132 protein-coding genes, 5 tRNA genes and 3 pseudogenes are annotated in these 173,507 nt (G+C 72.7%); 68 read left to right on the top strand and 72 right to left on the bottom strand.

Features of this window, described 5'->3' with window-relative positions; translation table 11 throughout:
- Positions 1–480: 480 nt before the first annotated feature.
- Entirely contained in the window at positions 481–1,170 is a 690-nt protein-coding gene (locus P3T41_RS25590; protein ID WP_280692702.1) for a nucleoside/nucleotide kinase family protein, read from the bottom strand.
- A 63-nt stretch (positions 1,171–1,233) separates the two neighbouring features.
- The gene (locus P3T41_RS25585) at positions 1,234–2,220 is read right to left on the bottom strand and encodes an LD-carboxypeptidase (RefSeq protein ID WP_280692701.1); all 987 of its coding nucleotides are present in this window, start codon (positions 2,218–2,220) and stop codon (positions 1,234–1,236) included.
- Between the two features lie 319 nt (positions 2,221–2,539).
- On the opposite strand from P3T41_RS25585, the gene P3T41_RS25580 reads away from it, so the two are divergent.
- The gene (locus P3T41_RS25580; protein ID WP_280692698.1) at positions 2,540–3,553 is read left to right on the top strand and encodes a hypothetical protein; all 1,014 of its coding nucleotides are present in this window, start codon (positions 2,540–2,542) and stop codon (positions 3,551–3,553) included.
- 198 nt (positions 3,554–3,751) lie between these two features.
- Positions 3,752–4,732, top strand: coding sequence for an ATP-grasp domain-containing protein (locus P3T41_RS25575; RefSeq protein WP_280692697.1), 981 nt, complete (start codon positions 3,752–3,754; stop codon positions 4,730–4,732).
- A 51-nt stretch (positions 4,733–4,783) separates the two neighbouring features.
- Here the strand turns inward: P3T41_RS25575 and P3T41_RS25570 are convergent, their stop codons facing one another.
- The 3 genes from P3T41_RS25570 to P3T41_RS25560 form a co-directional block, all read right to left on the bottom strand.
- Positions 4,784–6,289: an MFS transporter gene (locus P3T41_RS25570; RefSeq protein WP_280692695.1), complete on the bottom strand. Its 1,506-nt coding sequence runs from the start codon at positions 6,287–6,289 to the stop codon at positions 4,784–4,786.
- 221 nt (positions 6,290–6,510) lie between these two features.
- Positions 6,511–10,479 carry an ABC transporter ATP-binding protein gene (locus P3T41_RS25565; protein ID WP_280692693.1) on the bottom strand — a complete coding sequence of 1,323 codons (3,969 nt, stop codon included), beginning with the start codon at positions 10,477–10,479 and terminating at the stop codon, positions 6,511–6,513.
- Positions 10,480–10,809: 330 nt separating this feature from the next.
- On the bottom strand, positions 10,810–11,472 hold the full coding sequence (locus P3T41_RS25560; RefSeq protein WP_280692691.1) for a TetR/AcrR family transcriptional regulator: 663 nt from the start codon (positions 11,470–11,472) through the stop codon (positions 10,810–10,812).
- Between the two features lie 128 nt (positions 11,473–11,600).
- Between P3T41_RS25560 and P3T41_RS25555 the strand changes: the two genes are divergently transcribed.
- From P3T41_RS25555 to P3T41_RS25540, 4 genes are all read left to right on the top strand, one after another.
- Positions 11,601–13,400 carry a carboxyl transferase domain-containing protein gene (locus P3T41_RS25555; protein ID WP_280692689.1) on the top strand — a complete coding sequence of 600 codons (1,800 nt, stop codon included), beginning with the start codon at positions 11,601–11,603 and terminating at the stop codon, positions 13,398–13,400.
- Between the two features lie 201 nt (positions 13,401–13,601).
- The gene (locus tag P3T41_RS25550) at positions 13,602–15,998 is read left to right on the top strand and encodes a biotin carboxylase N-terminal domain-containing protein (protein ID WP_280692687.1); all 2,397 of its coding nucleotides are present in this window, start codon (positions 13,602–13,604) and stop codon (positions 15,996–15,998) included.
- A 158-nt stretch (positions 15,999–16,156) separates the two neighbouring features.
- Positions 16,157–17,128: a hydroxymethylglutaryl-CoA lyase gene (locus tag P3T41_RS25545; RefSeq protein WP_280692708.1), complete on the top strand. Its 972-nt coding sequence runs from the start codon at positions 16,157–16,159 to the stop codon at positions 17,126–17,128.
- 204 nt (positions 17,129–17,332) lie between these two features.
- Entirely contained in the window at positions 17,333–18,523 is a 1,191-nt protein-coding gene (locus P3T41_RS25540) for an acyl-CoA dehydrogenase family protein (RefSeq protein ID WP_280692686.1), read from the top strand.
- 1,596 nt (positions 18,524–20,119) lie between these two features.
- Here the strand turns inward: P3T41_RS25540 and P3T41_RS25535 are convergent.
- A pseudogene (locus tag P3T41_RS25535) lies at positions 20,120–20,551 on the bottom strand (universal stress protein); the annotation flags it as partial.
- 861 nt (positions 20,552–21,412) lie between these two features.
- Between P3T41_RS25535 and P3T41_RS25530 the strand changes: the two are divergent.
- The 6 genes and pseudogenes from P3T41_RS25530 to P3T41_RS25505 all read left to right on the top strand — a co-directional run bounded on the left by P3T41_RS25530 (position 21,413) and on the right by P3T41_RS25505 (position 28,106).
- Positions 21,413–22,213, top strand: a complete 801-nt coding sequence (locus tag P3T41_RS25530; protein ID WP_280692684.1) for an HAD family hydrolase — start codon at positions 21,413–21,415, stop codon at positions 22,211–22,213.
- A gap of 1,149 nt (positions 22,214–23,362) precedes the next feature.
- Positions 23,363–24,382 (top strand): annotated as a pseudogene (locus tag P3T41_RS25525) (helix-turn-helix domain-containing protein); the annotation flags it as partial.
- A 1,035-nt stretch (positions 24,383–25,417) separates the two neighbouring features.
- On the top strand, positions 25,418–26,020 hold the full coding sequence (orn, locus tag P3T41_RS25520; RefSeq protein ID WP_280692682.1) for an oligoribonuclease: 603 nt from the start codon (positions 25,418–25,420) through the stop codon (positions 26,018–26,020).
- Positions 26,021–26,161: 141 nt separating this feature from the next.
- Positions 26,162–26,237 (top strand) — tRNA-His (locus tag P3T41_RS25515).
- Positions 26,238–26,383: 146 nt separating this feature from the next.
- Complete coding sequence (locus tag P3T41_RS25510) at positions 26,384–26,839, top strand: DUF4442 domain-containing protein (protein ID WP_280692680.1); 456 nt, start codon at positions 26,384–26,386, stop codon at positions 26,837–26,839.
- Positions 26,840–27,407: 568 nt separating this feature from the next.
- Positions 27,408–28,106, top strand: coding sequence for a hypothetical protein (locus P3T41_RS25505; RefSeq protein WP_280692678.1), 699 nt, complete (start codon positions 27,408–27,410; stop codon positions 28,104–28,106).
- A gap of 89 nt (positions 28,107–28,195) precedes the next feature.
- On the opposite strand, the gene P3T41_RS25500 is transcribed toward P3T41_RS25505, so the two are convergent.
- A complete protein-coding gene (locus P3T41_RS25500; protein WP_280692677.1) occupies positions 28,196–29,098 on the bottom strand; it encodes a fused MFS/spermidine synthase in 903 nt (300 codons plus the stop codon).
- A 70-nt stretch (positions 29,099–29,168) separates the two neighbouring features.
- Entirely contained in the window at positions 29,169–29,630 is a 462-nt protein-coding gene (locus tag P3T41_RS25495; protein WP_280692675.1) for a hypothetical protein, read from the bottom strand.
- A 478-nt stretch (positions 29,631–30,108) separates the two neighbouring features.
- Between P3T41_RS25495 and P3T41_RS25490 the strand changes: the two genes are divergently transcribed.
- A complete protein-coding gene (locus tag P3T41_RS25490) occupies positions 30,109–31,458 on the top strand; it encodes a tetratricopeptide repeat protein (protein ID WP_280692673.1) in 1,350 nt (449 codons plus the stop codon).
- 36 nt (positions 31,459–31,494) lie between these two features.
- Here the strand turns inward: P3T41_RS25490 and P3T41_RS25485 are convergent, their stop codons facing one another.
- Positions 31,495–32,148, bottom strand: a complete 654-nt coding sequence (locus P3T41_RS25485; protein ID WP_280692671.1) for a histidine phosphatase family protein — start codon at positions 32,146–32,148, stop codon at positions 31,495–31,497.
- A 200-nt stretch (positions 32,149–32,348) separates the two neighbouring features.
- Positions 32,349–33,014 (bottom strand): maleylpyruvate isomerase family mycothiol-dependent enzyme, encoded by a 666-nt coding sequence (locus tag P3T41_RS25480; protein ID WP_280692669.1) that lies wholly within the window; start codon positions 33,012–33,014, stop codon positions 32,349–32,351.
- Between the two features lie 142 nt (positions 33,015–33,156).
- Here P3T41_RS25480 and P3T41_RS25475 point away from each other — a divergent pair, with 142 nt between their 5' ends.
- From P3T41_RS25475 to P3T41_RS25445, 7 genes are all read left to right on the top strand, one after another.
- Positions 33,157–34,398, top strand: a complete 1,242-nt coding sequence (locus P3T41_RS25475) for a hypothetical protein (protein ID WP_280692667.1) — start codon at positions 33,157–33,159, stop codon at positions 34,396–34,398.
- Entirely contained in the window at positions 34,395–35,966 is a 1,572-nt protein-coding gene (locus P3T41_RS25470) for a hypothetical protein (RefSeq protein WP_280692665.1), read from the top strand. Before P3T41_RS25475 ends, P3T41_RS25470 begins: the two co-directional genes overlap by 4 nt.
- Before the next feature lie 16 nt (positions 35,967–35,982).
- Positions 35,983–37,410, top strand: a complete 1,428-nt coding sequence (locus P3T41_RS25465) for an AAA family ATPase (protein ID WP_280692706.1) — start codon at positions 35,983–35,985, stop codon at positions 37,408–37,410.
- Positions 37,411–37,585: 175 nt separating this feature from the next.
- On the top strand, positions 37,586–37,933 hold the full coding sequence (locus tag P3T41_RS25460) for a hypothetical protein (RefSeq protein ID WP_280692664.1): 348 nt from the start codon (positions 37,586–37,588) through the stop codon (positions 37,931–37,933).
- Positions 37,934–38,074: 141 nt separating this feature from the next.
- Positions 38,075–38,644 carry a bifunctional DNA primase/polymerase gene (locus tag P3T41_RS25455; protein WP_280692662.1) on the top strand — a complete coding sequence of 190 codons (570 nt, stop codon included), beginning with the start codon at positions 38,075–38,077 and terminating at the stop codon, positions 38,642–38,644.
- 30 nt (positions 38,645–38,674) lie between these two features.
- Positions 38,675–38,748: transfer RNA gene (locus tag P3T41_RS25450), tRNA-Lys, on the top strand.
- Positions 38,749–38,947: 199 nt separating this feature from the next.
- On the top strand, positions 38,948–42,628 hold the full coding sequence (locus P3T41_RS25445) for a sugar-binding domain-containing protein (protein WP_280692661.1): 3,681 nt from the start codon (positions 38,948–38,950) through the stop codon (positions 42,626–42,628).
- Between the two features lie 71 nt (positions 42,629–42,699).
- On the opposite strand, the gene pgi is transcribed toward P3T41_RS25445, so the two are convergent.
- Both pgi and P3T41_RS25435 read right to left on the bottom strand, forming a co-directional pair.
- Positions 42,700–44,355 (bottom strand): glucose-6-phosphate isomerase, encoded by a 1,656-nt coding sequence (gene pgi, locus P3T41_RS25440; protein ID WP_280692660.1) that lies wholly within the window; start codon positions 44,353–44,355, stop codon positions 42,700–42,702.
- Positions 44,356–44,494: 139 nt separating this feature from the next.
- A complete protein-coding gene (locus P3T41_RS25435; protein ID WP_280692658.1) occupies positions 44,495–46,075 on the bottom strand; it encodes a Na+/H+ antiporter in 1,581 nt (526 codons plus the stop codon).
- Between the two features lie 128 nt (positions 46,076–46,203).
- Here P3T41_RS25435 and P3T41_RS25430 point away from each other — a divergent pair.
- The 6 genes from P3T41_RS25430 (at position 46,204) to P3T41_RS25405 (ending at position 52,735) form a co-directional block, all read left to right on the top strand.
- Positions 46,204–46,277 (top strand) — tRNA-Lys (locus P3T41_RS25430).
- Between the two features lie 226 nt (positions 46,278–46,503).
- Complete coding sequence (locus tag P3T41_RS25425) at positions 46,504–48,000, top strand: DHA2 family efflux MFS transporter permease subunit (RefSeq protein WP_280692657.1); 1,497 nt, start codon at positions 46,504–46,506, stop codon at positions 47,998–48,000.
- A gap of 123 nt (positions 48,001–48,123) precedes the next feature.
- The gene (locus tag P3T41_RS25420) at positions 48,124–48,486 is read left to right on the top strand and encodes a DoxX family protein (RefSeq protein ID WP_280692654.1); all 363 of its coding nucleotides are present in this window, start codon (positions 48,124–48,126) and stop codon (positions 48,484–48,486) included.
- A 193-nt stretch (positions 48,487–48,679) separates the two neighbouring features.
- Positions 48,680–49,225, top strand: a complete 546-nt coding sequence (locus P3T41_RS25415) for a hypothetical protein (RefSeq protein WP_280692653.1) — start codon at positions 48,680–48,682, stop codon at positions 49,223–49,225.
- A gap of 101 nt (positions 49,226–49,326) precedes the next feature.
- Positions 49,327–50,163 (top strand): DUF4097 family beta strand repeat-containing protein, encoded by an 837-nt coding sequence (locus P3T41_RS25410; protein WP_280692651.1) that lies wholly within the window; start codon positions 49,327–49,329, stop codon positions 50,161–50,163.
- Positions 50,164–50,407: 244 nt separating this feature from the next.
- Positions 50,408–52,735, top strand: coding sequence for an MMPL family transporter (locus tag P3T41_RS25405; RefSeq protein WP_280692649.1), 2,328 nt, complete (start codon positions 50,408–50,410; stop codon positions 52,733–52,735).
- Positions 52,736–52,876: 141 nt separating this feature from the next.
- Here the strand turns inward: P3T41_RS25405 and P3T41_RS25400 are convergent, their stop codons facing one another.
- The gene (locus P3T41_RS25400; RefSeq protein ID WP_280692647.1) at positions 52,877–53,740 is read right to left on the bottom strand and encodes a MerR family transcriptional regulator; all 864 of its coding nucleotides are present in this window, start codon (positions 53,738–53,740) and stop codon (positions 52,877–52,879) included.
- 174 nt (positions 53,741–53,914) lie between these two features.
- Here P3T41_RS25400 and P3T41_RS25395 point away from each other — a divergent pair, with 174 nt between their 5' ends.
- Positions 53,915–54,319, top strand: coding sequence for a nuclear transport factor 2 family protein (locus P3T41_RS25395; RefSeq protein WP_280692645.1), 405 nt, complete (start codon positions 53,915–53,917; stop codon positions 54,317–54,319).
- A gap of 63 nt (positions 54,320–54,382) precedes the next feature.
- On the opposite strand, the gene P3T41_RS25390 is transcribed toward P3T41_RS25395, so the two are convergent.
- The 3 genes from P3T41_RS25390 to P3T41_RS25380 are packed head-to-tail and all read right to left on the bottom strand — an operon-like array spanning position 54,383 to position 56,627.
- Entirely contained in the window at positions 54,383–54,592 is a 210-nt protein-coding gene (locus P3T41_RS25390; RefSeq protein WP_280692643.1) for an acyl-CoA carboxylase epsilon subunit, read from the bottom strand.
- Positions 54,593–54,600: 8 nt separating this feature from the next.
- Positions 54,601–56,178 carry an acyl-CoA carboxylase subunit beta gene (locus P3T41_RS25385; RefSeq protein ID WP_280692641.1) on the bottom strand — a complete coding sequence of 526 codons (1,578 nt, stop codon included), beginning with the start codon at positions 56,176–56,178 and terminating at the stop codon, positions 54,601–54,603.
- Positions 56,175–56,627, bottom strand: a complete 453-nt coding sequence (locus P3T41_RS25380; protein ID WP_280692639.1) for a nuclear transport factor 2 family protein — start codon at positions 56,625–56,627, stop codon at positions 56,175–56,177. The genes P3T41_RS25385 and P3T41_RS25380 overlap by 4 nt, the downstream gene beginning before the upstream one ends.
- A 146-nt stretch (positions 56,628–56,773) precedes the next feature.
- Between P3T41_RS25380 and P3T41_RS25375 the strand changes: the two genes are divergently transcribed.
- On the top strand, positions 56,774–57,562 hold the full coding sequence (locus P3T41_RS25375; RefSeq protein ID WP_280692637.1) for a cyclase family protein: 789 nt from the start codon (positions 56,774–56,776) through the stop codon (positions 57,560–57,562).
- Between the two features lie 73 nt (positions 57,563–57,635).
- On the opposite strand, the gene P3T41_RS25370 is transcribed toward P3T41_RS25375, so the two are convergent.
- From P3T41_RS25370 to P3T41_RS25320, 11 genes are all read right to left on the bottom strand, one after another.
- On the bottom strand, positions 57,636–59,648 hold the full coding sequence (locus P3T41_RS25370) for an AMP-binding protein (RefSeq protein ID WP_280692636.1): 2,013 nt from the start codon (positions 59,646–59,648) through the stop codon (positions 57,636–57,638).
- Positions 59,649–59,693: 45 nt separating this feature from the next.
- A complete protein-coding gene (locus P3T41_RS25365) occupies positions 59,694–60,671 on the bottom strand; it encodes an aromatase/cyclase (RefSeq protein ID WP_280692634.1) in 978 nt (325 codons plus the stop codon).
- Between the two features lie 30 nt (positions 60,672–60,701).
- The gene (locus P3T41_RS25360; RefSeq protein WP_280692632.1) at positions 60,702–61,526 is read right to left on the bottom strand and encodes an SDR family NAD(P)-dependent oxidoreductase; all 825 of its coding nucleotides are present in this window, start codon (positions 61,524–61,526) and stop codon (positions 60,702–60,704) included.
- Positions 61,527–61,596: 70 nt separating this feature from the next.
- Positions 61,597–62,895, bottom strand: coding sequence for an MFS transporter (locus P3T41_RS25355; RefSeq protein ID WP_280692631.1), 1,299 nt, complete (start codon positions 62,893–62,895; stop codon positions 61,597–61,599).
- A gap of 207 nt (positions 62,896–63,102) precedes the next feature.
- Positions 63,103–64,320 carry a hypothetical protein gene (locus P3T41_RS25350; RefSeq protein ID WP_280692629.1) on the bottom strand — a complete coding sequence of 406 codons (1,218 nt, stop codon included), beginning with the start codon at positions 64,318–64,320 and terminating at the stop codon, positions 63,103–63,105.
- 74 nt (positions 64,321–64,394) lie between these two features.
- A complete protein-coding gene (locus P3T41_RS25345) occupies positions 64,395–64,922 on the bottom strand; it encodes a SigE family RNA polymerase sigma factor (protein WP_280692627.1) in 528 nt (175 codons plus the stop codon).
- Positions 64,923–65,058: 136 nt separating this feature from the next.
- Positions 65,059–65,343: an acyl carrier protein gene (locus tag P3T41_RS25340; RefSeq protein ID WP_280692625.1), complete on the bottom strand. Its 285-nt coding sequence runs from the start codon at positions 65,341–65,343 to the stop codon at positions 65,059–65,061.
- A gap of 65 nt (positions 65,344–65,408) precedes the next feature.
- Positions 65,409–66,608 carry a ketosynthase chain-length factor gene (locus P3T41_RS25335; protein WP_280692624.1) on the bottom strand — a complete coding sequence of 400 codons (1,200 nt, stop codon included), beginning with the start codon at positions 66,606–66,608 and terminating at the stop codon, positions 65,409–65,411.
- Entirely contained in the window at positions 66,605–67,885 is a 1,281-nt protein-coding gene (locus tag P3T41_RS25330; RefSeq protein ID WP_280692623.1) for a beta-ketoacyl-[acyl-carrier-protein] synthase family protein, read from the bottom strand. Before P3T41_RS25330 ends, P3T41_RS25335 begins: the two co-directional genes overlap by 4 nt.
- A gap of 114 nt (positions 67,886–67,999) precedes the next feature.
- On the bottom strand, positions 68,000–69,007 hold the full coding sequence (locus tag P3T41_RS25325; RefSeq protein WP_280692622.1) for a ketoacyl-ACP synthase III family protein: 1,008 nt from the start codon (positions 69,005–69,007) through the stop codon (positions 68,000–68,002).
- Between the two features lie 57 nt (positions 69,008–69,064).
- A complete protein-coding gene (locus tag P3T41_RS25320; RefSeq protein WP_280692620.1) occupies positions 69,065–69,946 on the bottom strand; it encodes a 4'-phosphopantetheinyl transferase superfamily protein in 882 nt (293 codons plus the stop codon).
- A 156-nt stretch (positions 69,947–70,102) separates the two neighbouring features.
- Here P3T41_RS25320 and P3T41_RS25315 point away from each other — a divergent pair, with 156 nt between their 5' ends.
- The gene (locus tag P3T41_RS25315; protein WP_280692618.1) at positions 70,103–70,573 is read left to right on the top strand and encodes a hypothetical protein; all 471 of its coding nucleotides are present in this window, start codon (positions 70,103–70,105) and stop codon (positions 70,571–70,573) included.
- Positions 70,574–70,682: 109 nt separating this feature from the next.
- Here the strand turns inward: P3T41_RS25315 and P3T41_RS25310 are convergent, their stop codons facing one another.
- Positions 70,683–71,063 carry a nuclear transport factor 2 family protein gene (locus tag P3T41_RS25310; RefSeq protein ID WP_280692616.1) on the bottom strand — a complete coding sequence of 127 codons (381 nt, stop codon included), beginning with the start codon at positions 71,061–71,063 and terminating at the stop codon, positions 70,683–70,685.
- Between the two features lie 60 nt (positions 71,064–71,123).
- The gene (locus P3T41_RS25305) at positions 71,124–71,975 is read right to left on the bottom strand and encodes an NAD(P)H-binding protein (RefSeq protein WP_280692614.1); all 852 of its coding nucleotides are present in this window, start codon (positions 71,973–71,975) and stop codon (positions 71,124–71,126) included.
- Positions 71,976–72,155: 180 nt separating this feature from the next.
- Here P3T41_RS25305 and P3T41_RS25300 point away from each other — a divergent pair, with 180 nt between their 5' ends.
- The gene (locus P3T41_RS25300; protein WP_280692612.1) at positions 72,156–72,473 is read left to right on the top strand and encodes a helix-turn-helix domain-containing protein; all 318 of its coding nucleotides are present in this window, start codon (positions 72,156–72,158) and stop codon (positions 72,471–72,473) included.
- Positions 72,474–72,563: 90 nt separating this feature from the next.
- Here P3T41_RS25300 and P3T41_RS25295 read toward each other — a convergent pair whose 3' ends face one another.
- The 6 genes from P3T41_RS25295 to P3T41_RS25270 form a co-directional block, all read right to left on the bottom strand.
- Positions 72,564–73,379, bottom strand: a complete 816-nt coding sequence (locus tag P3T41_RS25295; protein ID WP_280692611.1) for an AfsR/SARP family transcriptional regulator — start codon at positions 73,377–73,379, stop codon at positions 72,564–72,566.
- Between the two features lie 33 nt (positions 73,380–73,412).
- A complete protein-coding gene (locus P3T41_RS25290) occupies positions 73,413–74,249 on the bottom strand; it encodes a 4'-phosphopantetheinyl transferase superfamily protein (RefSeq protein WP_280692609.1) in 837 nt (278 codons plus the stop codon).
- Entirely contained in the window at positions 74,246–76,054 is a 1,809-nt protein-coding gene (locus tag P3T41_RS25285) for an acyl-CoA dehydrogenase (protein ID WP_280692607.1), read from the bottom strand. Before P3T41_RS25285 ends, P3T41_RS25290 begins: the two co-directional genes overlap by 4 nt.
- Positions 76,055–76,252: 198 nt before the next feature.
- Positions 76,253–76,525 carry an acyl carrier protein gene (locus P3T41_RS25280; protein WP_280692606.1) on the bottom strand — a complete coding sequence of 91 codons (273 nt, stop codon included), beginning with the start codon at positions 76,523–76,525 and terminating at the stop codon, positions 76,253–76,255.
- 37 nt (positions 76,526–76,562) lie between these two features.
- Complete coding sequence (locus P3T41_RS25275; protein WP_280692604.1) at positions 76,563–77,840, bottom strand: acyltransferase domain-containing protein; 1,278 nt, start codon at positions 77,838–77,840, stop codon at positions 76,563–76,565.
- A gap of 219 nt (positions 77,841–78,059) precedes the next feature.
- Positions 78,060–78,878: an AfsR/SARP family transcriptional regulator gene (locus tag P3T41_RS25270; protein WP_280692603.1), complete on the bottom strand. Its 819-nt coding sequence runs from the start codon at positions 78,876–78,878 to the stop codon at positions 78,060–78,062.
- 314 nt (positions 78,879–79,192) lie between these two features.
- On the opposite strand from P3T41_RS25270, the gene P3T41_RS25265 reads away from it, so the two are divergent.
- The 4 genes from P3T41_RS25265 (at position 79,193) to P3T41_RS25250 (ending at position 84,626) form a co-directional block, all read left to right on the top strand.
- Complete coding sequence (locus P3T41_RS25265) at positions 79,193–79,432, top strand: hypothetical protein (RefSeq protein ID WP_280692601.1); 240 nt, start codon at positions 79,193–79,195, stop codon at positions 79,430–79,432.
- On the top strand, positions 79,429–81,726 hold the full coding sequence (locus P3T41_RS25260) for a TOMM precursor leader peptide-binding protein (RefSeq protein WP_280692600.1): 2,298 nt from the start codon (positions 79,429–79,431) through the stop codon (positions 81,724–81,726). The genes P3T41_RS25265 and P3T41_RS25260 overlap by 4 nt, the downstream gene beginning before the upstream one ends.
- Before the next feature lie 46 nt (positions 81,727–81,772).
- Entirely contained in the window at positions 81,773–83,248 is a 1,476-nt protein-coding gene (locus P3T41_RS25255) for a SagB family peptide dehydrogenase (RefSeq protein WP_280692598.1), read from the top strand.
- A 238-nt stretch (positions 83,249–83,486) separates the two neighbouring features.
- The gene (locus P3T41_RS25250) at positions 83,487–84,626 is read left to right on the top strand and encodes a histidine kinase (RefSeq protein ID WP_280692596.1); all 1,140 of its coding nucleotides are present in this window, start codon (positions 83,487–83,489) and stop codon (positions 84,624–84,626) included.
- On the opposite strand, the gene P3T41_RS25245 is transcribed toward P3T41_RS25250, so the two are convergent.
- The 12 genes from P3T41_RS25245 to P3T41_RS25190 all read right to left on the bottom strand — a co-directional run bounded on the left by P3T41_RS25245 (position 84,568) and on the right by P3T41_RS25190 (position 110,381).
- Positions 84,568–85,161, bottom strand: a complete 594-nt coding sequence (locus P3T41_RS25245) for a response regulator transcription factor (protein ID WP_280692594.1) — start codon at positions 85,159–85,161, stop codon at positions 84,568–84,570. The genes P3T41_RS25250 and P3T41_RS25245 overlap by 59 nt on opposite strands.
- 139 nt (positions 85,162–85,300) lie before the next feature.
- Positions 85,301–85,528, bottom strand: coding sequence for a hypothetical protein (locus tag P3T41_RS25240; protein WP_280692593.1), 228 nt, complete (start codon positions 85,526–85,528; stop codon positions 85,301–85,303).
- A 16-nt stretch (positions 85,529–85,544) separates the two neighbouring features.
- A complete protein-coding gene (locus tag P3T41_RS25235) occupies positions 85,545–86,522 on the bottom strand; it encodes an acyltransferase domain-containing protein (protein ID WP_280692591.1) in 978 nt (325 codons plus the stop codon).
- A 99-nt stretch (positions 86,523–86,621) separates the two neighbouring features.
- Positions 86,622–87,386 (bottom strand): alpha/beta fold hydrolase, encoded by a 765-nt coding sequence (locus P3T41_RS25230; protein WP_280692589.1) that lies wholly within the window; start codon positions 87,384–87,386, stop codon positions 86,622–86,624.
- Complete coding sequence (locus P3T41_RS25225) at positions 87,383–89,788, bottom strand: type I polyketide synthase (protein ID WP_280692588.1); 2,406 nt, start codon at positions 89,786–89,788, stop codon at positions 87,383–87,385. Before P3T41_RS25225 ends, P3T41_RS25230 begins: the two co-directional genes overlap by 4 nt.
- Positions 89,789–89,799: 11 nt before the next feature.
- The gene (locus tag P3T41_RS25220; protein WP_280692586.1) at positions 89,800–98,751 is read right to left on the bottom strand and encodes a type I polyketide synthase; all 8,952 of its coding nucleotides are present in this window, start codon (positions 98,749–98,751) and stop codon (positions 89,800–89,802) included.
- 92 nt (positions 98,752–98,843) lie between these two features.
- Complete coding sequence (locus P3T41_RS25215) at positions 98,844–105,104, bottom strand: type I polyketide synthase (RefSeq protein ID WP_280692584.1); 6,261 nt, start codon at positions 105,102–105,104, stop codon at positions 98,844–98,846.
- 78 nt (positions 105,105–105,182) lie between these two features.
- On the bottom strand, positions 105,183–106,436 hold the full coding sequence (locus tag P3T41_RS25210) for an FAD-dependent monooxygenase (protein WP_280692582.1): 1,254 nt from the start codon (positions 106,434–106,436) through the stop codon (positions 105,183–105,185).
- Positions 106,433–107,194 (bottom strand): 2-oxo acid dehydrogenase subunit E2, encoded by a 762-nt coding sequence (locus P3T41_RS25205; RefSeq protein WP_280692581.1) that lies wholly within the window; start codon positions 107,192–107,194, stop codon positions 106,433–106,435. Before P3T41_RS25205 ends, P3T41_RS25210 begins: the two co-directional genes overlap by 4 nt.
- Complete coding sequence (locus P3T41_RS25200) at positions 107,191–107,445, bottom strand: acyl carrier protein (RefSeq protein WP_280692580.1); 255 nt, start codon at positions 107,443–107,445, stop codon at positions 107,191–107,193. The genes P3T41_RS25205 and P3T41_RS25200 overlap by 4 nt, the downstream gene beginning before the upstream one ends.
- Entirely contained in the window at positions 107,435–109,324 is a 1,890-nt protein-coding gene (locus tag P3T41_RS25195) for an HAD-IIIC family phosphatase (protein WP_280692578.1), read from the bottom strand. Before P3T41_RS25195 ends, P3T41_RS25200 begins: the two co-directional genes overlap by 11 nt.
- Positions 109,314–110,381 carry a 3-oxoacyl-ACP synthase III family protein gene (locus tag P3T41_RS25190; RefSeq protein ID WP_280692576.1) on the bottom strand — a complete coding sequence of 356 codons (1,068 nt, stop codon included), beginning with the start codon at positions 110,379–110,381 and terminating at the stop codon, positions 109,314–109,316. Before P3T41_RS25190 ends, P3T41_RS25195 begins: the two co-directional genes overlap by 11 nt.
- A 214-nt stretch (positions 110,382–110,595) precedes the next feature.
- Here P3T41_RS25190 and P3T41_RS25185 point away from each other — a divergent pair, with 214 nt between their 5' ends.
- Together P3T41_RS25185 and P3T41_RS25180 are read left to right on the top strand one after the other, a co-directional pair.
- Positions 110,596–111,066: a hypothetical protein gene (locus P3T41_RS25185; protein ID WP_280692574.1), complete on the top strand. Its 471-nt coding sequence runs from the start codon at positions 110,596–110,598 to the stop codon at positions 111,064–111,066.
- A 48-nt stretch (positions 111,067–111,114) separates the two neighbouring features.
- Complete coding sequence (locus tag P3T41_RS25180) at positions 111,115–114,363, top strand: S41 family peptidase (RefSeq protein ID WP_280692572.1); 3,249 nt, start codon at positions 111,115–111,117, stop codon at positions 114,361–114,363.
- A 78-nt stretch (positions 114,364–114,441) separates the two neighbouring features.
- On the opposite strand, the gene P3T41_RS25175 is transcribed toward P3T41_RS25180, so the two are convergent.
- Together P3T41_RS25175 and P3T41_RS25170 are read right to left on the bottom strand one after the other, a co-directional pair.
- On the bottom strand, positions 114,442–114,693 hold the full coding sequence (locus tag P3T41_RS25175; protein ID WP_280692570.1) for a hypothetical protein: 252 nt from the start codon (positions 114,691–114,693) through the stop codon (positions 114,442–114,444).
- A gap of 205 nt (positions 114,694–114,898) precedes the next feature.
- A complete protein-coding gene (locus P3T41_RS25170) occupies positions 114,899–115,732 on the bottom strand; it encodes an SDR family NAD(P)-dependent oxidoreductase (RefSeq protein WP_280692568.1) in 834 nt (277 codons plus the stop codon).
- A gap of 103 nt (positions 115,733–115,835) precedes the next feature.
- Here P3T41_RS25170 and P3T41_RS25165 point away from each other — a divergent pair, with 103 nt between their 5' ends.
- A complete protein-coding gene (locus P3T41_RS25165; protein ID WP_280692566.1) occupies positions 115,836–116,249 on the top strand; it encodes a MarR family transcriptional regulator in 414 nt (137 codons plus the stop codon).
- Between the two features lie 191 nt (positions 116,250–116,440).
- On the opposite strand, the gene P3T41_RS25160 is transcribed toward P3T41_RS25165, so the two are convergent.
- Both P3T41_RS25160 and P3T41_RS25155 read right to left on the bottom strand, forming a co-directional pair.
- Complete coding sequence (locus tag P3T41_RS25160) at positions 116,441–116,905, bottom strand: hypothetical protein (protein ID WP_280692564.1); 465 nt, start codon at positions 116,903–116,905, stop codon at positions 116,441–116,443.
- A 47-nt stretch (positions 116,906–116,952) separates the two neighbouring features.
- A complete protein-coding gene (locus P3T41_RS25155) occupies positions 116,953–117,375 on the bottom strand; it encodes an organic hydroperoxide resistance protein (protein ID WP_280692562.1) in 423 nt (140 codons plus the stop codon).
- A gap of 189 nt (positions 117,376–117,564) precedes the next feature.
- Between P3T41_RS25155 and P3T41_RS25150 the strand changes: the two genes are divergently transcribed.
- Together P3T41_RS25150 and P3T41_RS25145 are read left to right on the top strand one after the other, a co-directional pair.
- Positions 117,565–118,113 carry a VOC family protein gene (locus P3T41_RS25150; RefSeq protein ID WP_280692560.1) on the top strand — a complete coding sequence of 183 codons (549 nt, stop codon included), beginning with the start codon at positions 117,565–117,567 and terminating at the stop codon, positions 118,111–118,113.
- A complete protein-coding gene (locus P3T41_RS25145) occupies positions 118,106–118,909 on the top strand; it encodes a MerR family transcriptional regulator (RefSeq protein WP_280692558.1) in 804 nt (267 codons plus the stop codon). The genes P3T41_RS25150 and P3T41_RS25145 overlap by 8 nt, the downstream gene beginning before the upstream one ends.
- Positions 118,910–119,162: 253 nt before the next feature.
- On the opposite strand, the gene P3T41_RS25140 is transcribed toward P3T41_RS25145, so the two are convergent.
- The gene (locus P3T41_RS25140) at positions 119,163–119,522 is read right to left on the bottom strand and encodes a hypothetical protein (RefSeq protein WP_280692556.1); all 360 of its coding nucleotides are present in this window, start codon (positions 119,520–119,522) and stop codon (positions 119,163–119,165) included.
- Positions 119,523–119,916: 394 nt separating this feature from the next.
- Between P3T41_RS25140 and P3T41_RS25135 the strand changes: the two genes are divergently transcribed.
- The gene (locus P3T41_RS25135; protein ID WP_280692554.1) at positions 119,917–121,113 is read left to right on the top strand and encodes a helix-turn-helix transcriptional regulator; all 1,197 of its coding nucleotides are present in this window, start codon (positions 119,917–119,919) and stop codon (positions 121,111–121,113) included.
- A 232-nt stretch (positions 121,114–121,345) separates the two neighbouring features.
- On the opposite strand, the gene P3T41_RS25130 is transcribed toward P3T41_RS25135, so the two are convergent.
- Positions 121,346–121,621, bottom strand: a complete 276-nt coding sequence (locus P3T41_RS25130) for a hypothetical protein (RefSeq protein WP_280692552.1) — start codon at positions 121,619–121,621, stop codon at positions 121,346–121,348.
- A gap of 214 nt (positions 121,622–121,835) precedes the next feature.
- Positions 121,836–122,087, bottom strand: a complete 252-nt coding sequence (locus P3T41_RS25125) for a hypothetical protein (RefSeq protein ID WP_280692550.1) — start codon at positions 122,085–122,087, stop codon at positions 121,836–121,838.
- 64 nt (positions 122,088–122,151) lie between these two features.
- Here P3T41_RS25125 and P3T41_RS25120 point away from each other — a divergent pair, with 64 nt between their 5' ends.
- From P3T41_RS25120 to P3T41_RS25110, 3 genes are all read left to right on the top strand, one after another.
- Positions 122,152–123,024 carry a helix-turn-helix transcriptional regulator gene (locus P3T41_RS25120; protein ID WP_280692548.1) on the top strand — a complete coding sequence of 291 codons (873 nt, stop codon included), beginning with the start codon at positions 122,152–122,154 and terminating at the stop codon, positions 123,022–123,024.
- Positions 123,021–123,227, top strand: a complete 207-nt coding sequence (locus P3T41_RS25115; RefSeq protein WP_280692547.1) for a DUF397 domain-containing protein — start codon at positions 123,021–123,023, stop codon at positions 123,225–123,227. Before P3T41_RS25120 ends, P3T41_RS25115 begins: the two co-directional genes overlap by 4 nt.
- Before the next feature lie 150 nt (positions 123,228–123,377).
- Positions 123,378–123,584 (top strand): DUF397 domain-containing protein, encoded by a 207-nt coding sequence (locus P3T41_RS25110; protein ID WP_280692545.1) that lies wholly within the window; start codon positions 123,378–123,380, stop codon positions 123,582–123,584.
- A gap of 13 nt (positions 123,585–123,597) precedes the next feature.
- Here P3T41_RS25110 and P3T41_RS25105 read toward each other — a convergent pair whose 3' ends face one another.
- From P3T41_RS25105 to P3T41_RS25085, 5 genes are all read right to left on the bottom strand, one after another.
- Complete coding sequence (locus P3T41_RS25105) at positions 123,598–124,131, bottom strand: hypothetical protein (RefSeq protein ID WP_280692543.1); 534 nt, start codon at positions 124,129–124,131, stop codon at positions 123,598–123,600.
- A gap of 58 nt (positions 124,132–124,189) precedes the next feature.
- The gene (locus P3T41_RS25100) at positions 124,190–126,187 is read right to left on the bottom strand and encodes a BTAD domain-containing putative transcriptional regulator (protein WP_280692541.1); all 1,998 of its coding nucleotides are present in this window, start codon (positions 126,185–126,187) and stop codon (positions 124,190–124,192) included.
- 339 nt (positions 126,188–126,526) lie between these two features.
- Positions 126,527–127,513 carry a CHAP domain-containing protein gene (locus P3T41_RS25095; RefSeq protein ID WP_280692539.1) on the bottom strand — a complete coding sequence of 329 codons (987 nt, stop codon included), beginning with the start codon at positions 127,511–127,513 and terminating at the stop codon, positions 126,527–126,529.
- Positions 127,514–127,738: 225 nt separating this feature from the next.
- Positions 127,739–129,292: a DUF2142 domain-containing protein gene (locus P3T41_RS25090; protein WP_280692537.1), complete on the bottom strand. Its 1,554-nt coding sequence runs from the start codon at positions 129,290–129,292 to the stop codon at positions 127,739–127,741.
- Between the two features lie 373 nt (positions 129,293–129,665).
- Positions 129,666–131,747: a phospholipase C, phosphocholine-specific gene (locus P3T41_RS25085; RefSeq protein ID WP_280692536.1), complete on the bottom strand. Its 2,082-nt coding sequence runs from the start codon at positions 131,745–131,747 to the stop codon at positions 129,666–129,668.
- A 386-nt stretch (positions 131,748–132,133) separates the two neighbouring features.
- Here P3T41_RS25085 and P3T41_RS25080 point away from each other — a divergent pair, with 386 nt between their 5' ends.
- Together P3T41_RS25080 and P3T41_RS25075 are read left to right on the top strand one after the other, a co-directional pair.
- Complete coding sequence (locus P3T41_RS25080) at positions 132,134–132,562, top strand: hypothetical protein (protein ID WP_280692534.1); 429 nt, start codon at positions 132,134–132,136, stop codon at positions 132,560–132,562.
- 115 nt (positions 132,563–132,677) lie between these two features.
- The gene (locus P3T41_RS25075) at positions 132,678–133,655 is read left to right on the top strand and encodes a hypothetical protein (protein WP_280692533.1); all 978 of its coding nucleotides are present in this window, start codon (positions 132,678–132,680) and stop codon (positions 133,653–133,655) included.
- A gap of 40 nt (positions 133,656–133,695) precedes the next feature.
- Here P3T41_RS25075 and P3T41_RS25070 read toward each other — a convergent pair whose 3' ends face one another.
- The 3 genes from P3T41_RS25070 to P3T41_RS25060 form a co-directional block, all read right to left on the bottom strand.
- Positions 133,696–134,343: a pentapeptide repeat-containing protein gene (locus tag P3T41_RS25070; RefSeq protein WP_280692531.1), complete on the bottom strand. Its 648-nt coding sequence runs from the start codon at positions 134,341–134,343 to the stop codon at positions 133,696–133,698.
- 117 nt (positions 134,344–134,460) lie between these two features.
- Positions 134,461–135,657 (bottom strand): low temperature requirement protein A, encoded by a 1,197-nt coding sequence (locus tag P3T41_RS25065; RefSeq protein ID WP_280692529.1) that lies wholly within the window; start codon positions 135,655–135,657, stop codon positions 134,461–134,463.
- A gap of 501 nt (positions 135,658–136,158) precedes the next feature.
- Entirely contained in the window at positions 136,159–137,892 is a 1,734-nt protein-coding gene (locus tag P3T41_RS25060; RefSeq protein ID WP_280692527.1) for an ABC transporter family substrate-binding protein, read from the bottom strand.
- 373 nt (positions 137,893–138,265) lie between these two features.
- Here P3T41_RS25060 and P3T41_RS25055 point away from each other — a divergent pair, with 373 nt between their 5' ends.
- The 11 genes from P3T41_RS25055 to P3T41_RS25005 all read left to right on the top strand — a co-directional run bounded on the left by P3T41_RS25055 (position 138,266) and on the right by P3T41_RS25005 (position 148,762).
- A complete protein-coding gene (locus P3T41_RS25055) occupies positions 138,266–139,246 on the top strand; it encodes an ABC transporter permease (RefSeq protein WP_280692525.1) in 981 nt (326 codons plus the stop codon).
- A 14-nt stretch (positions 139,247–139,260) separates the two neighbouring features.
- Positions 139,261–140,205, top strand: a complete 945-nt coding sequence (locus P3T41_RS25050; protein WP_280692523.1) for an ABC transporter permease — start codon at positions 139,261–139,263, stop codon at positions 140,203–140,205.
- Positions 140,205–142,274 carry an ABC transporter ATP-binding protein gene (locus tag P3T41_RS25045; RefSeq protein ID WP_280692521.1) on the top strand — a complete coding sequence of 690 codons (2,070 nt, stop codon included), beginning with the start codon at positions 140,205–140,207 and terminating at the stop codon, positions 142,272–142,274. Before P3T41_RS25050 ends, P3T41_RS25045 begins: the two co-directional genes overlap by 1 nt.
- 157 nt (positions 142,275–142,431) lie before the next feature.
- Entirely contained in the window at positions 142,432–143,328 is an 897-nt protein-coding gene (locus P3T41_RS25040; protein ID WP_280692519.1) for an MFS transporter, read from the top strand.
- The gene (locus tag P3T41_RS25035) at positions 143,315–143,932 is read left to right on the top strand and encodes a Rieske (2Fe-2S) protein (RefSeq protein ID WP_280692517.1); all 618 of its coding nucleotides are present in this window, start codon (positions 143,315–143,317) and stop codon (positions 143,930–143,932) included. Before P3T41_RS25040 ends, P3T41_RS25035 begins: the two co-directional genes overlap by 14 nt.
- The gene (locus P3T41_RS25030) at positions 143,929–144,255 is read left to right on the top strand and encodes a DUF6755 family protein (RefSeq protein ID WP_280692515.1); all 327 of its coding nucleotides are present in this window, start codon (positions 143,929–143,931) and stop codon (positions 144,253–144,255) included. Before P3T41_RS25035 ends, P3T41_RS25030 begins: the two co-directional genes overlap by 4 nt.
- 52 nt (positions 144,256–144,307) lie before the next feature.
- On the top strand, positions 144,308–145,624 hold the full coding sequence (locus P3T41_RS25025) for a nitrate/nitrite transporter (RefSeq protein WP_280692513.1): 1,317 nt from the start codon (positions 144,308–144,310) through the stop codon (positions 145,622–145,624).
- Between the two features lie 79 nt (positions 145,625–145,703).
- Positions 145,704–145,777: transfer RNA gene (locus P3T41_RS25020), tRNA-Lys, on the top strand.
- A 165-nt stretch (positions 145,778–145,942) separates the two neighbouring features.
- On the top strand, positions 145,943–146,509 hold the full coding sequence (locus tag P3T41_RS25015) for a DJ-1/PfpI family protein (protein WP_280692511.1): 567 nt from the start codon (positions 145,943–145,945) through the stop codon (positions 146,507–146,509).
- A 191-nt stretch (positions 146,510–146,700) separates the two neighbouring features.
- A tRNA-Lys gene (locus P3T41_RS25010) sits at positions 146,701–146,774 on the top strand.
- 323 nt (positions 146,775–147,097) lie between these two features.
- Positions 147,098–148,762, top strand: coding sequence for an MFS transporter (locus P3T41_RS25005; protein WP_280692509.1), 1,665 nt, complete (start codon positions 147,098–147,100; stop codon positions 148,760–148,762).
- Positions 148,763–148,795: 33 nt separating this feature from the next.
- Here the strand turns inward: P3T41_RS25005 and P3T41_RS25000 are convergent, their stop codons facing one another.
- A complete protein-coding gene (locus P3T41_RS25000; protein WP_280692508.1) occupies positions 148,796–149,200 on the bottom strand; it encodes a VOC family protein in 405 nt (134 codons plus the stop codon).
- Positions 149,201–149,619: 419 nt separating this feature from the next.
- Here P3T41_RS25000 and P3T41_RS24995 point away from each other — a divergent pair, with 419 nt between their 5' ends.
- Positions 149,620–150,954: a histidine kinase gene (locus tag P3T41_RS24995; protein ID WP_280692506.1), complete on the top strand. Its 1,335-nt coding sequence runs from the start codon at positions 149,620–149,622 to the stop codon at positions 150,952–150,954.
- Here P3T41_RS24995 and P3T41_RS24990 read toward each other — a convergent pair.
- A complete protein-coding gene (locus tag P3T41_RS24990) occupies positions 150,915–151,799 on the bottom strand; it encodes an alpha/beta hydrolase (RefSeq protein ID WP_280692504.1) in 885 nt (294 codons plus the stop codon). The genes P3T41_RS24995 and P3T41_RS24990 overlap by 40 nt on opposite strands.
- Before the next feature lie 254 nt (positions 151,800–152,053).
- Here P3T41_RS24990 and P3T41_RS24985 point away from each other — a divergent pair, with 254 nt between their 5' ends.
- Both P3T41_RS24985 and P3T41_RS24980 read left to right on the top strand, forming a co-directional pair.
- Entirely contained in the window at positions 152,054–154,399 is a 2,346-nt protein-coding gene (locus tag P3T41_RS24985) for a transglycosylase domain-containing protein (RefSeq protein ID WP_280692502.1), read from the top strand.
- A 44-nt stretch (positions 154,400–154,443) separates the two neighbouring features.
- Positions 154,444–155,481: an EamA family transporter gene (locus P3T41_RS24980; protein WP_280692500.1), complete on the top strand. Its 1,038-nt coding sequence runs from the start codon at positions 154,444–154,446 to the stop codon at positions 155,479–155,481.
- A 51-nt stretch (positions 155,482–155,532) separates the two neighbouring features.
- Here the strand turns inward: P3T41_RS24980 and P3T41_RS24975 are convergent, their stop codons facing one another.
- Entirely contained in the window at positions 155,533–155,895 is a 363-nt protein-coding gene (locus tag P3T41_RS24975) for a chorismate mutase (RefSeq protein ID WP_280692498.1), read from the bottom strand.
- A 265-nt stretch (positions 155,896–156,160) separates the two neighbouring features.
- On the opposite strand from P3T41_RS24975, the gene P3T41_RS24970 reads away from it, so the two are divergent.
- The 3 genes from P3T41_RS24970 (at position 156,161) to P3T41_RS24960 (ending at position 159,844) form a co-directional block, all read left to right on the top strand.
- The gene (locus P3T41_RS24970) at positions 156,161–156,928 is read left to right on the top strand and encodes a VOC family protein (protein ID WP_280692497.1); all 768 of its coding nucleotides are present in this window, start codon (positions 156,161–156,163) and stop codon (positions 156,926–156,928) included.
- 88 nt (positions 156,929–157,016) lie between these two features.
- A complete protein-coding gene (locus P3T41_RS24965) occupies positions 157,017–157,442 on the top strand; it encodes an OsmC family protein (RefSeq protein WP_280692495.1) in 426 nt (141 codons plus the stop codon).
- 545 nt (positions 157,443–157,987) lie between these two features.
- Positions 157,988–159,844 (top strand): EAL domain-containing protein, encoded by a 1,857-nt coding sequence (locus tag P3T41_RS24960; protein ID WP_280692704.1) that lies wholly within the window; start codon positions 157,988–157,990, stop codon positions 159,842–159,844.
- 29 nt (positions 159,845–159,873) lie between these two features.
- On the opposite strand, the gene P3T41_RS24955 is transcribed toward P3T41_RS24960, so the two are convergent.
- Positions 159,874–160,989 (bottom strand): LLM class flavin-dependent oxidoreductase, encoded by a 1,116-nt coding sequence (locus P3T41_RS24955; protein ID WP_280692493.1) that lies wholly within the window; start codon positions 160,987–160,989, stop codon positions 159,874–159,876.
- Positions 160,990–161,099: 110 nt separating this feature from the next.
- On the opposite strand from P3T41_RS24955, the gene P3T41_RS24950 reads away from it, so the two are divergent.
- From P3T41_RS24950 to P3T41_RS24940, 3 genes are all read left to right on the top strand, one after another.
- Positions 161,100–162,374 carry a multidrug effflux MFS transporter gene (locus P3T41_RS24950; protein WP_280692491.1) on the top strand — a complete coding sequence of 425 codons (1,275 nt, stop codon included), beginning with the start codon at positions 161,100–161,102 and terminating at the stop codon, positions 162,372–162,374.
- Positions 162,375–162,822: 448 nt separating this feature from the next.
- Positions 162,823–163,434, top strand: a complete 612-nt coding sequence (locus P3T41_RS24945; RefSeq protein ID WP_280692490.1) for a hypothetical protein — start codon at positions 162,823–162,825, stop codon at positions 163,432–163,434.
- Positions 163,435–163,679: 245 nt separating this feature from the next.
- On the top strand, positions 163,680–164,951 hold the full coding sequence (locus P3T41_RS24940; protein WP_280692488.1) for a hypothetical protein: 1,272 nt from the start codon (positions 163,680–163,682) through the stop codon (positions 164,949–164,951).
- Positions 164,952–165,030: 79 nt separating this feature from the next.
- On the opposite strand, the gene P3T41_RS24935 is transcribed toward P3T41_RS24940, so the two are convergent.
- The 6 genes from P3T41_RS24935 to P3T41_RS24910 form a co-directional block, all read right to left on the bottom strand.
- Positions 165,031–165,759: a uracil-DNA glycosylase gene (locus tag P3T41_RS24935; protein ID WP_280692485.1), complete on the bottom strand. Its 729-nt coding sequence runs from the start codon at positions 165,757–165,759 to the stop codon at positions 165,031–165,033.
- Between the two features lie 135 nt (positions 165,760–165,894).
- Positions 165,895–166,674, bottom strand: coding sequence for an HAD-IIA family hydrolase (locus P3T41_RS24930; RefSeq protein ID WP_280692483.1), 780 nt, complete (start codon positions 166,672–166,674; stop codon positions 165,895–165,897).
- Between the two features lie 152 nt (positions 166,675–166,826).
- The gene (locus P3T41_RS24925; RefSeq protein WP_280692481.1) at positions 166,827–168,281 is read right to left on the bottom strand and encodes a carboxylesterase family protein; all 1,455 of its coding nucleotides are present in this window, start codon (positions 168,279–168,281) and stop codon (positions 166,827–166,829) included.
- Positions 168,278–168,451: a hypothetical protein gene (locus tag P3T41_RS24920; protein WP_280692479.1), complete on the bottom strand. Its 174-nt coding sequence runs from the start codon at positions 168,449–168,451 to the stop codon at positions 168,278–168,280. Before P3T41_RS24920 ends, P3T41_RS24925 begins: the two co-directional genes overlap by 4 nt.
- 8 nt (positions 168,452–168,459) lie before the next feature.
- The gene (locus P3T41_RS24915; RefSeq protein ID WP_280692477.1) at positions 168,460–169,428 is read right to left on the bottom strand and encodes a hypothetical protein; all 969 of its coding nucleotides are present in this window, start codon (positions 169,426–169,428) and stop codon (positions 168,460–168,462) included.
- A 101-nt stretch (positions 169,429–169,529) separates the two neighbouring features.
- Positions 169,530–170,468, bottom strand: coding sequence for a helix-turn-helix transcriptional regulator (locus P3T41_RS24910; RefSeq protein WP_280692475.1), 939 nt, complete (start codon positions 170,466–170,468; stop codon positions 169,530–169,532).
- A gap of 189 nt (positions 170,469–170,657) precedes the next feature.
- On the opposite strand from P3T41_RS24910, the gene P3T41_RS24905 reads away from it, so the two are divergent.
- The 3 genes and pseudogenes from P3T41_RS24905 to P3T41_RS24895 form a co-directional block, all read left to right on the top strand.
- Positions 170,658–171,704, top strand: coding sequence for a hypothetical protein (locus P3T41_RS24905; protein WP_280692474.1), 1,047 nt, complete (start codon positions 170,658–170,660; stop codon positions 171,702–171,704).
- A gap of 26 nt (positions 171,705–171,730) precedes the next feature.
- Positions 171,731–172,930, top strand: a complete 1,200-nt coding sequence (locus P3T41_RS24900; RefSeq protein WP_280692473.1) for a DMT family transporter — start codon at positions 171,731–171,733, stop codon at positions 172,928–172,930.
- A 92-nt stretch (positions 172,931–173,022) separates the two neighbouring features.
- Positions 173,023–173,507: pseudogene (locus P3T41_RS24895) on the top strand (hypothetical protein); the annotation flags it as partial.

Below are 173,507 nucleotides of genomic sequence, written 5' to 3'. Positions count from 1 at the left end.
GACCGAGGCCGGGGATGTCAACATATCTGGCGTTGACTTTTGGCACGCTGTTGAGTTCTCAAGGAACGGACACTTCCTTCGCAGCCACTTCCGTGGCCCCTCCGGGCGCTTCGTTCTTTCTTCTCTTCGAGCTTATCAGACCCGCCTTCCGGCGTTTCCCGACTCGCTCTCGGTGTTTCCAACCTTACCAGGTCTTCCGCACCGCTTCGGCCTCAGGAGGCCTTCGCCGTACCGGACCTGACGGCCCGTCCGACGTGTTGAACTTTAGCCCAGCCCCGCTCCGAAAAGCGAATCCGGCCGCACTCACCGAATTACCGGCACGGCAAAACAAGCCCATCGCTGTAAGGCGCAAAAAGCGACACGTCAGCGATCGACGATCTTGCCGAGGGTGGTGTTTCAAGGAGTGGCCGCTCCGGGACCGTCCGCGCAGACGCGTGTCCGGTGCTCCCAGCCGAGCGACTAGAAAACCTTACTCCCGGCTCAGAGCTGCGGCAAATCGGCGAGCCGGACGGTCCGAGTGCAGCGAGCGCGGCTCAGCTTCACGTACTCACCATTGGGCTGGTCGTTGGCGGCGACCCGCGCCTCGGCAGCGCGGCGGTCCTGGCCGCCGTCCTCGTGCCGGCTGATCAGCCGGTCGGCGCGGACCTCGTCCTCGGCGTCCAGGAACCAGAGCTCGCCGAGCAGCGAGCGGGCCTGGGACCAGTCGGGTGCGTCGGCGGCGAGGTAGTTGCCCTCGGTGACGACAAGGCGGGTGCCGGGAGTGACCAGGTGGCGAGCGGCGACGGGCTCGTCAAGGGTGCGGTCGAAGTCGGGCACATAGATGTCGTGGAAGCGATCGGTGGCGAGCCGCTCCAGCAGGGCCAGGTAGCCGCGCACGTCGAAGGTCGGCGGCGCTCCCTTGCGGTGGCGCAGGCCGAGGCGGTCGAGCTGGGCATTGGAGAGGTGGAAGCCGTCCATCGGCACGTAGGCGGCGGTACCCGGGCCCTGGGCGCGGTTCACCTCGGTGACCAGGTGGCGCGCCAAGGTCGACTTACCGGCGGCGGGGGCACCGGTGACGCCGAGGAGCATCCGCCCGCCGAAGCGGGCGGTGCGCAGGGTGGCGAGCAGGTGGGCGACCAGGTCGGCGGGCTGGTCGATCGGGCTGAGGCCGGGCTGGTGCACGTTCGTCATTCGTTGCTCGACTTCTTGCTTCATCTGTCTGTTCTTCGTTGCTTCGATGTCCTGCGTCGCTCGTCATTCGGTTCGGTCGGCCAGCGCCGGAACTTCCAGGGTGAGCGTGCCGGCATCGGCGTCCAGGACGGCGGGCACGCCGAGCGGGACGGTCAGGGTGGACGGGCTGTGGCCGAAACCCAGCTCCCAGAGGATCGGAACGCCGAGCGGGCCCAGGCGCTCCAGGATGACATCGCGGATCCGGTCCGCGGGACCGCACGCCTCCCAGGAGCCGAGCGCCACCCCGCTCACGCCGTCCAGAGCACCGGAGCGCAACAGCTGGCTCAGGATGCGGTCGATCCGGTAGGGCTGCTCGCTGACGTCCTCCAGCAGCAGGATCGTGCCGGCGAAGGAGGGGCGGGCAGCCGGAGTGCCGCATTCGGTGGCCAGAACGGAGGCACAGCCGCCGGCCGTGATCCCGTGCGCGCGGCCGGGAACCAGCGGACCCGCCTGCGGGCCGGTCAGCGTGGTGACGCCGGCCGGGTCGAAGAGGGTGCGGCGCAGGTGCTCGCTGGTGGCGGGGTCACCCACGAAGGAACTGCCCGCACCCATCGGTCCGTAGAGCGAGGCCAGGCCGAGGCGGATGGCCAGCTGTTCGTGCAGCGCCGTCACATCGCTGAATCCGATCAGCAGCTTGGGCGGGGCGGCGCGCAGCTCATCCCAGTCGAGCAGGTCACAGAGGAGTTGGGCGCCGTAGCCGCCGCGGGCGCAGATGACGGCCGCGATCGTCGGGTCGAGCCAGGCCTGCCGGAAGTCGCCGGCGCGGTCCTCGTCGGAACCCGCGAGGTAGCCCAGGCGGGGGTGGACGTCCAGCACGTGCGGCGCGACCACCGGTTCCAGGCCCCAGGAGCGCAGGATGGCACAGCCTGCCTCGAGTCGGGTCGCGTCGATCGGGCCGCTGGGGGCGATCACGGCCACCCGATCGCCGGGGGCGAGCCTTCGGGGGCGGGTCAGGGTGTGCGGGGCGGGTGGCACGGTCGCGGCGGGCGCCGGCGGGGTGGGCGTGGTCATCTGTCCGTCCTCCAGGTGAGCAGCGGCCGGCCACGTGGGCCCGGCGCCGGGCGGTCGCGCCTTCTGATCACATTGTCGTCCTAGCGACACTCTTCACTGGTCAAAGAGTCACGCACAGATGAGAGTTCTATGAGCCATATCATCAACTGATTGTCAGTTTGCGTCATTGGAAAGGGACTTGGCGAACATCTGCCTGTCTGAAGCGGGTTCCACCCGCTGGAGGTCCGCAGGACACCTGTGGTTCGTTGTGCGATCCCATGGACGTTCCCCCTCCGGTACGGCAGGATTCGGGCGGACTGTACACCGGAGGACCTCACCGATGAGCTCGTCGTTCATACCGATGGACACACCGAACCAACGCCCGGCCGGTGAGACGACGGCCGAGTTGCCGCAGGTCTGCCCGCCGAGGGCCGGCGAGCCGGCGAACGCGGCGGATCCGGTGCCCCGTGACCCTGGCGCCGCGACGACCGCCAACCTCCGCGCAGGGTTGGCCTCGCGGCTGCGGACCGCCTACGAGCAGGGCGCCGAGCTCCTGGACTTGGCGACGGCCAGCCACCAGTCGGTGGCCGAGGTCGAGCAACTGCTGGCGCTGGCCGGGGCCGACCCGACGGCCGAGCGGCCGGCTCGGTCGACCACCATCGGACCCGCGGGGGACGTCCCGGCGCCGCGGGACGGCCTGGTGGAGGCACTGACTGACGGTGAGCCGGCAGCGGAGTTCGGCGACCGGACAAGTCCGGACTCGGGCGAGGGCGCGACCGGGATCGATGACACCTGGCGGCCGTCGCCGGCCCGCCCACGCCCGAGGATCCGCCGGCCGGCACCGGCACGGCGGACAGTGCTCCGGCCCGGGGCACCGGACACCGTCGAGTCCCGTGCGGCGAGCCCGGAGGCCGTCGCGGCGGCAGGCCCCGCCGCAGCGGTCGGCAGTGCGGCGGTCGACAGTGGAACGGTCGGCAACGAGACAGCCGGCAGCGAGGCGGTCGGGGTGTCCACGGCACCCGAGCCACCGCTGGGCATCCTGATCGGCGGTCGCCGGGCGGTGCCGGGATCGGTCGGGCGGGCGGCGGAGCAGCGCTTTCGCCGGGTCACCGCGCAGCTGATCCGGGTCGGCCGGGGCACCACGCTGGCCGTGCTGCCATCCTGGCGTCCGTCGATCGCGATCTCGGTGCCGACCGAGTTACTTCTCGCCGCCACCGGGTTGAGCTATGAGGAGCTCGGCCGAGCCGAGTTGACCGTGCTGATCAACTTCGATGCGCTGCACGACCGCGAACTGCGCCCCCGGGAGTGGCAGGTGACCCCTGATCACGGGGGCGGTCGGCGCCGGCGCGGCTGAGCCGTCGGCGGGCCCGGGCACTGCGAGGGCGCGGGGCGCGGAACGGCGCGAGCGGCGCAGTCACCGCCGCTCGCTCGCGCTGCCGCGCCCTTCCGTGCTCCCGACGCACTCCTCAGCGCGCCGGTGACCGCGCGCGCCCGACGCGCGGAGCGGTCAAAGCCACGGACCGGAGCGTGGTCCGCCGCTACCCTGTGGCCCATGCCAGCCCCGACCATCCTGTTGCCGCAGGATCCGCTGAATCCCCGGCGCGTCGACCCGCACTACTCCTACGAGGCCCAGCTGGTCCGCGGGCTGGGCGGCGAGACCGCGTTGGTCGACCACGACGCGCTGCTCGCCGGGGACCCCGCCGAGGCCGTTCGCCGGGTTCCCGCCAGGATCGGTCCGGCCTGGTATCGCGGCTGGATGCTGCCGGTCGCGGCGTACGCGGCCTTCGTGGACGCCCTCGCGGATCGCGGCTGCAACCTGCTGACCAGCGCGGCTGCCTACGCCGTCGCCCATGAACTGCCCGGCTGGTACAGCACCTTCGAGGGCGCCACGCCGGACAGCGTCTGGCTGGCCGCCGAACACGGCCCGGCCGAACTGGCCGAGGCGGTGGCCCGGTTGGGCGGGCACGGACCTGCCATCGTCAAGGACTATGTGAAGTCCCGCAAGGACGAGTGGCACGAGGCCTGCTTCGTCCCCGACCTCGCCGACCTGCCGGCGGTGGCCCGGGTGGTGGACCGCTTCGTCGAGTTGCAGGGCGAGTTCCTGGCCGGCGGTGTGGTGCTGCGGCGGTTCCACGCCTTCGCCGCGCCGGCGGCGACCGGTGGAGGGCGGGTCCGGGACGCGGTCGGCAGCAGAACCGGCGTCGGCGCCCGCGCCAGAGGCGGGGCCGGGGCCAAGATGACGACGGCCGCCGCCATCCCCGGGCGGGCGGCCGAGGCGCGGGTCTGGTGGGTGGACGGCGAGCCCGTGCTGACCGGGCCGCACCCCGACACCCCCGAGGTGTTCCCGGCCCCCGACCTGACCCAGGTGCGTTCGCTGGTCCGCGCTCTGGGCTGCCGGTTCGTCACCACCGACCTCGCGCTGCTCGCCGATGGCAGCGGGTGGATGGTGGTCGAGGTCGGGGACGGGCAGGTGAGCGACCTGCCGCGCGGCACGGAGGTGTCCGGGCTGCTCTCCTCGTTGATCTCCACCTGAGCCGCCCGCCGGCGGACCGGCGACGCTCGCGCCACCTTGGCCGACCGTCCGTCACGCGGCACTGGCCGCCACCGGATCGGGCGGGCGCGGCTCGGGAGTGCTCGGATCCGCCGTGCACGGGTCCGGCGTGCACGGATCGGGGCTGCGCGGGGTGGGAAGCGGGACCGCCGCGGCCGGTGGGCCCGGCGGCGTCCCGAAGGCGCGGGCCAGCAGCACCAGCGGCCCGGCGGTGAGCAGCAGCGTGCCACCGAGCACCGCCGCCAGCCGTGGGCAGCCGAGGTCGACGAGCAGCGTCGCGCCGGTCAGCGGCCCGCACGCGACGCCGAAGGCGGAGGCCGAGCCGACCAGGACGGTCCACCGCCCGGCCGGGTCCAGCTCGGCCGCCAGCCCGATCAGGTACGTCAACACGAGCGGGTACAGCGCGTTCCAGAGCACCTCGCCGCCGGCGAATCCGGTCGCCGAGCGGGCGGCGGCGCTCACCGCGACGCAGCCCGCGATCGCCGCGGTGCCGAGGCCGAGCGGCAGCGCCCGGCCGATCCGGTTGCCGAGCGCCGCAGAGGCCAGGACACCGAACAACCCACCGGCCAGGGCCACCGCGAAGACCAGACCGAGCTCGCGCTCCGAGAAACCGACCTGGTGCAACCCGATCTGCCCGCTGACGCCCCAGAGCGCGTTCTGCGCGACCGCCCAGAACACCGTGGTCGCGGCCAGCAGCAGACCGGCGGCGCGGTGCGGCAGCCCGCAGGCGGCAGTGGGTGGGGGTGCGGGTACCGATGCGGGTGCGGAGGTCGGTCCGGGTTGGAGCGCGGGGCCGGTCGTCGTGCTGCCGGGCAGCGAGGCCAGCAGTGGTCGGGCCAACGGCCCGAGCGCCGCGAGCGCCAGGAACGGCATGGCGTGCGAATCGCCCAGCCGGGGCAGCAGCAGGTAGAGGCCGGCCGCGACGGCCGAGGTGACCAGCAGGGCGAGCACCGGGGCGCGGTGCGGATCGGCTGCGGCCGCGACGCCCGTTCCCGCCACGGCGGAAGCCGTTCCGGCGCCGAGGCCGCCGAGCAGGCAGCCGGCCACCAGCAGCGGCACCGCCCCGTCGGGCGCGACGGCGGCGAGGGTGAAACCGCAGGTGAGCAAGGTCAGTCCGGCGCGGGCCAGGCGGGCCGGGCCGATCGCGGCGACGCGGCCGGCCAGGGCGATACCGGCGGCGGCCGAGGCGAGCAGCAACGCGCTGCCGACCGAGCCGGCCTGAGTGGCCGTCAGGCCGAAGTCGCCGATGAGGCGGGTGGCGATGGTGGGGACCAGGCAGGCCGGCAGGTAGCCGACCGTGAACAGGGCGGCCAGCGGCACCAGTGGCACGTGCGGCGTCATGGCGAGGGTGCGGCCGGCACCGATGGCGGCAGCGGCGGTGACCGTGGCGACGGTGCTGACCGTGGCGGTGGCGACTTGCTCGGCAGGACCGGGGGCATCGGGGGTGCCGGCGGGGCCAGGAGTGCCGGCGGGGCCGGTGAAGGAGGGTGGAGTGTGGTGCGCAGTGCTGCGCCCCGCCTCGCGGGCGCGCGAAGACATGGGCAGGGCCTCTCGACCTGAGGGTGGTACGGGGGAGGTCGCGTTACCGCGGTCCGCGCGGTCGCCCCGCTTGTCTACCAGCTCGGGGCGCCACCCCTGTACCAGGTGGCGCCCCGATGGCCCTGAGTCAACCTAGTTGGCTCACGCTCGAAATCGGTCCGTCCTCGAACGACCCTTTGCGCGAGAGCTGCACAGGAAGTCGATTAGGCCGATCGGTCGATTCAGCCCGTCACTTCCGCCGGGACCGGCTCGCGACGGTGGCCCTCGGCGACAAACGCGCGCCAGAGCCGGGCGTACGCCCCGTCAGCCTTGAGCAGCTCGGCGTGGGTACCGTCCTCCACCACCTTGCCGTGGTCCAGCACGACCACCCGGTCCGCGCGCTCCGCGGTGGTCAGCCGGTGCGCGATGACCAGGGTGGTGCGGCCACCCGGGCGGTCGGGGCGGCCGTCGCGCAGCCGGTCGGAGGCGTGGTTGACGGCCAGCTCGGTGGCCAGGTCGAGGGCCGCGGTGGCTTCGTCGAGCAGCAGGATGTCCGGGTCCACCAGTTCGGCCCGGGCGAGCGCGATCAGCTGCCGCTGACCCGCCGACAGATTGCGGCCGCGGCCGGCCACCTCGTGCTGGTAGCCACCGGACAGCGTGGTGATCATCTGGTGTGCGCCGACCGCCCGGGCGGCTGCCTCGACCTGCTCGTCACTCGCCTCGGGCCGGCCGTAGGCGATCGCGTCCCGGACCGTGCCGGCGAACAGGTATGCCTCCTGCGGCACGACACCGAGCCGGTGACGGTAGTCCGCCAGGCGGTAGCGGGTCACGTCGGTGCCGTCGATACGCACCGTGCCGGCGGTCGCGTCGTAGAACCGGGCGACCAGCTTGACCAGGGTGGACTTGCCGGCGCCGGTCTCACCCACCAGCGCGACCGTCTGGCCGGCCGGGATCCGCAGGTCGATGCCGCTGAGCACCTCGGGGCTGTCCTCGCCGCCGCCGTTGTAGGCGAAGCCGACGCCGTCGAAGTGGATCTCGCCGCGCAGCCGCTCGGCCGGCACCGGGTCGGCGGCCTCGGGAGTGCTGGTCGGGGTCCGCAGCAGCTGACGGATCCGGCCCAGGCCCACGGCCGCCTGCTGGTAACCGTCGAAGATCTGTGACAGCTGGTTCACCGGAGCGAAGAACAGGTCGATGTACAGCAGGTAGGCGACCAGCGCACCGACCGTGAGCGTGCCGGCGTTCACCCGGGAGGCGCCGGAGATCAGCACCAGGGCAGCGGCGACGCTGGAGAGGAACTGGACGAACGGGAAGTAGAGCGATATGTACAGCTGCGCCCGGGCGCGAGCGTCGCGGTAGGCACGGCCCCGCTGGACGAAGCGCGCCCTGGTGTCGTCCTCGCGACGGAACGCCTGGACGATCCGCATCCCCGCGACGTTCTCCTGCAGGTCCGCGTTGACCGTGCTGATCAGCTCGCGCGAGGCCTCGTACTGCCGTACCGACTTTCGGCGGAACACCACGGTGGCCACGGCCAGCAGCGGGAGCACGGTGAAGACCGTCAGCCCCAGGCCGACATCGATGATCAGCAGTGCCGCGAAGATGCCGAAGAAGGTCAGCAGGCTGACCACCGAAGTGACCACGCCGGTCTGCAGGAAGCTGGACAGCGCGTCGACGTCGGTGGTCATCCGGGTCATGATCCGGCCGGACAGCTCGCGCTCGTAGTAGTCCAGGCCGAGCCGGTTGAGGTGGGCGAAGATCTTCAGCCGCAGCGTGTAGAGCACCCGCTCGCCGGTGCGGCCGCTGACCTTGGTCTCGGCACTCTGCACCAGCCAGTCGAGCAGGACCACCAGCAGCGCGAGCAGCGAGGCCACGGTGATGCCGGCCATCACGCCCTTGGAGACACCGTCGTCGATGCCGTGCCGGATCAGGATCGGGACCACCAGGCCGGCCGCCGCGTCCAGTGCGAGCAGCAGGAAGGCCAGCGCCAGGAAGCCGCGGAAGGGCTTGAGCAGGCGCCCGAGCGAGAAGTCCGGGTCGCCGGCCGCCGCTGCGGCGAGCGGGACGTCCGGAATGTCAGTGGCCGGGCCGAGCGCCGCGACCTGGGCGAGCAGCGCGGGGTCCGCGGCGCGGCCGGTGGCGGGGCGGGCGGCGGTTCGGCGGGTGGGCGCGGGGGAGGCGGCCGGGGTCGGGCTCTGCTGGGTGGTGGGGATGGCTGAGGTGGTTGGGATGGTCGGACCGCCCGGCTCGGCGGCCGCTGTGTGGCCGGCCAGCGCCTCCGGGTCGGTGATCAGCGCGCGGTACTGGCGACAACGGGCCACCAACTCGTCGTGGGTACCGAGGTCGAGCAGCCGGCCGTGATCGAGCACGGCGATCCGGTCCGCGAGTTGCAGGGTGGAGCGGCGGTGGGCGATCAGCACGGTGGTCCGGCCGACCATCACGGTGCGCAGCGCCTCGTGGATCTCGGCCTCGATCTGCGGGTCGACCGCCGAGGTCGCGTCGTCGAGCAGCAGCACCTGCGGGTCGGCGAGGATGGCGCGGGCCAGCGCGATCCGCTGGCGCTGGCCGCCCGAGAGGGTCAGGCCCTGCTCCCCCACCTTGGTCTCGTAGCCGTGCGGCAGGTCGCGGATGAACCCGTCGGCCTGGGCCGCGCGGGCGGCCGCCTCGACCTCCTGCTCGCTGGCGGCCGGGCGCCCGTAGGCGATGTTGGAGCGCACCGTGTCGGAGAAGAGGAAGCTGTCCTCGGGCACGATGCCGACCAGGGCGCGGATCGAGTCGACGGTGACCTCGCGCAGGTCCTGGCCGTAGAGCCGGATGGTGCCGGCGGTCGGGTCGTAGAACCTGGGGATCAGCTGCGCGAGCGTGGACTTGCCCGAGCCGGACGTACCGACCAGCGCCAACGTCTCGCCCGGGGCGACCTGGAGGTCGAGGCCGTGCAGCACGGGGGCGGGGGCTTGAGCGGGATGGGCGCTGGTCCCGGCGGTGGGGGCCTCGGCGTTCGTCGAGGTCTGGGCCCGGTCCCGGTCCTGATCCGGATAGTGGAACTCGACCTGCTCGAACTCCAGGGCCGGGGCGCCCGCGACCGGCCGCAGCGGGCCGGCGCCGGGCACCTCGGTCACCTCCGGTCGCTCGTCGATCAGCTCGAAGACCCGCTCGACACCGGCGCGGGCCTGCTGGCCGACCGTCAGCACCATGGTCAGCATGCGGACCGGGCCGGTCATCTGGGCCACGTAGGTGGAGAAGGCGACGAAGGTGCCGAGGGTGACCTGGCCGTCCACGGCCAGCCAGCCGCCGAGCGCCAGCACCGCGACCTGCCCGAGCGCGGGGATCGCCTGCAGGGCCGGGGTGAAGCGGCTGTTGAGCCGGATCGCGCGCAGCCGCGCCCCGTACAGGGTCCGCGAGGCCTCCGACAGCTTGTCGAGCTCCTGGGCCTCCTGGCCGAAGCCCTTGACCACCCGCACGCCGCCGATCGCCGCGTCGACCACGCCGGCCACCGCCGCGGCCTCCTGCTGGGCGACCCAGGTCGCGGGGAAGAGCCGCTTGCGGCTCAGCGTCGCGATCCACCACAGCACCGGGCCCATCACCAGTGCGATCACGGTCAGCGGCAGCGAGAGCCAGAGCATCACGGCGATCGACATCGCGAAGAGCAGCAGGTTGCCGGTCATCATCGGCAGCATCGAGAGCAGGCCGTGCACCAGCTGGAGGTCGGAGGTGGCGCGGCTGACCACCTGGCCGGTGTCGAGGCGGTCCAGCTTCGCCCCGTCGAGGCGGGTGAGCGAATGGAACAGGTCGGCGCGCAGATCCTGCTGGACGTCGAGGGCGAGCTGGCCGGCGGTGTAACGGCGGATCTGGGTGAAGCCGAAGACCAGGACGGCGCCGAGGATGAGCGTGAGCGCCCACGGCATGAGGGCGCGGGTGTGGGTGGTGATCACGTCGTCGATGATCAGCTTGGTGACCAGCGGAACGAGCGCGGTGACCGCCATGCCACCGAGTGAGGCGCCGAAGGAGAGCAGGAAGTTGCGCCGGTAGCGCCAGCAGTAACCGGACAGCCGGCGCAGCCAGCCGGTCTCGGCCGCGGTGGCGGCAGCGTCGGCGCTGTCCGAGGTGCCCGACGCGGGGGGATTGGGTGCGGTGAGGGTCGCGGTGGACCCGGGCCTCGCGGGGGTGGCGACGTTCGCCGCGGGTATCTCCCTGGTGGAGCCGTGAGTCTCAGGCATATTTAGGGATACTAACCATTTCGTGAGGCGGTCGTCCACGACGTACCGGCACTGCCAACTGACTGACCTGGCACGAATCAACAGCCTGCGGTCGTTTTTCCTTCCCCTTCAGGCTGCAACATCGGAGGCCGGGGGCGCACCGGTCGTACGGCGGATGAGACGGGGGCGCTCGTCCTACGTCTCATCGGGTAGGCCGCGCTCGCGCACGCGCCGGCACCGGGCGAGGGGCGCGGGCGATGGCGGGGGGAGGCGTAGGACCGGCGGCTGGGCGCGGGCCGGGCCGCCGCTTCCGCCAGGGCTGTCCGGCGGATCTTGCCGGGCTCGCGAACCCTAGGCCTGCGCCGGCGCCCAGCCGTCCGCGGCCGCCGTGAAGGCGCCGTGGGCCAGCCGGTGCAGCAGGGCCGCCATCTCGGGGCGCGGCAGCAGGACCGCCCGGTCGCCGGTCGACTTCCCCGGGCCGGTCGAGCGCAGGCCGATGCTGTGCGGAGTGGAGTTGAGCAGCCCGAACACCGCGTGCACGGCCGCCCGCGCAGCCGACTCGGCCTCGGTCTCGGCCAGCTCGGGAAACGCGGCCCGGACGACTTCCACCCAGAGCTCGACGTAACCGCGCTGCAGCCGGCGGACCCGGCGGCGGTCCTCCTCCTTGAGGTGGAGCAGCTCGCGATCGTGCAGCGTGATCAGGTCGGGGTCGTCCAGCGCGAAGTCGACATGCCCGCTGATCAACGCGTCGAGCGCGGCCTGCGGTCCGCCCGCCGTCCCGGCCCGGCGGCGACCCTCGTCCAGCAGCCGCTCGCTGATCCCGACCAGCAGGTCGGCGAGCATGGCGTCCTTGCCGGAGAAGTGCCGGTAGAGCCCGGGGCCGCTGATGCCCACCGCCTTGCCGATCTCGTCCACTCCGACGCCCAGGAATCCGCGCGCGGCGAAGAGCCGAGCCGCTTCCCGGCGGATCTGGTCGCGGCGGGGGGTCGCGGGGGCGGCAGGAACGTTCGACATGAATCCCATCGTAGACAGGGCGGTTATCGGTGGTTAACCTGACCGCAGGAGTTAACCACCATTAACCTGCGGGCGTCGGGCCTACCGGCCGCCGCGACCGCTGGTTCCTGGAGCAAGGAGCTCTTGGAATGGCCCTGTCGACCCCCGGCTTCACCCCCCAGCACCCATGGGAGGCCGCCGGCACCACGGGAGCAGCCGCGACCGGCACAGGTGCGGCCGGTTCCGCACCGTTCGGTCCGCCGGCCGGCTCGTGGCCCGGCCCGCTGTCGGGCGCCGCTGGCGGTCGACCCGTGTCGGCCGCCGCCACGGCGGCCCCGGCGCCCCGGCTGCGCTCTGCGGTCGACTCCGGTTCCGCCGTCTTCCGGTCGAACACCGAGGCGCACCAGGCCCTGGTCGCGGAGCTGCGCGCCAAGCTGAACACCGCCGCGCTCGGCGGTGGCGCCAAGGCCCGCGAGCGGCACACCGCGCGCGGCAAGCTGCTCCCCCGCGATCGGGTGGACACCCTGCTCGACCCGGGCTCGCCGTTCCTGGAGCTCTGCCCGCTGGCCGCCGACGGTCTCTACGACGGCGCGGCCCCGGCGGCCGGAGTGATCGCCGGGATCGGCCGGGTGGCCGGCCGCGAGGTCGTGGTGGTCGCCAACGACGCCACCGTCAAGGGCGGCACCTACTACCCGATGACGGTGAAGAAGCACCTGCGGGCGCAGGAGGTGGCTCTGGAGAACCGGCTGCCCTGCGTGTACCTGGTGGACTCGGGCGGTGCGTTCCTGCCGATGCAGGACGAGGTGTTCCCCGACCGCGACCACTTCGGCCGGATCTTCTACAACCAGGCCCGGCTCTCCGGCGCCGGGATCCCGCAGATCGCCGCCGTGCTCGGCTCGTGCACGGCGGGCGGCGCCTACGTCCCGGCGATGAGCGACCAGGCGGTGATCGTCCGCAACCAGGGCACCATCTTCCTGGGCGGTCCGCCGCTGGTGAAGGCGGCGACCGGTGAGGTGGTCACCGCCGAGGAGCTCGGTGGCGGCGAACTGCACTCCCGCACCTCCGGGGTGACGGACCATCTGGCCGAGGACGATGCGCACGCCCTCGACATCGTGCGCACCATCGTGGCCGGCCTCGGCCCGCGCTCGGCCCAGCCGTGGCCGCTCGCCCCCGTCGAGCCGCCCGCGGTCGACCCGGCCGAGCTGTACGGGGCGGTCCCGGTGGACCCGCGCACCCCGTACGACGTCCGCGAGGTGATCGCCCGGCTGGTCGACGGCAGCCGCTTCGCCGAGTTCAAGGCCGAGTACGGCGCCACGCTGGTCACCGGGTTCGCCCGGATCCACGGGCACCCGGTCGGCATCGTCGCCAACAACGGCGTGCTCTTCGCCGAGTCCGCGCTCAAGGGCGCGCACTTCATCGAGCTGTGCGACCAGCGCGGTATCCCGTTGCTCTTCCTGCAGAACATCACCGGCTTCATGGTCGGCCGGCAGTACGAGGCGGGCGGCATCGCCAAGCACGGCGCGAAGATGGTGACGGCGGTCGCCTGCACCCGGGTGCCGAAGCTGACCGTGGTGATCGGCGGCTCGTACGGAGCCGGCAACTACTCGATGTGCGGCCGGGCCTACTCACCTCGCTTCCTGTGGATGTGGCCGGGCGCCAAGATCTCGGTGATGGGCGGCGAGCAGGCCGCCTCCGTCCTCGCCACCGTCCGCCGCGACCAGTTCGAGGCGCGCGGCGAGGAGTGGGCCACCGCGGCGGAGGAGGAGTTCAAGCGCCCCGTCCGCGAGCAGTACGAGCGTCAGGGCAACGCGTACTACGCCACCGCTCGGCTCTGGGACGACGGCGTGATCGACCCCATGGACACCCGGACAGTGGTCGGCCTCGCGCTGACCGCGTGTGCCAACGCCCCGCTCGCGCCGCCGGCACCGTACGGCGTGTTCCGGATGTAGGCCGGAGGTGAGCCCGTTGTCCGCCGGTTGTGGGCCTGCGTTGTAAGCCCCCGTTGTGGGCCCGGCCGTGAGCCGGTTCGCGCGTGACACGGTCGAGGGCCGCCGGCCCTCGACCGACACCGCCTCCTGATCCTCTTGATCCTCTTGATCCTCCAGATCGTCTCTGTCGCACCACTCCCTCGTCACGGAGGAACGCCTCCCATGTTCGACACCGTCCTGGTCGCCAACCGCGGCGAGATCGCCGTGCGGGTGATCCGCACACTGCGGCGGCTCAGCATCCGGTCGGTCGCCGTCTACAGTGACGCCGACGCCGATGCCAGGCACGTCCGCGAGGCCGACACCGCCGTACGGCTCGGACCGGCCGACCGCAGCGACAGCAGCGCCACCGAGACCTACCTCAGAGGCGATCAGATCATCGCCGCGGCGCTGCGCACCGGCGCCCAGGCCATCCACCCCGGCTACGGCTTCCTCGCCGAGAACCCCGGCTTCGCGCGTGCCTGCGCCGAAGCCGGCCTGGTCTTCATCGGCCCGCCCGCCGAGGCGGTCGAGCTGATGGGCGACAAGATCAACGCCAAGGAAGCCGTCCGCGTGGTCGGCGTCCCCGTGGTGCCCGGCAGCCGTGCCGGGGCGACGAGCGACGAGGATCTGATCCACGCGGCCGAGGAGATCGGCTACCCAGTGCTGATCAAGCCGTCGGCCGGTGGTGGCGGCAAGGGGATGCGGCTGGTCCGCGACCCCGCCGAGCTGCCCACCGAGCTGGCCGCGGCCCGCCGGGTGGCCCGCACCGCCTTCGGTGACGACACCCTGTTGCTGGAGCGCTGGGTGGACCGCCCCCGGCACATCGAGGTGCAGGTGCTCGCGGACGCCCACGGGACCACGGTGCACCTCGGCGAGCGGGAGTGCAGTCTGCAACGCCGTCATCAGAAGCTGATCGAAGAGGCTCCCTCCGTTCTGTTGGACGAGCGGACCAGGGCGGCGATGGGGGCCGCCGCCGTCCGGGCCGCCGAGGCCTGCGGCTACACCGGCGCCGGCACGGTGGAGTTCATCGTGCCCGGCGACGACCCGGACCAGGTGTCTGCAGGCACCGGCCAGGCTGCGGGCACCGGCCAGGCCGCAGGGTCCGGCGAACCTGCTGGGTCCGGTCAGGGCGCGGCCGGCGTACGCGAGTTCTTCTTCATGGAGATGAACACCCGTCTCCAGGTGGAGCACCCGGTAACCGAGTTGGCGGTCGCGGTCACCCGCTCGACCGCGGACGGGCCGTCCGCCGGCTGGGCACCGGCCGCCGAGCGGCTCGACCTGGTCGAGTGGCAACTGCGGGTCGCCGCAGGTGAGTCGTTGTCGTTCGCCCAGACGGACATCTCCTTTCTCGGTCACGCCATCGAGGCCCGGATCTGCGCGGAAGACCCCGCACGGGACTTCCTGCCGACCGGCGGTCGGATCCTGGTACTGAACGAGCCGTACGGCGAGGGCATCCGGGTGGACTCCGGCCTCACTGCGGGCACCGAGGTCACCAGCGCCTACGACCCGATGCTCGGCAAGGTCATCGCCTATGGCCCGGACCGCGAGACGGCGCTGCTGCGACTGCGCAACGCGCTCGCGGACACCAAGCTGCTGGGTGTGACCACCAACGCCGGCTTCCTGCGCCGGCTGCTCGCTCACCCTGATGTGGTGGCCGGTCGACTCGACACCGGTCTGGTCGAGCGGGCCGTCCAGCAGCACCCCGAACTGCTGGCCGACCAGGGCCGCCACAACTCCGTGCAGGACTCTGGACCCGGGAGCCCGAAGCAGTCGGTGGACTCAGCGGACTCGGTGGCTTCCGCCTCTGATGCCGCCGCCTCCGGCCACGGGCTCACGCCCGCGCCTGCGGCACCGGATGCGGTGCTGATCGCCGCGGCACTCGTGCGGCACCACTGGCTCGTTCCCGCCGCCTCCGACGGCTGGACCGATCCCTTCGCGCTCCCTTCTGGTTGGCGGCTGGCCGGCGAACCGGCTTGGACGACTCACCGGCTCCGGGTCGCCGGGCAAGACCCGGTGTCGGTTCTGGTACGACCGGTCAGTGCTGACACCGTAATTGAGGCGACTGACAATCCGTCAACGGTCTCCTCTGATCTGCTGGTCCGTCTGGGTGAAGGTCCGATCCGTCGGGCCCGCGCCGCGGTCGGCGCCACCGATCTCGCCCTCACACTCGACGGCCTGCGCATCACGTTCGCACACGCCACTGACAACTCACCGGCGGCTCCCGGCGGCGGACCGGTGCTCTGGCTCGGGATCGACGGTGACAGCTGGGCGGTGCACCCCTACGACCCGGTGACCGACCGCAGTTCGGTCGGCGGTGCCCACCACGGCGCGCTCACCGCGCCGATGCCGGGCACGGTCACCGTGGTCAAGGCCGCAGTCGGCGACCTGGTCCGGCGCGGCCAGCCGCTCCTGGTGCTGGAGGCCATGAAGATGGAACACGTGATCTCCGCGCCGCATGACGGCGTGGTCAGCGAGCTGCATGCCAGCGCGGGCAGCACCGTCGCGATGGAGCAGCTCCTCGCGGTCGTCCTTCCGGAGGAAGCGGCCGCTGCCGACGACACTGCGGAGGTGTCTTCATGACGACCGATCAGAGCTCGAGCAAGGTCCACGACGTGCGCGACGCGAGCGGCAGCGACCGTGCGAACGGTGCGACTACCGCGAGCGGTGCGAGCGGTGCGAGCGCTGCGGCCGCACCGCTGACGGACAGCGGCCGGGCCCCGGCCCACGAGCCGGGGGCCCTGGAGCTGGGTCTGCCCGATGTGGTCAGGGATCCGACGTTGCCGGCGCGGGTGCGGATCCACGAGGTAGGTGCCCGCGACGGGCTGCAGAACGAGAGCGCGCTGGTCCCGGTCGAGGTGAAGGCCGAGTTCATCGCCCGGCTCGCCGCCGCCGGGTTGCGGACCGTCGAGGCGACCAGCTTCGTGCACCCCAAGTGGGTCCCCCAGTTGGCCGACGCCGAGCAGTTGATGCCCCAACTGGCCGAGCTTCGCGGGCAGTACCCCGGGCTCCGGCTCCCGGTGCTGGTCCCCAACGAGCGCGGCCTGGACCGCGCGCTCGCGCACGGCGCCGACGAGTTCGCCGTCTTCGCCAGCGCCACCGAGACGTTCGCCCAGCGCAACCTCAACCGCTCGGTGGCCGAGGTGCTGGAGATGTTCCGTCCGGTGGTCGGGCGGGCGACCGAGCAGGGCCTGACCGTGCGCGGCTACCTCTCGATGTGCTTCGGCGACCCGTGGGAGGGCCCGGTCGCGCCCGAGCAGGTCGTCGAGGCCGGACTGCGGCTGATCGAGTTGGGCTGCGCGGAGTTGAGCCTCGGGGACACCATCGGCGTCGCGACGCCGGGCCAGGTGGCCGGACTGCTCGCCGCGTTCGAGCGGGCCGGGGTGCCAGTGGGACAGCTCGCCGTCCACTTCCACGACACCTACGGACAGGCACTGTCCAACACGCTCACCGCGCTGCGCCACGGGGTGACCGTCGTCGACTCCTCCGCTGGCGGACTCGGCGGCTGCCCCTACGCGAAGAGCGCCACCGGCAACCTCGCCACCGAGGACCTGGTCTGGATGCTGCACGGCCTGGGCATCGAGACCGGCGTGGATCTCGCCGCGCTGGCGGCGACCAGCGCCTGGCTGGCCGGGAAGCTCGGCCGTCCCAGCCCGTCCCGCGCGGTGCAGGCGCTGGTCGGCCCGACCGGGAGTACCGCCGCTACCCGGTGACCGGACCGATTGGCATCACTGGAATGACGATGCCACGTCGAACTGATCGATCGTCATCACAGGAGAGCGCTGACAGCACACGGTCGGCGCGCCCTGCAACCGCGAACCGGTGCGCGCCACCCGCATGCGCCGGTCGCCTCCCTACTGCCATCCGCACCACTCTGCGCCCGGATCACTCGCCCGGGCGAACCACTGGAGGATCAGATGCTCGACCACCGCCTGGATTCCGAGTACGAGGAACTGCGCCGCACGGTCGCCGAGTTCGCCAACGACGTGGTCGCCCCGACGATCGGCGAGTTCTACGAGCGGGAGGAGTTCCCGTACGAGATCGTCAAGGAGATGGGACGGATGGGCCTGTTCGGCCTGCCGTTCCCGGAGGAGTACGGCGGCATGGGCGGCGACTACTTCGCGCTCTGCCTCGCGCTGGAGGAACTCGCCCGGGTGGACTCCTCGGTGGCCATCACCCTGGAGGCCGGCGTGTCGCTCGGCGCGATGCCGATCTTCCGCTTCGGCACCGAGGAGCAGAAGCGGGAGTGGCTGCCCCGGCTCGCCTCCGGTGAGATGCTCGGGGCTTTCGGCCTGACCGAGCCCGAGGGCGGCTCGGACGCCGGTGCCACCCGGACCACCGCCCGGTTCGACGAGACCACCCGGGAGTGGGTGATCAACGGCACGAAGTGCTTCATCACCAACTCCGGCACCGACATCACCGGTCTGGTCACCGTCACCGCACTGACCGAACCGATCGCTCGTTCGAGTGAAGGCGGGGGAGAAGGCTCGTCGAAGCGGGAGATCTCGTCCATCATCGTGCCTGTCGGCACCCCCGGGTTCCAGGTGTCGAAGAAGTACTCCAAGGTCGGGTGGAACGCCTCCGACACCCGCGAACTGTCCTTCACCGACTGCCGAGTTCCCGAAGCCAACCTGCTCGGCCAGCGCGGCCGCGGCTTCGCCCAGTTCCTGCGGATCCTCGACGAGGGCCGCATCGCCATCGCGGCCCTGTCCACCGGTCTGGCCCAGGGCTGCGTCGACCAGTCACTCCAGTACGCAGCCACCCGGCGCGCCTTCGGGCGCCCGATCGGGGCCAACCAGGCCATCCAGTTCAAGATCTCCGACATGGAGATGCGCGCGCACCTCTCACGCCTCGCCTGGCGGGACGCGGCCTCCCGGCTGCTGCTCGCCGAACCCTTCAAGAAGGAGGCCGCCATCGCGAAGCTCTACTCCTCCGAAGCCGCGGTCGACAACGCCCGCGAGGCCACCCAGATCCACGGCGGCTACGGCTTCATGAACGAGTACCCCGTCGCCCGTTTCTGGCGCGACAGCAAGATCCTGGAGATCGGGGAGGGCACCTCCGAGGTCCAGCGGATGCTGATCGCGCGGGAGTTGGGCATGACTTCCTGACTGTCGTCACTCAACTGCTGGCGAAGACACGAGAGATGGTGGATGGTCGCCGCCCCGAGCTGTTCTCTGCCAGAGCGCCCTGGCAGAGGACAATTTGGGCGAGGCCTCTGCACCAGCTGCACGCTCCCCATCCGGTCAAGGCCGATCAAGGTCGGTCAAGGCCAGGGCGGACGCCGCTGGGCGGGAGCTGAGGCCGGCCAGCGCGGGTATTGATGTCACCAACGTGTGGAAGCCCCGGGCGTGAGCCACCATGCCCCGGGAGTGAGCCCAACGTGCCACGGGAGTCGGTGCGTTGCTCCTGGCGACCAGAGCCACGGATAGCGCTTCGGGTAGGGCGACTGAGCAGCGTGCGGCGCAATGCCCCGGGTGTACAGCTGGGCGGTGCGATGTGTGAAGAGAGACCGAGGATCGCTGCAGGGGCGAGCACTTGCGCCGGTGGATTGGGCGTCCCCTCGTATGAGTGGGTGTATGCGAGGAGCGTGCCAGACTCCAGGGGCGTGCTGGCATCGATCGCCGGCGCATGATGCCTCCGTGCCCGTGTCCACGCTGGTGAGGCGTGACAGGGAGCCGCGTGGGCCCGCCGCAGCGGCTGCCGGGTCACCGCTGACACGGCGCCGGGACCAGCGGCCGGCTTGGCGCCGGTAGTGGGTCTGCGTCTCCAGTGGCCGAGCTGCCGCTGTCCTCCGCCCGCGCTGGTCGGCGGCTGGGGCATGGGCTGGCGCGGCGTTGTCCTGACGGTCTGCTGGCGAGGTGCCGTTGATTGTGGGCTCGACTGGGCGCCAGGGGTGCAGTGACTGACTGTCCGTCAGCGTCGGGCAGTGCGGCCGAGGCCCGGTGGAGTCCTCAGGCAGGCGACTCGGAACCGGCGACTACACCCGGGAACTGACCAGGGCGAGCACCGACTCTGGCGCCTCGCGTCGTGGAGCGAGGCCGCGCGCAAGCGCGAGGACCGCGAGCGGGCGGAGAAGGCGATGAAGTAGGTGGCGGAAATGGGAAAGATAGAAGACGGATGCAGATTGGCTGAATATCGGCTGGTCTTTTGAGAAGTTGACTCAATGTCAGAGTCGACTTGGAGACATCGGCCCGCCGGAGAACCGAGGGCCCCGGATGTCCCGTTGCTGGCGGGGCCCCTGAGGCTGACAGGACGGCGGGGCCGGCGGGGGCTTGGCTTGGGCTTGGGCCGGAGCCGTCGTGGTCTGCTCGCCTGCGATGGCGTACTGCGCTGGCGAGTGGGTGGAGGAACCATTGGCATCGGTCCGCCGTAGTCCGGTGCAGCACCCAGGAGTTAAGGGGTCGGTCACAGTGACCGTCGTCAGCGGATCGAGGATGCCGAGGGCGCCAGGGTGACGGCAGCGCCCAGAGCGAGCGGCGTAGCCGGAACGGCCAGGCTCGAGGACCAACGGCGCCTGGCGGCACACCCGGTGTAACGGCGGCGCCGAGGCCGCCGCATCCCATGTGCTTCGAATGACCGCCGTTCGAATGTTCTGCCCGCCGCATTCGCCCACGGCCGCGCCTACCTCGAACCTGGTCTCCACCCCAGTCGACCGTGCTCCAGTCGACCGTGCTCCAGTTGACCCTGCTTCAGTTGACCCTGCTTCAGGGGATCACGATCACCGGGCGGTTGGCCCGGCGGGCGAGCCGGCCGGCCACCGAGCCGAAGAGGCGCCCGAGCAGGCCGCGTGTGGTGCCGACCACGATCGCGTCGGCGGCGTACTCCTTGCCGACCTCCTCGATCTCGTGGCAGATGTCGCCCCCGCGCTCGATCAGGATCCACGGGACCCCGGCGAGGAAGTCCGCGCAGGCCAGTTCCAGGCCCATGATCTCGCTGCGGTGGTCGGGCATGTCGACGAAGACGGGGGGTTCACAGCCCGCCCAGACCGTCGCGGGCAGACGGTTGGCCACGTGCACGATGACCAGGCCGCACCGGGAGCGGCGGGCCATGCCCACCGCGTAGGCGAGCGCCCGTTCACTGGACAGCGAACCGTCGAAGCCGACCACCACGCCGTGCTGGAACGCCGGGTCACACGACCGGACCGCATCGGGCTGGACGCCGGGAGCCTGCTCGCCGAGCGAGGCAGGCTGCTTGGAGTGCCGGGACTTCACGTCGCCTCCACCATCCTTGCCGGCACCTGCTGCGGTGCCGGCACCATCCGAATCGCCCGCCGCAGCGGCTGCCGACTCCTCGCGACGCTGCCGTGGCTTGGGCCAACCCCGGCGCACCTTTGCGCCGCCGGTAACTGACTGCGGTGATCGCGGCGACCGCGATTCATGTCCTGCTTGCTGGGACCGCTCGGAATCGGGCTGCGAATCCGTGGCGGAGAAATCCGCGGCGCCGGGAATGCGGAACGGGTCCGTGGATCGGGGAGACTCAAAACCGGCCATGAATCGCGACTCTTCGAGTGAGATGGGCCGACAGGAAGGACAGCGCTGCCCAGGCGGCAGGCCATTCATTGGCACGTAGTCGGTTGAGGCCGAGCAGCACCGTAAGTGACCTGTTCCTTTCAGAGTACGACGGGCGGACGCAGCCGCCCAGCCTTTGCGGCTAAGTACGACAACGATCCCGCTAATGGCGGCGGCGCGAGGTTATCGGTGCGCGCCCCGTAACGGCGAGATCACGCCCCGCCTGCTCGCGGTTCCCTGGAGCTTGCCTGACGGAGTCTGTCGATGCAACAGGTCGGCCACACACCGGACTCGCGAAGTTCAGATACCCGTGGGGCTCCATAGGACTCCTGTGACACCAGAGGCAGCCGTGGGACGACAGCTGGAGCAGAACGGCGCCGCAGACAGGAAGGCGACCGCAACGCGGCAGGACCGGACCCGGACCGCAGCCGGACGATCGCGAGGCAGGCACGCTTCCTCCACCCCGTCGGCACTGGCAGCATGCACCGCATGCCGCTACTCCTGCTCGACCTCGACAACACCCTGCTCCCACGCGATGCCGCCTTCCGCGCCTGGGCTGCCGGGCTGCTCAGCGAGTACGGACTGCCACCAGGCGACCTCGACTGGCTCTGCCTGCTCGACGGAGGCGGCTACGTCCCGCGGGACACGGTGCTGAGTGCGATACGGCGGCGGTACGGCCTGAAGCTGTCCATGGACGGGCTGGTCGCGCACTACCGGCGGGGGATCAATTCTCATATCAGCTGTCCGAATTCCCACGTGCAGGCGCTCCGGGCGGCACGGACGGCGGGCTGGACCATCGCCATCGTCAGCAACGGCGGGACCGGCCCGCAGCTGGAGAAGATCCGGCGCACCGGGCTCGGCGCGCTGGTGGACGCCTGGGTGGTGTCGGAGGAGGCCGGCTGCGCCAAGCCGGACCCGCTGATCTTCGAGATCGCCGCGCAGCGCTGCGGGGTCGGCCTCGCCGACGCCTGGGCCGCCGAGGCCTGGGTGATCGGCGACCACGGACCGGCCGACATCGCGGGAGCCGACCTTGCGGGCATCCGGAGCGTCTGGCTGCGGCACGGACGTCGCTGGTCGGAGCGGAGTTACCGGCCGACGCTCTGCGCACCAGGTCTGCCCGAGGCCATCGCGCTGGTCCTGGCGGAACAGGAGTTGAGCGGCCCGGCGGCGGTGCCGACAGTCGGGACCCCGCACCCGGGGAGCCGGTACCTCAAGACCCCGCGCCTCGAAACCCCACAGCTGGGGACCGCGCGGGAGGTTTCGAACGAGCGGGCCGCCGTGGTCGGTTGAGGCCGTTCAAGTGTGGATGGAAAATCACGTCCGCGAGGGGTGGGAAGGTCGTTCAAGTGTGGAGGCGGGCAACGGTCACGGCCGGCCGGAGCCGCCACACCGATGGCGTGGCCGAATGGGCAGTCGGGGCGGCTGCTCCGACTGTGACCAATGCGCGGCGAGGCACAACCCGAGACGCGAGACAGAAAAAGGCAATCCTGCTTCTTCGGTCACGATTTCTGTGATCATAAGTTTGAATACAGAGATTGTTGGCCGCGCGATCAGTCGTCGCGAAAGTCAGCGCCGGGACCGGTAGGGCCGAGGCGGCATGGCCTGTTCGAGCCGGCTCCAACCTCACCCGCGCCGCCTCCGGCGGGTCACCCACCCAGCCGCGGGGACGGCCGTCGGCCGGCACCGGGCGGTCGGGGCGCTCAGGCCCGGTGCGCCAGGCGCACGCGGGCGGCGCACGCCCGGCTCCGCAACACCTGTTTTCAGTCAGTTTCGGCCGACCACGCGACAGCTCGTGATACCTCCAGGCCACCGGCCTCCGAGAGCCCGACGATCCGTCAGCACAGCGGATCCGCCGTACAGCAACCAGCCATCGACCCACCTGCCCCCTTCCCAGAGGGGTCGACGGGTGCCACGCTTCGTGATCGAATGCATCACGCCAAATTGCCATGTCGACATAGCGTCGGATGGTGAACTTGTCACAACGGCAACGGTCCACCCAGTAGATTCGATCTTGTTGCGCAGGGCCGCATCACCACACCACACCACCGAGGGGGCTTGGGCGCCTTGAACAGGGTGAGCAGGAGCGAGACAGGTCCTGACAGCGGCCAGTCCCCGGCCGGCCGGGTAGGTCGTATCCCGAGAACCGCGTCCCCGCTCACCCCGCCGACCCCCACCGCCGGTTCGAGTCCTGCTCCTTCGAAGCCCACCGCCCGCCCCTTCGGCCCCTCGGCCGGCACCCCGTCCCCCTTCTTCACCCAGCCGAGCGGGCCGAGTGGACTGAGCGGATTGAGCGGGCAAGGCGGACCCGTCGACCAGAGTGGACCGGCCGGCAGCACGAGCGGACACCCCATCAGCTCGGCCGGACAGGCCGTCAACGTGGGTGGCCACAGCAGTGGTTCGGGTCCGGGCAATCCCGGTGTTTCCGCGGGAAACAGCGGGATGGGTGGCGTGGGCGGCCCGGCGGTGAGCACGGCACCGCGCAAGCTCGCGGGACGGCGTCGGCGCGAGACGGTGGCCGTGCTGATCTTCAGTGGCGCGCCGATCTTCGAGAGCTCGATCCCGCTCTCGGTCTTCGGCGTGGACCGCCAGGACGCGGGAGTGCCGCGCTACCGCCTGCTGGTCTGCGCGGGCGAGGACGGCCCGCTGTCCACCACTGGTGGCGTGACGCTGACCGCCCCGTTCGGCCTGGAGGCGCTCGCCCGGGCGGGCACCATCGTGGTCCCGGCCTGGCGCTCGATCTCCCAGCCGCCGCCGGTCGAGGCGATCGCCGCGCTGCGCAAGGCCCACCATGAGGGCGCGCGGATCATCGGCCTGTGCACCGGCGCCTTCGTGCTCGCCGCCGCGGGGTTGCTGGACGGGCGCCCGGCGACCACCCACTGGATGTACGCCCCGACCCTCGCCAAGCGCTACCCGCGGGTGCACGTCGACCCGCGCGAGCTCTTCGTGGACGACGGCGACGTGCTCACCTCCGCCGGGACGGCCGCCGGGATCGACCTGTGCCTGCACGTGGTCCGCAGCGACCACGGCGCCGAGGCCGCCAACGCGTTGGCCCGCCGCCTGGTGGTGCCCAACCGCCGCAGCGGCGGCGGTCAGGCGCAGTACATCGACCAGTCATTACCGGAGGAGATCGGCAACGATCCGCTCGCCGAGGTGGTGACGTGGGCGCTGGAGAACCTCAACCAGCAGTTCGACGTCGAGGTGCTGGCGGCCCGTGCGTACATGAGCCGGCGCACCTTCGACCGGCGGTTCCGCACCCTCACCGGCAGCGCGCCGCTGCAGTGGCTGATCACCCAGCGGGTGCTGCAGGCGCAGCGGCTGCTGGAGACCTCCGAGCTGTCGGTGGACGACGTCGCACGGCGCTGCGGCTTCCGTTCGCCGGTCGCGCTGCGCGGGCACTTCCGGCGCCAGCTCGGGGTCTCCCCCGCCGCCTACCGGACCACCTACCGGGCTCGCCGCCCGGGACCGGGTCCGGCGGTCGGCGTGCCCAGCCAGGGCGGGTCGGCTGAGCGGGCCGTCGGGCTGGCGGGCGGGGCGGCGAACCCGGCGACGGTCGGCTTCGGCGGCGGGCTGAACCCGGCCGGGGTCGCGACCGGACCGGCGTCCGCCGCAGCGGCGGGTGCGGTCGGGGTCGGCGGGCCCACGGGCCAGTCCGGAGTCGGCGGCTTCGGCGGGTTCGGGGGCCACGGCGGCGCGGCGGTCGGCGGCGGTGCCGCCGGGATCCCCGGACCGACGAACGGGTCGGGTGGGTCCGGCGGCGGCGCCGGCCAGCCCGCGCCGCTGCCCGCGCCGGGCAAGAACCGGATCCGGCCGCTGGTACCGCCGCAGCCCGGCCCGGCCACCCGTCGCGGTCCGGCCGGCCCGCCCCGGCCGGTCGAGCACGCGGTGGCGGAGGACGGTCACTCCCAACCGAGCGCACGGGGCACCGGCTCCGGGCACCGGGCCGAGCGGCCGTCCCCGGAGCGCTCCGGTCGGGCCGAGGCATCCAGTCGGGCCGAGGCATCCGGGCGGTCCGACCCGTCCGGCCGACCCGCCGGAGCGGCCGGGTTGCGCGGCCTGGCGGGCCGCGCCGGTCTGACGGGTGGTCAGCCCAACGGCCAGCCGGCCGGCGGGCGAGGTGTCGCAACACCGGGCGTGCCGCCGCGCACCCCGGCGGCGGGCCAGGTGCCGCCCCGGGACCGCCTGCTGAGCCAGGAGGCGACGCGCGACACGGCAGCACGCGACACCGCAGCAACGCGCGAGTCGACGGCGCGCGACGCAGCGGAGGAGACCGCCCAGGGTCAGCGCGGCGCACGGCCACCCGAGGCGCCGTCAGCGGCCGACACCCCGGCCGGGGCGTAGCCGTCCCCGGCCCGCGCCGGCCGGGACGAGCGAGCGGCGCGGGCCGGGGACGGAGCCCCCCGGCCCGCGCCGCTCCGGCAGTCCGCGACACCGACGGCCACCGCGGGCGGCCCCGGTACTGCCCAGCCCGCGGGGATGCCCCGTAGGGTGGCTCATGTGAACGACCGTTTGGTATGGATCGACTGTGAAATGACCGGCCTGGACCTCGAGCGCGATGCGCTGATCGAGGTCGCCGCGCTGGTCACCGACTCCGAGCTCAACATCCTCGGCGAGGGCGTGGACGTCGTGATCCGCCCTCCCCAGGAGGCACTCGCGACCATGCCGGAGGTGGTCCGCGAGATGCACACCTCCTCCGGCCTGCTCGACGAGCTGGCCGACGGGATGACGCTGGCCGAGGCCGAGCGGCTGGTGCTCGACTACATCCGCGAGCACGCCCCGGAGGCCGGGAAGACCCCGCTCTGCGGGAACTCGGTGGCCACCGACCGCGGGTTCCTGGCCCGGGACATGCCGGCCCTGGAGGGGCACCTGCACTACCGGATCGTGGACGTCTCCTCGATCAAGGAGCTGGCTCGCCGCTGGTACCCGAAGGCGTACTACAACAGCCCGCAGAAGGGCGGCAGTCACCGGGCGCTGGCGGACATTCGGGAGAGCATCGCCGAACTGCGGTACTACCGCGAGGCCGTGTTCGTCCCGCTGCCCGGTCCGGACGGCGATGCCGCCCGGGAGATCGCGGCGAAGTACCAGCTGCCGACCGACTGATTCCAGCAGCCGTGTGGCGCCGGCTGTGACCGGCGCCACACAACCACGGTCCGCCCTGGTCGTGCTGGAAACCCTGGCGCGAGCACCGGCTCGGATCCTGTAGAGTTCTTCCTGTCAGCGCGGGAACGCGCGAGACAGATGGTGGGTGTAGCTCAGTTGGTAGAGCACCTGGTTGTGGTCCAGGTGGCCGCGGGTTCAAGTCCCGTCACTCACCCCATCAAACCGAGGGCCTGATCTCCGCAGTGGAGATCGGGCCCTCGGTCGTTTCGTGCTTCTGCGGGCGACAGTGTGCGCGACAGCGGCGAGCAGCGAGCCGACTCGTCCGCCGAACCCCTTGCCCGACCGAGGCTACCGGCAAGTAACATGGCCGCCATGACCACACCCACGATCGGCCAGATGCTGGCCGCCACCGTCCCGATGGCCCGCACCCTGAACCTGGAGTACCTGGAGACGACCCCCGAGCGGGCCGTGCTGCGCCTGCCGGACCAGCCGGACTTCCACAACCACGTGGGCGGTCCGCACGCGGGTGCGATGTTCACGCTGGGCGAGTCGGCCAGCGGGTGCATCGTGCTGGCGGCCTTCGGCGAGCAGCTCTCGCGGGCCGTGCCGCTCGCGGTCAGCGCGGAGATCGCCTACAAGAAGCTGGCGATGGGCCCGGTCACGGCCACCGCCACACTGGGCCGCCCGATCGCGGACATCGTCGCGGAGCTGGACGCGGGGCAGCGCCCCGAGTTTCCGGTCGCGGTGGCGATCACCCGCGAGGACGGCGCGGTGACGGGTGAGATGAGCGTGCTCTGGACGCTGCGCCCGAACTCCTGAGTCGTGACTGCCCTGCCGTCAGATCGGCCGGAAATCGACGCTGACCGGTCGTTCGGTTGACGGTGCGTCAGCAGCCGGCGTGACCTCGCGGCGGCACGGCTCGTTCTCCTCTCACGTGCGAGCCAAACACGCGTCCTCGGCGCCCGAGTCATCGCCCGCTCCCCCACCCCTCGCCTCGGCGAGCCCGGCGAGCCCAACGGGGCCACGGGTACCGGAGCGGCGTCGGGGACGCGGGGGACGACGGCCAGGACCACTGGCGCTGGCGGCCGGTGGGGCGGTACTGGCGCAAGTCTGGGGGTTCGGCCTGGGGGTGGCCGCCGCACACGCTGCCCCCCATGCGCCGGCGGAGACCGCGGTCCGGATGGTCGGTGCGCACGGCTCTGGTGCGCACGGCTCTGGTGCGCGCAGCTCTGGTGCACACGGTCCTGCTGAGCCGGCTGGTCCCGGCAAGCCGGCCGGGCCGAGCGGCGCCCTTGGACGTGGCGCCGGGCGGCGCGGGTCCGAGAGTGGGGCGGGCGGCGCCGGGGCAACATCGACTGCCGCCGGTGACGGTGCGGGCCCGGCCGGCGTGTCGGGGGTACTGGGGACGACTGGGCTCGATGCCGATGCCAGCGGGGTCGACCAGCTGCTGCACAGCCGGATCCGGGCCGGCGGATTACCACTGCCGGGGCAGACCACCCCGCTGCCGGACGCGTTCGCGCTGGCCGGCTCGCTGCTGCCGGCGGTGCCGGCGCAGGAGCGGCAGCCGGCGGATCCGCAGGCGGCCGGCGGCAGCGGGCACGGCGCGTCGGCGGCCACCAGCGGGCGAGCCGGCCGAGGCCCGGCGGGCGGCGCGGGTCCGCCGGGCGCTCGGGGCAGCGCCGTCGCCGGGAGCGGGGCGCGGGGGGAACGGGGCGCGGCGTCGGGCGACGGCGCGGGTTCGCGAGCGGACGGGGCATCCCAGGGCGGTCTGCTGGGTGACGGTTCGTCAGGCGCCACGACGAGCACGCGCAGCGTGGAACTCGCCGCCTCCAGGGACGGCGGACGCATCACGGTGGGCAGCGCGGCACGGTCGGCCGGCGGCGCCGAGCGCCCGGTGCCGGGGACGGATCCGCTGCGCGCCGGCGTTCCGAGCCTGAGCGGGGACCCCGCCGTCCACGCGAGTGTCGCGGCGGCGCCGCTCGCCGCGACGGGCACCGCGGGTGCGGTGCTGATCCCGATCGCCGCCGGGCTGCTGCTCACGGGAGCGGCGATGTACAAGCACCGCGGGCTGCCGCGCGGGCACTGAGCGGACACCGGCACAACGGGGGCACTGACAACGGCGGGGGCACCGACGCCGCCGGCACCGCGACGCCGCCCCCGTCCGATCGCCGACCGTCAGCGGCCGGCGTGCTTGAAGGTGTCCGGCGGCGGTGCCGGTGAGGGCGCGGCCAGCGCGTCGGTCGCCACGGGGGCGCCGGCCGGGAAGGCGGCCAGCTCCCTTCCGTGCTCGACCCGGCCGAGGCTCGCGTCGGTCGCGGTACGGCGGGTGAGCTCGGCGATCGGCAGTGGAGTGTGGGCGGCGACCAGGATCAGGTTGCCGAAGCGCTTTCCGCGCAGCACCGCCGGGTCGGCGATCAGCGCGACCTCGGGGAAGACCGCGAGCAGCGTGGCGACCTGGCAGCGGGCGAAGGCCAGGGAGGCGCCGTCGGCGATGTTGACCGCGTAGCGACCGCCGGGGGCCAGGGCGCGGGTCGCGAGAGTGGCGAATTCGACGGTGGTGCAGTGCGCGGGGACCCGTGCGCCGGAGAAGACGTCGGCGATCACCAGCTCGGCACCGCCTTCGGGGGCGCGCTCCAGCACCGCACGGGCGTCGCCGCCGCGGACCTTGATCTGCCAGCCGGTCGGCACCGGCAGTTCGGTGCGGACCCACTCGGTGAGCGCGGTGTCGAGTTCGGCGACCTGCTGGCGCGAGCGCGGGCGGGTGGCAGCGGTGTAGCGGGCCAGGGTCAGGGCGCCACCGCCCAGGTGCAGGACCCGGATCGGCTTGCCGGGTTCGGCGGCCAGGTCGATCAGGTGGCCGAGGCGGCGCTGGTACTCGAAGGCGAGGCGGGTGGGGTCGGCCAGGTCGACGTGTGACTGCGGGGCACCGTCGAGCAGCAGGGACCAGGCCTGGGGATGGTCCCGGTCAGGGACCAGCTCGGCGAGGCCGAACTCGGTGCGGTGCGAGCGCGGCCCGGTGGCGGCTGGTACCTCGGGGGTGGTCGGCCGCCTGCGCGGGGCTCGCTGCTCTCGTCCCATGGGGCGAAGTATCTCTCGTGGGACCGGGAGAACGCGCAGCTGGGAGGGGAGGAGCGGGCCGCCCGGTGGCTCAGAACGGGCCGACGCCGCTCGCGATCAGGGTGCGGGCGGCCTCGCACAGGGCGGAGCGCAGCACCCAGGGGTCGGTGGGAACCGCGACGGCCTCGGACCCGGCCGGCGGGACCAGCCAGCGCGGATCGGTGGCCGCCAGCGGCGCGGCACCCGGCGAGCCGGAGGTGCCCGGCAGGTGCCAGCGCTCGGCCGTGCCGCCCGGGACCAGGAAGAAGAGCGTGGCGGCGGCAGCCCCCTGCACCACGGAACCGCAGGCTCGGCGCAGCCTCAGGATGTCGACCGCCTCCAGCCCGAGGCGCAGCGGGACGACCACGACGTCGTACCGGCGGGCAGCGGGCGCGGGGACCGCCCGGCCGCCCGGCGCCGGCCCCAGCAACGGGCCGGCGGCGACCGGGGCGAGGAAGCGTGGTGCGTCGCCCGGGCGCAGACTGCGGAACTGCGGCATCCCGATGACCATCATGTGGGCCCTCCTGGTTCGGTTCGCTCCGCGCGCCTCTCATGTCCGCTTTCCCCGGTGTTCGGCTGATCGTCACCGGGTTCCCCTCAGGCCGAGGGAAACTGATGATCCGTCAGTGGGACAAGTGAACAGCGGGACAAGTGAACCGATGCTATGAACGCGACGGGAGCTGGACGATGGACGGGTGATACGTCGAGCGACGACCCCTGACCGCCCGATATCAACACAACGGGCCTGGCTGCCGATTGGCCACGGGGCGCCTTACAGCAAGCCATGGCATTTCATGGCAGAACTCCCGAGAAATGTCTGCTTTGACACCAATTAGGGCCTATTCTCCGGCAAACCCATCGTAATGACCTGGTGACAGCCGGTACTGTCTAGCCGTCGCCTCCCCGGGCCGCACGGGTCCGCCGAGACACAGCCGTCCGCCCGGCCCCGGACCGGTCGGCGCCACCCGCACCGCCTCAGCCCGGAGCGCACCATGGCCCCCGCAACCGCCGTGCCCACCCCCAACACCGCGATGCGCGAGCTGCGCGGCGACCTGTCCCCCGCGGAGTTCGCCACCGTGATCCGGCGAGCGGCACGGGCGATCGGCGAACACGTCTCCTGCGACGCCCGGTACATCGGACGCGTCGAGGCCGGCGCGATCCGCTGTCCCAACTACGCCTACGAGCGGGTGTTCCGGCACATCTGGCCGGACCGGTCGCTGGCGGACCTCGGCTTCGCCCCCCGGACGGCCGTGCGCGGCCGCCCCGCGCAACACCCCCCGCACCATTTCGACGAGGAGAACGACGACGTGCGTCGCCGTACGTTCCTGAGCGGCGGACCGACCGCCCTGGCCACCGTGCTCGGCCTGGACGGGCCGGCCCAGGCCGACACCGCGCACACCGCGCTCCCCCTCCCGCCGCCCGCACCGCGCGCGCCGCGCCGGGTCGGCCGCGCCGACGTCCGGCTCGTCGAACAGGCGGTCCGGGACATCCGGTCGGCCGACGACGCGCATGGCGCCGACACCCTCTTCGAGCGCGCCGGCCAGTCCCTGCGCAGTGCGTACCTGCTGCTCAACGAAGGCGACTACACGCTGGACACCGAACGGCGACTGCAGGCCACGGCCGGCGAACTGGCCATCTCGGTGGGCTGGTTGGCCCATGACTCGCAACGACTGGCCGACGCGCGCTCGTTCTACGCCGAGGCGCTGGCCACCGCCCGGATGGCCGACGACTCGGCGCTGGAGGCCCATGTCTTCTGCAACAGCGCCTTCCTGGCCCGGGACGCCGGGCGGCCGCGGGAGGCGCTGCGGGCCGCGCAGGCCGGGCAGAGCGCGGCCCGCCGGCTGGACTCCGACCGGCTGCGCTCGCTGCTGGCCATGCGCGAGGCGGGCGGCTGGGCGGCGCTGGGCGACCGCGGGTCCTGCGAACGGTCACTGGGCCGGGCGTACACGCTCTTCGAGCGCGGCGAGAGCGAGTCCGACCCGGAGTGGATGTCCTTCTACGGCGAGGCCGAGATCGCGGGTCTCGAGGCGCAGTGCTGGTCGACGCTGGGCGAGTGGGACCGGGCCAGCGAGCGCGCCGGACTGGCCATGGCGCTGCAGCAGCCGCAGTTCGTCCGCAACCGCGCGCTGTACACCGCCGAGTTGGCCCACGACCGGCTCGGCCGCGGCGACCTGGCCGGGTCGGCCGCGCACGGCAGCGCGGCGGTGGCGCTGCTCGGCCAGGTCCGCTCCGCCCGGATCCGCGGCATGCTCGCGGATACCGCACAGCGGCTGCGCGCCTTCCAGGCGGTGCGTGAGGTCGGGGAGTTCCTGGCCGGGTACGACAACGCGGTGGCGGCCTGACGACCGGGCCCGTCTGACCGGCCAGGTCAAACCCGGTCAGGCGGTGGGCAGCGAGTCCAGGTGGCTGTGGTCGTTCCAGATCTCGATCGCGGGCAGCCCGTACTCCCAGGAGAGTACCGAGAGCGCCGCGGTGCCGAGCTTGAGCCGCTGGCCGAACTCCGGTGCCAGGCCCAGCCAGCGGGCCCCCAGGACGCGCAGCAGGTGGCCGTGGGCGAAGACCAGCACGTCGCGGTCGGCGGCGTGCATGGTGGTGGTCTCGGGGTGCGGGCTGCCGTGCTCCTCGTCGATCCCGGCGAGGAAGGCGTCCGCGCGGGCGCCGACCTCGGAGAGCTTCTCGCCCTCGCGCACGCCGTCGCGCCAGATCAGCCAGCCGGGGTGCTCGTGCTCGCGGATCTCGGCGCCGGTACGACCCTCGTACGCGCCGTAGTCCCACTCCATCAGCTCGGGCCGGTCCACCGCACGGTCGCCGAAGCCGGCCAGCTCGCAGGTCTCCCGGGCCCGGGAGAGCGGGCTGGTGTAGACCATGGCGTCCGGCAGGCCGTTCCACGGCGCGCGGCGCAGCCGGGCGCCGACCGCGCGGGCCATCTGCCGGCCTTCCTCGGTCAGCGGGATGTCGGTCCGGCCGGTGTGCTGGCCGCTCGCCGACCAGGCGGTCTCACCGTGGCGGACAAGGATCAGACGAGCGGGCATCACGGGCTCCTGAGGGCTGGGCGCCGGCACGCGAGCCGGCGCCAGGGCGGTGGGGTGCACTGCCATGATTCCCTACCCGCCGGTTACCGAGAGGTACACCCCCGCGAGCCGGACGCCGGGGACTGCGCGAGGTCGCGGTCGTGACCGCGTGACCGGTCGAGGTGGTTGTCACCACGATCGGGCGTCGGCCGTGCCGCCGGTCAGGCCAGCGCCTGGCGCTCGCGCAGGGTGGCGACCCCTGCGCCGTCGAGCTGGTCGCAGTAGGGTGCGCGGCCGGCCATCGCCATGACCAGGGCCAGCGTGGTGCCGGACACCGGCATGCCGTCACCGGCGACGAAGGGGCCGTCTGTCGCCGTCAGTCGCAGGCCGGCTGCGCGCTTCTTCGAGAGGACGGGCAGGTCGGAGCCCTGGTAGTAGGCGGCCAGGGCGCTCAGGGCGTCGACCGAATAGTCGCGCTCGATGCCAAGCGGTCGGCGGATGTCCTCCGCGTGCACGACCGTCTCCCCGAGCATCGCCACTTTCGGCAGGGGCGGCTTGGTCGTGCTGGTGATCACCTGCCGGAACCCTGCGAGCGTCTCGGCCGGAGCGGCGCCCAGGTGCTCGGCCAGCCGCAGTGCGACCTGCCGGTCGAAGTCGAAGCGGCAGCGGATGACACCCGCCATCCACCGCACGGGGGTGAGGCTCGCCCCCGCGGTCAGGTGCGCGAGCACCTCGCGGACGGTGAACCGGTCGCAGAGGGACCGGGTGGCCCACTGCTCCTCGTCCAGCCCCACCAGGTCGGCGGCCAGGGCGGCCCGCTCGGCGTGGATCTGCGCCCAGAGGCCGGTCGCAGGTCGGGGGTTGTCGGTCGGTGTCGACGGTGGCATGCGGGCACTGCTCCTGTGCGCTGGTCGGGCTGGCGGCGATCGGGCACCGGCGGAGCGAAGCGTCGCACGCGTGAAGCCACCACCGCCAGGAACCCGGCTACGAGTACCAGTGTCGGTGGCGGATGCGAGACTGGCGAGCACCATGAACGTCTCGCTCACCGATCAGGCCCGGCGATTGGCCGCGCTGCGTGGCGGGGCCGAGCAGCGCGGGCTCGACGCCCGGGCGCTGGCCGCCCTTGCCGCCAACCCCGGCTGCCGCCGCCGGGCCGTGCTGGATGCCGCCGGGGTGGACAAGGGTGCCGTGGCGGGGCGGCTGGGCCGCCCCGCGCCGTTCGGCCGCTCGCCGTTCGCGATCGCTCGCGGCACGGCCTTCGAGGCCCGGCTGAAGGCCGACGACTGCGCCGCGCTGCTCGAGCCGCTGCGCCGCCACCTCGGCCTGCCGCCGGGCGACGGCGACCGGCTCGACACCCCCGACCTGCTGCCGCGTTCGGGCCCGGCGGTGCGAGCCGCGCGTACCAGCGAGGCGCTGGCCGAGGCGGTCGCCGCCTCGCTGGCCGACCCCGCGCTGTGGACGCTGCTCGACCACCCGATGCTGCGGCTCACCGTGGCCGGCGCGCCCGCCTACCTGGAGCCGGACGCGGTGCTGGTGCACGGCGGCCGGTGCACCGTGGTGGAGATCAAGTCCTTCCCGGTGCTGGACGGTTCGGCCGACCCGGCGAAGGTGGGCGCGGCCGCTCGGCAGGCCGCCGTGTACGTCCTGGCGTTGCAGGAGGCGGCCGGTCTGGACGGGCCGTCCGGGTCCCCGCAGGATCCGGGGCCGCCCGGCAGCCCGGAGCTGACGGTGCTGCTGGTCTGCCCGCAGGACTTCGGGCAGCGGCCGGTGGCCGCCGCGATCGACGTCCGGCGCGAGCTGGCGACCACCCGGCGCGCGCTGGCCCGGCTGACCCGGATCGAGGAGTTGCTGGACGCGCTGCCGCCCGGCACCAGCTTCGACCTGGCGCCGGATCCGGCCGGACAGCCGACCCGGCCGGTGGCGGAGCTGACCGCCGCGGTGGACGAGGTGCCGGCGGTCTACGGGCCCGAATGCCTGTCGGCCTGCGAACTGGGTTTCCACTGCCGGGCGCAGGCGCGCGCGGCGGGGTCGGTCGAGCAGATCGGGCGCGGCGTCAGGGCGGACCTGGGCGACCTGCGCACCGTGGCGGCGGTCCTCACGGCCTGCGCCGGTGGCGGGATCCCGGCGGCACCCCGGGACCCCGCAGCCGCCGAGGATCCGGCCACTGAGGACCCGGCCGTCGAGGACCCGGCCACCGCACGGCTGCGGTACGCGGCCGCGCTGCGCGCCGAAGCCCTGTCCGGGGTAGCGCTGTCCGGAGCGTCGGGATGAGCCTGCTGACCACGCTGGCCCGGCTGGAGGCGATCCGCAGCGGCCGCGCCGAGCCGCTGGCCACCGTGCTCCACCGCCACCTCGCGGACCGGCCGATGGTGCTGGTCCCGCTCGCCACGGCGGCCGAGGACGGCGCGCCGCTGGCCGTGCTGCTCGGCACCGACCGGGCCGAGCCCCGGCTGCACATCGTGCCGCAGCCGCTCAACCGGGAGCGGCGGGCCGAGTTCCTGGCCGCGCTGGCCGACGACCTGCTGCCCTACCTGGACTCCTTCGCCGCGGCGGTCGAGCTGATCGAGGGCTCCGAGAAGGAGCCGGCGACCGGCGAGAAGACCGTGACCACCCGTGAGTTGTGCCTGGACGCACCGCAGTTGATCGTGCCGAACGTCGGTTCGGTGCGGCACCTGGCGCTGCTCGGGCGGGCCACCCGGTTCCGTCGTACCGCGGAGGATCCGGACCCCGGACCGTACCCGGCACCGACCCGGGTCCCGCTGCTGGGGCGCTGGCTGACCCATCTCACCGAGCGGGCCCAGGTCCCGGGCAGCAGCCTGCTGCTGCCGATGACCGGCCTGCTGGCCCGGCACTGGGCGACCGGGCAGAGCCTGCTGGAGGACCAGCACCTGGCCGCCCAGCTCGCCTGGCACCACCCGCCGGCCGGCCTGACCGGCGCCGAGGCCGCCGAACTGGCCGAGACGGCGCGCGGCACGGACGGCCGGCTGCTGCACCCGCCGGCCGGCCCGGCCACCGATCCGCGGTTCGACGAGAAGCTGCTGGCCCCGGCGATCGCGCGGTTCGACGCGGCCCAGGCGGCCGCCCGGCAGGGACGTCCGGACGCCGCGGTGGACCTCGCGGCCGCTGTCGGCGAGCTGCGGCACCTGCTGCTGGAGGTGCTGCTGCCGACCTGGACGGACGTCTGGCGCGGGCTCGACCTGCTGCGCGCGCTGCCGCCGGGCGGGCATCTCGCCGAGCGCTGGGAGAGCGACCGCTGGTCCTACACCGGCCACCGGGACCGGCTGGCGGCCGGCGAGCCGCCGCAGCCCCGGGTGGACGACGCGGTGACGGCGGCGCGCAAGCTCGCCCAGCGCGAACGCGAGCAGGTGCGGGTCGGCGTGCAGGAGGCGCTGGACGATCCGCTGGCGATGGCCGAGCGGCGGCTGGCCGGTGAGGCGTTCAGCGGGGTGGTGACGGAACTGGAGCCGGCGTACGACACCAGCGGGCGGACTCCGAAGCCCCGGCCGCTGCTCACCGTGCACACCACCGACCGGCCGCACGCCGACCTCGGCCGCGAGGTGCACCGGGCGTCCGGGCCCGCTGCCCAGAAGGCCGAGGTGGTTGCTTTCGACGCGGCGGCGGGCCTGATCACCGTGCGGGTGGTGAACGGGATGGGTCGCAAGAAGGAGCCCGAGGCCGGCAGTCTGCCGCAGCCCGGTGAGCCGGTGACCTTCACCCTGTTCGAGCTCGCGCCGCGCCAGTCGGCGCCGCTGCCGGAGCCGGACGACACCCCGTGGACGCACGGCGGTCCCCCGTCGGCCGCCCCGCGTTCGGCTTCCGTCTCCGAAGAGTGGGCATGAGCAGCCTGTGAGCCTCCTGACCCCGCCCACCCCGCCATCCCCCGCGGCCGCCGCCGACGCGGCGGTGGCAGCGATCCTGGCCGCCACCGTCCACCCGGCGCCCGGCGCACCACGCGGCGTGGTGGTCGACTCACCGCCCGGCGCGGGGAAGTCGACGCTGGTGGTGAAGGCCGCCCGGGAGCTGGTCGCGGCAGGCGAACGCCTGATGATCGTGGCCCAGACGAACAGTCAGGTGGACGACCTGGTCGACCGGTTGGCCGCCAAGGGCACCGAGCTGACCGTCGGGCGGCTGCACAGCGGCGAGGCCCGTCCGGCCGCCGAGGCGCTGCGGCATCCGAACGTGACGGCGAGCAGCAAGCCCGCCGACCTGCTGGAGCTGGACGTGGTGGTCTCCACGGCCGCCAAGTGGCAGTGGGTCAAGGACGTCGAGCCGTGGCGGCACGCGATCGTGGACGAGGCGTACCAGATGCGCTCGGACGCGCTGCTGGCCGTCGCCCGGCTCTTCGAGCGGGCGCTGTTCGTCGGGGATCCGGGCCAGCTGGACCCGTTCACGGTGGTCGGCACCGAGCAGTGGAGCGGGTTGTCCTACGATCCGTCGAGCAGTGCGGTGGTGACCCTGCTGGCGCACAACCCGGCGATCGAGCCGCACCGGCTGCCGGTCTCCTGGCGGCTGCCCGCCTCGGCGGCGCCGCTGATCTCGGAGGCCTTCTACCCGTTCACCCCGTTCCGCGCCGGGACCGGTCCCGGCGACCGGCTGCTGCTGCCGGGCACCCGGTCGGACGGCAGCGCGGTGGACGCGACGATCGACGAGGCCGCCGAGTACGGCTGGGCGCTGCTGGAGCTGCCGGCCCGGCACACCGTGCGGACCGATCCGCAGGCGGTGGCCGCGGTCGCGGCGCTGGTGCGCCGGCTGCTGGACCGTGGGCTGGTGGCCAGCTCCGAGCAGGGCCGGGTGCCGCTGACCGCGGGGCGGATCGCGGTCGGCACCGCGCACCGCGACCAGGCGGCGGCGGTCCGCGCGGCGCTCGGCGCGCTCGGCGTCCCGGTGGACCCGGTGGCCGGCCCGGCCGTCAGCGTGGACACCGCGAACCGGCTGCAGGGCCGCGAGTACGACATGACGGTGGTGCTGCACCCGCTCTCCGGGCGCCCGGACGCCACCGCCTTCCACCTGGAGACCGGGCGGCTGTGCGTGCTGGCCTCGCGGCACCGGCACGCCTGCATCGTGGTGGCGCGGGCCGGGATCCCCGAACTGCTCGACGAGCACCCGGCCGGTGATCCGGTGCAGTTGGGCAGCGCGATGCGGATTCCGGCCGGCTGGGAGGAGAAGATCGGCGGGCAGGTGATCGGACTGCTGGAGCGGGTCGGGGCGCAGTTCCCGGACGGTTGGGAGGCCAACTACCGGGTGCTGCAGCACCTGGCGGAGCACCGGGTGCGCGGGTCGTAGCCGCGGGTACGCGGGCAGTGAGCCCGGTTCACGGCCGGTGCGCGCGCCCCGGCGCACGGGTGTGAGGAGCGCCTGCCCGGGCACCGTTCCGCGATGGGTGGGGCGCGAGCGACAATGGACGACGGCCGCAACCGACCGTCACGCAGTCGGTCCCCGCTACCGAAGGTGTTCTCGCATGCCCGATCGCCAAGATCCGCCGCGCCGCCTGCGTCCGGCACCGCTGCTCTTCGAGCCCGATGCCCTGGTCGCCGAGCCGGAGCGGTTCTTCCAGTTGGAGAGCATCGATGACCCGGCCGAACTGCTGAAGCGGTCGACCGAGTTGGCGCTGGCCTTCCGGGCGGCGGCCGAGCGGGCCACCGACTTCCAGGCGATCGCGGCGGCCCAACTGGCCGATCCGCGTCGGTTCGACGCGCTCTCGGCCGCCGAGGTCGCGGCCCGCGCGGACTGGACGGCGGACTATGCGACCCGGATGGTCGAGTACGGCCGCGACCTGCTGCGCCAGCGGCGGTCGGGCGAGAGCTGAGTCCTGCGGTGGGGTCCCGGTGGGGGCTGCGACTGGCCACTGGCATATGCGGCGCGGCAGCCTACGCCGCCCACAGCGGCGCTGTCCGGCGAATACCGTTTTCGCTGCGCCCTGATCGCCGGCCGGAGCAACCTGCTGGGCGTGGATATCTGGACACAGCACTCCGTTGAATACCTGACCGTCGCGGGCGAGGCCTGGCTGGCCTCGGCCAGTGAGTATCCGCGCAGCCTGCGGGCGCTCTGGGAGGCCCGGCCCTGGGCGCCGACCGTGCTGCCGTGCGGCAAGGCCTTCGACGTGATCAGCCTGCCGGTGCTCTTCGGGCGCCGGGTGCTGGACGAGTTGTGGTCCTCGGGGCCCGGCTGTGGACCGGTGGCCGAGCACCGGGGGCGCCTGCTGCTCTTCGTCCAGCCGGCCGCGGGGCCCCGGCTGCGGCGGCTGCTGGCCTGGGAGGAGTGGGCGCGGGACGTGCCGCCGCTGCTCTGCCACGGGCTGGGCGACGCGGTGACCGTGCCGCCCGTGCGGCAGTTGTTCGACCAGCCCGCCGCGCCCGGCCTCGGCGCCGGCCGCTGGATCGTCGCCCCGGACACCCGGGAGCCCTGGCTGCCCGGCGCCGATGTGCTGCTCTGGGCCTGCGTGCGGGCCGCGCGCGGGGGGGGTGACGAACAGGTCCAGGAGACAGGGCAGCCGGTATTCGATTTTGGCTCCGCCTGAGCCCGCTGCTAGAGTTTTCTCTGTCAGCAGGCGCCGCTAGCTCAGTTGGTTAGAGCAGCTGACTCTTAATCAGCGGGTCCGGGGTTCGAGTCCCTGGCGGCGCACCGACAGCCGGAAGGCCTCTCGTTCAGAGTTCTGAGCGAGAGGCCTTCCGGCGTTTTCGGCAGCCGCCCCGGTGCGCACCCACCGGCATGCACCCACCGGCATGGACCCGTTGGCGCACACCCGTTGACCCCCGCCGGGCGGGGCCAGTAGCTTGCCAGTGCTCGTAAGTAAAGTTTCCTAACTTTATAGGAGCCCCCCATGGCACCTCCGAGACGCGCGCTGGCGACCGCGGTCGCCGCACTGGGGCTACTCGCCCTGACCGTACGCCCGACCAGCGCCGCCCCCACCTCCCCCGCCACGCCGGCCGCCGTCACCCCCGTGGCGACCGCGAGCACGTTCAAGGATCCGGCCACCGGTTCCACCGCACTGGCCGACCTCGGTGCGACCACCGGCTGGAAGGTCCTCACCAGCGCCACCGCCACCCAGTCCGGCAGCCAGATCTCCGCCCCCGGCTTCAACACCTCCGGCTGGCTGAGCGTCGCCGACGACGGCGGCGGCGCCCCCGGCACCGAGATCAACGCGATGCTGCAGAACGGGAGTTGCCCGAACGTCTTCAGCTCGACGAACATGAAGACCTGCTTCGGGCAGATGACCAAGGTCGGCGCCGACACGCTCGCCCCGTTCAACGTCCCGTGGTGGTACCGGACGGACTTCACCGCCCCGCCCGCCGGACAGGACGCCACCCTGGTGCTGAACGGCGTGATCGGCTCGGCCGACGTGTGGGTGAACGGCACCCAGGTGGCCGCCTCGGCCAATGTCACCGGCGGCTACACGCGCAACACCTTCGACGTCACCAAGTTGCTGAGCGCCGGCACCAACTCGCTGGCGATCGAGGTGCATCCGAACAACCCGAACACCATGCTCACCGTCGACAACGTGGACTGGACCCAGATCCCGCCGGACAACAACACCGGCATCCAGTTCCCGGTCCAGCTGCGGACCGGCGGCCCGCTGCTCGACGGCAACGCGCACGTGGTCCAGAACACCGCGGCCGACCTGAGCAGTTCGGCGCTGACCGTGAAGACGGACGTCACCAACACCGCGTCCACCGCGCAGAGCGGCACGGTGACCGCGACCGTCACCCCGCCCGGCGGTGGCACGCCGATCACGGTGACCCAGAGCGTGACGGTGGCGGCGAACTCCACCCAGACGGTCGGCTTCGCGGCCATCAACCTGACCAACCCGCAGATCTGGTGGCCCTACCAGCTGGGCGCCCAGCCGCTCTACACGCTGGCCACCTCGGTGGCGCAGAACGGCAGCACGCTGAACTCCACCAGCGACACCTTCGGCATCCGCAACGCCACCTCCTCGCTGGTCGGCGGCGGAGCGGCCATGCCCAGCGGGGTGCGCCAGTTCCAGATCAACAACGTGCCGCTGGTGATCCGCGGCGGCGGGTGGTCGCCGGACCTGTTCCTGCGCTACGACCCGGCCGACACGGCGAAGCAGATCGGCCTGATGAAGGCCATGGGCGTCAACACCGTGCGCCTCGAAGGCCACTTCATGCCGGCCGACTGGTACCAGCAGATGGACGCGGCGGGCATCCTGGTCAACGCCGGCTTCCAGTGCTGCGACTTCTGGGAGAACACCAGCTACACCAGCGCCCAGCAGTCGCTGTACCAGCTGACCGCGCAGACGCTCGGCCAGACGCTGCGCGACCACCCGAGCGTCTTCAGCTTCCAGTGGAGCGACAACGCCCCGACCGCGACCCAGGAGACGCTCGCCCTGAACGGCTTCAAGGCGGCCGACTTCAACGTCCCGTTCGTCTCCTCCGCCGAGTACAACTCCAGCCCCCAGCTGGGTGATTCCGGGGAGAAGGAGGGCCCGTACGACTGGGTGGCGCCGAACTACTGGTACGACACCTCGCACTACAGCACCAGTGACTCGACGCAGACCAACGTGGGCGGGTCCTGGGGCTACGACAGCGAGGAGAGCGGCGGCAACACCATCCCGACGATGGACTCGATCAACCGCTTCCTCTCCCCCGCCGACCAGGCCGCGCTGTGGCAGTCGCCGGGTGCCAACCAGTACCACGACAACTACGAGGGCACCTCGCACACCAACTACCACTTCGGCACGAACTACAACCTCGACACCGCGATCACCGACCGGTACGGCGCCCCGTCCGGCCTCGCGCAGTACGTCGAGGAGGCCCAGGTCCAGAACTACGAGGACACCCGGGCCCAGTTCGAGGCCTTCATCGACCACTCCACCAACGCGGTCGAACCGTCCACCGGCACCGTGTACTGGCAGCTGAACAAGGGCTGGCCGACCCTGCTCTGGTCGCTCTACAACAACGACGGCGACCAGGCCGGCTCGTACTTCGGCGCGCAGAAGGCCAACCGGTCGCTGCACGCGCTCTACGCGCTGGACAACGACACGGTGACCCTGGACAACCTGGGCGGCACCAGCCGGTCCGGGGTGACGGTGGAGGCCAAGGTCTACAACACCGCGGGCACGGTGCTGGACGACCAGACCTCCGGGAGCCGGACGCTGGCCTCCCAGCAGGTGGCCAACGCGGTGCTGAAGCCGAAGCTGCCGACCGCCGCGGGGACCGTCTACTTCGTCGAACTGCTGGTGAAGCAGAACGGCACCCTGGTGGACCGCAACGTCTACTGGAACTCCACCACCACGGACCAGACCAACTGGTCGTCGAGCGTCGGTCAGCCGCAGCCGACCACCTCGACCTACGCCAACCTCAAGTCCCTGCAGAACCTGCCGACGGCTGCCGTCACGGCCACCGCCACCACCAGCGACCAGGCCGGGCCCGGCAGTTCGGACAAGCTGGTCACGGTGACCGTCACCAACACCTCGTCCACGCCCACCGTCGGCTTCTTCCTGCGGGCGGACATCCGCCGGGGCACGGCGAGCGGCAGTGAGCTGTCCGGCGACAACGAGTTGCAGTCCTCGATCTGGAACAACAACGACGTCACCCTGTGGCCGGGCGAGTCCGAGACGCTGACCGCCAGTTACAACTCCGCCGACCTGCAAGGTGCCACCCCGGTGGTCAGCCTCTCGGGCTGGAACGCGCCGAAGATCGACGTGGTGGCCGGCACCGCGACCGGCAGCCCGAGCGACTTCTCGCTCGCCGCCACCCCGGCCGCCGGTTCGGTGACCGCCGGGGCCTCCACCACCGCGACCGTCGCCACCGCCGTCACCTCCGGCAGCGCCGAGCCGGTCGCCCTGACGGCCACCGGCGCCCCCACCGGCGCCACCGTCACGCTGAACCCCACCTCGGTGACCTCGGGCGGCAGTTCGTCGCTGACCGTGGCGACCTCGGCGAGCACGCCGGCCGGCAGCTACCCGATCGCGGTGACCGGGACGGCCGCCTCCGGCAGTCACAGCGCCACCTTCACGCTCACCGTCACCGCGGCCACGGGCGGCTGCACCCCGGCCCAACTGCTCGGCAACCCGGGCTTCGAGAACGGGAGCAAACCCGCGCCGTGGACTCAGAGCTCCACGCTCGGCCAGTCACCGGTCAACAACGACACGGCCGACGAACCCGCGCACAGCGGCAGTTGGGACGCCTGGCTGAACGGTGACGGCAAGGCGGACACCGACACCGTGGCGCAGACCGTCACCGTCCCGACGGGCTGCTCGGCGGCCTTCTCCTACTGGCTGCACATCGACAGCACGGAGGGCACCAGCAGCAACGCCGACGACACCCTGCGGGTGCAGGTACTCGGCAGCGGCGGCACCGTGCTGGCCACCGTGGGCAGCTTCTCGAACCTGAACGCCAACTCCGGCTACACGCAGCAGTCGGCGGACCTGTCGGCCTACGCCGGGCAGACGGTGACCTTGAAGTTCACCGGCACCGAGACCGATGCCGACGGCGGCACCACCAGCTTCGTGGTGGACGACACGGCGCTGCAAAGCTCCTGACGTAGCGTCAGCACACCGGGGCGGGCCCCGGACGCGTGCGGCGTCCGGGGCCCGCCCTGTGCTACCGAGGGTCAGCGGCCGCGCAGCGCGCGGTACTTGGCGACCAGGGTGGCACTGGAGCTGTCCAGCTGATCGCCACCCTCGCCGGTCAGCAGCACCGGCTCCATCTTCTTGGCGAGCACCTTGCCGAGCTCGACGCCCCACTGGTCGAAGGAGTCGATGTTCCAGATCGCGCCCTGCACGAAGACCTTGTGCTCGTAGAGCGCGATCAGCTGGCCGAGCACCGCGGGGGTCAGCTGGTCGGCGAGCAGGATCGAGGTCGGGTGGTTCCCGCGGAAGGTGCGGTGCGGGACCTGGAACTCGGCCACGCCCTCGGCGCGGACCTCCTCGGCGGTCTTGCCGAAGGCGAAGGCCTGGGCCTGGGCGAAGAAGTTGGCCATCAGCAGGTCGTGCTGGGCGACCAGGGTCGGGGCCAGGTCGCCGACCGGCTGGGCGAAGCCGATCAGGTCGGCCGGGATCACCTTGGTGCCCTGGTGCAGCAGCTGGTAGTAGGCGTGCTGGCCGTTGGTGCCGGGGGTGCCCCAGACCACAGGGCCGGTGGTCCAGCCGACCGGGCTGCCGTCGCGCTGCACCGACTTGCCGTTGGACTCCATGTCCAACTGCTGCAGATAGGCGGTGAACTTGGACAGGTAGTGCGAGTAGGGCAGCACCGCGTGCGACTGGGCGTCGAAGAACTGGCCGTACCAGACGCCCAGCAGGCCGAGCAGCAGCGGGACGTTCTCGGTCGCGGGGGCGGTGCGGAAGTGCTCGTCGACCAGGTGGAAGCCGTCCAGCATCTGCCGGAACTGCTCCGGGCCGATGGCGATCATCAGCGAGAGGCCGATCGCCGAGTCGTAGGAGTAGCGGCCACCGACCCAGTCCCAGAACTCGAACATGTTCGCGACGTCGATGCCGAAGTCGGCCACGCCCTGGGCGTTGGTGGAGAGCGCCACGAAGTGCTTGGCCACCGCCTCCTGGCCGGCGCCGAGTTGGCCGAGCAGCCAGTCACGCGCCGAGGTGGCGTTGGTGATGGTCTCGATGGTGGTGAAGGTCTTGGAGGCGACGATGAAGAGGGTCTCGGCCGCGTCCAGGTCGCGCACCGCCTCGTGCAGGTCGGCGGGGTCCACGTTGGAGACGAAGTGGAAGGTCAGGTCCCGGTGGCTGTACGAGCGCAGCGCCTCGTAGGCCATCGCCGGACCGAGGTCGGAGCCACCGATGCCGATGTTGACGACGTTGCGGATCCGCTTGCCGGTGTGACCGGTCCACTCGCCGCCGCGCACCCGGTTCGAGAAGGCGGCCATCTTGTCCAGGACGGCGTGCACCTCGGGCACCACGTTGACGCCGTCCACCTCGACCACCGCACCGCGCGGGGCGCGCAGCGCGGTGTGCAGGACGGCGCGGTCCTCGGTGACGTTGATCTTCTCGCCACGGAACATCGCGTCGCGCAGGCCGAACACGTCGGTGGCCTCGGCGAGCTCGCGCAGCAGGTCCAGGGTCTCGTCGGTGACCAGGTGCTTCGAGTAGTCCAGGTACAGGTCGCCGACCTGGAGGGTGTAGCGGCTGCCGCGCTCGGGGTCGGCGGCGAACAGCTCACGCAGGTGCCGGTCGCCGAACTCCTCCCGGTGCTTCCCGAGGGCGGCCCACTGCGGGGTGCGGTCCAGGGGGGTACGGCCGTCGGCCTGGGGCATCGGTATCTCCTCGAATCGGTCTGGAAGCGGTACGCGGGCCCGGAGAGACAGGCACCGGTGCGGCAGTGTCATCGTCGCTCGGCTTCAGCCTACGTAACTGTCAGGGTGGCTGGCGCCACCAGCACCTGACGCAGTGCCGTCAATTCCGGTCCGAGCGCAGGTCCAGCCCGCGCAGCACTTGATCCACCAGTTCCGGGTCGGCGCCCGGCTCACCGCGCGCCAGGACCATCTCGCGCCGCGAGGCGGCGAGCAACTCCTGTTCCACCGAGCGCAGTTTGCGCAGGCCGGAGACCCGTTGCCGGGCCTCGGCGGCTTCCTCCTCCTCGTACTGCTCGGGGCAGAGCCGGGCGAGCCGGTCATGCTGGCGTACCCGCAGCTTCTCGACGAGTTCAACCGGCAGCCGGTCCTCCTCCTCCAGCTCGGCGAGTCGCCCCAGCGCCGCCCGGGCGGCCCGCCACCACAGCTGGCGCTGCTGCTGCTCGCGCCGGTCCAGGCGCGGGTCGATGCCCAGGCGCTTGACCAGCCAGGGCAGCGAGAGCCCCTGGACGAGCAGGGTGAAGAGCACCACGCTGAACGCCGTGAAGACGATCCGCCCGCGCCCGGGAAAGTCGGCGCCGGCGTGCGTGGTGAGCGGGATGGCCAGCGCGAGCGCCACCGTCGCCACCCCGCGCATGCCCGACCACCAGAGCACCACGGTCTCCCGCCAGCTGATCGGGACGTCGTCCTCACCGCGGCTGAGCCGCTTGGAGATCCAGCCGGCCGGCAGCAGCCAGACCAGCCGGACCAGGACCACCACGGCGATCACCACCGCCGCCTCGCCGATCATCGAATGCCAGCCGGACCCGGCGTCCTTCAGCACGGTGGCCAACTCCAGGCCGATCAGGCCGAAGGCGACGCCGGTGATCAGGATCTCCACCACGTCCCAGAAGGCGCCGCCGACCAGCCGGTAGGAGACGTCGTCGGCGTCGGCCGCCCGGTCGGCCAGGTACAGGCCGACCACCACCACGGCCAGCACGCCCGAGCCTTCGGCCGCCTCGGCCAGCGTGTAGGCGGCGAACGGCACCAGCAGGTTGAGCGCCACCTGCTGGGTCGGATCGTCGAGCACCCCGGCGACCTTGGTGGCCAGCCAGCCGAGTGCCACGCCCACCACCACCGCCAGCACCGCGGAGAGGACGAAGCGCAGCAGCGCGTGCGGCACCGAGAAGTCGCCGTCCACCACCGCCTCGACGGCCAGCGAGTAGACCACGATCGCGGTGACGTCGTTGAAGAGCCCCTCGCTCTCCAGTATCGCCACCAGCCGCCGGGGCAACCCGACGCTGCCGGCCACCGCCACCGCGGCCACCGGGTCGGGCGGTGAGACCAGCGCGCCGAGCGCCACCGCGGCGGCCACCGGCAGGGCGGGCGCCAACTGGTGGAAGGCGACGGCGACCACGGTGGTGGTGACCACCACGAGGGCGACGGCCAGCAGCAGGATCGAGCGCAGGTTGGCCCGGAAATAGGCCAGCGAGGCGCGCCGGGCCACCGCGAAGATCAGCGGCGGCAGCACCAGCGGGAGGATCAGCCCGGGGTCGACCGCGATGTTCGGGATCTGCGGGATGATCGCCATCACCAGACCGAGCACGGTCATCAGCACGGGCTGCGGAATCCCGGTGCGGCGGGCCAGCGGCATGGTGACCACGGAGGCGAGCAGGACCAGGAAGAGCAGGGACAACTGGCCCACGGGCGAATCCTCTCCGATACGGACAGAGTGAGTGTAGATATGACAAACGGGCACGGGCCAGGTCGGCGCGCCGGGCGGCCGATTCGGAGAATCGGCTGCTGACCAGGTAATGTTCTCGGTGTCAGCAGGCGCCGCTAGCTCAGTTGGTTAGAGCAGCTGACTCTTAATCAGCGGGTCCGGGGTTCGAGTCCCTGGCGGCGCACCGACAGCCGGAAGGCCCTTCGCTCAGAGTTCTGAGCGAAGGGCCTTCCGGCGTTTCGGCGTTCACCGCTCCCGCTCTCGGCGTTCAGGCACTGCTGCCGCCCGCCGCGCTCCGCCCCTCTTCAACGCCCGCTCAAGTCGGCCCGGGCAGGCTGAATCCGGGTTCATCGGGTCCACGCGCACCACACGCACCGCCACGCGCACCCATTGGAGACTGAGGAGCAATCGTGAGTATCGTCGAGAAGAAGCCGACGGTCGAGGGGCCACTGACGACGGTCGAGGCCACTGGCACTCCCGCCGACAGTCGGCGCTGGTGGGTGCTGATCGTCGTATCGTTCGCGGAGTTCATGGTCGGGCTCGACGCGACGGTCGTCAACGTCATGACCCCCAAGCTGCAGACGGCCTTCCACATGTCGCCGACCGGGCTGCAGTGGGTGATGAGCGTCTACGTGCTGCTCTTCGGCGGCCTGATGCTGCTCGGTGGCCGGCTGACCGACGTGCTGAGCCGGCGCACCGTCCTGATGACCGGGCTGGCCCTGTTCACCGTGGGCTCGTTCCTGGCCGGCGTCGCACACAGCGAGAGCCAGTTGCTGTGGGCCCGTGCCCTGCAGGGCATCGCCGCCGCCGGGGTCTCGCCCGCGGCGCTGTCCATCCTGGTCACCAGCTTCCCCAACCCGAAGGAGCGCACCAAGGCCTTCGGCATCTGGGGCACCGTGGTCGGCGTCAGCGCGGCGCTGGGCACCCTGCTCGGCGGTGCGATCATCACCATCGGCTGGCGCTGGGCCTTCTACCTGAACATCCCGATCGGAGTGGCGCTGCTGATCGCCGCGCCGTTCCTGATCTCGGGCGCCCGCCCGAGCGGCGCCCGCCCGCAGTCCGACATCCTGGGCGCCATCACCTCGACCCTCGGCCTGCTGTCGCTGGTCTTCGGCATCACCTGCACCACCACCCGGGGTTGGGGCGACGGGCTGACGCTCGGCTCCTTCGCCGCCGCCGTGGTGCTGCTCGGCCTGTTCGTCATGATCGAGCTGCGCAGCGTCGAGCCGCTGCTCCCGATGCACCTGTTCCGCCGTCGGACCCTGGTCTCCGCCGGGCTCGGCCAGTTGCTGACGGCCGGCGTCATGCTTCCGACCTTCTTCATGCTGCCGCTCTTCATGCAGAGCGTGCAGCACTACACCCCGATGCGCACCGGCCTCGCTTACATCCCGACCAGCCTGGCGATGATCATCTTTGCCGGCGTGGTCTCCAAGCTGATCCCCAAGACCGGCCCGATGGTGCTCTACGTCTTCGGCACCGTGCTGCTGATCGTCATGATCGTGCTGATGCTGGGCGCGAAGCCGGACAGCAGCTACTGGACGCTGATGATGCCGGTGACCGCGCTGCTCGGCGTCGGGCTGCTGTTCTGCCTGATCCCGACCCCGGTGGTCGGCACCTTCGAGGCCACACCCGCCGACGCCGGCACCACCTCGGCACTGCTCAACTCCGCCACCCAGGTCGGCGGCGCCTTCGGCCTGGCGGTCGCGGCGACCACCGTGCAGTCCCGGGCCGCGCAGCTGATGGCGCACGGCGTCCAGCCGGGCGAGGCGCTGACCCAGGCGCTGCACCGCGGCTTCGCGGTCCTGCTGATCTGGGCCGGGCTGAGCCTGGTCACCGGTCTGATCGGGTTCCGCGGCCTGAAGCCGAGCGAGGAGGCGGTGGCCAAGGCGATGGCGCCAGCCGCCTGATCACCGTCCGCGCCGCTGGACGGCACCGCGCACCGCTGCGCATCTCGTCCCTCGCGCCGCATCGTTCGTCCCTCGTCCCGCATCGTTCGTTCCTCGTCCCTCGTCCCGGCAGGAGTCCAGATCATGCGTATCCTCGGCGGCGTGGCCTCAGGGGTTCTCATCCTCGAGTTCGGCCTCTCCGCGATCGCCGGCATCCCCGCCATGCAGGTGGCGGTCAACCGCTTCACCTCACTGACCCGCACCCCGCCACGCCGCGACGTCATCGTGCTGATCGGCCTGCTGGACCTGCTCGGCGTGGTCGGCGTGATCCAGGGCTTCTGGCAGACCGCCCCGGCGGTGGCGGCCGGTTCGTTCTTCGCACTGCTGAGCGGCTTCGTCGTCTACCGCCAGGTGACGCACGGGGACACGGGCAAGGAACTGGTGCCGTACACCCTCTTCCTGGCCTGCGCGCTGATCATGATCATCTCGCGGGTGCAGAGCTCCTGACCTGATCCGTCGAAGGCGTGTGGCGCACGGCAGTTGCCGGGCGCCACACGCCTTCGGTGCTCCCAGGAGGTCCGGGCGCCGGGGTGGCACAACGCCCCCGAGATGTTGGACCGGCGAAGCAATGGAGCCAATATGGCACCCATTTGGCGGCATGATGTTTGCAGTGGCGCCATCGATGCGCCACGATGGCGTCATGGACCTCACGCCGTACATCGACAACCTCCGCCATGAACTCGCGGTCGCCGCGGACGCGGGCGGAGATGAGACCCGCGCCCTGGCCGAGCGGCTCACCGCACCGCTGGAGTCAGCCGCTCGCCTCGTCCTGCTGAGCGCGCTCTCGGCCGCCATGGGCGAGGTGACACTGGAGTTGGCACCCGGCTCGGTGGATCTGCGGCTGCGCGGGCTCGATCCGGAATTCGTGGTGACACCGCCGAGCCGGCCGGCCTACGAGCACCCGGGCGGGCCCGACAGCGGGCCGGCGGCGCCACCCGCGCCGAGCGTGGCGGCAGCCACGGCCGCAGTCGCTCCGGAGGGGGACGAGGGCGGGATGGCGCGGATCAACTTCCGCCTCCCCGCCCATCTCAAAGCCCGGCTCGAGGAGGCGGCGGCACAGGAAGGCCTCTCGGGCAACGCCTGGCTGGTGCGCGCCGTGGCCACCGCGCTGGATCCCGGCGACCGTGGCCGCCCGGGCGGCAGTCGGCACTGGCGCCAGCAGGGGTACACCGGCTGGGTGCGCTAGCCCGCTGGTCCATCGAGCCTTCGTCGCGCTTCGCCGCCACTTTCACCGTTCACCCCGCCACCGGCGGAAACGAATCACCGAGCCAAGAGGACGGGACAGCCATGCCTGAATTCGACACCCCCGAACCGATCTCCGTGAACCTCGAGTTCGACATCGGCTCGGTACGGATCACCGCGAGCAAGCGCGCCACCACCGTCGTGACGGTGCAGCCGAGCAGCCCCACCGAGGAGGCCGACGTGCGGGCCGCGCAGCAGACCAAGGTCGGCTACACGGACGGCACCCTGCTGATCAAGGGTCCCCGAAAGCGGTCGCTGTTCGGCCGAAGCGGTTCGCTGGACATCAGCATCGCGCTGCCGACCGGCTCGGCGATCCACGGCAACTCGCCGATGGCCGACTTCACCGGCGAAGGCCGGCTCGGGGACTGCACGTTGAAGACGTCGGCCGGCGACATCCAGTTGGACGAGGCCGCCGGCGTGCGGCTGAGGACCGCGCACGGCCGGGTCCAGGTGGACCGTGTGGCGGGCGACGCCGAAGTGACCGGTTCGGGCCGGGTCGCGATCGGCGAGGTCACCGGCACGGCCACGGTGAAGAACCTCAACGGCGAGACGGTGGTGGGCGAGGTCACCGGCGACCTGCGGGTGAACTCCTCCAACGGCCGGATCGTGGTCGGCATCGCGCGCTCGGGCGTCCAGGCCAAGTCCGCCCACGGCGACATCCGGGTCGACGACGTCGCACGCGGTCAGATCCTGCTGCAGACCGGCGCCGGTGACCTGGAGGTCGGAATCCGGGAGGCCACCGCCGCCTGGCTCGACGTCAACACCGGCCTGGGCCGGGTGCACAACACCCTCGGGGCCACCGACGGGCCCGAGGCCACCGACGAGACGGTCGAGGTGCGGGCCCGTACCGGCCTCGGCGACATCACGATCCGCCGCGCCTGAGGGGCCACCACGCGCAACGGCTGCGGGATGGTACCCGTGGGCTCTGGGGCCGGACTTGACGGCCGGTCGAGCCCGTGCGAACCAGAACGTTCACGTGACGATCAGTCAGCTGTGCGTAAGCCACTCGACCGGGGCTCAAGTTCACCCGCGCACCCTGGAGGATGCCGCGCTCCGCGCAAGCCCCCTTGCCCGGCGGGACCACCTGTCGGGCCGGCTCCCCGACCCGTCCCTCCAGGAGGGCATCGTGACCACAAGGCCGACCACAAGGCCGACCGGACGGCCGAGCGCCAGTCCGCCCGGCTCCAACGCACCCGACAAGCCGACCCGCAAGCCCGGACTCGCCGTCGCGATCGGCGACTGGAGCACCCGCCACCGCAAGACCGCCGTCTGGGGCTGGCTGCTCGCCGTCGTCCTCGCGACCATGATCGGAACCGCGGTCGGGACCGCCAAGTCGACGGATGTCGACAACGGCGTCGGCGAGTCCGGACGGGCCGTCAAGATCCTTGCCGACGCCGGGCTGCGCACACCCGCCGCCGAGACCGTCCTCATCCAGAGCAGCCAGTTCACCGCCGACGACCAGCGCTTCCACACCGCCGTCGACCAGGCCACGGCCGCCGTCCAGGGCACCGGCACGGTGACCGGTCTGCAGAGCCCGTACGACAGCGGCGCGATCTCCGCCGACCGGCACTCGGCGCTGATCACCTTCTCGATGAGCGGCGACCCGGACACCGCCGCGGACCGGGTGCAGCCGGTACTGACCGCCGTCACCAAGGTCCAGGCGGCCCAGCCCGGGCTGCTGGTCCAGGAGTTCGGCGACGCCGGGGCGAAGAAGGCCTTCAACGACATCTTCACCAACGACTTCAGCCAGGCCGAGTGGACCGCCGTGCCGCTGGCACTGGGCATCCTGCTGGTGGTCTTCGGCGCGCTGGTCGCCGCCGTGCTGCCGGTCGCGCTCGCGGTCACCGCGTTCACCGCCGCGTTCGGCCTGGTCGCGCTCAGCAGCCACCTGGTGCCCACCGACGACAACGCCAGCTCGGTGATGCTGCTGGTCGGCCTCGCGGTCGGCGTCGACTACTGCCTCTTCTACATCCGCCGCGAGCGCGAGGAACGGGCGGCCGGACGCGACGCCGGGACGGCGCTGCGGATCGCCGCCGCCACCTCGGGGCACTCGGTGCTGGTCTCCGGCCTGACCGTGGCGGTCGCGATGGCCGGCATGTTCCTCACCGGCATCGCCACCTTCCAGGCGATGGGTCTGGCCACCATTCTGGTCGTCATCGTCGCGGTGCTCGGCTCGGTGACCGTGCTGCCCGCGCTGCTCTCGATGCTCGGCGACCGGGTGGAGAAGGGCCGGGTGCCGCTGCTCTCCCGGATGCGCCGGAACAGCCCGGCCGGCGGCAGCCGCGTCTGGGCCGCCATCATCCGCGGCGTGCTCGGCAAGCCGCTGCTCTCCACCGTGCTCGCCGCCGGGGTGCTGCTGGCGCTGGCCGTGCCGGTCTTCGGGATGCACACCGCGCAGCTCAGCGCGGCCCAGGAACTGCCCAGCGGCAACGCCGTGGTGGCGACCGGCGACCGGATCCAGCAGGCCTTCCCGGGCAACCCGTTGCCGGCCCAGGTCGTGCTCAAGGCGCAGGACGTCTCGAGCCCGGCCGTCACCCAGGCGATCACCGATTTCCAGCGCGAGGCGCTGGCCACCGGTCAGGTGCACCAGCCGGTCTCGGTGGCGCTGCACCCGCAGCAGGGCGTCGCCGTCATCAACCTCTCGCTGGCCGGTACCGGTACCGACAACGCCAGCGTCAACGCGGTGAAGGCACTGCGTGACACCGTCATCCCGCACACGCTCGGTACGGTGGCGGGCACCGAGGTGGCCGTCGGCGGCTCGACCGCGACCTCGATCGACTTCAACCACCAGCTCAGCAGCAGCGTGCTGCCGGTCTTCGGGTTCGTGCTGGTGCTGGCCTTCGTGCTGATGCTGCTGTCGTTCCGCTCGCTGGTCATCGCCGTCACCGCGGTGGTGCTCAACCTGCTCTCGGTGGGCGCCGCCTACGGCGTGCTGACCCTGGTCTTCCAGCACGGTGTGGGAGCCTCGGTGCTCGGTTCGCACAAGGTGGGCGCGATCGAGTCCTGGCTGCCGCTCTTCCTCTTCGTCATCCTCTTCGGCCTCAGCATGGACTACCACGTCTTCGTGGTCTCCCGGATCAAGGAGGGCCGCGACAAGGGGCTCGCCACCCGGGACGCGATCGCCCACGGCATCGGCAGCACGGCCGGGGTGATCACCAGCGCGGCCGTGATCATGGTGGGCGTGTTCGCCATCTTCGGCACGCTCACGGTGGTCTCGATGAAGGAGATCGGCGTCGGCCTCGGCGTGGCGGTCTTCCTCGACGCCTCGATCATCCGCGGGGTGCTGCTGCCCGCTGTGATGGCGCTGCTGGGCGACCGCAACTGGTACCTGCCGAGTTGGCTGACCTGGCTGCCCGACCTGTCGCACAGCCGTGGCGAGGCGGCGGTGACGGCGGACCTGGAGGCGGCGGCTGCCGCAGCCGAGGCCGCCGAGCCGGAGGCGGTGCTGCTCTGACCTGAGTCCTCATCAGCGGTGGGCTGCCCCGGTCGGGGTGGCCCACCGCCGTCTCGGGTGCCGAGGAAGCTTCAGGCAGCTGGGGCGGGGCAACTGAACTGTCGGCTACCTGCCTTGCAGGTAGCCGACGCCGTTACGGCGCTACGCCGTTTCGGACGGCTCGGCTGCGCTGCCATGGGCAGCGACGCCGGTGCGGAAGACCGGCCAGCAGACCTCGGTGCGCCACAGCGCGCTGTCCGGGGTCTGCCGCCGGCCGACCAGGTAGTACTCACGGATCGGGCCATCGACGGCGAGCGCGTGGCGTGAGACGTAGCCGGCCAGCGCGCCGTAAGCACGGTCGACCTCGGACGGCGGGCCGCAGTGCTCGATCACGGCGAGCTCCACCGGCGGCACGAGCAGCGGTTCAACCCTGCCGACCGGCCGGACGGGACCGTCGCAGGGGACGAAGATGGTGACCTGCCCCTCGTGCAGGGTGAACACCTCATCCGCGTACACGCCGCCGGCGGGGCCGGTCTCCCGCAGCCCCTGGCTCGCCACGGTCGCGAACAGCTCGCCGAGGGCGCCCTGGAACCAGGCTCCGACGTCCTGGACCTGGACCGTCGCGGTGACCGCCGCGGCCTGGATCGCGCCGACGCTGCGCAGCTCGATCGCAGGTGCGTCCTCTGGCCCGGGCGGCGTCAGCAGGTCACGCAGCGCCGCGACCGCGCGCCGCGTGCGGCCCAACTCCTCCTCCAACCGGCTCAGATGCGCGCTGATGTGCCGGTTGCGGGCCGCCACGTCCGAGGCGGCCAGGACGGTCCTGACCTCCTCCAGCGGCATCCCGAGGTCCCGGAAGCGGCGCACCACCTGGGCCGTGGGGAGTTGCTCGACCGAGTAGCGCCGATACCCGGTCTGCGGGTCGACCTCGGCTGGTTCCAGCAGGCCGATCTCGTGGTAGTGGCGCAGGGTCTTGACCGTCAGGTGGGTCGCGCGCGCGAAATCGCCGATCGACAGGTAGCTCGTCACTCCGCGATTGTGCGCCCTCCCCCAGGGGGAGAGTCCGGCGCGATGATCCCCTTGACCCTCCCGCGACGACCGCCCGGACGCTGGTGACCACGGCCGGATCCCGGCCGAACACCTACCAAGACACGCACCGAGACACGCACCGAGACATGCACCGAGCAAGGGAGTTGACCGACCATGCCGCAGATCACCACCACGGACGTCGACCAGATCGTGGAACGCTACACCGCCGTCTGGAGCGAGCCGGACGCCGCCGTCCGCGAGCGCGCCGTCGCCGAGTTGTGGGCCTCGGACGGCGTCGAGTTCGTCGAGGGCGTCCAGTTCCGCGGCCACGCCGGGCTGGTGGACCGGGTCGCGGAGGCGTACGGGCTGCTCGTCGCCCCCGGTGAGTACCACGTCACGGACGATGACCACGTCACCGTTCACGGCGACGTGGTCATGTTCACCATCCAGCTGACCTATGCCAAGGGCCCTCAGGTCGGTGAAGTGGCCTGGGCCGCCCGGGTCTTCCTCGTGCTGGACGAGGACGGGCGGATCCGGCAGGACTACCACCTGACCGTCCAGCCGTTGCCCGAGGCATAGGGGTTGGACTCGCGAGGGTGAGCCTGGACGCGCTCCACCTGGTCCGGCTCACCCCACCGAAGCTCAGCTCACCGAAGCCCAGGCCGCCGGCGGCCGGTAGCTGGTGGCCATCCGCCACGAGGTGCGGCGGCGGTGCGGGGTGTGCGCGTGCGAGCGGGTGGTGGCCGCGATCGCGGGGTGGGCCGCCTGGGCCGCCCGGGCCAGCAGGACGGCGGTCAGCGCGGCGAGTTCGTCGGGCGTGGGATTGCCGTGCAGGACCTGAAGGGTCAGCATCTCGTTCCTCACATCGGGGGGTTGGCGTGCTTGCGGGCCGGCAGATCGGTGTGCTTGCCGCGCAGGACGGCGAGGGCGTGGGCGAGCACGGAGCGGGTCTCGGCGGGGTCGATGACGTCGTCCACCAGGCCGCGCTCGGCCGCGTAGTAGGGGTGCATCAGCTCCTCGCGGTACTCCTTCACCCGGCGCTCCCGGGTCGCGTCGGGGTCGTCCGAGGCGGCGATCTCGCGGCGGAAGACCACGTTGGCCGCGCCCTCGGCGCCCATCACGGCGATCTCGTTGGTCGGCCAGGCGTAGGAGAGGTCGGCGCCGACCGAGCGGGAGTCCATCACGATGTAGGCGCCGCCGTACGCCTTGCGCATGATCAGCTGGATCCGCGGCACGGTGGCGTTGCAGTAGGCGTAGAGCAGCTTGGCGCCGTGCCGGATGATGCCGCCGTGCTCCTGGTCGCGGCCCGGCAGGAAGCCGGGCACGTCCACCAGGGTGACCAGCGGGATGCTGAACGCGTCGCACATCTGCACGAAGCGGGCCGCCTTCTCCGAGGAGTGGATGTCCAGCACGCCGGCCAGGTTCTGCGGCTGGTTGGCGACGATGCCCACCACCCGCCCCTCGATCCGGGCCAGCACGATCAGCACGCTGGTGGCCCAACTCTCGTGGATCTCCAGGAACTCGCCGTGGTCGACGATCTCCTCGACCACCCGGCGCATGTCGTACGGGCGGCAGCCGGAGGCGGGGACCATGTCGAGCAGGACCTCGGTGCGCCGGTCCACCGGGTCGTCGCAGAGCACCACGGGCGGCGTCTCACGGTTGTTCTGCGGCAGCAGCGAGAGCAGGTAGCGGACCTCTTCCAGGCAGGACTGCTCGTCGTCGTAGACGAAGTGGGCCACGCCCGAGACGCTGCCGTGCACGTCGGCGCCGCCCAGGCCGTTCTGGCTGATCTTCTCGCCGGTGACGGCCTGGACCACGTCCGGTCCGGTGATGAACATCTGCGAGGTCTCGCGGACCATGAAGACGAAGTCGGTCAGCGCGGGGCTGTAGGCCGCACCGCCCGCGCAGGGCCCGAGCATCACGGAGATCTGCGGGATCACGCCGGAGGCCTTGACGTTGCGCTGGAAGATGCCGCCGTAGCCGGCCAGCGCGGTGACGCCCTCCTGGATCCGGGCGCCGGCACCGTCGTTGAGCGAGACCAGCGGGGCACCGGCCGCGATGGCCATGTCCATGATCTTGTGGATCTTCTGCGCGTGCGCCTCGCCCAGCGCGCCGCCGAAGATCCGGAAGTCGTGCGCGTAGACGAAGACGGTCCGCCCGCGGACCAGCCCCCACCCGGTGATCACGCCGTCGCCGTGCGGCTTCCGGTCCTCCAGGCCGAACCCGGTGGCGCGGTGCCGGCGTAACCCCTCGACCTCGTGGAAGGAGCCCTCGTCCAGCAAAAGCTCGATCCGTTCATGGGCCGTCAGCTTGCCCTTGGCATGCTGCGCCTCGGTCGCCTGCCGGCTGGGGCCCTGCCGGACCCGCTCGCGCAGCGCCCGCAACTCGGCGGTACGGGCGCGCAGGGTGTCCTCGTCGGTGCTGATCATGGTGGTCATGGCTCACCTGTTCCTGAGGTACGGATGGACGGACGGTCGTCCCGCAGCACGGATCGACTGCGCACCTGCCAGTCGGCGGCGGCGTCCCGGCGGACCAGGACGTCCTCCAGCACGGTGCTGACGAACGGCCGCGGCGCGTCGGGCCCCCTGCTCTCCAGCACCAGGACGTAGGAGCGGGCGAAGACCTCGTCCGCGCCCCTGGGCCGCACCACGAGCGCGCTGAGGAGATGACGGTGCGTCACTCGCTCGGCCCGGCGCGCGGCGACGTTCGCCAGGGTGCCCGCCTCGATCGCGGCCCGGCCGCGCACCGGCTCGGGCAGGCCGCTGGAGGCGAAGACGCCGTCCTCGGTGAAGGTGGCCGCCCAGCCCACGGCATCGCCCTCGTCGATGGTCTGCATCTGGCGGGCGTAGAAGTCCAGGATCCCCGAATACACGTGCTCAGCCTGCATGCGGTGCAGGGTGGCGCGGGGCGCTGGAGATGCGGTGGAGTCCTGTCATCGGGCTCTGTTCGGGTCACGTTCGAGCGAGTTCGAGTTCCGTTCGAGGGCGGCGGCCGATGCTGGACGGGCCGGCCGCACGCCCTGGGAGGGACCTCATGCCGCTGATCGACCTGTCCGCCACGGTGGACGCCCACCTCTGGGAACCCGACCCGATCACCCACACCATCCTGTCGGCCGCCGAGGGCGCCATGCACATGACGGAGGGGATGCGGACCGCGTTCGGCGTCGACTTCTCCCCCGAGGAGCTGCCGGGCGGCGAGTTCCTGACCAACGACATGATGTCGCTGACCACGCACACCGGGACCCACGTCGACGCGCCCGCGCACTACGGCACCCGGGCGGACGGCACCGAGGGGCGGACCGTCGACCAGCTGCCGCTGGACTGGTTCCACCGGCCCGGCTTCGTGCTGGATCTGCGGGGGCACCGGGAGCAGGGGCGCGCGGTGGCCGACGCCGCCGACCTGCGCGCCGCGCTGGACCGGATCGGCTACCGGCCGCGGCCGCTGGACATCGCGCTGCTGCACACCGGCGCCGACCAATGGGGCGGCACCCAGCGCTATTTCACCGAGTTCACCGGCCTGGACGGCTCGGCCACCCGGTTCCTGCTCGACCTGGGCATCCGGGTGATCGGCACCGACGCGTTCAGCCTGGACGCGCCGTTCGGCGACATCATCACCCGCTACCGCGCCACCGGGGACCGCTCGGTGCTCTGGCCGGCCCACTTCGCCGGGCGGGAGCAGGAGTACTGCCAGATCGAGCGGCTGGCCGGACTGGCGGCCCTGCCGCGGCCGTACGGCTTCACGGTGAGCTGCTTCCCGGTCAAGATCGCCCGGGCGGGCGCGGGGTGGACCCGGGCGGTCGCGCATGTCGCGGACGGCGACTGACGGGGCGGCCGGTCGGACAGGGCGGCCCCGGCCTGAGCCGGGGCCGCCCTGGGCCTGGTGACGCCAGGGCTGGTCAGGACCGGTCGGAGGTGATCAGACGCTTCGTCACCTGCCAGCCGGCGGTGGCACTCCAGACCAGTTCGTCGGTCAGCCGGGCACCCGCCAGGACGGACGGGCGCTCGCCCGGCAGGGTGGCGACGATCAGCGAATGAGCCTCGGCGATCAGCCGGCCGTCACCGTGCCGCCGCACGGTCAGTCCGCTGATCAGGTGGCGGTTGACCTGGCCGGTGGCCGCGCGCTCGGCACGCTTGCGCCGGCTGTGCTCGACGATGGCTCCCCGGCCGCGCAACGCATCCGGGGAGCCGGCGGCGGCGAACTCGGCCTCGGGGTGGAAGGTGGCGCCGTAGACGTCCAGTTGACCGTCGTCCACGGCCTGCGCCTGGCGGGCGTAGAACTGCGCCAGCTGCTCGTGGAGATGGTCCGTGCGGGCCCGCAGTTCGGCGCGCAGCGCGGCACGGTTCACCTTGCCGTTGGTCGGCTGGCGCGGGATCGCGGGCAGCGGCTCGGCGTGGACGATCCGCTGGGCGGTGGGGAGTTCGGCGTTGACCTCGGCAAGGATGGCGGGGAGTTCGGCGACCACGACGGTGGGCTCGGCGGTGGGCTCGGCGGTGGGCTCGGCGGTGGGCTCGGCGGTGGGCTCGGCGGTGGGCTCGGCGGTGGGCTCGGCGAGGACGACGAAGGCCATCGGGGCCGGATCGCCGACCGCGTCCCGGCCGTCCACCACGGCGGCGTCGCGCACCAACGGGTGCGCCAGCAGTGCCCGTTCCAGCACCGAGGGGCAGACCAACTCGCCGGCGCGGTGGAAGACGTCGGCCACCCGGTCCAGCACGTACAGGTAGCCGTCCGCGTCCAGCCGCACCACGTCGCCGGTGGCGAACCAGCCGTCGGCGTCGAACGGTTCGAGGTCCGGGCGGTCCAGGTAGCCGAGCATCAACTGCGCTCCCTGGACCAGGAGTTCGCCCGCCACTCCGGGCGGCAGCGGGCGCCGGGTGACCAGGTCGACCACCTGCGAGCGGGTGTCGGGCAGCGCCGGACCGGCCGAGCCGGGGCGCGGGTCGACCGGGCCGTCGGAGTGCAGCAGGTAGGCGGCCTCGGTGAGCCCATAACCCTGGAAGACGGGGACGCCGAACTGCGCGGCGAGGGTGCGCACCACGGGGGCGGGCAGGGTCGCGTTGCCGGCCGCGATCTGGCGCACGGTACGGAACTTGAGCGCTTCGAGCCCCGGGTCGGCGGCCAGCCTGGCCAGCGTCACCGGGAGCGCGTAGTAGTGGGTGGCCCCGTAGCGGTCGGCCAGCTCGACCGTCTCGGCGGCGCTGCCGCCCAGACCACCCGGCCCGAGCACCTGCGCGGCTCCGGCGAACACCGCCGCGTTGAGGTGCAGCGGGGAGAAGATCGGCAGCTGCGCGAAGAGCGTCGAGGCGGCGTCCACCCGGTGGGTATGGGCGAACTGGGCGGCGCAGGACTTGATCGCGTGGTGGCCGAGCGCGACGGCCTTGGCCGGTCCGGTGGTGCCGCTGGTGAAGCCGATCACCGCCGGCAGCACGCTCACCGCCGGCTGGGCTGCGTCCGAGGGCACGGTGCCGCGCAGCCGACCTGGCGCCAGGTCCACCGGACGATCCCCGCCGATCACCAGCACCTGCTCCAGCGAAGGGAGTTCGGCACGCAGTGCGGCCAGCCGATCGGCCAGCTCGGGGCCGACCAGCGCGACGGCGACCTTGGCGGCGGCCAGCAGGTGGCGCAGCGCCGGATCCGGCAGCAACGGGTTGAGCGGCACCACGGTGTTGCCGCTGCGCAGCACCGCGTAGTAGCCGACCGGGAAGTCCGGGTGCAGCAGGGAGGAGACGGCGATCCGAACGCCGTCGCGGCCGAGCCCGTTCACCAACTGCCCGGCCCAGACGTCGACCCGGCGGTCCAGCTCGGCGAAGCTCAACTCCCCGGTGGCGGTGTGCAGCGCGGGGTGGCCGGGGTGGCGACGGGCGGACCCGGCGAGCAGCACGTCGACCGTGCCGGGCGGGACGGTGAGCATCGGGCGCCTCCTGGTGTGCGGGGGGTCGGGGGGTCGGCGGCAGGCTCAGCGGCCGGTACGGCGGCGTTCGGCGAACTCCTTGGCGTGGCGCAGCGTGGTGGCGCTGTTGGTGCCCAGCGCGTACCGGACCCGCTCGCGGGCCTGGGCCACCGTGGCGTCCGGGCCGAGCAGTTCGGCGATGCCCGCCGGGTCGAGGGTGACGGTGTGCCAGGAGGTCGCGAGCAGGCCGGGGCCGCCGTCCGGGGCCGCCTCGATCACCCAGCGGCCGGTGTGCGCGGCCATCACGGGTGGCACCTTGACCTGCTTGTAGACGATGGTGGCGCGGTCGGCGAAGGAGAGCCGGACCGAACTGGTGGTGTGCACGCCGCCGTCCGGGGCCCGGGTGTCCATCTCCAGGTACTGCACACCGCCCCGCTCGCTGAAGTCGACGCGGGCCACGTGCGGCAGCCGGATCGGCCACCGGTCGGCCCGGTCGAGGAAGTCGAAGACGTCCGCCGCGGCGCCGTCGATCCGTACCGAGTCGCGGAAGGTGAACCGCGGTGCGTCGGCGGCACCGTCGTCCGGCGCCGCCGCGGCCGCCACGAGTGCGCGCAGCTCGGCGGTGCTGTTGTGGTCGATCGCCTGCTCGATCCAGCGCTCCGCGTCCGGGTCGTCGGCGACGGCCTCGAAGTCGTGCAGCAGGACCACCTCGCTGCCGCCCTCGACCGCGGTGACCTGCCACACGCCGCCCATCCGGGCGACCGGCGGCGAGGAGACCAGCTGGCGGAAGGCGACCCGGTGGCGGGCCGGGTCGAGCGAGCGGCGGGAGGTCCAGCCGCGCACCTCGCCGTTGGCGAAGGCCCAGATCCGCAGCAGTTGCTCGGCCTGGTCGCTTTCACCGTCGCTTTCGCCGACCTCGACGTGAACCGTGGGGCCGAAGACCTGCGGCCAGCCGGCCGCGTCGGCGATCAGCCCGAAGACCCGCTCCGGGCTCGCCGCGACGGTGATCCGGTGCCGGGTGACCCGGGTGCCGAGCAGTGCCACCGCTCTCTCCCTCCGATGGATGACTGGCGATCAGTAACTGCCCAACCCACCACAGACGTTGAGCGCCTGCGCGGTGATCGCGGCAGCGTGCTCGCCGGCCAGGTAGCCGACCATCGCGGCCACCTCCTGGGCGGTGGTGTAGCGGCCGAGCGGGATCTTGGCCTCGAACCGGGCCAGCACCTCCGCCTCGGTGATGCCCCAGTGGTCGGCGAAGCCCAGCCGGACCCGCTCGGCCATCGGTGTCTCGACGTACCCGGGGCAGACCGCGTTGACGGTGATGCCGCTGGTCGCCAGCTCGAGGCCGAGCGCCTTGGTGAAGCCGATCACGCCGTGCTTGGAGGCCGAGTACGGGGCGGCGAGCAGCACGCCCTGCTTGCCGCCGGTGGAGGCGATGCTGATCACCCGCCCTGGCCCGCCCTCGCGCATCCGACCGGTGGTCAGCACCTCGCGGGTGACGCGGAAGACGCTGGTCAGGTTGGTCTCGATGACGTCGTCCCAGAGTTCGTCCGGGATCTCCTCGGTCCGTCCGCCGCCGCCCCGACCGGCGTTGTTGACCAGCACGTTGACCGGTCCGTAGAGCGCCACGGCCTGCTCCACCAGGGCGCGCACGTCGGCCGCCGAGCGGACGTCGGCGCGGGCGCCGGTCACCTCCAGGCCACGCCCGCGCAGCTTGTCGACCACGCTCTGCACGACTCCGGCGTCCCGACCGCAGAGGAAGACCGCGTGCCCCTGCTCGGCCAGCAGTTCGACCGACGCCAGGCCTATCCCGCTGGTGCCCCCGGTGACCAGGGCCGTCCGGTGTAGCCGTGGCTCGGCCTTCACCTGCTGCTCGGTTTCGGGCTGCTGCTCGGACATCGGCTGCCGCTCCTCTCGGGTCCCCTCAGGCGATACCGCCGCGAGCTTCACAGCGCGGACTCGGCAGCGGCTACAGGGTGACTCGATCCGGGTGCGCCCGCTCGGCCCACCGGACCACGGGCGGGATCGCCAGCCCCGCCGCGACGAAGACCCCGCCCATCAGCAGCCAGCCGAACGTGCCCTGGCTGACGCACAGGTAGCCGAGGACCGAGGGCGCCGCGACATCGGCCAGCCCGTTGCCGATCCTGGCGATCCCGGTGTACTGCCCCTGCGCGTGCGCGGGTGCCAGGGCGTACTTCAGCTGGAACGACCCGGCCGCCTGCCAGATCTCGCCGACCGTGTGCACTCCCGCGCCCAGCGCGATCAGCAGCACCGCCAGGCCGCCGGGCAGCCCGGCGGTCAGCCCGATCAGCGTCATCCCGACCAGGAACGCCCACCCCGAGCGGCGCCAGGCACGGGCGGCGGTCGCGTTGGTGTCGATCCCCCGGCTCACCCGGACCTGTAGGAACACCACCAGCAGGGTGTTGGCCAGCGCGCTCGCCCCGACCAGCCAGCGCGGCGCGTGGGTGTGCTCGACGATCCACAGCGGCAGCGCGAAGAGCAGCACATCACCCTGGAGGGCGGTGATCGCGGCCAGTACCGAGTAGACCAGGAACGGGTGGTCCCGGGCCGCGCTCATCCGTTCGCCCCCGGGCGGCGGCGGAACCGGCGGCAGGGACGGCAGCCGGCGGGCCAGCAGGGCGGCGGCCAGGAAGCTGAGCGCGTTGCCGAGCACCAGGCAGACGTAGGCGGTGCGGGTGTCCAACTGGACGACCAGCGCGGCCAGCACCGCCCCCAGACTGCCCGCCAGGTTGACCACCGCCCGCAGGTAGGCCCGGAACGCGGCCGGCTTCGGCCCCGCCAGCCCTCGGGTCAGCGGCGCTCGGGCCGCCTGACTGGCCGAGCCGGCCAGCTCGGTGAGGCAGACCACGAGGACGAAGACCCAGAACGAGTGCACCAGCACCAGCGCGGCCATCGCCAGGGCCTGCGCGGTGAGCGTCATCAGGTAGACCTCGCGCGGCCCGCGCCGATCCGCCAGTCGCCCCACCGGGATCCCGGAGAGCAGCCCGACCAGCGCGCCGATGCCCATCCCCACCCCGACCTGCGAGAGCGAGAGCCCGACCGAGCGGGTGAAGAAGAGCGCCGCACTGATCATGAAGACGCCGCTGCCCACCATGTTGACGAAGCTCGCGGTGGCGAGGGTGCGGCGCGGCCCGCGCTCCAGCAGCAGGCCGCGGGCGACCAGCCAGGAGGGTGCGGAGCCGGGATCCTCACCCGACGATCGGTCAGAAGTGGTCGCGGTATCGGTCTTCGGGTCGGCCGAGGCCACAGGTCGCCGTCCTGAGTCGGGGAATGGGGAGGACTCGGAGTATGCAGGCACCCGGAGCGGCGCGAGAAGGCATGCTGGGCAGGGGAAAGCTCACACACCTCGCGGGAACGAGTCGGCCCTGCGACACCGTTGGAACTACAGAGAACGAAGCGGTTCGCTGCTACGCACCCACCAGGCCGCGCGGGGTGCGTAGCAGCGAACGGGTGGTCAGTGCTGCTGCCAGCTGGGGTTCGTGGCGATGGCCGTCAGCTGGTCGATGGTCAGCGCCGGCGTGCCGCCCTGGATGTCGTAGCCGTTGGTGCCGTTGGTCTCGTTGATGGTGACCCCGGTGCCGTCCGGCTGCATGACCTGGACCGTCCAGCGGGTGGCGGGGGTGCCACCGCCCGTGGTGACGTCGGCCGTCGAGGTGATCACGCTGCTGCCGCCGTTCACCGCACGGGTCAGCTGCTGGCCGGGCTGGGCCTGGCTCTCGAAGGCCTTCCGGGGATCGCCGGCGCCCTGGCCCAGGTGAGGATCGACCGTGATCAGCAGCACGCTGCTGCGCCCGGCGGCGGTGACCGTCAGATGCGCCTCGCCCGCGGTGAGCTGCGGTGTGGAGCCGTTGTCGTGCTGCACACCGGCGGGCAGCAGCCGGTCGGCGCCGGCCAGGATGTCGGCCGGCTGCGGCGCCTTCGGCGAGGCCTGCCCGGACGACGGGGCGGAGACCGGACGGGCCGCGTCGACCAGCTGGTCCCAGGACCCACTGGTCACCACCGCGGTCAACTGGTCGGCGGAGAGCGCGGGGTCGGCCCGGGTGGCCGGAGGCGTCATCGTGCGGGAGTTGGACTCGTCCAGCCGTACCTGTCGCCCGTCGGTGCCGGTGTAGACCGCGTGCCAGGTCTTGACCGGGTTCGTGGGCGTGGCGGCCGACTTGTCGATGACCAGGATCGAGCCGTCCGGCCGGACGGTCCGGGTGCAGCCCTCGGTGGGCACCATGAACGGGTCCGAGCAGTGGGTGCCCTCGGTGTCGTCACCGAGCGGCAGGCCGACCGTGGCGGTGGACAGTTGCAGCAGTGTGGCGCCGTGGCCGTCGTCGAAGGTGAGCTTCGCCGCCGGCCCGGGGCCGGTCACGTGATCAAGGGGGTTCTGGTCGCTGGTCCGGCCCGGCGGGAGCAGCGGGAGGAGCGTCGCGAGCGCCGACTGCGGCGCAGCGGCAGTGCTCTGCTGGCTCGCCGGCGTCGCCGGGGCGCTGCCGGGGCGCAGTTGGCCGACGGCCAGGCCGGCCACGGCCAGCACGGCCACGCCACCGGCCACGGCGGCTCGACGGCGGGCGACGCGGCGGCGGCCGCGCCGCTCGCCGGAGTCGGCCAGCAGCTCGCCGGGCGTCTCGGGAGCGAGGTCGGCGGCCTCGCGCAGGAGTTCGGTGATGGAGTCCTCAAAGGGCATGGCGGAGCGGGCCTTTCTCGGTGGCGTGGATGGTGCGCGGGGCGGCGGCGGGCCGGGTCAGGGGCGCGGCCGGGTCAGGGGCGCGGCAGCTCGTCCAACTGGTCGCCGAGCACGGCACGCAGCCGGTCCAGCGCCCGGCTGCTGCGGGAGCGGACCCCGCTGGCGCTGAGCCGCAGGACCGCGGCGGTCTCCTCGACGCTGCGGTCCTCCCAGAACCGCAGGACCAGGACCGCGCGGTCCTGGACGGGCAGTTGGCCGAGCGCGCGGAGCAGGGTGAGGCGCAGGGCCGGGTCGGGGTCGCTGACGGCCGTCTCCGCGAAGCGGTCGGTGACCTGCTCGGTGCTCGCACGGCGCCGGCGATGGGAGAGGAAGGTGTGGAAGAGCACGGTCTGGGCGTAGCCGGCCGGGTTCTCCATCCGGGATATCCGGCGCCACTTGCTGTAGATCCGCCCTAGCGTCTCCTGGGCGAGGTCCTCGGCGAGATGCGCGTCACCGCCGTTCAGCAGGTAGGCCGTTCGCACCAGCCGGCGACCCATCGCGGTGGCGAACGAACGGAATTCCAGCGGTTCCGGGGGTGCGGAACTCGTCGTTGTGCGGTCCATGCCTGGTTAACGCGGTGGGGTGGGCCGCGCGTCCCGGGCCGCGCACGGCGCTGTCCCCCGGCGCGTGGGGGCGCCGGGGGACGGTGGGGGCAGTGGGGGGCGTCAGGGGGGGGGGGACGGCGGTTGGGCGGACGGGTCAGGCGGCCGCGATCTTGCGGACCTCGGCGAGCTGCTCGGGTGCCTGGACCTGGTGGACGGCGGCGAGGAACTCGCGCGGGGTCTCGGCGCCGATCGCCTCCTCGGGCAGTTCGATGCCGTACTCGCGCTGGATCCGCCCGGTGACCTGGAGGATCGCCAGCGAGTCGTAGCCGAGCTCGTAGAAGGAGACGTCCAGGACGTCGCCGTCCAGGTCGACGGCCTCGTCCTCGCCCGCGCACTCGCGCAACAGCCGGGTGAGGTCGGAGAGTTCAAGGAGGGGCATGCCACATCCTTTCGGAGTTGGGTCGTTCGACGTGATCAGACATGATCAGCCGTGATCGGACGTGATCAATTGGCGGCGCGCACGACCAGGGCGGCGTTGAAGCCGCCGTAGCCGCGCGCGAGCACCAGGGCGGTGCGCAACGGGGCCGGCCTGGCGGCCCCGCAGACCAGGTCGAGCCGCAGGGCGGCGGCGGGCTCGCGCACCGGTCCGCTGGGCGGGATCACGCCGTCGCGCAGCGCCAGCAGCGCGCTGGCCACGTCCAGCGCCGCACCGCCGGCCAGCCGGCCGGTCAGACTCTTGGGCGCGGTGACCGGGACCCCGTACGGCCCGAACAGGTCGACCAGCACGGCGGCCTCGGCCCGGTCGAGTTCGGGGACCCCGGCCGCGTCCGCGAAGACCACGTCGATGTCGGCGGCGGTCAGCCCGGCGTCGGCCAGCGCGTTCGCCGCGGCGCGCCCGAGCCCCGGCGGGCGGCCGCTGCCGGGAGCCGGGTCCATGGTGGCGGCGTAGCCGGCGAGTTCGCCGTAGCGGTGGGCGGCCCCGCGCTGCCGTGCCGCCGCAGCCTCCTCGACCACCAGGATCGCGCCGCCCTCGCCCGGCAGGTAGCCGCTCGCCTCGGCCGCGAAGGGCAGGTACTCCCCCGCCTCGCTGACCCGCCCGGTGGCGAGTTGGGCGACCCAGCCCCAGGGGCAGAGCGCGCCGTCGACCCCGCCGGAGAGCATCAGCCGCACGCCCTTGCGGACCTCCCGGCGGGCCTGGCCGAGCGCGTCCAGGCCGCCGGCCTGCTCGGTGACCAGCACGCCGCTGGGTCCCTTGGTGCGCTGACGGATCGAGATCTGGCCGGTGTTGACGGCGTAGAACCAGGCGAACGACTGGTAGGCGCTGACGTGTTCGCGGCCGTGCTCCCAGAGCGCCTGCAGCTCCCGCTGCCCGAACTCCACCCCGCCGCCGGAGGCCGCGGTGACCACCCCCGCCGCGTACTCGGGGAGTTCCTCGGCCCGCACGCCCGCGTCGCGCAGCGCCCAGTCGGCGGCGACCAGGGCCAACCGGGTCATCTGGTCGGTCTGCGGCAGCAGGCGGCTGGGCAGGTGGTCGGCGGCGGTGAAACCGGGGACCTCGCCCGCCACCCTGGCCGGGTAGCCCGAGGCGTCGAACCGGGTGATCGGGCCCAGGCCGCTCTTGCCGGCCAGCGTGGCGGCCCAGTACTCCTCGGTGCCCAGGCCGTTGGGGGCGACCACGCCCAGGCCGGTGACCAGCGCGCTCATCGCCGCACCAGCTCGGGCCGGGTCAGCACCAGCGCGCTCTGGAAGCCGCCGAACCCGCTGCCCACGCTGAGCGCGACGTCGGTGCGCTGCTCGCGGGCCTGGAGCGGGATGTAGTCGAGATCGCAGTCCGGGTCCGGCTCGTGCAGGTTGGCGGTGGGCGGCAGCACCCCGTGCCGCAGCGCGAGCGCGCAGGCGGCGACCTCCAGCGCGCCGACCGCGCCCAGCGAGTGGCCGATCATCGACTTGATGGAGCTGACCGGCGTCTCGTAGGCGTGCCCGCCCAGGGCCAGTTTGAAGGCGGCGGTCTCGTGCCGGTCGTTCATCTTCGTACTGGAACCGTGCGCGTTGACGTAGTCGACGGCGCTCGCCGCGAGCCGGGCCTGGTCCAGCGCGGCGCCGATCGCGGCGGCCAACTCCCGTCCGTCGGGCTTGAGTCCGGTCATGTGGTAGGCGTTGCAGCGGGACGCGTAGCCGGCCACCTCGGCGTAGATGCGGGCGCCGCGACGGCGGGCCGCGGTCAGCTCCTCCAGGATCAGCACGGCCGCGCCCTCGCCCAGCACCAGGCCGTTGCGGGTGCGGTCGAAGGGGCGGGAGGCACCGCTCGGGTCGTCGTTGCGCGGAGTGGTGGCGTGGATGGCGTCGAAGCAGGCTGCGGTGATCGGGGTGATCGGCGCCTCGGCGGCGCCGGCCACCATCACGTCCGCGCTGCCCTCGCGGATCAGCTCGACGGCGTGGCCGAGCGCGTCCAGGCCGGAGGTGCAGCCGGTGGAGACCACGGCGGCCGGGCCCTCGGCGCCGGCCGTCCAGGCCACCTCGGCGGCGATCGAGCTGGGCACGAAGTGCCGGTACAGCTCGGGGACGGCGCGTTCGTGGTCGACGGTCCAGCGGCGGCCGTGCTCGCTGACCGCGACGTACTCGCGCTCCAGGCTGGTGGTGCAGCCGACGGCGGTGCCGACCGTGGTGCCGATCCGGCCCGGGTCCAGCGCGCCGGTCTCCAGGCCGCTGTCCAGGCCGCTGTCGGCGAGCGCCTCGCGGGCGGCGACCACCGCGAACTGGGCCGCCCGGTCGAGCCGGACGCACTGCTCGGCGCTCAGCCCGGCGGCGGCCGGGTCGAAATCGCTCTCGGCGGCCACCTGGGAGCGGTAACCGGTGGCGTCGAAGAGCGTGATGGTGCGGCTCGCGGGCCGTCCCGCCGTGAGCATCTCCCAGTACGGTCCCACCCCCGGCCGGCCGGGGGCGACCACGCCCAGACCGGTGATCACCACGCGGCGGGTCATCGCCGCTCTGCCTTCGCTCGGTGCCGCACCTGTGCCGTCCTCTCCCCGTCGTGAATGCCGTGCTGCTGAAGCCTCGTCAGTATTCGCACGCCCGCTCGAAGCAGGCTCGATCCCTCAGTCGAGCAACTCGACCACGGCGCAGCTCCAGCTGAACCCGGCACCGATCCCCGCCAGCAGGCAGCGCTGCCCGGGGCGCAGCGCGCCGCTGGTGCGCAGCCGGTCGAGGCCGGCGAACTGGTCGGCCGCGCCCAGGTGGCCGACCGAGCGGCTCCACTGCCAGGTGGAGCGGGACGGGTCGATGCCGAACGGATCGAAGAAGGTCGCCGTGAGCCGGCGCCGGCCCAGGTGCGGCAGCACGAACCAGTCGATCTCAGCGAGTTCGGTCTCCGCCTCGGCCAGCGCCGTCTTGATCGCCGCGCGCTGCCCCGCCGAGACCCGGCCGACGCAGAACGAGGTGCTCACCCGCGCGAAGTAGGCCTGCTTGGCCCGCTCCAGATCGATCACCGGGCGTTGCTCGAAGGGAGCCGCGCCGAACGGGTCGTCGCCCCGGTGCATGCCTTCCAGCTCCGGGTCGGAGACGGTGACCACGCTGCGCAGCCGGGCGAAGCCGCCACGCCGGGAGAGCAGCAGGGCCGCACCGCCGTCCGCGTAGAGGGTGCCTGGGTCGCCGGTCCAGCGGTCGAAGCCTGGCGGGCAGAACCGGTCGCCGGCGGTGAGCAACGCGCCGTCCAGCTCGGCCGAGCCGGCCAGGTAGCCGGCGGCGAGCTGCAGCGCGGCCATGCCGCCGTTGGAGAGCTGGCGGACCTCGATCGCCGGGCAGGGCTCGGCGAGCAGCTCGCGCTGCAGGTAGGAGGCGGGCGCCCACAGGTCGTGGCCCTGGTAGTAGACGCTGGCGTGCAGCAGCAGGTCGACCTTCACCTGCGGGGCGCCGGCCAGTGCGGCGCGGGCGGCGGCCACCGCGAACTCGGGTCCGGAGGTGCCGTCCGAGACGGTGACCGCGAGCGCCTCGGTCTGGCGGGCGGTGCGGGCGTCGAGCAGGCCCTGCTCGACCGCCGCCGCGACGGCGCTGGGGGCGGGCAGGCTGCTGCCGTGGCCCGCGAGGTAGATGGACTCGTGCCGCACGACGCCTCCCTGGCCGGGCCGGCTCGGCCCCGCCGACGGCGGTGCGGCCCGTGCCGGTCATGGTCCGGCGCGCAGCTCGAAGGGCAGTGGAGCGGCGGCCGGTTCGACCCCGGACGGCAACCCGGTGCGGCCCTCGCCGAGATCGCCGAGGGCGACGCTGGCCAGGTAGCGGCCGTCCACCAGGCCGGTGCCGAAGCTCCAGCAGGCCCCGTCCACCGCCTGCCGCTCCGGCGTCGCGACGGCCTTGGTGGCCCCGGCCGGCTCGGACGGCTCAGACGCCTCGGACAGGTCCGGCGGGCCGTGGAGCGGGAAGCCGAAGCGGGTGAAGCGCAGCCGCAGGCCCGCGCCGATCGCCTTGCTGTAGGCCTCCTTCAGGGTCCACAGGCGCACCAGCGCGTCGTTGCGCCGCTCGGCGGGCAGCGCCTCCAGTGCCGCGCGCTCCTGGTCGGTGCAGGCGTACAGCTCGACCCCGGTGCCGTACATCCGACGGGTCGCGGCCTCCGCGTCGACCCCGATCACGCCGCGCCGGCTCAGGCCCACCAGCATCAGGCGCTCGGTGTGGCTGAGGCTGATGTCCAGTTGCTCGCAGCCACGCAGGTAGGGCCGGCCGCCCAGCCGGTAGGCCACGTCCAGCAGGTGCGGCGGGCAGTCGAAGACCGCGGCGGCCGTGGCCTTGAGCAGCAGCCGGGAGGCGACGAAGCGCGCCCGGGCCTCGGGGTGGCCCAGGCCGCGCTGGCGGATCCAGTCGCGGCCGAGCAGCGGGCGCAGCTCCGGGGCGTCCAGGTCCTCGGGCAGCCAGTCGTCCCGCCGGCCGTAGACGAGCGCCACGCCCCGGTGCGCCATCGACTCCCTGACCCGGTGCCAGGGGCCGTGCCGGCCGGGCGCCAGGTACGGGACCCCGACCAGCGTCGCCAGCTCCTGCGCCGATCCGAACGCCATGGCCATGACTACCCTTCACCTACCGTGGACAAAGTGCCACCCTGGCACCGCCCGCTCGAAGAATGCTTGACCCACGAAGCTTCCAGCCAGCCTTTAGTGCCGCCTGCCAGCCTGCGGCTCCCGACCACCGGACCATCGTCTCAGGGAGTAACGCTCATGGCCCTCAAGCGGATTCAGCTTCTCGTGGCCGCCGCGGCACTGACCGCCGGCACCCTCGCCGTGACCTCGGCCGCCACCGCACAGGCCACTGCCCCGACCACCGGCCGGACCGCCACGCAGACCGACCGGGCCTGCGCCGGGCTGCTCGGCAAGTCGCTGGACATCACCTTCGACAACGGCCTGGAGATGAAGTTCGACTACGCCGCCGACGGCACCCAGCTCACCGGCACGGTGCTCGCGGTCGGTGACTCGGGCGGCAACGTCGGGGTGACCAACACCGTGCCCGACTCGCTCGCCACCATCGCGAAGAACGTCTACTTCACCAGCTGGAACGAGCACGGCGGGCTCACCGTCAGCCTGACCGAGGACCTCAAGTCGGGCACCGCGCAGGCCTACTGGTCCTTCCCCAGCGGCGGCGACGTGCGGGTCGGGCAGCTGCACGCCGGCACCATCCGCTGCCTGAGCTGACCGGGCGCGGGACGGGACGGAAGCACAACGGCACAGCGCCACGCGCACCCTGACAGGCTCGCGTGGCGCTGGGGTCAGATGAGCGGCAGATCCCGGAGCATCACCGGGGTCAGCTGAAGAAGGCGTTCATTCCCGGGACGTCGGAGGCGAAGGTCTCCACCTCGGCGATGAGCCCGTCGCGCAGGCGGCAGACCGTGGCGAGGTGCTCGTCGAGGACGAGCTCACCACGGCGTGCGGTGTTGTGCTGGGACAGGACCATGTTCTCTCGGCTCGTCAGGATGTGCAGCAGTTCGAAACGGACGCCGTAGCCGGCGACCTTCTGGAGTTGGGCGATGACGGCGTCGGCACCGGCGGCGGTGCCGGAGATGGCGTGGTCGCCCGGCAGGGTCCAGGTCGCGTCGTCGTGCAGGAGGGCGCGGATGGCGGGCCAGTCTCCCGCCTGGAGGGCGGAGTAGAAGCGGGTGCCGAGGGCGTGTGCGGCGTCGTTCACGGGGTTTCCTCTTCGGTTCGCAGACCTGACAACGGCTGGTGTCGGGGCTGATCCCCGCACTCAAGCGGCTGGTGCTGCCCACCGGGCCGCGTGCTCCTGGACGAACTGGGTGAAGCTGCGGGGCGGCTGGCCCGTCAGGTCGAGCACCGCGGTGCTGACCTCGTCTTCGCGGCCGGGCCGGACGCCGGCGTCGGCGGCGGCGAGGATCGCGGCGAACTGCGCGGGTATGCCCGCGGCCCGCAATTCGGCCGCCTGCTGGTCCGCACTCGCGTGGACCACCCGGACCGGCCGTCCGGTGCCGGCGGTGATGATCGCTGCCGCCTCCGGGTAACTCAGCGCCTGCGGGCCGGTGAGCAGGTGGTCACGCTGATCGCCGGGGACTGCGTCGAGGTCGGTCAGCAGGGCAGCGGCGGCTGCCGCGATGTCCCGCACGTCGATCCACCCCACCCGGCCGTCACCGGCGGCGGTGCGGATCTCACCGTCTCGTCGGATCCGCTCGCCCAGCGGGTGCGGGCTCAGGAAGTTCTGCATGAACCCGGACGGGCGCAGCACGACCCCGCCAGGCTGGGCTCGGACCTGGGCGGCCAGTTCCGGCGCCCTGGGGGCAAGGGGGATGGAGGAGCCGAGAAGCACCACCTTGCGCACGCCGAGGCGCTGCGCCTGGGCCAGGAACGGCCCGACCGACGGCATCGGGTCCAGGCTCTGCCCCGGAGGCACCAGGAAGACCCGGTCCTGTCCGGCCAGCGCGGCCGGATGGGTGGCCGGATCGTCCCAGTCGAACCGGATCGCATCCGGGTCGTCGGCGGCCGGGTTGCGGCTGGCCACCCGAACCGGCACGCCTTGGCCGCGCAGCAGACTCACCAGCTCGCGACCGGTCTTCCCGGTGCCGCCGGTCACCAGTACGCCGGTCATCGGGTCGGCTCCTCGGAAGTACTCGGCACGGTGTCTCCTTCAATCAGGGCCGACAGGAACGGGCCGAAGGCGAGGACGAGTTGCCGCACCGTCGACACATCGTTTGATGCTTGTCGAAGCATCACGAGATGTGACGGTAGGCTGAACTTCGATGCACGTCAAACGATGAGGAGGCGACGGATGCCGCGCGCACTACCCGAACCCTCGGTCGACTCCTTCGACCTCACGGTCATTCTCAGCGCGCTGGCCGAACCGGGCAGGCGAGCGTTGATGACCGAGCTGTATCGCGGTTCGGAGCCGATCGACTGCGCAGTCATCGCCGAGAAGGCCGACCTCGGCCTGAGCAGCCCGACGATCTCCCATCACTACCGCGTCCTGCGGGAGGCGGGCCTGATCAGGACCATCGCAGAAGGACGCAAGCGGATCGTCACAGTGCGCCGCCTCGACATGGAGGCGCGTTTCCCCGGCCTGCTGAGCGCGGTGCTCACGGGGCGATGAGCGAGTCTTCTGCCGTCTTGCCCTTTGGGCATCACGGGCGGATCCAGCGCATCAAACGCCCTCTCGGACGTAGCCGACCCGGCGATTCGCCTACGGCACCAACTGCGCGACCCGCAGGTCCACTTCGTGCTCCGGCCCGGCGCCGAGGATGGCCCGCTCCAACTCCCTCAGCCGCAGGCCTGGTTCGGCACCCAGTTCGGCGACCAGTTGCCCGCGCAGCCGCCGGAAGGCACCGAGCGCGTCCACGCTGCGCCCGCACCGGTGCAGCACCCGCATGTACTGCTCGCAGAACCGCTCGTTCAACGGGTATTCGGTGGTCAACGCGGCCAGCTCTCCTACCAGTTCGCTGTGCCGGCCGATCGCCAGCGCGGCCTCGGTGCGCCGCTCGACCAGGGCGATCCGGCGGTCCTCCAGGTAGCGTGCCTCGGCCTGCAGTCGGGGTCCGAACTCGACGTCCAGCAGCACCGGTCCCCGCCACAGCCGGTCGGCCTCGCGCAGCAGCCGCTGCGCGCTCGCCGGGTCACCCAACTCCAGTGCCCGCAGGCCGAGTTGTCCCAGTCGGTCGAACTCGGTCAGGTCGCAGGCCTCCGGCGGGGCGGCCAGCTGGTAGCCACCGTAGGCGGTGCGCAGCAGGCCCTTGGCGCCGCCGTCCGGATCGGCCGTGCCGGCCAGCGCCGCCTCCAGCAGCCGGCGCAGTTGCAGGATGTAGGTCTGCAGCGTGGTGAGCGCGCTGGCCGGCGGGTGGCCGTCCCAGAGCTCCTCCAGAATCACCGGCACCGGAACCACCTGGCCCGCCCGCACCGCCAGCAGCGCCAGCACGTTCCGGGGCTTGGCCGCGCTCGGCACCACCGAGGTACCGTGCACGGTCACCGCCAGCGGGCCGAGTACGCCGATCCGTACGTTCATCCTGGGCACTCCTCTCACACGTCATCAGCCCGATCAGCCCGAGCCGCCCGCCACCCGCAGCGCCCGCTGGATCGCCCCGAGCATCCGGGTGTCCAGGGTGGTGGCCGCCCTGGTGTCGCTGATCCGGCCGCGGCCCGCGTCGTGCAGGGCCAGCCCGGCCAGGTGGCGCTCGCCCACCCGCAGCGAGCGGAAGGACCACGCGTCACGGTCGGCCGGGGTGCCGTCGGCGCGCCGCAGCCGCGGCGGCTCCTCGTCCACCTGGAAGCCGAACTCGGTGAAAGGAAAGTACATCCCCTGCCCAAGTGCCTTGGTATAAGCCTCCTTGAGCGTCCACTGCCGCACCAGCCGCCGGTTGCGGTCCGCCTCGTCGGTGGCCGCGAGCAGCCGCACCTCGTCCGGGGTGCACATCTGCTGCTCGCCGCCGCTGCCGTAGAGGCGGCGGTCGGCGGACTCGACGTCGACCCCGATCAGCCCCAGGGTGCTCAGGCCCACCAGCATCAGGTCGCCGGTGTGGCTGAGGTTGAGGTCCACCTGGTCGCAGCCGCGCACGTAGAGCCGCCCGGTCAGCGCGTAGCCGAACTCCAGCTCCTGCGGCGGCACGCCGACCGCGCGGGCGGCCAGTTGCTTGAGCAGCGCCCGGGTGGCCAGGAAGCGGTCGGCGGACTTGCGGCCGCTGCGGGCCTGGTACTTCTCCCAGTCCCGGCCGAGCAGCGCCCGCAGCTCGGCCTCGCCGGGCAGCGCGGCCAGCCACTGGGTGATCGAGCCGTAGGCCAGCGCCACCCCGTGCGCCTGAAGGTCCCGGTCCACCGGGTCCCACGGGCCGTCAGGTCCGGCGACCGCCCGGGGTTCGAGCAGCGCGGCGGTGCTCATGCGAGCGGGAGGTCGTAGAGGTCGAGCGAGCGGTTCTCGGCGGTGCGGCGCAGCACCTCGGCGCACAGGCCCACCTCGACGGCCGGCGGCAGCGCCGGGGTCCGGCGGCCGAGCCGGCGCAGCAGCCGGTCCAGGGCCAGCGCCAGCCACTGCGGTTGGGCACTGAACGCCTCGTGCCGCGGGTCGGCGTTCAGCTGGACGCCGAGGCAGCAGATCGCGGAGATCGCCAGCGCGTACCGGTCGGTGAGCGGGAAGGAGCGCACCGAGGCGGCGAACTCGTGCTCGTCATCCGGGAGTTCGAGCGCGGCCCGGCGGATCTCGGCGAGTTCGGCGACCAGCAGCTCGCTCTGCTCGCGCAGCAGTTCGCCCAGCTCCTGCGGTGCCCGGATGGCGATCACCCGGGCCGCCTCGGCGGCGTAGGCGGCCAGACCGTCCTGGCCGCCGAAGCTGGCCAGCCGGTCGGAGTCGATCGGCGGGACCGGGCCGTACGGGGTGAACAGGCTGCCGGGCGCGGCCCGGTCGGCCGTCCACTCGGCCGCCGCGATGCCCGGCAGGCACGGCGCGATGGTGGCCTGGCACATCGCGGTGCTGACGTGCCCGAAGGTGATCATGGCCAGGTCGCGGACGTGCTTCTGGAAGATCGCGTGGTCCCCGTTGCGGGCGTGGAAGGCGTCGCCCATCACCACCGAGAGGTGGTAGAGCGCCTCGCCGGCCAGCTTGGGCACCAGGTACTTGCCCACCGCCGACAGCACGTTGGACTGCTCCGGGATCAGGTGCAGCGCCCGGGTCGCGGTGAGCGTGAGGCTGTCGCAGATCAGCAGGTCGACGAAGGTGCCGGCGAGCGCGTTGCGGGCCATCGGCACCTCGGTCACCGGGCGGCTGAAGGCCCGTTGGTCGACCGCGAACCGGGTGGCGGTGCGCAGCGCGGTGTCGGCCAGGCCCACGCACATGGCCGGCACGGTCGCGTGGATCACCGGGAAGGCCCGCAGGCCCAGTTCGACGCCGCGGCCCCACTGGCCGAGCAGCGCGTCGTCCGCCAGCGGGGCGTCGGCGAACTCCAGGCCGCAGATCCGCAGGCCGCGCACCGCGTCGGTGCGGTGCCGGCCCAGCCGGCGCACCCGCTCGGCGGGCAGCTCGGCCATCGGAACCAGCAGCAGCGAGTGGGTGCCGCTCTCGCCCCCCTCTCCTTCGGCGTCGTCCCGCTCGGCGTTGTCGGCCCCGCTGCGCGCGAAGGCGATCAACAGGTCGGCCGTCTCGGCGTTGTTGACGGCGGCCTTGCGCCCGGCGATCGCCAGGCCCGCGGCGGTGCGCTTGGCCCGGAACTCGTCGTTGACGAAGTCGTTGCCGTGCGCCAGCTGTTGGAAGGCGACGGTGGCCAGGCCGCCGTTCAGCAGAGTCTCGGCGGTGCGCCGGCACTGAGCGGCGTCGCCGTTCAGCCAGACCACCATGGAGCCCATGAAGGAGGTGAGCGCGGTGCCCATCGCGAGCGTCACGTCGCGGCGGAACATCGGGCGCATCAGCAGGCCGAGACCGTCCAGGCCGACCAGCCGGCCGCCCAGTTCGGCGGGCACGAACTCGGCGTTCAGGCCGAGTTGCGCGTATCGCTTGACGCCTTCGACCGACAGCTCGCCCTCGTCGTCGGCGGCGAGCAGCGCGCTGAAGCCGACCGGGTTGTTGCGGTCCCAGGGATCGCCGAAACCCTCCTCGATCTCGGCCAGCCGCGCCCGCAGCACGGTGCGACGGGCGGCGCGGGCGGCGTGCGCGTCATCGGCCGTCGGGTCGGCCCGTCCCAGCAGATCCGTCACGGCTACCCCCAGCTCCTCGTTCCAGCCCAAGCCGGCGGACCGCGGACCGCGGTCGCACCGGCACTTGCGGCCAGCATGGCGCGCGGGTGCGGAGGGTGGCTTCAGCCCACCTCGAGGATCGGTCGGGTGTGTGTCGGGTCTGCGCTGGTCAGGCCGGGTGGCTCGGCGGCCGGTCAGGCCGGGTGGCCGTGCCGCCGGTCAGGCCGGGTGGCTCTGCCGGCCGAAGAGCACGCTGATCATCTCCAGCAGCATCCGCGGCGTCTCCGCCTCCACCACCAACTCCTCGGGTACCGCGATCTGGTAGGTCCTGGCCAGTACTCCGACCGCCTGGAGCACCGCGAGCGAGTCCAGCCCCAGCTCGTAGAAGCTCTCGTCGAGCAACTCCTCGCTCAGCTCGGTGCAGGACTCCTCACCGCCGCAGGCGGCCAGGATCCGGGACAGCTCGATCAGTCCCACCTGCGGTGTCGGCATGCCGGCCGTCCTCTCGGGTTCGGGGGCCACGGGCCGGTCAGCCCAGCCGGTGAATGGCGTCGAGATCGAGGTCCTGCCCCGCGGTCCACAGCCGAGCCGCCGCCGCCAGCACGCTGCGCCGGTCGTGCGCCGCGTTGCGCGGCCGGGCGCTGAGCATCGCGACCGCCTGGCTCGGGCCCTTGAGGAAGGCCGGGTGGCGGCGGATCAGGCTGTAGAGCCCCTGGCCCGGACCGGCCTCCAGGCAGAGGTGCCCGCCGGAGGCGAAGAGCGTGTCGAAGGTGGCCCGCAACTGCACCGGGCGGGTCGGCTGCCGGGCCCAGAAGCCCGGATCCACCGCCTCACCGGGCGCCATCAGCGCGGCCGTGGAGGCCGACAGCACCGGGATGGCCGGCGGCAGCAGGGCCACCCGCTCGAAGGCCCGGGCCGCCTCGGCGCAGGCCGCCGCGACCACCGGGCTGTGGTAGGCGACGCTGGCCCGCACCGGCATGCAGCTCAACTGGGCCGCGCGCAGCGCCTCGGCGGCCCGCGCCAGGCCCTGCCTGGTCCCCGAGATCACCGTCTGGTTGGGGCTGTTCACCGCCGCCACCGCGACGTCCGGCGGCAGGTGCGGCGCCACCTGGTCGGCGCCGGCCGCCACCGCCACCATCCCGCCGGCCGGCGCCTGGGCCAGCCGCTCGGCCTGCGCGCCGATCACCTCGACGGCGGCCGGCAGGCTGAGCACGCCCGCCAGGGTGGCGGCCGCGTGCTCGCCGATGCCCTGGCCGAGCAGCAGTCCGGGGCGGATGCCCCAGCTGCTCAGCAGCCGGCCGAGCGCCAGGTCGAGCGCGAAGATCAGCGGCAGCGCGCGCTCGACGTGGTCGATCGGCAGCCGCGGGTTCTCGGCCAGCCAGTCGTCGCGGACCCGGTCGCCGGCCGGGCCGAGCAGCGCGAACACCTCGTCCACGGCCTCGGTGAAGACCTGCTCGTGGCCGTAGAGCCCGAGCGCCATCCGCGGGTGCTGGGCGCCCTGCCCGGGCAGCAGCATGGCCACCGGGCGCGGCTGCCCGACCTCGCCGACGAAGACGCCGGGGCCCTGCGCATCGAGCGCGGCCAGCGCCTCCTGCGGGTCGGCGGCCACCAGCGCGCCGCGCGCCGGCCCGGGCGCGGCGGCGCCCCAGGCGTCGGCCACCCCGGCGAAACCCGCCTCGCCGCGCGCCTTGATCCAGCGGCGCAGGCTGACCCGCAGCGCGGCCTCGTCCTGCGCGCAGGCGGCCGACCAGACCAGCAGCCGGACGGGCTGGGGCATGCGGCGTGGGGAACCGACGGTACGCAGCATGGGTGCCTCCTCTCCTCTCCCTGCGCTGGGGGACGCGGGGTTGGGCGTCGGGGGGGGGTTGGGCGTCGGGGGTTGGGCGTCATGGTTGGGCGTCGGAGGGCGAGCGTCAGGGGTTGGCCTTCACCCGCGCCGAACGGCCGCCTACCCCGGGCCACTTGAGTGGACCGGGGACGGCGACGATGCAGAACAGTCTTTGGACAGACGATAACTGACGTGTCGTCAGACGACCATCCGGCCGGGCCTGCCCCGATCCTGGCGCACCGGGGTCTCCAGTGCCGGGTCGGAGGAGAGGATGGCCCGCTGGAGCTGTTGCAGCCGTGGCGAGGGCTCCAGGCCGAACTCGTTGACCAGCGTGCCGCGCAGTCTCTTGAAGACGTCCAGCGCGTGCCACTGCCGACCCGACCGGTAGAGCGCGATCATGTGCTGGGCGTGCAGGTTCTCGTGCCAGGGGTGCTGCACGGTGAGCACGGCGAGCTCGCTGAGCAGCTTGTGGTGGCGGCCCAGCCGCAGATCGGCGTCGATCCGCCGCTCCAGCACGCCGAGCCGGCTCTCCTCCAGGCGCATCACCTCGATCGCCAGCCGCGCGCCCGGCTGGACGTCGACCAGGACCGGACCGCGCCACTGCGCCAGCGCGCTGCCGAGCAGGCGCGAGGCGGCCTCGTCGTCCCGGGCGTCCAGCGCCTGCTGGCCCGCGCCGGCGAGGCGTTCGTAGGACTGGACGTCCAACTCCTCGGGCCGGATGTCGAGTACGTATCCGTTGTACTGGGTGCGCAGGACGTCCTTGGCACAGCGCGTCGGGTCGGCGCTCAGTGCGCTGTCCAGGCGCCTGCGCAGTTGCAGGATGTAGGTCTGCAGAGTGGTCGGCGCACTGCGTGGCGGCTCCGCGCCCCACAGCTCGTCCATCAGTACGCTCGCCGGTACGATCCGCCCGGACCAGAGCGCGAGCAGCGCGAGGACCTGGCGGGGCTTGCCGGCGGTGGGCACGATGGACTCGTCGCACTCCGTGGCCTCCAACGGGCCGAGAATCTTGATCTCCACAGGATTGCCTCTCCCCCATACCGTCAGCGGGAGCCCTGGGATCCGCGGCCCCGGTCCTGCGGGCCGGTGCAGCGGGCCGATACGGCGGATCACAGCGCCTGAACATCCATCAGGATCGCAACACGGCAGGCAAGTTGCCCAGTGCGCGAGTCATGACAGCGGCATGAGGAAGAACCCGGGCAACCCGTGAAATTCTCACGCCAGGGGGGTGACGCTCCCACTGGTGGGGTGGCGGGGCTCACACCCAGAATTCTGCCCATGGCCCGCTCGGGCCACGCACCACCCAGCCTTGATCGCAGAGTGGAGTGCTCCCTATGAACACGATCAGCTCCAACGCCGATTTCAGAACGCTGTTCACCGCCTACCTCCCGGCACGCGGCAACAAGGAAACCACGCTGGATCTGACCATCGACGCCCTGGACGGCTGGCACCTCCAGGACGGCGCGGCGCTGAACCTCTGCGCCGGGCTCTGCGCGGCGCCCGCCCCGGAACCGCTCGGTGCCGCGCACGCCGCGTTGACCGCCCCGGCTGTGCTCGGCTTCGCCGCGGCATGACCACGGGGCCGGGGGACGGGGGACCGCTGATCGGCTTCCGGCGCGATCTGCGCCCCGAAGTGGTCTCGGGGGAGGCCACTTACCTGTTCTCGGAGCACGGCGTCACCGCCCTGCAGGGCGCGCAGATCGAGGCGCTCGCTCCGCTGCTGGACGGCACCCGGGACATCCCCGGACTGCTGCGGGAGGCACCCGAGAGCGTCTCGCCGCAGCAGATCGGCGACCTGATGGAGCAGTTGGCGGACGCGGGGCTGGTCGCCCTGCGGCCGCCGACGGCCTCCCCCTGCGACGAGCGGGCGATCGCCTACTGGGAGGCGGCCGGCCTGGACAGCGGCCGGGCCGCCGCCCGGGCGGCCACCGGACGGATCCACCTGGCCGCGGTCGGCCGGGTGGACCCGCGCGACGCCGCGGCGGCCTTCGAGGCCGCCGGGCTCGCGGTGGTCGAGGATCCGGGCGACCGGCTGCCCGGCGACCTGACCGTGGCGCTCTGCGACGACTACCTGGCGCCCGGTCTGGCCGCCGTGAACGCCGCTGAACTGGCGGCGGAGCGGGCCTGGTTGATCGCCCGGCCGTACGGCCGGCGGGTCTGGATCGGCCCGGTCTTCCAGCCCGGCGGCGGCTGCTGGAGCTGCCTGGCACACCGGTTGGGCGGCCACCGGCGGGCCGAGGCCCATGTGCAGCAGGCGCTGGGCCGGACCGGACCGGTCCCCCGCCCCACCGCCTCGATCTCGCCGCTGGGCGGCTTCAGCACCCACCTGGTCGCCCTGGAGGCGGTCAAGTGGCTGGCCGGCTACCGCTGTCCGGCCCAGCAGTCGGTGTGGACGCTGGACACCCTGACCATGGAGAGCCGGCACCACCAGCTGCGGGTCCGGCCGCAGTGCCCCACCTGCGGCGACCCGCAGCTGGTCACCGAGCAGCAGTGGCGCCCGGTGGCCCCGCGCTCGCGGCTGAAGACCTGCTACGGCGGCGGCGGGCACCGCGCCCAGCCCCCCGAGCAGGTGCTGGAGACCTACCGGCACCTGATCAGCCCGATCACCGGCGTGGTCAAGGAGATCCGCCGCGACCCGCGCGGCCCTGCCTTCCTCAACTCCTTCCTGGCCGGCGCCAATCCGGCGGCCAACCCGAACAGCCCGAACAGCCTGGCCGCGCTCCGTACCGATCTGCGCAGCAACAACGGCGGCAAGGGGATCAGCGCCGTGCACGGCGAGGTCAGCGCGCTCTGCGAGGCGCTGGAGCGGCACAGCGGCTTCCTGCACGGCGACGAGCCCCGGATCCGGGGCAGCCTGCGGGAGTTGGCCGACCGCGCGGTGCGGCCGCAGGACTGGCTGCTGTTCGACCCGCGCCAGTTCGACGGCCGCCAGGAGTGGAACGCCCGGCACGGCGGCTTCCAGCACGTCCCCGACCCGTTCGGCGAGGACGACGTGGTCGACTGGTCGCCGGTCTGGTCGCTGACCGAGCGCCGGCACAAGCTGCTGCCCACCGCGGCCCTGTACTTCGGGACGCCGCAGCCACCGGGCGCCCGGTTCTTCCACGCCGACTCCAACGGCAACGCCGCCGGCAGCAGCCTGGAAGACGCCATCCTGCAAGGCTTCCTGGAGCTGGTCGAGCGGGACGCGGTCGCGCTCTGGTGGTACAACAGGACCCGGCAGCCGGCCGTCGACCTGACCGCCTTCGAGGATCCGTGGATCACGGAACTGCGCGGCGTGCACGGCGACTTGGGCCGCGAGGTGTGGGCCCTGGAGGTGACCTCGGACTTCGGGATCCCGACCGTGGTGGCGTTCTCCCGGCGCTTCGACAAGCCGGCCCAGGACATCGTCTTCGGCTTCGGCGCGCACTTCGACCCGCGGATCGCGCTGCGCCGCGCGCTCACCGAGGTCAACCAACTGCTCCCGGCCGTGGTCGGCGCCCGCGCCGACGGCAGCGGCTACCAGGGCGGCGACGAGGCGGCCCGCTGGTGGTGGCGGCACGCCACCACCGGCAACCAGCCCTATCTCGCGCCGGATCCGGCGCTCGCCCCGCGCCGCCCGACGGACTACGGCTACACCCCGCGCCGCGACCTGCTCGACGACCTGGACGCCATCCTGGATTTGACGGATCGTCACGGCCTGGAAATGCTGGTGGTGGACCAGACCCGACCGGACATCGGGCTTCCGGTGGTCAAGGTGATCGTCCCCGGACTGCGGCACTTCTGGTCCCGCTTCGCCCCGGGACGGCTCTTCGATGTCCCGGTGGCGCTCGGCCGGTTGGCCACACCTACCCACTACCAGGACCTCAATCCGATCCCGATCTTCGTGTGACACCCCGGCCGGGCGCCGGACCAGAAGGAGCATCCGAGGAGCAGCGATGGACCCGACAGCCAGTGCCCCGGAACAGTGTGCGAGCGCCACCGTGCTGCTGCGGTCGCTGCGCGAGGATGCCCTGGTGGAGCAGGTGTTCGGGCAGGACGCGATCACGGTGCTGACCCGCTGGGGCGAGGTGCCGATCGACCGGCCGGGGCCCGCCGTGCGGGAGGCGCTGCGCCGGATGGCCTTCGGGCCGGTCAACCTGGTCAACGTGCTGGCCGGGCTGTCGATCGGGGACGAGCACGCGGCGGCGCAGCACCGGCGGCTGGCCGAGGTGCTGGACCGGCTGCAGGGCACGGTGATCCAGACCCTGGCGCTGACCGACGGGGAGGGCGCGCTGCTCTCGGTGGTCCCGATCTCCGGCCAGGCCAGCACCACCGTCGCCGCGGTCGACCCCGAACGGCCGCTGCGGCTCTCCCGGTTCGCGACGCTCGGCGCCGGCGGCGGGGAGGCCGTGCTGGAGTCCCCGCTGGCCCTGCACCGGGTGCTGCTGCACCACAGTGACGCGGTGCTGATCGCGGCCGCGCTCACCCGCCCGACCAGCGTCGCGAAGCTGGCCCGCGCCATCGGCCTGCCCGGCGAGGCGATCGGCGCGGTGGTCGCCCACCTGGTGGCCACCGGCATGGTGCTGGTGGGCGAACGCGATCGGCTCGGCGGCCCGCGGTTCGCCGAGGACACCGATCCCGACCTGCTCGGGTGGGCCGAGCACGACCTGCTCTTCCACTCCCGCAGCCGGCTCGGCCGGCACGACGGCGCCTACGGCGCGGTCTTCCCGCAGGGTCAACGGCCGCCGCACGAGCCGGCGGTGAAGCCGCTGCCGCGCGGCAAGTACTTCCCGCTGCCCCGGCCCCCCGAGCGCGGCGCGGCCGAGCCGACCCTGACCGAGGTGCTGGAGTCCCGGCGCCCGGCGGGCCGGCTCGGCGACCACGCGGTCACCGCCGCGCACCTGGGCGAACTGCTGCACCGCGCGGCCCGGGTACGGGAGATGCACGTCGGCGGCCCGGACGAGGCGGCGGCGGGCACCACCACCGACCGGCCCTACCCGAGCACCGGCGACCTGTACGAGCTGGAGCTCTACCTGGTGGTCGGCACCGCCGCCGACCTGCCCCGCGGCATCTACCACTACGATCCGCGCGGCCACGGCCTGACGCTGATCAACACCGCCGAGGAGGCGGTCGCCGAACTGCTCGACGCGGCGATGATGGCCGCCGGGCTGCGGCGGGAGCCACCGGTGCTGATCACCCTCACCGCCCGGTTCGGCCGGCTCTCCTGGGTCTACGGCGGGATGGCCTACGCCACCACGCTCAAGCACGTCGGCATCCTGCTGCAGACCCTCAACCTGGTGGCCACCGCGATGCGGTTGGCCCCGCAACCGGTCGCCTTCGGGGACAGCGACGCGGCGGCCCGGGCCTTCGGCCTGGACTGGCGGCGGGAGTCCAGCGTCGGCGAACTGATCGTCGGCCCGTCGACGGCCTGACTCGATGTCAAACTGCGCGTGAATTGCCGAAGTAGTGGCTGGTTTCTGTGAAAAGACACATGCCGCGTACCCCTTGGAGTAGCTGGTGCGCCGCTACGATGTGTGCCGGTGGGGTGACCTCGGTGGTCAAGGGGGACGGATGTCACGGATGTCACGTCGGGTAGACGCGCACGGTCGCCGCATTCCGGTGGTTGACGACCGGTCCGCTGTCGGGCCCGCGTCGCGACTGTCGCGCACGGTGATCGCCGTCGTCTTCAGCGGCTTCGCGGTGCTGGCCGGTGTGCACACCATGACCCTGAGACCGGGCCTCAGCCAGGTGCTGGTCTTCACCGTCTCGGTCGGCGCCCTGCTGGCCCTGCAACTGATCCACAACACCCGCCTCGCGCCGCGCCCCGGGTCCCGGACCGCCTACGCCACCCTGGCCCTGCAGGCCGCGCTGGTCTACCTGCCGTTCCTGATGTTCGGCAGCGCCTGGGTCGGCATGCCGGGGTTCTTCGCCGGGAACCTGCTGGTGCTCACCGCCGCGCCGGTGAGCTGGGTGCTGTTCGGCCTGGTGGTGGGCACCCAGACCTGGGCGCAGTACCTGGTGACGCCCGACGACGCCTGGTCGATCAGCTACACGCTGATCTCCGCCACCATCACCGGCCTGATCGTCTACGGCATGCTGCGGCTCGGCGACCTGGTGGAGGAGGTCAAGCGGACCCGCGAGGAGCTGGCCCGGATGGCCGTCCAGCAGGAGCGCCTGCGCTTCTCGCAGGACCTGCACGACCTGCTCGGCTACAGCCTCTCCGCCATCACCCTGAAGACCGAACTCACCCGTCGCCTGGTCACCAGCCACCCCGACCGGGCGGGCGACGAGCTGATCGAGATCCTGGAGATATCCCGCCAGGCGCTCTCCGACGTGCGCATGGTGGCCAGCGGCTACCGAGAGATGTCCCTGGACCAGGAGACCCGCTCCGGCTGCTCGGTGCTGGCCGCCGCCGACATCCAGATCGACCTGGACATCTCGCACGACCGGCTGCCGCCGCAGGTCAGCACCGTGCTGGCGACCGTGCTGCGCGAGGGCATCACCAACGTGCTGGGGCACAGCAAGGCCGAGCACTGCGCCATCAGCATCGAGCAGCGCGACCGGAGCGTGTTGCTGCGGATCGTCAACGACGGCGTGCAGCCCGCGCCCCAGGAGCAGCCGGCCCGGCGCGGCACCGGCATCGACAGCCTGCGCTCCCGGGTCGGCCGGCTCGGCGGCCGGCTCACCGCCGCCGTCGGCCCGGACGGCCGCTTCCAGCTGGAAGCCCGGGTCCCGTTGCCGGCCGACGGTGCTACAGCCAGCCCGCCTGGGACGCGATCCGGATCGCGTCGACCCGGTTACGCGCGTTGAGCTTGGTCACGGCGGTGGTCAGGTAGTTGCGCACGGTGCCGGCCGAGAGGTAGAGGCTGGCGGCGATCTCCGCCACCTCCGCGCCGCCGGCGGCCAGCCGCAGCACCTCCGACTCCCGCCCGGTGAGCGGGTTCTCCACCGAGTCCCAGGCGGCCAGGGCCAGTTGCGGGTCGATCACCCGCCGCCCCGCCGCCACCCCGCGGATCGCCTCGGCCAGCCGGTCCGGCGGCGCGTCCTTCAGGATGAAGCCGGCGACCTGGGCGGCCACCGCGCGCCGCAGGTTTCCCGGGCGGCCGAGGCTGGTGAGGATCAGGGTGCGGCAGGACGGCAGTTCCTTGATCAGCTCGGCGGCGGCGGTCAGGCCGTCGATGCCCGGCAGGTCGATGTCGACGATGGCCACATCCGGTCGCCAGTCAAGCGCCCGGGGCACGATCTCGTCGCCCGAGGCCACCTCACCGACCACCTCGATGTCCGGTTCGAGGTTCAGGAGCGCGACCAGCGCCCCGCGGACCATGTTCATGTCCTCTGCCAACATGACCCTGATCAAGCCGGACTCCCCACCTCAGCGCACGGTACAGCTCGCGCGTCCTGAGAGGGTTCTACCATCCAAAGCTGGGAACGCGATCACAATCCACAGCGGTGCGGATACGTTTCACCACCGGCCGTCGCCGGGCTCAGGGCAGCCACTCCAGCGGCGGCCCCAGCCGCTCGGACCGCCGGCCGAGCAACTCGATCTCCCAGTCGTCCCAGTCGCCGCCGCGGCCGTCCTGCCGGTCGAGCGCCAGGCCGCAGTCCCGGCAGCAGTACTCCTCCTCGACCGGGAGCGGCACCGCGAACTGGGCCGCCCCGGCGGTGCCCAGCAGCACGAGCAGCTGGTCCAGCAGCCGGACGAAGGCGGACATCAAGCCCAGCCGCCCGTCAGGCCGGCACCGCGACCGGGCGGCCTGCGGTGAGTTCGGCGGCCAGCGCGGCGAGTTGGTCACCGGTGCCGGCCGGCCCCCGGCAGGCGTTGAAGACCTGGAAGCCGTGCTCCTCGGCCAGCGGCTCCAGCAACCGGGAGAGCACCGGGCGCGGCCCGACCTCGACGATCCGGGTGGCACCCAGTGCGAGCAGCGCCTCGACCCCGTCGGCGAACCGGACGGTGGCGCTGATGTGCCGCACCCAGTAGTCGGCGCTCAACTCCTCGGCCGCCAGCGGTCGGCCCAGCACGGTGGAGACCAGTGCGGTGGCGGCGGGCCGGTGGTCGACGGTGCGGGCCACCGCGCCGAAGTCGTCCAGCATCGGGGCCATCAGCGGCGAGTGGAAGGCGTGCGACACCCGCAGCCTGGTGGCCTTGATGCCGTGCCCGGCCAACCGCTCGCGGATCGCGTCCAGTTGATCGCCGTCGCCGGAGAGCACCACCTCGGCCCGGCTGTTCACGGCGGCGGTGCCGACCAGCGGGTGCGCCGGGATCAGTTCGAGCACCTCGGCCTCGCTCGCCTTGACCGCCAGCATCGCGCCGCCCTCGGGCAGCAGCTCCATGCCCTGCGCCCGAGCGGTGACCAGCCGGGCCGCGTCGGTCAGGCTCAGCGCGCCGGAGAGCACCGCGGCGGCGAACTCGCCGATGCTGTGGCCGAGCAGCAGGTCAGGACGCACACCGAGCTCGCCCAGTGTGGCGCCGAGCGCGTAGCCGATCGCGAAGAGCACCGGCTGGGCGTAGCCGGTCCGGTTGATCAGCGGGTCGGCGGCGCGGACGAAGTCGACCACCGAGCGGTCCAGGCCCGGGCGCAGGGCGGCGTCCGCCTGCTCCAGGTGACGGCGGTAGACGGGACTGGAGTTGTAGAGGCCCACGGTCATCCGTGGCTGCTGGCTGCCCTGGCCGGTGAAGACGAAGGCGGTCGCGGGGGTGGCGGGCACGGTCGGTGCTCCTCTCGCGGAACGGGACTGAAGTCGGCGCACTCGGCGCCGGGGCGGGGGCGGTGCACTCGGCACCGACCCCGCCCCCTGGGGCGTGTTTCAGGAACGGCTCGCAGCGCCCGCCAGCTGCGCCGCGGCCTCGGCCACCAGCGCTCTGGTGAATCCCGGGAAGGCCTGGCCGAGGAAGTAGAAGTGGCCACCGGGGAAGAGCTGGTAGCCGAACTCCGCGGTGGTCTCCCGGGCCCAGCCGGCCAACATGAACTCGGGCGCCCACGGATCGATGTCGCCGCCGAAGGCGGAGACCGGGGCGGTCAGCGGGACCCGGTCGGGGTCGGGATTGTAGGACTCGACGGCGCGCAGGTCCGCCCGGGTGAGCCGGAGGAACCGTTCGACGAACTCCGGCACCTCGTGGATCCGGTCGGGCGTGCCGCCCATCGCCAGCAGCTGGCCGAGCAGCCGTTCGTCGTCCAGCTCGTAGAGCCGGCGCCGCACCCGCGCCTGGTAGCTCGGGCCGGCCCGCCCCGAGACGCCGACCCAGCCGGGCCGCTGCCCGGCCGCCTCCAGCCGGCGGGCCAGCTCGATCGCCACCAGCGAGCCCAGGCTGTGCCCGAAGAGCGCGAACGGCGCGTCCAGCCAGGGCTGGACGTCCTCGTAGACCGTGTCGAGCACCGCCGACAGGGTGGTCAGCGGCTCCTCCCGGGCGCGCTTGCCACGGCCCGGCAGGTCGATCAGCACCAGGTCCCAGTCCTCGGGCAGCTGGCGGGCCATCGGCCAGTAGACGCCCGAGGAGCCCCCGGCGTGGTGGAAGCCGAGCAGCCGCAGCGCGGGCCGGTCCACCGGGCGCGGGCGCACCCCGGTCCTCACGCGCCGCGCCGTTCACTGGCGGCGGCGACCAGCACGCCACCGGAGAGGATGTGTTCGCCGAGCCGCTCGAAGAGCTCGCCCAAGGTGATCTCCTCCAGGAAGTCGTCCAGCGGGACCTCGATCTGGTAGTTCTCCTCGATCCGCAGGGTCAGTTGCATCGCGATGAAGGAGTCGCCGCCCAGTTCCAGGAAGGTCTCGCCCTCGGCCAGGTCCTCCTCGGCCTGCAGCAGCGTGCGCAGTTGCTGGTGCAGGAAGGCACTGACGGCGGCGCGGTCGGCGGCCTGGTCGGCGGTGACGGTGGGGACGGCGGCCAGTGCCTGCACCGGTGCTGGGGCGGCGGCCCGCTCCTCGATCCAGAGCCGGCGGCGGCGGAACGGGTAGGTGGGCAGGTTGCCGGCCGCCCGCGCGCCGGCCGGGCGCAGCGCGTCCAGCCGCAGTTCGGCACCGGCGGCGAAGAGGGTGCCGAGCGCGCTCGCCAGCAGGTCCACCGCCTGGGCCGGCTCGTCGCCGGTGAGCGGCAGGCTGCCGCCCTCCCAGCGCAGAGCCGCGTCCACCGACTGGTCGGCGGCGGCCGCCCCGGGTCGCACCTTGAGGCCGAACTGACGCAGGATCTCCGCCAGTTGCTCGTCGGCGCGGCCGTGGCCCGCGATCAGCTCCGGGTAGGCCTCGGTCAGCGCGGCCACCGCGGCGGCGAGTTGGGCGGAGCCCTGCACGGTGCTCAGGGTGACGGCCAGCCGGGCCGGCTTGAGCTCGCGCACGCCGTGCTCGGCCGCCGCGAGCAGCGCTTCGGCCAGCTCGGTGCCGCTGCGCCCGGTGACCGCGATCCGGAACTCGAAGGCGGTGCGCCCGGCCCGCAGCGTGTGGCAGTCGGCGGCCAGGTCCGCCGCCCCGGTGCGGCTCAGGTGCCCGGCCGCCAGCGAGACCAGCTCGGCCAGGCTCTCCTCGTGCTTGGCGGAGAGGGTGACCAGCTCCAGCCGCCCGGGGACGGCCGGCGGCTGCTGCCGCGCCTCCTGGTAGGCCTCCAGCACCACGTGCGCGTTGGTGCCGCTCATCCCGAAGGCGCTCAGGCCCGCCACCTTGCGCTGGTAGCCGGCCGGCCAGTCCCGGCTCTCGCGCGGCACCGCGACGTTGATCCGCTCCCACGGGATCAGCGCGTTCAACTCGCCGTCGGCGGCGCTCAGCGCGGCCGGGATCCGGCCGTGCTGGAGCATCAGCACCACCTTGATCAGGCCGGCCAGCCCGGCGGCCGCCTCCAGGTGGCCGATCCGGGACTTCACGCTGCCGGTGAGCAGCGGTTCCTGACGGTCCGACACGCCGCTGCCGACCACCGCGTCCAGCGCGCCGACCTCGATCGGGTCGCCGAGCGAGGTGCCGGTGCCGTGCGCCTCGACGTAGCCGACCTCGGCGGCGGCCACTCCGGCGTCGGCCAGCGCGGCCCGCAACACCTCCTGCTGGGCCGGGCCGTTGGGCACGGTCAGCCCCGAGGAGGCGCCGTCGTGGTTGACGGCGGTGCCGCGCAGCACCGCGAGGATCGGACGGCCCTCGCGCTCGGCCTCGTCCAGGCGCATCAGCAGCACCATGCCGACGCCCTCGCCCCGGCCGTAGCCGTCGGCGGCGGCGGTGAAGGTCTTGGAACGGCCGTCCGGCGCCAGCGCCTTGTTCTGGCAGAGCGAGACCATCAGGTCCGGCGAGAGGATCAGGTTGGCGCCGCCGACCAGCGCGTAGCGGCACTCGCCCTGGCGCAGGCTGCGGGTGGCCAGGTGCAGCGCGACCAGCGAGGAGGAGCAGGCGGTGTCCACGCTGATCGCCGGCCCGGACAGGCCCAGCACGTAGGAGACCCGCCCGGCCGCCATCGAGTGGCCGCCGCCGGTGCCGTAGTAGGGGTCGATGCCGGTCTTGTCGTCCGGATGCGCCATCCGCTGGACGTACTCGGAGGTCATCATGCCGACGAAGACGCCGGCCTTGAGCCGCTCCTGGCGGCGGACCGGCAGGCCGGCCCGCTCCATCACCTCCCAGCCGGTCTCCAGCAGCAGCCGCTGCTGCGGGTCCAGCGCGGTGGCCTCGCGCTGCGAGATCCCGAAGAAACCCGCGTCGAAGCCGGCGATGTCGCTCAGGAACCCGGCCCGCCGCACGTAGGAGCGGCCGAGCTGGTCGGGCTTCTCGTCGTAGACGGCGCGCAGGCCCGGGCGCTCCTCGGGGATCTCGCTGAGCGCGTCCTGCTCGCCGAGCAGGAAGTCCCAGTAGGACTCGGGGGTGGTCAGCCCGCCGGGCAGCCGTAGCGCGGTCGCGACCACGGCGAGCGGGGCGTTGCGCTGCTCCTCCAGTTCACTGATCCGGGCCTTGAGCCGGCGGGTCAGTCTGTGCTGCTCCTGCAGCAGGGCGCGGTACTCGTCCGTTTGCATCTCTTCCTACCTCACAGGTCCATGGCCAGGTCGCGCCGCACGGCGGCGAGCAACTCGTCGTCGGAGAGCTCGTCGTCGGAGAATGGGTCGCCGCCGAGCTCGTCCGGCACCGGGGTCGCGGCGGTGGCCGCCGGGGCGGGGGCCAGCAGCCCGGTCAGGTACCGGGACATCTCCGCGACGTTCGGGTAGTCGATGGAGGCGGTGGCCGGCAGGTCCTCGCCGACCGCGTGGGCGAGCAGGGCGCTGAGGTCGATCGCCATGATCGAGTCCAGGCCGATCTCCTCGAACCCGGTCTCGTCCTCGACCGCCTCCGGGTCGCCCAGGGTGTCGCCGGCCAGCTTGCGGACCACCTCGCGGACCCGCTCCTCGCGGTCGTCCTCGTCGGTGACCGCGGCCAGCTCCTCGCGCAGCCAGCCGCGCGGCTGCTCGCCGCCGCCCTCGGCGGCGGGTTCGGCGACCGGCGGGCGCTCGGCGGTGAGCACCGAGAGCAGCGCGGTGCCGGGGTGCGTGCCCAGGTTCCCGGCGTAGCGGGTGAAGTCGGCGTCCATCGCGAGCAGTCGGGCCTGGGTGGTGCCGGTGGCCAGGGCCAGCAGCGGGACGGCGACCTCATCGCTCAGCACCCGGACGCCGAACCGCTCGGCGGCCCGGGAGAGCGCGCCCGAGTCGGCCATGCCGCCCTTGGCGCTGGGCACCCACGGACCCCAGGCGACCGCCGTGGCGGGCACCCCGCGCTCGCGCAGCTGCTGCGCCAGCCCGTCCAGGTAGCCGTTGGCCGCACCGTAGTTGACCTGTCCGGCGGAGCCGAGGGTGCCGGCCGCCGAGGAGAAGAGCACGAAGCAGCTCAGCTCCCGGCTCTCCAGCACCGAGGCCAGCGTGTCGGCGCCGGCGGCCTTGGCGGCGAAGACCTTGCGGTAGTCCTCCTCGGTCAGGTGGTCGAAGGCCCGGTCGGCGGTGGTGCCGGCCAGGTGGAAGACGGCGGACAGCGGGGCCATCGACTCGGCGGTGGCGACCGCCGCGCAGACGTCGGAGCGGTCGGTCACGTCACCGGCCACCACCTCGATCCGCACGCCGCTCGCGGTCAGCTCCGCGATCACCTCGCGGGCCGCCGCGTCGGGTGCCGAACGGCCCATCAGGGTCAGCGCGGTGACGCCCTGCCGGGCCAGGAACCGCGCCACGCTCAGGCCCAGCGCGCCGAGGCCGCCGGTGAGCAGCGCGCCGCCGGTCAGGTGCGGGGTGTCGGCGCCGGCCGCGGGCAGCAACCGGGCCACCGCGAGGCCGGCCGCCCCCAGGCTGAGCCGGGTCTCGGTGACACCCTCGGCGGCCACCTCCAGCAGCGCCTGGGCGAGCGGTTCGGGCTGCCAACCCTCGGCCAGCGTGATCCGGACCAGCCGCCGGTCGGGCTGCTCGATCTCCAGCGCGGCCAGCAGGCCGAACAGCGCCTCGCGGACCGGCGCGGCCCCGGGGCGGCCGTCCACCGGCAGCGCGTACGGCACGTCGGCCGGCGCCGCCTTCAGCGCGGCGGCCAGTTCCATGGCCGCCAGCCTTGCTGCCTCGGCGCCTTGACGGTCCGTCAGATCACTGAACCGTGCGTCCACCAGCAACTCGGTGGCGCCGGGGCCCTGGGCGAGCGCGTGGTTGACCTGGTGGCCCAGGGCGCGCAGCCGCTCGCCGAGCCGGCCCGCCGGGACGCTGTCGGCGCCGGTGACCACCAGGGTGCGGCGGGTCTGCGGGACGGTCGGCAGCGGGCGCGGCACCCAGCTCAACTCGTAGGCGTGCGGCACGCCGCCGCGCAGGCTGGTGCGCAGCGTGGTGCGGGCCGCGGCGCGGACCCGGAAGCCCTCGGCGACGATCACGCTGTCGCCGGCCGAGGTGAACAGGTGCAGGTCGGCGACGTCCACCCGGCGGCGCCCGCGCTCCAGCGTCTCGGACTGAAGCACCGTCACGTGGCCCCACAGGTCCTCGCCGGGCACCGGGCGGCCCGGGAAGGCGAGCTTGGCGGAGGCGAACGGGATGGCCAGCGCGGCGGCCGCCTCGGCGTCCTCCTCGACCATGAACCCGGCGATGCTCTGGAAGACCGAGTCGATCAGGCCCGGGTAGATCTGGTAGTCGGTGACGGCGTCCGGCAGCGGCGGCTGGGCGTAGCGGACCAGCGCCTCGTCGCCGCGCAGCCAGATGTCGGCGATCCACCGGAAGGACTGGCCGAGGTTGTAGCCCAGCTCGCGGAAGAAGGCGTAGAAGGCATCCCCGGAGATGTGCCGCTCGGCGGTGGCCGCGAAGGCCTCCCGGTCCGGCGCGTGGGCGCTCGGTCCCTCGGAACTCATCTTGCCGGACAGGTGGTTGACCCAGGTGCCGGCCTGCGGGTCGAGCAGGCTGTGCACGCTCACCCGGCTCGGGTCCGCCTCGTCGTCGCCCAGCAGGATCTGCAGGTCGTAGCGCTCGCCGTCCTTGATCACCAGCGGGCGCGGGCAGATGAAGTCCTCCAGCGCCAGCGGGCTGCCGTCCCCGGCCAGCGCCGAGAGCATGGTGGCCAGGTGCGAGGAGGCCGGGGTGAGGACGGTGTCCTCGATCCGGTGGTCCGTCAGGTACGGCGGGAAGGTGTCGCTGCGCTCGAAGGCGAAGGCCCGGCCGCGCAGGGCCGGCGAGCGCAGTTCGCTGCCCCAGTGGCGCAGCGGGGCGGCCCTGACCGCCGACCCGGCGGCGGGCTCGACCTTGGTCCAGTAGCGGGTGTCGGCGAACGGGTAGCGCGGTGCCGCGGCCCTGGCCGGGCCGCCGGCCCGCTGCACCGAGGCCCAGTCCAGGTCCTGGCCGTGCCGGTAGAGGTGGGCGGCGGCGGCGAGCAGGCTGGCCCGCTCCCCCGTGCCCCGGCTGAGCGAGGCGACGGCGCCCTTGGCGGGCACCAGGCCCGCGCCGACCACCATGTTCACCAGCGTCCGCCCCGGACCGATCTCCAGGATCGCGTCCACCCCGAGGCCGGCCAACTGCTGGACGCCGTCGTGGAAGCGCACCGGCTCGCGCAGGTGCCGGGACCAGTAGCGGGCGTCGTAGTCCGCGTCCGTGGCGACCTTGCCGGTCAGGTTGGAGACCACCGGCAGGGTCGGGCGGTTGAAGGTCATCGGCGCGGCGAGCGCGGCGAAGTCCGCCAGCATGCCGTCGATCAGCCGGGAGTGCGCGGCGGCCGGGATCACCAGGCTGCGCGCCCGGTGGCCCTCGGCCCGCGCCCGCCGCTCGACCTCGGCGACGTCGGCGGGCAGCCCGGCCACCACGATCGACTCGGGACCGTTGATCGCCGCGATGTCGCAGCTGGTCCCCGCGGTCCAGGCCTCGACCTTGGCGAGCGGGGCGGCCACCGAGAGCATCGATCCCGCCCCGGCCCGCTCCTGCATCAGCCGGGCCCGGTGCGCCACCAGGGTCAGGCCGCTGACCAGGTCGAGCACGCCGGCGTGGATCGCGGCCGCGATCTCGCCGACGCTGTGCCCGGTGACCACCGAGGCCCGCACCCCCCACGACTCCCAGAGCGCCACCAGGGCCAACTCCAGTACCACGGTGGTGGGTTGGATGAAGCGGACCTGGTCGATCAGCTGCTCGTCCGCGCCGTAGAACATCAGGTCGAGCAGCGAGAGACCGAGCAGCGGGGCGATGATCTCGTCGCAGCGGTCCACCACCTGGCGGAAGACCGGCTCGCTCTCGTACAGCTCGCGGCCCATCCCGAAGTACTGGCTGCCCATCCCGGTGAAGAGGAAGGCGATGGTCGGGCGCCCCGGCGCCTGGACCACCGGCTCGCGCAGCCCGGCCAGCAGCTGCGCGGCACCGGCGCCGAGCAGCGCCCGGCGCGGGCCGAAGTGGGCCCGTCCGGTGCCCGCGGTGACCGCGAGCGCGGCCAGCTCGTGCTCGGCCGCCTCGGCCAGCCGCTGCTCCCACCGCTCGCTCAGCCGGGCCAGGCCCGGCAGGTCGGGCGCGGAGAGCGGCAGCAGGTAGGGGCCCGCCGCCGGCTCGAGGGCGGCCGGCTCGGCGGCCTCGCCGAGGATCACCTGGGCGTTGGTGCCGCTGAAACCGAAGCTGGACACGGCGGCCAGCCGCGGGCGGTCGCCGGTGCGCCACGGGGTGAGCGCGTCCACCACCCGCAGGTTCATGTCGTCCCACGGCACGTGCGGGTTGAGGTTCTCGGCGTGCAGGCTGGCGGGCAGCTTGCGGTGCCGCAGCGCGAGCACCGTCTTGATCACCCCGGCGATGCCGGAGGCCGACTCGCTGTGGCCGATGTTGCTCTTCACCGAGCCGATCTGCAGCGGCTCGCCGGGGCGCCGCCCCGGGCCGAACGCGGCCCAGGCGGCGGCCAGTTCGATCGGGTCGCCGAGCGAGGTGCCGGTGCCGTGCGCCTCCAGGTAGGAGATCTGCGCGCCGTCCAGGCCCGCGTCGGCGAGCGCCTCGTTGATCACCGCCTCCTGCGCCCGGCCGCTGGGCACGGTCAGTCCGGAGGAGGCGCCGTCCTGGTTGACGGCGGTGCCGTGGATCACCGCGAGCACCCGGTCACCGTCGCGCTCGGCATCGCTCAGGCGCTTGAGCACCAGCACGCCGCAGCCCTCGGCGCGGACGAAGCCGTCGGCCTCGGCCGAGAAGGTCTTGCAGCGGCCCTCGGGCGAGAGCATGTGCGCCCGGCTGACGGCCACCGAGCAGGACGGGTCGGCGATCACGTTCACGCCGCCGGCCAGCGCCCGGTCGCTCTCGCCGCTGCGCAGCGAACGGACCGCCAGGTGCAGCGCGACCAGCGAGGAGGAGCAGGCGGTGTCCACCGCGAGCGCGGGACCGTTGGCCCCGAGCAGGTAGGAGATCCGCCCGGCCGCGGCGTTCAGGGCGGTGCCGGTGCCGAAGTAGGCGTCCAGCTTGCCGAGGCCGCCCTGTTCGAGCAGCCGCGCGTAGTCGGAGTTGGAGATGCCGACGAAGACGCCGGTCCGGCTGCCGCGCACGCTGTGCGGGTCGATCCCGCCGTCCTCCAGCGCGTGCCAGGCCGCTTCGAGCAGCAGGCGGTGCTGCGGGTCCAGGCTCTCGGCCTCGCGGGCCGGGATGCCGAAGAAGCCGGCGTCGAAGCGGGCCAGGTCGCTCAGGAAGCCGCCCTGGTCGGTGGTGATGGTGCCGGTGGCCAGCGGGTCGGCGTCGTGCAGCGCGGCGCGGTCCCAGCGGTCGGCCGGCACCGGGCCGACCGCGTCGCGGGCCTCGGCGAGCAGCTGCCAGAACTCCTCCACCGAGTCGGCGCCGGGGTAGCGGGCGGCCATCCCGACGATCGCGATCGGCTCGCCGAGGCCCGTGACGGGCGCGGCGGGCGCGGCGGGCGAGCCAGCGGCCTCGACGGCGGCGGCCGCCGGGCGCGGGCGAGGCGACCGGGCCGCGGCGGGGGTGTGCTTCGGCCCGTCGGCGAGCCGGGCGGCGATCAGCTCGGCGAGCTGACCCACCGTCGGATAGCTGAAGATCTCGGCCACCCGCAGCTCGACGGCGAACGCCTCGGCCAGCTCGCGGGCCAGGTCGACGGCCATGATCGAGTCCAGGCCGAGGTTGTAGAAGCCGACGTCCTCCGGCACGGCGCGGCCCTCGGCGTAGCCGAGCGCGGCGGCCAGCTGACGGCCGACGTGCACCCGGGCGGCCGCCAGGCGGGCCCCCTCGGGCAGCGCGAGCAGCTCGCCGCGCAGCGGCGACCCGACGCTCGGCGGGGCCTCGGTGGCGGCCCGCTCGGCCAGTTCGGCGAAGAGCGCGCGCGGGCGGCCCGCGCCGATCACCTCCAGGAACCGGGGCCAGTCCACCGGGCAGGCCAGCAGCAGCGCCGCGGCGTTCGGGGTGGCGGCGGTCAGGCTGGTGCAGCCGGTGGCCGGGTCCACCTCGCCCAGGCCCATCCGGGCCAGGTTGCGCCGGCCCGCCTCGTCGGCCATGCCGTCCAGCGCCCAGGCCCCGAAGGCCAGGCTGCTGGCGGGCAGTCCGGCGGCGGCACGGTGCGCGGCGAGCGCGTCCAGGCCGCCGTTGGCGGCGGCGTAGGCGCCGCGGCCCTCGTTGCCCCACAGGCCGGAGGCCGAGGAGGTCTGCAGGAAGAAGTCCAGTGGCCAGTCGCGGCTGAGCAGGTGCAGCCACCAGGCGCCGGAGTACTTGCCGCGCAGCGCCGCCTCGAAGGCCGCGCTGTCGGCCTCGGCGAGCGGCGCCAGCGGCAGCGTGCCGGCCGCGTGGATCACGCCCGCGATCGGCGGCAGGCCCTCGATCGCCAGCGCGGCGGTCAACTCGGCGTGCCGGTCGCAGTCGGCGGCGCGGTAGTGCGCCGCCACCCCGGCGGCGGCCAGCTCGGCCAGCCAGTCGCGGGTGGTCGCGGGCAGCGCCTCGGGGGCGGTGCGGCCGATCAGCACCAGGTGGCGGGCGCCGCGCCGGACCAGGTCGGCGGCCAGCGCCCGGCCGATGCCGCCCGCGCCGCCGGTGATCAGGTAGGCCGACTCCTGACGGATCGTCAGTTCCGGTTGCCAGTCGGCGGCCACCGGGCGCAGCCGGGCGCCGAACGCGGCGCCGTCACGGACCGCCAGCAGGTCCTCGACGGCCGTCCCGGGCGTCGGTGCAGCGGCGGTGGCCAGCTCCAGCACGGTGCGCGCGTCGGTGGCGGTGGGGGCGGCCGGCAGGTCGATCACGCCGCCCCAGCGGGCCCCGAACTCCAGGCCGAGCACCGGCAGCAGGCCGTGCAGCAGGCCGTGGTCACCGGCCGCGATCCCGTCCTGCCCGGTGACCTGGCGCACCGCCCGGGTGAGCGCGAAGGCGCGGTGTCGGCCGTCCACCACCGCGAGGCTGCGCACGGCGGTGGTGACGGCGGCCAGCAGCGCCGCGCCCGCGCCGGCCGGGTCGGCGTCGTCCAGCCGCTCCGGCAGCGGGTCGGCGCGGTGGGCCAGCACCAGCGAGAGCGGGCCGCGCTGGTCGCGAGCCGCCCAGAACCGGCCCCAGGCCAGGTCGTCGGCGGGCAGCGGGCCCTGCTCCCAGGCCGGGAAGGAGCCGTCGGCGACCGGGCCGAGCAGCACGCCGAACTGGCCGCCAGCCTCGGCCTCCGCGGCCAGCAGGGTGAGCAGTTCGACATCGTCCCCGGCCAGCACCAGGGTGCTGCCGCTGACCGGCGCAGTCGGCGGGACGGGGTGCCAGGCGAGCTCGTGCAGCGGCACGCCGGCCGGCGCCGCGGGCCGCTCGGCGGCGGGCACCGGCGCAGCAGCGGCGGCGGGGGCGGCCTGGGCCGCGGCGGCGGCCGGCGCGTGCCGGGTCCGCTCCCACGGGTAGTGCGGCAGCTCCACCACCCGGCGCGGCAGCGCGGGCAGCCGCCCTGCCGCCGTCCCCTCGGCGATGGTGACCAGCGGCGAGGCCTGGTCGGCGGCCAGCGCGCCGAGCGCGGCGGCGGCGCTGGCGGGGTCGGCGGCGGTGACCGTGGCGGTCACCTCCTGGCGGCTGCGGCCCTCGGTGACGGTGTAGGCGAAGGCGGCGTACTGGGCGGGCGCCAGCGTGGCGAGGCGCTCGGCGAGCCGCCCGGCCAGCGCGCGCAGCGCGGCGGGGGTCTTGGCGGAGAGCTGGAAGCCGGTCACCGGAACCTCGGTGGCGCGCTGCTCCGCCGACTCGGCGGGCTCCGCGGGACCGACGATGATGTGCGCGTTGGTGCCGATCATGCCGAACGAGCTGACGCCGGCGTACCGGCCGCTCTCGGCGGCCCGCCACGGCTGTGCCTGACCCGAGACCGAGATGCCGGTGCCGTCCAGGTCGATCCGCGGGTTGAGCGTCTCGAAGTGCACCAGCGGCGGGACGACGCCCTTGCGCAGGCAGAGCAGCGCCTTGATGACGCCCGCGATGCCGGCCGCGCCCTCCAGGTGGCCGAGGTTGGCCTTGACCGAGCCGACGTGCAGCTTGGCACCCTCGTTGCGCCGGCCGAGCGCGGCGATGATGGCGTCCATCTCGATCGGGTCGCCCAGCGAGGTGCCGGTGCCGTGCGCCTCGATCAGTCCCAGGTCGGCCGGGGTCAGCCCGGCGTCGGCCAGCGCGGACTCCAGCAGGTCGATCTGGGCCAGCACGTTGGGCGCGGTGAAGCCCGAGGAGCGGCCGTCCTGGTTGATCGCCGAGCCGCGGATCACGCCGTGGATCCGATCGCCGTCGCGCAGCGCGTGGTCCAGCCGCTTGAGCGCGATCACCCCGCAACCCTCGCCGCGGACGAAGCCGTTGGCCCGCGCGTCGAAGCTCTTGCAGCGGCCGTCCGGGGAGAGCGAGCGGGTCTGGTCGATGATCCGGGTCGAGCCGGGGGCCAGCACCAGGTTGACGCCGCCGGCCAGCGCCACCTCGCACTCGCCGCGCCGCAGCGCCTGCCCCGCCTGGTGGATCGCCACCAGCGAGGAGGAGCAGGCGGTGTCCACGGCCACCGCCGGGCCGGTCAGGCCCAGGCAGTAGGAGATCCGCCCGGCCGCGAAGCTGTGGCCGTTGCCGGTGGCCCAGTAGGCGTCCAACTCGCCGGTGTTCCAGTCACGGTAGTCCTGGCGGCCGGTGATGCCGACGAAGACGCCGACCTTGGCGTCGGTCAGCTGCTCGGGGGCCAGCGCCGCGTCCTCCAGCGCCTCGTGGGCCACTTCGAGCAGCAGGCGGTGCTGCGGGTCGATGGCGCGCGCCTCGCGCGGGCTGATCCCGAAGAAGTCGGCGTCGAAGCCCAGCACCTCGTCCAGGAAGCTTCCCTGGTGCGGGAGTTCGGCCCATTCATCGGCGAACGGGGCCATCCGTCCGGGCGGCCGGGTGCGCACCAGGTCACGGCCGGACTCGAGCGCCGCCCAGTACGAGTCGAGGTCGTCGATGCCGCCGGGCAGCCGCAGGCCGACGCCGACCACCGCCAGCGGCTGGTTCCCGCTCGCGGCGTCCAGCTGGGCGCGCAGGCTCTTGATGGTGTCCAGGGCTCGGGTCAGGGGTGTCGCAGCGCTCTTGCTCGGTTCCATGAGTCCGTATCCAGTCCTCGTGACAGGGAAGTTGAAAGGCCCGGGATCGGCGCGCCCGCCCGGGAGAGCCGGGCGGGCGCACCGACCCTCGCTCAGGCCGTGGCCGCCTCGGTGGCCTCGCCGGCCTCGGGGGCCAGCCGCTCGCTCAGCACCTCGGACAGGGCCCGGGAGTTCCCGTAGGTCCACAGCAGGGTGGGCGAGAGCTTGAGGCCGAAGGCGGCCTCCAACCGGTTGCGCAGTTCCAGACCCATCAGGGAGTCCAGGCCGAGCGCCTTGAAGGGGGTCTCACGATCGATCGCCTTGGGGTCCAACCGCAGGACCCGGCCCGCCAGTTCGCGGACCTTCTGCTCCACCAGCACGGGGCGGTCGGCGGCCGCGGCGGCCAGCAGGGTGGTGCGGAACTCGCTGCCGCCGCCGGCCCCGCCGCCCTGCTGGGAGGTCTGGCGCAGCACCTGCCAGCTCTTCAGCGCGGCGGTGTCGGGGTAGGCGTCGAACCACTGCCGCAGGTTCAGCGGGACGTAGCCGACCACCTCCTCGCCCTGCTCCAGGAACCGGACCAGGGCCGGCCAGGCCTCCTCGGCGGTGAAGCCCGCCATGCCGCGCTCGGCGAGCCGGGCACCGCGGTTCTCGTCCTGGGCGGCCAGGCCGATCCCCTCGAACGGTCCCCACTGCACGCTCAGCGCGGGCAGCCCGCGCCGGCGCCGGGCGGTGGCCAGCGCGTCCTGGTAGGAGTTGCCGGCCGCGTAGGCCGCCTGGCCGGCGTTGCCGATCAGGGTGGCGGCGGAGGAGAAGAGCACGAAGAGGTCCAGCGGGTCGCTCGCGGTGGCCGCGTCCAGGTTGCGGGCGCCGTCCACCTTGGGGGCCAGCACCCGGGTCAGCTGATCGGCCGTCAGGTTCAGCACGGTGGCGTCGTCCAGCAGCCCGGCGGCGTGGAACACCCCGCGCAGCGGCGGGAGTTCGGACCGCGCCCGGGTCAATGCGGCGGCCAGCGAGGCCGGGTCGGCCACGTCGGCGGCGTACGCGGTGACCCGCACGCCGCGCTCGCGCAGCGCCGCCAGCCGCTGCTCGGCCTCGGCGCTCGGGGCGGAGCGGCCGAGCAGGGCGAGCGCGCCGGCGCCGTGGTCGGCCAGGTACTCGGCCAGCGAGAGGCCGAGCGCGCCGAGCCCGCCGCTGAGCAGGTAGCTGGCGTCGGCCCGGAAGCTGCCGCCCGGCAGCGGCTCGGGAGCCACCGCCGTCACCGTGCTCGGGTCGCAGAGCACGAACTTGCCGATGTGGCTGCCCTTGGACATCTCCCGCAGCGCCTCCGCCGCGTCCGCGAAGGAGTAGGTGTTGACCGGCAGTTCGCCGACCGGACCGGCCGTGATCAGGTCCCAGATCTCGGTGAGGAGCCGGGCGAACCTGGCGGGCCGGCGGTCCATCAGGCCGGCCAGGTCGACCGCCGCCAGCGAGATGCCCTTGCGGAAGGCGTCCAGGCTGATCGTCCGGCCGCTGTAGATGTCCTTCTTGCCGACCTCGATGAACCGGCCGTCCTCGGCCAGCACCTCCAGACCCAGCGTGATCGCCGCGCCGGTCAGCGAGTTGAGCACCACGTCCACGCCGCGCCCGCCGGTGGCGGCCAGCGTCTGCTCGGCCCAGGACAGGTCGCGGGAGTCGAAGACGTCCGCGATGCCCAGCTCGCGCAGGTACTGCCGCTTGGCCTCGCTGCCCGCGGTGGCGATCACCCGGGCGCCGCGCGCCTGGGCGATCTTGACGGCCGCCAGGCCCAGGCCGCCGGTGGCGGAGTGGATCAGCACGCTCTCGCCCGGCTCCAGTGCCGCCAGGCCGTCCAGCGCGTACCAGGCGGTGGCCATCACCAGCGGCAGCGCGGCCGCGGCCGCGTCGCTCAGGTGGTCCGGGATCGGCCGGGTGTGCTCGGCGCGGACCGTCACGTAGGAGGCGATCGAGCCGAACGAGCAGGCCACCACCCGGTCCCCGACCGCGAGTGCGGTGACGCCCTCGCCGAGCGCCGTGACGGTTCCCGCGCACTCGCCACCGAGCAGGTCGGCGCCGGCCGAGGAGTCGGGGTAGGTGCCCATCGCCTTCATCACGTCGATGAAGTTGAGCGCCGTCGCGCTGACCGCGATCTCGATCTCGCCGGGCGCCGGCGCCCGTCGGGTGAGCGGCTTGTAGACCAGGCCGTCCCAGAAGCCGGGTCGCTCGGGCACCAGCCGGAACGGTTCGGCGGGCCGCTGCCAGGGGGCCGCCACGCGATCCTGGTCGACCTCGTCCGTGCCGCGCAGCAGCCGGGCGACGTGCCGCTCCCCGGCCCGCAGCGCGACCTGGTCCTCGCCCTCGTCGGCGAGCAGTTCGGCGGCCAGTTCGGCGGCTGCCGGTCCATCGATCTGAGCATCCGTCAGATCGATGACCTGCGGCCGCAGTTCGGGATGCTCGCGGCGCAGCACCCGGGTGAAGCCCCAGTACAGCGCGGCGCCCGGGTCGACCTGGTCGGTGTCGGTGACGGCCTGCGCGTGCCGGGTGAGCACGGTCAGCCGCGGCGGGGTGGCCAGCGTGCCGGCGGCCCGGACCAGCGCGGCCAGCGCGAGCAGGCCGGTGCGCTGCAGTTGGAGATCGGCGCCGTCGGGCGCGCTGAAGACCAGCTCGGTCGGCACCGGGCCGTCCTTCAGCAGCCTGGTCCAGCCGGCCTGGTCGGTGGCGTCGGCCCCGGTCGCACGCACCGAGCGGGCGCCGGCTCCGGCCGCGCCGAGGGCGGCGGCCAGCGGCGCGGCGAGGCCCTCGGCGAGCTCGCCGACCAGCCAACTGCCACTGGTGACCGGCTCGGCCGCGTTGGCCTGGGCCCGGAACCGCAGCCGGTGCACCCGCTCCGCGGCCTCGTCCGCCGGCCCGTCGGTGGCCAGCCGCTGCAGCCGCAGCCCCTCCAGGGTGGCCAGCGGCTGCCGGTCGCCGTCGTAGAGGTACAGGTCGACGACGTCCGCCTCGCGGCGCACCGCGTACGACCAGAGCCCGAGCACCGGCTCGGCCAGCTCCTGGTGCAGGTGGATCCGGTCCACCCCGACCGGCACGACCGCGTCGGCGCCCTCGTTCAGCGCCAGCGAGACCTGCAACGCCGCGTCCCAGAGCGCCGGGTGCAGGGTGTGCGCCCGGGCGCCGGCCACGCAGCGCTCCGGCAGCCGGACCTCGCCGAGCGCGCGGCCGTCCAGCACCCGCACCCCGGCCAGCCCCTGGAAGGCCGCGCCGTAGTTGAGCCCGCGCGCCGCGCAGGCGGCGTAGAACTCCTCGGCGCTGCCCGGCTCTTCGGCCAGCAGCGGCTCCGGGAAGGCGACGGCGGGGGCATCGGCACGGCGCTGGGTGGTGAGCCGGGCGCTCGCGTGCTCGGTCCAGCCGGTGGCGCCGGCGGGCAGCGAGAGCAGGGTGAAGCTGCCGCCCTCGGTGACGTCGTCGCGCCACAGCACGCTCAGTCTGGCGGCCTCGTCGGTCAGCGTCAGGTCGCTCTTGAAGGCGAAGCCGGTGACCAGCCCGGGGACGGCGCCGGTGCGGGCGTGCGCGGTGGCCAGCGCGAAGGACATCATCGCGGCGCCGGGCAGCACCACGGCCTCGTGCACCTGGTGGTCGCGCAGCCAGGGCTGGTCGGCCAGCGCCAGCTCGATGCCGCCCTGCCAGCTGTCCTGCTCGCTGGCCAGCGGGGTGAGCGCGAACTCCAGACCGCCCTGCGCCGAACCGCGCCGGCGGCCCTCGGCGACCCAGAACCGCTCGCGCTGCCACGGGTAGCCGGGCACCGCGACCAGCGCGTCGGCGGGCTGCCGGACGAACGGGCGCAGGCCGTTGACGTAGCCGCGGGCGAAGGCGAGCTGCAGGTCGGCCCGGCTGCCCTGCTCGCGGCGGAGCGTGGTGAGCACGGCCGGCGGCTCGGTGCGCAGCGCGGCCAGCTGCTCGATGGCGGGGGCCAGGATCGGGTGCGGGCTGATCTCCACCACGTGGGTGACGCCGTCGTCGAAGAGCTTGCCCATCGCGTCGGCGAAGAGCACCGGGCGGCGCAGGTTCTCCACCCAGTAGGTGGTGTCCATCTCGGGCCCGGCCAGCGCCTGGACCTGCACGGTGGACATCAGGCCGATCGCCCCCTGCCTGGGCCGCACGTCGGCCAGCGCGCTCTGCAGGTCCGCGCGCAGCTCGTCCATCTGCGGGCTGTGCGAGGCGTAGTCGACGTTGACCAGGCGGCAGAAGGTGCCCTCGGCCTCGAGGATCTCCTTGAGGGTGAGCACCGCGTCGATGTCGCCGGAGAGCACGCAGGAGGACGGGCCGTTGTTGACGGCGAGCGAGACCTGCTCCTCGAAGCCCTCCAGGGCCGCCCGGGCGCCGGCCACGTCCAGGTCGACGGCGAGCATCCGGCCCTTGCCCGAGGTGCGCCGGGCGATCGCGCTGCGCCGGGCCATCACCAGCGCCGCGTCCTCGTAGGAGAGGATCCCGGCCAGCGTCGCGGCGGTGACCTCGCCCTGGCTGTGCCCGATCACCACGTCCGGCTCGACGCCCGCCGCGCGCCAGCGCTCGGCCAGGCCCAGCGACATCGCCCAGAGCGCGGGCTGCAGCATGTCGATCCGGCTCAGCCACTCCTCGCCGGCCGCGCCCGCCACGATGGCCGGCAGGTCCCACTCGAAGTGCGGGCGCAGCGCCTCGGCGCAGCGGTCGATCACCTTGGTGAAGACCGGGTCCTGGCCGTAGAGTTCGCGGCCCATGCCGGACCACTGCGAGCCCTGACCGGGGAAGACGAAGACGGTCTTGCCGAGCGTGCGGGCCCGCCCGGTGACCAGCGCGGGGATCTCGTCGGCGGGGTCGGCGGCGTAGCGGGCCAGGCTCTCCGCGAGCGCGGCGCCGTCCGCGCCGACGGCGGCGAGGCGGACCGGGAAGTGGTCGCGCCGGCTGCCCAGCGTGGCGGCGACATCGCGCGGTGCCCCGTCCGCGAGGACCGAAGCCAGCTCGTCGGCCCGCTGGCGCAGCGCGTCCTCCTGCTGCGCGGAGAGCGGCAGCAGCAGCGGCCCGTCCTGCTCCTGGGGCTCGGCGGCGGCCGGCTCGGGGGCGGTGCGCAGCACCACGTGCGCGTTGGTGCCGCCCCAGCCGAAGGAGTTGACGCCCAGGTAGACGTCGCCCTCGGCGGGCAGCTCCAGCGGCTCGCGGACCACCTGGAGGTTGAGCGTCTCGAAGTCGATGTCGGGGTTGAGCTGCTCGGAGTGCAGGCTCGGCGGAACCATCCGGTGCTTGAGCGAGAGCACCCCCTTGACCAGGCCGACCATGCCCGCCGCGGCCTCCAGGTGGCCGATGTTGGTCTTGGCCGAGCCGATGCCCAGCGGGCCGAGCGCCCGGTCGCGGCGCTGGGCGAGCACCGTGCCGATGCCGGCCGCCTCGACCGGGTCGCCGCGCAGCGTGCCGGTGCCGTGCGCCTCGATGTAGGAGAGCTTGTCGAGCGGGATGTCCGAGTCCTCGTAGACCTGGCGCAGCAGGTCCACCTGGCCGGCCGGGTTGGGGGTGACCAGGCTGTCGCCGCCCGCGTCGTTGTTGACGGCGGTGCGCACGATCACGCCGTGCACCCGGTCCCCGTCGGCCAGTGCCCGGTCCAGGCGCTTGAGGTAGAGGGCGACCACGCCCTCGCCGCGCACGAAGCCGTCGGCGGCGGCGCCGAACGCGTGGCAGCGCCCGGCCTTGGAGAGCCCGCCGAAGTGGGTCAGACCGATCGAGACGTCGGGGGCCATGATCAGGTTGACGCCGGCCACCACCGCGCCCTCGATCTCACCCGAGCGCAGTGCCTGCCCCGCCAGGTGCAGCGCGACCAGCGAGGAGGAGCAACCGGTCTCCACCGCGAGGCTGGGGCCCTTGAGCTTGAGGAAGTAGGAGAGCCGGGCGGCGATCACGTCCAGCGCGTTGCCGACGATGCTGTGCTGGGTGGCGCCGGCCCCGCGCTCCTTGCGCAGGATCTCGTAGTCGTGCCAGCTGGCGCCCACGTAGACGCCGGTGCGCGACTCGCGCAGCTCCTCGGCGGGGCGCCCGGCGTCCTCCAGCGCGCGCCAGCCGGCCTCCAGGACCAGGCGCTGCTGCGGGTCCATGTCCTCGGCCTCGCGCGGCGAGATGCCGAAGAAGGTCGGGTCGAACTGGTCCAGGCCCTCCAGGAATCCGCCGACGGCCTGGACGGTCTTTTCGGGGTCGAGCTGCGCCGTGGCGTCCCAGCGGTCGGCGGGGACCGGCCGGATGGCGTCGGTGCGCTCGCTGAGCACCCGCCAGAAGCTGTCCACGTCGGGCGCGCCAGGCAGGCGGGCCGACATGCCGACGATGGCGATCAGCTGCTCGGGGTCGTGGGTGTCTTCAGGCATCTCGGTCAACCTCAAGTCAGTGAAGGGGAAAGGATTCCTGGGGGCGCCACGGCGAACTGACTGTCTGTCAGGGCCGGTTCAGGCGGCGGCGCGGACGGCGCTCTCGGACGCGCCGGTGCGCAGGTCCACCGGGTCGATCGGGTGCGGGGCGTTGATCACCTTCCCGAAGACCCGGTACTTGATCGGCAGCGCGTTCAGCGCGCTGTACCGGGCCCGGCGGGCCAGGACGGCGAACGGGGTCTGGGCGCCCAGCGCCGCCTCCTGGATCCGCTGGTAGCGGGTGACCTGCGCCTTGTGCGCCTTGCGGTCCGTGACGAAGGCGTCGAACTCGGCCGCCTGGAGCTGCTGGTGGGACTTCTTCAGGGCGCCGGCGATCACCGGGGCCACGCAGACCACGTCCTGGATGGCGAGGTTGACCCCCTGGCCGAGGATCGGGGTGACGGTGTGCGAGGCGTCGCCGATCAGCACCAGGCCGTCGCGCGCCCACTGGTCCAGCTCCGCGGTGAAGATCTCCAGGAAGCTGGTGTCGTCGAAGGAGGTGAGGAACTCGTGCAGCAGCGGCCGCAGTCGCGGGTCGATCGCGGCGATGCCGTTGCGGAAGGCGTCGAAGCCCTCCTTGCGCACCTCGCCGAGCCCGCGCTTGGGCAGGTTGTGCCCGATCCGCAGGAAGTCCGGGAAGGTCGGCAGCACCACCAGGTGCTTGTCCTGGTTGACCACCAGCTGGGCCTGGTTGCCCCAGTCGGCCGGGCGCGGCAGCTTGAAGGAGAGGAAGTCGCGGCCCATCGGGGTGATGGTGGCCTCCAGCCCCGCGGCCTTGCGGACCTTGGAGAAGCGCCCGTCCGCGCCGACCACCAGGCGCGAGCGGACCTCCACCCGGGAGCCGTCGGAGCACTTGAGCACCGCGCCCAGGATCTGGCCGCCCTGCTCGATCAAGCCGGTGCAGTTGGTGCTGGCGGCGTAGTGGTAGGTCGGCTCGGCCCGGGCGGCCTGCTGGAAGATGCCGATCAGCGCGGGCTGCGGGATGTCGATCGGCAGCGCCCCGATCGGGAACTTCGCGTAGTCGATGGTGAAGACCTGGCGGCCCTCCATCCGCATCGTCACCGAGCTGGTCTCCAGGTAGCCGTGCGCCTTCAGCGCGGCGTCGAAGCCGAGCCGGCGCAGCGTCACGGCGGACGGCGCGGCCAGCGTCTCGCCGCGGAAGTCGCGCTCCAGGCTGCTCTGCTTCTCCACGTGCAGCACCTCGATGCCGCGCCGGGCCAGCAGGCAGCCCAGCAGGGCGCCGGCCGGTCCGCCGCCGACGATCAGCACATCCACAGTGGTCGGGACGGTCATGGCATCTCCCAGTGCTCGAGCTTGTCCTTGGTGCGGGCGAGGAGTTCCGCGGCCAGCGCACCGTCGAGGATGCGGTGGTCGAAGGTGAGCGAGAGGGTCAGGACGGGCGCGGCGACGATCTGCCCGTCGCGCACCACCGGGGTGTCGACGATCCGGCCGACCCCGAAGCCGAGCGAGCCGGTGATCATCGGCAGGATCGACCGGACCGGCTCGTGGCCGACCGAGGTGACCGAGAAGACGCCGCCCAGCTCGGTGCGCCGGCGCGGGTCCCGGGTGGCCAGCCGGTAGGCGAGCCAGGCCAGCGGCACCGGCAGCTTCGCCACCCGCAGCACGTTGCGGAACGGGCCCTCGGGGTCGGTGACTTCGGCGTCCTTGTAGGCGTCCAGCTCGGTCTGCACCTCCAGCACCGAGCGCTGCTGCGCGGACTTGACGATGCCGGAGACCACGCAGCGGGTGCCGTCCACCGTCTTGTCGAAGAGCACCTTGGCGTGCACCTCGTCCAGCACCGCCAGCTTCGGGCGCCCGGTGGAGCCGGTGAGCACCGAGCGGGCCGGCGGGCAGTCGGCGATCACGTCGGCGCCGGCCTTGACCACGAAGCTCGCGTAGCTGAGCTTGCCGCCACAGGCCGTGCGGGCCGCCTTGAGCCGGCTCGCGTCCACGTCCGCCACCAGGTGCACGTGGCAGGTGTTCCGGGCGTCGCGCAGGAAGGTGTAGGTGCCGCGCCGGGCGGCGGGGAACGCCGTGGTCACGGCAGTCACCGCGCCACCTGGACATCGGCCACCAGGGCCGAGAGGTCGGCCAGCAGCTCGGCCTTCATGAACCGGTCGTAGTCCACCGACTCGCCCAGCTCGCGCTCCAGGTAGACCAGCACCCGCAGGGCGTTCACCGAGTCCCACTCCTCGATGTCGGCCAGCGGCTGGTCCATCGCCAGGCCCTCCTCGTCGAGGTCCAGCAGCTGGGCCACGACTTCCTTGACCACCTGGTCGGACGACAGCTGATCAGCTGACACGGAATGCCTCCTCGGGCTGGTTGATGCGGATCCACCTGGGGAGTTCGGACAGCTCCCGCAGGTCGTGGCGGAAGGCGCCGGGCTCCGTCTCGGTGAACCCGGCGGCGGCGTAGAAGCCGGCGAACTGGCCGTTCTTCGCGGTCCTCGTGTAGCTCGCCCGGACCGCAGGGGCACCCTCGGCCCGGGCCGCCCGCAGCACCAGGCCGAGGATCGCGTCCTCCACCTCGCGGGAGAAGACCCGGCAGCTGAGCACGAAGTTCTCCACGACCCGGGCGCCGTCGGCGTCCCGGCCGAGCGCGAGGGCGGCGATCAGACCGTTGTCGCCGAAGCGGTCGGTCAGCCGGGCGGCGAAGAAGTCGGCCACCGCGCCCTCCACCTCGTCGAGCCCGAAGCGGACCCCGGTCAGGTTGAACTGGTTGGTCTTGCCGAAGAGTTGGGCGATCCGCACGGCGTTGAGCGGGTTCACCGGCTCGATCGTCAGCTCGGACTCCAGGCTCTCCAGATACTCCGTCAGACTGCTTGCCGCACCTGCCAGTTCGGCCCGGGCGGCACGCGAGCGGTAGAGCTCGGTGCGGCTGCGGTCCTCGGCGGTCAGGCTCAGCACGTTGAAGTCGCCCCGGGCCGCCAGCGCGCTCGCGTAGCCGGCCGGGTCGGCGGGCAGCGCGACCGTGGCCACCTGCGGCAGCAACTCGGCCATCAGGCCGCGCTCCACCGGGTTGTCGTCCACGAAGACCATCGCGTCCACGCCGATGTTCAGCTGCTCGGCCATCCGCCGCACGTTGTCCGGCTTGGGGTTCCAGTTCGCCGCGAAGGCCACGAAGTCGGCCGGGCTCAGCACCATCTCGGGATGCGTGGCGACCGCCTCGCGGGCGATCACCTCCTCGTTCTTCGAGGCGACCGCGAGCATCACCCCCTGCGCCATCAAGTCCTTTGCCAGCAGCTGGAGTTCTCGGTGCGCCGAGCCGGGGAACGCGCCGCCGAGCTTGAGCCCGGCCACCGAGTCGTCACCGACCACGCCGCCCCACAGGGTGTTGTCCAGGTCGAGCACCAGGCACTTGGCCGCCCGTCCGAGCGCGGCCCGCACCACCTTGGCTAGCTCGCCCGCGTAGCCGGCCAGGAACTCCGGCGCGTACACCTGCCCGGCCACGTGCCGCATCCGGTCGGCGGCGAAGAGCCGGCCGGACCGTTCGGCCACCGAGGCCAGGTCGAGCACCACCACGGACTCGTGCCGCTCGGCCAGCGCCAGCAACTCGGCGTTCAGCCGGTACCAGGCCGCGGTCAGCCGCGCCTTGCCGCGGTAGTCCACGAAACGGTCCCGGGTGAGCGGGCCGAGCGGCACGGTGGCCAGCACCACCAGCCCGCCCAGGGCCTGCTGGGTGGCCGTCAGCCACTGCTCGACCTCGCCGGGGAAGTCAGCGCAGCGCTGCTCGATCTCGGCCAGGTCCAGGCGTTGCTGCACGCCCTCGAAGACCGCGGCCTCGTCCAGCAGCAGCGCGCTGAGCTGCGGGCGCAGCTCCTTCAGGGTCGGCGCGCCGGAGAGGATCTCGAAGCGCCACTGGTTGAAGCCGGTGGCGCGGATCTCCGGCAGCACCCCGGCGCCGACCAGGCAGGCGGTCAGCAGCGGCGCCAGCGCGTCCAGCGTGGAGCTGCCGAGCAGCGCCAGGCGGTAGCCGGTGAAGCCACCTGCCGCCGCCAGCTGCTCGCGCTGGGCCGGCCCGGACAGCAGGCTGCCCGCGGCTTCCAGGTCCAGCGGCTCGCCGGCCGCCAGCAGCTCGGCGAGCAACTGCCGCACCCGGCCCGCCGAGTCGGTCAACCCCGCGCGCTTGAGCGCGCGCAGCTCGGCGACCGGGGAGCGGTGCGCACGCGGTTCAGCGGACATCACCGGCCGCCTCCCGCCGGTAGCGCAGGGCCAGCCCGGAGACCGTCCACTTGGAGGACTCGATGGTGGTGACCAGCACCCGGTCCCGCTCGCCGCCGCCCTCCTCGATCCGCCGCAGCGCCCGGTGGAGCTGGATGAACGGCAGCGCGTTGCCGTTGTTGCCGGTGTCCGCCACGCAGGAGACGGCCTGCTCGGGCCGCACCCCCATGAACTCCCGGATCCGGTCCGCCATCACGCCGTTCAGCTGCGGGGTGAGGATGTGCTCGACCTCGGCGACCGGCCAGCCGGTGAGCGCGGCCAGCTCCTGCAGCACGCCCGCGGCCAGGCCCGGCACGTGCTCCTCGATCGCCTTGTAGTCCTCCTCGCCCATCGGCTCGCGGATCTCCTTGCCGTTCGCCGCGGTGATCATCGGCGCGCCGTCGGCGCCGTACCAGCGCACCAGCTGGGCGGGCTTGCGGCCCTTGCCGACGGTGCGCAGCACCAGCTGGTCGACCAGCAGGCCGGGCCCGTCCATCGAGGCGTCGACCACGGCCGCACCCGCGCCGTCGCCGAAGAGCGCGAAGTTGGCCAGCTCGGCGGGGCTGATCCGCTTGAGGTCGCGGTTGGCGGGCCAGAGCTTGACCACGCTGTCCGCGCCGATCACCAGGCCGCGCCGGTGCCCCGAGGCGAGCATCGCGCGCGCGGTGTAGAGGCCCTGCAGCGCGCCCGCGCAGCCGGAGGTGAGCTGGAAGGTGGGCAGGTCGTTGAGGCCGAGCCGGTCGGCGACCAGGTTCACGGTGGCCGGCATCAAGTGGTCGGGGGAACCGGTGGTCAGGATCAGGAAGTCGATCGAGGACAGCTCGGCGCCGGCCGCCGCCAGCGCCCGCTCGCCGGCCAGGGTCGCCAGGTCGCCGGTGTTCTTCGGCTCGCCGTCCGCGCTGTCCGGCTCGCAGAAGTACCGGCTGCGGTTGCCGGTCATCCGGTCCAGCCACTTCTCGTGCAGGCCGAAACGTTCCGCCATGTCCCGGTTCGTGACCGGCTCGCCCGGGAGCACCTCACTGAGGCCGATGATTCTCAAGGGATCAGATCCTTGTCTCGCGTCCGTGGGTTGCGCGATCCGAGGCGGTGCCGGCATCAGCCGCTACGCCCGGTCCAGTTACGTTCGAACGTAGGTTTCGTGACTTGTGAGGCACTTGAATACGGCTCCACGGCGGCTGAGGCCCGGCCCAGGAGCTCGGGAGGACTCCGGCGCTATCCTGAAGACGGCACGGCCCTGAGCGAAGGGCACGAGAATGCGCGTCGGAATCACCGGGTACCAAGGCCTCTCCGACCTGACCGAAATGCTGGTGCGCGGCGAGCTGTGGCGGCTGGCGACCACCTACGGGCCGTACGAGCTGGTCGGCGTCACCGCGCTGCGCCCGGGCCCCGAGACCTGGTTCGCGCAGGCGGTGCGCGAGCACGGCGGCAAGGTGGAGATCGTCGTCCCGGCCAGCGGTGGCGCGCTGCCGCGGCAGGGGGCCGCCGGCGAGATCGTCCGCGAGGCCACCGCCGTGCACCGGCTGGCGGCCACCTCGGCCGGCGGCCTCGGCGACGACCTGGGCCGGGCCCTGGTCGGCATGATCGACGAGCTGATCGCGGTCTGGGACGGCAGCCCGGGCGGCGAGCCGGCCGAGGTGGCCGCACTGACCCGGGCGGCCGGGCTCTGGGTGCACGAGATCTGGCCGGCCGGCAGCGAGCGGCCCCCTACTGGCGGACCCTCTTAGCCAGGACCCCCGGTTGCCAGGCCCGCGCAGCCTGCGAACGATGGGAAGGTGACCGACAACCACCGCGGCTACCTGCGCTACCCCCATCTGACCGGCGAGCTGCTGACGCTGACCGCCGAGGACGACGTCTGGCTCGCCCCGCTCGAACCTGACGGATCGTCAGGCCGGGCCTGGCGGGTCAGCTGTGACCGCACCCGGGTCTCGCACCCCAGACTCTCCCCCGACGGTCGCACCGTCGCCTGGACCAGCTGGGCTGCGCTCACCCCCGAGGTGTGGACGGCGCCCACCGAGGGCGGCGAGGCGGTCCGGCTGACCTACTGGGGCAGCCAGGACACCCGGGTGCGCGGCTGGCTGCCCACCGGCGAGGTGCTCGCGCTCACCTCGCACCACGAGCCCTTCGCGCACTACACCTGGGCGCACGCGCTGCCGCTGGACGGCTCGCCGGGCCGGCGGCTGCCGTGGGGCCCGGTCCGCGACCTGTACCTGACGGCGGATCACACGCTGCTGCTGACCGCCGCCGCCCCGCACGAGCCGGCCGCCTGGAAGCGCTACCGGGGCGGCGCCACCGGGCGGCTCTGGCTGGACGGCGCGCAGCTGCTGCCCGACCTGCCCGGCCACCTCTCCTCCCCGATGCTGGTCGACCAGCGGGTGGCGTTCCTCTCCGACCACGAGGGCATCGCGAACCTCTACTCCTGCCGCCCGGACGGCGCCGACCTGCGCCGGCACACCGACCACGCGAGCTACTACGCGCGCGAGGCGAGCACGGACGGCCACCGGGTGGTCTACCAGCACGCCGGCGACCTGTGGCTGCTGGAGAGCCTGGACGCCCCCGCTCCGCGCCGGCTCACCATGCGCCTGGGCGGCTCCCGGGCCGGGCGCCGCCCGTACCAGGTGACCGCCGCCCGGCACCTCAACGACCTGGTCTGCGACGCCACCGGCCGCTCCGGAGTGGTCGGGGTGCGCGGCAGCCTCTACTGGCTCACCCACCGCGACGGCCCGGCCCGCGCGCTGGCCGACACCCCCGGGGTGCGGGCCCGGCTGCCCGTCGTGCTCGGCGGCACCGGACAGATCGCCTGGGTCACCGACGCCGAGGGCGAGGACGCGATCGAACTGGCCGCGCTGCCCGGCAGCGCGGCCACGCACCCCGCGCCGACCGCCGCACCGACCACCGCCGCACCGACCGCCGCACCGGCGGCCCGCCGGATCGCGGCCGGGCAGCTGGGCCAGGTGCTCGAGCTGGTCGCCAGCCGGGACGGCCACCTGCTCGCGGCGGCCGCCGGCGACGGCCGGCTGCTGCTGGTCCACACCGCCGACGGCGAGGTCCGCGAGCTGGCCAGGGCCGGCTACGGCCCGATCCGGGGCCTGGCCTTCTCCCCCGACTCGCGCTGGCTGGCCTGGTCCCAGCCGGTCGCCGGGCGCTCGCTGCGCCGGATCCGGCTGCAGCGCCTGGACCTGCCCGACGCGCTGCCGCTGAACGTCACCGAGGGCCGCTTCGAGGACGAGCAACCGGTCTTCACCCGGGACGGCCGCTACCTGGTCTTCCTCTCCTGGCGTGGCTTCGACCCGGTGCACGACGTGCACACCGGCGACCTCTCCTTTCCGCTCGGCTGCCGCCCGTACCTGGTCCCGCTGGCCGCCGACACCCCCTCGCCGTTCGCCGCCCCGGTCGGCGACGAGGCGGACCCGGCGCCCGGCGACGGCACCGTGCTGGTGGACGTCGAGGGCCTGCCCGAGCGGCTGGTGCCGTTCCCGGTGATCGCCTCCAAGTACTCCACCCCGGCGCCGGTGCGCGGCGGGCTGCTCTGGCTGCGCTGGCCGATCTCCGGCGCGCTCGGCGAGACCTTCGCCAGCCCCACCGACCTGTCCGGGCGCCCTGCCCTGGAGTACTTCGACCTGGCCTCCGCCACCCGCAGCACCGTGCAGGAGCAGGTGGACGGCTACGCGGTCTCCGGCGACGGCGCGGCGGTGGCCACCTTCGTCGCCGGCTCGCTCAAGCTGCTGCCGCTGGCCGCCCCGGGCGCCGCGGTGACGGTGGACCTGCGCCGGATCACCCACACCGTCCACCCGGGCCCGGAGTGGCGCCAGGCCTATCACGAGGCGGCCCGGCTGGTCCGCGACCAGTTCTGGGACCCGGCGCTGGGCGGCCTGGACTGGCCCGCGCTGGTCGCCCAGTACGAGCCGCTGCTGGAGCGGATCGCCTCCCCCGACGACTTCGCCGACCTGCTGCGCGAGCTGCTCGGCGAGCTCGGCACCTCGCACGCCTACGTCACCCCGGCCCGGCGCGGCGAGGGGCCCGCGCCGGTGCAGCAGCCGCTCGGGCTGCTCGGGGCGAGCGCGCACCGCGAGCCGGACGGCCGCTGGCTGCTCAGCCGGGTGCTGCTCGGGGAGTCCTCCGACCCCCGCGCCCGCGCCCCGCTGGCGGGCCACCAGGTGCGCGAGGGCGACGAGTTGGTGGCGATCGCCGGCCGCACCCCGGACCCGGTGCGCGGCCCGGCCCCACTGCTGGCCGGAGCCGGCGGCAGCACCCTGGAACTCGCCGTGCGGCGCGGCCCCGACGGCCCGGTGCGCCGGGTGGCGATCACCCCGGTGACCGACGAGCGGCCGCTGCGCTACCAGGACTGGGTGGCCCGACGCCGGTCGCTGGTGAGGGAGTTCAGCGACGGCCTCTGCGGCTACCTGCACATCCCCGACCTCGGCGGCTCCGGCTGGGCCCAGTTCAACCGCGACCTGCGCCGCGAACTCGACCGTCCCGCCCTGGTGTTGGACGTGCGGGGGAACGCCGGTGGCAACGTCTCGGAGCTGGTCCTGGAGAAGCTCACCCGCCGGGTGCTGGCCTGGGACCACACCCGCGGCCGGCGCGCCGTGCGCTACCCGCGCGACGCGCCGCGCGGCCCGATCGTGGCGCTGGCCGACGAGGCGACCAGCTCGGACGGGGACGTGATCATCGCGGCGGTCAAGCTGCTGGGCCTGGGTCCGGTGGTCGGCCGGCGGACCTGGGGCGGGGTGGTCGGCACCATCGGCCGGCACACCCTGGGTGACGGCACCCAGCTCTCGGTGCCCGCCAACGCCTCCTGGTTCACCGGCGGGCGCGGCTTCGGGATCGAGAACCACGGGGTGGAACCGGACATCCCGGTGCTGCGCAGCCCCGCCGACTGGGCGGCCGGCCGCAACACCGAGCTGTCCGAGGCCGTCCGGGTCGCCCTGGAGCTGCTGCACACCCACCCTGCCGCCGCCCCGCCGCCGGCCGACACCCCGCGCCCGGACCTGCGGCGCCCGCCGCTGCCACCACGCGGCTGAGGCCGCGTGGCGGCACATACGTGAGCGGGGCGCATCCTGGTCTCCAGGATGCGCCCCACTCAGCCGGTGGTCAGCGGGTCACCGCTCCCATTCGGGGCCGCCCTCGCTCTCCATGTCCGACGCCGCCTGTTGGCCGTCGTCAACGCCCTGCTGGCCGCGGTTGGTGATGTTCCCCAGGGCGTCGGCCGCCGGGCCCGGCAGGTGCTCCTGGGCCTTGTCGGAAGCCTCCTGCCCGGCGTCCATCGCGCGGTCCTTCGCGCCGGACGCCATGTCGGTCGCCTTCTCACTGTGGCCACCGAGCATGCCCTTGAGCTTGTCCATCATGCCCATGTCTCCTCCTCGCGGTTCGTCCGACAATGGGCTGCCACCAACATGTCACCGCTCAGGCGGCCCCGCATGTCGGCGACCCTGACACCGCACTGGGGCTCCTACCCCGGGGAGCGCCGACTAGGGCCTGTACGGCGGATCTTTTCGGATGAGCCCGCGGCGTTGGGCGCCCGGCGTCGCGGGCCCGGAAAGATCCGCCGTACAGACCCTAGGCCACCCAGCCCGCCGTCAGGCCCTGCACCGCCGAGCCGTCCTGGTCGGCGAGCTTGACGGCGGTGAAGCCGCGCGCGGCGTCCGAGGTCTGCACCCGGAAGGCGGGCTTCTCGGCGGTCAGCACCTCGATGATCGCGGCGGCCGCGCCCTCGCGGGTCTGCGCGTTGGCGAAGGCGTTGCGGGTGCGGTCCAGGTAGGTGGCCAGGGCCGGGCCGTACGGACCGGCGGCGGCCACCGCCTGCGGGTCGAGGCCGACGTTGGCGACGAACTCGCTCGCCACCGCGCCCGGCTCCACCACGCTCACGCTCACCCCGGTGGTCGCGGCGACCGGCGCCAGCGACTCCATGAAGCCCTCGACGGCGAACTTGGCCGCGCAGTACGCCTCGTTGAACGGCTGGCCGATCACGCCGCCGACGCTGGTCACCGAGATCAGCCGGCCCTTGCTCTCGCGCAGCAGCGGCAGTGCGGCCCGGGTCACCTCGACCACGCCGAAGAAGTTGACCTCCATCACGGCCCGGACGTCCTCGACGCTCTCCTGCTCGATGGTGCCGACGTGCCCGGCGCCCGCGTTGTTGACCACCGCGTCCAGCCGGCCGTGCTCGGCGGCGATCTGCGCCACGCAGGCAGCCACCGAGGCCGGGTCGGTCACGTCCAGCGCCCGCACCTCGACCAGCTCGCTCACCCCGGCGGCCTCGGCCGCCGCGATCAGGGCGCCGGCCTTGGCGGTGTCGCGCATCGTGGCGACGGCCCGCCAGCCGGCCTGGGCGGCGGCGACGGCGGTGGCCAGGCCGATGCCGGAGGAGGTGCCGGTGATCAGAACGGTGCGCATGGGTGGACCTTTCGCTGCACTTACTTATGCTTCATAACTACCCGTCTCGATAACTATGCAACCAGATGTTTTCGATTGTCAAGCATCTCGGTAGACTGGCCCCATGCCATCGGATGAACTGACCGCCCAGGTCGTGGCCCTCTTCGCCGCGATCAACCGCCGCTACGCCCAGGAGTCCGAGGCCGCCGCCACCCCGCACGACCTGACCCCGCTGCAGGCCAAGGCGCTGATCGCCGCCGAACACCCGGTCGCGATGCGCCGGATCGCCGACCACCTGCACGCCGAGCCGTCCAACGTCACCGCCGTCGTGGACCGCCTGGAGACCCGCGGCCTGGCCGAACGCCGCCCCAGCCCGGGCGACCGCCGGGTCAAACTGGTCGCCGCCACCGAAGCCGGCCTGAGCGTGATCGCCGACCTGCGCGCCCGGATGCCGTTCGCCTCGCACCCCCTGGAGCCGCTGACCGGCGAGCAGCGCGAGGCGCTGCGCGACCTGCTCCAGCTGATGCTGGCCGACTGACGCGGCTCACTGCGCCGGCAGGAACGCCGACACCGCCTCCGCGAACACCTCCGGTGCCGCACTGTGGATCAGGTGTCCAACCGGGATGGTGACCACGCGAAGTCGGGCTGGTCGACTTCTACCGAGCCGACCAACTGCCCGCCACGCAGCAACGTCCACTCCCCGGACGCCTCACCCACCTGCGCCTCCCCCTACTCGCCGCACTGCTCAGTGTTCCGCACCCGCCACCCGGCGGGCGATCGGGCCACCGCGCTCTCAACCAGCCATGCGCTCGCCTCGGCCAGCCCCCGCACCGCCGCGACCGGCTCGCGGTACTCGACGTATCCGTCCGAGAACGCGGCGACCTGGTGCCCCGTGCACTCCTCGCCGTACCGGCACGGCACCTCGATCTCCGCGCCGACCAGCCACGGCGGCCCGAACCGCAGGTCGTTGCCACACCTTCGGTCGACGCAGACCATCGCGCCGAACCGGGCGTCGGCGAGCCGGAAGTACCCGTACAGCTCACCGGCGTACGGCATCCCCGTGATCGGGGCCGGGTTGGTCCGCAGACCACCCCGCACCCCCAACCGCCGCGCGAGCCCGCGCAGTCGGGTGTCCGCCTCCGCCAACACCTCGCCCACCGTGACCACTCCGGCCTCGTCCAGGTCCGGGAACATCCATCGAGGATCCACCCGCCCAGTCTGCCTCCCGGCGCGACCCAGGCTCAGACCGTCGCCACCAGGGTGACCGAGATGTTCCCGCGGGTGGCGTTGGAGTACGGGCACACCTGGTGCGTGGTCTCCACGAGCTGGTCGGCCGTGGCCTGGTCCAGGCCGGGCAGGTGCGCCGACAGCGCCACCTCCAGCGAGAAGCCCCCGTCGTCCAGGGTGATCAGGCTCACCGTGGACTTGACGGTCGACTCGCCCAGCTCGAGCTTCTGCTGACCCGCTATCAGCCGCATCCCGTTGTGGAAGCAGGCGGCGTAGCCGGCGGCGAAGAGCTGCTCGGGGTTGGTCTTGTCGCCGCCCGGGCCGCCCATCTCCTTCGGGACCGCGAGGAGTTCGTCGAGGACCCCGTCGGCGGTGCGGACCTCGCCGTTGCGGCCGTCGCCGGTCGAGAGTGCTTCGGTGGTGTAGAGCGTGGGCATGGTGTCTCCATTCATAGGTTTGCGGAATTCAGAGGTGTTCGGAAAGCGTCCACAGGAACCGCCCCAACTGCGGCTTGCTCTTCCTGGGTTCGAGTATGGACAGCAGCGGCGGCGGCTGCCTGCCCCTGCCAGTGCCAGTCAGCGCGCCGGGCTTGACCCTCACGTTGCGTGAGGCCTGAGGGTGGGCGCATGAGCGACTACTACAACGCGTTCGCGATGAGTCCCGTGCCCGCCCCCGGCCCGGATGCGGTCCCGCCGGAGCCGTTCCACGGCATCTACGGAATGCCCGCGTTCGTGACGATCCCCACGAGCGATTTCGCGGCGTCGGTGGACTTCTGGACTCGTGGGCTCGGGTTCTTCGAGCTGTTCAGCATCCCGGGCACGCTCGTGCATCTGCGCCGGTGGGCGTTCCAGGACGTACTCCTCGTCTCGGCGCCGAGCGTTCCCGAGCAGCCGCCGGCGATGAGCTTCAGCTTCGCGTGCGTGCTCGGCCAGGTCGATTCCGTGGTCGAGGCCTGTCGTGCAGTGCGCCCGGACTCGGTCGACGGTCCACGGGACACTCCCTGGAACACCCGCGACGTGGCGGTGACCACCCCCGAGAACGCACGGATCGTCTTCACCGCGGCGAAGCCCTTCGATCCGGCCAGTCAGGCGGCGCGGAACCTCGCTGCCGTCGGGATCACCCCGCCGGATCTCGGTCGCGGCGACAGTCGCGGCGATAATGCGGAACATGCCTGATGCCACTGACGCCGATGGCCTGACCGTCGGTCAGGTCTCGACGCGTCTGGGCGTGACAGTCCGCGCGCTGCACCACTGGGATGAGATCGATCTGGCGCGACCGTCACTGCGCACGGCTGCCGGATACCGGCTCTACACCGCCGGTGACCTGGAACGCCTGCACCGCATCGTCGTCTACCGCGAGCTCGGTCTCGGCCTGGACAGGATTCGGGCCGTCCTGGACGACGCGACCGCGGACGTGCCCGGCGCACTGCGCGCGCAGCGCACCCAGGTCGCTGAGCGGATCGACCGCCTCCAGCAGCTCAGCGCCGGACTGGATCGGATGATCGACGCCCACGAGCGCGGCCTGCTGCTGACCGTCGAGCAGCAGGCCGCGGTCTTCGGCCCCCAGTGGAACCCGGACTGGCCCGCCCAAGCCCGTCAGCGCTACGGAGACACGACGCAGTGGCTGCAGTACGCCGAAGGCTCGGCCTCTCGCGGTCCGGACGAATGGCAGGCCATCACCGACGCCATGGCCGACTTCGACCGCGCCCTCGGGGACGCGATGGACGCCGGCGTCACACCTGGCAGCCCGCAGGCGAATCAACTCGTCGAGCGCCACCGCGAGGTCTTCGCTTCGTACTTTCCCCTCACCCGGCAGATGCAGGTCTGTCTCGGCCGCAAGTACGAGGCCGATCCCGGATTCGCCGCCCACTACGACGGCATCCGCGCCGGCCTTGCCACCTGGTTCCGTCGCATCGTCGACGCCAACGCGCGCGCCCACGGCATCGACCCCGACACCGCGACCTGGCAGTAGAGCGCAAGAGGATCGCTGGAGGCTAGCCCGTGGGCCGGCAGGAACGATCGGGGGCAGGAGCCGGCGGTAGCGGAGGCGTCCGCCTTCCCCGTAGTAGGCGCGGCCCGGAACGTCTGGAGCGCCGCTGTGCGCTCGCACGGGCGCGTGGTGCCGTTGGAAAGGGAACGCCCCACGAGGGCCCTCACCGTCACCGACGGTTGTCGATGACGGTGAGGGCCCTCCTCGCCTTACAGCTGCGCCGGTGTGCGCCGGGTCAGTTGGCCGGGCCGCACACCCACGCGCCGCCGTCCTGGGCGCAGACGGACATGTTGTAGCCGGGGCCGTCGTAGTACCAGCCGGAGAGGCCGCCGTAGGTGGTCGGGCCGTACACCCAGCGGGAGTTGTTCCAGTCCCAGATGCCGAACTGGCAGCCCCCGCCGTTGCTGTTGGGGTCGACCTGCATGTAGTCGTGCCCGTTGATCAACTGAACTTGCTCCGTGGCGACACACGTGGATGATGCCGTAACGTTCCAGTTCCCCTCCGCAGCACTCGCGGAGACGGTGGCGCCGGCCACCGCGGCGACGGCCACGAGCGAGACGGCGGCGACGCGTTGCAGTGTCTTGTTGATGGGCACGAAAGACTCCATTCAGCTGGTTGACGGTGACGGCCGAGCGGCTGCGGCGCCTGTCCGGTGTGAACGCGCCCACCTGGCGGGCGCTCCTGCACCGTGGTGGTGCGGAGCTCCGCAAGCGTGGTCCAGGACAGGTCCGGGCGTGGCGGCGATGTCATCGCGGTCCGTGTCCGCGAACCGACCCTGGTGTTGCCGATTCTGAAGGGCCGTCTGGTACTGCCACCGCCTGCTCGACGTGTGAACCATCCTGGCCGGGTGTGGCGGTGGGCTCCATGGCGTTCGTGTTGCACTGCTGTGGCGTTCGCCGGTATCGATCCGTAGAGTCGGCTCCGATGGACAAGTTGACGGGGTCACACCCCGGTCAACGGTGTGCGCAGATGCGTGGTCGGGGGGCCAGGTGGCAGCACGGTTCGGAACGGTCCTGCGTGAGTACCGGCTGAGGGCCGGCTTGACGCAGGAAGGGCTGGCCGACCGGTCGGGGGTGTCCAGACACGCGATCAGCATGCTGGAGTCGGGGAAACGGCACCCGCGCATGACGACGGTGGCCCACATCGCCACCGGCCTCGACCTGGACTCCGCCGGCCGTCGACTCCTGGTCGCCGCGGCCCGAACAGCGATCACCACTCCTTCAGCCCCTGGCAGCGCGCCTCGTCATGACGCCACGCGGACCTGGCCAGCTGACATCACCGACACACGGAGCGCGCGGTTCCGTACAGCCGAAGACAGGGAACTGGCCAGGAATCTCGCGTGGGGCACAACCCTGACTCCCGACACCGTCGACACCTTCCTGGCCCAGACCGAGCTCCTACGCACGCTCGACCGCCGGATGGGACCCGCCGCCTCGATGGCACAGACGCGGGCTCATGTGGCTGCCCTGGACCACTCGCTGAGCTTCTCCATGCTGCCCGGCACCCGGGAATCGGTGGCGCAGGCACTCGCCTGTGCGGCCACGCTCGCAGCCTCGCAGGCACTGGATCTCGGCGCCGCCGAGGACGCGTGGAGGCTGTGCGAACTGGCGCGACGCGCTGCCCTCGAATCGAAGCACCCGCGATACGTGGCAGACGTGATGGCGCGACAGGCCAACATGCTGTCGGCACGACCCGACCTCGCCGTCCAGCTCGTCCAGGCAGCGCACCACACCGTGGGGGGAAAAGCGTCTCCCCGGCAGCTGGCCTGGCTCCACGCCGCAGCGGCCAAGACGCTCGCATACGCTGGCCGGCGGGACGCCTGCCTGCGCGCTCTGGACCGAGCCGCCGCACTGCTCCCGCCGGGAGAAGCCTGCAGGGATCCTGACATGCCGAGCATCTTCTTCAACGACAACGTGCTGGCCCGCTGGCGAGGCCGGGCACTCGTGCACCTCGGCGAGGCCGCCGCTCTCGACGAACTGTACGACGCGCTCGCCGAGAATGATGCGACCTTCATACGCGCGACCGCCGGCCTACGCTGCGACCTCGCCAGGGCCCACCTCGCCCGTGGCGAACGCGACGAGGCCATCGACCATCTACGGCATGCCCGACGACTGGCGGACAACATCGGCGCGGCCCGCCACCTGAGCCAGGTCGAGCAGTTGACCACCACGGTCCGCGGCCGATGACGCTCTGGGCAGACCGCCGTCCGACGCTCTCGGCCTGCGGCTGTTCGGGATACGCCGCGCGTGACGGGCAGATCCTGAACTCCGGAGGCCACAGGGGCTGGTGTGGCGTCGGGCAGAGGTGCTTGGGCCGGTCATAGGCTTGATCGTCATCGGGTGATCGTCCGTCAGCGGGAGATCTCGGCGTTCGTCGGTACAAGCAGAACGCCCAGGGGTGCGGTCGCGTGCTGGGCGTTCATGCGGACCGAGGCGGCTCGGGGGCGCGGGCGGACGTACGTCCGCCGGCGGGAGGAGGAGCCACGGGGCCGGCCAGGTCGGCCAGGTCGGCCATGATCCGGGCGTGGAGGGCGCGCATCGCTTCGAGCGTCGCGTCCAGCTCGGCCGTGGAGGCGTCGGTCCGGTCGGCCGCCTGGCGGTTGAGCTGCCGGCCGAGGGCACGCAGCTCGGCCAGCGCGGTGGTGCGGTCGAAGGGGCTGTCGGTGGGGGTGGGGCCGGGGTTGGCGGTGCTCATGGTTCCTGGTTCCTCTGTTCTCGGTACGAGCCGCGCAGCCGCGCGCGGTGAACGTAGCGGCCGGCTCGTTCGAAACCGTCCACGCAGTAGGGGAGGCTGATCGGGCCGCCGTCGGTGGTGATCTGTGGGCCCGGTGCGACCAGGGTCTGACGGTCGCAGCAGGCGCACCACCCGAACCGCCACTGATGCCGGGGCGGCAGGGCGACGGGGGGCTTCACCCGGTGGCCTCGCCCGCTCGGCCGGGGGCGCGAACAGCGCGCAACTCCGGCGCGCCGGTCAGCGGTTGAATCTCGCTGGCCGGGGTCTCCCACTCGCAGCCGCCGCCGACCGGGCGGAGGTAGACGGTGGGGCGCTTGCCGTAGCCCGGGCCCATGTAATGGCCGGTCAGGCCGTGTTTCTCGTCGCGGACCAGTTCCCCGGACTGGGGGGTGTAGAGGGTCGGTGGGGGTTCTCTGCGGGCGTTCATGGCTGTTCCTCTCCGTAGCGGACTAGTTACAAGGTTCGGCATCCGGAGCTACGCTCGCTAGGGGTTGAACGTTGACCAAATCCGCGAGTGGAAGGTGCAGACGATGTTGGAAGAGCCGGAGATTGACGGATCGTCATCGCCCTTTGCCCGCTTCGCGGCGGAACTGCGCAGGGCACGAAGGGCGAAGGGCTGGTCCCAGGTGCAGACCGGCAAGCGGATGGGCTACTCGAACACGCTGGTCTCGTACATCGAAGGAGTGAAGCGTCCTCCAACAAGGAAATTCGCTGTGAAAGCCGACGAGGTGTTCGAGACCGGCGAGGCCTTCTACGAGCTGTGGCGCAGGTGCACGCGCGCCGCACTGCTGGAGGGGTTCGAGGAGTTCGCGGACTGCGAGGGGCGGTGTCGGCGGCTTCGGACGTTCGAACTCGGCGTGATCCCGGGCATCTTTCAAACCCCTGCATACGCCGCGGCACTCGAAACAGCCGCCGTGCAGCGCGGCAGCATCACCCCGGTCCAGGCAGACGAACGGATTGCCTATCTCGCTGCCCGGCAACGGCGGCTGCTGGAACAGAAGACCCCGCCGATCATCCATGCCGTCATGGACGAGAGCTGCCTCATGCGCCCAGTCGGCGGGCAGGCGGTGATGCGGGGGCAGTTGGACCACATCGAGGAGTTGGCGAGCCGCCCGTACATCACGATTCAGATCGCCCCGCTGACCCTCGCGGAGTACCGCCCATTTCTCCTGCCGCTAACGCTGCTGACGCTGCCTGACCGTACGGTCATTGGCTACTCCGAGTCTCAGCTGCGGGGCTACCTGGAGCGCAATCGTGACATCGTCTCAGCTCGGGACAGAGACTACGATCGGCTGCAAGTGGAGTCACTGTCCACAGGGGCTTCCCTGGCCAAGATCCGCGCCGTTCGGAAGGACATTCAATGAACATCGACCTGACCAACGCCCGCTGGGTCAAATCACGCCACAGCGGAAACGGCGGCCAGTGTGTCGAGGTAGCCCCCGACTTCCCCGGTATCGTCCCCGTCCGCGACTCCAAGGACCCCCACGGCCCCGCCCTCGTCTTCACCACCGACGCCTGGCAGGCCTTCGCCCGCAGCACCGCCGCCGGAGACCTCGGCGCCGTCTGAACGCTTCCCATCCCGGATCGGCCCCGACACTCCGTCAAGGAGCGTCGGGGCCGTCTGAGTTCATCCAACAGTCCGTCACAACCCGGACGCCGAGCGTACGATCACCTCACGGCGGAGGCCCTGCTCCGCAGGCTGCGAAAGGACCTCCCGATGACCCCTGACCTCTCCGGCGCCACCTGGCTCAAGTCCTCTCACAGCGACAACGGCGGCAACTGCATCGAGGTCGCCCCCAACATCCCCGGCGCCGTCCCCGTCCGCGACTCCAAGGACCCCCACGGCCCCGCCCTCGTCTTCACCACCGACGCCTGGCAGGCCTTCACCCGCAGCACCGCCGCCGGAGACCTCGACACCGCCTGAGGTCCGACAGGGATCAGCTCATCGCCTGCGTCCCCGAACAGGTCAGGGTGCCGCTGGCCTTGGCCGTGCCGCCGGTCATCTGGGTGATAGGCAGGTCGGTGAGCTTGACGGTGTCAACGGTGCGGTTGGCCGCTGCGCCGACTGCGGACTGGCCCTGCCAGATCGAGGGGGTGGCACCGGCGACGGTCATCGTCAGCGTGAACTTCCCGGTCCCGTCGAAGTCGATGATGGCGGCAGTCCCGCTGCCAGGGCTGCCGACCGCGGCGGACATGGTCAGCTTTCCGGACGGGGACTTCTCGCCCAGACAGGCCACCGTGGTGAAGTGGTAGGAGCCGCTGGCGCCCCCGGACAGGCTGATGGTGCCACTGCCGCCGATGTTGGCACCAGGCAGGTCGGACGGCTTCGCCACTGTACCGGCAGCGGTGGTGGCGGGCGCCGGCTGGGCCGCGTTCGCCGGGGCGGGGTTGGTCGTGGGTCCGCAACCGGTGACGAGGAAGGCAAAGAGACCGGCGAGGGCGACAGCTGACAGACGATCAGTACGAATCATAAGCGGACTCTAATGCCCACCTCAGACAGCTGGGCTATCGGCCTGTCACCTCCGCCCGTCAGCCGAGCGCCGTCTCCCGGTGCGGCAGGTGGGACCGCGAGCGGAAGGCGTACGCGCGACCGTCGACCACCTCGAGCAGCACCGCCGACGTGCTCTGGCGCCGCTCACCGGTTCGTCGCGGCTCCGCCCGCGCCAGCACCCGGGACCGCTCCTGCGCGGAGTCCCAGCGCAGGCACTGCTCGCGGGCGAAGGCGCGCAGGAGGTCCGAGTAGCCGTAGCGGTCCGGGGCGAGCGCGGAGATCAGGTGGGCGTCCAGCAGGGTTTCCAGGATCCGCTCCGCCTCCCGCTCGGACTGGTCCAGCAGTTCGGCGGCCGTGGCGGTCCAGAAGGCGGGGACGTCCGGCTGGGCGAGCAGGCGGAAGGCCCGTGCGGCGGCAGGGTCCAGGGCGTCGTGGCTGAGGGTCAGGGCGGCGCGTACGTCCAGGCTGCCCAGGCGGAGTTCGTCGAAGAGGCGACAACTGTCGGTCAGCCGATCGGCCAGGTAGCGAACGGTCCACAGGGGCCGGGCGGACAGCCGTGCCGCGCAGATCCGCAGTGCGAGCGGCAGCCGTCCGCAGGCCGCCGCCAGCGTCCGGGCAGCCGCCGGGTCGACGGCCAGTCGCTCCGGGCCCACGATCCGGCTCAGCAGCGACTGCGCCTCGTCACCGGTCAGCGGTTCCAGCTCCACCTGCCGGGCCCCGATCAGGTCGGCGAGCCGGCTGCGGCTGGTGATCAGCGTCGCGTTCGCCGGATCGGCCGGCAGCAGCGGGCGCACCTGCGCGCCGTCCCGCGCGTTGTCCAGCACCACCAGCACCCGCCGGCCCACCAGTACCGAGCGGTACAGCGCGGTGCGCTCCGCCGTCTCCGCCGGGATCGCCTCGGCGGGCACGCCGAGGGTGAGCAGGAAAGCGCGGAGCACCGAGCGCGGCGAGGCGGGGTCGCGGTCGGTGCCGCGCAGGTCGGCGAAGAGCGTGCCGGCCGGCGCGGCGGAGCGGGCGAGGCGGGCGACGCGCCCGACCAACGCGCTCTTGCCGACGCCTGGCTGGCCCGAGACGACCACCACGCAGGGCGAGTCCCTGGTCTCCTGGGACAGTTCCGCCACCAGCTCGGCGGTCTCGGCGATCCGGCCGACGAACCCCGGCTCCTGCGGCGGTACCTGAAACGGCGTCACCTTCAGCCCGTCGATCGACAGTGGCGGCGCGACTGCCTCCTCGTCACCGGCCAGGAGCCCGGTCTGGAGCCCTGCGACCTGTCTGGATCGGCCGCACTGCTCCGCCAACCCGGCGTCGGCGCGCAGGATCCGCTGGTGCACCTCACGCAGCTCGCTGCCGGGCTCGACCCCGATGTCCTCGGCCAGGATGGCGCGAACCTCCCGGTAGACGGCGAGCGCCTCGCACTGCCGTCCGCTGCCGTACAGCGCGGTCATCAGCTGCGCCCAGAACCGCTCCCGCCCGGGGTGCTCGGCGGTGAGCAGCCGCAGCTCGGCGATCACCGCCGAACTGCGGCCCAGCCTCAGCTCGGCCTCCAACCGCGCCTCCAGGGCGTCCAGCCGGCCCTCGGTGAGCCGGTCCACCTGCTCGAGCTGGAGCCGGTCGGACGGGACGTCCACCAGCGCGGGACCGCGCCACAACCGCAGCGCCTGGTCGAGCAGTTCGAGCGCGCGCCCGAACGCACCCTCCCGCAGCATCGCGACACCTCGGTCGCGCAGCAGCACGAACCGTTGGGCGTCGAACTCCTCGGCCTCGATGTTGATCCGGTAGCCGCCGGCCAGCGTCTCGATGCGACCACCGGCCGCACCGAGCGCGCTCCGCAGCCGCATCACGTAGTTGCGCAGGGTGATGGCCGCGCTGCGTGGTGGCTGCCCGTCCCAGACCATCTCCGCCAGCAGACCGCTCGGAACCACCTGCCCCCTGCGCGTCAACAGCGTCGCCAGCAGGATGCGCTGCTTCGCCGCTGGAACCGCGCGAACGCCTTCGTCGTCCAGAACCTGTATCGGTCCGAGGATGGCGAACTCCACTCGTGTACCCCCTTGACACCAATGGCCGTCATCAGTCGCCGCCCGCCGGACCGCGGCGGCGCTGATCCACTTAACGTTGTAGTGGTGCTCCAGTTGTTCGGGCGCCGGCGGTCACGCCGATCAATCAATTCCAGTCAATGTGCAGCTCCGATGTCCGACTTGGTCTGGTGATGTGGTGCTTTCGGTCCGCACCCGCGAATCCCGCGTGCCGCTTCGACGGGTCCGTGACCATCCGTCAATTCGCTTGTCGTGCCTGCCGTGGAACGGGCCCGGCCCGGCCGCAGGCGCGGCCGGGCCGGAGCTCGACGGGTTTCCGTGGCACGTTCGGCCAGGCAGGGTCTATCCGCAGTGGCTCCACCCGCTGGTCCAGGTGGTGCCCTGGTAGCTGCCGCCCCACATGACGCAGGCGGCCGGGGCGGCCAGCTTCACGGGCCCGGCGTAGTAGGTGTAGGTGCCCGGATCGCTCGCGCTCGCCCCGCCCTGGACACTGAGCGTGGCGTTGAGCGGCACCGGACCGGTCGGGGTGTTCACCATCGTGGTCACGCAGTTCTGCTGCGTCGAGCCGTTGTAGAGCAGGTAGACCTTCGCCCCGCCCAGGCTGTGCGCGTCGATGACGCTGAAACCGGTGCCGCAGGCGGCGGTGGGCGTGTACGGGTTGCTGCTCGCGACCACCGGTGTGGTGTAGCCCGCGATGTAGTAGCCGTCGGCCGGGTCCACACTGCTGGGCTCGCTGCCCACGGCCAGCGCACTCGCGGGGATGGTGATCGAGACCACCTGGGAACTGACCGCCCAGGCCGCCATGGTGGTGGTGCTCGGGTCACCGTTCCAGTCACCGTTGGCGGTGGTGACGGAACCGTCGGCGTTGAGCGCGGTCACCAGGCCCACGTGGTGGATCGCGGAGTCCTTGGTGCTGGCGTACTCGATCGCGTCGCCCAGCTGCGGACGGTAGGCGGTGTCGGTGTGCTGGCTGCCGTTCTGCTGACCGTACTGCTGGAAGCTCGCGGCCCCGGCGTTCAGGCCGACGGTCGAGTACCCGCTGTTCGCCCAGACCCACTGCGCGAAGTCCGCGCACCAGTACTCGGGCCCGCCCGAGCCGCCGCCGCTGCAGCTGGTCTCGAACTGGGCGCCCCCAAGGGTGTTGGTGGTCGGCGTGTTGGCGCAGGTGCCGGCGCTCTTGCCCACATTGGCCGCCGCGAGCGCGGCCACGCCCGCTCCGGTGGGCGCAGCGGCGGATGCGGCCGACAGGCCGGTGAAGGACAGCAGACCAGCCGTCAGGATCGTCGCCGCCCCGGCGGCTATTCGGCGGATGAACCGGCTCGTGTCCATGGTGCTCCTCGCGCGAGAGGTAGGTGAGGTGAGTGCCGAGCTGATCCTCCGTCATCGACGTATCGCCGGGGTCGCGCCGCCCGCCGCAGCGGTGGCGGCACTTCAGCGGGGCATGTCCGAGGAGCCCCCGAACTCCTCCGCGCCAGGATCCGGGCAAGGCGGCGAGCACGCCGCAGCCCCCGCTCTCAGGAGAGCGGGGGCTGCTCGGAGTGCGCCGACTCGGTGCTAGTTGCGTACCAGGAACCGCCGCGCGTGGGTGCGGCCGCCGGGCTCCGCCTCGCTCTCGGCGTGGGCGCCGTCCCCGACCTTGCGCTCGGGCACCATCAGTATGACCAGCTCTGCGCCCAGCGCCAGCGCGTACAGCACGAACCAGAGCATCCAGGTGCCCGGCGGGTTCCAGGCGGCCGAGTGAGTCAGCAGGCTCCGGCCGCTTCCCACCACGTAGCGCCGCAGCACCCAGAAGAAGGCGAGCAGGTTGATGCCGGTCAGCACCGTGCCGCAGATGATGGCCAGCCGGCGCCACGGAAGGCTGCTCTCCGGTGCCCGCTTCGCGCACGTCATCGCGGCCAGGATCGGGAGCCCGGCCGCGACGGCCAGGGTGTACCGGCCCTGCCAGATCAGTCCGACCGAGTTGATCTCCATGACCTGCGCGGCCACCGGGATCATGATGATGCCGGCGTAGATCCCCAGCAGGCCCACCGACTCGCGCAGCTTGCCGAAGCAGAGCGCGAGGAGCGAGAGCAGGACCGCGATGGCGATCCAGAACCAGAGGGTGACCGCCGGCCCGGAGGCGTCCAGCCAGCCGAAGTCGTTGATCATCTGGTCGGTGTAGCCGGGGGTGCTGTCGATCACCACCTTGGCGGCGGCCATCGGCCCGTAGTGCTGGACGACACTCAGGTAGCTGTGGTCCGGGTGGGTCTGTGCCCAGACCATGCCGAGGGCCGACGCCACCACCAGCGCTCCGCCTGTGAGCCAGGCTGCCCGCTCGCGCAGCAGCTGCCTGATCGCCCCGCGCTCGGCGACCAGCGCCGAGGTGACCAGCGCCACGCCGAGCCAGCCCATGCCCAACGGTCTGACGTTGACCAGGATCGCGCCTGCGACGGCGACCCGCAGGAGTCGCCGCTTGAGCAGCGCCCGGTCGGGGCTCATCAGCAGGGAGAGCATGCCGACCCACACCAGCACGCTGGACGTGGCCTCGACGCCGTTCGGGTTGACCACACCGCTGAGGAAGAGCGTCATCGGCACGGCTGCCGTGACCAACCCGAGCATGACGAGCGACCTTCGGCGCCATTCCGCGGCCGTGACCACCGCGCTCGCCAGCAGCGCGGCGTTGAAGGCGGCGGAGGCCAGCCGCATCAGGTAGATCGTGCTGTCGCCGGAGGAGAAGAGGCTCGGCCAGCCCACGGCCAGGTAGTACATCGGGTTGTAGCGTCCGGCCGCGGTGCTGACCTGGACGGTCTTCTCCGAGTTGCCGACCGGCGGCGCGCAGGCCGCCGACCTCCAGGGAAGCTGTTCGTAGCACTGGTTCAGGTCGCGCAGACCGGCGTACCACTGCGGCAGCTGGGCCCCGGTCTCCGAGTTGGCCGTCTCGACGTTGTGGACCTTCTGCCACTGGAAGACCTCGGGACCGTTGAACTGGCCCCGGACCACCGCCGCCGCCCGCACGATGTGCGCGGGCTCGTCCGGCGAGGCGATCATCGGGGTGGCCATCGACCAGGCGCCTGCCAGGGCGAAGAACACGATGAAGGCGACTCCCCAGAGGCGCCTGGGGGTGCGCACGAGGCCAGCACCCAGCCGCTTGAAAATCTCTGTCATCCTGTAGCAGCCCTCATACCTTGCGCGCGGCGATATCTGACTCGGGACATGACGGCACCGACAGAGGCGCAACACCATCGGATGACTGTACGGTGCGAACGTCGCCCCCCAGAACCCGGACCGGGATTGTCCTCTGGCGAGCTAGTGTCTCCGACGCATCTTATGGCTTGCCCGGGGGGTCTCCGTACGAGATACCCCCGCGTCGGCAGGGCGGCACGATTCCCGTCACCGAGTGACCGGACGACTCCGCTCCGTGCGCAGTGGATCGTCAGGGCGGCCGTTCGCTCCGGAGCTCCGGGCTGAACGGCCGCCCTGGTGTTGTCGCGTCCGCGTTCGGTCAGCCGGTGACGCTCGCCGCGCCCGTCTCCAGGTGGCCGGTGAAGCGCTGCGAGAAGGTGGCGTCGGTGTTGACCGTCACCGTGAAGTCGTACCAGCCGTTGGTGTTCGCGACCGCGTTGAAGTAGTCGCTCGCGCTCTGCCCGGCCGCGACCGTGTAGGTCCACGGGCCGTCCGTGCGGTAGTGGTTCGAGGTGATGGTGAAGGTTGCCGGGGCGGTGCCGTTGTTGGCCAGCTTGAACCAGAGCGCGAGCTGGCCGGTGTCGGGGGCGGTGGCGTAGGAGGCGGTCACCAGCAGGCTCTTGCCCGCCTTGGTGCTGTCGCCCTGGAAGCGGCGCAGGAAGCGGTTGGGGCCGATCACGCTCAGGTCGTAGGCGCCGTTGCCGTAGCCGCTGCCGCAGTTGAAGAAGTCGCTGGTGCTGTTGCCGGGGGCGATCGTGTACTGCCACGGGCCGCCGCTGCGGTGGGCGTTGGCGTAGGCGGCGAAGTGGGTGGTCCGCGAGCCGCCGTTGTCCATCTTCAGCCAGACCTTCATCGTCGACGACGAGTCCAGCTCCAGGTGGTCCAGGTTGGCGTTCGGCTGGTAGGGCAGCGCGCGGGCCGGGCGGGTGCCCGACTCCTGGGCGGGCAGCGCGTTGTTGGTCGGCGCGGGGTTGCCGAGCGGGCCGCAGGTGCTCAGGCCGATGGTCTGCGAGGTGGAGGGCAGCGAGGGCATCCCGTACACCGGGTTGGTGAAGTCGAAGATGCTGGTGAGGTCACCGCTGACGCCGCGCCGCCAGTCGCTGATGTTCACGCACTGGGCGGGCGTGCCCTGGGCGGCCGTCCAGACCTCCAGGAAGCGCAGCACCGAGGTGTGGTCGAAGACCTCGGAGTTGACCCAACCACCGCGGCTCCAGGGCGAGATGGCGAGCAGTGGGACCCGGAAGCCCATGCCGATGTTGGTCGAGCCGTAGAACTCGCCCGCGGTGCCGGCGGGCGCGACCGGCGGCGGAACGTGGTCGAAGAAGCCGTCGTTCTCGTCGTAGTTGATCAGCAGGATGGTCGAGTTGAAGACGTTGGAGTCCGCGTTCAGTGCGTCCATCACCATGTGCACGAAGTGCGCGCCGTCCTCGGGGGTGGCGTACGGGTGCTCCGAGGACTGCTGGTCGGCGACGATCCAGGAGACCTGGGGCAGCGTGCCGGCCAGCACGTCGGCCTGGATCGCGGCGGCGATGTCGTCGGGGGTGCGGCCGGTGACCTTCGGCACCGAGCCCATGCCCTTGACCGCCAGGTCGCTGCCCGCCGAGGCGTTCGCGAACTGGCTGAAGTAGGCGAGCGCGTTGTCGCCGAAGTTGTCGCTCGCGTTCTGGTAGACCTTCCAGCTGACGCCCGCGTTCTCCAGCGCCTCGGCGTAGGTCTGCCAGCTCAGGCCGGACTCGTCGCCGCCGTCGTAGGCCGGGCCGCCCGCGGTGCCGCTCGGGTCGATCATGCCGGACCAGTGGTACGTGCGGTTCGGGCCCGTCGCGCTCAACACCGAGCAGTGGTAGGCGTCGCAGACCGTCCAGTTGTCGGCCAGCGCGTAGTGGAACGGGATGTCCGAGCGCTGCAGGTAGCCCAGCGTGCGGACGGTGCCCTTGGCGGACACCCAGGAGTCCATCTTGCCGGTGTTCCACGCCTTGTGCTGGTCGGACCAGGCGTGCGAGAGGTCGCCGTTGCACTGCGCGGTGGTCTCCGCGCTCGAACCGGCCCCGGTGTTGGCCGGGTTGAAGGCCCAGGGGTACTGGCGGGCGCTGGCGCTGTTCGGCTGGTTGAAGACGCTGTAGCCGCCGGCGATCTGGATCGCGCTGCGGTCGGCGAAACCGCGCACGCCCTGCAGGGTGCCGAAGTAGTGGTCGAAGCTGCGGTTCTCCTGCATCAGGATCACGATGTGCTGCGCGTCGGTGATGGTGCCCGTGCTGGTGAGCTGTGCGGTGCTCGCCGCCTTGACGGCACCCGCGGCGGTCGCGGCCGGCGCGGCCGCGGCGCCGACCGTCCCGGCCACCGCGACGCCCGCCGCCGCGCCGGCCGAGGTGGCCATGAACGTCCTGCGACTCAGCTCTGTCATCCGGATCGCCAAACCCTTCGGTCGCGCCGCTGCTGGCGGCTGCCGGCACTCCGGCGACTGCCGGAAGCCAAAGGCCCTGTCCGCACGTTGTGCTGTCCATGCCGTCAGTACCGCGTTGTACATACAACGTGGGCCGCGCACATCGTGGCCCAGCCGGACGGCAGGCGCTAGAGCCTGGTACCAAGGCTTGTCGGACTGTTCGCTCAAGGGTCAGCGAGCGTCGGGCGGATGAACTGCGGGCCGCTTCGGATCGGCGATCAAGGGCGCCGTCACAGCGGGGAGCGCCTCCGCCCGCGCTACGCCGAAGCGACCGCCGCGCTACGGGCCATCACCACGATGGGGCACACGCCGCCGGAGACGCCGGTGACGTGGAACGAGGAGACGACATGCGCATCCGCAAGCTTCTTGCCGCAGCCGCCCTTGCCGGTACCGTCGCGACCGGGGCCCTGGCGACGGCCGGAACGGCTTCGGCGAGCACCATCCAGTACGACTGCAACAGCTCGCAGGCCATGGTCTGCCTCTACTACAACTCCAGCAACTACGGCTACGGCGCGTACTTCGAGCAGACCGGCAACATCTCGGACTACGGCACCAACACCAAGTTCGTCGCCGGCCACAACGGCAGCTCCGGTGCCGGCACGCTGGTGAAGAACCACGCCGCGGCGGTCGACAGCTGGTACAGCGGCACCTTCACCGTGTACTACAACAGCGGCTACGAGAACTGCAGCTACGCCTGCCAGCCCATCCCGGCCTGGCAGACCGTCGACCTGAACACCACGCTGAAGAACAACGACGCGGCGGGCTTCTTCAACTGAGCCCTGCCTGACGGCTCCTGACACCCGGTGGTCTCCGGCCCGCGCGATCGGGCCGGAGACCACCGGGTCGCGTCCAGACCGCCCGTGCCGCCGATCCGAGAGAGACCACACACCTGTGTCCAGCCGCTCGCGTCGTTCCGCCGCCCTCCTGCTCGCGCTGCCGCTGCTGCTCGCCGGCTGCGCGAGTGCCGTCGCCGACTCGAACCATGCCTCCTCGGTCCACGCCTCCGAGGCCCCGACCAGCACCGAGGCGCCCCCTTCGCTGCCGGCGACACCCGTGCTCGACTCGGCGAACGACAAGCCACTGCCCCTCGACGGCTACCTGCTCAACCCGGCGCAGTTGCTCACGGTCGAGAAGGCACAAGCTCGGCTCATCTCGGACTGCATGACGCGTTTCGGATTCAGCTACACCCCGCCGGCACCCGTTCTCCCGGGCCGCGACAGCGACGCTCCCGCCACCCGGATCGACGGCCGCTACGGGCGGCAGAGCACCGCACTGCTGGCCACCTGGGGCTACCACCCCGAAGGCGGCGGCCAGCCCGCCACCAAACCGCCGGCGGAGCCGCCGATGAGCACGCAGATGGCCACGGCCGAGCGGGGAACGTCCGACCCGAAGCAGCGGTTCGGGTCCGGCGGGCAGACCGTCAACGGGCAGCAGGTGCCGGACCGCGGCTGCATCGGGGAGGCCGGCAAGCAGCTGACCGGCTCGGCCGAAGGCCTGGTCGGCGACCCGCAGTTCGCCTCCGACCTCAACCTCAGCACGCTGCAGTCGGCGCGGGACGACGCCCGCACCCAGGCGGTGTTCGCCCGGTGGTCGCAGTGCATGAAGACGGCCGGCTTCAGCTACGCCGATCCGCTCGCGGCGATGGGCGACCCGGCGTGGGCGACCACCGCCGCGCCCACACCGCACGAGCTCCAGGTGGCCACGGCGGACGGCGCCTGCCGGCATCAGGAGAACGTGGTCGGCGTCTGGTACACGGTCGACTACGCCTACCAGCAGCGGGCGATCGACGAGAACGCCGCCGCCATGGCCAAGGTCAGGACGGCGCTGGCGACCGAGGTACAGGCGGCGACAGCGGCCCTGGGCAGCTGACACTTCGCCGGATCGGGTACGGAGGACGGCACTGGTCGGCCTAGTCGCGCACCTGCACCCCCAGCGCCTGGGCGAACTGCGGGGCCAGCTCGATCAGCTGGGCAGAGGAGATCAGCGCGCCGCGCAGCCCCTCGTGGCCGTCCGGCAGCACCAGCCGGCTCGCACCGCGCAGGTCGGTCCTGGCCAGCGTGGCACCGGCGAACCTGACCTCCTCCAGCGAGCTGCCGGGGAAGCTCACCCCGGTCAACTTCGCGCCGCCGAAGTCCACGTCACGCAGCTGGCAGTCCTCAAAGACCACGTCGCGCAGCACCGCGCCACGCAGGTTGACCGATTCCAGCTTGCACTGACGCACCGTCAGGCGGCGCAGCTGCGCGCCGTACGCCGACACCCCCGCGAACAGCCCGCCCTGCGCGGTGACGTCCTGCCACTCGCTCTCCACCAGCTCGCAGGCCACCAGCCGGCAGCGCTCCAACCAGGCCTCGTTGAACCGGGCCTGGCGCAGCCGTACCTCGGTCAACGAGACGTCGGTGAACGCGCACTCCAGGAAGAGGGTGCCGCCCGCCTGGACGCCGTCGAGCGCCAGGCCCTCGAAGTGCGCGGTGTCGTAGCGCTCGTCGCGGCGCAGCGGGCCGGGGTGCGGCTGGAGCAGGTGGGCGTAGGGCTGGTCGGCGAGCGAGGCGAGTGACACCGGGGATCCTCAGAGCGTGGACAGAGCGGGCGAACCATCCTCGCAGGCGCCACCGACAACACGGCTCAGGACGACAACTCAGGACGACAACTCAGGACGGCAACTCAGACCGGCAACTCAGGCCGGCAGCTCCCGGCTGTGCAGCCACACCCCCACCGCCACCGCCGCCGTCGCGACCAGCCCGGCCGCGAGCACCCCCGACCGGCCGAGCGCGGTGCAGGCCAGCACCGCAGCCGCGGCCACCGGCAGCACCCACTGCGCGGCGCCGGTCTTGCTGTGCCGCGAGTGCAGCGCCCAGACGGTGATCAGGTAGAGCGCGGCCGGCACGGTGACGGCAGCGGTCGCCGCGGCGGCCGAGATGTGCGCCTTGCCGACCGCGTACTCGACGGCGACCTCGCAGCCGGCACCGATCGCGGCCGCCGATCCGAAGATCAGATAGTGGCCGTATCCCCAGAGGAAGGCCTGCCGGTTCGACCGCAGGTGCTGGTGGATCGGCGCGGCGAAGTAGATCCACCAGGCCGCGAAGCAGAGCAGCAGGCCGCCGATCGCGATCGGGATCAGCTCGCCCAGCGCCTCGTGCTCGTCCACCGCGACCTGCATCGCGACGGTGGCGGCCGACACCGTCTCACCGAGCACGATCAGGGTGAACAGCCCGTACCGCTCGGCGATGTGGTGCGGGTGCCAGGGGCTCTGGGCCCGCCGCTCGGCGATGGCCGGCACCGACAGTTCGGCGATCACACCCAGCGGCATCACCCAGGGGATCACCGAGTTCGGCAGCAGCAGCACCAGCACCCAGCCGACCTGCACCAGCGCGACGCCGCCCGCGTAGGCGAGCGCCATCGAGCGGGCCGCGCCGCTCTCCCCGCGCGCGGCCCGCAGCCACTGGGAGACCAGCGCCAGCCGCATCACCACGTAGCCGAGCACGCCGAGGGTGAAGTCGCGGTCCAGGAAGAGCCGCGGGATCCCTGCCGCAAAGATCAGCGCGCCGGTGATCTGCACCAGGGTGGCGATCCGGTACGGCACGTCGTCGCAGTCGTAGGCGGAGGCGAACCAGGTGAAGTTCATCCAGGCCCACCAGACGGCGAAGAAGGCGAACAGGTAGCCGACCAGTGCGACGCGCAGGTGCCCCTCGCCGAGCGCGGTCGCCAACTGCCGCCCGGCCTGGGCGACCGCGACCACGAAGCAGAGGTCGAAGAAGAGCTCCAGCGAGGTGGCGGTGCGGTGCGGCTCCTGCCGGCTGCGCGGCACCATCCGCCGCACCACGGGGTCGGCGGCGGTGGGCGCCGGCTCGGCGGCTTCGGGTCCTGCGGTCATCGGTGCGACTCTCCCTGCGTGTTCGGCGGCCCGAGCGGCCCGACCGGCCTCGACGGCGCGAGGCGCACTGCGGCGACACGACGCGCCGCGCCCGCCCCGGCCGATCGTGGCAGTCGCCGGTGGTCAGCGCACGCACCGCGACGGCACGCCACGGCCCAGCGTCACCTGCGCCGCGCAACCAGCCGCCCGTCGGTCCACCCGGAGTCAAGGAGAGTTGACGAAGGAGTGCGCGAACCGGGTGACAGCGTCGCCACCGGCACGCGCCTGGGGTGTCGCGCACGGCGGTCGCCCCGAATGTCCCGATACATTCCTCTCAATGGAACGGCGAGAGAGGCGTCCTGCGGGCAACGCGGAAGGTCAAGGCCGGCGCGGCTCCGGAGGGGGAGGACATCCCCCTGGTCCGGCGCCACACCGGCCTCGTGATCACCGCGCTGCCCGACAGCGCGTACTCTGACGTTCCGTCAACCAGCCCGCCGCCCCGGCCGGGGCCCTTCCGTCGCGCTACTTCTGCCAACCGACCTTGGTGTAGTCGACGTCCGCCAGCCCGGGGGCGCCGAAATTGGCCAAGCCCTTGCGGAAGGCGGTCACCTGCGGGCGCTGGTAGATCTCCAGCGTGTGCCCGAGCTCCCAGATCTTGGCGTCCGCCTGGTTGTAGAGCTTGGCGGCGGCCGCCGGGTCCAGGGTGGAGGCGGCCTGCTTGAGCAGGCTGTCGATCTCCGGGGTGCTCAGCTTCGAGAAGTTCTGGTAGACGTTGTCACCGGTCGGCTGCTGGTAGAACGGCAGGATCAGCGAGGGCGGGAAGGACCCGGTGTTGCGCCAGGTCGCCAGGTCGAACTTGCCGACGTTGATGTACTTCTCGTCCAGGTCGTTGTCCGGCACCTTGTCGACGTCCAGCTTCACGCCGACCTGGCCGAGCATGTTCTGCACCGCCGCGGTCATGTCGAGGGTCTGCTGCGAGGAGCCCGCGGCAACGATGAAGTGCAGCTCCAGCGGCTGCCCGTTCTTGGTGCGCGGCTTGCCCGCCCCCGCGTCCTGCCAGCCGGCCTGGGTGAGCAGTTGCCCGGCCGCGGCCGGGTCGAACTTGCCCCACTGGCCGGAGTTGTCCTGGTAGCCGGTCTGGTTGGTCATGAAGACGTGGTTGCCCAGCTCCGGGAAGGTGACCGGCACGCCCTGGCTCATCACCTTGATCAGCGCCGTGCGGTCGATCGCCTTGCCCAGCGCCTGGCGGACGCTCTGGTCGGCCAGCGCGCCGTTGGAGCCGAAGGAGATGTGCACCTCGTCCCACGGTCCTGCGGTGCGGATCACCGCGTCCGCGTCGCCCTTGAGCTGGCCGTAGGCGTTGGCGTTGCCCGCGCTGGCGTAGTCGATCTCGTTGTTCAGGAAGGCCTGGGTGATCGCCGAGGAGGAGAGCGCCCGGTAGGTGAACTTGTCCAGCACCGGCTTGTCGCCCCACCAGTTGGGGTCCGGCACCACCGTGATGGTCTGCGCCGACTTGTCCTGCGAGCCGATCTTGAAGGCCCCGCCGGTGATCGGGACCTTCTCGACCCAGCCCTTGTTGAAGTCGTCCGGGGTGGAGATCCCGGCGGCCGGCAGCAGCGGGTAGAAGAGGCTCTGCCAGTCGGCGAACGGGGTCGAGAAGGTGACCTTGACCTGGGTCGGGTCGGAGCCCTGCGCGACGTCGCTGATCTGGTTGTAGCCGTTGGTGCTGGCCGCGTTGTAGGCCGGGTTGCTGCCGTTGTCGGCCTGCCAGACCGCCTTGAAGTCCAGGTAGCTCAGCGGCTTGCCGTCCGACCAGCGCGCCTTGGGGTTGAGCTTGTAGAGCACCACCTGCGGCGAGGTGGAGACCACGGTCGCCGACTGCAGGAATTCGGGGACCGGTTGGAAGGTGCCGCTCGCGTCGATCCGGAAGAGCAGCGGCTCGATCATCTTCATGATCTCCACCGAGTCGCCGTAGGTGCCGTCCACCTGGTACGGGTTCCACTGGTCGATCCACTGCTGCAGCGGCTCGCGCAGCTCACCGCCCGGCTTCAGCGCGCCCACCGGCTGTGGGTTGATGTCCGTGGCGTTCAGTCTGGGCACCGCGCTCTGGGCGGCGTTCCCGCCCGACTTCGACGAGCTTGAGCCGCATCCGGTCACCACCAGGGCGAGCGCGGTGGCCGCGACCAGCGAGCGGGTGAGCTGCGTGCGCGCGAGCTGCGAACGGGTGCGGCCGCGCCGCGTGGTGGTGGCATCCATGGAGGGTCCCTCCTGAGGAGTCGGGGGCACTTCTCGCCCGAAGGTGTGACGGGCCTTGATCGTGGGCAGCCAAGTGGGTGTCCAGCCAGCAGAACGTAACAGCGGATCAGTTCCCCGACCAGAGGCCCGTGTTCACTCCTGATCGAATCGCAACAGGGGGCAACACAGCGGAAACACCCTGTCCGCAACCGACTGCAAGACTCTGACCTGCTGCTTCGCCGAACCCGCCGAAGCGGCCGCGTGCACGGTCTTGACCGGCCGAACGGTCGGTTCGAGAATGCCGCTGCACGAAGCTGCTCCGAACACCCATCGAGCGAAGGCAATTGGTCATGATGATCGGGAGTCCCTGCGGACGCCCCACCGGGCGTCGCTGATGCTGCGCTACCTGGCGAAGCGGCTCGCCTACTACCTGGTCCTCCTGATCGTCTCGGTGTTCCTCGCCTACGCGCTCTCCAGCGCCGCGCTCAACCCCCGGTCGTACTTCGAGAACAAGACGCCCCGCCCGTCCGCCGCCTCGGTGGACCGGCAGTTGACCGCGCTCGGCATCAACGACCACACGCCCGTGGTGGTGCGTTTCGGGCACTGGGCGGACGGCCTGGTCCACGGCGACCTGGGCCAGAGCATCCACAACGCCTCGGTCAACGCCGACTTCGGCCGCCGGCTCTGGGTCTCGCTGCGGCTACTGGTGATCGGCAGCCTGCTCGGCACGGTGCTCGGGGTGGCCGCCGGCGCCTGGGGCGCGGTGCGCCAGTACCGGTTCTCCGACCGGGCGTTGACGATCTTCTCGTTCGTGCTGCTGTCCTCGCCGGTCTTCCTGATCGCGCTCTTCCTGAAGAACGGCGCGATCGCCGTCAACCAGGCCTCCGGACACCAGCTGATCAACTTCACCGGATACGAGACCCCGGGACTGGCCGGCGGCCTGGGCGCCCACCTGGCCGACTGGGGCGTCCACCTGCTGCTGCCCACCCTCTCGTTGGCGCTCACCGGCATCGCCACCTACAGCCGCTATCAGCGCAGCACGATGCTGGACGTGCTCGGCTCGGACTACCTGCGCACCGCCGAGGCCAAGGGACTGACCCGCCGCCAGGCACTGCTCAAGCACGGGCTGCGGACCGCGGTGATCCCGATGTCGACCCTCTTCGCCTACAACATCCTGGGCATCTTCACCGGCGCCACCTTCACCGAAGTGATCTTCGGCTGGCACGGGATGGGCGAGTGGTTCATCAGCTCGATCTACGAGAACGACATCAACGCGGTGGTCGCGGTCAACCTCTTCACCGCGGTGACCATCCTGGCCTCCGGGTTCCTGGCCGACACGCTGCACGCCGCACTCGACCCCCGAGTGCGTGCGTGATGGGAGATGCCGTTGTGACCGCAGTGCTGGACGAGGTGCCCGTGGCGGCCGCCGCACCGGCTCCCGCGAGCCGGGGCCGCCTGGTGCTGGCCCGCCTGCTGGCCGCCCCAGGAGCGCTGGTGGGCCTGGCCGTGGTGGTGCTGCTCTTCCTGCTGGCCTTCGTCGGGCCCTACCTGACGCAGTGGCACTACACCGACATCGACTACTCCGCACTGCGCGAACCGCCCTCCGGCACCCACTGGTTCGGCACTGGCGGCCTCGGCCAGGACGTCTACGCACAGACCCTGCGCGGCCTGCAGAAGTCGCTGATCATCGGGCTGCTGGTGGCACTGCTCTCCACCGTCGCGGCCGGCCTGGTCGGTTCCTGCGCCGGCTACTTCGGCGGCTGGGCCGACCGGCTGCTGATGTTCTTCGTCGACCTGATGCTGGTCTTCCCGAGCTTCCTGATCATCGCGATCATCTCGCCCCGGCTGCAGAGCGGCGGCTGGATCGCCTTCGTGGTGCTGCTGGCCGCCTTCAACTGGATGATCACCGCCCGGGTGGTCCGGTCGATGACGATCTCCCTCAAGGAGCGCGAATTCGTCCGCGCCGCACGGTTCATGGGCGTGCGGCCGCTGCGGATCATCTGGCGGCACATCCTGCCGAACGCCGCCTCCTACCTGATCGTGGACGCCACCATCGCGGTCGGCGCGGCCGTGATGAGCGAGACCGCGCTCTCCTACTTCGGCTTCGGCGTCAAGGCCCCCGACGTCTCGCTCGGCACCCTGATCGCCAACGGCACGGACGCCGCGCCCAGTTACCCGTGGATGTTCTACTTCGCGGCCGGGCTGCTGGTGCTCTTCGTGCTGGCCGTCAACCTGATCGGCGACGGGCTGCGCGACGCGCTCGACCCGACGGCGGAGGCCGGGCGGCGGCGCTCGACCCGTTCCGAGCGCAAGTCCCGTCAAGGCAAGGCCTGATGACCACCGTGACCTCCCCCCTCCTCGCCGTCCGCGACCTGCGGGTCGACTTCGCCGGCAACCGCAAGCGCGCGAGAACCACCGCCGTGCGCGGCGTCGACCTGACCCTGGCGCGCGGCGAGACCCTGGGCATCGTCGGCGAGTCCGGCTCCGGCAAGTCCGTCACCGCGCTGGCCGTCCTCGGCCTGCTGCCCGGCACCGCCACCGTGCGCGGCTCGGTCGAGCTGGACGGGCGCGAGCTGGTCGGGCTGCCCGGCAACGAGCTGGCCAGGATCCGCGGCCGGCGGATCTCGATGGTCTTCCAGGACCCGCTCTCCGCCTTCACGCCCGTCTACCGGATCGGCGACCAGATCGCCGAGGCGGTCCAGGTCCACCAGAAGGTCGACAAGGCGACCGGCCGCCGCCGGGCCGCCGAACTCCTCGACCTGGTCGGCATCCCGGACCCGGACCGGGCCCTGGACAGCTTCCCGCACGAGTTCTCCGGCGGCATGCGCCAGCGCGCGATGATCGCGATGGCCGTCGCCAACGACCCCGACGTCCTGCTCGCCGACGAGCCCACCACGGCGCTCGACGTCACCATCCAGGCCCAGGTGCTGGACGTGCTGCGCACCGCCCAGCGCGAGACCGGCGCCGCGCTGGTGCTGGTCAGCCACGACCTGGGCGTGATCGCGCAGATGGCCGACCGGGTGGCGGTGATGTACGCCGGGCGGGTGGTGGAGACCGCCGGCGTGGACGACCTCTTCACGGCGCCCCACCACCCCTACACCCTCGGCCTGATCGGCGCGGTGCCACGGCTGGACCGGGCGGGCGGTCCGCTCGTCCCCATCCCCGGCAACCCGCCGGCCCTCAACGCCCTGCCGCCGGGCTGCCCGTTCGCGGCCCGCTGCCCGCTGGCCACGGACGAGTGCCTGGTCGCCGAGCCCGCCCTGGCCGGTCCCGTCGACCATCAGGCCGCGTGCATCCGCGCGGCCCAGCTGGCCGAGACCCGCCCGGCCCCGTCCGACATCTACCCCGTCCCCGTGTTTCCGCCGCCTGCCACCGCTGCCCCCCGCGCCACCCTGCCGCCCGTCCTCACCATCTCCTCGCTCCGCAAGACCTTCCCCGTCCTCAAGGGCAACGTCTTCAAGCGCAAGGTCGGCGAGGTCTACGCGGTGGACGGCGTCTCGCTGGACATCCGGCGCGGCGAAACCCTGGGCCTGGTCGGCGAGTCGGGCTCGGGCAAGTCCACCACGCTCTTCGAGATCCTGGCCCTCGGCAAGCCCGAGGGCGGCCGGATCGAACTGCTCGGCCAGGACACCGCCACCCTCACCCGCTCGGCCGCCCAACAGCTGCGCGGCCAGCTGCAGATCGTCTTCCAGGACCCGATGGCCTCGCTGGACCCCCGGATGCCGATCGGCGACATCATCGCCGAGCCGCTGCAAGCCCTGGGCACCGACCGCGCCGTCAGCTCCGCCCGAATTCCCGCCCTGCTCAGCCAGGTCGGCCTCGACCCCGCCCACGCCTCGCGCTACCCGCACGAGTTCTCCGGTGGCCAGCGCCAACGCATCTCCATCGCACGGGCGTTGGCGGTCTCCCCCGAACTCCTCGTGCTGGACGAGCCGGTCTCCGCGCTCGACGTCTCCATCCAGGCCGGCGTCCTCAACCTGCTCCAGGAACTCAAGGCCTCGCTCGGCCTGGCCTACCTCTTCGTCTCCCACGACCTCTCGGTGATCCGCCACCTCGCCGACCGCGTCAGCGTGATGTACCTGGGCCGCACCGTCGAACAGGGCGAGATCTCCGCCGTCTTCGCCGCCCCCCGCCACCCCTATACCCGCGCCCTGCTCTCCGCCGTCCCGCTCCCCGACCCCGCCGCCGAACGCACCCGCACCCGCCTCCTGCTCCCCGGCGACCCGCCCTCCCCCACCAGCCGCCCCACCGGCTGCGCCTTCCGCCCCCGCTGCCCGATCTACGCGACCCTCGGAGCGGAGCAGCGGACGCCCTGCGAGACGACACCGCCCGCCCTCACGGAGGCCGCACCGGAGGCCGACCACGCGGCGGCCTGCCACTACCCGACGGTGGAACTGGTCTGACGCCTGATCAGGTGGCGTGAGGAACTCTGACGCCGCGTCACTCGGACGCCCGCTCTGGCAGGCGTCCGGGTCGGGTGCCGCCTAGCGTGCCTGGCAGAGAGCCGGGCACAGCCGCGCGGCAGCCGTCCGTCCCGCGTGTGGAGGTCCTCTGTTGGCCGTGTCCGAGCAGGAGGTCAGCGGGCCCGGGGAGTGGGATCCGCAGCCGCGGCCGCCCTGGGCCGAGCCGGAACTGCCGCCGCGCACGGTCGGCCAGCGTGCGGTCCTGGTGGGTGTGCTGGCCTCGCTCACCCTGGTGCTGGCGATCGTGGCGGGCAGCCGGGGTCTGCGCGACCTCGACGCCGCGCAACTGCCGTACGCGGCGGCCACCGTCTTCCTGGCGTTCGGGCTCGCCCACCGCTTCACCTGCTGGGTGAACGCGCCGGCCGGCCGCCGGTCCGTCCAGTTGCTCCGGCTGCGCTGGCGGAGCGCGACCTCCTGGTCCGGCCTGCGGGCGGAGCCGCTCGCGCTGCCTCGGCTGGCCCGCGATCTCCTGGGACTCCCGCAGCGTGCCGACTCCCCCTCGCCTGCCGATCGAGTGGCGCGTCACCTGCTCTGCTGGGGCTGTCTGGCGGCTGCCGCGATCACCTTCCCGCTCTCCTGGGGGTGGCTCAGCTTCACCGTGAGCGGGGACCCGGCCGGGTCGGGCTGTCTGCTGCGGCTCTGGGGGCACCGGCTCTTCGGCTTCGACGCGGACGGACTGGTCGGGTGGGCGGTGTTCCACGGCCTGGCCCTGGTGGCGGTGCTGGTGGTGGCCACCGCCGGGTTCCTGTTGTGGCGGGGCGACCGGGCGGCGACCGGCGGTCTGCTGCTGAACCCGCTCGTGCTGACGGCGCTGCTGACGCTCGCGGTGACCGGCCTGCTGCTCACCTTCTCCGAGCTCGCGCTGCACGGCGCCGGCTACCAGTTCCTGGCCGTGCTGCACGCGGCCTCGGTCGTGTTCGCGCTGCTCTACCTGCCGTTCAGCACCGCGCTGCGGGCGCCGAGAGGGACGGAGCGGCGACATGACCAGCCCTGAGGAGCCGCGAGAGCTGCCCGATGCCGCCTCGCCGACCATGGCCACCACCACCCGGCGCGACTGCCTGCGTCTGGTCGCCACGCTCTCCGGCGGCCTCGCGGTCGGCTCCACGGTGGTCGCCGCCGGCGTGCTCCCCCGGCACGGCGACGGCGGTGCCGATCCGCTGAAGGTCGCCGACCAGCTGGCCCCCGGCGCGACCATCACCTTCGGCTACCCCACCGCGCAGGACCGGGCGATCGGGATCCGGCTGGCCGACGGCTCGCTGGCCGGCTACTCCACCGTCTGCACCCACATGGCCTGCGGTGTCCTGTGGCGCCCCGACCGGGGAGCGGTGGGCGAGCTGTACTGCCCGTGCCACGGGGGCGCGTTCGACGTCCGCAGCGGTGACGTGACGGCCGGTCCGCCGCCGCGCGGGCTGCCGAAGGTCGTGCTGGTGGAGGATCCGGCCGGCGGGATCTGGGCGATCGGCACCGCCCGTTCGGGCGAGAGCGAGGAGCACGGCGTCTGCCGCCAACTGCACGAGCGTGACCCGGACCTGGCCCACCAGGCGGGCTGCGACGGCCCGACCGTCGCACCCACCGGGCCCGTCAAGGAGCAGACGTGACCGACCAGCCGTCCGAGCCCGGGCCTGCGCCGGATCCGGTGCCGCCCGCCGGCTACCGGACCTACCCGGCCGACTACTTCCGCCGACCGGACGCGGACACAGGTGTCCCGTCCGGCCCCGGGCCTGGACGCGCGACGCTGCCGACCGCGCGGGTGCTGATCGCGCTCACCGTGCTGGTCGGCCAGCTCTGGGCGCTGACCGTGGCCGCCAACGCCTGGCTGACCGGCGACCTCGGCACCGCCTGGTGGACCACGGCCTTCTCCGCCGTCTGCTTCCTGGTCGTCGCGCTGATCTGGCGGCTCACCCCGGAGCACGAGCACTGAGCGCGCGTCCACGCCGCCACGGGAACGTCCGGCGTCGCCACGGGAGCGTCCGTTGAGCACCGTCCTGCCGCGCGGCCCGCGCCGGGACAGCTACCGGCCCGGCACCGCGATCCACCACTGGACCCCGGAGGAACCCGAGTTCTGGGCCACCACCGGCGCACGGGTGGCGGCCCGCAACCTGCGGGTCTCCGGGCCGGCCCTGCTGCTGGCCTGCGCGGTCTGGCAGATCTGGTCGGTGACGGTGGTTCAGCTCGACCGGATCGGCTTCGACTACACCGCTTCGCAGAAGTTCTGGCTGACCGCCGTCCCCGGCCTGACCGGCGCCACCCTCCAGCTCGGCTACACCCTGCTCGGGCCGGTGATAGGGGGACGCCGCTGGACGACGTTCAGCACGCTGCTGTTGACCGGCCCGCTGCTCTGGCTCGGCCTGGCCCTGCGGGACACCGCGACGCCCTATCCGGTCATGGTGGTGATCGCCGCGCTCTGCGGGATCGGCGGTGGCAACTTCGCCGCCTCGATGGCCGGCATCGCCGCCCTGTACCCGAGCTTGCCGAGTTTCCCGGGCTTCCCGAGGGCGGGGAGGGGCGCCGCGTGCCGGCGCAACGCGGTGCTCGCCAGCCTGGGCGTCGGCGCGGTCCAGTTGCTCGCACCGATCGCGAACAGCGCCTTCCTCTGGATCCCGCCGCTGCTGGTGACGGCCGGGCTCGCCTGGTCGCGGATGAACGAACTCGACGGCGCGACCAAGCCGTTCGAGCAGCCGAGCGGGATCCTGCGCCGCAAGCACACCTGGCTGCTGACCCTGCTCCAGGTGGGCGCCTTCGGTTCCTTCATCGGCTTCGCCGCCGCACTGCCGAACCTGATCGACACCAGCTTCACCCCGCTCGCCCCCGCCTGGTCAGCGACCCGCTACGCCTGGGCCGGCCCCTTCGTCGGCGCGCTGGCCCAGTGGCTCGGCGGCCGGCCCGGCAGCAGGGTGACCGGCGCCAGGTGCACGCTGGTCGCCTTCGCCGGGCTGGCGCTGACCGTCATCGTGGCGGTCCGCGCACTGCCGGCCGCCGGCGACGGAGGCAACTTCCGGCTCTGCTACGCCGCCTTCCTGGCCGCGTTCTTCTTCGCCGGGCTCGGCAGCGGGTCGATCGTCCGGCAGCTCGCGGCGATCTTCCGCGACCGGGACCGGACCGACCGGACCGCCTCGGCGGTGGCCGGCCTGTCGACCGCGATCGCCAGTTGCGGGGGCTTCTTCCTCCCCGCGATGCTCGCGCTCTTCCCGGTCACCGACCTGCTGTACGTCGTGGTCGGGTACTACTCGCTCTGCCTGGGCGTCTGCTGGTGGTACTACGCCCGGGAGGGGGCGGAGGCTCCCAGCTGAGCGAGGGTGACGCCGTGCGACCGGCCGGTGACGATTCGATGTTTGGCCGGACGCCGTGTAATGTTCTCCGGGTCAGCACGCGCCGCTAGCTCAGTTGGTTAGAGCAGCTGACTCTTAATCAGCGGGTCCGGGGTTCGAGTCCCTGGCGGCGCACCGACGGTCGAAGGCCTCTCGTTCAGACTTCTGAGCGAGAGGCCTTCGGCGTTTCCCGCTTGTGCCCGATGGGGATGTACGCGACGCCGGTGGACGGTGCCGCTGCGTGAGCGCACCGCTACCGCCGCGCACCCGACCGCCGATCGAATCGAATCGAGGCCACGCATGGCTGTGAAGGTGCTGCTCGTCACCGGGGACGCCGCCGAGTCGCTGGAGGTCCTCTACCCGTACCAGCGGCTCCAGGAGGAGGGGTACCAGGTCGACATCGCCGCGCCGAGCAAGAAGAAGCTGCGCTTCGTGGTGCACGACTTCGAGGACGGCTTCGACACCTACACCGAGAAGCCCGGTTACAGCTGGCCCGCCGACCTGGCCTTCGCCGAGGTCGACCCGGCCGAGTACGTCGCGCTGGTGATCCCCGGCGGCCGGGCCCCCGAGTACCTGCGCAACGACCCCGAGTTGCAGCGGATCGTGCGGCACTTCTTCGACGCCGAGAAGCCGGTGGCACAGATCTGCCACGGTCCGCAGATCACCGGCGCGGCCGGCGTCCTGGGCGGCCGGACCACCGCCGCCTACCCGGCACTGGAGCCGGACGTCCGGGCGGCGGGCGCCACCTACCGGGACGGCGAGGCCGTGGTGGACGGCATGCTGGTCTCGGCCCGCGCCTGGCCGGACCACCCGGGCTGGCTGCGGGCGTTCATCGAGATCCTGCGGACGAAGGCACCGGCGGCCTGAGCCCGGCTCCGGCAGCGGCGGCCCCGGCAGGCGGGACTTCCGAACTCACCGGCCACAGCCGGACGTTCAGCTGATGAGCTGACCACGAGGGCGGCGATCCGAAGCGAGAGCGCCGCTCTCGAAAGAGGGCGGCGCTCCAGCCGATTTCAACAAAGGCCCGCTGGTCAGGTACTGTTCTCGGCGTTGAACAAGCGCCGCTAGCTCAGTTGGTTAGAGCAGCTGACTCTTAATCAGCGGGTCCGGGGTTCGAGTCCCTGGCGGCGCACAACAAGGCACACGCCTGATGGGGCGCTCTCCTCCGGGAGAGCGCCCCATTGCGTTTCCGTCCCGCGCCTGTCGTCCCTCGCGTTTCAGCGCCTTCGCGTTTCAGCACCCGCGTTTCAGCACCCGTGAGCCTCACCGGGGCAGCGCCACCAGCCCGCGCCCGGCGAACCGCCGCATGTACTCCCGACGTGTGAGCTGACAGCCCCTCAGGCGGCCCCGGTTACCACCGCCGCCCGGCGGCTTGTGATGATCCTTGGAGAGGGTGCACACCAACCGTCCGCCGGCCTGACCGCCGACCCTTCGATGACAGGAGTACCAGACCCTGTGAGCGCTCCGCAGCAGGCAGCCGCGCCACCGTCCCCACCGACGCCCGCCGGCCGGGTGGGAGCGCTGCCGCGGCGGCCGGCCCTGAGCCGACCGGTCTGGGTCGCCGCAGCGGCCGCGCTGCTGCTCGGGGTGCTCTGGGCCCGGTACGTCGCCGGGGTCAGCGGGGACCTGGCCGCCCAGTGGGCCTGGGCGGACTTCGCGGCGCACCACCCGGGCTCGGCATACGACCTGGCCTGGTACGGCGGCATGCACCCCGCCTCCTACAGCGTGCTGACCCCCTGGCTGATGGCCCTGTTCGGGGTGCGCACGGTCGCGGTGGCCAGCTGCGTCGTCTCGGCGGCACTGCTCGCCCACCTGATCGTCCGTGCGGGTGTCCGCCGACCGCTGCCAGTGGCGCTGTGGGGCGCTTTCGCACTGTCCTGCAACGTGGCCGCGGGGCGGGTGACCTTCGCGCTCGGCATCATGTTCGGCCTGGCCGCGCTGCTGCCGATCGACTCAGGACCGAGCGGAGCCGGGCAGGCCACCGCCCCCGCACGCGGCTCCGGCTGGCAGCGGTACGCCTGGGCGGCCCTCTGCGCACTGCTCGCCACCATGGCCAGCCCGGTGGCCGGCCTCTTCGTCGAGGTCGTGGCGGCCGCGCTGCTGCTCACCGGCCGCCGCCGGACCGGCTGGGCACTGGCCCTGCCGCCGCCCGTGGTGGTGCTGGGCGCGGCAGTGCTCTTCCCCGGCTCCGGGATCGACCCGATCTCCGGACCCACCGCCCTGATCTGCGTCGGCTGCGCCGCCGTGGTGGCGCTGATCAGCCCGCCGTCCTGGCGGACCCTGCGGATCGGCTGCCTGGTCTACGCCGTGGGCTCCGGGCTGACCTGGGCCTTCCGCACCCCGATCGGCAGCAATGTGGAGCGGCTCCCGCTGATCTTCGGCAGCGTGCTGGTACTGGCCGCGCTCTGCACCCGCCCGTTCAGCTGGCGGCGCACCCCCGCCGCGCTGCTCGCGCTCACGGTGACCGCGTACTGGACGGTCAGCGCCAACATCATCGGCATCCCCACCCCGCCCCCCGCCGGCCAGGCCGACGCCCTGCTCGCCGAGCTGCGCCTGCTGCACGCCGACCAGGCCAGGGTCGAAGCCGTCCCGATGCTCAACCACTGGGAGTCCTGGGGCCTGGTCGACACGGCCGAGCTGGCCCGCGGCTGGAACCGCCAGGCCGATGTCCAGCGGAACCCGCTCTTCTACGACAACACCCTCACCCCGGCGAGCTACCACGACTGGCTTCAGCGCTGGTCGGTCGGCTACGTCGCCCTCCCGGCCGGCGCCACCGACGCGGCCGCGAACGCCGAGGCGGCCCTGATCCGCACCGGCCCCGCCTGGTTGCGGGAGGTCTGGCACGACGACCACTGGCAGCTGTTCCGCTTCACCGACGCCGTCCCGCTCGCCGACCCGCCGGCCACGGTGGAGCGCGCCGACGCCGCCCAACTCCAGCTCACCGTCAGCGCGCCCGGCCCCGTCCTGGTGCGCATCCCGTGGTCCCCCTGGCTCACCGCACACGGCCCGGGCGGCACCTGCCTGCGTCAGAAGGGCGACTGGACCGAGCTCACCGCCCCGGCCCCGGGCGAATACCGGATCGACGCCCAGTACAACTGGCCCCGCGGGACACCCTGCTGAGCGAGTGCCCTGCGGGGCCGGCTGTCCTGGGCGTCAGTTCGCCACCGAAGGCAGCTCCTGCGCGACCTCCCAGACATTGCCGTCCGGGTCGGCGAAAGCGGCGGTGCGCAGGCCCCACGGGCGGTCGATCGGCCCACCCAGCACCGGCACGCCCAGCTCGGCCAGCCGCGCGACGGCCTCGTCCGTGTCGTCGACCGAGATGGTGTAGAGGCAGCGCGCGCCCAGCCCCGCAGCAGCTACCGGCGACGGCGCGACCACCTCGTCCGCCGCGGTGGTCTTCAGCAGATTGATGATCGTGTTGTCGAACTTGAAGGCCGCCGAGTCCGCATCCTCGTACATCGGGTCCAGGCCGCAGACCGTCCGGTAGAACTCCCTGGACCGTTCCAGGTCTTCGACGAACAAGGTGATCGCGGTCACATTGCGCAGCGACATGCCCATGGCTCGACTCCTCCGGGTCCGCGTGCGGCCGGCCGGCCGCACGGCGCAGTCCAGTAGAACAGCACCCACTGACGCTCCGTCATGGCGCAGCCGGGGCCCGCTGCCCGATGGCGCGCCGACAGCGCGCCCCGGCCCCGGCCGCCGAGCCGGCAGGCCGTCCTCGACCTCCGCAGCCGGGGCCCGCTGCCCGATGGCGCGCCGACAGCGCGCCCCGGCCCCGGCCGCCGAGCCGGCAGGCCGTCCTCGACCTCACCACTCCTGAGGAGGGTGCGGCCCGCTCCCGGGCCCGCCTCGTCGGCGCGGCCGGTCCTGTAGCGTCGCAGGGGGCGGATGGTCCGGGGTGAGTGGTTCAGGGACCGGGACGAGCAGCAGAAGCAACAGGACGAACAGCAGCACGAGCAGGCGAGGAACGAACCCGGGTGAGCACCAGCGAGGCCGCGAGAGAGCCCAGCGGGCGACGGAGCCCGATAGCGCGCGTCGGCCGCTGGTTCTGGCGCCCGGAGCGCCGTTGGCATGCCTGGGCGGTCGACGTGCTGCTGGTGATACCGGCCGCGCTGGACGCGCTGCTCAACTTTCCGCCCCCGCGTGACTGGCGCTTCCTGATCTCACTGGGGGCCGCCGCCGTGCTGCTGCTGCGCCGCCGCTTCCCGCGCACCGTGCTGCTGCTCACGCTGCCCGGACTGTACGCGGGCAACGCGCTGCTCGCCGCCATGATCGCCGCCTACACGGTGGCCCGCACCGAGCGGGCGCAGTGGCAGAAGGCCCTGGTGGCGCTGGCAGTGGTGGTCGGCAGCTTCATACCGTGGCCGATCAGCGGGCTGCGGCTGGAGAGCTGGAGCGACATCACCCAGCACCTGATCTTCGCCAGCATGCTGGGCACCGGCCCGGTGATGCTCGGGCTGCTCGCGCAGACCCGGCTGGACCTCTCGGCACGGGTCGCGGAGCTCGCCGAACTGCGCGACCACGAGCGCGCGCTGTACGCGAAGACGGTGATCGCCGAGGAGCGGGCCCGGATCGCCCGGGAGATGCACGACGTGGTCTCGCACCAGGCGGGGCTGATCGCGGTGCAGGCGGGGGCGCTGCAGGTTACCACCAAGGACCCGGCGACCCGGGAGACCGCGGGCATCCTGCGCGGGCTCGCGGTGGCGACGCTGGAGGAGCTGCGGTCGATGATCATCGTGCTGCGGGCCGCCGGCGCCGGGCCGACCGAACTGGCGCCGCAGCCCCGGCTGGCCGACCTGGCACGGCTGGTGGCGGCCGCCGAGGTGGACGCGGTGCTGCGGGTCGACGGCTGCCTGGACGGCCCGCTGCCGGAGCCGGTGGAGCGGGCCGCCTACCGCACGGCGCAGGAGGCGCTGACCAACGTGCGCAAGCACGCGCCGGGCGCGCCGACCGAGGTGCTGCTGCGGATCGAACCGGACTGCCTGCGGGTCACCGTGCGCAACGCCGCCCCCAGCGGGCCGCGCACCGAGCCCGAGCTGCCGGGCGGGCACCACGGGCTGATCGGCCTGCGCGAACGGGCCTGCATCCTGGGCGGGACGATCGAGGCGGGTCCCGAGCCGGACGGCGGCTTCGCGGTGCGCCTCTGGCTGCCGCTGCCGGCCCGGACGGAACCGGCGGAGGCAACCGAACCGCAAACGCCTCAAGAGCCTCAAGGACCTCAGGCGCCTGAAGAGCCGACGGAGCCGAGAAAGCCACCCGGGCCGGCGGAGGCTCAGAACTCCAGCACCGCCGCCGCCACGGCAGCCGGCTGATCCAGCATCAGCAGGTGCCCGGCGGGCGCCACGATGTGCAGCCCGCCGCCGAGCTCCGCCGCCAGCAGCGCCTGCCGCTCCAACCGCCGACGGGTCCCCCGCCCGGCACCGCAGCCCGCGGCGGCGGCGAGGCCGAAAGCCGAGCTCGCGGCCAGCGCGACGGCCGGCGCTGTCATCGGCAACTCCTCGCGCAACGCCAGTAGTTCGGCGGCCTGGTCCAGGTAGCAGGTGTTCTCGAGCAGGGCCGCGCGCAGCGCCCGCGCGGTCCGGTAGCAGCGCCGCACCAGTGCCCGCGGGGCGGGGTCGCGGCGCTGCGCGGTGGCCAGTCGCACCACCAGCCGCCGCCCGGGCGGCCCCAGCAGGTAGGGCACGGCCAGGGCCCGGGCCGCACCGGCCACCGCCCGCGCCGCCGCCACCCGGACGCCGGGCAACGGGCGAGCCCTGGCGCGCGGCTCGACGCTCCCGTCGACCAGCACCACGGCGCGCGTGCGGTCCGGATGCAGCCGCGCGAAGGCCTCCACGTGGAATGCGGCCAACGAGTGGCCGACCACCACGCAGGGCTCGAACAGGCCGACCCCGTCCAGCAGTTGCCGGATCCGCTCGGCCTCACCGGCGAGCGTGGCCGGGCCGGCCGCGGCCGCGCTGAGCCCGTAGCCCGGCCGGTCGAAGCGGACCACGGTGCGGTGCGGCACCAGCAGTGCGGCCACCGCGTCCCAGTCGAACCAGGCACAGCCGAGCCCGCCGCTCAGCACGCAGACCGGCCCGCTGCCCTCGCGGCGCACATGCGTGACGGTGCCGTCGATCCGCAGCAGCCGGCTGCCCTCGGGGAGCTGAGAGTTACCCACGGCCCCACCGCCTCCGCCCATTGCGCCCGACCGCCGGGCAGCCGCACCGCTGCACGATCCCACACTAATCGCAACAACTCGTGTCACTTACTCAAAAAAGGGACAAAAGTCCCTAGCATCCATCGAACGGCCCCGGGCAGGCTGGCGGGGTCCCTGCCCAGGTCCGACCCGGACCAGCCAGACCAACCAGCGCCCATCCACCGCCCATCCACCGCGTGAACGACCGTCACGGGGCTGACAGGAAAGGCCCACCCGTGCCGCGAACCGCTTCCCGCCCGCTGCCGCGCCGCGTGCTGCACTCGGGACGACCGCACCGCCAGGGCTGGCGACGGCTGGTGCCGACCTGGCGGTTCGCGCTCTTCTCGACCTTCGCGGCGCTGCTGCTCGGCACCGGCCTCTTCGCGCTCGGCGTGGCGCTGGTCAAGGTCCCGGACGCGCACGCGGCCGCCACCGCGCAGCGCAACACCTGGCTCTACCGGGACGGCACGGTGCTCGCCCAGACCGGCCAGACCAACCGGCAGAGCGTGGGCCTGGACCAGGTCTCCACCGACGCGCAGCACGCCGTCCTGGCGGCCGAGGACCGCGGCTTCTACCGCGAGGGCGCCGTCAACCCGGCCGCGTTGCTGCGCGCGGGCTGGAACACCGCCACCGGCAAGGGCGCCCAAGGCGGTTCGACGATCACTCAACAGTACGTCAAGAACGCCTATCTGACGCAGCAGCAGACGATCAGCCGGAAGGTCCAGGAGATCTTCATCGCGCTCAAGGTGGACGCCACCCTCTCCAAGCAGGAGATCCTGGCGAACTACCTGAACACCACCTACTACGGGCGCGGCGCGTACGGGATCCAGGCCGCCGCGCAGGCCTACTTCGGCGTCGACGCGGCCACGTTGGACCCGGCCCAGGGCGCCTACCTGGCCACCCTACTGAACGCGCCCTCGGCCTACGACCTGTCGACCGCCACCGAGGCCGGCAAACGCGCGGCCACCGCCCGGTGGAACTACGTGCTGGACGGCATGGTGAAGGAGAACTGGCTGGCCGCCGCCGACCGGGCCGCCCTCACCCTCCCCACCGTGCGCGCGCCGCAGCCCGCGCTCGGGCTCGCCGGGCAGGCCGGCTACCTGGTGGACGCGGCCAAGGACTACCTGGTCGCGCACCAGCTGGTGGACGAAGCCGCGCTGGCCAAGGGCGGCTACCGGATCACCCTGAGCATCGACCCGGCCCGCCAGGCGGACCTGCAGCGTTCCGTGCAGCGGCAGTTGACCGACAAGCTGGACCCGAACCAGCGCCCGGGCGATGCCGACATCCAGGCCGGCGCAGTCTCGGTGGATCCCAAGTCCGGTGCGGTGCTGGCGTTGTACGGCGGCGACGACTACACCGAGCACTTCGTCGACAACGCCACCCGCCGCGACTACCAGGCGGGTTCCACCTTCAAGCCGATCGCGCTGGCCGCCGCCCTGGAGAGCGGCGCGAGGACGCAGGACGGGCAGGCCATCACCCCGGACACCGTCTACGACGGCGCCAACCGCCGCCCCGTGCAGGGCGGCAGCGCGAAACCGCCGTACGCACCGCCGAACGAGGGCGAGCGCGAGTACGGCAGGATCACCCTGCGCCAGGCCACCGACTGGTCGGTCAACACCGCCTTCGCCCAACTCGCCCAGGACACCGGGCTGGAGAAGGTCAAGCAGACCGCGATCGCATTGGGACTGCCGGCCGACACCAACGAGCTGGACCCGGTGCCCTCGCTGCCGCTGGGCGTCTCGATGCCGAGCGTGCTGGACATGGCCGGGGTCTACGCGACGCTGGACAACGACGGGCAGCGGATCACCCCGTGGCTGGTCGAGTCGGTCAAGCTGAACGGCACCGACGTGCCGCTGCCGCCGAAGCGGAGCGGCCGGGCGGTCGGCGAGCAGACCGCCCGGCAGGTCACCGAGATGCTGCAGGGGGTGATCGCGGACGACGGCGGCACCGGCTGGCGCGCCCAGGACCTCGGCCGCCCGGCGGCCGGCAAGACCGGGACCACCGACGGCAACCGCTCGGCCTGGTTCGTCGGCTACACACCGGAGTTGGTCACCTCGGTGGCGATGTTCGGCGAGCAGGCCGGGACCGGCCAGCAGGTCACGCTCTCCGGCACGGCGGGCGGCGGGCGGGTCAACGGCGGCGGGTATCCGGCGCGGATCTGGACCGACTACATGACGGCGGCACTGGACGGCAAGGCGGTCCGCGCCTTCACCCCGCCGAGCGCCGGTGCCCCGGCCGAGGACGCCGCGGCCGGGCCGAGCACGGGTCCCGGTGCGGCGGGCCCGCACAGCCCGGCGCCGACGCACCGCCGACCGACAGCACCTCCGCACGCACCCTCGCGCGTACCGTCGCACGGGCCCTCGACCGCGCCGACGGCCCCGCCGACGGCCGCACCGCCCGTCCCCTCCCCCTCGCCCGGCACCACGCACCCGGCGCCGCCGACCCCGACGCCGCCCACCACCCCGGCGAAGCCCACCCCGCCCCCGTCCCAGCCCCCGTCCCCGGAGGCGCCCACCGAGACCGGCCCGCCCGCACCGGCCCGCCCGAGCGGCTCGCCGCCGGCCCTGGTCGGCGCCGCCTGACGCCCGCTCGACCGCATTTGTCCGGGACCTGGCAGAATGCACCGATGCACTCCTCCCCGGCCACCACGCACCGCTCCCGCCGGGCCGTCGGCCTCACGCTCGCGCTGATCTCCGCCGTGTCCTTCGGGGGTTCCGGCACCGCCGCCAAACCGCTGATCGAGGCGGGCCTGTCACCGCTGCACGTGGTGTGGCTGCGGGCCACCGGCGCCGCCGTGGTGCTGCTGCCGCTGGCCTGGCGCCATCGGAGCATCGTGCGGGACCGGCCCGGGCTGCTGCTGGGTTTCGGGCTGCTCGGCGTGGCCGGCGTGCAGGCCTGTTACTTCGCGGCGATATCCCGGATCCCGGTCGGCGTCGCGCTGCTGATCGAGTACCTCGGACCGCCGCTGCTGCTCGTCTACGTGCGCTTCGTGCAGCGCCGCCCGGTGACCCGGGGCGCGGCGCTCGGTGCCGGGGTGGCGGTGACCGGACTGGCCTTCGTGGTGCAGGTGTGGAACGGGCTGAGCCTGGACGCCCTCGGCGTGCTCTTCGCCCTCGGCGCGGCCTGCTGCCAGGTCGGCTACTTCGTCCTCGCGGACGCCGGCGGTCGCGGCGAGAAGCCCGCCGACCCGCTCGGGGTGGCCGCGTTCGGCCTGCTGATCGGGGCGCTCACGCTGACCGTGGTGACCCGCCCCTGGGAGGCGGACTGGAGCAAGCTGGGCGGCCGGGTCACCATGGCCGGCCACCACGTACCGGCCCTGCTGCCCGCGGCCTGGATGGTCCTGGTCGCCACCGTGCTCGCCTACCTGACCGGCGTGGTCTCGGTGCGCCACCTCTCCCCGCCGGTCGCCGGCGTGGTCGCCAACATCGAGGCGGTCGTCGCCACCGTCACCGCCTGGTTCCTGCTGGACGAGCACCTGGGCACCACCCAGCTGATCGGCGGCCTGCTGGTGCTGCTCGGCGCCTTCGCCGCCCAGGCAGGCCGCGCCCCCGAGGAGCCGCCGGCCGAGCCGATCACCGTGCCGGCCGGCCAGGCCCCGCCGCCCGGCCGGACCGAGCCGAGCACGCCGACCGAGCGGACCGCACCGGCCGAGCAGCGCCGCTAGCCGCCAGCCGCCAGAACTCGGCCAGGACCCGCCGGCCGCACCCGCGAAACCTCACGCGGACGGGCTGCGGCCGCTCATCGCATCGCTCGCGATCGCCTCATGGTGGCGGATCACTTCGGCGATGATGAAGTTGAGGAACTTCTCCGCGAAGACCGGATCCAGCCGCGCCCCGGCGGCCAGCTCGCGCAGCCGGTCGATCTGGTCGCGCTCGCGGGCCGGGTCGGCGGCGGGGAGCCGGTGGGCGGCCTTCAGGGTGCCCACCCGCTGGGTGGCCTTGAAGCGCTCGGCCAGCATGTGGACGATCGCGGCGTCGATGTTGTCGATGCTCTGCCGCAGGGCGGCCAGCTCGGCGCGGACGGCGTCGTCCACGTCGTCCAGCGAGGTGGTGCGGTCGGGCGCGGGCTGCTCGGTCATCGGGTCTGCTCCGGTTCGGGCGCCCCGGCCACGGGGGCCGAGCGCGGACTGGGGCCGGCGGCCTGGGGACTGCCCGGCGCGCGGGCCGGGCAAATCTAACAGGCGACCCGGCGAGGGTTCGCCCGGATTGCGCCGATCGTCCGCCATGTGGACAGTGCACCCCACGGCACAGCGGGTACCGTACGGCGCGTTCCGGTTGCGGACGGTGACGGGCGGTCGGATTCTGACGCACAGACAGCGATCCCCAGCCCGAAAGGCCCCCTCCATGCCCCTGCGCGACTCCTACCCCGACGGCGCCCCCTGCTGGGTCGACCTGACCTGTGCCGATCCGCTCGGCGTCCAGGACTTCTACGGCCCGATCCTGGGCTGGGAGTTCCAGGAGCTCGGCGCCGACTACAACGGCTACACCATGTGCCTGCTGGACGGGCGCCCGGCCGCCGCGCTGATGCCGCCCCCGGCCGGCGGCGACAAGCTGCCGCCGACCTGGAACGTCTACCTGGCGACCCGGGAACTGGACTCCGTCTACGACCGGGTCGCCCGGGCCGGCGGCACCGCGGTCCTCGGTCCGCACGAGGTCCCGGGCGCCGGGCGCCTCGCCTACGCCTTCGACCCGGCCGGCGCGGCCTTCGGACTCTGGCAGGCCGGCGGCCACCAGGGCGCGGCGGTGTACGGGGAGGCGGGGGCGATGTGCTGGCACGAGCTCACCACGCCCGAGCCCGAGCCGGCGGACGCCTTCTACGCCGAGCTCTTCCCGTACCAGCAGAAGCAGGTGGGCGACGGGCGGGCCTTCGACTACACGGCGTGGAGCGTGCCGGGCTCGGCCGGGCTGCCGGTCTGCGGCCGCTACCGGGCGGCGGTGCCGCAGCCCCACTGGTCGACCTACTTCGCGGTGCCCGAGGCGGACCACGCTGCCGACCAGGTGATCGGGCTGGGCGGCCGGGTGCTGCGCGACCCGTTCGACTCGCCGTACGGCCGGATGGTGCCGTGCACCGACCCGAGCGGCGCCAAGGTGACCTTCTGTCAGCTCCCCTGAGTGGCGGCCGTCGAGCAGTAGGCTGGGCCCGGCGTGACCGGAACTGACACACCGACTGTCTCTCACTGTGCATCAGGAGGTACCGATCGTGGCTACTACGCGCACCGCTCACACGGTTTGGCAGGGCGAGCTCATCAAGGGATCGGGCGAGGTCACCTTCGACTCGTCCGGCATCGGTACCCAGCCGGTCTCCTGGCCCTCCCGCGCCGAGCAGGCGAACGGCAAGACCAGCCCCGAGGAGCTCATCGCGGCCGCCCACTCGGCCTGCTTCTCGATGGCGCTCTCGCACGGCCTGACCGGCGCCGGCACCCCGCCGACCCGCCTGGAGGTGAGGGCCGACGTGACCTTCCAGCCCGGCGAGGGCATCACCGGCATCCACCTGACCGCACGCGGCGAGGTGCCCGGGCTGGACGCGGCAGCCTTCGTGGAGGCGGCCGAGGGCGCCAAGAAGAACTGCCCGGTGAGCCAGGCGCTGACCGGCACCACCATCACGCTCAGCGCCGAACTGGCCTGACGCGGCACTAGCCAGCACTGCGGCCCCCGAGGCGCAGATCGCCCCGCGCACGCCCCCGGCGCGCACCACCTGGTGCCCGCCGGGGGCGTGTCTGTTGCACGCCCGGCCTCTTCCGAAACACGGCGAATCACCCTGTCGGCTGTGGCCCAGGCTTCCGCACGCGGCCTATGATCGGGCGCAGCGCTCTACTTCTTGACAACGGGCCGGTCCGGCTGAAACCGGTCGGCCCGCAGTCGGCGGCAGCGGCGCGAAAGAGCGTGTGGCAAGCGAGCGTCAGCGGCGGACGGGAGCGAGCAGTGCGAGGCCGGAACGAGGGGGCCGACGCACACCGCAATGGCGTGCGACAGGACGCGCTGCGCCCAGCCTCGCCGTTGCCGGTCGACCGGCAACCGGCCGGCAGCCACCCGGTCGACGGGCAGCCGGCCGACGGCCACGCGGCCTCGCCGGACCCGGCCGACGGCCGCCCCACCGTCCAGTGCCCCAGCTGCGCGACCCCGCTGCCCGCCGAGCTGCTGGCCGGCGCCGCGCCCGTGGTGACGGTCCCCGTGGCCGATGCCGGCGAGCTGCTCGCCGCGCTGCGGGCCAGCGAGTTGAGGCTCCGGGCCGCCTTCGCCGACGCGGGCATCGGGATGGTCCTGGTCGACACCGACGACCTGGTGATCGAGGCCAACCCGGCGTTCGCCGCGATGCTCGGCCGCGAGGTCGCCGAGCTGGCCCGGATGCACATCCACGAGATCATCGACCCCGAGGACACCCCGCGCCGGCTCTACCGCGAGCTGGTGGCCGGCCGGCGCGACCGGCTGCGGGTGGAGAAGCGGCTCAAGCACCGTGAAGGGCGCGAGGTCTGGAGCAGCGTCACCATCTCGCTGGTCCGGGACGCCGAGGGCGAGCCGTTCTACACGCTGGCGATGTTCGAGGACATCACCGAGCGGCGCCGGCTCGGCGACCGGCTGGCCTACCAGGCGCTGCACGACCCGCTCACCCGGCTGCCCAACCGCACCCTCTTCTTCGAGCGGCTCAACGCGGCCTGCCTGCCCTCCCCGCAGCGCCCGGGGGAGGTCGAGGCCGGACGGCGGGTCGGGGTCTGCTACCTGGACCTGGACGGCTTCGCGGCGATCAACGACACGCTCGGCCACCACATCGGCGACCAGCTGCTGACCGCCGTCGCGGCCCGGCTGGAGCGGCGCTTCAGCGCCGACGAAGGGCTGCTGGTGGCCCGGCTCGGCGGTGACGAGTTCGCCGTGCTGGTCGCCGACAGCGAGGGCAGCGAGCAGCTGACCAAGCTCGCCGCCCAGGTGCTCACCGTGCTGGAGCGGCCCTTCGAGGTGGCCGGGCACCGGCTCGCGGTCACCGCCAGCGTCGGCGTGGTGGAGCGGCCGGTCAACGGCACCAGCCCGACCGACCTGGTGAAGGACGCCGACGCCACCCTCTACTGGTCCAAGTCCGACGGCCGGGCCCGCTGGACCCTCTACGACCGCGACCGCGGTGCCCACCAGCTGACCCGCCGGCTGCTCTCCACGGCGCTGCGCCCCGCCCTGGAGCGCGGCGAGTTCACCGTCGAGTACCAGCCGCTGGTGGGCCTGGCGGACGGCACCGTGCACGGCGCCGAGGCGCTGGTCCGCTGGCGCCATCCACGCTTCGGCACCCTCTCGCCGGACCGGTTCATCCCGCTGGCGGAGGAGTCGGGGGCGATCGTGCCGCTCGGCAAGTGGGTGCTGGAGGAGTCCTGCCGGCAGGCGCGCGGCTGGCTGGCCGAGTTCCCGGACACCGAGGCCTTCGTGAGCGTCAACCTGGCGGCCCGTCAGGTCTGGGACTCCGACGTGGTGGCGGACGTGGCCCAGGTGCTGGAGCGCACCGGACTGCCGGCCCGGCTGCTCCAGCTGGAGCTGACCGAGAGCGCGGTGCTCGGGCCGGGCGGCCGACCGCTGCAGGCACTGCAGGCGCTGGCCGACATGGGGGTGCGGATCGCCATCGACGACTTCGGCACCGGCTACTCCAACCTCGCCTACCTCTCCCGCCTGCCGGTGCACGCGCTGAAGTTGGACGGCACCTTCATCGAGGGCTTCCGCGACCCCGCCCCGGTCGGCCGCCCCGACCTGCGCTCGCGGCGCAGCGAGGCGGACGAGCAGATCGTGGGCGCGATGGTCCGCCTCGCCCACGACCTGGGGCTGACCGTCACCGCCGAGGGCATCGAGAGCGCGGCCCAGGCCGAGCGGTTGCGGCTGACCGGCTGCGACACCGCGCAGGGCTGGTACTTCGCCCGGCCCGGCGAGGCCGCGCTGGTCGCCGGAATACTGCGGGAGGGGCGCATCCGCCCTGCCGGGGCCGACCAGCCACGCGGCACCGACCGGCTGCCCGCGGCCGAGCAGCCGGCCGCCGGCCACACCGCGCTGCGGCCGTAGCGGCTGCCGCGCGGGCTGCGCGATGCCGGCTACTGACCCGCCGTCAGCCCGTAGGCCTGGGCGATCAGCTCGTACGAGCGCAACTGCTCCTGGTGGCCGTGCACCCGGGAGGTGATCATCAGCTCGTCGGCGCCGGTGCGCTTGCGCAGCTCCTCCAGGCCGTCGGCGACCTCGTCCGGACCGCCCAGCACCACGTTGCCCAGCCAGTCGTCCAGGAAGTCGGCCTCGGCGGGGCTGTAGGGGTAGGCGGCCGCCTCCTCGGGCGTCGGGATCAGCCCGGGCATGCCGCGGCGCAGGCGCAGCATGCCGAGCCCGGCCGAGGCGGCCAGCCGGCGTGCTTCGGGCACCCCGCCCTCGGCGACGGCCACCGCGCTGACACCGATCAGGGCGTACGGCTCGGCCAGCACCGCCGAGGGACGGAAGCTCTCCCGGTACAGCTCCAGCGCCGGGACGGTGTTGGCACCGCTGAAGTGGTGGGCGAAGGCGAACGGCAGACCGAGCCGACCGGCCAGCTGGGCACTGAAACCGGAGGAGCCGAGCAGCCAGATCGGCGGGCGCTCGGGGCCGCTGGGCACCGCGGTCAGCCGGGCGTAGGGGTGGCTGTCGGGGAAGTCGCCGTCCAGGAAGTGGGTCAGCTCGGCCAGCCGGCGCGGGAAGTCGTCCGGGTCCTCGTGCTCACCGCGGCGCAGCGCGCGGGCGGTGGCGGGGTCGGTGCCGGGGGCCCGGCCCAGGCCCAGGTCGATCCGGCCCGGGTGCAGCGCCTCCAGCAGGCCGAACTCCTCGGCGACGGCGAGCGGGGCGTGGTTGGGCAGCATCACGCCGCCGGAGCCCAGCCGCAAGGTGCTGGTGTGCGCGCCGAGGTGGGCGAGCAGCACGGCGGGGGTGGAGCTGGCCACCCCCGGCATGCCGTGGTGCTCGGCCACCCAGAAGCGGTGGTAACCCCACTGCTCGGCGCCGCGGGCCAGCTCGGTGCTGGCGGCCAGCGCCTGGCCTGCGGTGTAGCCGGCGCCGACGGTGGCCAGGTCGAGGATCGACAGCGGGGCGGGGGCGGTGCCGCGCGCGACCCCTCTGACGTCCTGCCTGACGTCCTGCCGGCTGCCGTCGCCGGCACCCTGCCCGCTCTGCCGCTGGTCCTCGCCGCTCATCAGTTCTCGCCTTCCGCTGCACACTGCCTGTCCGCACCGGACAACAGCGCCCGGGCGCACGCTGTTCCCGGCCGCACGCTGTTCCCGGCCGCAGGCCCTACGGTGGGACGATGTCGCACTCGCCCGCCTCGGCCACCGCACCGCTCGCCGCCCCCGCGGACGCCTCCCCGGGCGCCCTCCGCAAGGTCGGCCTGCTGCTGACCCTGGTGCTGGGTTCGCTGAGCGCGCTCGCGCCGCTGTCGATGGACATGTACCTCCCCTCGCTCCCCCGGATCACCGGCGCCCTGCACACCTCGGACGCGCTGGTCCAACTGACCCTGACGGCCTGCCTGGTCGGCCTCGCGCTCGGCCAGCTGGTGGCGGGCCCGCTCAGCGACGCGCTCGGGCGGCGCCGTCCGCTGCTGATCGGCCTGGGCCTGTACGTGCTCTCCACGGCCAGCTGCGCGCTGGTCGGCGACGTCCGGGTGCTGATCGTCTGCCGCCTGGTGCAGGGCCTGTCCGGCGCGGCCGGAATAGTGATCTCCCGGGCCGTGGTCCGGGACCTGTTCGACGGCCTGGCGGCCGCCCGCTTCGCCTCCTCCCTGATGCTGGTCTCGGGGGCGGCGCCGCTGCTGGCGCCGATCCTCGGCGGGCAGCTGCTGCGGTTCACCTCCTGGCGCGGGGTGTTCGGGGTGCTGGCGGTGCTCGGCGTGGTGATCCTGGTCACCTCGGCGCTGCTGGTCCGCGAGACGCTGCCGCCCGCGCGTCGCCGGCGCGGCGGGCTGCCGGACACCCTGCGGACCATGCGCGGCCTGCTGGCCGACCGGCTGTTCACCGCCTACCTGCTGACGGTGGCCTTCGGCTTCGGCGCGCTCTTCGCCTTCATCGCCGGGTCGCCGTACGTGGTGCAGGAGGTCTACCACGGCTCGGCGCAGCGCTACAGCCTGCTCTTCGCGCTGGTCGAGACCGGGCTGGTGGCCCTGTCCCAGCTGACCGGGCGTCGGCTGCTCGGCCGCTACCGCTCGCACCGGATCCAGCTGACCGGCGCGGTGCTGCTCGCCCTGTCCGGGACGGCGCTGGTGCTGATGGCGGTGAGTCACCGCGGCGGGCTGGCCGGGCTGACCGCCGGGCTGTTCGTGATGGCGGGCGCGCTCGGCGTGGTGTCGCCGCCGAGTTCGGCACTGGCCCTGCAGCGCGCCCCGCACGCCGCCGGGACCGCCTCCGCGCTGCTGGGCACCGTGCAGTTCCTCACCGGGGCGATCGCGCCCGCGCTGGTGGGGCTCGGCGGGCACGACAGCGCGCTGCCGATGGCGGTGGTGATCCTCGGGATGGCGCTGGCGGCGCTCGCCTCGTTCATCGTGCTGGCCCGCCCGTGGCAGGCGGTGCCGGACCCGCTGCTCGGCTGACGGTCCGTCGGTGACCGCGGGCGTCGGTGACCGCGGGCGTCGGTGACCGCGGGTGTCGGTGATCGCGGGCCGTCGCCCAGCGTGCTGGCGGGATCACGCCAGCGCCGGATCTCGCCAGGCGCCGATCTCGCGCGACAGCGCCCCTCTTTGGCAGGCTTGGAGTCACAGCGGGGCGCCCACCAGCACCCCACTCCTCAGCAACGCCGACGGGCTGGACCAGTTCCGGGCGACCCTCGTGAGCCCCTGTGGCGGACACCCCGCCGCAGGGGCTCACGCCTTTTCGCCCCCGCTCACTCTCACCACGCGACGCAAGAGAGGCGTTAGCAGCGCCGACCCGACGCTGTCCACCCGCCGTTCAGGGGGGCACTTAGCAAAGGTTCATGAAGAGCCGATAGCGTAGGCGACCTGAGCCACCTGTCTCTCCGGGCGGTCCGGAGGGAGTTGGATCATGGGAAGCGCGACGCTCACGACGTCGTCCTGGTTCTGCGTGCTGGCCGTGCTGGCCGTGCTCGGCGACGCCTTTCTGCCGTTCCTGCCGAGCGGCACGCTGGTGATCCTGGCCGTGCTGAAGACCGACCGGATAGCCGGAGCACCGGTGTTCCTGGCGGCCGCCGTCGCCCTCTCCTCCTTCCTGGGTGACGTCCTGCTGCTGACCCTGGCCCGGCGCGGCGCCCCGTTCCTGCGCCGACGGCTCGCCAAACGTCCCCAACTGGCCGCCAGCGTGCGCAAGATGGGGCAGTCGCTGGAGGGGCGGACCAGCCGGACGGCGGCCACGGTGGTGATCGTGGCCCGCTTCGTGCCGGGTGGACGGACCGTACTGGACCTGGCGATAGGGCACTCCCCGGCTCCCTCGCACCGCTTCCTGCGCTGGTCGGCGCTGGCCGCGCTGGTCTGGGCCGGCTACATCGTGACCCTGGGCTGGCTGAACAGCCACTGGTTCAACACCGCTTGGCTGAGCATGCTGGTCTCCTGCGTCGCCGCCACCTCGATCAGCGCGGCCGTCGCCCGCCTGGTCCACCGGCAGCGCCGCCTGTCGACGGCCGCCGCCGACGCGGCCTGACGCCTCCCGCACGATCGGCCCGGAGCGGGACCGAGTGTCTCAGGACTGCAACAGAACTCCCCTGCCCGCAGCCGCCGATCGACTTCCGGCCGTCCTGTGCAACGTGTCATGACTCACCGAGCCTGCTTGGATCCAAGCAGCGCTCCATGACATCCTTCTTTAAAAATACTGATCAATTGCCGTATTTTTCCTGATCGCTCCCGCCCACCCGCCGAGCGACCAGACCTGACCTGGCTGGGGAGACCATGAGCAGCATCTCGCGCAGGAAAGTGCTGAGCGCATCGGCGGCCACCGCGGCCCTGGGAGCCCTCACCGCGTGCGGCAGCGGCACCTCCCACTCGGACGCGGTCACGGCCGGCAACTCACCGACCGGCACGCCCGGTAGCGGCAGCCCGGCGCCCAGCGCCTCGCCGTCCGGCAAGGTCACCCCGATCGGCGACGGCTCGACCGCCGACACCGGCCCGCAGCCGAACCAGCCCAAGCCCGACAAGCTGGCCCCCGGTCAGCGCCCGCCGCAGTTCGTGGTCTTCTCCTGGGACGGCGCCGGCGCCACCGACGACGGCCAGTTCGACCGCTTCCTGAAGCTCGCCCAGGAGAACAAGGCGACCTTCACCTTCTTCCTCTCCGGCATCTACACGCTGCCGAAGACCAAGACCAGCCTGTACCACCCGCCGCAGCACTCGATCGGCGCCTCCGACATCCCGTACCTGTCGGACGGCGCGATACGCAACACCATCAAGCTGATCAGCCAGGCCTGGCTGGACGGGCACGAGATCGGCACCCACTTCAACGGCCACTTCTGCTCCACCCGCCCCGACCACAACGGCGTCAACCGCTGGTCGCCGGACGACTGGGCGAGCGAGATCCAGCAGGCGGTCTCCTTCGTCACCCAGTGGAAGACCAACACCGGCTTCACCGACCTGCCGCCGCTGCCCTTCGACTACACCAAGGAGCTGATCGGCGGGCGCACCCCGTGCCTGGACGGCCAGAAGGGGCTGCTGCCGACCGCCGCCAAGCTCGGCTGGAAGTACGACGCCAGCTCGCCGGGCGAGAAGCAGACCTGGCCGCAGAAGGTGCAGAACGGGCAGGTCTGGAACTTCCCGCTGCAGTCCATCCCGTTCCCGGGAAAGCCCTTCGAGGTCCTCTCGATGGACTACAACATCATGGCCAACCAGTCGAACGGCGACCCCAAGGGCGACCCGAGCAAGCACGACGAGTGGCACACCCAGGCCGCCGGCGCCTACCTGGCGGGCTTCAACCGCGCCTACAACGGCAACCGGGCGCCGTTCTTCGTCGGCAACCACTTCGAGCAGTGGAACGGCGGCATCTACATGGACGCCGTCGAGACGGCGCTGAAGCAGATCGCCGGGCAGCCCGAGGTGCGCCTGGTGTCGTTCCGTCAGCTGGTGGACTGGCTGGAGGCGCAGGACGAGTCAACGCTGCGCAAGCTGCGGACGCTGAACGTCGGCCAGGCGCCGGCCAATGGCTGGGAGAGCTTCCTGGGCACCGCCGGCTGATACCGACGCTCGTGAGCCCCTGCGGCGACACTCCGCCACAGGGGCTCACGCCTCCTCACCCCGCTGTCAACGCGCCGGGTCAGGCGCCGAGATCCGGGATCCGCCAGTCGATGGCCTTGCCGCCGAAGCCGGCCAGCGCCGCGTCGATCTGCGAGAACGGCTTGCTGCCGAGGAAGAGCTTGGCCGACAGCGGCGAGGGGTGCGCGCCCTGCACCACGGCGTGCCGCGTGGTGTCGATCAGCGGCAGCTTCTTCTTCGCGTAGTTGCCCCAGAGCACGAAGACGCAGGGCTCGGGCCGGTCGCTGACCGCCTTGATCACCGCGTCGGTGAACTTCTCCCAGCCCTTGCCCTTGTGCGAGTTGGCCTCGTGCGCGCGCACCGTGAGCACCGCGTTGAGCAGCAGCACGCCCTGCTCGGCCCACGGCATCAGGTAACCGTTGTCCGGCACCGGCAGGCCCAGGTCGCTGTGCAGCTCCTTGAAGATGTTGCGCAACGAGGGCGGGGTCTTCGTCCCGGGCAGCACCGAGAAGCTCATGCCGTGCGCCTGGCCGTTGTCGTGGTACGGGTCCTGGCCCAGCACCAGCACCCGCACGTCCTGGTAGCCGGTGGCGGCCAGCGCCGAGAAGACCCGCCCGCGCGGCGGGAACACCTCGTGCTCGGCCCGCTGGGCGGCGACGAACTCGGCCAGCTGCGCGAAGTACGGCTGCTCCGTCTCGGCGGCCAGCACCTCCCGCCAGGGCTCCGGCAGTTCGAACTCTCCCCCGCGCTCGTCGTCCGGCACGGTGTCCACCTCAGCGACCTCGGTCACCACATCAACCTTCCCCAACCGGGCGGGCCCCAGCGGCCCGTCCGCCATCGTTCATCCCGCACGCTACACAGCCGCGCCGACAACCTTCGCCCGAGCCCGGCCCGCGCCCGCCGGGGCCCGCCCCCTGAGCGTCCGTCAGACCAGCTCGATCAGATCCGCGATCGACTTGACCACCCGGGTCGGCCGGTACGGGAACCGCTCGATGTCGTCCTTCGAGGTGAGCCCGGTCAGGACCAGCACCGTCTCCATGCCCGCCTCCATGCCGGCCACGATGTCGGTGTCCATCCGGTCGCCGATCATCACGGCGCTCTCCGAGTGGGCCCCGGCGGTGTTCAGCGCCTCACGCATCATCAGCGGGTTGGGCTTGCCGACGAAGTACGGCTCGACGCCGGTGGCCTTGGTGATCAGCGCCGCGACCGAGCCGGTGGCCGGCAGCACGCCCTCGGTGGAGGGACCGGTCTCGTCGGGGTTGGTGCAGATGAACCGGGCGCCGGCGTTGATCAGCCGGATCGCCTTGGTCAGCGCCTCGAAGCTGTACGTGCGGGTCTCACCGAGCACCACGTAGTCGGGGTTGTTGTCGGTGAGCACGTAGCCCACCTGGTACAGCGCGGTGGTCAGCCCCGCCTCGCCGATCACGTAGGCGGTGCCGTCCGGGCGCTGGCCCGCCAGGAACTTCGCGGTGGCCAGCGCCGAGGTCCAGATGCACTCCTCGGGCACGTGCAGGCCCATGCCGGCCAGCCGGGCGGCCAGGTCGCGCGGGGTGTAGATCGAGTTGTTGGTCAGGACCAGGAACGGCTTGCCGGACTCCTTGAGCCGGCGGATGAACTCGTCGGCGCCCGGGATCGGGGTGCCCTCGTGGATGAGGACCCCGTCCATGTCGGTCAACCACGACTCGATGGGCTTGCGCTCTACCACCTGGGTATCTCCTCGGTCTCACAACGGTTCTGAACGATCTTGCGCATCGCTCCGGACCGGACACCGTCGGCCGGCCGGGCGCCACAGGCTGCCCCAACGCGCACCAGCGTAGTCGTCCAGTGCCGCCACCGTGCGGGCACCGACTGCCACACCTACTTCGGGTGGAGCCGGCCGAGGTCGTCCCCCGCGCAGTAGCGGTGGGTGGTGTCCTGGTCCCAGCCGGGTTCGCCGGTGGTGGCGAAGCGGACCCAGTCGCCGTGCATCTCGGCGGCGAGCTCGAGCGGGGCGCGACCCGTGCCGAGCAGGGCGTGCTCACCCCGCAGGGCGGGCAGCTTCAAGCGATCGAAGACGAAGGGCAGTTCGAGGCAGTGGCAGGCGCCCAGTGCGCCGGCGAAAGCCTGCGACCGCCAGGCGAATTCGTACCTGAAGGTTCGTCCGCCCGATCGGGAGGCGTGTGCCTGCGCCAGTCGACGACTGCCGGCGGTGAACGTATCGGTGATCACTCGCGAGAGCAGGCGACCCGGCCTCTCGCCCGGGAACCGTGCCCGGTAGGCGGCCACCTGCTGCTCCGGATCAGCAACGCGGCGTCGGGCGGCGGCGAGCAGCTCGACATCGGTCGCCGTGTCCAGCACACCGGAGGGCACGGTGTAGGTGTCGGCCTCGTCCGTGGTGGTGCCGATCAGGAGTTCCGTTCCGGTGGCAGCCAGCACTGTCCTGGCCGGCTGTCCGTGCAGGAGGATGCCGTCGATGACGGGTCTGAACGGGCTGGATCCCAGCATGGTGTCCAGGAATCCGTGCGCGGCGTGATCGATCGGCGGCAGTTCTCCGATCAACGCGGTGAGCCGGGCGTCGGTCAGTTCACCCAGCGCCACGGCGGTGGGGGCGGTTCCGAGGGCCTGGGCGACGGCACCGGTCACGCGTGCGGCCTGCTCCGGTTCGTAGGCGCACTCACCGGTTTCGCTCTGGCTGATCGCGCGCTGGAACAGGCCGTCCGCCTGCGGGCAGGCGAGCAGGGACGCGACGATCACCGCACCGGCCGACTGCCCGCAGACGGTCACCCGCGCGGGGTCACCGCCGAAGACGTGGATGTTGGCTGCGACCCAGCGCAGCGCGGCGATGACGTCCAGCAGCCCGCGGTTGGCGGGGGCGTCGGGCAGGTCCAGCCAACCCGCCACGCCGAGACGGTAGTTCAGGGTGACCAGCACCACCCCGTCGCGGGCGAAGGAGGTGCCCTCGTACAGCTCGGACTGTCCGGTGCCGGAGATGAATCCACCGCCGTGCACGAACACGATGACCGGAAGACCACTTCCTCCGGGACCGGGAGTGCTCACGGTGACGGTCAGGTAGTCCCCACCTCCGCTCGGGCCGGCCCCGAGCAACGGGGTGAGGTCCAACAGCCCGAAGTCCCGGGCCGGCGCGGGGGCACTCGGCCCAGGCCGGGTGGCGTCCCGGATCCCGTCCCACCGGGGCGGGGGGCCCGGCGCGGCGAAACGTGCCGCGCCGACCGGGGCGGCGGCATACGGGATGCTGTGGAAGACGGCGCACCCGCCCTCCACCACGCCGCGGACCTGACCGGTGGCCATGCGCACGACTGGCGGACTGTTCATGTGGTGAAACCCCACTTCTTGACGGCGAACGCGCCGGCGGATCGTTCGATCTCGGCAGCCAGTCCGCCGCGCAGGTGAGCGGGGAACATCTGCGTGGGTGGCCGGGTCGCCATCTCGTGCTCCACGACACGGTCGATCCTGACCCGGCCCACCGTCATCGTCGTCGTCATCGACCTGGTCAGCGCAGCTCCCGCAGGCCCACGGTCAGCAGGTTGGGGTCCTTGGCGGTGACGTAGGCGGCATCGAGCACGTACGCCGTTCCGCACCGCACCCGGATCGCTGTGGGGTTCTGCAGGCCGTCCGCGGCGGTCAGCACGGTGGAGTGGCTGCCGTCGGGACGGATCCGGACGACCTGGTCGGTGTGGTTGAGCGCGGCCAGGATCTCGTCACCGCGGCCGGTGAAGGCGAAGTCGTCGACGGTGGTCAGTCCGGTGGCCCGGGTCTGGACCGGACCGGGCCGGCGCCCCGACAGGAAGGGGATCCGCACGATGGTGCCCTGGTCGGTGTTGGACACCCACAGCGCGTTGTTGTGGATCTTCAGTCCGTTGGCACCCGCCAGACCGGAGAAGGCGAGTTCAGGCGCGGTCGACCACGCGGTTGCCGGCCCGCCGGCCTTGGGGACCGCCCAGATCGTGCCGAGCACCGAGTCGGCGATGTAGAGCATGCCGTGCCGCTGGTCCAGCGCCATGCCGTTGGGCAGGGCGGCGGCGGGCAGCGCGGCGATGCGCTCCGGGGTTCCGTGCGGGCGCAGCCGCCACACACCGGTCAGGTCGGCGGTGCCGGCGGCGTACAGGAAGTACAGGGTTCCGTCGGCGTCACGGTCGATCCCCATGGTCGCCGCGAAGTGCAGAGCGGGCGTGTTGACCCCGCCGTCAGCCGGCAGCGGCATGGTGGCCAGGATGTGCGTCGAGCCGTCGGCATCGACCCGGGCGACCTGCCGGGCCACCGAGAAGGTCACGTCGAGACTGCCGTCAGGTTCGGTGGCCGCGTTCTCCGGCGTCTGCCCCGAGGCCAGGTCGAAGTGTGCGGCGACATGGACGGCCGCCTCGCCGGGTTGGGCCGCGGCGGCCGGCACCGAAGCGAAACCGAAGGTTCCGATCACGACGGACGCGACCGCCAGGGCTACTCCTGACAGTTTCTTGTTCATGCTGTTCTCGTCCGTTCCGGCGCGCGGACATGGCGCGCCCTGGAGGAAGGTGTCGTATCGGGAAGGGGTGCCTCGCAGGACGTATGCGCCCGGATTCAGCTTCAGCGAGGGCTGTTGGTGACCGTCGGCGTGGGCTCCGCGGTTTCGGCGTGCCTGGTGCGCTCGGCGTGCACGGTGCGCGGCGCGGTCGGGGTGTCGAGTCGGGCGAGCAGCGAGAGCGCCGCCGCGGACGCGGTGTCGGCGCCCGCCGTGACCACGACGATGCGTTGGCCCTCTTCGCCGGGGACGTTCAGGGACTGCAGATTGAGCTCCATGCGGCCGACGGCCGGGTGGTGCATGCGGTACGCCGCAAGGGCCCACTTCCTGACCCCGTGCTCGGCCCACATCGTGGCGAACTCCGGGCTCTTCATGGTCAGTTCACCGATGAGCGAGGCCAGCCGGGGATCGTCGGGGTGCCGCCCGGCGGCGAGCCGGAGCTTGCCGACCACGTTCCTGGCCTTCTTCGGCCAGTCCACGAACAGGTCCCGGGTGTGCGCGTCCAGGAACACCAGCCGCGCCATGTTCGGGCGCTGGTCGGGCTGATCGGGGATCCGCGGGTCCAGATGCCCGGCGAACAACGAGTGTCCGGTGCGGTTCCAGGCCAGTACGTCACTGCGGCGGCCGAGCACGACCGCGGGTGTGTCACCGAGCGCGTCGACCAGTTGCCGGGTCGCGTCGCCGGCCCGCTCCGGCGCGGGCCTGCGCCAGGTGGTGGTGCGGCGTGCCGCGCCGGCCAGATCGTGCAGATGGGCGCGCTCCACCTCGTCCAGACCGAGGGCGCGGGCCAGCGCCTCCAGCACCTCGGGTGACGCGTTGAGCGAGCCGCCCTGTTCAAGTCGCGTGTAGTAGGACAGGCCCACCCCGGCGAGCTGGGCCAACTCGTCACGGCGCAGCCCGGGCACACGACGGCGCTCTCCGAAGTCCGGGAGCCCCACATCCGCCGGCTGCAACTGCGCTCGGCGGGTCCTGAGGAACTCTCCCAACGGCGGCTTCTTGTTCATGCCCCGAGTATCCGGCAACGGGACGTCAGACAGCCTGCCCCTGGCAAGGGCAGGCTGCGAGCCGTCGACGCCAGCACACTCGGAGCCACGAGCAGCACGCACTGTCGACCTCGGATCGACTCAACTCGCCTTTGAGCAACTGGAGTTCGAAGGGTCAGCGCAAGCCGGGGCAGAAAGGAAGCACGACCCATGAGGCTGAAGTTCTCCGCGATCACCGTGGCCCTCGCCGCGACCCTCGCACTCGGTACCGCACTGACCGGCGCCACCGCCGCCTATGCCACGCCCGGCCACAGTCACTCCTGCACGCCGGCACCCGGCGTCATCGCCGCCAAGGGCCCTGGCGTCTTCCCGCATTCCGCGGACTACGACCCCAACTCCGGGACTTTCGTGGTGGGTTCGCTGGCCCACAGCACCCTCTCCTCCGTCGGCCCGGACGGGACGGTGCGGACCCTCGTCGACGACAAGGACATGGTGTCCCTGCAGGCCGTCCGGATGGACTCGGCACGGAACCGGATCGTGGCCACCAACGTCGACTACGGACTGGCCGACCGTTCCACGCCCGCGACGAAGTTCCGGATCGCGGGGGTCGCCGCCTACGACGCCCACAGCGGACGCCGTCAGTGGTACGCCGATCTGGACAAGGTCGCGAACGACGGCAAGCAGCATCTGGTGTCCGACGTGACGATCGCTCCCGACGGCACGGCGTACGCCGTGGACGAGTTGACCCCGACGATCTTCCGCATCGACCGCCACGGCCACGCCTCCGTCCTGCTGCGCGACGACCTGCTGGCCGGGAACCTGGACATCCCGGGCTTCCTGAACGGCGTGGGCATGAGCGCCGTCGCCTGGATGCCCGGGAACATCCTCATCGTCGCGATGGCCGACGGCAGCCTGGTGCGAGTGCCGGTCCACCACCCCGAACAGGCCGCCAAGGTCCAGCTCTCCACCGGGCTCAAGACCATCACCGCGAGCATCCGGGTCCTGCCGGACGGGTCGATCGCCGCGGTCAGCAGCGGACTGCTCAGCGGACAGGCCGCCCTCGTGCAGCGGGTCCGCCCGGCCCACCAGTGGAAGTCCGCCACCGTCACGGTCACCGACACCGTCACCGACCCGGTCACCAGCGCCGTCACGGCCGGCCCCGGGGGCACGACCTACGCGCTCAGCGGCGGCCTGGCCGCCCTGCTGGCCGGCCGACCGAACGACGGCTTCACGCTACGCCGGGTGAACGTGCGCTGACCGCCCTACCGGCCGCCCACGAAAGCGTGAAGTCCAAGCTCGATCCGCCGTCCATGGTGGCGATGGCGGTCACCGTGATCTCCGTCTCGGCCACCGCCCCGCTCACCGCCGCAGCCTCCGCCTCGCCGCTCGCCATGGCCTTCTGGCGCAACTGCCTCGGCTTCGCGGTACTCGGGCCGCTCCTGCTGTTACTACGCCGTCGCGAGGTGGTGCGCGTCGCGCGGGGCGAGCGCGGCCTGCTGCGCCGGGAACAGTGGCGGCCCCTGGTCTTCGGCTTCCTCGCGGCCACCGCGCTCGCCCTCCACTTCGCGGCGTTCATGACGAGCACCCGGCTGACCTCGGTCGCCATGTCCACTGCGCTGGTCGCCACCCAGCCCGTCTGGCAGGCCCTCATCGCCGCGGGCCAGGGCCGCCGGGCGTCCCGCCGGACCTCGGCGGGTCTCGCGCTGTCCGTGGTGGGAGCGGCCGCGGCGGGCGGTCTCGACATCAGGTCCGGCGGTACGGCACTGACGGGTGACCTGCTCGCCCTCCTCGGCGCCGTCGCCCAGGCCGGGTACACAGCGCTGAGCGAACGGTCGCGCGCGGATGTGAGCACACCGTTGTATTCGACGTTCACTTCACTGGTCTGCGGTCTGGAACTCCTCGTCGTCTGCCGGCTGGCCCACATCCCGCTGACGGGCTTCGACAGATCCACCCAACTGTCACTGCTCGGACTGCTCGTGCTTCCCCAGATCCTGGGGCTCGGCTCACTGAACTTCGCCCTCGGCAGGACATCGGCGACGACGATGAGCGTCCTGCTCCTGCTGGAGACCCCCGTGGCGGCGCTCGCCGCGTGGTGGTTCATGGGGCAGGGCATCAAGCCCGCGACCGTGCCCGGGCTCCTGTTGATCATCGTCGGCGTCACGGTCGTGGTGACGAGCGGCGTGGAACAAGCCACGGCACAGCAGGGCAGACACCGCCGTACGGCAATACCGCCCTACCCGGCCCACGCCCCGTACACGCCCCAGCCCCCACCGCAGCACCTGAGGTTCCCACACCCCGTCAGACGGGACCCCAGAGTGGACTGGGCAAAGCACACCGAGGACGACAGCCCAACGGTCATCCTCACCTATCACGGTGCGGGGGCGTTCGACACCCTGTTCTTGCGCATGCCGCACGCGGCGGAAGAGGAACCGGGCCTCGACGGTCCCACCGAGGCGCGGGCGGACGACAGCCGACAGCGGTAGAACGCCCGTCCGACCGCGGCAAGCATCCGCTGGACCGTCCACCAGGCCGGCATGGTGGTGTTCATCGCTAAAGTGATTGCCTTATGGCCTGTATGACAGGGAGGCAGCACGTGGCAGTCGGACCCCAGCCGATACGAGTACCGGTAGGGGACGGGTCCGCTCGGTGGGCGAGCCGGACGGCGGAGCGGCGTGTGTTGCTGGTGATTCACAACGTGACTTCAGCCGGACGCCTACTGGACGTGCTGCCCCTGTTCCATGACGATTTCCGGGTTCAGCTGCTGGTCACTTCGACGGGATCGTCAGCATTCCAGGGTGGGATCGACGAGCTTCTCGCTGACGAGGGCCTACCCGTGCTGCCGTGGGAACAAGCGCTGTCGACGCCTGTCGACCTGGCGATCTCGGCCAGCTTCGGCGGCCAACTATCCCTACTGAAAGGAAAATTGTCCATACTCTCTCACGGGGTGGGATACACTAAAAAGCTGGCCGGGAGCCGGGAGCCGGGAGCCGGGAGCCGGGAGCCGGGAGCCGGGAGCCGGGAGCCGGGAGCCGGGAGCCGGGAGCCGGGAGCCGGGAGCCG

The sequence above is a fragment of the Kitasatospora sp. GAS204B genome, from assembly GCF_029892155.1.
GTDB lineage: Bacteria > Actinomycetota > Actinomycetes > Streptomycetales > Streptomycetaceae > Kitasatospora.
The sequence above is the reverse complement of the archived record's forward strand: the minus strand, read 5'-3'. Positions and strand labels throughout refer to the sequence as shown.

What these genes read in the sequence shown, in the direction of transcription:
- P3T41_RS25590 (WP_280692702.1), bottom strand. Translation starts at nt 1,170, where the DNA reads ATGACGAACGTGCACCAGCCCGGCCTCAGCCCGATCGACCAGCCCGCC.
- P3T41_RS25585 (WP_280692701.1), bottom strand. Translation starts at nt 2,220, where the DNA reads ATGACCACGCCCACCCCGCCGGCGCCCGCCGCGACCGTGCCACCCGCC.
- P3T41_RS25580 (WP_280692698.1), top strand. Translation starts at nt 2,540, where the DNA reads ATGAGCTCGTCGTTCATACCGATGGACACACCGAACCAACGCCCGGCC.
- P3T41_RS25575 (WP_280692697.1), top strand. Translation starts at nt 3,752, where the DNA reads ATGCCAGCCCCGACCATCCTGTTGCCGCAGGATCCGCTGAATCCCCGG.
- P3T41_RS25570 (WP_280692695.1), bottom strand. Translation starts at nt 6,289, where the DNA reads ATGTCTTCGCGCGCCCGCGAGGCGGGGCGCAGCACTGCGCACCACACT.
- P3T41_RS25565 (WP_280692693.1), bottom strand. Translation starts at nt 10,479, where the DNA reads ATGCCTGAGACTCACGGCTCCACCAGGGAGATACCCGCGGCGAACGTC.
- P3T41_RS25560 (WP_280692691.1), bottom strand. Translation starts at nt 11,472, where the DNA reads ATGTCGAACGTTCCTGCCGCCCCCGCGACCCCCCGCCGCGACCAGATC.
- P3T41_RS25555 (WP_280692689.1), top strand. Translation starts at nt 11,601, where the DNA reads ATGGCCCTGTCGACCCCCGGCTTCACCCCCCAGCACCCATGGGAGGCC.
- P3T41_RS25550 (WP_280692687.1), top strand. Translation starts at nt 13,602, where the DNA reads ATGTTCGACACCGTCCTGGTCGCCAACCGCGGCGAGATCGCCGTGCGG.
- P3T41_RS25540 (WP_280692686.1), top strand. Translation starts at nt 17,333, where the DNA reads ATGCTCGACCACCGCCTGGATTCCGAGTACGAGGAACTGCGCCGCACG.
- P3T41_RS25530 (WP_280692684.1), top strand. Translation starts at nt 21,413, where the DNA reads ATGCCGCTACTCCTGCTCGACCTCGACAACACCCTGCTCCCACGCGAT.
- P3T41_RS25510 (WP_280692680.1), top strand. Translation starts at nt 26,384, where the DNA reads ATGGCCGCCATGACCACACCCACGATCGGCCAGATGCTGGCCGCCACC.
- P3T41_RS25500 (WP_280692677.1), bottom strand. Translation starts at nt 29,098, where the DNA reads ATGGGACGAGAGCAGCGAGCCCCGCGCAGGCGGCCGACCACCCCCGAG.
- P3T41_RS25495 (WP_280692675.1), bottom strand. Translation starts at nt 29,630, where the DNA reads ATGATGGTCATCGGGATGCCGCAGTTCCGCAGTCTGCGCCCGGGCGAC.
- P3T41_RS25490 (WP_280692673.1), top strand. Translation starts at nt 30,109, where the DNA reads ATGGCCCCCGCAACCGCCGTGCCCACCCCCAACACCGCGATGCGCGAG.
- P3T41_RS25485 (WP_280692671.1), bottom strand. Translation starts at nt 32,148, where the DNA reads ATGCCCGCTCGTCTGATCCTTGTCCGCCACGGTGAGACCGCCTGGTCG.
- P3T41_RS25480 (WP_280692669.1), bottom strand. Translation starts at nt 33,014, where the DNA reads ATGCCACCGTCGACACCGACCGACAACCCCCGACCTGCGACCGGCCTC.
- P3T41_RS25475 (WP_280692667.1), top strand. Translation starts at nt 33,157, where the DNA reads ATGAACGTCTCGCTCACCGATCAGGCCCGGCGATTGGCCGCGCTGCGT.
- P3T41_RS25470 (WP_280692665.1), top strand. Translation starts at nt 34,395, where the DNA reads ATGAGCCTGCTGACCACGCTGGCCCGGCTGGAGGCGATCCGCAGCGGC.
- P3T41_RS25460 (WP_280692664.1), top strand. Translation starts at nt 37,586, where the DNA reads ATGCCCGATCGCCAAGATCCGCCGCGCCGCCTGCGTCCGGCACCGCTG.
- P3T41_RS25445 (WP_280692661.1), top strand. Translation starts at nt 38,948, where the DNA reads ATGGCACCTCCGAGACGCGCGCTGGCGACCGCGGTCGCCGCACTGGGG.
- pgi (WP_280692660.1), bottom strand. Translation starts at nt 44,355, where the DNA reads ATGCCCCAGGCCGACGGCCGTACCCCCCTGGACCGCACCCCGCAGTGG.
- P3T41_RS25420 (WP_280692654.1), top strand. Translation starts at nt 48,124, where the DNA reads ATGCGTATCCTCGGCGGCGTGGCCTCAGGGGTTCTCATCCTCGAGTTC.
- P3T41_RS25415 (WP_280692653.1), top strand. Translation starts at nt 48,680, where the DNA reads ATGGACCTCACGCCGTACATCGACAACCTCCGCCATGAACTCGCGGTC.
- P3T41_RS25410 (WP_280692651.1), top strand. Translation starts at nt 49,327, where the DNA reads ATGCCTGAATTCGACACCCCCGAACCGATCTCCGTGAACCTCGAGTTC.
- P3T41_RS25395 (WP_280692645.1), top strand. Translation starts at nt 53,915, where the DNA reads ATGCCGCAGATCACCACCACGGACGTCGACCAGATCGTGGAACGCTAC.
- P3T41_RS25390 (WP_280692643.1), bottom strand. Translation starts at nt 54,592, where the DNA reads ATGCTGACCCTTCAGGTCCTGCACGGCAATCCCACGCCCGACGAACTC.
- P3T41_RS25385 (WP_280692641.1), bottom strand. Translation starts at nt 56,178, where the DNA reads ATGACCACCATGATCAGCACCGACGAGGACACCCTGCGCGCCCGTACC.
- P3T41_RS25380 (WP_280692639.1), bottom strand. Translation starts at nt 56,627, where the DNA reads ATGCAGGCTGAGCACGTGTATTCGGGGATCCTGGACTTCTACGCCCGC.
- P3T41_RS25375 (WP_280692637.1), top strand. Translation starts at nt 56,774, where the DNA reads ATGCCGCTGATCGACCTGTCCGCCACGGTGGACGCCCACCTCTGGGAA.
- P3T41_RS25370 (WP_280692636.1), bottom strand. Translation starts at nt 59,648, where the DNA reads ATGCTCACCGTCCCGCCCGGCACGGTCGACGTGCTGCTCGCCGGGTCC.
- P3T41_RS25360 (WP_280692632.1), bottom strand. Translation starts at nt 61,526, where the DNA reads ATGTCCGAGCAGCAGCCCGAAACCGAGCAGCAGGTGAAGGCCGAGCCA.
- P3T41_RS25350 (WP_280692629.1), bottom strand. Translation starts at nt 64,320, where the DNA reads ATGCCCTTTGAGGACTCCATCACCGAACTCCTGCGCGAGGCCGCCGAC.
- P3T41_RS25345 (WP_280692627.1), bottom strand. Translation starts at nt 64,922, where the DNA reads ATGGACCGCACAACGACGAGTTCCGCACCCCCGGAACCGCTGGAATTC.
- P3T41_RS25340 (WP_280692625.1), bottom strand. Translation starts at nt 65,343, where the DNA reads ATGCCCCTCCTTGAACTCTCCGACCTCACCCGGCTGTTGCGCGAGTGC.
- P3T41_RS25335 (WP_280692624.1), bottom strand. Translation starts at nt 66,608, where the DNA reads ATGAGCGCGCTGGTCACCGGCCTGGGCGTGGTCGCCCCCAACGGCCTG.
- P3T41_RS25330 (WP_280692623.1), bottom strand. Translation starts at nt 67,885, where the DNA reads ATGACCCGCCGCGTGGTGATCACCGGTCTGGGCGTGGTCGCCCCCGGC.
- P3T41_RS25320 (WP_280692620.1), bottom strand. Translation starts at nt 69,946, where the DNA reads ATGGCGTTCGGATCGGCGCAGGAGCTGGCGACGCTGGTCGGGGTCCCG.
- P3T41_RS25315 (WP_280692618.1), top strand. Translation starts at nt 70,103, where the DNA reads ATGGCCCTCAAGCGGATTCAGCTTCTCGTGGCCGCCGCGGCACTGACC.
- P3T41_RS25305 (WP_280692614.1), bottom strand. Translation starts at nt 71,975, where the DNA reads ATGACCGGCGTACTGGTGACCGGCGGCACCGGGAAGACCGGTCGCGAG.
- P3T41_RS25300 (WP_280692612.1), top strand. Translation starts at nt 72,156, where the DNA reads ATGCCGCGCGCACTACCCGAACCCTCGGTCGACTCCTTCGACCTCACG.
- P3T41_RS25295 (WP_280692611.1), bottom strand. Translation starts at nt 73,379, where the DNA reads ATGAACGTACGGATCGGCGTACTCGGCCCGCTGGCGGTGACCGTGCAC.
- P3T41_RS25290 (WP_280692609.1), bottom strand. Translation starts at nt 74,249, where the DNA reads ATGAGCACCGCCGCGCTGCTCGAACCCCGGGCGGTCGCCGGACCTGAC.
- P3T41_RS25280 (WP_280692606.1), bottom strand. Translation starts at nt 76,525, where the DNA reads ATGCCGACACCGCAGGTGGGACTGATCGAGCTGTCCCGGATCCTGGCC.
- P3T41_RS25275 (WP_280692604.1), bottom strand. Translation starts at nt 77,840, where the DNA reads ATGCTGCGTACCGTCGGTTCCCCACGCCGCATGCCCCAGCCCGTCCGG.
- P3T41_RS25265 (WP_280692601.1), top strand. Translation starts at nt 79,193, where the DNA reads ATGAACACGATCAGCTCCAACGCCGATTTCAGAACGCTGTTCACCGCC.
- P3T41_RS25260 (WP_280692600.1), top strand. Translation starts at nt 79,429, where the DNA reads ATGACCACGGGGCCGGGGGACGGGGGACCGCTGATCGGCTTCCGGCGC.
- P3T41_RS25255 (WP_280692598.1), top strand. Translation starts at nt 81,773, where the DNA reads ATGGACCCGACAGCCAGTGCCCCGGAACAGTGTGCGAGCGCCACCGTG.
- P3T41_RS25245 (WP_280692594.1), bottom strand. Translation starts at nt 85,161, where the DNA reads ATGTTGGCAGAGGACATGAACATGGTCCGCGGGGCGCTGGTCGCGCTC.
- P3T41_RS25240 (WP_280692593.1), bottom strand. Translation starts at nt 85,528, where the DNA reads ATGTCCGCCTTCGTCCGGCTGCTGGACCAGCTGCTCGTGCTGCTGGGC.
- P3T41_RS25225 (WP_280692588.1), bottom strand. Translation starts at nt 89,788, where the DNA reads ATGCAAACGGACGAGTACCGCGCCCTGCTGCAGGAGCAGCACAGACTG.
- P3T41_RS25220 (WP_280692586.1), bottom strand. Translation starts at nt 98,751, where the DNA reads ATGGAACCGAGCAAGAGCGCTGCGACACCCCTGACCCGAGCCCTGGAC.
- P3T41_RS25215 (WP_280692584.1), bottom strand. Translation starts at nt 105,104, where the DNA reads ATGCCTGAAGACACCCACGACCCCGAGCAGCTGATCGCCATCGTCGGC.
- P3T41_RS25210 (WP_280692582.1), bottom strand. Translation starts at nt 106,436, where the DNA reads ATGACCGTCCCGACCACTGTGGATGTGCTGATCGTCGGCGGCGGACCG.
- P3T41_RS25195 (WP_280692578.1), bottom strand. Translation starts at nt 109,324, where the DNA reads ATGTCCGCTGAACCGCGTGCGCACCGCTCCCCGGTCGCCGAGCTGCGC.
- P3T41_RS25185 (WP_280692574.1), top strand. Translation starts at nt 110,596, where the DNA reads ATGCGCGTCGGAATCACCGGGTACCAAGGCCTCTCCGACCTGACCGAA.
- P3T41_RS25175 (WP_280692570.1), bottom strand. Translation starts at nt 114,693, where the DNA reads ATGGGCATGATGGACAAGCTCAAGGGCATGCTCGGTGGCCACAGTGAG.
- P3T41_RS25170 (WP_280692568.1), bottom strand. Translation starts at nt 115,732, where the DNA reads ATGCGCACCGTTCTGATCACCGGCACCTCCTCCGGCATCGGCCTGGCC.
- P3T41_RS25165 (WP_280692566.1), top strand. Translation starts at nt 115,836, where the DNA reads ATGCCATCGGATGAACTGACCGCCCAGGTCGTGGCCCTCTTCGCCGCG.
- P3T41_RS25160 (WP_280692564.1), bottom strand. Translation starts at nt 116,905, where the DNA reads ATGTTCCCGGACCTGGACGAGGCCGGAGTGGTCACGGTGGGCGAGGTG.
- P3T41_RS25155 (WP_280692562.1), bottom strand. Translation starts at nt 117,375, where the DNA reads ATGCCCACGCTCTACACCACCGAAGCACTCTCGACCGGCGACGGCCGC.
- P3T41_RS25150 (WP_280692560.1), top strand. Translation starts at nt 117,565, where the DNA reads ATGAGCGACTACTACAACGCGTTCGCGATGAGTCCCGTGCCCGCCCCC.
- P3T41_RS25145 (WP_280692558.1), top strand. Translation starts at nt 118,106, where the DNA reads ATGCCTGATGCCACTGACGCCGATGGCCTGACCGTCGGTCAGGTCTCG.
- P3T41_RS25130 (WP_280692552.1), bottom strand. Translation starts at nt 121,621, where the DNA reads ATGAGCACCGCCAACCCCGGCCCCACCCCCACCGACAGCCCCTTCGAC.
- P3T41_RS25125 (WP_280692550.1), bottom strand. Translation starts at nt 122,087, where the DNA reads ATGAACGCCCGCAGAGAACCCCCACCGACCCTCTACACCCCCCAGTCC.
- P3T41_RS25115 (WP_280692547.1), top strand. Translation starts at nt 123,021, where the DNA reads ATGAACATCGACCTGACCAACGCCCGCTGGGTCAAATCACGCCACAGC.
- P3T41_RS25110 (WP_280692545.1), top strand. Translation starts at nt 123,378, where the DNA reads ATGACCCCTGACCTCTCCGGCGCCACCTGGCTCAAGTCCTCTCACAGC.
- P3T41_RS25105 (WP_280692543.1), bottom strand. Translation starts at nt 124,131, where the DNA reads ATGATTCGTACTGATCGTCTGTCAGCTGTCGCCCTCGCCGGTCTCTTT.
- P3T41_RS25095 (WP_280692539.1), bottom strand. Translation starts at nt 127,513, where the DNA reads ATGGACACGAGCCGGTTCATCCGCCGAATAGCCGCCGGGGCGGCGACG.
- P3T41_RS25085 (WP_280692536.1), bottom strand. Translation starts at nt 131,747, where the DNA reads ATGACAGAGCTGAGTCGCAGGACGTTCATGGCCACCTCGGCCGGCGCG.
- P3T41_RS25080 (WP_280692534.1), top strand. Translation starts at nt 132,134, where the DNA reads ATGCGCATCCGCAAGCTTCTTGCCGCAGCCGCCCTTGCCGGTACCGTC.
- P3T41_RS25065 (WP_280692529.1), bottom strand. Translation starts at nt 135,657, where the DNA reads ATGACCGCAGGACCCGAAGCCGCCGAGCCGGCGCCCACCGCCGCCGAC.
- P3T41_RS25060 (WP_280692527.1), bottom strand. Translation starts at nt 137,892, where the DNA reads ATGGATGCCACCACCACGCGGCGCGGCCGCACCCGTTCGCAGCTCGCG.
- P3T41_RS25055 (WP_280692525.1), top strand. Translation starts at nt 138,266, where the DNA reads ATGCTGCGCTACCTGGCGAAGCGGCTCGCCTACTACCTGGTCCTCCTG.
- P3T41_RS25045 (WP_280692521.1), top strand. Translation starts at nt 140,205, where the DNA reads ATGACCACCGTGACCTCCCCCCTCCTCGCCGTCCGCGACCTGCGGGTC.
- P3T41_RS25035 (WP_280692517.1), top strand. Translation starts at nt 143,315, where the DNA reads ATGACCAGCCCTGAGGAGCCGCGAGAGCTGCCCGATGCCGCCTCGCCG.
- P3T41_RS25015 (WP_280692511.1), top strand. Translation starts at nt 145,943, where the DNA reads ATGGCTGTGAAGGTGCTGCTCGTCACCGGGGACGCCGCCGAGTCGCTG.
- P3T41_RS25000 (WP_280692508.1), bottom strand. Translation starts at nt 149,200, where the DNA reads ATGGGCATGTCGCTGCGCAATGTGACCGCGATCACCTTGTTCGTCGAA.
- P3T41_RS24980 (WP_280692500.1), top strand. Translation starts at nt 154,444, where the DNA reads ATGCACTCCTCCCCGGCCACCACGCACCGCTCCCGCCGGGCCGTCGGC.
- P3T41_RS24975 (WP_280692498.1), bottom strand. Translation starts at nt 155,895, where the DNA reads ATGACCGAGCAGCCCGCGCCCGACCGCACCACCTCGCTGGACGACGTG.
- P3T41_RS24970 (WP_280692497.1), top strand. Translation starts at nt 156,161, where the DNA reads ATGCCCCTGCGCGACTCCTACCCCGACGGCGCCCCCTGCTGGGTCGAC.
- P3T41_RS24955 (WP_280692493.1), bottom strand. Translation starts at nt 160,989, where the DNA reads ATGAGCGGCGAGGACCAGCGGCAGAGCGGGCAGGGTGCCGGCGACGGC.
- P3T41_RS24950 (WP_280692491.1), top strand. Translation starts at nt 161,100, where the DNA reads ATGTCGCACTCGCCCGCCTCGGCCACCGCACCGCTCGCCGCCCCCGCG.
- P3T41_RS24945 (WP_280692490.1), top strand. Translation starts at nt 162,823, where the DNA reads ATGGGAAGCGCGACGCTCACGACGTCGTCCTGGTTCTGCGTGCTGGCC.
- P3T41_RS24940 (WP_280692488.1), top strand. Translation starts at nt 163,680, where the DNA reads ATGAGCAGCATCTCGCGCAGGAAAGTGCTGAGCGCATCGGCGGCCACC.
- P3T41_RS24925 (WP_280692481.1), bottom strand. Translation starts at nt 168,281, where the DNA reads ATGAACAGTCCGCCAGTCGTGCGCATGGCCACCGGTCAGGTCCGCGGC.
- P3T41_RS24920 (WP_280692479.1), bottom strand. Translation starts at nt 168,451, where the DNA reads ATGACGACGACGATGACGGTGGGCCGGGTCAGGATCGACCGTGTCGTG.
- P3T41_RS24915 (WP_280692477.1), bottom strand. Translation starts at nt 169,428, where the DNA reads ATGAACAAGAAACTGTCAGGAGTAGCCCTGGCGGTCGCGTCCGTCGTG.
- P3T41_RS24910 (WP_280692475.1), bottom strand. Translation starts at nt 170,468, where the DNA reads ATGAACAAGAAGCCGCCGTTGGGAGAGTTCCTCAGGACCCGCCGAGCG.
- P3T41_RS24905 (WP_280692474.1), top strand. Translation starts at nt 170,658, where the DNA reads ATGAGGCTGAAGTTCTCCGCGATCACCGTGGCCCTCGCCGCGACCCTC.